The organism is Comamonas endophytica, from assembly GCF_023634805.2.
In the GTDB taxonomy this organism is placed as follows: Bacteria; Pseudomonadota; Gammaproteobacteria; order Burkholderiales; family Burkholderiaceae_C; genus Comamonas; species Comamonas endophytica.
The window spans coordinates 2815246-3045931 of record NZ_CP106881.1 but is presented as its reverse complement, the minus strand read 5'-3'; the positions used below and the strand labels follow the sequence as shown (position 1 = coordinate 3045931).

203 protein-coding genes, 2 tRNA genes, 2 pseudogenes and 1 riboswitch (1 of these 208 cut by a window edge) are annotated in these 230686 nt (G+C 64.7%); of the genes and pseudogenes, 114 read left to right on the top strand and 93 right to left on the bottom strand.

Going from position 1 to position 230686, the window contains the following annotated elements; translation table 11 throughout:
* On the top strand, positions 1-1007 hold the 3' portion of the coding sequence (locus M9799_RS13800; protein WP_231045046.1) for a putative bifunctional diguanylate cyclase/phosphodiesterase. Its footprint begins 850 nt before the window's first position; 1007 of the gene's 1857 nt are visible here — the last part of the coding sequence; the start codon falls outside the window, past its left edge; the stop codon is at positions 1005-1007.
* A gap of 36 nt (positions 1008-1043) precedes the next feature.
* Here the strand turns inward: M9799_RS13800 and M9799_RS13795 are convergent, their stop codons facing one another.
* From M9799_RS13795 to M9799_RS13740, 12 genes are all read right to left on the bottom strand, one after another.
* Entirely contained in the window at positions 1044-1568 is a 525-nt protein-coding gene (locus tag M9799_RS13795) for a hypothetical protein (RefSeq protein WP_231045045.1), read from the bottom strand.
* Positions 1569-1787: 219 nt separating this feature from the next.
* Complete coding sequence (locus M9799_RS13790) at positions 1788-2411, bottom strand: recombinase family protein (RefSeq protein ID WP_250621352.1); 624 nt, start codon at positions 2409-2411, stop codon at positions 1788-1790.
* 612 nt (positions 2412-3023) lie between these two features.
* Complete coding sequence (locus M9799_RS13785) at positions 3024-4115, bottom strand: zonular occludens toxin family protein (RefSeq protein ID WP_231045044.1); 1092 nt, start codon at positions 4113-4115, stop codon at positions 3024-3026.
* 56 nt (positions 4116-4171) lie between these two features.
* Complete coding sequence (locus tag M9799_RS13780) at positions 4172-4462, bottom strand: DUF2523 domain-containing protein (RefSeq protein WP_231045043.1); 291 nt, start codon at positions 4460-4462, stop codon at positions 4172-4174.
* 3 nt (positions 4463-4465) lie between these two features.
* The gene (locus M9799_RS13775; protein ID WP_231045042.1) at positions 4466-5671 is read right to left on the bottom strand and encodes a virulence factor TspB C-terminal domain-related protein; all 1206 of its coding nucleotides are present in this window, start codon (positions 5669-5671) and stop codon (positions 4466-4468) included.
* 201 nt (positions 5672-5872) lie between these two features.
* The gene (locus M9799_RS13770) at positions 5873-6220 is read right to left on the bottom strand and encodes a hypothetical protein (protein WP_231045041.1); all 348 of its coding nucleotides are present in this window, start codon (positions 6218-6220) and stop codon (positions 5873-5875) included.
* Positions 6221-6346: 126 nt separating this feature from the next.
* Positions 6347-6547 (bottom strand): major capsid protein, encoded by a 201-nt coding sequence (locus tag M9799_RS13765; RefSeq protein WP_231045040.1) that lies wholly within the window; start codon positions 6545-6547, stop codon positions 6347-6349.
* 69 nt (positions 6548-6616) lie between these two features.
* Positions 6617-6838: a hypothetical protein gene (locus M9799_RS13760; protein WP_231045039.1), complete on the bottom strand. Its 222-nt coding sequence runs from the start codon at positions 6836-6838 to the stop codon at positions 6617-6619.
* Positions 6839-7153 (bottom strand): hypothetical protein, encoded by a 315-nt coding sequence (locus tag M9799_RS13755; RefSeq protein WP_231045038.1) that lies wholly within the window; start codon positions 7151-7153, stop codon positions 6839-6841.
* Between the two features lie 27 nt (positions 7154-7180).
* The gene (locus M9799_RS13750; RefSeq protein ID WP_231045037.1) at positions 7181-8404 is read right to left on the bottom strand and encodes a replication initiation factor domain-containing protein; all 1224 of its coding nucleotides are present in this window, start codon (positions 8402-8404) and stop codon (positions 7181-7183) included.
* Positions 8401-8613 (bottom strand): hypothetical protein, encoded by a 213-nt coding sequence (locus M9799_RS13745; protein WP_231045036.1) that lies wholly within the window; start codon positions 8611-8613, stop codon positions 8401-8403. Before M9799_RS13745 ends, M9799_RS13750 begins: the two co-directional genes overlap by 4 nt.
* A gap of 124 nt (positions 8614-8737) precedes the next feature.
* Positions 8738-8887, bottom strand: a complete 150-nt coding sequence (locus M9799_RS13740; RefSeq protein ID WP_231045035.1) for a hypothetical protein — start codon at positions 8885-8887, stop codon at positions 8738-8740.
* Positions 8888-9207: 320 nt separating this feature from the next.
* Here M9799_RS13740 and M9799_RS13735 point away from each other — a divergent pair, with 320 nt between their 5' ends.
* Positions 9208-9576 carry a hypothetical protein gene (locus M9799_RS13735; protein ID WP_231045034.1) on the top strand — a complete coding sequence of 123 codons (369 nt, stop codon included), beginning with the start codon at positions 9208-9210 and terminating at the stop codon, positions 9574-9576.
* On the opposite strand, the gene M9799_RS13730 is transcribed toward M9799_RS13735, so the two are convergent.
* The 6 genes from M9799_RS13730 to cysS form a co-directional block, all read right to left on the bottom strand.
* Positions 9544-9636, bottom strand: a tRNA-Ser gene (locus M9799_RS13730). The genes M9799_RS13735 and M9799_RS13730 overlap by 33 nt on opposite strands.
* Before the next feature lie 51 nt (positions 9637-9687).
* Positions 9688-10953, bottom strand: coding sequence for an aspartate kinase (locus tag M9799_RS13725; protein WP_231045033.1), 1266 nt, complete (start codon positions 10951-10953; stop codon positions 9688-9690).
* 91 nt (positions 10954-11044) lie between these two features.
* Positions 11045-11995: a tRNA lysidine(34) synthetase TilS gene (gene tilS / locus M9799_RS13720; protein ID WP_231045032.1), complete on the bottom strand. Its 951-nt coding sequence runs from the start codon at positions 11993-11995 to the stop codon at positions 11045-11047.
* Between the two features lie 121 nt (positions 11996-12116).
* Positions 12117-13094, bottom strand: a complete 978-nt coding sequence (locus M9799_RS13715; RefSeq protein WP_231045031.1) for an acetyl-CoA carboxylase carboxyltransferase subunit alpha — start codon at positions 13092-13094, stop codon at positions 12117-12119.
* Positions 13095-13137: 43 nt separating this feature from the next.
* The gene (locus M9799_RS13710) at positions 13138-13818 is read right to left on the bottom strand and encodes a DNA-3-methyladenine glycosylase family protein (RefSeq protein WP_231045030.1); all 681 of its coding nucleotides are present in this window, start codon (positions 13816-13818) and stop codon (positions 13138-13140) included.
* A 36-nt stretch (positions 13819-13854) separates the two neighbouring features.
* Positions 13855-15237 (bottom strand): cysteine--tRNA ligase, encoded by a 1383-nt coding sequence (cysS, locus tag M9799_RS13705; protein WP_231045029.1) that lies wholly within the window; start codon positions 15235-15237, stop codon positions 13855-13857.
* A gap of 196 nt (positions 15238-15433) precedes the next feature.
* On the opposite strand from cysS, the gene M9799_RS13700 reads away from it, so the two are divergent.
* From M9799_RS13700 to M9799_RS13680, 5 genes are all read left to right on the top strand, one after another.
* A complete protein-coding gene (locus M9799_RS13700) occupies positions 15434-15976 on the top strand; it encodes a tetratricopeptide repeat protein (RefSeq protein ID WP_231045028.1) in 543 nt (180 codons plus the stop codon).
* Positions 15977-16088: 112 nt separating this feature from the next.
* The gene (locus M9799_RS13695; protein ID WP_231045027.1) at positions 16089-16673 is read left to right on the top strand and encodes a peptidylprolyl isomerase; all 585 of its coding nucleotides are present in this window, start codon (positions 16089-16091) and stop codon (positions 16671-16673) included.
* A gap of 55 nt (positions 16674-16728) precedes the next feature.
* A complete protein-coding gene (locus M9799_RS13690) occupies positions 16729-17235 on the top strand; it encodes a peptidylprolyl isomerase (RefSeq protein WP_231045026.1) in 507 nt (168 codons plus the stop codon).
* A gap of 97 nt (positions 17236-17332) precedes the next feature.
* Entirely contained in the window at positions 17333-18148 is an 816-nt protein-coding gene (locus tag M9799_RS13685; protein ID WP_231045025.1) for a UDP-2,3-diacylglucosamine diphosphatase, read from the top strand.
* Positions 18145-18960, top strand: coding sequence for a M90 family metallopeptidase (locus tag M9799_RS13680; RefSeq protein WP_231045024.1), 816 nt, complete (start codon positions 18145-18147; stop codon positions 18958-18960). Before M9799_RS13685 ends, M9799_RS13680 begins: the two co-directional genes overlap by 4 nt.
* A 6-nt stretch (positions 18961-18966) precedes the next feature.
* Here M9799_RS13680 and M9799_RS13675 read toward each other — a convergent pair whose 3' ends face one another.
* The 3 genes from M9799_RS13675 to M9799_RS13665 form a co-directional block, all read right to left on the bottom strand.
* A complete protein-coding gene (locus M9799_RS13675) occupies positions 18967-19620 on the bottom strand; it encodes an alpha/beta hydrolase (protein WP_231045061.1) in 654 nt (217 codons plus the stop codon).
* 47 nt (positions 19621-19667) lie between these two features.
* The gene (gene arfB, locus M9799_RS13670; RefSeq protein WP_231045023.1) at positions 19668-20069 is read right to left on the bottom strand and encodes an alternative ribosome rescue aminoacyl-tRNA hydrolase ArfB; all 402 of its coding nucleotides are present in this window, start codon (positions 20067-20069) and stop codon (positions 19668-19670) included.
* 84 nt (positions 20070-20153) lie between these two features.
* Entirely contained in the window at positions 20154-21419 is a 1266-nt protein-coding gene (locus M9799_RS13665) for a PucR family transcriptional regulator (RefSeq protein ID WP_231045022.1), read from the bottom strand.
* A 113-nt stretch (positions 21420-21532) separates the two neighbouring features.
* Between M9799_RS13665 and M9799_RS20580 the strand changes: the two genes are divergently transcribed.
* Positions 21533-23905 (top strand): metal-dependent hydrolase, encoded by a 2373-nt coding sequence (locus M9799_RS20580; RefSeq protein WP_304505216.1) that lies wholly within the window; start codon positions 21533-21535, stop codon positions 23903-23905.
* A 23-nt stretch (positions 23906-23928) separates the two neighbouring features.
* Here M9799_RS20580 and M9799_RS13650 read toward each other — a convergent pair whose 3' ends face one another.
* From M9799_RS13650 to M9799_RS13640, 3 genes are all read right to left on the bottom strand, one after another.
* The gene (locus M9799_RS13650) at positions 23929-24825 is read right to left on the bottom strand and encodes an alpha/beta fold hydrolase (protein WP_231045021.1); all 897 of its coding nucleotides are present in this window, start codon (positions 24823-24825) and stop codon (positions 23929-23931) included.
* 5 nt (positions 24826-24830) lie between these two features.
* On the bottom strand, positions 24831-25274 hold the full coding sequence (aroQ, locus tag M9799_RS13645) for a type II 3-dehydroquinate dehydratase (RefSeq protein ID WP_231045020.1): 444 nt from the start codon (positions 25272-25274) through the stop codon (positions 24831-24833).
* 63 nt (positions 25275-25337) lie between these two features.
* Positions 25338-25712: a hypothetical protein gene (locus M9799_RS13640; RefSeq protein WP_231045019.1), complete on the bottom strand. Its 375-nt coding sequence runs from the start codon at positions 25710-25712 to the stop codon at positions 25338-25340.
* Between the two features lie 187 nt (positions 25713-25899).
* Between M9799_RS13640 and M9799_RS13635 the strand changes: the two genes are divergently transcribed.
* The 3 genes from M9799_RS13635 (at position 25900) to M9799_RS13625 (ending at position 29734) form a co-directional block, all read left to right on the top strand.
* A complete protein-coding gene (locus M9799_RS13635; protein WP_231045018.1) occupies positions 25900-27714 on the top strand; it encodes a glutamine--tRNA ligase/YqeY domain fusion protein in 1815 nt (604 codons plus the stop codon).
* Positions 27715-27888: 174 nt separating this feature from the next.
* On the top strand, positions 27889-28824 hold the full coding sequence (locus M9799_RS13630; RefSeq protein ID WP_231045017.1) for a class I SAM-dependent methyltransferase: 936 nt from the start codon (positions 27889-27891) through the stop codon (positions 28822-28824).
* Positions 28825-28867: 43 nt separating this feature from the next.
* Positions 28868-29734, top strand: coding sequence for a peptidoglycan DD-metalloendopeptidase family protein (locus tag M9799_RS13625; protein ID WP_231045016.1), 867 nt, complete (start codon positions 28868-28870; stop codon positions 29732-29734).
* Here M9799_RS13625 and M9799_RS13620 read toward each other — a convergent pair whose 3' ends face one another.
* On the bottom strand, positions 29735-30256 hold the full coding sequence (locus tag M9799_RS13620) for a DUF2242 domain-containing protein (protein WP_377008722.1): 522 nt from the start codon (positions 30254-30256) through the stop codon (positions 29735-29737). It lies immediately after the preceding gene.
* A gap of 624 nt (positions 30257-30880) precedes the next feature.
* Between M9799_RS13620 and M9799_RS13615 the strand changes: the two are divergent.
* Positions 30881-31101: pseudogene (locus M9799_RS13615) on the top strand (transposase domain-containing protein); the annotation flags it as partial.
* Positions 31102-31174: 73 nt separating this feature from the next.
* Here the strand turns inward: M9799_RS13615 and M9799_RS20575 are convergent.
* Positions 31175-31355, bottom strand: a pseudogene (locus M9799_RS20575) (IS5/IS1182 family transposase); the annotation flags it as partial.
* Positions 31356-31752: 397 nt separating this feature from the next.
* Here M9799_RS20575 and M9799_RS13610 point away from each other — a divergent pair.
* The 6 genes from M9799_RS13610 (at position 31753) to M9799_RS13585 (ending at position 37576) form a co-directional block, all read left to right on the top strand.
* A complete protein-coding gene (locus tag M9799_RS13610) occupies positions 31753-32745 on the top strand; it encodes a Bug family tripartite tricarboxylate transporter substrate binding protein (RefSeq protein WP_231045015.1) in 993 nt (330 codons plus the stop codon).
* An 8-nt stretch (positions 32746-32753) separates the two neighbouring features.
* On the top strand, positions 32754-33707 hold the full coding sequence (locus M9799_RS13605) for a LysR substrate-binding domain-containing protein (RefSeq protein WP_231045014.1): 954 nt from the start codon (positions 32754-32756) through the stop codon (positions 33705-33707).
* A 141-nt stretch (positions 33708-33848) separates the two neighbouring features.
* A complete protein-coding gene (locus tag M9799_RS13600) occupies positions 33849-34667 on the top strand; it encodes an aspartate dehydrogenase (RefSeq protein WP_231045013.1) in 819 nt (272 codons plus the stop codon).
* Positions 34668-34719: 52 nt separating this feature from the next.
* Positions 34720-35145 carry a VOC family protein gene (locus tag M9799_RS13595; protein ID WP_231045012.1) on the top strand — a complete coding sequence of 142 codons (426 nt, stop codon included), beginning with the start codon at positions 34720-34722 and terminating at the stop codon, positions 35143-35145.
* Positions 35146-35152: 7 nt separating this feature from the next.
* On the top strand, positions 35153-36076 hold the full coding sequence (locus tag M9799_RS13590) for a 2-hydroxyacid dehydrogenase (protein WP_231045011.1): 924 nt from the start codon (positions 35153-35155) through the stop codon (positions 36074-36076).
* A gap of 702 nt (positions 36077-36778) precedes the next feature.
* A complete protein-coding gene (locus M9799_RS13585) occupies positions 36779-37576 on the top strand; it encodes an META and DUF4377 domain-containing protein (RefSeq protein ID WP_231045010.1) in 798 nt (265 codons plus the stop codon).
* 21 nt (positions 37577-37597) lie between these two features.
* Here M9799_RS13585 and M9799_RS13580 read toward each other — a convergent pair whose 3' ends face one another.
* Positions 37598-37936: a MoaF-related domain-containing protein gene (locus tag M9799_RS13580; RefSeq protein ID WP_231045009.1), complete on the bottom strand. Its 339-nt coding sequence runs from the start codon at positions 37934-37936 to the stop codon at positions 37598-37600.
* 232 nt (positions 37937-38168) lie between these two features.
* Here M9799_RS13580 and M9799_RS13575 point away from each other — a divergent pair, with 232 nt between their 5' ends.
* Complete coding sequence (locus tag M9799_RS13575; RefSeq protein WP_231045008.1) at positions 38169-39422, top strand: MFS transporter; 1254 nt, start codon at positions 38169-38171, stop codon at positions 39420-39422.
* A gap of 3 nt (positions 39423-39425) precedes the next feature.
* Here M9799_RS13575 and rarD read toward each other — a convergent pair whose 3' ends face one another.
* Positions 39426-40304 carry an EamA family transporter RarD gene (gene rarD, locus M9799_RS13570; RefSeq protein WP_231045007.1) on the bottom strand — a complete coding sequence of 293 codons (879 nt, stop codon included), beginning with the start codon at positions 40302-40304 and terminating at the stop codon, positions 39426-39428.
* 113 nt (positions 40305-40417) lie between these two features.
* On the opposite strand from rarD, the gene M9799_RS13565 reads away from it, so the two are divergent.
* Complete coding sequence (locus M9799_RS13565; RefSeq protein WP_231045006.1) at positions 40418-41185, top strand: pseudouridine synthase; 768 nt, start codon at positions 40418-40420, stop codon at positions 41183-41185.
* Positions 41186-41448: 263 nt separating this feature from the next.
* On the opposite strand, the gene M9799_RS13560 is transcribed toward M9799_RS13565, so the two are convergent.
* On the bottom strand, positions 41449-42402 hold the full coding sequence (locus M9799_RS13560; protein WP_231045005.1) for a DHH family phosphoesterase: 954 nt from the start codon (positions 42400-42402) through the stop codon (positions 41449-41451).
* Between the two features lie 59 nt (positions 42403-42461).
* Positions 42462-42914, bottom strand: a complete 453-nt coding sequence (locus tag M9799_RS13555; protein ID WP_231045004.1) for a hypothetical protein — start codon at positions 42912-42914, stop codon at positions 42462-42464.
* A gap of 212 nt (positions 42915-43126) precedes the next feature.
* On the opposite strand from M9799_RS13555, the gene M9799_RS13550 reads away from it, so the two are divergent.
* Both M9799_RS13550 and M9799_RS13545 read left to right on the top strand, forming a co-directional pair.
* Positions 43127-43684: an MgtC/SapB family protein gene (locus tag M9799_RS13550; RefSeq protein WP_231045003.1), complete on the top strand. Its 558-nt coding sequence runs from the start codon at positions 43127-43129 to the stop codon at positions 43682-43684.
* 130 nt (positions 43685-43814) lie between these two features.
* Positions 43815-45011, top strand: coding sequence for a M20 aminoacylase family protein (locus M9799_RS13545; RefSeq protein WP_231045002.1), 1197 nt, complete (start codon positions 43815-43817; stop codon positions 45009-45011).
* 200 nt (positions 45012-45211) lie between these two features.
* Here the strand turns inward: M9799_RS13545 and ylqF are convergent, their stop codons facing one another.
* Positions 45212-46177: a ribosome biogenesis GTPase YlqF gene (ylqF, locus tag M9799_RS13540; protein ID WP_231045001.1), complete on the bottom strand. Its 966-nt coding sequence runs from the start codon at positions 46175-46177 to the stop codon at positions 45212-45214.
* An 83-nt stretch (positions 46178-46260) separates the two neighbouring features.
* On the opposite strand from ylqF, the gene M9799_RS13535 reads away from it, so the two are divergent.
* Entirely contained in the window at positions 46261-46554 is a 294-nt protein-coding gene (locus tag M9799_RS13535) for a hypothetical protein (protein ID WP_231045000.1), read from the top strand.
* Complete coding sequence (locus M9799_RS13530; RefSeq protein ID WP_231044999.1) at positions 46554-46790, top strand: oxidoreductase-like domain-containing protein; 237 nt, start codon at positions 46554-46556, stop codon at positions 46788-46790. Before M9799_RS13535 ends, M9799_RS13530 begins: the two co-directional genes overlap by 1 nt.
* On the opposite strand, the gene gshA is transcribed toward M9799_RS13530, so the two are convergent.
* The gene (gene gshA, locus M9799_RS13525) at positions 46763-48292 is read right to left on the bottom strand and encodes a glutamate--cysteine ligase (protein ID WP_231044998.1); all 1530 of its coding nucleotides are present in this window, start codon (positions 48290-48292) and stop codon (positions 46763-46765) included. The two genes, M9799_RS13530 and gshA, sit on opposite strands and share 28 nt — an antisense overlap.
* A 578-nt stretch (positions 48293-48870) precedes the next feature.
* On the opposite strand from gshA, the gene M9799_RS13520 reads away from it, so the two are divergent.
* The 12 genes from M9799_RS13520 to M9799_RS13465 all read left to right on the top strand — a co-directional run bounded on the left by M9799_RS13520 (position 48871) and on the right by M9799_RS13465 (position 59091).
* Positions 48871-49167 carry a 2Fe-2S iron-sulfur cluster-binding protein gene (locus M9799_RS13520; RefSeq protein WP_231044997.1) on the top strand — a complete coding sequence of 99 codons (297 nt, stop codon included), beginning with the start codon at positions 48871-48873 and terminating at the stop codon, positions 49165-49167.
* Positions 49168-49370: 203 nt separating this feature from the next.
* Positions 49371-50504 carry a bifunctional 3,4-dihydroxy-2-butanone-4-phosphate synthase/GTP cyclohydrolase II gene (gene ribBA / locus M9799_RS13515; protein ID WP_231044996.1) on the top strand — a complete coding sequence of 378 codons (1134 nt, stop codon included), beginning with the start codon at positions 49371-49373 and terminating at the stop codon, positions 50502-50504.
* Positions 50497-50961 carry a 6,7-dimethyl-8-ribityllumazine synthase gene (ribH, locus tag M9799_RS13510; protein WP_231044995.1) on the top strand — a complete coding sequence of 155 codons (465 nt, stop codon included), beginning with the start codon at positions 50497-50499 and terminating at the stop codon, positions 50959-50961. Before ribBA ends, ribH begins: the two co-directional genes overlap by 8 nt.
* A gap of 1 nt (position 50962) precedes the next feature.
* Complete coding sequence (gene nusB, locus M9799_RS13505) at positions 50963-51490, top strand: transcription antitermination factor NusB (RefSeq protein WP_231044994.1); 528 nt, start codon at positions 50963-50965, stop codon at positions 51488-51490.
* A gap of 77 nt (positions 51491-51567) precedes the next feature.
* Entirely contained in the window at positions 51568-52752 is a 1185-nt protein-coding gene (locus M9799_RS13500) for a pyridoxal phosphate-dependent aminotransferase (RefSeq protein WP_231044993.1), read from the top strand.
* A 6-nt stretch (positions 52753-52758) separates the two neighbouring features.
* The gene (gene ybgC / locus M9799_RS13495) at positions 52759-53160 is read left to right on the top strand and encodes a tol-pal system-associated acyl-CoA thioesterase (RefSeq protein WP_231044992.1); all 402 of its coding nucleotides are present in this window, start codon (positions 52759-52761) and stop codon (positions 53158-53160) included.
* On the top strand, positions 53157-53861 hold the full coding sequence (gene tolQ / locus M9799_RS13490) for a protein TolQ (protein ID WP_231044991.1): 705 nt from the start codon (positions 53157-53159) through the stop codon (positions 53859-53861). The genes ybgC and tolQ overlap by 4 nt, the downstream gene beginning before the upstream one ends.
* 22 nt (positions 53862-53883) lie before the next feature.
* Entirely contained in the window at positions 53884-54312 is a 429-nt protein-coding gene (locus M9799_RS13485; protein ID WP_231044990.1) for an ExbD/TolR family protein, read from the top strand.
* 13 nt (positions 54313-54325) lie between these two features.
* The gene (gene tolA, locus M9799_RS13480) at positions 54326-55432 is read left to right on the top strand and encodes a cell envelope integrity protein TolA (RefSeq protein WP_231044989.1); all 1107 of its coding nucleotides are present in this window, start codon (positions 54326-54328) and stop codon (positions 55430-55432) included.
* 306 nt (positions 55433-55738) lie between these two features.
* A complete protein-coding gene (gene trhP, locus M9799_RS13475; RefSeq protein WP_231044988.1) occupies positions 55739-57103 on the top strand; it encodes a prephenate-dependent tRNA uridine(34) hydroxylase TrhP in 1365 nt (454 codons plus the stop codon).
* Positions 57104-57161: 58 nt separating this feature from the next.
* Complete coding sequence (locus M9799_RS13470; protein WP_231044987.1) at positions 57162-57962, top strand: plasmid replication/partition related protein; 801 nt, start codon at positions 57162-57164, stop codon at positions 57960-57962.
* Between the two features lie 28 nt (positions 57963-57990).
* Entirely contained in the window at positions 57991-59091 is a 1101-nt protein-coding gene (locus M9799_RS13465; RefSeq protein ID WP_231044986.1) for an NADH:flavin oxidoreductase/NADH oxidase, read from the top strand.
* A gap of 448 nt (positions 59092-59539) precedes the next feature.
* Here M9799_RS13465 and M9799_RS13460 read toward each other — a convergent pair whose 3' ends face one another.
* The 4 genes from M9799_RS13460 to gabT (M9799_RS13445) form a co-directional block, all read right to left on the bottom strand.
* Positions 59540-60538 carry a Bug family tripartite tricarboxylate transporter substrate binding protein gene (locus tag M9799_RS13460; protein WP_231044985.1) on the bottom strand — a complete coding sequence of 333 codons (999 nt, stop codon included), beginning with the start codon at positions 60536-60538 and terminating at the stop codon, positions 59540-59542.
* Between the two features lie 48 nt (positions 60539-60586).
* On the bottom strand, positions 60587-62365 hold the full coding sequence (gene ilvD, locus M9799_RS13455) for a dihydroxy-acid dehydratase (protein WP_231044984.1): 1779 nt from the start codon (positions 62363-62365) through the stop codon (positions 60587-60589).
* A 373-nt stretch (positions 62366-62738) separates the two neighbouring features.
* On the bottom strand, positions 62739-63668 hold the full coding sequence (locus tag M9799_RS13450) for a 2-hydroxyacid dehydrogenase (RefSeq protein ID WP_231044983.1): 930 nt from the start codon (positions 63666-63668) through the stop codon (positions 62739-62741).
* Between the two features lie 3 nt (positions 63669-63671).
* Positions 63672-64955, bottom strand: coding sequence for a 4-aminobutyrate--2-oxoglutarate transaminase (gene gabT / locus M9799_RS13445; protein WP_231044982.1), 1284 nt, complete (start codon positions 64953-64955; stop codon positions 63672-63674).
* A 355-nt stretch (positions 64956-65310) separates the two neighbouring features.
* Between gabT (M9799_RS13445) and M9799_RS13440 the strand changes: the two genes are divergently transcribed.
* The 3 genes from M9799_RS13440 (at position 65311) to M9799_RS13430 (ending at position 68017) form a co-directional block, all read left to right on the top strand.
* Positions 65311-65865 carry a helix-turn-helix domain-containing protein gene (locus tag M9799_RS13440; RefSeq protein WP_231044981.1) on the top strand — a complete coding sequence of 185 codons (555 nt, stop codon included), beginning with the start codon at positions 65311-65313 and terminating at the stop codon, positions 65863-65865.
* A gap of 153 nt (positions 65866-66018) precedes the next feature.
* Positions 66019-66786: a class II aldolase/adducin family protein gene (locus M9799_RS13435; protein ID WP_231044980.1), complete on the top strand. Its 768-nt coding sequence runs from the start codon at positions 66019-66021 to the stop codon at positions 66784-66786.
* A gap of 253 nt (positions 66787-67039) precedes the next feature.
* Entirely contained in the window at positions 67040-68017 is a 978-nt protein-coding gene (locus M9799_RS13430) for a Bug family tripartite tricarboxylate transporter substrate binding protein (RefSeq protein WP_231044979.1), read from the top strand.
* Positions 68018-68056: 39 nt separating this feature from the next.
* Here M9799_RS13430 and pdxR read toward each other — a convergent pair whose 3' ends face one another.
* Positions 68057-69559 carry a MocR-like pyridoxine biosynthesis transcription factor PdxR gene (gene pdxR / locus M9799_RS13425; RefSeq protein ID WP_231044978.1) on the bottom strand — a complete coding sequence of 501 codons (1503 nt, stop codon included), beginning with the start codon at positions 69557-69559 and terminating at the stop codon, positions 68057-68059.
* A 92-nt stretch (positions 69560-69651) separates the two neighbouring features.
* Between pdxR and gabT (M9799_RS13420) the strand changes: the two genes are divergently transcribed.
* A complete protein-coding gene (gene gabT, locus M9799_RS13420; protein WP_231044977.1) occupies positions 69652-70941 on the top strand; it encodes a 4-aminobutyrate--2-oxoglutarate transaminase in 1290 nt (429 codons plus the stop codon).
* Between the two features lie 9 nt (positions 70942-70950).
* Complete coding sequence (locus M9799_RS13415; protein ID WP_231044976.1) at positions 70951-72429, top strand: NAD-dependent succinate-semialdehyde dehydrogenase; 1479 nt, start codon at positions 70951-70953, stop codon at positions 72427-72429.
* A 45-nt stretch (positions 72430-72474) separates the two neighbouring features.
* On the opposite strand, the gene M9799_RS13410 is transcribed toward M9799_RS13415, so the two are convergent.
* Positions 72475-73173: a GntR family transcriptional regulator gene (locus M9799_RS13410; RefSeq protein WP_231044975.1), complete on the bottom strand. Its 699-nt coding sequence runs from the start codon at positions 73171-73173 to the stop codon at positions 72475-72477.
* A 278-nt stretch (positions 73174-73451) separates the two neighbouring features.
* Between M9799_RS13410 and M9799_RS13405 the strand changes: the two genes are divergently transcribed.
* The 3 genes from M9799_RS13405 to M9799_RS13395 are packed head-to-tail and all read left to right on the top strand — an operon-like array spanning position 73452 to position 77448.
* Positions 73452-74432: a Bug family tripartite tricarboxylate transporter substrate binding protein gene (locus tag M9799_RS13405; RefSeq protein ID WP_231044974.1), complete on the top strand. Its 981-nt coding sequence runs from the start codon at positions 73452-73454 to the stop codon at positions 74430-74432.
* Between the two features lie 23 nt (positions 74433-74455).
* Positions 74456-75820 (top strand): aspartate aminotransferase family protein, encoded by a 1365-nt coding sequence (locus tag M9799_RS13400; protein WP_231044973.1) that lies wholly within the window; start codon positions 74456-74458, stop codon positions 75818-75820.
* A gap of 26 nt (positions 75821-75846) precedes the next feature.
* Positions 75847-77448, top strand: coding sequence for a gamma-glutamyltransferase family protein (locus M9799_RS13395; protein WP_231044972.1), 1602 nt, complete (start codon positions 75847-75849; stop codon positions 77446-77448).
* 42 nt (positions 77449-77490) lie between these two features.
* On the opposite strand, the gene M9799_RS13390 is transcribed toward M9799_RS13395, so the two are convergent.
* Complete coding sequence (locus M9799_RS13390; protein WP_231044971.1) at positions 77491-78159, bottom strand: GntR family transcriptional regulator; 669 nt, start codon at positions 78157-78159, stop codon at positions 77491-77493.
* Between the two features lie 264 nt (positions 78160-78423).
* On the opposite strand from M9799_RS13390, the gene M9799_RS13385 reads away from it, so the two are divergent.
* Positions 78424-79404, top strand: coding sequence for a Bug family tripartite tricarboxylate transporter substrate binding protein (locus M9799_RS13385; RefSeq protein ID WP_231044970.1), 981 nt, complete (start codon positions 78424-78426; stop codon positions 79402-79404).
* A 34-nt stretch (positions 79405-79438) separates the two neighbouring features.
* Here the strand turns inward: M9799_RS13385 and M9799_RS13380 are convergent, their stop codons facing one another.
* From M9799_RS13380 to M9799_RS13355, 6 genes are all read right to left on the bottom strand, one after another.
* Positions 79439-82336: an aconitate hydratase gene (locus M9799_RS13380; protein WP_231044969.1), complete on the bottom strand. Its 2898-nt coding sequence runs from the start codon at positions 82334-82336 to the stop codon at positions 79439-79441.
* A gap of 157 nt (positions 82337-82493) precedes the next feature.
* A complete protein-coding gene (gene acnB, locus M9799_RS13375) occupies positions 82494-85103 on the bottom strand; it encodes a bifunctional aconitate hydratase 2/2-methylisocitrate dehydratase (protein WP_231044968.1) in 2610 nt (869 codons plus the stop codon).
* A 59-nt stretch (positions 85104-85162) separates the two neighbouring features.
* Positions 85163-85768: a hypothetical protein gene (locus M9799_RS13370; RefSeq protein WP_231044967.1), complete on the bottom strand. Its 606-nt coding sequence runs from the start codon at positions 85766-85768 to the stop codon at positions 85163-85165.
* A gap of 25 nt (positions 85769-85793) precedes the next feature.
* A complete protein-coding gene (locus M9799_RS13365; RefSeq protein WP_231044966.1) occupies positions 85794-86804 on the bottom strand; it encodes an HpcH/HpaI aldolase/citrate lyase family protein in 1011 nt (336 codons plus the stop codon).
* Positions 86801-87580 carry a trans-aconitate 2-methyltransferase gene (tam, locus tag M9799_RS13360; RefSeq protein ID WP_231044965.1) on the bottom strand — a complete coding sequence of 260 codons (780 nt, stop codon included), beginning with the start codon at positions 87578-87580 and terminating at the stop codon, positions 86801-86803. The genes M9799_RS13365 and tam overlap by 4 nt, the downstream gene beginning before the upstream one ends.
* Positions 87581-87597: 17 nt before the next feature.
* Positions 87598-88584 carry a malate dehydrogenase gene (locus M9799_RS13355; RefSeq protein WP_231044964.1) on the bottom strand — a complete coding sequence of 329 codons (987 nt, stop codon included), beginning with the start codon at positions 88582-88584 and terminating at the stop codon, positions 87598-87600.
* A 214-nt stretch (positions 88585-88798) separates the two neighbouring features.
* Here M9799_RS13355 and M9799_RS13350 point away from each other — a divergent pair, with 214 nt between their 5' ends.
* The 9 genes from M9799_RS13350 (at position 88799) to rnk (ending at position 96232) form a co-directional block, all read left to right on the top strand.
* Positions 88799-89578, top strand: coding sequence for a GntR family transcriptional regulator (locus M9799_RS13350; RefSeq protein WP_231044963.1), 780 nt, complete (start codon positions 88799-88801; stop codon positions 89576-89578).
* A gap of 149 nt (positions 89579-89727) precedes the next feature.
* Positions 89728-90150 (top strand): succinate dehydrogenase, cytochrome b556 subunit, encoded by a 423-nt coding sequence (gene sdhC / locus M9799_RS13345; protein WP_231044962.1) that lies wholly within the window; start codon positions 89728-89730, stop codon positions 90148-90150.
* Between the two features lie 34 nt (positions 90151-90184).
* On the top strand, positions 90185-90550 hold the full coding sequence (sdhD, locus tag M9799_RS13340) for a succinate dehydrogenase, hydrophobic membrane anchor protein (protein ID WP_231044961.1): 366 nt from the start codon (positions 90185-90187) through the stop codon (positions 90548-90550).
* Between the two features lie 34 nt (positions 90551-90584).
* Positions 90585-92390: a succinate dehydrogenase flavoprotein subunit gene (gene sdhA / locus M9799_RS13335; RefSeq protein WP_231044960.1), complete on the top strand. Its 1806-nt coding sequence runs from the start codon at positions 90585-90587 to the stop codon at positions 92388-92390.
* Between the two features lie 28 nt (positions 92391-92418).
* Positions 92419-93120, top strand: coding sequence for a succinate dehydrogenase iron-sulfur subunit (locus tag M9799_RS13330; RefSeq protein WP_231044959.1), 702 nt, complete (start codon positions 92419-92421; stop codon positions 93118-93120).
* Positions 93120-93419 carry an FAD assembly factor SdhE gene (locus tag M9799_RS13325; protein WP_231044958.1) on the top strand — a complete coding sequence of 100 codons (300 nt, stop codon included), beginning with the start codon at positions 93120-93122 and terminating at the stop codon, positions 93417-93419. Before M9799_RS13330 ends, M9799_RS13325 begins: the two co-directional genes overlap by 1 nt.
* 24 nt (positions 93420-93443) lie before the next feature.
* Positions 93444-94754 carry a citrate synthase gene (locus tag M9799_RS13320; RefSeq protein ID WP_231044957.1) on the top strand — a complete coding sequence of 437 codons (1311 nt, stop codon included), beginning with the start codon at positions 93444-93446 and terminating at the stop codon, positions 94752-94754.
* A gap of 126 nt (positions 94755-94880) precedes the next feature.
* Positions 94881-95744, top strand: coding sequence for an S-formylglutathione hydrolase (gene fghA / locus M9799_RS13315; protein WP_304505215.1), 864 nt, complete (start codon positions 94881-94883; stop codon positions 95742-95744).
* 80 nt (positions 95745-95824) lie between these two features.
* Complete coding sequence (rnk, locus tag M9799_RS13310) at positions 95825-96232, top strand: nucleoside diphosphate kinase regulator (protein WP_231044956.1); 408 nt, start codon at positions 95825-95827, stop codon at positions 96230-96232.
* A 28-nt stretch (positions 96233-96260) separates the two neighbouring features.
* On the opposite strand, the gene M9799_RS13305 is transcribed toward rnk, so the two are convergent.
* Positions 96261-97391: an acyltransferase family protein gene (locus tag M9799_RS13305; RefSeq protein ID WP_231044955.1), complete on the bottom strand. Its 1131-nt coding sequence runs from the start codon at positions 97389-97391 to the stop codon at positions 96261-96263.
* 226 nt (positions 97392-97617) lie between these two features.
* Between M9799_RS13305 and M9799_RS13300 the strand changes: the two genes are divergently transcribed.
* A complete protein-coding gene (locus tag M9799_RS13300) occupies positions 97618-98211 on the top strand; it encodes a GbsR/MarR family transcriptional regulator (RefSeq protein ID WP_231044954.1) in 594 nt (197 codons plus the stop codon).
* On the opposite strand, the gene M9799_RS13295 is transcribed toward M9799_RS13300, so the two are convergent.
* The 8 genes from M9799_RS13295 to M9799_RS13260 form a co-directional block, all read right to left on the bottom strand.
* The gene (locus M9799_RS13295) at positions 98212-99168 is read right to left on the bottom strand and encodes an NAD(P)H-dependent flavin oxidoreductase (protein ID WP_231044953.1); all 957 of its coding nucleotides are present in this window, start codon (positions 99166-99168) and stop codon (positions 98212-98214) included. It abuts the gene before it with no gap.
* A gap of 80 nt (positions 99169-99248) precedes the next feature.
* The gene (locus M9799_RS13290; protein ID WP_231044952.1) at positions 99249-101084 is read right to left on the bottom strand and encodes an acyl-CoA dehydrogenase; all 1836 of its coding nucleotides are present in this window, start codon (positions 101082-101084) and stop codon (positions 99249-99251) included.
* Between the two features lie 49 nt (positions 101085-101133).
* Positions 101134-102282 (bottom strand): ABC transporter substrate-binding protein, encoded by a 1149-nt coding sequence (locus M9799_RS13285; protein ID WP_231044951.1) that lies wholly within the window; start codon positions 102280-102282, stop codon positions 101134-101136.
* A 139-nt stretch (positions 102283-102421) separates the two neighbouring features.
* Complete coding sequence (locus M9799_RS13280; RefSeq protein ID WP_263725463.1) at positions 102422-103354, bottom strand: electron transfer flavoprotein subunit alpha/FixB family protein; 933 nt, start codon at positions 103352-103354, stop codon at positions 102422-102424.
* Positions 103355-104104: an electron transfer flavoprotein subunit beta/FixA family protein gene (locus M9799_RS13275; protein ID WP_263725461.1), complete on the bottom strand. Its 750-nt coding sequence runs from the start codon at positions 104102-104104 to the stop codon at positions 103355-103357. It abuts the gene before it with no gap.
* A 135-nt stretch (positions 104105-104239) separates the two neighbouring features.
* The gene (locus M9799_RS13270; RefSeq protein WP_231042147.1) at positions 104240-105568 is read right to left on the bottom strand and encodes a mechanosensitive ion channel family protein; all 1329 of its coding nucleotides are present in this window, start codon (positions 105566-105568) and stop codon (positions 104240-104242) included.
* On the bottom strand, positions 105565-106374 hold the full coding sequence (locus tag M9799_RS13265; protein ID WP_231042146.1) for an enoyl-CoA hydratase: 810 nt from the start codon (positions 106372-106374) through the stop codon (positions 105565-105567). Before M9799_RS13265 ends, M9799_RS13270 begins: the two co-directional genes overlap by 4 nt.
* 36 nt (positions 106375-106410) lie before the next feature.
* Positions 106411-107370: a histone deacetylase family protein gene (locus M9799_RS13260; protein WP_231042145.1), complete on the bottom strand. Its 960-nt coding sequence runs from the start codon at positions 107368-107370 to the stop codon at positions 106411-106413.
* Positions 107371-107405: 35 nt separating this feature from the next.
* On the opposite strand from M9799_RS13260, the gene M9799_RS13255 reads away from it, so the two are divergent.
* The 5 genes from M9799_RS13255 to M9799_RS13235 all read left to right on the top strand — a co-directional run bounded on the left by M9799_RS13255 (position 107406) and on the right by M9799_RS13235 (position 113136).
* A complete protein-coding gene (locus M9799_RS13255; RefSeq protein WP_231042144.1) occupies positions 107406-108326 on the top strand; it encodes an AAA family ATPase in 921 nt (306 codons plus the stop codon).
* A complete protein-coding gene (locus tag M9799_RS13250) occupies positions 108323-109342 on the top strand; it encodes a DUF58 domain-containing protein (protein WP_231042143.1) in 1020 nt (339 codons plus the stop codon). The genes M9799_RS13255 and M9799_RS13250 overlap by 4 nt, the downstream gene beginning before the upstream one ends.
* Positions 109339-111375 carry a transglutaminase TgpA family protein gene (locus M9799_RS13245; protein ID WP_231042142.1) on the top strand — a complete coding sequence of 679 codons (2037 nt, stop codon included), beginning with the start codon at positions 109339-109341 and terminating at the stop codon, positions 111373-111375. Before M9799_RS13250 ends, M9799_RS13245 begins: the two co-directional genes overlap by 4 nt.
* The gene (gene mltB / locus M9799_RS13240) at positions 111372-112442 is read left to right on the top strand and encodes a lytic murein transglycosylase B (protein WP_231042141.1); all 1071 of its coding nucleotides are present in this window, start codon (positions 111372-111374) and stop codon (positions 112440-112442) included. Before M9799_RS13245 ends, mltB begins: the two co-directional genes overlap by 4 nt.
* Before the next feature lie 283 nt (positions 112443-112725).
* Complete coding sequence (locus M9799_RS13235) at positions 112726-113136, top strand: Hsp20/alpha crystallin family protein (RefSeq protein ID WP_231042140.1); 411 nt, start codon at positions 112726-112728, stop codon at positions 113134-113136.
* A gap of 75 nt (positions 113137-113211) precedes the next feature.
* On the opposite strand, the gene M9799_RS13230 is transcribed toward M9799_RS13235, so the two are convergent.
* From M9799_RS13230 to M9799_RS13215, 4 genes are read right to left on the bottom strand one after another with little or no spacing between them, the layout of a single operon-like run.
* Positions 113212-114414: an ABC transporter permease gene (locus tag M9799_RS13230; RefSeq protein ID WP_231042139.1), complete on the bottom strand. Its 1203-nt coding sequence runs from the start codon at positions 114412-114414 to the stop codon at positions 113212-113214.
* Positions 114414-115172 (bottom strand): ABC transporter ATP-binding protein, encoded by a 759-nt coding sequence (locus M9799_RS13225; protein WP_231042138.1) that lies wholly within the window; start codon positions 115170-115172, stop codon positions 114414-114416. The genes M9799_RS13230 and M9799_RS13225 overlap by 1 nt, the downstream gene beginning before the upstream one ends.
* Entirely contained in the window at positions 115169-116512 is a 1344-nt protein-coding gene (locus tag M9799_RS13220; RefSeq protein WP_231042137.1) for an efflux RND transporter periplasmic adaptor subunit, read from the bottom strand. The genes M9799_RS13225 and M9799_RS13220 overlap by 4 nt, the downstream gene beginning before the upstream one ends.
* Before the next feature lie 18 nt (positions 116513-116530).
* A complete protein-coding gene (locus M9799_RS13215) occupies positions 116531-117991 on the bottom strand; it encodes an efflux transporter outer membrane subunit (protein WP_231042136.1) in 1461 nt (486 codons plus the stop codon).
* Positions 117992-118110: 119 nt separating this feature from the next.
* On the opposite strand from M9799_RS13215, the gene M9799_RS13210 reads away from it, so the two are divergent.
* Positions 118111-118992 carry a LysR family transcriptional regulator gene (locus M9799_RS13210; RefSeq protein ID WP_231042135.1) on the top strand — a complete coding sequence of 294 codons (882 nt, stop codon included), beginning with the start codon at positions 118111-118113 and terminating at the stop codon, positions 118990-118992.
* A 168-nt stretch (positions 118993-119160) separates the two neighbouring features.
* Here M9799_RS13210 and M9799_RS13205 read toward each other — a convergent pair whose 3' ends face one another.
* From M9799_RS13205 to M9799_RS13185, 5 genes are all read right to left on the bottom strand, one after another.
* On the bottom strand, positions 119161-120120 hold the full coding sequence (locus M9799_RS13205; RefSeq protein WP_231042134.1) for a Bug family tripartite tricarboxylate transporter substrate binding protein: 960 nt from the start codon (positions 120118-120120) through the stop codon (positions 119161-119163).
* Positions 120121-120187: 67 nt separating this feature from the next.
* Positions 120188-121306, bottom strand: coding sequence for a TauD/TfdA family dioxygenase (locus M9799_RS13200; protein ID WP_231042133.1), 1119 nt, complete (start codon positions 121304-121306; stop codon positions 120188-120190).
* A gap of 196 nt (positions 121307-121502) precedes the next feature.
* Complete coding sequence (gene tsaD, locus M9799_RS13195; protein WP_231042132.1) at positions 121503-122552, bottom strand: tRNA (adenosine(37)-N6)-threonylcarbamoyltransferase complex transferase subunit TsaD; 1050 nt, start codon at positions 122550-122552, stop codon at positions 121503-121505.
* A gap of 55 nt (positions 122553-122607) precedes the next feature.
* Positions 122608-123060, bottom strand: coding sequence for a CBS domain-containing protein (locus tag M9799_RS13190; protein ID WP_231042131.1), 453 nt, complete (start codon positions 123058-123060; stop codon positions 122608-122610).
* 107 nt (positions 123061-123167) lie between these two features.
* Positions 123168-123815 (bottom strand): DUF937 domain-containing protein, encoded by a 648-nt coding sequence (locus tag M9799_RS13185; RefSeq protein WP_231042130.1) that lies wholly within the window; start codon positions 123813-123815, stop codon positions 123168-123170.
* Between the two features lie 283 nt (positions 123816-124098).
* On the opposite strand from M9799_RS13185, the gene M9799_RS13180 reads away from it, so the two are divergent.
* The 4 genes from M9799_RS13180 to cobA all read left to right on the top strand — a co-directional run bounded on the left by M9799_RS13180 (position 124099) and on the right by cobA (position 135935).
* On the top strand, positions 124099-132348 hold the full coding sequence (locus M9799_RS13180) for a two-partner secretion domain-containing protein (protein ID WP_231042129.1): 8250 nt from the start codon (positions 124099-124101) through the stop codon (positions 132346-132348).
* Entirely contained in the window at positions 132345-132713 is a 369-nt protein-coding gene (locus M9799_RS13175; RefSeq protein WP_231042128.1) for a hypothetical protein, read from the top strand. Before M9799_RS13180 ends, M9799_RS13175 begins: the two co-directional genes overlap by 4 nt.
* A 1450-nt stretch (positions 132714-134163) precedes the next feature.
* Positions 134164-135129, top strand: coding sequence for a DNA-binding protein YbiB (gene ybiB, locus M9799_RS13170; protein ID WP_231042126.1), 966 nt, complete (start codon positions 134164-134166; stop codon positions 135127-135129).
* A 14-nt stretch (positions 135130-135143) separates the two neighbouring features.
* A complete protein-coding gene (cobA, locus tag M9799_RS13165; RefSeq protein ID WP_231042125.1) occupies positions 135144-135935 on the top strand; it encodes a uroporphyrinogen-III C-methyltransferase in 792 nt (263 codons plus the stop codon).
* Positions 135936-136038: 103 nt separating this feature from the next.
* On the opposite strand, the gene M9799_RS13160 is transcribed toward cobA, so the two are convergent.
* A complete protein-coding gene (locus M9799_RS13160; protein ID WP_231042124.1) occupies positions 136039-136536 on the bottom strand; it encodes an acyl-CoA thioesterase in 498 nt (165 codons plus the stop codon).
* A 153-nt stretch (positions 136537-136689) separates the two neighbouring features.
* On the opposite strand from M9799_RS13160, the gene M9799_RS13155 reads away from it, so the two are divergent.
* The 3 genes from M9799_RS13155 (at position 136690) to M9799_RS13145 (ending at position 138822) form a co-directional block, all read left to right on the top strand.
* A complete protein-coding gene (locus M9799_RS13155; protein WP_231042123.1) occupies positions 136690-137919 on the top strand; it encodes a BaiN/RdsA family NAD(P)/FAD-dependent oxidoreductase in 1230 nt (409 codons plus the stop codon).
* Positions 137920-138050: 131 nt separating this feature from the next.
* Positions 138051-138263 (top strand): 30S ribosomal protein S21, encoded by a 213-nt coding sequence (gene rpsU, locus M9799_RS13150; RefSeq protein ID WP_159917519.1) that lies wholly within the window; start codon positions 138051-138053, stop codon positions 138261-138263.
* Between the two features lie 112 nt (positions 138264-138375).
* A complete protein-coding gene (locus M9799_RS13145; protein ID WP_231042122.1) occupies positions 138376-138822 on the top strand; it encodes a GatB/YqeY domain-containing protein in 447 nt (148 codons plus the stop codon).
* A gap of 85 nt (positions 138823-138907) precedes the next feature.
* Here the strand turns inward: M9799_RS13145 and pmbA are convergent, their stop codons facing one another.
* Positions 138908-140317, bottom strand: coding sequence for a metalloprotease PmbA (gene pmbA / locus M9799_RS13140; RefSeq protein WP_231042121.1), 1410 nt, complete (start codon positions 140315-140317; stop codon positions 138908-138910).
* A 63-nt stretch (positions 140318-140380) separates the two neighbouring features.
* Here pmbA and yjgA point away from each other — a divergent pair, with 63 nt between their 5' ends.
* From yjgA to M9799_RS13120, 4 genes are all read left to right on the top strand, one after another.
* Positions 140381-141064 carry a ribosome biogenesis factor YjgA gene (gene yjgA / locus M9799_RS13135; RefSeq protein ID WP_231042120.1) on the top strand — a complete coding sequence of 228 codons (684 nt, stop codon included), beginning with the start codon at positions 140381-140383 and terminating at the stop codon, positions 141062-141064.
* Entirely contained in the window at positions 141057-141647 is a 591-nt protein-coding gene (gene mog, locus M9799_RS13130) for a molybdopterin adenylyltransferase (protein ID WP_231042119.1), read from the top strand. Before yjgA ends, mog begins: the two co-directional genes overlap by 8 nt.
* A gap of 85 nt (positions 141648-141732) precedes the next feature.
* Complete coding sequence (locus M9799_RS13125) at positions 141733-142905, top strand: multidrug effflux MFS transporter (protein ID WP_231042118.1); 1173 nt, start codon at positions 141733-141735, stop codon at positions 142903-142905.
* Positions 142906-143021: 116 nt separating this feature from the next.
* A complete protein-coding gene (locus M9799_RS13120; RefSeq protein WP_231042117.1) occupies positions 143022-144656 on the top strand; it encodes a methyl-accepting chemotaxis protein in 1635 nt (544 codons plus the stop codon).
* Positions 144657-144803: 147 nt separating this feature from the next.
* Here M9799_RS13120 and thiC read toward each other — a convergent pair whose 3' ends face one another.
* From thiC to M9799_RS13095, 5 genes are all read right to left on the bottom strand, one after another.
* Positions 144804-146702 (bottom strand): phosphomethylpyrimidine synthase ThiC, encoded by a 1899-nt coding sequence (thiC, locus tag M9799_RS13115; protein WP_231042116.1) that lies wholly within the window; start codon positions 146700-146702, stop codon positions 144804-144806.
* 168 nt (positions 146703-146870) lie between these two features.
* Positions 146871-146993: riboswitch (TPP riboswitch) on the bottom strand.
* A 78-nt stretch (positions 146994-147071) separates the two neighbouring features.
* Positions 147072-148097, bottom strand: coding sequence for an amidohydrolase family protein (locus M9799_RS13110; RefSeq protein ID WP_231042115.1), 1026 nt, complete (start codon positions 148095-148097; stop codon positions 147072-147074).
* Between the two features lie 14 nt (positions 148098-148111).
* Positions 148112-149092: a Bug family tripartite tricarboxylate transporter substrate binding protein gene (locus M9799_RS13105; protein ID WP_231042114.1), complete on the bottom strand. Its 981-nt coding sequence runs from the start codon at positions 149090-149092 to the stop codon at positions 148112-148114.
* Between the two features lie 123 nt (positions 149093-149215).
* On the bottom strand, positions 149216-149932 hold the full coding sequence (locus M9799_RS13100) for an IclR family transcriptional regulator (protein WP_231042113.1): 717 nt from the start codon (positions 149930-149932) through the stop codon (positions 149216-149218).
* A 32-nt stretch (positions 149933-149964) separates the two neighbouring features.
* On the bottom strand, positions 149965-150624 hold the full coding sequence (locus M9799_RS13095; RefSeq protein ID WP_231042112.1) for a nitroreductase: 660 nt from the start codon (positions 150622-150624) through the stop codon (positions 149965-149967).
* A 98-nt stretch (positions 150625-150722) separates the two neighbouring features.
* On the opposite strand from M9799_RS13095, the gene M9799_RS13090 reads away from it, so the two are divergent.
* Complete coding sequence (locus M9799_RS13090; RefSeq protein ID WP_231042111.1) at positions 150723-151424, top strand: carbonic anhydrase; 702 nt, start codon at positions 150723-150725, stop codon at positions 151422-151424.
* Between the two features lie 3 nt (positions 151425-151427).
* On the opposite strand, the gene cysE is transcribed toward M9799_RS13090, so the two are convergent.
* Positions 151428-152219: a serine O-acetyltransferase gene (gene cysE, locus M9799_RS13085; protein WP_231042110.1), complete on the bottom strand. Its 792-nt coding sequence runs from the start codon at positions 152217-152219 to the stop codon at positions 151428-151430.
* Between the two features lie 37 nt (positions 152220-152256).
* Complete coding sequence (locus tag M9799_RS13080) at positions 152257-153024, bottom strand: RNA methyltransferase (RefSeq protein WP_231042109.1); 768 nt, start codon at positions 153022-153024, stop codon at positions 152257-152259.
* A 223-nt stretch (positions 153025-153247) separates the two neighbouring features.
* Between M9799_RS13080 and M9799_RS13075 the strand changes: the two genes are divergently transcribed.
* Positions 153248-154156: an inositol monophosphatase family protein gene (locus M9799_RS13075; RefSeq protein WP_231042108.1), complete on the top strand. Its 909-nt coding sequence runs from the start codon at positions 153248-153250 to the stop codon at positions 154154-154156.
* Positions 154157-154216: 60 nt separating this feature from the next.
* Here M9799_RS13075 and M9799_RS13070 read toward each other — a convergent pair whose 3' ends face one another.
* A complete protein-coding gene (locus M9799_RS13070; RefSeq protein ID WP_231042107.1) occupies positions 154217-155563 on the bottom strand; it encodes a PAS domain-containing protein in 1347 nt (448 codons plus the stop codon).
* 297 nt (positions 155564-155860) lie between these two features.
* Entirely contained in the window at positions 155861-156406 is a 546-nt protein-coding gene (locus M9799_RS13065) for a DUF2325 domain-containing protein (RefSeq protein WP_231042106.1), read from the bottom strand.
* Positions 156407-157002: 596 nt separating this feature from the next.
* Between M9799_RS13065 and mutS the strand changes: the two genes are divergently transcribed.
* From mutS to M9799_RS13050, 3 genes are read left to right on the top strand one after another with little or no spacing between them, the layout of a single operon-like run.
* Positions 157003-159594: a DNA mismatch repair protein MutS gene (gene mutS, locus M9799_RS13060; protein WP_231042178.1), complete on the top strand. Its 2592-nt coding sequence runs from the start codon at positions 157003-157005 to the stop codon at positions 159592-159594.
* Complete coding sequence (locus M9799_RS13055; RefSeq protein WP_231042105.1) at positions 159591-160601, top strand: proteasome-type protease; 1011 nt, start codon at positions 159591-159593, stop codon at positions 160599-160601. The genes mutS and M9799_RS13055 overlap by 4 nt, the downstream gene beginning before the upstream one ends.
* Positions 160602-160614: 13 nt before the next feature.
* The gene (locus tag M9799_RS13050; RefSeq protein ID WP_231042104.1) at positions 160615-161427 is read left to right on the top strand and encodes an alpha/beta fold hydrolase; all 813 of its coding nucleotides are present in this window, start codon (positions 160615-160617) and stop codon (positions 161425-161427) included.
* Here M9799_RS13050 and M9799_RS13045 read toward each other — a convergent pair.
* Together M9799_RS13045 and M9799_RS13040 are read right to left on the bottom strand one after the other, a co-directional pair.
* The gene (locus M9799_RS13045) at positions 161424-162128 is read right to left on the bottom strand and encodes an SDR family oxidoreductase (RefSeq protein ID WP_231042103.1); all 705 of its coding nucleotides are present in this window, start codon (positions 162126-162128) and stop codon (positions 161424-161426) included. The genes M9799_RS13050 and M9799_RS13045 overlap by 4 nt on opposite strands.
* Positions 162129-162177: 49 nt before the next feature.
* Positions 162178-163005 (bottom strand): undecaprenyl-diphosphate phosphatase, encoded by an 828-nt coding sequence (locus tag M9799_RS13040; RefSeq protein WP_231042102.1) that lies wholly within the window; start codon positions 163003-163005, stop codon positions 162178-162180.
* A gap of 134 nt (positions 163006-163139) precedes the next feature.
* Here M9799_RS13040 and M9799_RS13035 point away from each other — a divergent pair, with 134 nt between their 5' ends.
* The 3 genes from M9799_RS13035 to M9799_RS13025 all read left to right on the top strand — a co-directional run bounded on the left by M9799_RS13035 (position 163140) and on the right by M9799_RS13025 (position 166135).
* Positions 163140-163502, top strand: a complete 363-nt coding sequence (locus M9799_RS13035; protein ID WP_231042101.1) for a hypothetical protein — start codon at positions 163140-163142, stop codon at positions 163500-163502.
* Positions 163503-163729: 227 nt separating this feature from the next.
* Positions 163730-164335: a TRAP transporter small permease subunit gene (locus tag M9799_RS13030; protein WP_231042100.1), complete on the top strand. Its 606-nt coding sequence runs from the start codon at positions 163730-163732 to the stop codon at positions 164333-164335.
* A gap of 18 nt (positions 164336-164353) precedes the next feature.
* Positions 164354-166135, top strand: coding sequence for a TRAP transporter large permease (locus M9799_RS13025; RefSeq protein WP_231042099.1), 1782 nt, complete (start codon positions 164354-164356; stop codon positions 166133-166135).
* A 357-nt stretch (positions 166136-166492) separates the two neighbouring features.
* Here the strand turns inward: M9799_RS13025 and M9799_RS13015 are convergent, their stop codons facing one another.
* From M9799_RS13015 to xseB, 5 genes are all read right to left on the bottom strand, one after another.
* Entirely contained in the window at positions 166493-167572 is a 1080-nt protein-coding gene (locus M9799_RS13015) for a TRAP transporter substrate-binding protein (protein WP_231042098.1), read from the bottom strand.
* 132 nt (positions 167573-167704) lie between these two features.
* Positions 167705-168787: a type 2 periplasmic-binding domain-containing protein gene (locus M9799_RS13010; RefSeq protein ID WP_231042097.1), complete on the bottom strand. Its 1083-nt coding sequence runs from the start codon at positions 168785-168787 to the stop codon at positions 167705-167707.
* Between the two features lie 609 nt (positions 168788-169396).
* Positions 169397-171280: a 1-deoxy-D-xylulose-5-phosphate synthase gene (dxs, locus tag M9799_RS13005; protein WP_231042096.1), complete on the bottom strand. Its 1884-nt coding sequence runs from the start codon at positions 171278-171280 to the stop codon at positions 169397-169399.
* Positions 171281-171408: 128 nt separating this feature from the next.
* A complete protein-coding gene (locus M9799_RS13000) occupies positions 171409-172329 on the bottom strand; it encodes a polyprenyl synthetase family protein (protein WP_231042095.1) in 921 nt (306 codons plus the stop codon).
* Positions 172326-172568: an exodeoxyribonuclease VII small subunit gene (gene xseB / locus M9799_RS12995; protein ID WP_231042094.1), complete on the bottom strand. Its 243-nt coding sequence runs from the start codon at positions 172566-172568 to the stop codon at positions 172326-172328. Before xseB ends, M9799_RS13000 begins: the two co-directional genes overlap by 4 nt.
* A 309-nt stretch (positions 172569-172877) precedes the next feature.
* On the opposite strand from xseB, the gene M9799_RS12990 reads away from it, so the two are divergent.
* The 5 genes from M9799_RS12990 (at position 172878) to flhC (ending at position 177345) form a co-directional block, all read left to right on the top strand.
* A complete protein-coding gene (locus tag M9799_RS12990) occupies positions 172878-174017 on the top strand; it encodes an aromatic ring-hydroxylating oxygenase subunit alpha (RefSeq protein WP_231042093.1) in 1140 nt (379 codons plus the stop codon).
* An 80-nt stretch (positions 174018-174097) separates the two neighbouring features.
* Positions 174098-174982 (top strand): DMT family transporter, encoded by an 885-nt coding sequence (locus M9799_RS12985; protein WP_231042092.1) that lies wholly within the window; start codon positions 174098-174100, stop codon positions 174980-174982.
* 234 nt (positions 174983-175216) lie between these two features.
* Positions 175217-176125 carry a sulfurtransferase gene (locus M9799_RS12980; protein WP_231042091.1) on the top strand — a complete coding sequence of 303 codons (909 nt, stop codon included), beginning with the start codon at positions 175217-175219 and terminating at the stop codon, positions 176123-176125.
* A gap of 304 nt (positions 176126-176429) precedes the next feature.
* A complete protein-coding gene (flhD, locus tag M9799_RS12975; RefSeq protein ID WP_231042090.1) occupies positions 176430-176756 on the top strand; it encodes a flagellar transcriptional regulator FlhD in 327 nt (108 codons plus the stop codon).
* Positions 176757-176799: 43 nt separating this feature from the next.
* The gene (flhC, locus tag M9799_RS12970; RefSeq protein ID WP_231042089.1) at positions 176800-177345 is read left to right on the top strand and encodes a flagellar transcriptional regulator FlhC; all 546 of its coding nucleotides are present in this window, start codon (positions 176800-176802) and stop codon (positions 177343-177345) included.
* Between the two features lie 222 nt (positions 177346-177567).
* Here the strand turns inward: flhC and yccS are convergent, their stop codons facing one another.
* A complete protein-coding gene (gene yccS / locus M9799_RS12965; protein WP_318530284.1) occupies positions 177568-179709 on the bottom strand; it encodes a YccS family putative transporter in 2142 nt (713 codons plus the stop codon).
* Between the two features lie 88 nt (positions 179710-179797).
* Positions 179798-182635, bottom strand: a complete 2838-nt coding sequence (gene ppc / locus M9799_RS12960; protein WP_231042088.1) for a phosphoenolpyruvate carboxylase — start codon at positions 182633-182635, stop codon at positions 179798-179800.
* 82 nt (positions 182636-182717) lie between these two features.
* Between ppc and hemC the strand changes: the two genes are divergently transcribed.
* The 10 genes from hemC to galU all read left to right on the top strand — a co-directional run bounded on the left by hemC (position 182718) and on the right by galU (position 193818).
* Complete coding sequence (hemC, locus tag M9799_RS12955; RefSeq protein ID WP_231042087.1) at positions 182718-183656, top strand: hydroxymethylbilane synthase; 939 nt, start codon at positions 182718-182720, stop codon at positions 183654-183656.
* A complete protein-coding gene (locus M9799_RS12950) occupies positions 183653-184456 on the top strand; it encodes a uroporphyrinogen-III synthase (protein WP_422688584.1) in 804 nt (267 codons plus the stop codon). The genes hemC and M9799_RS12950 overlap by 4 nt, the downstream gene beginning before the upstream one ends.
* Entirely contained in the window at positions 184446-185549 is a 1104-nt protein-coding gene (locus M9799_RS12945; protein ID WP_231042085.1) for a uroporphyrinogen-III C-methyltransferase, read from the top strand. Before M9799_RS12950 ends, M9799_RS12945 begins: the two co-directional genes overlap by 11 nt.
* Before the next feature lie 9 nt (positions 185550-185558).
* Positions 185559-186824, top strand: coding sequence for a heme biosynthesis HemY N-terminal domain-containing protein (locus M9799_RS12940; RefSeq protein ID WP_231042084.1), 1266 nt, complete (start codon positions 185559-185561; stop codon positions 186822-186824).
* A 392-nt stretch (positions 186825-187216) separates the two neighbouring features.
* Positions 187217-187789, top strand: coding sequence for a cytochrome b (locus M9799_RS12935; protein WP_231042083.1), 573 nt, complete (start codon positions 187217-187219; stop codon positions 187787-187789).
* Between the two features lie 34 nt (positions 187790-187823).
* Entirely contained in the window at positions 187824-188393 is a 570-nt protein-coding gene (locus tag M9799_RS12930; RefSeq protein ID WP_231042082.1) for a YceI family protein, read from the top strand.
* A gap of 52 nt (positions 188394-188445) precedes the next feature.
* On the top strand, positions 188446-189021 hold the full coding sequence (locus M9799_RS12925) for a YceI family protein (protein WP_231042081.1): 576 nt from the start codon (positions 188446-188448) through the stop codon (positions 189019-189021).
* Positions 189022-189160: 139 nt separating this feature from the next.
* Positions 189161-189796 (top strand): VOC family protein, encoded by a 636-nt coding sequence (locus M9799_RS12920; protein ID WP_231042080.1) that lies wholly within the window; start codon positions 189161-189163, stop codon positions 189794-189796.
* Positions 189797-189950: 154 nt separating this feature from the next.
* Positions 189951-192860, top strand: a complete 2910-nt coding sequence (locus M9799_RS12915) for a valine--tRNA ligase (RefSeq protein WP_231042079.1) — start codon at positions 189951-189953, stop codon at positions 192858-192860.
* A gap of 67 nt (positions 192861-192927) precedes the next feature.
* Complete coding sequence (gene galU, locus M9799_RS12910) at positions 192928-193818, top strand: UTP--glucose-1-phosphate uridylyltransferase GalU (RefSeq protein ID WP_231042078.1); 891 nt, start codon at positions 192928-192930, stop codon at positions 193816-193818.
* Positions 193819-194007: 189 nt separating this feature from the next.
* On the opposite strand, the gene M9799_RS12905 is transcribed toward galU, so the two are convergent.
* Genes M9799_RS12905 through cysM form a run of 3 tightly spaced genes read right to left on the bottom strand, consistent with a single transcriptional unit; the run spans position 194008 to position 195758 of the window.
* The gene (locus tag M9799_RS12905; protein WP_231042077.1) at positions 194008-194235 is read right to left on the bottom strand and encodes a sulfurtransferase TusA family protein; all 228 of its coding nucleotides are present in this window, start codon (positions 194233-194235) and stop codon (positions 194008-194010) included.
* A gap of 11 nt (positions 194236-194246) precedes the next feature.
* Positions 194247-194795 (bottom strand): NUDIX hydrolase, encoded by a 549-nt coding sequence (locus M9799_RS12900; RefSeq protein WP_231042076.1) that lies wholly within the window; start codon positions 194793-194795, stop codon positions 194247-194249.
* Positions 194796-194852: 57 nt separating this feature from the next.
* Complete coding sequence (gene cysM / locus M9799_RS12895) at positions 194853-195758, bottom strand: cysteine synthase CysM (RefSeq protein ID WP_231042075.1); 906 nt, start codon at positions 195756-195758, stop codon at positions 194853-194855.
* Positions 195759-195799: 41 nt separating this feature from the next.
* On the opposite strand from cysM, the gene M9799_RS12890 reads away from it, so the two are divergent.
* The 12 genes from M9799_RS12890 (at position 195800) to M9799_RS12835 (ending at position 206691) form a co-directional block, all read left to right on the top strand.
* Positions 195800-195884, top strand: a tRNA-Leu gene (locus tag M9799_RS12890).
* A 134-nt stretch (positions 195885-196018) separates the two neighbouring features.
* Positions 196019-197086, top strand: a complete 1068-nt coding sequence (locus M9799_RS12885) for a site-specific integrase (protein WP_231042074.1) — start codon at positions 196019-196021, stop codon at positions 197084-197086.
* A gap of 291 nt (positions 197087-197377) precedes the next feature.
* Positions 197378-197638, top strand: a complete 261-nt coding sequence (locus M9799_RS12880) for a plasmid-related protein (protein ID WP_231042073.1) — start codon at positions 197378-197380, stop codon at positions 197636-197638.
* A gap of 61 nt (positions 197639-197699) precedes the next feature.
* Complete coding sequence (locus tag M9799_RS12875; RefSeq protein ID WP_263725416.1) at positions 197700-198662, top strand: hypothetical protein; 963 nt, start codon at positions 197700-197702, stop codon at positions 198660-198662.
* Positions 198659-199204 carry a hypothetical protein gene (locus M9799_RS12870; protein ID WP_231042071.1) on the top strand — a complete coding sequence of 182 codons (546 nt, stop codon included), beginning with the start codon at positions 198659-198661 and terminating at the stop codon, positions 199202-199204. Before M9799_RS12875 ends, M9799_RS12870 begins: the two co-directional genes overlap by 4 nt.
* Complete coding sequence (locus M9799_RS12865; RefSeq protein WP_231042070.1) at positions 199201-200211, top strand: relaxase/mobilization nuclease domain-containing protein; 1011 nt, start codon at positions 199201-199203, stop codon at positions 200209-200211. Before M9799_RS12870 ends, M9799_RS12865 begins: the two co-directional genes overlap by 4 nt.
* 22 nt (positions 200212-200233) lie before the next feature.
* Positions 200234-200956, top strand: a complete 723-nt coding sequence (gene virB5, locus M9799_RS12860; protein ID WP_231042069.1) for a P-type DNA transfer protein VirB5 — start codon at positions 200234-200236, stop codon at positions 200954-200956.
* A gap of 12 nt (positions 200957-200968) precedes the next feature.
* Positions 200969-201454: a hypothetical protein gene (locus M9799_RS12855; protein ID WP_231042068.1), complete on the top strand. Its 486-nt coding sequence runs from the start codon at positions 200969-200971 to the stop codon at positions 201452-201454.
* The gene (locus tag M9799_RS12850; protein WP_231042067.1) at positions 201451-201708 is read left to right on the top strand and encodes an EexN family lipoprotein; all 258 of its coding nucleotides are present in this window, start codon (positions 201451-201453) and stop codon (positions 201706-201708) included. Before M9799_RS12855 ends, M9799_RS12850 begins: the two co-directional genes overlap by 4 nt.
* 13 nt (positions 201709-201721) lie before the next feature.
* A complete protein-coding gene (locus M9799_RS12845) occupies positions 201722-202813 on the top strand; it encodes a TrbL/VirB6 family protein (RefSeq protein ID WP_231042066.1) in 1092 nt (363 codons plus the stop codon).
* Between the two features lie 3 nt (positions 202814-202816).
* On the top strand, positions 202817-203119 hold the full coding sequence (locus tag M9799_RS12840) for a hypothetical protein (protein ID WP_231042065.1): 303 nt from the start codon (positions 202817-202819) through the stop codon (positions 203117-203119).
* Positions 203120-204006: 887 nt separating this feature from the next.
* Entirely contained in the window at positions 204007-206691 is a 2685-nt protein-coding gene (locus M9799_RS12835) for a TrlF family AAA-like ATPase (RefSeq protein ID WP_231042064.1), read from the top strand.
* A gap of 242 nt (positions 206692-206933) precedes the next feature.
* Here M9799_RS12835 and M9799_RS12830 read toward each other — a convergent pair whose 3' ends face one another.
* Positions 206934-207176, bottom strand: a complete 243-nt coding sequence (locus tag M9799_RS12830) for a hypothetical protein (RefSeq protein ID WP_231042063.1) — start codon at positions 207174-207176, stop codon at positions 206934-206936.
* Between the two features lie 417 nt (positions 207177-207593).
* Between M9799_RS12830 and M9799_RS12825 the strand changes: the two genes are divergently transcribed.
* The 6 genes from M9799_RS12825 (at position 207594) to M9799_RS12800 (ending at position 221952) form a co-directional block, all read left to right on the top strand.
* Entirely contained in the window at positions 207594-210791 is a 3198-nt protein-coding gene (locus M9799_RS12825) for a helicase-related protein (protein ID WP_231042062.1), read from the top strand.
* Between the two features lie 14 nt (positions 210792-210805).
* Positions 210806-211588 (top strand): DUF4391 domain-containing protein, encoded by a 783-nt coding sequence (locus M9799_RS12820; protein WP_231042061.1) that lies wholly within the window; start codon positions 210806-210808, stop codon positions 211586-211588.
* A gap of 9 nt (positions 211589-211597) precedes the next feature.
* Positions 211598-213721: a GmrSD restriction endonuclease domain-containing protein gene (locus tag M9799_RS12815; RefSeq protein ID WP_231042060.1), complete on the top strand. Its 2124-nt coding sequence runs from the start codon at positions 211598-211600 to the stop codon at positions 213719-213721.
* Positions 213722-213758: 37 nt separating this feature from the next.
* Positions 213759-215654 (top strand): site-specific DNA-methyltransferase, encoded by a 1896-nt coding sequence (locus M9799_RS12810; protein ID WP_231042059.1) that lies wholly within the window; start codon positions 213759-213761, stop codon positions 215652-215654.
* Between the two features lie 140 nt (positions 215655-215794).
* Positions 215795-218794 carry an ATP-binding domain-containing protein gene (locus M9799_RS12805; RefSeq protein WP_231042058.1) on the top strand — a complete coding sequence of 1000 codons (3000 nt, stop codon included), beginning with the start codon at positions 215795-215797 and terminating at the stop codon, positions 218792-218794.
* 74 nt (positions 218795-218868) lie between these two features.
* The gene (locus tag M9799_RS12800; RefSeq protein ID WP_231042057.1) at positions 218869-221952 is read left to right on the top strand and encodes a type III restriction-modification system endonuclease; all 3084 of its coding nucleotides are present in this window, start codon (positions 218869-218871) and stop codon (positions 221950-221952) included.
* Positions 221953-222064: 112 nt separating this feature from the next.
* On the opposite strand, the gene M9799_RS12795 is transcribed toward M9799_RS12800, so the two are convergent.
* The 5 genes from M9799_RS12795 to M9799_RS20570 form a co-directional block, all read right to left on the bottom strand.
* Positions 222065-223024, bottom strand: coding sequence for a hypothetical protein (locus M9799_RS12795; protein ID WP_231042056.1), 960 nt, complete (start codon positions 223022-223024; stop codon positions 222065-222067).
* A complete protein-coding gene (locus M9799_RS12790; RefSeq protein WP_231042055.1) occupies positions 223024-224919 on the bottom strand; it encodes an ORC-CDC6 family AAA ATPase in 1896 nt (631 codons plus the stop codon). The genes M9799_RS12795 and M9799_RS12790 overlap by 1 nt, the downstream gene beginning before the upstream one ends.
* Positions 224916-226133 (bottom strand): metallophosphoesterase family protein, encoded by a 1218-nt coding sequence (locus M9799_RS12785; RefSeq protein WP_231042054.1) that lies wholly within the window; start codon positions 226131-226133, stop codon positions 224916-224918. Before M9799_RS12785 ends, M9799_RS12790 begins: the two co-directional genes overlap by 4 nt.
* A 6-nt stretch (positions 226134-226139) precedes the next feature.
* Positions 226140-226877, bottom strand: coding sequence for a DNA adenine methylase (locus M9799_RS12780; RefSeq protein ID WP_231042053.1), 738 nt, complete (start codon positions 226875-226877; stop codon positions 226140-226142).
* An 898-nt stretch (positions 226878-227775) separates the two neighbouring features.
* A complete protein-coding gene (locus M9799_RS20570; protein ID WP_318530283.1) occupies positions 227776-227943 on the bottom strand; it encodes a HipA family kinase in 168 nt (55 codons plus the stop codon).
* Between the two features lie 191 nt (positions 227944-228134).
* Between M9799_RS20570 and M9799_RS12775 the strand changes: the two genes are divergently transcribed.
* Positions 228135-229691 carry a methyl-accepting chemotaxis protein gene (locus tag M9799_RS12775; RefSeq protein WP_231042052.1) on the top strand — a complete coding sequence of 519 codons (1557 nt, stop codon included), beginning with the start codon at positions 228135-228137 and terminating at the stop codon, positions 229689-229691.
* A gap of 570 nt (positions 229692-230261) precedes the next feature.
* Here the strand turns inward: M9799_RS12775 and M9799_RS12770 are convergent.
* Positions 230262-230486 (bottom strand): hypothetical protein, encoded by a 225-nt coding sequence (locus tag M9799_RS12770; protein WP_231042051.1) that lies wholly within the window; start codon positions 230484-230486, stop codon positions 230262-230264.
* Between the last annotated feature and the right edge of the window lie 200 nt (positions 230487-230686).

The window sequence follows — 230686 nt, the reverse complement described above, 5'->3', positions numbered from 1 at the left end:
ACATTGCAGCGACTTTGCTCGCCAAGATCAGCGAACCCTTCGTGACCGATGGCGGCATCACGGTGCAACTGGAGGCACATGCCGGGCTGGTCCGGTACCGCTGCAACCAGGCCGAGACGGAAGACGCGCTGCGGATGGCCACCTCGGCGCTGCACCAAGCCGAAGCCGAGCAACGCCGCTGGACATGGTATTCACCGGGCTTCGACATGCCGCACAAGCGCGCCTTCGCGCTGCTGCGCGCCATCCCATCGAGCCTCGCCCACGGGGAATTCCGGCTCGTCTATCAGCCCAAGCTCGATCTCCATACCGCCAGGATCACCGGTGTCGAGGCACTGGCGCGATGGCGCCATCCGAAGTTCGGCGACGTATCGCCGGCCGAGTTCGTCGGCCTGATGGAGCGCACCACCCTGATCCACGACTTCACGGAGTGGGTCCTGCACAAGGCTCTCGAGCAGCAGTCGATCTGGCGTGCGCACGGCATCGATCTCACGGTGGCGGTCAACGTCTCGGCGCGCAATCTCGAGCATCCCCGGTTCCTGCAGATACTGCGCAATGCCTGCGCGCTGTACGACGCTCCGCCCCAAGCCTTGCGCCTCGAGTGCACGGAAAACTCGGTGATGACCGGCACACTGACGGCGAAGACCCTGACCGCGGTGCGCGCCATGGGCATCAGCATCTCGCTCGACGACTTCGGCGTGGGTTACAGCAACCTGTCGTGCCTGCACTCCCTGCCGGTGGAAATCCTGAAGCTGGACCAGACCCTTATCAAGCCCATAGCGACCGATGAAAGAGCGTTCACTCTGATCAAATCGCTGATCAGCATGGGCCATGCGCTGGGTTACCGGATGCTGGCGGAAGGGGTGGAAACGGCGGAGGTGCTCGATCTGCTGAAGCACCATGGATGCGATGCCGCCCAGGGCTACTACATTGCCAGGCCGCTGGAAGCCGATGCCATCGCGGAATTCCTCGAGGTGTCGCGGGGGCCGAATCTGCAGGGGATGCGGTAGGCAACCATGCCATCCCGCCGGGACCGGCAATTGGCATCAACAACGCAACCGGTACTGCTGATCGCGTGCTTTCTTGCGCTCGTGCCGCACCCAGTTCAAGTCGTAATAGCGGCTTCCCGCACGCCCCATGCTGTAGAGCATTTCCACGCGTTCGTCGAGAGTGCGGCATTGGACTTTTGCAGGCGGCGAGGCGGGCGCCGATACCTGGGGGGCACGTTGCACCGGAGCAGCCAGTGCTTGCGAGGCCGACTCGCGGGCCTGCCTTGCCGCAGCCACCTGTTCCTCCCAAGACATGTTCGCCGGGACGCGTTCGATGCGCTCGATGCGCCAGCCGCGCTCCGCACAATGCGCGGAGCTCCAATAACTGCTGCCTGCGGCCGCGCTGCACAGATAGATCTCCTTGGTGACGGGCCCGCGCGGATCGCTCATCACCGGGGCCGTGTCGATCACCTGGCCGCCCTTGCATGGTGCATGGGAGTAGCTGCTGCCACAGCGGTAGACCTGGGCCTGCGCCACGCCGGCAAGCACGAAAAACAATGCGCCGCAGGCAATACGCAGCAAGACTGAAGGGCTCAAGAGAATCGGTAGGCGAGGAGGTGGAGACCGCGCTGCGAGGGCTGCGCATGAGGATGGACAGCAGCATGGTGCTTTCGGCAGTTGTGTCCATATGCTACACAAATGCTCTTGAGGATGAAAGCGTCCTGACCACGCACAAAAGGAAAAAGCCCCAAGCGATCACTCACTTGGGGCTTTAAGTCCTGGCGGAAACGGATGATTCCGCTAGCACTTCATGCGCTTCAGGTAGTCGCCAGACTTGACCGCGCGGTAGACCGCACGCTTGGCGGCCGACGCAGAAATCCCATACTTCACGCCTAGACCTTTGTAGGTCGTTTTGCCCGTCTGGTACTCGGTCACCAAGGCATCTTCCTCCTCCGCCGACAAGCTTCGGTTTCTTCCCGGCAGTCTGCCCCTCTCCCGCGCCGCCAGCTGGCCTGCAATAGACCTCTCCCGAATCATCGACCGCTCGAGCTGGGCTACAGCACCGAGGATCTGCACCACGAACACGCCCATGCTGTTTGTCGTGTCCAATGGCTCGGTGACGCTCTTGATCGTGGCGCCTACCCGCTCAAGCTGTCGCAAGATCTCCAGCAGATCAAACAGACTTCGCGCGATACGGTCAATCTTGTAGACGATCAAGACATCACCCCTACCCAGCGAAGCCAAGCACCTGGCCAACTCTTGACGGCCACGCCGTGACGCGCCGCTGGCCTTTTCTTGAAAAATCTTCTCGCAACCAGCCTTGTTCAATGCATCGAGCTGCAGCGCCGTGTCCTGGTCTTGAGTACTCACCCTGGCATATCCAATCAGCACCTGAATCCTTCGATGTTGCAATGAAAAAATCATATTGCGATAGCTGAAAATCGAAGCCCTGATTTAATGCACTGCTATCCCTTTTGTAGCAAAAATGCATGAGCCTAGAACAGCCAAAATCACTTGCATGGAAACACCAAAGGCGCTGACGCGCAACAACCTGGTTTTTCAAGCGACGATTAAGGCCATGTGACAGCGAGTGCCGCTTTTCGCGGAACAAGCAAGCGCGGTTTTCAGGGCCACGACACGGCAGTTTTCGACCTGGTAGAAACTGGAAGCTCAAGCCGGCGCGCTGGATGCGACATTCGGTGTGGCGGCAGGCATGTCGCGCGAGACAAAGTGAACATGGGGCATAGCCCCATACCCCAAATCGAGCAGGCGTATCAACTGTGCTAATTTCAGCCGGATGGACACCATAAAAATTGCGATTCAATGGGCAGTTGGCAACCCCTTGTTGCTGCTGGGCTTGCTGCTCGCTCTGGGCATCTCCATACGATTGGCCGGTAGCCGAAGTGGTCCTAGCCGCCGTGCATCATCAAGGCGACTACTTCGATCGCTACCTGAGCAAAAGCGCTTTTCCCATCTCTCCACGATTTATTCGCCAAAGAGCTACCGACGCAAAAGAGCTCCGGACAAATAAGGCGGTCAATTGATGGTGGATCGAACCTGTGAATTTCGAGTAGCAAGGGCCTGCAGGTAAGCCGGCTGTGTGGTACCCGAACTTTCCCTATCGGCCACCCGAGCATTGACCGAGGAAGAAGCCATCGGCACAACCTGACCACCCGCTGCGGCCGCAGTATTGGCGGATGGATCACCAGCTGGCACTCGAGAAGGTTGCGCGGCCTCGGGCTTGCGGTAATGGTCAAACGTGGGATTCCTCATCCAGTCTGCGCATTCTTCGGGCGATAAGCCCGCATCGGTAGCCTGCTGGGTCAAGCATTTGCATGCCCCTTTGAAGCACACCGCTCCCGCGACCTGGGGCATGTTGACCACAACGCGCAGCGAGTCATAAGCCGGCGCGGTCTCAGGCCTGCTGGAAATGCGCGGTATGAAGGCAATGCGATCATCGATGAAGCTAGGTTCAGGAGGCGCAGAAGGCCCAGTAACTTGCTGGACTGGGGAACCCCCTACCCCCGGTTTTTCCGGCTGCTGGGCGGCCAGCTTGCCGCCTGGGTTCATGCGATCAGTGATTGCGTTATAGGCAACCCATGACATGCCACCAACCGTGAGTAGCGCCACGACCATAACGGCAAGCATCCAAGGCACCGAGCGCACGGGCTTGACATGGATCGACGCGCTTTTGTACTGCCCAAAAATGCGCTTCGGCAGACGGTACCGCTTCTTGATTGGAGCGTTTTTCCAGGATGTGCGGCAGTTGTCGGCGCACTCCGGCCACTCATACCACCAGCGACCGAGGATGCCAAGATCGCGCAAATGCACGTGACGACCGACGAGCGCCCGCACATTTGAATCAACCAGGTTCGGCCCCTGCGTGATGATGTAGAAATCAAGACCGCGGTGCCGGTGGGTTTCCAACATGGCCACATGATCCGGCACCTTCTGGCCAGGTCCGCGCGGACGCCATACGCGCTGCACCTCGTCGATGATGATGACGGATCCATCCGGCACCACTTCGGGCCATTTCTCGGGCTCGGCCAGAGGCTCATGCTGGATCTGCAGGTCAGGGATGCCGTTGACATACAGTTGCCGACCATCGCTGGCCAATTCAGAAAGCATGGACACCAGAGCGGCAGACTTTCCGCTTCCAGGCGCGCCGGTGATGAGCGTAAGCATTAGGAAGCCGCTCCCGTGGTTTGAAGCGCAAACCGCTTCATGACCATCCAGGCAAGACCCGACACGATGCCGCCGCTGGTGATGGCCATAGCATCGAAGAATCCAGCCATAGCCAACAGCTGCAGCACTTCCCCGGTGAATCCGGCAAATGCGGTTTTCGCCGCATTTATTGCACCGGAGAGCGCAGTGTCGGCGCCCTCATAAGTGGTGTAGCCAAAACCAAGGGCCACCATGACACGAGAAACAATCGGCCAAGATATTTTGGCAAGCCATTCTGCAATACCTTCCACGATTTAATCCCTCCTCGACAAACCAAAGAAAGCCAGGGCAGCTGACAGGTAAGCAAACCCGATAAGCAGCGGACGAATCTGAGTTGCAAAATCACAAAGCAAATCCCAGCGAAAAGCCATGGATTTACCCATAACCATGAACTGTTTTGGAGCCGGACATACACCGTTATCCGGCCCAAACCCTTGTTCTTTATTTATTTGCAGAGGCACGGTGTTTTTAGCCAATGCTACTGGACTTACATCTCCGAGCTTTTGACAAGCCACAATATCTGGATATTTTTCGCACAAATCCGGCTCATTCTCTGGAGCAGGCTGGTCGCCGGTATTTTCCACGGGATCAGTTTGCGGATTCGGATTAGGCACATTTGTAGACTGAGGCCGATTTACCGGCTGGATATCAACCTGCCAGGGGCTGCCGGGTACCGGTGCAGGCGTAACGCGTACACCTGGCTGAAAAAACGGCTGATTACTAGGGCTAGGAGCAGCATTAGGATCATAATTCGGATTAGCAACTGGGTTTCCAGTAGGCACAAACAATGGCTGAGGAAAAGGATTGACTCCGGTATTAGGATTTATTACGGGGAGCTGTACCGGCAGCGGAACACTAGGCATCTCCCTTGGCACGGAATTAGGCATAGGCCAGCCCGGTGTATTTGCGGGATTAAGCAAATCAACCATTTCTTCCTGACTCAATTTCCTAGGCTGAGGCGTTTGTGTGCATCCCGCAGGTGTCGCATACCATCCAGCAGGACAGTTGGGATTTGTTCTGTTTGTCAACGGTGCACCCACTGTGCCCTCTGTACCATCTGGTCGCGTGTAAGTCAGCAGACATGGATTCTCATAACCTACTCGAACAGTTACCACGCCGCCTAGCGTAGGATAAGCAATCGGAAAATACGCCTCACAGGCTCCCTGCCGAGTAGGCGCCCACGGATATCCAGGAACGCTATATTCCTGTCCGTCAGATTGCTGATCAGAATTCCCACCAACAGCATTTTGAACCCAAGCCTGTAAGTTATCGTCCCAAACGATTTTTGCGACACCAAGCCAAGAGGCAATTCCAACAGCGGTACGCAATTGAGGACTCAAGAAAAGCGCCGCTGCTGCAACACGGGGTGCATTCGCGGCAAATCGCATGGAAGCTGGAACAGATACAGATCGACCAGCCACATTTAATGAAGCATTGGTTCTAACGGTACCGTTAGACAAGGTCGCGGAATTTGCAGCAGAGCCCATCGAAAATTGACCGCCAGGACCAGTAGAAGCGGATGATCCACCAGACCAGCCAGGTGGAGCAGACAGCTGGGCATAACCTGCATATGCCGATCCAGAGGCCAAGAGGCAAACTACTACCAGCCCTTGCAGATAATGCATGTGACCCCCACGACAGCCACCAACATGGCCCAAAATTCAGGAGTTGCCATAGTTTTCCCCTGTTTCGCCACGGAGAACCCGCGCGATGAAAAGCAAAGCGTAAGCACCAATCCACGCGGCTGCGATCATCCAGCCTATGGTTAAACCATCCTCAGCCTGAAGCAAATTACAGGGCTGCGCGTTATAGGGAATGGGAGCCATTAAAGGCACACCGGCGCCAATTGGCTCAAGGCGATAGTGGATCGTGTCTTCTTCGACCAACACCACATTGACCACGTAGGTTTGCTGACCACGTGAGATGACAGCGCCTGCCTGGGACGATGCCGAGGCGTGCGCCGCTTGCTGGGCGGTGCTGTAGCACGCGTTTCCAACTTGATACGCCATCACAGCGCCTTTTTGCGAAGGAAGTGATGGGCAAAAAGCGCGATGCGCGCTGACAGCACCAACCCCGAAACGAGCGCGACATTCACGCCCATTTCCGCCAGGATTGGAGCTATCAGGGGCATGGCCTTACAGACCCTTGCGGATGAACTTGAAGGCGTAGACGGCCACCACAGCGGCCAGGACGATGCCAGCGACCGTCAGCGCATCGGTGCTCAGGTCCGAGAGAGCAGCGTTGACGTTCTCGGGGATCGCGGCTTGCGCGGCACCAGTCGTGGCCAGGACGAAAGCGGGAACGGCGGCCAGACGGATTTTGAGAGCTTTGGACATGGAATTTCCTTTGAAAAATGCGGCGCGGAATTGCACCCGGAAGCCCTCAGCAAGGGCTACGAGCTGCACTCAGGGCACGTAATCGGCGGCGGTGCCGAGGCGGTCAAGGTCGATGAGCTGCGGCATGTCCTCGGGCTCGCACCAGTCCTGCACGAGCTGATGCGCTGACTCGACGTCGAACACCACACCGCCCCCGGCTTCTTTCAAGCTGGCGACCCATCCAGGCTGGCCGTCATCGAGCGACGGAGCGAGGAAACAGCCGGTGCTTTGGGACTGGATAAGCAGCCGCATTTATGCCGCCTTGGGTGCCCGCGCCTTCGGTGCGATTTCAATCAGGCTGAGCTTGGTGCCGTCTTCGCGGGTGGCTTCCATTTCGAAGACTGCATTGGCGATGATCGGAAACTGGCCATCCAGCTTGGCCCACTTGTCGAACTCCTTTGCATCACCGATCTTGAAGGGACGCGTGACACGGCCCATCGAGCGGCCTGCGCCGTTTTCTTTCAGATCCACTTCGCAGTGAAATGTCGTGCTGCTGAAGGCCTTGCCTTCAAAGGTGCCCAACGATTCTTTGATGCCGTGAACGACGACTTCCATAGGGATGCGCATGATTTTTCCTTTGGCCTTGGTTGCGGTCTATGCGAAGGCTGGGCCAGTGCCTGCGACCGTTGAAATGCGGTTGAATGCCGGCATGAACGCGCGGCGAATTTCAGGTAGGGAGAACTTCTGCAGACGGCCTGGGAGCTTCTGGTCTTTGATCATCGCGACCAGCTCTTCAAAGCCCAGGAACTCGATGGCTGCGGCGCACGTGGGCGCGGCCACATCGCGGAGCCAGCGAACATTGCGCACCACCTCTGCCTCGACGGTCTCGAGCGCCAGGCGGCCGGTTGTCTTGACGGGCTCGGGGCAGAACTTCTGTTCTGACAGCATGAGCAGCGAGGCATGCCATTCGCTGGCACCGGCGAAGAAATCAGCAGGACGGCGCAGCATCTCGGTTCGCAACTCGCGGAGCTTGTTTCCATAGCGCAGCTCGGCACGAATCCAGCAAGAACCAGCTTCAGGGCCGAATAGCTGATCGCCTTTTTCGTAGACGTTTGTTTCCTTGCCAGCTTGCTTGCTGCCCACGTAGAACGAACGTGAATTGCCGTTGGCCCAATCGCCAACCATGTTGCATTTGAGGCGCTTGCCGCCGGAGTCACAAAGCCCGTTTTTGTAGTCGGTGACCAGCTGGGAAAGGTAGTCCGGCATGCCCGGAACGCCGTCGAAGAAATCGAGCGCCAGATCACAGCGCGTCAGGTCGCCCTTGCGGCCTTCGATGATGGATGCGAGGCGGTGATTCCAGCCGATATCAGCAAACGTGCACGCAGCGCCGAACAGGTTGCAATGGATTCCGCGAGCCTGAGCCTGCTGCTGGGGGCTATCACTGCTGGAGAGGTAGCCCACCCAGCCGCATTCGATACCGTTGCGCTCAATGCTCCAGCGGAAGCGATAGAAGTCGTGGCCCTTGCGCACCTCAGCGGCCACGGTGTAATCGGGGCCGAGAGCTTCAGCCACTTCGACGGCCAAATCCTTGGCCTGGACAGAAGTAGCGAAATCAGCATCTGGCAGAGCTGCCAGCGCACGACGAAGGTCATCGACCTTGGTGAAGCTCTTTTCCCAGATATTGGCCGTGGACGGCTCGCCGCCCTGGACCTTAGGAAAGAGATCATCGACAGAAGGAACAGGCGCATTGCGCAGAAGGCAGGTGAAGCGCACCCAGTCAACGTGCACAACCGACTTGGAAGCGGTGCGCTCAGCGAGCAATCGGACCTTGACTTCGGAGCCGTCAAGAACCAGCGAGGACTTAGCGGGCCGGGTCATTTGATCAACCTCCTGTTATCCCCGTGATTACCATCGGGGAGGGCTTGGAGACCGGCGCCCGGCGCCGCGTCGGCAGCGCTTCGCCTGCCCGCCGCCGCGTCACCGCGCGCCAGTACTTCGATACCAGCCAAGAAATAGGAAATCGCGCGCCACTGGGAGGCATTGCGCTCGACAGGAGCGGGGTCGCGGTGCTTGATGTTGCGGCTCATTCGAACCTCGCAAACTCGATGATCAAGATGGCAAAAACCACCAGGTGAGCGAGCAAAAACGTCACGAAAAGGCCGGAGAGCAAGCCGTCGCCTATTCGCTGAAGCCAGGAGGTGCAATGGCGGCTCATTTGCGGAACCGTTCTTGAAGCACCACACCGACCCAAAAACCGGCAAACACCAGACCAAAGAGGGCCAAGATTTCTTCAGTTGACTTTGCCGAGCGAACGCCCAAGCCGAACAAGACAGATAGAGCTATTGCAAGAAAGAGGATCATCACAGCACCCCCTGCCAGCGGCGAGTAATGACGTCCATGGCATAGACGAAAGCCGCCAGCGAAAAGCACACGCCAAGGAGGACGCCATACCCAACGTCCAGCAGTGCTTGGGCGATGGTAAGAGTCCGCTTTTTCTTTGCACGTGCGCAGTGCAAGCAGGTGTCCACCCTCTGCCCAGCCTCAGCAGGAGCCGCCAAGCGCGAGCTGGGGCCTACGTGGGCAGGGGGTGAACAATCGAAGGTGTCTGACATGGCGGCTCCTGTAAACTTGTCAAATTGACTATGTAGTCATTTGTACAAGTGCGAACGGAGTGTAGTCAAATGTATATCGACGAACAATTAAATAATCTTATCGACGAAGCAATATTGATTGCTGGCAGCCAACGCAAGCTGGCCGGCCTGCTCGACATGGAGCAAGCCAATTTGGCAAAGATCAAGAAGGGGGAGCGCCCAGCCAACTGGCGTGTCAGAGGCAAGTTGCGTGCAATTCTGGGTGAAGACCCGGCGCAAGCATTCATGGCCGCAATGGCGGAAGACCTGGAAGCGTCAGAGAACACGGACGAAAAAAAAGCCGCCGATGGCTTCAAGGCCATGCTGGCAGCTTTTGCAGGCGGGCAAGAAAAAAGCCCCACCGAACAAGTCGATGGGGCTCAGTCCTGGCGGAAACGGAGGGATTCGAACCCTCGATGAGGCTCTACACCCCATACTCCCTTAGCAGGGGAGCACCTTCGGCCACTCGGTCACGTTTCCAATACAGCGATTGTAACCCGAGTTTTTGGGGCCTCGGGCAAAAAAGCGAATTTACTCCGATTTGTCCAGGCCGAAGGCGGTGTGCAGCGCGCGCACGGCCAGCTCCAGGTATTTCTCGTCGATGACGACCGAGGTCTTGATCTCGGAGGTCGAGATCATCTGGATGTTGATGCCCTCTTCGCTCAGCGTGCGGAACATGGTGCTGGCCACGCCGGCGTGGCTGCGCATGCCGATGCCGACGATGCTGACCTTGCAGATGCTCGGGTCGCCCACGGCTTCCTTGGCGCCGAGTTCGGGCACGACCTTGGACTGCAGCAGGTCCATGGCGCGCTGGTAGTCGCCCTGGCTCACGGTGAAGCTGAAGTCGGCCAGGCCGTCCTTGCTGATGTTCTGCAGGATCACATCGACTTCGATATTGGCTTCGGCCACGGGGCCCAGGATGCGGTAGGCGATGCCCGGGGTGTCGGGCACGCCGAGCACCGAGATCTTGGCTTCGCCGCGGTTGAAAGCGATGCCGGATACGACAGCCTTTTCCATTTTTTCGTCTTCCTCAAAAGTAATCAGCGTGCCCGACTGGGCTTCTTCGGCAAGGTCCATGTCCCAGGGCGTGAAGCTCGACAGGACGCGCATCGGCACGCGGTACTTGCCCGCGAACTCGACCGAACGGATTTGCAGCACCTTGCTGCCCAGGCTGGCCATCTCCAGCATCTCTTCGAAGCTGACGGTGGACAGGCGGCGCGCGGCGGGCACCACGCGCGGGTCGGTGGTGTAGACGCCGTCGACATCGGTGTAGATCAGGCATTCGGCGGCCTTGAGCGCGGCGGCCATGGCCACGGCCGAGGTGTCGGAGCCGCCGCGGCCGAGCGTCGTGATGTTGCCGTTCGGGTCGATGCCCTGGAAACCGGTGACGATGACCACGCGGCCGGCCTCGAGGTCGGCGCGCACGCGCTGGTCGTCGATGGACTCGATGCGCGCCTTGGTGAAGCTGCTGTCGGTGCGCACGGGCACCTGCCAGCCGGCATAGCTCACGGAAGTCATGCCCTCGGCCTGCAGCGCGATGGCCAGCAGCGCCGACGAGGCCTGCTCGCCGGTGGCGGCCAGCATGTCGAGTTCGCGGTAGTAGGCGTTTTGCGGCTGCGTGGGCGCGAGCTCGCTGGCCAGGCCCAGCAGACGATTGGTCTCGCCACTCATGGCGCTGGGCACCACCACCATCTGGTGGCCGGCCCGAGCCCACTTGGCCACGCGCTTGGCAACATTGCGGATGCGCTCCGGGGAGCCCATCGACGTGCCGCCGTATTTATGAACGATCAGTGCCATTGGATATCAGGGTGACGAAACTTCGGACCTGGCGCGAGGAAAAAAGACGTTTTGGTGCGCCAGCGGTTTTCGTGCAAAAGTAGACCAAAACTCAGGGATTGTACCAACCGAGCAGCGCCCCGCTCCTCACCACAAACCCTCGGCCCAATTTGAGGCGGATCTGGTGCCCGCGCGTGGTGCAGGCGGCAAGCTGGCGCAGCAGCTCTTCAAGTTGCGCCGCGGCCGGCGTGGTGCCGTGCGCGATGCGCAGCCAGTGGCGCAGCACATTGGCCTGGCGCGCTCTGCTGAGCGCCTGCAGCGCGGCGATGCGCGGCGGATCGCCGATGGCGGCGAGATCGGTTTCGGCGACTTCCTGCAGCAGCTCGGCCGCCTGGGCGCAATGCCGGCTGCTGCGCGCGAAGGTGGCGCGGAACTGAGGGAATGCCGCCTGCAACTGCGGTAGCAATTGCGCGCGGATGCGGTTGCGCGTGAAGCGCTGGTCGGCATTGCTGGGGTCCTCGACCCACTGCTGTCCTCGGGCCATGAGCCAGTCGCGCAGGGCTGCGCCCTCGACCTGCAGCAGCGGGCGCTGCCAGTGCAGGCCGAGGCGCCGCCATTGCGCGGGCATGGCGGCCAGGCCGGCAACGCCCGCGCCGCGCGACAGCGCCAGCAGCAGAGTCTCCACCTGGTCATCGGCATGCTGGGCCAGCGCGATCGCGGCCATCGGGCGGCCGGGCCATGCCTGCAGCGCGGCCTCGGCCAGCGCCGCATAGCGGCTCTGGCGCGCAGCATCTTCGGGGCTTTGGCCGGGCGCATGGCGTGCGTCAACACGGCAGACGGCCAGCGGCACTTCCAGCCGTGCGCACAGCGCCTCGCAATGGCGCTGGAAATCATCGGCCGCCGCCTGCAGGCCGTGGTGCACGTGGATGGCATGCACCTGGCCGGGCCAGCGCTCGGCGCAGGCCAGCAGCAGCGCGGTGGAGTCGGCGCCGCCGCTCAGGGCCACGGCCAGCGGCAGGGGCGGCGCGAAGGCGGCCATTGCGGACTCGAACGACTGGCTCATGTTGTCTTCCTTGGGGCGCCAACGGCAACGGCTCCCGAAGGAGCCGTATCAGTGTTGGATTTCTCGCGCGCAAGACCGTCCATCCTTCGACAGGCTCAGGACGAACGGACTTCGCGTGTGCTCAGCGGTTATCGGCCTTGGTATCCGAGTACCGGCCGTAGCTCTGCAGCCGATCGTAGCGGCGGTCCTGCAGCTCGCGCGGGCTCAGGTCGGCGAGCTGGCGGTAGGCGTCGCCCAGCGCGCGCTTGAGGAAGGTGGCCATCTGCTTGGGGTCGCGGTGCGCGCCGCCCACGGGTTCGCTGACGATCTTGTCGACCAGGCCCAGGGCCTTCAGGCGCAGCGCCGTGATGCCCATGGCGGCGGCGGCCTCGGGGGCCTTCTCGCCGGTCTTCCACAGGATCGAGGCGCAGCCTTCGGGGCTGATCACGGAGTAGACCGAGTATTGCAGCATCAGCACCTGGTCGGCCACGCTGATGGCCAAGGCGCCGCCCGAGCCGCCCTCGCCGATGACGGTGGAGATGATCGGGGTCTGCAGCTGCGCCATCTCGAAGATGTTGCGGCCGATGGCTTCGGACTGGCTGCGCTCCTCGGCGTCGATGCCGGGAAAGGCGCCGGGCGTGTCGACGAAGGTGAACACCGGCAGCTTGAACTTCTCGGCGGTCTTCATCAGGCGCAGCGCCTTGCGGTAGCCCTCGGGGCGCGTCATGCCGAAGTTGCGCAGCGTGCGCTCCTTGGTGTCCCGGCCCTTCTGGTGGCCGATGACCATGCAGGGGTGGCCGTTGAAGCGCGCCAGGCCGCCGACGATCGACTGGTCGTCGGCGAAGTGGCGGTCGCCGTGCATCTCGACGAAATCGGTGAAGATCTCGCGCACGTAGTCGAGCGTGTAGGGACGCTCGATGTGGCGCGCGATCTTGGTGATCTGCCACGGGGTCAGATCGCTGTAGATGTCGCGCGTGAGCTGCAGGCTCTTCTTGCTCAGCTGGTCGATCTCCTCCGAGATGTCGACCGCGCTTTCCGTCTGCACATAACGCAGTTCCTCGATCTTGGATTCGAGCTCGGCTATGGGATGCTCGAAGTCCAGAAAATTCTTTTTCGCCATTTTTTCTCCTTGTCCCGGCCTCGGGGCTCAGGGCATTGCTGTATCAATAAGCCACGGGCTGCGGGTCGAGCGATCGCCAAATATACCAAGTCGCGACACTGCACCATGGCTTCCAGGCCTCCGCCACCTCGCGCGCATCGCTGCGGCTGACGGGGTCGCCCGAGAAATAGTTCCTGCTGATCCCGCTGATCAGCCCCGCGTCGTCGAGGGGCAGGACATTGGGCCGCATGAGGTGGAAGATCAGGAACATCTCGGCCGTCCAGCGGCCTACGCCGCGGATGGCCATCAGTTCGGCAATGATGGCTTCGTCCTCCATCTTCGCCCACTGGTCGGTGTGCAGCCGGCCTTCGGTGAAGTGCACGGCCAGATCGACCAGGTAATCGACCTTGCGCGCCGACAGGCCGGCGGCGCGCATGTCGTCCACCTTCAGGCGCAGCAGCTGCTCGGGCGCCATGCTCGGGGGCAGCTGCGCCAGGCGGTTCCACAGCGTCTGCGCGGCCTTGGTCGAGATCTGCTGGCCGACGATGGAGCGCGCCAGCGTCACGAACGCATCGCCGCGCGTTTGCAGCGCCTGGCCCGCGAATTGCGGGATCAGGCGCTTCATCACCCGGTCCTTCTTGATCAGGTGCTTGCAGGCTTCCGCCCAGTAGGCTGGTGCAGACAGCGGCGTGACGATCACGTTCGCTATCTCTTTAGGAGCATTCACCGCTGGTACCGCCTGCATCGAACAATTGAAATGGAACCCATGGATTGCACGCGCTCAGGGCGCTGCCTCCCAGGTGGTGCCGGCGGCGGAATCCTTGAGCACGATGCCCTGGGCAAGCAGTGCCTGGCGGATGCGGTCCGCCTCGGCCCAGTCCTTGGCGGCCTTGGCGGCGGCGCGCGCGTCGATCTGCGCCTGCACGGCCGCGGCGTCCACGCCCGCGGACACACCCGCCTGCAGGAAGGCCTGCGGATCGTCCTGCAGCAGGCCCAGGCAGGCGCCCAGCGCCTTGAGCAGGCCCGCGCTCTCGGCGCTGCGGCTGCGGTTGACCTCGGCGGCCAGCTCGAACAGCACGGCCACGGCTTCGGGCGTGCCGAAATCCTCGTCCATTGCCGCCTTGAAGCGCGCCGCCTGGGGCTGCGCCCAGTCGATGGCCACCTCGGCCGCGGGCACCAGGCTCAGCGCGGTATAGAGGCGCTTGAGCGCCGAGCGCGCATCGGCCAGGTGCACGTCGCTGTAGTTCAGCGGGCTGCGGTAGTGGCTGCGCACGACGAAGAAGCGCACCGTCTCGGCGTCGAACTCCTTGAGCACATCGCGGATGGTGAAGAAATTGCCCAGCGACTTGGACATCTTCTCGTTGTCCACGTTGATGAAGCCGTTGTGCATCCAGGTGCGGGCGAGCGCCTTGCCGGTCGCGCCTTCGCTCTGCGCGATCTCGTTCTCATGGTGCGGGAACTGCAGGTCCGCGCCGCCGCCGTGGATGTCGAAGCTCTCGCCCAGCAGCTCGCAGCCCATGGCCGAGCATTCGATGTGCCAGCCGGGGCGGCCCGCGCCCCAGGGGCTTTGCCACTTCACTTCCTCGGGCTCGCTGGGCTTGGCGCTCTTCCAGAGCACGAAGTCGAGCGGATCGGACTTGCCGTCATCGACCGCCACGCGCTCGCCGGCCTGCAACTCGTCGAGCGACTTGCCCGACAGCCGGCCGTAGCCGGGGAATTTGCGCACTGCGAAGTTCACGTCGCCGTTGCCCGCCTGGTAGGCCAGGCCGCGCTGCTGCAGCCGGCCGATCATGGACAGCATCTGCGGCACGTAGTCGGTGGCGCGCGGCTCGGAGTCGGGACGCTCGATGCCCAGCGCATCCGCGTCCTGGTGCAGCGCGTCGATCATGCGGTCGGTGAGCTGGCGGATGGTCTCGCCGTTCTCCACGGCGCGGCGGATGATCTTGTCGTCGATATCGGTGATGTTGCGCACGTAGGTCACGCGCAGGCCGCTGGCACGCAGCCAGCGCTGCACTACGTCGAACGCGACCATCGAGCGCGCATGGCCCAGATGGCACAGGTCGTAGACCGTCATGCCGCAGACGTACATGCGGACGTGGCCTGGCTCTATGGGCGAAAACGCTTCCAGTGCACGCGACAGCGTGTTGTAGATACGCAAACTCATGGAATGTCTGTTACGAGGGAGAGAGGGAGCGGACTGCCGGCGATGGCAGCCCCTGCGCGGCCGCGCAACGACGCCCGGCGCGGCGAACCCGGCAGGGGGCGCCAGGGTCCATCCGGGCTGACACCCCTCAGCTACAATGGCCCGAAGTATAAGCCCGCGCCGCAGGCCCGTTCCTGCCCGCACCGAAAGCACCTACATGCCCGCTCGCCTCGCCCTTCCCCGCGCCCTGCGCCTGTTGACCCTGGCCGCCGCGCTGGCTGCGGGCGCCGCCCATGCCGACGACTACGCCGAGGTCAACCAGCTGCTGCGCGCGGGCAACACATCCGAGGCCATCGCGCGCGCCGACAGCTACCTCGCGGGCAACGCGCGCGATCCGCAGATGCGTTTCCTGCGTGCCGTGGCCCTCACGGATGCGGGCCGCAAGGCCGATGCCATCGAGAGCTTCACGCTGCTGATCGAGGAATATCCCGAGCTGGCCGAGCCCTACAACAACCTCGCCGCGATCCATGCCGCCGATGGCGATCTGGACCGGGCCCGGGGCCTGCTCGAGCAGGCCGTGCGCAACAACCCCAGCTACGCGGTGGCGCATGCCAACCTTGGCGACATCTACGCGCGCCTGGCCTACCAGGCCTGGCAGCGCTCGCAGCAGCTCGACCCGCGCGCCGGGGCGCAGCTGGCCCCGAAGCTCACGCAGCTGCGCAGCCTGCTGCAGCCCGCAGCGCCCGCGGCAAACCCATAAATCCCGGTTCGGCACGGCGCCACGCCGGTGCCTTTGCCGCGCCCGCCGTGGCCCTGCGGGAACTGTTGCCGCCGCAAACCATTTCCATGTCCATTCCTCCTTGGAGCCTTGCATGATTTCACGCAGAAAAACCACTCTCGCTCTGACCGGCCTGGCCCTGAGCGCCGGCCTGCTGGCCGCCGGCGGCGCCGCGGCGCAGGCTGCGCCCCAGGTCGAGCTCAAGACCTCGCAGGGCGCGATCGTGCTGCAGCTCGACCCCGCCAAGGCGCCCAAGACCGTCGCCAATTTCCTGCAGTACGTGAACAGCAAGCACTATGACGGCACGGTGTTCCACCGCGTGATCGACGGCTTCATGATCCAGGGCGGCGGCTTCACCGCCGACCTGCAGCAAAAGCCGACGCAGCCGCCGATTCCGCTGGAAGCCAGCAACGGCCTGAAGAACGACCGGTACACCGTGGCCATGGCGCGCACCGGCAACCCGAACTCGGCCACGGCGCAGTTCTTCATCAACGTCGCCGACAACGCCATGCTCAACGCGCCGCAGCCCGACGGGCATGGCTACGCAGTGTTCGGCAAGGTCGTCAAGGGCACCGAGGTGGTGGACAAAATCCGCGCCGTCGCCACGGGCAACCGCGGCATGCACCAGAATGTGCCCATGTCGCCGGTGACGATCCTTTCGGCACGCGTGCTGCCCTGAAACTCCCGCGGGCCCCATGCCCGCCCTTTTCTCCACCCTTTTCAAGGAATTCCACATGAGCAATCCCCAAGTCGAACTGCACATCGCCGGCCAGGGCGTCATCACCATCGAACTCGATGCCGAGAACGCGCCCAAGTCGACGCAAAACTTCCTCGCCTACGTGAAGAAGGGCCACTACGACAACACGATCTTCCACCGCGTGATCCCCGGCTTCATGATCCAGGGCGGCGGCTTCGAGCCCGGCATGAAGCAAAAGGACACCGATGCGCCGATCGAGAACGAAGCCAAGAACGGCCTGAAGAACACCAAGTACACCCTGGCCATGGCGCGCACCAGCGACCCGCACTCGGCCTCGGCGCAGTTCTTCATCAACGTCGCCGACAACGGCTTCCTGAACCACACTTCGCCCACGGCCCAGGGCTGGGGCTATGCCGTGTTCGGCAAGGTCGTCAAGGGCACCGAGATCGTCGATGCGATCAAGGGCGTGAAGACCGGCCGCAAGGGCTTCCATGACGACGTGCCCCAGACCGACGTCGTGATCGAAAAGGCCGTGGCCCTGTAAATGGCACGCCGACCGCCTGTGCCTTGCGCCCGCCAGCGCTGCTGGCCATCCAACGCGCTGCACGGGCGGTTTTTGGGGCTGCATGGGGAGGCCGCCGATGGCGCCTGCTGACACCCCCGCCCTGCCCCCGCCTCCCGCAGCGCATGTGCTCGCGGTTCCAACCGGGTGGCAGTGCCTGGAATTCATCTCCGACCTGCATCTGCAGGCGAGCGCGCCGCGCACCGCCGCGGCCTGGCTCGACTACCTCACGCACACCAGCGCCGACGCGGTGTTCATGCTGGGCGACCTGTTCGAGGTCTGGATCGGCGACGATGTGCTGGACGATCCCCACAGCTTCGAGTCGCACTGCTGTGCCCGCCTGCGCGAGATCTCCCGCCGGCGCGCGCTGTTCTTCATGCAGGGCAACCGCGACTTCCTCACGGGTGCGAAGTTTGCCGAGCGCAGCGGCTGTACCTGGCTGCCAGACCCGACGCAATTTGATTTCGATGGCCGGCGCTATCTGCTGAGCCATGGCGATGCGCTATGCATCGACGACACGGACTACCAGCGCTTTCGCGCGCAGGCGCGCAGCGCCGCCTGGCAGCAGGCCTTCCTGCAGCAGCCGCTCGAGACGCGGCGCGCCCAGGCGCGCGCCATGCGCGAGCAAAGCAGCGCGCAGCAGCGTGCGGCGCTGAAATATGCGGAGCTGGACCAGGAGGCCAGCCGGCAATGGCTGCAGGCCGCCGGCGCCACAACGCTGATCCACGGCCATACCCACCGTCCCGCCGACCATGCGCTGGCGCCGGGCCTGCAGCGCATCGTGCTCAGCGACTGGGACCTGGAAGCCACGCCGCCGCGCGCCGAAGTACTGCGCCTCACGCGTGGCCGGGGCCTGCAGCGCCGGCCCTGGCCTGAATCCGGCGCCGCCGCATGAGCCTGCGCAATCTGTGGAACCGGCTTCAAGGCCGCCTGGCGCCGGTGCCGGAGATCGACGCCGCACTGTGGCTCGAGGCCATACGGCCCTACCCCTTTCTTGCCGCGCTGACCCTTGACGAGCAGGCCAAGCTGCGCGCATTGGTGGCGCTGTTCCTGCAGCGCAAGCAGTTCCATGGCGCGCACGGCCTTGAGGTGACCGACCTGATGGCGCTGCAGATCGCGGCGCAGGCCTGCCTGCCGCTGCTGCACTGGGGCGCGCCGCGCGAGGCGCTGGCCTGGTATGGCGATTTCGTCGGCATCGTGGTGCACCCGGGCGAGGCCGTGGCGCGGCGCGAGTCCGTGGACGAAGCCGGCGTGGTACACCACTACGACGAAGTGCTGCTGGGCGAGGCCATGGAAGGCGGGCCGGTCATGCTCAGTTGGGAGGCCGTGGACGACACGCGCCACAGCACGGCGGCCGGCACCAGCGTGGTGATCCACGAATTCGCGCACAAGATCGATATGCGCGACGGCGCAGTCGACGGCTGCCCGCCGCTGCCGCCGGGTTTCATGGGCAGCGCCAGCGCACGCGCGGCGCGCGCGCTGTGGCATGCGGCCTGGCAGCCCGCCTATGAGCGGTTCCGCGAACAGGTCATCATTGCCGAGCGCTTCAGTGGCGCCTGGCCCTGGCTCGACAGCTATGGCGCGACCGCGCCGCCCGAGTTCTTTGCCGTGGCCTGCGAGGCGTATTTCGTCAACCGCGAGCGCTTCGCGCAGGAATTTCCCACGCTGGCGCCGCAGCTGGCGGCGTTCTTCCAATCACGGCCCTGAACCGGGTCAGCGCAGGCCTTCGAGCCACTGCATGCTGGCGCGCAGTTCGTCGGGGCGGATCTCATGCGCGCTTTCGAACTCGCGGTAGCTGAGCGCCAGCGGCAGCGCCTGAACATGGCTGCGCATGCTGTGCGCGCTGGTCAGCGGGATCACGTTGTCATGGGTGCCGTGGCTGATCCACAGCGACTTGCCCTCGAACTGCGCATCCTGCGCCTGCAGCGAGCGCACCTCGGGCAGCAGCCGGCTGTGCCAGACCATGGCGGCGCGCAGCGACTGCGGCTGGGTCAACAGCTGCGACAGGGCCATGATGCCGCCCTGGCTGAAACCTCCGACCACCGTGCGCTCGGGCGCGATGTCCAACTGCTGCTGCACTTGCGCCAGCGTGCGCCCGAGCAAGGCGCGGGCATCGCGTTCCTGCTCCACATCGATATGGCGCGTGCCGTTGCGGTCCACGGTGAACTGGAACCAGGCATTGGCCTGGGGGCCCATCGGATAGGGCGCGCGCAGGCTCAGCACATGGAAATGTGCAGGCACATAGGGCGCCAGGCCGAACAGGTCCTGCGCGTTGCTGCCGACGCCATGCATCAGTACCAGCAGCCAGGGGCCGTCGCCCGCCTCCAGCGGTTCGCGCTGCAGGAATTCCAGGGGCAGATCGGTCAAACGGGTCATGGTGTTCCTATTGTTGTTGGCATTCATCGTCTACAGGCTCAGTACCCCGGCGGCTTGCCGCGCAGCGCCTTGGTGGCCGAGCGCAGGCTCTTGCCCTCCAGGCGGCGCAGCTTCGAGGCCCGCGTGGGCTTGGTGGGCCGGCGCGGGGTTGGCGGCCGCGCCACCGAATCGACCAGCGCCTGCAGCCGGGCCAGCGCATCGGCGCGGTTCATGTCCTGGCTGCGGAACTGCTGCGCCTTGATGACGATCACGCCGTCGGCGGTGAGGCGCTGGTCGCCGAGCGCCAGCAGCCGCTCCTTCACGGCATCGGGCAGCGAGGACGCACGCACGTCGAAGCGCAGGTGCACCGCGGAGGACACCTTGTTGACATTCTGGCCGCCGGCCCCCTGGGCCCGGATGGCGCTGATCTGCACTTCGTCGAGGCTTACGGTGAGGGACATACGGCCATTGTCACCGCTGCGGCCCATCCACGGCAGCAGTGGCGCGTTTTCCCCTGGTACAGGCCGGTGCAAGGCCGCGCGGTCTCAATCCCCGCTGTCCCAGTGCAACACCTGCAGCGCGGCGGCGACATGCACCAGGTTGTGGGAAAGCGGGCGCGGCAGCAGCTCCTGCGCCTGGGCCAGCCGGCGCAGCAGCGTGTTGCGGTGCACGTGCAGCTGCCGAGCGGCCTGCGTGGCGTTCGAGCCGGCGCGCAGGAACATCCACAGCGCGCGCGCCAGGCCGGGATCGGCAGTGGCCAGCCGCCCCAGCGCATGTTCCACGAATTGTGCGCAGGCCTCGGCATCCCGGGTTACCAGCGCCACCAGCCGCACCTGGTCGAAGCTGATCACGCGCGCGCTGGAATGCACGCGGCCCAGCACCCGCTGCGCCGCGAGCGCCTCCTGGTGCGTGCGGCGAAAGCCGTCAATGCCGGCAGCGGCGCTGCCCAGCGCGATACGTACGCCGGGCAGGCCCTGCAGCGCCTGGCGCAGCTGCGCGAGGTCCACGGTCCGGCTGCCAGACGCCCAGGCCCAGAGCGTGCCGGCGCTGGCAGCCACCGGCAGCAGCTGCGGCGCCCGTGCGCAACGCGCCAGCGCCTGGGCCGCGCGCTCGAGCGCATCGGCGCCGGGGCCGCCCTGCTCGCTCCAGATCAGCGCGCCTTGGTGGCGCTGCTCCAGCGCATAGTTCAGCGCCTGGGATGCCATGGGCGTGGCAGGCTCCACGCCCTCCAGGACGCGCTCGACCAGCGCCCGGCGGTCCACCGGGGTGCCGCGCGCCCAGCCTTCCTGCTCGGCCTTGATGAATGCCGCGATGCCGTCCAGGTTGGCGTCCATGAAGGCCCGGATCGAGCGCGAGGACAGGTCCAGCAGCTCGCGCAGCTCGGCCGGCTCCGCGGTCAGCCCGAAGGCGATGTCCATCCAGCGCTGCCAGGCGGCGTTCTCCCCGGCGCGCGAAGCCTTGAACAGCGTGTCCACGGCGCCGCGGCGCACGCGCTCGCGCGCGTTGTCCAGCATATCGGGGGTCAGGTGCGGCGGCACCGGCGCGCCGGGGTCGGCGACATTGGCCGCCGCCCAGTGGACCAGGCTGGCGAGCGTGGCGCGGCGCGACGCCGCCCGCAGCACCGGGTCCTCGGCAAAGGACTGTCCGGCATCGGCCGCCTGGCTGGCCTGGTCGATTTCATCGATCCACTGCGGCGGCGCCTGCAGCGCAATCTCCGCGCCCTGGCGCAATAGCTCGCGCACGCGTGGCGACGGTGCGCCTGCCGCGCCAGGGCGCGCCGTCGCCAGGGGATGGGCGTGGGTGGACAGCATGGAGGGGACAGGTGCAGATCGCACTGCTTTCAATGCATTGCGATGCAGTCTAAACCTTGTCTGCTCCCCTCTTTCCCAACACCATGGGCCCATAGCCCACTGGAGGAGTCGCCATGCCGGAGCCTTGCATCGAGCATCTGGACGTGCTGATCGTCGGCGCGGGCCTGTCGGGCCTGGGGGCTGCGCATTACCTGCAGGCACACCAGCCGGCCAAGTCCTGGGCCATCGTGGAGGCACGCGCCGCAACCGGCGGCACCTGGGACCTGTTCCGCTATCCGGGCGTGCGTTCCGACTCCGACCTCTACACCTTCGGCTACGAGTTCAAGCCCTGGGTCCACGGCCCTTCCATTGCGCGCGCTCCCGACATCCTGGCCTATCTGCGCGAGGCTGCGGCCGAAAGCGGCATCGACCGCAAGGTGCGGCTGCAGCACCGCGTGGTGGGCGCGCAGTGGTCCAGTGCCGATGCGTGGTGGACCGTGGACATCGAGCGCCTGGACAACGGCGAAAACCTGCAGCTGCGCTGCCGCTGGCTGTTCAGCGCCGCCGGCTACTACCGCCATGACCAGGGCTACACCCCCGAACTCGAAGGCATCGAACGCTTCCAGGGGCCCGTGGTGCATCCGCAGCAGTGGCCCGAGCAGCTGGAATGGGAAGGCAAGCGCGTGCTGGTGGTGGGCAGCGGCGCCACCGCCGTCACGCTGGTGCCGGCGCTGGCCGGGCATGCGGCGCATGTGACGATGCTGCAGCGCACGCCCGGCTACGTGGTGAGCCTGCCCTCGGTGGACGCCCTTGCCGGCGTGCTGCACCGGTGGCTGCCGCAGCGCTGGGCCCATGCGCTCATGCGGCGCAAGAACATCGCGCTGGCGCAGAAGATGTGGCAGCTGTGCCGCAGCCGCCCGCAGGCCGCGCGCCGGATGATCCGCGCGCGGATCCAGCGCGCGCTGCCCCCGGGCTATCCCGTGGACGAGCATTTCAATCCGCCCTATGCGCCCTGGGACCAGCGTCTGTGCCTGGTGCCCGATGGCGACCTGTTCCAGGCCATCTCCTGCGGCAAGGCCTCCGTGGTCACCGACCGCATCGCCTGCTTCACCGAGCAGGGGGTGAAGCTGGCATCGGGACGCGAACTGGCCGCGGATATCGTGGTCACGGCCACGGGGCTGAACCTGCAGCTGCTGGGCGGCATGCGCCTGTGCGTCGACGGCCAGCCGGTCGATCTGGCACGCAAGGTGGTGTTCAGGGGCATGCTGCTGGACGGTGTTCCCAACCTGGCCTTCGCCATGGGCTACACCAACGCCTCGTGGACGCTGAAGGTCGGCCTGGTCTGCGAGCACCTGTGCCGGCTGCTGCGGCATATGGACCGCCACGGCCACGCCATCTGCCGCCCTGCCCCGCCGCCGCCGGACATGCCCACGCGCCCGCTGCTGGGCCTGAGCTCCGGCTATGTGCAACGCGCGCTGGCCCATCTGCCGCGCCAGGGGCCGCGTGCGCCCTGGTCCATGCCCATGGACTACCGGCGCGATGCCCGGGCGCTGCGCCGCGGCCCGATCCGCGACCCCTTCCTGCAATTCACCCGCGCGGGCCAGGCGCCCGCCGCGCCACCCAAGGAGCCCGCCATGGCCTCACCCCATATCATCACCCCGCGCGAACAGCTGGATTTCGACCTGCAGGGCGACATCCCGCGCTACTGGCTGGACGGCCATCCGTTCAAGTCGCGCTTCTTCGACGCGATGTCGGTCACCTTTCCCGAGGGCGAGCGCTACTTCATCAGCTGCGTGCGCGACTTCGCCGACGCGGTGACCGATCCGCAGCTGAAGCAGGACATCAAGGATTTCACGCGCCAGGAAGGGCAGCACGGCATGGTCCACCGGCAGTTCAACGAGCGCCTGAGGGCCCAGGGCGTCGATGTGGACCGGCTCGAAGGCTTCACGCGCTGGCTGCTGTTCGGCGTCATGCGCCGCTTCTTTTCCCGGCGCCACACGCTGGCCGACACCGCGGCCTGCGAGCATCTCACCGCCATCATGGCGCGCGCATTCTTCACGCGCCAGGCCATGGCCGCGGCCGATCCGCGGGTGCATGCGATGTACACCTGGCACGCCATGGAGGAAACCGAGCACAAGGCCGTGGCCTTCGACGTGATGCAGCAGGTGGCCAAGGTCGGCTACCTGCGCCGCAGCTACGCGCTGCTGGAAGCCACCTTCAGTTTCAACCTGCAGGTGCTGCTGTTCACCTTCGCCATGCTCAAGACCGATGGCTTCTCGCGCGCGCAGCGCCTGCGCATGCTGCTGCCGAGCCTGTGGTGGGTGTATGGCCGGCGCGGCATCTTCACGCGCCACATGCGCCCGTACCTGCGCTACTTCAAACCCGGTTTCCACCCATGGAACGAAGCGCTGCCGGACAACTACCACCTGTGGCTCGAGACCTTCGAGCGCACGGGTGATCCGCTGCAGGCCGGACAGGCGGTGCATGCGGTCACGCACACCGCATAGCGCCTGGCCGGCATGCGGCCGGTTCAGGGCAGTGGCGCGTCGAGACAGGCCACCAGCATGGCGTCGAAGCGCGCGGGCTGCTCGTACTGCACCCAGTGGCCGGCGTCTTCGATCCAGTGCAGTCCGGCGAAACGCGGTGCCGAACGCGACAGCGCCAGCTCCAGCTCGGCCTGGCGGCCCTGGTAGAGCATGTCATGGCGGCCGTAGATCGCGTGCACCGGGCAGGCCACGCGGCGCAGTGCCTGGGCCAGCGCATCGGTCTGCGACAGGCGCCGGCGCGGCAGGCGGTCGCGCAGGACATTCTGCACATGCAGCGCCAGCGTGTCGTCATCGATGGCCTGCGCGTCGTGCAGCATCAGTGCCTGCAGATTGTGGCGGTGCGCCTGCTCGCGCGCCGCGCCGCTCTCCAGATGGCGCCAGCCCAGCAGCCGCACCGGCCGCTCGTCGCGCATCCACATCGCGGGAGCGCCGACCAGAACCAGCCGGCGCACGCCTTCGGGAAAGCGCGCAGCCAGCAAGCCGGCCGTCATGCCGCCAAAGGAAAAGCCCACCAGATCGAAGGCGCGCTGCCCCAGCAGCCAGCGCAGGCCCTGGTGCAGAGGTTCGGGAATGGTGTCGGCATCCTGCCCGCCGGGCACGGCGTCCGAATCACCGAAGCCCGGCAGATCCGGCGCCCAGACCTGCCGGCCCGTGGCCGCCAGGGCCTCGATGTTGCGCACCCAGTGGGTCCAGCTGCCGCTGCCGCCATGCAGCAGCACCACCGGCGGGAGCTCAGCGCTGCCCGCACCGCTGCCCGCGCCGCTGCCCGCGCCGCCCCATTGATGCCAGACGATATGTCCATCGCCGCAAGGCGTGGTCATGCGCCGCGCGCGCGCCCGCAGCTGCGCTACCGCCTCCGGAATGCGTGTTTCTTCGTCCATCGTGCTCACCACTGCGCCACCGCGTCGATGGCCAGGCCGTAGCCCGCCACGCCAAAGCCGCACATCACGGCGCGCGCCGCTGCGGACAGATAGGAATGGTGGCGGAAGCTCTCGCGTGCATGCACGTTGCTGATGTGCAGCTCGACCAGCGGCACGCCCGTGCCCTTGACGGCATCGAGCAGCGCCACGCTGGTGTGGGTATAGGCCGCGGCATTGAGGATCAAGGCCGCCAGCTCACCGCGGGCATGCAGCCGGCCGGCTTCGTGGATCCAGTCGACCAATGCGCCCTCGTGGTTGCTCTGGTGGAAAACCAGCGCCAGGCCGTGGCGCGCGCAGGCCTGCTCGCACAGCGCCTGCACGTCGGCCAGCGTGGCCGAGCCGTAGATGGCGGGCTCGCGCGAGCCCAGCAGGTTGAGATTCGGGCCGTTCAGGACATAGACAGTTTTCACACAACACTCCGGACGTCAGACGCCGGAGATTATGCGGGCCCTGCGCCCTGCCCGCCTGCGCAATCAGCGGTGGCCGTAACCGCGATGTCCGTGACCATGCCGATGGCCGTGGCGGTGTCCATGGCCGCGGTGCTTGTCGTAGTGCTTGTAGTGGTGCTTGCCGTAATAGCGGTGCGAGGGAACCACTACCACGGGCGCCGCATGGTAGACGGGGCGCGGCGCATAGACCACCGGCGGCGGGGCGTAGTAGACCGGCCCCGAAGCCACGACCACCGGCGCCGTATTGGCCACGCCCAGCGAGACGCCGGGAGAATGCACGCCCACCGACCAGACCACGTCGCGCGCCTGGGCCGCGCCGGCTCCGGCCAGCGCCGCCAGCGCCAGGGCTGCACCTGCCATACGGGCGCGCCACGAATGCGAAAGGCTTGTTGTCGTCATCAGAATCTCCTTGTATCGATCGGCCTGCCGGGTCGGCTTGCCGCAGCGCGGAAGGCACTGCATGAATGCTTAACGCGCGACCATGCAATTAGGATGGCTGATAGGTGTAATTAAATTGTGTCTATTCGCGACCAAGAAGTTTCAGTTGGTAAGAACCCCAAACCGGGCAGACGCCTAAAATGCCCGGATGAGTTCTTCCGACGTCACCAACACCTCCCCAGAGCCGCTCAAGCCGAGCAACTTCCTGCGCCAGATCATCGAGGCCGACCTGGCCAGCGGCGCATATGCCCAGCGCCACTGGGGCGGCAGCCCTGGCGATGCCGCGCACCATGAAGCCGGCGTGCCCGACCCGGCCAGGATCCGCACGCGCTTTCCGCCCGAGCCCAACGGCTACCTGCACATCGGCCATGCCAAGAGCATCTGCCTGAACTTCGGCCTGGCGCGCGACTATGGCGGCGTCTGCCACCTGCGCTTCGACGACACCAATCCCGAGAAGGAAGACCAGGAGTACGTCGACAGCATCATCGATGCCGTGCACTGGCTTGGCTTCGACTGGGCCCAGGCCGGCGAGGCCCCGGGCAGCGCCGCGCCCTACCAGGCGAGCGACTATTTCGACTTCATGTACCGCGCGGCCGAGTACCTGATCGCGCAGGACCTGGCCTATGTCGACGAGCAGTCGGCCGAGGACATGCGCGCCAACCGCGGCGACTTCACCAGGCCCGGCACCAACAGCCCCTTCCGCGATCGCACGCCGGCAGAGAACCTGGAGCGCTTCCGCGCCATGCGCGACGGCCAGGTGGCCGATGGCGCGGCGGTGCTGCGCGCGAAGATCGACATGGCCGCGGCCAACATCAACCTGCGCGATCCGGCCATCTACCGCGTGCGCCACGCCGAGCACCACAACACCGGCAACAAGTGGTGCATCTACCCGATGTACACCTTCGCGCATCCGATCGAGGACGCGCTCGAGCACATCACGCACTCGATCTGCACGCTCGAGTTCGAGGACCAGCGCCCGTTCTACGACTGGCTGCTGTCGCATCTCGTTGCCGGCGGGCTGATTGCCGCGCCGCAGCCGCGCCAGTACGAGTTCGCACGCCTGAACCTGACCTATGTCGTCACCAGCAAGCGCAAGCTCAAGCACCTGGTGGACAACGGCATCGTGCAGGGCTGGGACGACCCGCGCATGCCCACCGTGGTCGGCCTGCGCCGGCGCGGCTATACGCCGCAGAGCCTGCAGACTTTCTGCGAACGCATCGGCGTGACCAAGGACTACAGCTGGATCGACTACGCCACGCTCGAAGGCTGCCTGCGCGAGGACCTGGAGAACCAGGCCCACCGCGGCATGGCCGTGCTCGACCCGGTCAAGCTGGTGCTGCAGAACTGGGATGACGTGATGGGCGCAGGCCACCTCGAGCCCTGCACGCTGCCGGCGCTGCCCCACCCGCCCGAGGGCCAGGAGCCGGTGCTGCGCCACTTCACCATGGGCCGCGAGGTCTGGATCGAGCGCGAGGATTTCCAGGAGGTGCCGGCCAAGGGCTACAAGCGCCTGTTCCCCGGCAACCGCGTACGCCTCAAGGGCGGCTACGTGATCGAGTGCACCGGCTGCAACAAGAACGCCGAGGGCGAGATCACGGAGGTGCTGGCGCAGCTGGTGCCCGATACCAAGAGCGGCACGCCCGGCGCCGACAGCGTCAAGGTGAAGGCCGCCATCACCTGGGTCGGCGTGGCCGATGGCGTCGAAGCCGAAGTGCGCCTCTACGACCGCCTGTTCACCGATGCCCAGCCCGACGCGGGCGGCAAGGACTTCCTCACGCTGCTCAACCCGGACAGCCTGAAGGTCGTGACCGCGTTTGTCGAGCCCTCGCTGGCCCATGCCGCGCCCGACACGCGCTTCCAGTTCGAGCGCTTCGGCTATTTCGTCACCGACCGCCTGGACCATGCGCCGGGCAAGCCGGTGTTCAACCGGATCACGGGGCTCAAGGACAGCTGGGGCAAGTAAATTTCGGCAGGGGACCGTCCGTCCTTCGACGAGCCCAGAAGAACGGATTTTTACCGTTCGCCCTGAGCCTGTCGAAGGGTGTCTGATCAACCAAGCAAAGCGTCTCAACACCCTATCAAAGGCTGCCCCGGCAGCCTTTTTCTCTTTTCCCGTTCCCTCCTCCATCCAAACACCATGCAACCCCTGCTCGACGCCATCGCCACGATGGACTTGCCCACCGATGCCCGGCGCATCTTCCACGGCCGCGGCGGCCTTCATCCGGGCTGCGAGCACTGGGTGCTCGACGCCTACCCGCCGGTCTTGCTGCTGACCAGCTTCCAGCCCGCGACCGACGAGGAACTCGCAACCATTGGCGCGGCCCTGGCGCAGCGCTGGCAGCAGGCCGCGCCGGACCAGCCGCTGAACTGGGTGTTCCAGTGCCGGCACGAAGGCCGCAGCGAGACCCGGCTGATGGCCGGCAGCGTGCCCGAGCCGCATGTGGTGACCGAGGCCGGCACGCGCTACCGCGTGCATGTGCTCAGGGGCCAGAACCATGGCTTGTTCCTCGACATGGCCGAAGGGCGGCGCTGGGTGCGCGAGCATGTGGCCGCGCATCCCGAGCGGGAACGCTTCGGGCTCAAGGTGCTGAACCTGTTTGCCTACACCTGCGCGTTTTCCGTCGTGGCGCGCCAGGCTGGCGCGAAGCAGGTGCTCAATCTCGACATGAGCCAGGGGGCGCTGGCCATCGGCCAGCAGAACCACCAGCTCAACGGCATCACCGAGGGCGCAAGCTTCCTGGCGCACGACATCTTCAGCACCTGGGGCAAGATCGGGCGCGGCGGCCCCTACCACCTGATCATCGTCGACCCGCCAAGCTACCAGAAGGGCAGCTTCGTCGCGACCAAGGACTACGCAAAGCTGATGCGCCGCCTGCCCGACCTGCTGCGCCCCGGCGGCCATGCGCTGCTGTGCCTGAACGCGCCCGAGCTGGGACAGGACTTCCTGCAGGACCAGATGCGTGAACTGGCGCCGGAGCTGGAATTCATCGAGCGCGTGGCCAACCCGCCGGTATTTGCCGACGTGTCAGCCGAGCGCGCGCTCAAGGTACTGGTCTACCGCGCACCCGAATGAGGCCTACGCCGCCCTCCCCGGGAGGGCGGCACAATGCTCTGCCATGCAAATGCCCACTTCACTTCCATCGCGCCGCAGGGCGCTGCAAGCCGCGCTGTGCGCACTGGCCGGCACGCCCGTATGGGCCGCGCCGGCCAAGAAAGCCCCCGCCCTCGAGGTGTGGCCCAACGATTCGCGCGTGCCCGGCGGCATTGCGCGGCTCTCGCTGGGCCCCGCGCCCCAGCGCCCCACGGTCACCACGGGCGGGCTGCCGGTGCTGGTCGTGGGCGACATGATCGAATGGACGGCGATCGTCGGCATTCCCCTGTCGGCCAAGCCGGGAACGCACCGCGTGCAGGTCGATGTGGGCAAGGGGCCGAAGGAGTTGAAATACCAGGTGCGCGACAAGCGCTATCAGGAGCAGCACCTCAAGGTCTCGCCCAAGACCGTCGATCTCGCGCCCGAGGACCTGGCGCGCCACGAGCGCGAGCGCGCGCACCAGCAGCAGATCATGGAGCTGTTCACCGCGTCGCGCAGCCAGGAGCTGCGCATGCGCGTGCCGGTGCCCGGGCGGCGCTCGAGCTCCTTCGGGCTGCGCCGCGTGTTCAACGGCCAGCCGCGCAATCCGCACAGCGGCATGGACATCGCAGCCGCTACCGGCACCGCGGTGGTCGCGCCGCTGCCGGGCAAGGTGGTGGATGTGGGCGACTATTTCTTCAACGGCGGCACGGTCTGGCTGGACCACGGCGGCGGTCTGCTGAGCATGTACTGCCACTTGAGCCGCATAGATGCAAAGCCCGGCGACCTGCTGGCCACGGGCGAGGCCTTTGCCGCCGTGGGCGCCACCGGCCGCGTGACCGGGCCGCACCTGCACTGGGGCGTGATGCTCAACCAGACGATGGTCGATCCGGCGCTGTTCGTGCCGGCCTGATCACTCCTCCGGCAGCGCCTCGGACTGCAGGAAGCGCTTGACCAGGTCGAAGAAATTCTCGTAGAAGGCATCGGCGGCAATGGTCTCGCTGCCCACCTTCACCATCGAATCATTGGTCGCGGACAGCGGCAGCGACACCGAGCCCAGCGCGCCCACGCCCAGGCTGGCCGAGCTGGCGCTTTTCTTCAGCGCATAGCGGTCCTGCAGCGCGGTCACGAAACCCAGGCTGACGCTGTGGTCGGCGGTCTCGGGCACGCACACCACGCGGATCAGCATCTGCAGGTGCACTTCGGGCTCGGGCTGAAAGCTCTTGTTGCCCTCGACCAGATCGGCGCTGGCGTTGTTGATCATGTAGCCCTGGCTGAGCAATGCGCGGCGCGCGGCCTCGCAGGTCTGCGCCGGCTTGGCGTCGAACAGCCGCGAATAGGTCGCCGTGGAGGAGAAATCCTCCTGCGAGCGCACCTTCTTCATGGGCTCGTTGGCACAGCCCGCCAATGTGCCGGCCAATGCCAGCCAGGCCATCGGCCAGAGGCCGCGCCGCCAACCGTCCCTCCACGTCTGCTTCACCACCAGGCTCCTTGTTGCGCGATCGAACGCAAGATACTTTGACATCCTCCCCTGTCTGAAGGCAGGGGATTCCCACGATGCCGTGCAAGACCAGCTTTCGCCCGGAACGCGGCCTACCTGAGACGATCGAGCTGACTCACCGGGCCGCGGCGCGGGCATGGGTTGCAGGATACCACTGGGCTTGGCTGCCTTGCGTTCGAGCGGGCGCTGGAGCGCGCTCCCGGGCTTAGGCAGTCAGGCTTTGTTCAGGCGGGATTTTTGGTTGGTGTGATGGGGGCCGTTCGCTGGTGGCTGTTCTGCTGGCATGCGTCAGGCGGATATGGCTGGCGAGCCTCCGCTGCTCCCGGCTTGGGGCCGGATATCTGCTATCAGGACTTTGTTTTGCGGATGACGTCCCGTTGCGATGTCATGAGCTTGCTGAATGGGTGGCACCCCTGATTTCGCGGATCAGACAATTGCCTATGCATAACGCAATGGGGGATATGGTGGGTCATGGAAGTTGAATTAAATGATTCAACGATATAGATGGATGGGGTGACGGACGGCTGGCCATCTTTGTGGAACGCACCCGGGGCAGGCCCGATCCGTCCGATAGCCATTGGCAGGGCAACGGGCTGTTCGCCGGCAGCCTGCGCGCGGGCCAGCGCGCAGCGGCGGTGACGAGTCTCGTGCAATCTGCACGTATGAACGGGCATGACCCGTATGCATATCTCAAGGATGTGCTCACGCGGCTACCCACGCACAGGTCCAGCCGGATGCAGCAGCAGCTGCCACATCATTGCCAAGCAGCGAGCGACTGATCGATCACCAGCTGATCGGGAGCAGTCAACATGGGATCGCCGCGCCCTTACCCATGACTTCCATGGGTTATGCAGGACGCCTGCCTTTACACCCATCACTGCGCCCCATCAACGCATCTGCCAAAGCCGCCAGTTTGCCAAAGTCAATGTGCCGAGCTATGACTTGCAGGGGATCCCCAACCTCATCGAGCTTGGCTTTGCAGCTGCCATCAAGCAAAGAGGTCGAACTTCAGGGCACTGCGTGCGGTGATTATGTTCCGCTTCTACCGCATGGCTCCGTTGGATTCAGCTCTGTGCTGAGGTTTTGGGAGGTTCCCACACGTGTGTCTGATGGCCTTCGCTCCCCGAAGCTTCATCCAGATAGCCGGCGAAACACAGGCGCAATCGGGCGGAAGGCTAACCCATAACCCTAAATCTCGCTTGTGAAATTTGTGGTGGATTTGCTCTAATTTTGTGCAAGGCTGCACCAAATTAGTTTCACGGCAGAGAAATCAATAATATTCACTGATAAAAATAATTATAAACGAAGATTTTTTGTGCACTATTGGTGCATTAGAAATACTAATGCTGGCATAAGAATTGCTCGTTTGCTGAAGACGCAGCATATTTTTTAGGATGCGGCTACTTATATGTTGCATTTGGAGCCCCAGCATGCCCCAGAAATTGATTGCCAATCGCCATTTTCTCGCCGTTGTTTTTGGCGCTCTCTATTTTAGCTTTTCATTTCCGGCTATGGCGGCAGATGAATATCCAAGCAAATCGATTAAGGTAGTGGTGCCATTCCCACCAGGTGGTATTAATGACACTGTAGCCAGACCCGTCTTAAAGAAAATGGGCGATATTCTGGGGACTGGTTTTGTGGTGGAGAACAAACCCGGCGCCAGCGGTACCATCGGCACTGCGCAGGTCGGCAAGGCTGTAGCTGACGGCTATACCCTACTTCTTGGTGCAGCAAGTACCATGGCGGTGGTGCCCCACATGATCAAAAATGTCACCTACGACTCCGCAAACGACTTTGTTCCAGTCGGTGGCATCGCTTCGGTGCCCAGCGTGCTGATTACCGGCAAAAAGCAGGACTTTCCCACCTATGCAGCTTTTGTGCGGGCTGCCAAGCAAAAGCCTTCGGAGCTAACCTTTGGCTCGGCTGGGGCAGGCACCTCGCACCATACTCAGCAGAGCTTTTTGAACCTGAAGCAAGGCATTGAGATGCTGCACATCCCCTACAAGGGCAGCGGCCCGGCCATGGGCGATTTGCTGGGTGGTCAGATTGACTTCTTGATGGACCCCATCTCCACCGCAATTGTGCAGATCCAGGCCGATAAAGTCCGGGCGTTGGGCATCACCAGTGACCAGCGTTCGCCCCTGCTGCCCAATGTGCCTACGTTCAAGGAGCTGGGCGTGAAGGACTTCGAGGTCAGTACTTGGTTTGGCTTGTTTGCGCCCAAGGGAACGCCCGCAGCAGTGATCAAGAAGGTGGAATCTGCATTGGGCGAGGCGCTCAAGGATGCGGAGGTCAAAAAATTCATGGATGAGCGTGGCATGAACATCTTGCCAAAGAACTCGGCCGAGATGCAAAAATTTGTCCAAGCGGAGAATGCGCTGTGGAAGGACGTGGTTAAGAAAACCAGAATCTCCATCGACTAAGCTCAAGCATGCGTCGCATACTTCCGCCTCTTTCCGCCATTCGTCCGTTTGAAGCCGCTGCCCGTCTGGGCTCGTTCACCGCTGCGGCGGAAGAGATTTCGCTCACCCAAGGCGCGGTCAGCCATCAGATTCGCAATCTGGAGCACTTTTTGGGCAAGCGATTGTTCGAGCGTCATGTGCGCCGAGTGGAGTTGACGGAGGAAGGCAGGGAGTTCTACGCCGCCTGCAGCAATGCGCTTGATGAGCTGGAAAGCGCCACGCACGCCGCGCTGGCGAGCCGCGCGCACCAGATCATCAACGTCTCAGCGCTGCCCACGTTGGCTATGTCGTGGCTGATGCCGAGGCTGGCCGAGTTTGCGACAGCCTGCCCTGGCATCGAGGTGCGCATCTCGACCTCGATTGCGCCGGTGGACTTCAAGAGCAGCGACATTGACGTGGCCCTGCGTGTGGGCCGCGTGCCGGGGTGCAACTACGAAAAAGGCCAGCCGCACATTGACCTAAAGATGGTGGCCAGCTGGGACGGCGTGGTGGCGGACTACCTGTTTGACGACATCTTGGTGCCGGTGATTGCCCGCGGTTTGCTCGACAACGGGCCGGCCATTCACAAGGTGGAAGATTTGCTGCAGTACCCGCTGATCCACACCGCCAGCCGCCAGCATGTGTGGCGCGACTGGTTGGGCTCACATGGGGTATTGCAGCCGTTGCTGACCAGCCAAGCGGTTTATGGACACTTCTTCATGTCGCTGCAAGCGGCTAAGGCCGGCCAGGGCATTGCCATCGTGCCGCAAAAAATTGCGGAGACGCAGGTAGGTCCGGGCTCTGACTTGGTGCCTGTGTGGCAAGCCGGCTGCCCCAGTGCGGGCTCTTACTACCTGCTGATGCGCGAAACCGCGCTCGAGAGCGAAGCCATTCGCAGCTTTCGGGAATGGGTGATGTCGATTGCCGTGGCCGAGCTGATTTGAGGCATCGAGAGCGCGGCGCAGCCTCACGGCGCACGATCTTCCCTCAATGCATTAGCAAAACTAATAGCTATTAAAAAAACGATCGTTTGTCCGTTGTGACGGCGGTTCCTAGAATTTCCAGCATCGATTAGGAGAGTTGTTATGCAAGCACAAACCCGCCCCCTGCGCATTGGTATTGCCGGTCTGGGTGCCGTAGGCAAGAAATTGGCTGAAACCCTGGACGCCGGTATGGACGGTCTGGTCCTCAGTGCCGTGGCTGTGCGTGACACCGCCAAAGCCCAGGCCACCCTGGGCCATCTGAAGCAGATGCCTGTGTTGACCGACATTGCCGGTCTGGCCGAGCTGTGTGACGTGGTCGTGGAATGCGCCCCTGGCGCCCTGCTGCCCGCCATTGCCCGCCCCGTGCTGGAGCAAGGCAAGACCGTGGTGGTGCTCAGCTCCGGCGCACTGCTGACGAATATGGACCTGATCGAAGTGGCCAAGGCCCACGGCGGCACCATTTCTGTGCCCACCGGCGCTTTGCTCGGGCTGGACGCCGTGTGCGCGGCCGCTGAAGGGGAGATCCAATCGGTGCGCATGGTCACCCGCAAGCCTGTCAAAGGCCTGCTGGGCGCCAAGTACCTGGTGGACAACAACATCCAGATCGAAGGCATCACCGAGCCGGTACAGATCTTCAAGGGCTCGCCCCGCGAGGCTGCGGTGGGTTTTGCCGCCAACCTGAACGTGGCCGTAGCCCTGTCGTTGGCGGGTATTGGCCCTGACCGCACCACGCTGGAAGTGTGGGCCGACCCGACGGTGGACAAGAACACGCACAACATCGAAGTGGTGTCTGACGCGGCGCTGTTTTCGATGCAAATCCAGAACATCCCCACCGAGAACCCCAAGACTGGCCGCATCACTGCACAGAGCGTGATTGCCACCTTGCGTAAGATGCGCGCACCGCTGCGTGTGGGTACCTAAGCCCGGCGCGTGACGCCCGAGCCCTTGTGTTGGATTTGACGAATTGATTGGGATGACCCGGGCTATACCTCCCTTCCATCTCGCCTTTCCCGTGAACCACCTGGACATGGCCCGCCACTTCTACCGCACCGTAATGGGCTGCCCCGAAGGCCGCAGCACCGACCAGTGGATTGACTTCGACTTCTACGGCCATCAGATCGTCACGCACCTGGTGCCGGGCCACAACGGCGCTGCCGTGGTCGGCAAGGTCGACGGCCATGGCGTGTCCGTGCCGCACTTTGGTGTGGTGCTGGACATGGCCAGCTGGGAAGCCCTGGTAGAAAAACTGCGCGCCGGCGCCACGCAGTGCGGGCTGGAGCCTTGCATCCGCTTCATGGGCTTGCCCGGTGAGCAGGCCACGATGTTCTTCAAAGACCCTTCGGGCAATGCCATCGAAATCGAAGCCTTCGCCAGCTTGAACTCTCTGTTTGCCAAGTAAGCCAGCCATGAAACCGATTGCCCTGTTTTGCCAACACCCCCAGGCGCAGGTGTGGCAGGAAGACATTGCCGCCCTGATGTCCCAGGCCCAGCTCGTGGCCTGGCCCCAGGTTAATCCGGCGGTGCGCTATGCCATCGTCTGGTCGCCCACGCAGGCGTTCTTTGACGCGCATCCCCACTTGGAGCTGGTGTTCAATATGGGCGCCGGCGTGGATGCACTGCTCAAGCTGCGGCTGCCGCCCAAGGCGCGCTTGGTGCGCATTGAAGACGGCGGCATGGCCGTTCAAATGGCCGAGTACGTCAGCCACGCCGTCATCCGTCACTTTCGCGAGTTGGATGTGTATGCCCAAACCAGCGCCGCCGCGCAGTGGACGCAGCGCCGCCCCCGCCTGCGCACGGAGTTCCCCGTGGGCATCATGGGCCTGGGCGTGCTCGGCAGCCGCGTCGCAGAGGCTGTGCGCCAGTTCGACTTCCCCGTGGTCGGCTGGAGCCGCAACCCCCGCGAGATGGAGGGCGTGCAGTGCTTCCACGGCGAGGCGCAATTTGGCGACTTTTTGGCCGCCACACGCATCCTTGTGTGCATGGTGCCGCTGACCCCGCAGACCCGCGGCATCCTCAACCACGCCCACCTGTCGCAGCTGCAAGCGGGTGGCTATGTGATCAACGTTGCCCGCGGTGACCACTTGGTGGAAGAAGACCTGCTGGCGCTGCTGGCCTCGGGCCACTTGGCCGGTGCCACGCTGGATGTGACCCGCACCGAGCCTTTGCCTGCGGACCACCCGCTGTGGCAGGACCCCCGCGTCACCATCACCCCCCACATCTCGGCACAAACCATGGTGTCGGTGTCGATCGCGCAAATGGTCGAAAAAATTGCGGCGGCTCAGCGTGGTGAAACTCCAGATGGGGTGGTAGATCCGGTGCGCGGGTACTGATACGAAACTGGCGGTTCTTTCTGAGATGTCCTGCTCAATTATTCCTGCTTGAATTCAGCTTATGGCTGTGGATTCAACCGATCTGAAGTCCCTCGATGCCTGAGCCAGTCATAAGTAGAGGTTGGGGAACAGTTTGACGCGGTACTCGACCGGAGGAATCCGGCAGAAAGATTCATGGGGGCGAGGGTGCTCGTCGCCGCGGAGCGGGGGTTGTCCAGAGCCCCTGAAGCCTTGCCTTCGGTGCGCTCGCCGGTCACGATAACGATATGTTTATCGCAAACCAACGCAGCCCCATTGCGCTAACCATTCGAAGCTTCCCACCCAAGCGACGAACAGACGCTTTCACCTGCTGAGTGAAGAAGCCTTGGCACTGGTCTTGGCCGTGTAAAAGGCCGAGCCAATGCAATCGTTCATCACGAACTTCACGCCGCGGTCCTTGGACTAGGGAGGTGCCGCGACCGGACTCCCCTGCGCAGGGAAACGCGCTTTTGCTGACCAATATAAAGTCCACGCCAAGCCCTCCCTGTCATGCTCCCTTCCATGCCCCCTGGCGAAAACGCGCATGCCCAGCCGCCGATCTCCCACAGTCACCCGCTTGGCACAACTACGCCGTGGACCACCCCAGGCGTGGCATGCTGGCGACAGCGCATATATTGCGAACACCTGCCGCGTAATAGGCAGCTATTGCTGAAAGGATCCGCAATGCGATTTCCCCCGACCCGAACGCTGTGGGCAGGTCTTGCGCTGTGTGCGGCGCTGCAGCCCGGCATTGCCGCCGCCGGCACCGAACCGTCCGGCCTGCTGGCCTTCCATTGGGAGTTGCGCGAGGTGCTCGACGCCCAGGGTCATATTCAGCTGGGCTGGAACCTGCCGCCGGACATTCCCGGGGCCGGCGCGGCGCGCGCGGTGCGACTGGACTTCACTCCGGACCAGGTCATCGTGGGCCAGCTGTGCAATGCGCTTTCGGCCAATTACCAGTTGCATGACCACACGCTGCGCATCGGGCCGATGATCGGCACGCGCCGGGCCTGCCCGGAGACCGGGGTGATGGCGCTGGAGCAGAAGGTCGAGCAGCGCCTGCCCGAGGCCAACGTCTGGCGCCTCGAGACGCATGGGCTGACCACTCCCCGGCTGATCCTGGAGTTTGCGGATGGAGGCAAATGGGTGCTCGATGGCACGCCGACCGACGCCAGCTTCTATGGCGGCCCGGGGGAGAAGATATTCCTGGAAGTGGCTCCCGAGCGCGTTGCCTGCCAGCATCCGCAGATGCCGCTGTACCGCTGCCTGCAGGTGCGTGCGCTCGAGTACGACGCTCAGGGGCTCAAGACGCGCGTGGGTGCATGGGAGAACTGGTATGGGGAGATCCAGGGCTACGCGCATCAGCCCGGCGTGCGCAATGTGCTGCGCGTCATGCGCTATCCGAAGGCGGGTGCACCGGCCGATGCTTCGGCCTATGCCTATATCCTGGACATGACCGTGGAATCGGAAATCGTGCGCTGAGGTGCAGCGCACGCCGGGAGGTCAGCGGAAGCGGAACTGGCCGTCCACGAACATGGAGGCGCGCTGGCCGCCATCGGTCCGCTCGTCGGTATAGGACCAGAACGCCTTCACCGTGCCCTGGGCGGTATCGACCACCTGGCTCACGGTGAAACCGCTCTTCTCGATCCAGTTCAGGAAATGCAGCGTATCGCTGAGCTGCAGGTAGCTCAGCCGCTCGCGGCCTTCGGAGGTGCTGCCCTTGCAGTCCGTCACCTTCCAGAACAGGATGCCCTGGGGTGAGTAATGCACTTCGGCCCGGCTGTCGGGAAAATCGATGATGGCTTCGCGTCCCAGGAGAGAGCTGGTGTGGAGCAATGACATGGGCAGTTCCTTTGCAGGTTGGTAACCACTTCTTATGCAAGCGTTGGATGCATTGTTGGTTTCAAAGGAAAGGCCAAAATGTGGGATTACGCGCCGTTCACCAGTCGGTTCATTCTCATCCAATACACCCCCGCGGCAGCGCCTGCATCCGGCGCCGGTTTGGAGCACAATCTCGACGCACGCGGGGCCGCTTTTTTCATGGCCCTGCCGCCCACCCAGACAGGTCCGCGCCTTGGCTTTCTCCTCCCTCGCTGCTTCCGGCGCCCTGCGCCAACCCGGTTTCCTTCCCTTTCTCACCGCCCGCTTGCTGGGCGTTTTTGCCCAGCAGATGCAGGCCGTGGTCGTGGCCTGGCAGGTCTATGACCTGACGCGCGATCCGTTGTCACTGGCCTATGTGGGGCTGGCGCAGTTCCTGCCGATGCTGCTGCTTCTGATGCCCGCAGGCGATCTGAGCGACCGTATGAGCCGCAAGCGCATCCTGGCGCTGAGCTGGGGCGTGGCGGCGCTGTGCGCCGGGCTGCTGTTCTGGGAGTCGGCGCAGCATGTCACGCAGGTGCACTGGATCTACGCGGTGCTGGTGCTGTTCGGCTGCAGCCGCGCCTTCACCGGCCCGGCGCTGCAGAGTCTGCTGCCGCAGATCGTCGCGCGCGAGCACCTGGCGCAGGCGCTGGCCACCAACAGCATGCTGATGCGCACCGCCTCGATCGCCGCGCCGGTGCTCGGCGGCGTGCTCTATGCGCTGGGCGGCGGCATGCTCACCTATGGCTGCGCATTCGCGGCGCTGGTGCTGGCGGTGCTGATGCTCACGCGCGTTCCGGTGCTGCATGCCGCGCCGCGCGCCGTGCTCGCTGGGCGCATGTGGCAGCGCTTTGGCGACGGCATCCAGTTCATCCGCAGCCGTCCGATCATCCTGGGCACCATCTCGCTGGACCTGTTTGCCGTGCTGCTCGGCGGCGTGATCGCGCTGCTGCCGATCTACGCGCACGAGGTGCTCAAGGTAGGCCCCGAGGGCCTGGGCATGCTGCGCAGCGCGATGGCCATCGGAGAGGTCGCGACCGGCCTGTGGCTCAGCGCGCGGCCGGTGCGCCGCCATGTCGGGCGCGTGATGTTCGCCGCGGTGGCGGTGTTTGGCCTGGCGAACCTGGTATTCGCGCTTTCGACCTGGTTCTGGCTGTCGGTGGCGGTGCTGATGCTGGCCGGCGCGGCCGACATGGTCAGCGTCTACATCCGCTCGGCACTGGTGCAGTTCTCCACGCCGGACCACATGCGCGGGCGCGTCAACGCGGTGAACATGCTGTTCGTGGGCTCATCCAACGAACTGGGCGAATTCCGTGCCGGCAGCAGCGCCGCGCTGCTGGGCGCCGTGCCCGCGGCCATTGCCGGCAGCCTGTGCACGCTGGCCGTGGTCGGGGGCTGGATGGCCTGGTTCAAGCCGCTGCGTGAAGTCGACCGGCTCGAGGACGCGGCCGCTGCCAGCAAGGCCTGAGCCTCAGCGTTGGCGCAATAGCCTGGCCACCCCTTCGCCCAGCAGCACGGCAATGGCGGCAAACACCAGCACATAGGTCGGGCCCTGGCCGGGCTGCAGGCTCTCTCCCAGCAGCAGCGCGACCAGCACCAGCAGCACCGGCTCCACATAGGACAGCAGCCCGAACAAGCCCAGCGGCAGCCGGCGGCTGGCCGCCAGGTACAGCGCCAGCGCCACGGTGCTGATGACGCCCAGCAGCGGCAGCAGCGCCCAGAGCGCGGGGTGCTCGGGCAGCAGCGGCCAGCTCGAGGGCGTGCGGCCGATGAACCACAGCGCCACGGGCAGCATCAGCGCCATGTCCAGCCACTGGCCGGCCGCGCCGGGAATGTCCAGACGCCGGCGCAGCGCGAAATACGCGGGATAGCCCAGCGCCACGATCCAGGTTTCCCACGACATCGCGCCCGACTGCCAGATCTCGTGGGCCACGCCCAGCGCCGCCAGCAGCGTGGCAAGCCCTTGCGCGCGCGACAGCCGCTCGCCGTAGAACAGGCGCCCGACCAGCACCATCGTCAGCGGCAGCAGGAAGTAGCCCAGCGACACCGGCAGCGCCCGCCCCTGCAGCGGCGCCCACATGAACAGCCACAGTTGCACGCCGAGCAGCGCCGAACTGGCCACCAGCAGCAGTGCCAGCCCTGGACGCACGCGCACGCGCTGGCCCACGGCCGCCAGCCGCGCGGCCTCGCCCGGGCGCGCCAGCAGCAGAAGACTGGTGAAGGGCAGCGTCACCAGCACGCGCCAGCCAAAGATCTGTTCGCCATCCAGCGGCTGCAATACGGTGGAAAGCCAATAGATCGTGCCGAACAGCATCGATGCCAGCACCGACGCGACAATGCCTTGGAGCATGCAACCTCTTCCGTAAAACCGCGACAAAACCCGTGATTGTGCGCCTTGCGGACCGCTTTTGCGGCCAGACTGGCTTAAAGTGCGGGCCCCAACGCCATTTACTGGACCGCGCCTTGCCCGATCATCCCCCCTGCCCCGAGCCCGCACTGCATGTGCTGTGGCGCGACGAACACCTGATCGCGGTCTACAAGCCTGCGGGCTGGCTGGTACACCGCACCGGGCTCGACGCGCACGAGACGCGCTTTGTCATGCAGACGCTGCGCGACCAGATCGGCCAGCGTGTGTTTCCCGTGCACCGGCTCGACAAGGGCACCTGCGGCGTGCTGGTCATGGCGCTGCATGCCGAGGCGGCGCGGGCGCTGAGCCAGGCCTTTGCCGCGCAGCAGACGCACAAGCGCTATCTGGCGCTGGTGCGCGGCTGGCTGCCTGCCGAGCTGCATGTCGATCACGCGCTCAAACCCGACGACGCCCCCGAGGATGCGCCGGTGCAGCCCGCGCAGACCACGCTGCGCTGCCTGGCACGGCTGGACTGGCCCGAGGCCTACGATCCGCGCCATGCGGGCACGCGGGTGTCGCTGATCGAGGCGCTGCCGCTGACTGGGCGGCGCCACCAGATCCGGCGCCACCTGAAGCATGTGGCGCATCCGATCATCGGCGACGCCACCCATGGCAAGGGGCCGCTCAACCGCTGGTGGGCAGAACGGCTGGGGCAGCAAAGGCTGTGGCTGCATGCGCAGGCTTTGAGCTTGCCGCATCCGGTGAGTGGGGAGATGCTGCGGTTGGAAGCGGATTGGGACTTGCTCGCGGACCAGGTGAGCGATGTGCGGGATTGGCAGCGGGTGATGGGATTGCCCGGGTGGGTCTACGGGGTGGCCCGCTAGGCTCTTGAGGTGGGGCCGTCCATGGTTCGACAGGCTCACCACGAACGGGAATTTTGCAGCATTGCCTCTTTGAACCGTTCGTCCTGAGCTTGTCGAAACGGGGAGACCCGCTAGGCTCTTGAGGTGGGGCCGTCCATGGTTCGACAGGCTGACCACGAACGGTCAAGTGGGCGTGCCGTCAGCAGACCGTTCGTCCTGAGCTTGTCGAAGGATGAATGGCCCCACCTCCAGGAACTCAGCGGGCCCACCCTCAGGCCCGCGAATTACTCCTGCCCCGTTTCCGGCCGCAACTCCACCACCTCATGCTGCGCCACGAACTCCCCGCTCAGCAGTTCGGCCAAACGCGCAATACCCATCTTGAACCCGCAGGCCTGCGCATGCCCGCCGCCGCCCATGGATTCGGCCAGGGGAATGCAGTTGAACTCCGAGCGCGAGCGCAGGCCGACCTTGACCCCGCTGGTGCTGGCGTGCCACATCAGCGCAAAGCTGCCGCTTTGCTTGGCCAGCAAATCGCCGACCTGGCTGTGGAACATGCCCGGGGCGTTGACCATCAGGCCGGCCACGCCATTGAAGACGATCGGCTGCGCGCCCTCGGCGATGTCGGCGCAGAGCTTCTGGTACTTCTCGTCCATCGCGTCGCCGCGCGCCATGAAAGCCTGCTCCTGCTCGGGCGTGAAGGCCGCGATCTCGGCCCAGCGTTCGAAACTGCGCGGTTCCATGTCGAGAGCCGCCAGGAACGCCGGGCTCTCGGGATACTGCCAGGTCCAGATGTCGCGGTCCTCGATGCAGCGGATCAGCGCCGGCAGCGGTTTTTCGGGATGGAAGAACTCCCAAGCCAGGCGCGCGCCCGACTTGTGCATGTCGAAGTGGACCACACCGCAACGGCAGGTATAGCCATGGAGCTTCTCGGCGGCGCTCTTGTGATGGTCGAGCAGCACCAGCTTGGCGACGCGCGCTTCGATCTCCGCCAGCAGCTCGGGGCCGAAGGCGAAGTCCAGCACGTAGACCGCGCGCCCGGCAAGGTCGCCCAGGTCGTCGGCGCTGTTGATCTCGCCATGGTCCAGGCCGCGGAATTCGGCCTCGCCTTCATAGAACAGCCAGGCAGCCAGCGCCGCGCCATAGCCGTCGGGGCAGCGGCGGCCGTGGTAGAGAATCAGGGGACGGGGATCGTTCCTGGCCGGACCGACCAGCAACTGCAAGGGCAAGATGGTTTTCATATGGGTGGCCATTGTCGCGCGGATGGCCCGGGGACGCTGGGCCAGGGTCGACGGCAGGCTCAATCGCCATCGCCATCGTCGCCATCGTCCTCCCAGCCATCGTCGCCCTCCTCGGGCGCCAGTTCCTCGATCACCAGCTCGCGGTAATGGAACGCGGCCGTGGCGCCATAGGCATTGAGCACATCGGCCACTTCATGCGCATCGTCGTGGCCGAGCGCCACCAGCAGGCCATGCTGGCCCTGCTGCGCCAGACCACCGATGCGCCGCACGATCTCCCCCTCCATGCCGACCGCCGACAGCTCGTTCTCCTCCACCCCCAGCGTGGGCACGATGTCGGCAAGGATGGCTTCGGGTGTCGCATGGCGCACCGCGCCGGCATAGCCCAACGCATGCAGCGCCTCCGCCGCCGCATGCGCCACGTCATCGCTGGGGACCATGGCAAACACATGGCCGGTCGGATAGAAAACACCTCCCATGGAGGTCATGCTGGAATCGAGAGAAAACGGGGTCATGTTCATCTCCTCATCTGGGGTCCCCCACTAAACCACAAGCCCCGCATCTTGGCTATAGGCCGCGGCACTGACGTGGGATTGAACACCGCGTAGGCCTGGGCGCACATGCTTTGCCGGCCTGCACTGCCCCGGCCCGTCATCGCCGTGGCGCAAAGTCCCGCGTGGGACAGCGGGCGGCGCGGCCGCCGCGCGATACCCGGAAGGATTTCGTCATGGACAGCTGGTGGAACGTGGTGGGGCAAACGATGGCCTCGGAATTCGCGGATGCAGGCGATGTGGAGCAGACCACCCGGGTCGTCCTGCGCCTGGTGCTGGCGGCGCTGCTGGGCGGCATGCTGGGCTGGCAGCGCGAGGTCAACGGCAAGGCCGCGGGCATCCGCACCCACATGCTGGTGTCGATGGGCGCGGCGCTGATTGTCATGGTCGGGCAGCAGGCGGGCGGCAATGCGGCCGATTTGAGCCGCGTGCTGCAGGGGCTGATTGCCGGCGTGGGCTTCCTGGGCGCCGGCACGATCCTCAAGACCGAGAACCGCGGCGAGGAAGGCGACCAGGTCAAGGGACTCACGACGGCGGCCGGCATCTGGCTCACCGCGGCCATCGGCGCCTGCGCCGGCGTGGGCAAGGAAGTCACCGCGATCCTGAGCGCCGTGCTGGCCCTCGGCGTGCTGAGCCTGGTGCCGCTGATCACCCCGGTGGTGCGCGCGGCCGCGGCCGAGAACGCGCAAAAGCACAAGGGCGATGCTCGCAACAGGGAACAGACCGAGCCCTAAGACCGCGACAGGGCTGTGCCATTGGCGCGCAAGGAGCGCGGCCGTGCGACGCCGCCGGATAATGCATGCCTGATTCTGATTTGCCGCAGCCTCCGGCAATGCCTGCCGGTGCAGCGTTGCGGCCCCTTGTATGCAAACGACTCCCGACATCACTCCCCATCTTGGCACCCTGGTGCGCTTTCGCCGTGACCTGCACGCCCACCCCGAGCTCAAATACGAGGAGCACCGCACGGGCGACAAGGTGGCGGCCTATCTGAAGGCGCTGGGCCTGAACGTGCACCGCGGCCTGGGGCAGACCGGTGTGGTGGCGACGATCCACGGCAAGGGCCGCAGCGCCGACAATCCGGGGCGCAGCATCGGCATCCGCGCCGACATGGACGCGCTGCCGGTGCAGGAGCTCAACCAGTTCGGCCATATCAGCACGACCCCGGGCCGCATGCACGCCTGCGGCCATGACGGCCACACCACCATGCTGCTGGGCGCGGCCACGCTGCTGGCGCAGCAGCCCGACTTCGACGGCTCGGTGCACCTGATCTTCCAGCCCGGCGAGGAAGGCGGCGCCGGCGCGCGTGCGATGATGGAAGACGGCCTGTTCACCCAGTTCCCCTGCGAGGCGGTGTTCGCGCTGCACAACTGGCCGCTGCTGCCTGCGGGCAAGATGGCGGTGCGCGTGGGCCCGATCATGGCCTCGGCGCTGCGCTTCGAGATCCGCATCACCGGCAAGGGCGGCCACGCGGCCATGCCCCACACCACCATTGATCCGATCCCCGTCGCCTGCGCACTGGTGGGCCAGCTGCAGACCCTGGTCTCGCGCAGCACCGATCCGCTCGACAGCTCGGTGCTCACCGTGGGCCAGATCGCCTCGGGCACCGTGGAAAACATCATTCCCGACAGCGCCGTGATCTACGGCACGGTGCGCACGCTCAAGACCAGCACCGAGCAGATGATGATCGCCGGCCTGCACCGCATCAGCGAGCATGTGGCGGCGGCGCATCTGTGCCAGGCCGAGGTCATCATCAAGCCTGGCTACCCCAACACCACCAACCACGCGCACGAGGCGCGCTTCATGGCTGGCGTCATGCGCGAGATCGTGGGTGAGGACAACGCCGACGGCGACATCCTGCCCGCGCTCACGGCCGAGGACTTCGGCTTCATGCTGGAGCAGGTTCCAGGTGCCTATGGCTGGATCGGCAACGGCCCGAACGGCCAGAGCGGCGTGGGGCTGCACAACCCGGCGTATGACTTCAATGACGACAATCTGGACCGGGGGTCGCGCTTCTGGGATCTGTTGGTGCGGCGGTGGTTCGAGGCGCCGGCGAAGAAGTGATTCACCAGTCACAGGCTGTAATCCGTTCGTCCTGAGCCTGGCGCAGGGCTACTGTCGAAGGATGGACGGGCTATTTTCTAGAATTGGCCGTCCATGGTTCGATCCTTCGGCAAGCTCAGGCTCACCACGAACGGATAACCCCCTACGGTTCGCCCTGAGTCCTGAGCCTGTGAAGGTCGAAAGGTGTCTACTCCTCCAGATCAGGTTCCAGCTTCCGGCGGCTTCCTCGGCCCGCGCCCGCCCTTCTTGGACTTGGCGCGCGCGTCCTTCTTGGCCTGGCGCAGCGCGTCGGCTTCCATCCCCTGGCGGAACCATTCCTCGTATTCCTGCGGCGTCTCGAGCGTGATGCGGCCCAGGTTGTGGATGCGGAAGTCGGTGATGACGATCTCGGCGGCCTTCTGCAGGTTCACGCGGCCGCCGGACATCACGGCACCGCGCTTGCGGCCGATGGCTTCGAGCAGCTCGTCATCGGGCATGGCGGCCATTTGCGCATCGTCCTGTGTCAGCTTGTAGCGCTCGCGCAGATGGCCCGCATAGTTGCGCTGCGCATAGCGCAGGAACTCCAGCGCCACCAGCTCCTCGTCATAGGCGTTGCGGCCCACGGCGCCGCTCACGGCCAGGTTGTAGCCGCTTTGCTCCACGGCGATGCGCGGCCACAGCATGCCCGGCGTGTCCCAGAGATAGAAATCGTCGGCCAGCACGATGCGCTGCTCGAGCTTGGTGACGCCGGCCTCGTCGCCGGTCTTGGCCTGGCCCTTGTTGCTCATCGAGTTGATCAGCGTCGACTTGCCGACATTGGGCACGCCGCAGATCAGCACGCGCATCGGCTTGGCCATGCCGCCGCGCCCGGGCGCCAGCAGCTGGCAGGCCTCGATCAGCCGGCGCGTGGGCGCGGGCTCCGAGGCATCGAGCGCCACGGCGCGCGTCTCGGGCTGGGCGTTGTACCAGTCGAGCCACTGCGCGGTGCGCGCAGGGTCGGCCACATCCTGCTTGTTGAGCACCTTCAGCCGTGGCTTGTGGCCGGTGAGCTCCTGCAGCAGCGGGTTGGCGCTCGAGCCAGGCAGGCGCGCGTCGAGCACTTCAATGACCACGTCAATGTCCTTGATGCGCTCGGCAATCGCCTTGCGTGTGAGATTCATGTGACCGGGAAACCATTGAATGGCCATGGGGCAATACTTTCTGCGGATGCGTTCGCTAACGGGGCCGCAAGGATAATCGGGTTCTGCTTTTTACACGCACCCGTTCTCCCATGCCCACACCAAACTCCATCTCCGCCCAGCACCAGGCCAACAACGACCTGCTGATCAAGGGCGTGACCTGCGCCATCATCGGCCTGGTCGTGCTGATCGCGCCCTACTTCATGCAGGCCAGCGAGCTGCGCAACATTTTCCTGCAGGGCCATATCGTCGGCTGGTTCGCGCTGGTGCTGGGCGCGGCCTTTGTCGTGCAGGGCTTCGTGCGCCGGCGCAAGACCCGCGCGGCCGAAGCGCTGCTCGTGCCGAAGACCACCTACACCGCCGAGCGCAAGAAGAACCGCCGCTGATGGAAGCCATGGCTGCCGCGCTGCAGGCCGCGCTAGCGGACTTTGCGCGCTATGAGGCGCTGGCGGCGCAGGCCGGCGTGGCGCTGCGCCCCGCTCCGGCCCAGCCCACCAGCTGCTGCGGCCGGGGCTGCAATGGCTGCGTCTGGGAAGGCTTCTATGGCGCTGCCGCCTTCTGGGTCGAAGACGCACAGGCCGCGCTGGCCGGAAATCAGCCCAGCTTCTGCGGCGCCATGTAGCGTTCGCGCCATTCCTCGAAGGGCAGCGTATCGGCGGCCTCGCGCTCGCGCTGCGCTGCGATCGACTCCTCGGCCTGCGCCTGGGCCCGGGCCTGCTGCTCCGGCATCCATGGCATGGCCAGCAGCGCATCGCGCGCCTGCTGCGACTGCGCCAGGGAGAAATCCATGAAGCTGCAATCGTGCTGCTGCATCATGGCGCGCAGCACCCGCGCCGAGGGCGTGGTCTCGGGCTGCGCCACGCGGGCCCGGGCCTGCGCCAGCGCCTGGCTGTACTCGCTGCAGCCGTTGGCCGCATCGAGCGCCGCGGCCAGTGGCACGCAGGCGCCCAGCACCTCCTCGGCCCAGTCGCTCAGCAGCACGTCGCGGCCGCCGCGCTGCAGGCGCAGGCCGGGCTCGCGGCCGCGCTCGGCCGTGAGGTGCTGGTTGTGCTTGAGCTCGGCGATCTCCTCGGGGGTATCGGGCGGGCTGTCGCTTTGCAGGCAGTGCAGCAGGAACACGTCCAGCATGCGCATGGTGGCGGGCGCGATGCCCACCGCCTCGAAGGGATCGAGGTCCATGAGCCGCACCTCGACATACTCCACGCCGCGCTCGCGCAGCGCATGCAGCGGGCGCTCGCCGCTCCTCACGCCGCGCTTGGGCCGGATGGTGCCGTAGAACTCGTTCTCGATCTGCAGCAGGCTGGTGCCCAGCTGGTTGTATTCGCCGCCAGGGTTGCGGATGCCCAGCTTTTCGTAGGCGGGATAGGGCTTCGTCAGCGCTTCGTGCAGCGAGCGGGCATAGCCGTCCAGCCCGTTGTAGCTGACATTGATCTCGGCCTGCGCGTCGCTCTGGTAGCCCAGGCGCCCCATGCGCAGCGAGGTCGCATGCGGCAGGTGCAGGGTGTGGCCCTTGGCATCGAGCGGCTGCAGGCTGTGCGCGCGGCCCTGCACGAAGCACGAGCACAATGCCGGAGACGAGCCGAACAGGTACAGCAGCACGAAGGCATGGCGGCGGAAATTGCGGATCAGCGCGAAGTACTGGTCGCTGTCCACGCCCGGCATGGACCAGTTGTAATGGATGCCTGAAATCATCTGCATGCGGCGGCCGTAGCGGTGGCCCAGGCCCATGCGGTAGACGCTCTTGGAGCGCCCGGCATTGGACGAACCATAGCGCGCCAGCGGAATGGTCTCGTCGGTCGGCAGGCCGCAAGGCATGCTCGACACCCAGAGCATTTCATCGCCAGCCTCGCGCAGCGTGTGATAGACCTGCTGATGCACCTCGACCAGCTCGCCCAGGCAGGCGTCCACGTCCAGATGGGCGCCGGTGATCAGCTCGATCTGCGACTCGCTGTAATCGGTGGTGATCTGCGGATGGGTGAGCGCCGAGCCCAATGCAAGCGGGTGCGGAGTCAGGGCCAGCTCCCCGGTGGGCAGTGCGCGCAACCCCTCCTTCTCGATGCCGCGGCGGATCTGCACCAGACGCTCGGAGGGGGGAACGGGCAAGGGCTCCTGCGATTTGTTCATTCTTGTTTACCGATTCAACTGAGGTGGAGCCGGAACACAGCCCGGCCCGGACGCATTGATCATAGAGAAATGCCCGCGTCCCCGTCGGGCACGCGGTGCAAATCACGTGCGCGCGGCCTGTCTCCGGGACGCTGGCGCGCACGCGAGCGCAGTTTATGCTGGGGTTGTAACAACTTCGCGTATCTCCAGGGACACTGCTCAAAAAACAGGCAATCCGTCATCAAAGCCACAAAGTTGTTACCGGGTTCGCTGGACAAGCATGTGCACAACTCTGATTTTCTGCCTGAAAAATGGGCTAACCCATTGATTTCAAAAGAGCCGTCTCGGTCTGCACAAAAAACAGGCAATGCCGCAATGGGCTCTCCAGAGCGCGCCAGAGGCAAACCGCACCAGGGCCAACCAAGGGTTAACCCGTGAGCAAGTTGCAGTTATACCCGGCAAAACTGGACAATCATGTGGATAAGTTTTGGCAATCGCTGTAAGGAAAGCGCAAGCCGTTGATTTGCCAAGGATTTCCCCCCACTGCCCAAAAAGAAGGCAGCCATCCGTATTTTCCCGCCCTCTCCTCCCACGCCGACATGAGCACCCCCTTCACTCTCGATTTCTTCATTGCCCGGCTCACTCCCAGCGGCCAGCAGGCCGACGCCTGGGCCGATCAACCGCTGCTGCACTCGCTCGAGCAGGGCTCCATCGACTGGCCCAGCTCCTGCCGCAACGGCACCTGCCGCACCTGCATCGGCCAGCTGGTCTCGGGCAGCGTGCGCTACGACATCGAATGGCCGGGCCTGAGCGAAGATGAAAAGGCCGAGGGCTGCGTGCTGCCCTGCGTGGCCTATCCGCTGGGCGACGTCGTGCTCGAAGACCCCACGCGTTGAATCCACCGGCGCAGCTTGCCACGGGGCACGCCCAGCTGGACTAAAATGCCGCTTTGCGGGTCTGCACGCCATCCGGCATCCGACCCCGAGCGGCCCGGCCGCATCGATCGTTCTTTGGGGGCACTGCCTGCAGTGCCGGCGACACTTCCCCCAGGAATGCACGCTGCCCGGCCGATTGCACCGGCATCCGAAGAAAGTCCGACATGACCTCCCCCCTGCATCCCGTAGCCATCTCTCCGGTGGAAGACATCATTGCCGACATGCGTGCCGGCCGCATGGTGGTGCTGATCGATGAAGAAGACCGCGAAAACGAAGGCGACCTGGTGCTGGCCGCCGACCATGTCACGCCCGAAGCCATCAATTTCATGGCGCGTTTCGGCCGGGGCCTGATCTGCCTGACGCTCACGCGCGAACGCTGCCAGCGGCTCGGGCTGACCCCCATGGCCACGCGCAACGGCACCAAGCATTCCACCGCCTTCACGGTCTCCATCGAAGCCGCCGAAGGCGTGACAACGGGCATCTCCGCCGCCGACCGCGCGCGCACCGTGCAGGCCGCCGTGGCCGCAAATGCCCAGGCCGACGACCTGGTCCAGCCCGGCCATATCTTTCCGCTACAGGCCGTGGCCGGCGGCGTGCTGATGCGCGCCGGCCATACCGAAGCCGGCTGCGACCTCGCCGGCATGGCCGGCTGCAGCCCCGCCGCCGTGATCTGCGAGATCATGAAGGACGACGGCACGATGGCGCGCCTGCCCGACCTGCAGCTGTTCGCTGCCGAGCATGGCCTGAAGATCGGCACCATTGCCGACCTCATCCAATACCGCAGCCGCACCGAGTCGCTGCTGCAGGTGGTCGACAGCCGTCCGCTGCGCACGCCCTTCGGCGAATTCACGGTGCGTGTGTTCCGCGACCAGCCCAGCCAGTCGGTGCATCTGGCACTGATCAAGGGCAGCTGGGGCGCAGAAGACGACGTGCCGGTGCGCGTGCACGAGCCGCTGTCGCTGCTGGACCTGCTGGAGGTCGACCGCGAAATGCATTCGTGGAGCCTCGACAGCAGCCTGCGCTACCTCGATGCACAGGGCCGCGGCGTGGCCGTGCTGCTCAACTGCGGCGAGAGCGCCGAGCAGCTGCTGGCGCAGTTCGACGGCAGCGCACGCTCGGCCGAGGCGCCCGAGCGCGGCCGCATGGACCTGCGCACCTATGGCATCGGCGCGCAGATCCTGCGCGACTGCGGCGTGCACAGGATGCGCCTGATGGGCAACCCGCGCCGCATGCCCAGCATGACCGGCTACGGTCTCGAGATCACAGGTTATATCCCCAAGGAACAACAACATGTTTGACGCAGAACAGGGCACCGGCCCGCAACTCAACGGCGCGGGCCTGCGCATCGGCATCGTGCAGGCGCGCTTCAACGAAAGCATCACCAACGCGCTGGCCGCGGCCTGCCGCGCCGAGCTGCTGGCCGCCGGCGTGCTGGAAGAGAACATCGACCATGTGCAGGTCCCCGGCGCGCTCGAAGTGCCCGTGGCGCTGCAGGCCATGGCCCAGCGCGGCGAGTACCACGCCCTGGTGGCGCTGGGCTGCATCATCCGGGGGGAGACATACCACTTCGAGCTGGTGGCCAACGAATCGGGCGCGGGCGTGACCCGCGTCTCGCTGGACTACGAGCTGCCGATCGCCAATGCGATCATCACCACCGAGAACATGGAGCAGGCCATTGCGCGCCAGACCGACAAGGGCCGCGACGCGGCCCGCGTGGCGGTCGAGATGGCGCAGCTGCTCGAGACCCTGAACTGACATGAGCGAAGAACAAAATCCCTCGGCCTCCGGCCGCCCCCCGCGCCAGTCGCGCACCGGCAGCACCAGCACCGGCGCGCGCAAGGCCGCCTCCAAATCCAACCGCAGCCGCGCGCGCGAATTCGCGCTGCAGGCGCTGTACCAGCACCTCGTGGGCCGCAACGATGCGACCGCGATCGACATGTTCACGCGCGACCTGGCGGGCTTCCACAAGGCCGACACCGCGCATTACGACGCGCTGCTGCACGGCTGCATCACGACCGAAGCCGATCTGGACGCGCTGATCGAGCCCAAGCTCGACCGCAAGCTGGCCGAGATCTCGCCCATCGAACATGCCGTGATGTGGATCGGCGTCTATGAATTCCAGCATTGCCCCGACGTGCCCTGGCGCGTCGTGCTCAACGAGTGCATCGAGCTGGCCAAGGAATTCGGCGGCACCGACGGCCACAAATACGTCAACGCGGTGCTCAACGGCCTGGCGCCCAGCCTGCGCAGCGTCGAAGTGGCGGCCGACAAGGCAGCCGGCTAAGACGCCTGGGGCCCAAGGCCCGGTGCGCGGCGCGCATTGGTGCCCGGCCATGGCCTTCGTTTTCCGGTAACGCTCCCATGCAAGTATCAGACCGCGCCCAGCGCATCGAGCCCTTCTATGTGATGGAAGTCGCCAAGGCCGCCCAGGCCCTGGCCCGCGAGGTCGCGCACACCGATGCGCCGATGATCTTCCTGAACATCGGCGAGCCCGACTTCACCGCCCCGCCGCTGGTGCAGCAGGCGGCAGCCCGCGCCGTGGCCGAGGGCCAGACGCAATACACCCCGGCGCTGGGCCTTGACGCGCTGCGCGAGCGCATCAGCCAGTGGTATGCGCAGCGCTTTGGCGTGGAGGTGCCGGCGCGGCGCATCGTCGTCACCGCCGGCGCCTCGGCCGCGCTGCAGCTGGCCTGCCTGGCGCTGGTCAATGCCGGCGACGAGATCCTCATGCCCGACCCGAGCTACCCGTGCAACCGCCACTTCGTGCGCGCGGCCGACGGAGTCCCGGTGCTCGTGCCGGCCACGGCCGCCGAGCGTTTCCAGCTCAGCGCCGACAAGGTCGCAGCCGCCTGGAGCGACAAGACGCGCGGCGTGCTGCTGGCCTCGCCGTCCAACCCCACCGGCACCTCGATCGCCCCCGACGAGCTGCGCCGCATCCACGAGGTGGTGCGCGCGCGCGGCGGGCTGACGATCATCGACGAGATCTACCTGGGCCTGTCCTACGACCCGGCCTATTCGCAGACCGCGCTGGCGCTGGGCGAGGACCTGATCAGCATCAACAGCTTCAGCAAGTACTTCAACATGACCGGCTGGCGCCTGGGCTGGATGGTGGTGCCCGAGGCGCTGGTGCCGGCCATCGAGCGCGTGGCGCAGAACCTGTTCATCTGCGCCAGCAGCATCGCGCAGCACGCGGCGCTGGCCTGCTTCGAGCCCGACAGCATTTCCGAGTACGAGCGCCGCCGCGCCGAGTTCAAGGCGCGCCGCGATTACTTCATTCCCGAGCTGGAAAAACTGGGCCTGCGCGTGCCGGTCATGCCCGATGGCGCGTTCTACGCCTGGGCCGATTGCACCGAGGCGGCGCGCCGGCTCGGCGTCGAGGGCAGCTGGGACTTCGCCCATGCCGTGATGCGGCGCGCGCACCTTGCGGTCACGCCCGGGCGCGATTTCGGCAGCGCCGAAACCGCGCAATACGTGCGCTTTTCCACCGCCAATTCGCTGCCCCAGCTGCACGAAGCCGTGCGCCGGCTGCAGGCGCTGCTGGGCTGAACGCGCATGGACTTCGCCCTCCCCATCCGCATCTACTGGGAAGACACCGATGCCGGCGGCATCGTGTTCTACGCCAACTACCTCAAGTTCTTCGAGCGCGCGCGCACCGAATGGCTGCGCTCGCTCGGGATCGAGCAGCAAAAATTGCGGGAACAAACCGGCGGGATGTTTGTCGTAACCCAGGCGCAGGTCGACTTCCACCGGCCCGCGCGCCTGGACGATCAGCTGCTGGTGACCGCGCGCCTGCAGACCAGCGGCCGCGCGTCGATGACAATACGCCAGCAAGCCTTCCTGCAATCGGACCCGGATGCGCTGCTCAGCGAAGCCTCGATACGCATCGGCTGGGTCAATGGCGCAGACATGCGTCCGATGAGAATACCGATCAGCCTTCTGGAACTACTTTCATGAATTCCCAAAACATGTCCATTCTCAGCCTGATCCTCCAGGCCAGCTGGGTCGTTCAGCTCGTCATGCTGGCGCTCGTGCTGGCGTCGGTGGCAAGCTGGGCCGCGATCTTCCGCAAGTCCAACCTGATCAAGCGCGTGCGCGCCTTCAACGACGCCTTCGAGCAGGAGTTCTGGTCGGGCACCAGCCTCAACGACCTCTATGCCTCGGCCGCGCAGAACGCCAAGCGCGGCGGGCCGATGGAACGCATCTTCGCCAGCGGCATGCGCGAATACCAGAAGCTGCGCGAGCGCCGCATCGGCGATGTCGCCACGCTCATGGACGGCACGCGCCGCGCCATGCGCGCCAGCCTGCAGCGCGAGATGGACGAGATCGAAGCCGGCCTGCCCTTCATCGGCACCGTGGGCTCGGTCTCGCCCTACGTCGGCCTGTTCGGCACCGTGTGGGGCGTGATGCACGCGTTCACCGGCTTCGCCAGCATGGAACAGGTGACGCTGGCCACCGTCGCGCCCGGCATCGCCGAAGCCCTGGTGGCCACGGCCATGGGCCTGTTCGCGGCCATTCCCGCGGTGACGGCGTACAACCGTTTCGCCCACCTGACCGACCGCGTGGCCAACCAGCTCGACACCTTCATCGAAGAGTTCTCCAACATCCTGCAACGCAACGTGGGCGCGACCGCGAACAGCACCGCGTCCGGCCACTGAGCCGCCACCCGGAGCCATCCTCATGCCTTCAGTGTCTTCCCGCGGCGGCCGCCAGCGCCGCACGGTCAATGAAATCAACATGGTGCCCTTCATCGACGTGATGCTGGTGCTGCTGGTCATCTTCATGGTGACCGCGCCGATGCTCACGCCCGGCGCCATCAACGTGCCCAGCGCCGGCAAGGCCTCGCGCCCGCCGACCGAGAACCTGGCGCGCATCCTGATCGACAAGGACGGCTCGATCCGCCTGAAGACCGGCAGCAGCGAGCAGGTGGTGCTGCTCAACGAGCTGGGCTTCGCCGCCAAGGCCTGGCAGGCGCAGCAGCCCGAGGACAGCGCGGTCGTCATTTCTGCCGACAAGACGCTCAGCTACGACACCGTCATGCAGACCATGGGTCAGTTGCAGCGCGCCGGCGTGAAGCGCGTGGCGCTTGACGTCAAATCCAGCCAGTAAAGCCTTCCCTTCCATGCCACGTCCGCCCGAACACGATCCCTTCGCCCCGCCCCCGCCGCCGCCGCGCCTGCGCGCATGGATCCTGGCGATCGTGGCGCACGGCCTGCTCGTGGCCGCGCTGCTGTGGGCCGTGCGCATGCCGCCGGCCACGGACGAGGCAGCCGTCGAGGCCGAACTCTGGTCGGCCGTGCCCCAGGAGGCCGCGCCGCCCGCACCCGCTCCGGAGCCCACGCCCGCGCCTGAACCCGAAGTGAAGCCCGAGCCGCCACCGCCGCCGCCACCGCCGGTGGTCGTGCCCCCGCCACCGCCGCCGCCGGCTGTTGCGCAAAAGGACGACGACAGCGAAGCGGAAATCGCGCTCGAGCGCAAGAAAAAGCGCGAGCAGGCGGAAAAAGCCGCCAAGGCCGAACGTGAAAAGGCCGAGAAGGCGGAGCGCGAGCGCGAGGAAAAGGCGCGCGAGCGCCGCGAGAAGCAGGCCGAGGAACGCAAGGAACGCCTGGAAAAGGAAAAGGCCGAGAAGGAGGAAAAGGCCCGGGTCGAGAAGGCCGAGCGCGCCAAGGCGGAGAAAGCCGAGAAGGCCAAGGCCGAGCGCGAGGAGAAGGCGCGTGCGGAAAAGGCCGAGAAGGAAGAAAAGGCCAAAGCCGAGAAAGCCAAGGCCGAGAAGGCTGCAGCCGACAGGCGCAAGAAGGAAGAAGCCGCGAAGGAGGCCAAGGAGGCCGAGGCGCGCCGCGCCGAGAACCTGCGCCGCATGCAGGGCCTGGCCGGCGCCGGTTCCGAAAGCTCGCGTGGCAGCGCCGAACGCGGCAGCAGCCCGAACCAGGGCCAGGGCAATGGTTCTTCGTCGGGCGGGCCCTCGGCCGGCTATGGCGCGAAGGTCGCGGCCAAGGTCAAGCCCAACATCGTCTACCCTGACGACGTGGCGGGCAACCCGCGTGCCGAGGTCGCCGTGCGCACCTCGCCGGACGGCACCATTGTCGGCGTGCGCATCACTCAGTCCAGCGGCAATGCCGCCTGGGACCAGGCCGTGGTGCGGGCGCTGCACAAGACGGATACGCTGCCCAGGGATATCGATGGGAAGGTGCCGAGTTCGTTGACTATTGGGTTCAGGCCTAGGGATTGATTGGCAGGCTTGATCTTGAGGGCAGGACCTTGATCCTTCGACGGGGCCGCCCAGGCAGGCTCAGGGCAAACGGGCTCAGGCCCGGAGAGTGACCGCATGCCATGTCTCTAGGACAGGCCGCTCATGGTTCGACAGGCTCACCACGAACGGTTTTACGGTGCGCCATCTTCTTGAGCCGTTCGTCCTGAGCCTGTCGAAGGATGAACGTCCAATCTCAAGCTAGCAGCGGGCGGCAATCAAGGGTCCGCCGCCTCTCTTGAGCCCATCCCCGCCCCCCGCCTTCTCCCAATCGGAGACAATCCCCCCATGCCTCTCAAAGCCCCCGAACTTCTGCTGCCTGCCGGCTCGCTCGACAAGATGCGCGCCGCCTATGACTTTGGCGCCGACGCCATCTACGCGGGCCAGCCGCGCTACTCGCTGCGCGCGCGCAACAACGAATTCCGCCTGGAACAGATCGGCCAGGGCATTGCCGAAGCGCATGCGCGCGGCAAGAAATTCTTCGTCACCAGCAACCTGCTGCCGCACAACGACAAGGTGCGCACCTACCTGCGCGACATGGAACCGGTCATCGCCTTCAAGCCCGACGCGCTGATCATGGCCGACCCGGGCCTGATGATGATGGTGCGCGAGAAGTGGCCCGAGGTGCCGATCCATATCTCGGTGCAGGCCAACACCGTCAACTATGCGGCCGTCAAGTTCTGGCAGCGCATGGGCATCGCGCGCATCATCCTGTCGCGCGAGCTGAGCCTGGACGAGGTCGAGAAGATCCGCCAGGAATGCCCGGACATCGAGCTCGAGGTCTTCGTGCACGGCGCGCTGTGCATCGCCTACTCGGGCCGCTGCCTGCTGTCGGGCTACTTCAACCGCCGCGACCCCAACCAGGGCACCTGCACCAATGCCTGCCGCTGGAACTACGCCACGCAGGAGACGGCCGTCGATCCGAACACCGGCGAGGCCATGCCGCTGAAGATGGAAGGCGACTTCGACTTCGCCAAGGCACAGCAGGAAGAGGAAAGCAGCTTCTCGGCCTGCAACAACACGCCGCGCCACCCCAAGGCCGACCAGGTGTACCTGCTGGAAGAGCAAGGCCGCCCCGGCGAGCTCATGCCGATCATGGAGGACGAGCACGGCACCTACATCATGAACAGCAAGGATCTGCGCGCGGTCGAGCACATCGAGCGGCTGACGAAGATCGGCGTCGATTCGCTGAAGATCGAGGGCCGCACCAAGTCGCTGTACTACGTGGCGCGCACGGCGCAGACCTACCGCCGCGCCATCGACGACGCGGTGGCGGGCCGCCCCTTCAATCCGCATCTGATCACCGAGCTCGAAGGGCTGGCCAACCGCGGCTACACCAGCGGTTTCCTCGAGCGCCGTCCCTCGCAGGACTATCAGAACTACGAGACCGGCCATTCGGTGCTGCAGCGCAGCCACTTCGTCGGCGAGGTGCGCGGCTGGGCCGACGGCCTGGCCGAGATCGAGACCAAGAACCGCTTTGCTGTGGGCGACACGCTGGAGATCATCCACCCGAGCGGCAACCGCCAGGTCAAGCTCGAGCAGATGTTCAACCTGGAAGGCGAACCCGTGGCCGTGGCCCAGGGCAATCCGGTGCGCGTGCGCATTCCGCTGGAAGGTCCGGTCGACGGCGCATTGATCTCGCGTCTGCTCTGATACCGGGTTCACTCCGATTCATGGGCTGCTGCGGGCAGCCCCTTTTCTTTAGCGTTCCATGAATATTGTTGTCAACGAAGAACTCAAGGCCTATATCGATCCGCTGAGCGCCGATGAGCATGAAGCGCTCGAGCGCAGCATCCTGGCCGAAGGCTGCCGCGATGCGCTGGTGCTCTGGGGCGACCTGCTGGTCGACGGCCACAACCGCTATGGCATCTGCCAGAAGCACGGCATCCCTTTCGAGACCGTGCAGGCCACGCATTTCCAGAACATGGACGACGTGCACCTGTGGATGATCGACCAGCACCTGGGCCGGCGCAGCGTCTCGGACTTCCAACGCGGCGTGCTGGCACTGCGCAAGCGCGAGATCATTGCCGCGCGCCGCGCCAAGGCAGCAGAGCAGGCCGCGCCCGAAGCCGAGGCTGCCGCAGCCCCCGTGGACGACACGCCCGAGCAGCAAGCGCTGGCCACGCGGGAGGCGCTGGCCCGCGTGGCGCGCCTGAGCAGCACCCAGGTCAAGCAGATCGAGACCATCCAGCAAAAAGCCACGCCCGAAGTCGTGGCCGCGGTGAAGGCGGGCGATATCTCGATCAACGCCGCTGCCGCCGTAGCGCAGTTGCCCGCCGAGGAACAGGTGGCCGCGGCCGCTGCGGGCAAGGATGAACTCAAGCAGGCTGCCAAGCGCGTGCGTGAGTCGAAGAAAAAGCCGCGTGAAAGCGTTGAAGGCGAAAGCGCGACCGCCGAGGAAAGTGTGGATGCTGCCGCACTGAAGCAGCGCATCGAGACGCTGGAGCAGGAAAATGGCATGCTGCGCCAGCAGATCAAAGCTTTGCAGGAGCTACTGCAGGAAAAGGCTTGATCCCTTCCATCATCTTCATCAGGAACCCATGACCGCCCTGTTCTCTCCCCTGTCCCTTGGCAATCTCGAATTGTCCAACCGCGTCGTCATTGCACCGATGTGCACCTACAGCGCCGACGACGGCTGCGCCAACGACTGGCATCTGATGCACTACGGCCAGCTGGCCCAGTCGGGCGCGGGCCTGCTGATCGTCGAAGCCACGGCGGTGGAGGCCATGGGCCGCATCAGCGCGCAGGATCTGGGACTGTGGAGCGATGCCGCCGAAGCCGCGATGCGCCCGGTGCTGGAACACATCCGCCGGCACAGCGGCATCAAAATGGGCGTGCAGCTGGGCCATGCGGGCCGCAAGGCCGCGAGCCTGCAGCCCTGGCTGGGCGGCGGGCCGTTGCCGCAGGATGAGGCCTGGCCGACGCTGGGTGCCAGCGCGCTGTCCGCTTCTCCCGAAGTGCCTACGCCCGCGGCTGCGACGCTGGCCGATATCGTGCGCGTGAAGAAGGCCTTTGTCGACGCCGCACTGCGCGCGCAGCGCCTGGGCTACGACCTGATCGAGCTGCATGGCGCGCATGGCTATCTGCTGCACCAGTTCCTGTCGCCGCTGTCCAACCAGCGCACCGACCAGTATGGCGGCAGCCTGGAAAACCGCATGCGCCTGACGCTGGAAGTCTTCAGCGCGGTGCGCGCCGCCGTGGGCGATGCGCTGCCCGTCGGCGTGCGGCTGTCGGCCAGCGACTGGATCGAGGGAGGCTGGGATGTGGAGCAAAGTGGGGTACTGGCCAGGGAACTGCAGGCACTGGGCTGCGCTTTCCTGCATGTGTCGAGCGGCGGGCTGAGCCCGGCGCAGCAGATCCCCGTCGGCCCGGGCTACCAGCTGCCGCTGGCGCATGCACTGCGCGCGCAGCTGGCGATGCCGGTCATTGGCGTGGGCCTGATCACCGATCCGCTGCAGGCGCAGGCGGCGCTTGACGCCGGCGATGCCGACGCGATCGCCATTGCCCGCGCCGCGCTGTTCAATCCGCGCTGGCCCTGGCATGCGGCCCAGGCGCTGGGTGCGCAGGTGCCGGCCTCGCCGCAGTATCTGCGCTGCCAGCCGCATGGCGCGCGCGGGCTGTTCGCGCCGCTTTCCGCCTGAAGCTGTCAGTGGCGGGGCAAAAAAAATACTCCAGAGCCGATGCCATGGAGTATTTTGTCCCGGACCCGCCTCCCTCGCGGGAGTGTCCGTGCGCATCGAACGCCCGCTGCCGGGCGCTGCGCAGGTGCTTCTCGATTACTGGTTTGCCAGGCCGACGTGGGCTTCGCGGTAGTCGGAAATGAACGAGATCAGGGTAGCGATGGCTTGACGCATGGTGTGCTTTCTACGAGATGCACTTGAATCCCTGACGGCACGCATCTCTCAATGCCGTCAGAGCAGGTTGACTTAAGTAGTAACCCTTAGCCGCTAGTATAAACCCTATACGCAAAATTACGCATCCTGTGCCACAAAACAACATGGTATGCACATGGGATTTGTCACACAGCCATAAAAAACGGGAGCTATTGCTCCCGATGCGTTTTCTGGGTGTTGCGTCCCCGTGTTGCGCTCAACCCTCGGCGGTGAAGCCCACGCGCCGCACGATCGGCCCCCATTTGGCGAGCTCCGACTTCACCAGCGTCGCCAGTTCGCCCGGCGTGGAAGACATCGCCTCGAGGCCGAAGGTGGCCAGGCTGTCGACCACGTCCTTGGACGCCAGCGCGCTGCGCAGGTGGCCGTTGAGGCGCTGCACCAGCTCGGGCGGGGTTTTGGCTGGCATGAGAAAGGCAAACCACTCGCTGTGCGCCATGTCGGCATAGCCCTGCTCGACCAGCGTCGGCACCTGGGGCGCGAAGCGGCTGCGGCGCTGGCCGCTCACGCCCAGGATGCGCAGCTTGCCGCTGGACAGATGCTGCAGCATGTCGCCCAGCGGGCCCGACACGGCCGAGACGTTGCCGCCCATCATGTCCAGCAGCGCCGGCTGGGTGCCGCGGTAGCCCGCATGCTTGAGATCGACGCCGCCATGCTGACCCAGCAGCGCGCCGATGAAATGCGGGGTGGAGCCCGGCGCCGGGGAGCCGAAGTTCGCGCCCTGCGGGTTGGCCTTGGCCCAGGCCAGAAACTCGCGCACATTGGCGACCTGCGCCGGCACGGCAGGGCCGACGGCGAAGCCGAAATCGAACACGCAGCCCAGCGACACCGGCGCCAGGTCCGTGACCGGGTCATAGGACAGCTTGCTGTAGATATGCGGATAGATCGACAGCATCGAGGTCGGCGTCTGCAGCAGCGTCGTGCCATCGCCTGGCCGGCCCTTGATGTAATTGATCGCGATCTGGCCGCCCGCGCCGGTGCGGTTTTCCACCACGGCCGTCTTCGCGTAGCCGGGTGCCAAATGCGTTCCCACGCGCCTGCAGATCGCATCCGAGGTGCCCCCGGGGGCAAAGCCGGTGACGATGTTCAGGCTCTCGAGCGCTGCCTGCGCATGGGCCTGCATTCCCAGGCTGGCCAGCAGCGCGCCGGCGCCGCCCGCGCCTGCCGCACCCAGCCATTCACGGCGGTTCATGGTCATTGATTGCTTTCTTGATATGGATCTCGAGAGAAGCGGCTGCCCTCGCGTTCAGCCGGAGTCGCGCAGCCAGGTGACCGCGCCCGAGTGCGTCACGGCGCCCTGATGCGCCGGCCTCACCGTCAGCGCGTATTTTTCCAGCAAGCCGCCGCCGCGCGCTCCCGTGTTTACGCGAGGATGGCGCGCGCTTCCCTGCAGGCGCAGGGCGAGGTCGGTGTCCGACAGCTCCACCGTGATCGAGCGCGCCAGCGGACGTGCGTCGATGCACACCATGTCGCCGTCGCGCAGCGCCGCGATCGGGCCGTTGTCGGCGGCCTCGGGCCCCGCATAGCCGATGCACAGCCCGCGCGTCGCGCCCGAAAAGCGCCCGTCGGTCAGCAGAGCCACCTTGTCGCCCATGCCCTGCCCGTAGAGCAAGGCGGTGATGCCCAGCATCTCGCGCATGCCGGGGCTGCCCTTCGGACCCTCGTTGCGGATCACGATCACGTCGCCGGCGCTGTAGCGCATGGCCTGCACGGCGGCCTGGGCCTCCTCCTCCGACTCGAACACGCGCGCCGGGCCGCGATGCGCCAGCGTGGCGAGGCCGGCGGTCTTCAGCAGCGCACCTTCGGGACACAGATTGCCCTTGAGCACCGCCAGGCCGCCGTCGCGCGAGATCGGATTGCCGGCCGCACGCACCACCTGCCCGTCGGGCGCCAGCGCCGAGGCCAGCTCCTCGGCCAGCGTGCGGCCGGTGAAAGTCAGCGCTCTGCCATGCAGCAGGCCCTGGTCCAGCAGGCTGCGCAGGATCACCCCCGCGCCACCGATGTAATGCACGTCGCGCGCCAGATAGCGCCCGCCGGGACGCAGATCGGCGATCAGCGGCGTTCGCGCGAAGACTTCGGCCACGTCGTCGAGGTGGAAGCGGATGCCGGCTTCATGCGCAATGGCCGGCAGATGCAGCGCGGCATTGGTGGAGCCGCCCGTGGCGCTGACCACCGCGCAGGCATTCTCCAGCGCCTGGCGCGTGACGATGTCGCGCGGCAGTGGCCCGCCGCCCTCGGCGCTGGCCCACACGGCGCGCATCAGCGTCTTGGCGGTGCGGCGCATCAGCGGCGCTCGCTCGCTGAACACCGCGGGCAGCATGCTCGAGCCGATGGGCGCCAGCCCCAGCGCCTCGCTGACCATGCCCATGGTGTTGGCCGTGAACTGCCCGGCGCAGGCGCCGGCCGTGGGCAGGCAGCTGCGGCTGATCTGCGCCAGTTCCTCGGAGGTGGCCGTGCCGGCCAGCACCTGACCTATGCTTTCATAGGTGTCGACCACATTCAGATCGCGGCCTTCGGGACCAGGCATCTGCCCCGGCAGCGCCGAGCCGCCATGCACGAACACGCTGGGCACATTGCAGCGCAGCATGCCCATCATCAGGCCCGGCAGGTTTTTGTCGCAGGCACCGATGGCGAAGATGCCGTCCCACTGGTGGCCGCGCACCGAGGCCTCGACGCTGTCGGCAATCAGCTCGCGCGATACCAGCGAGAAGCGCATGCCCGAATGCGCCATCGTCAGCCCGTCGCTCACGGACACCACCGGGCATTCGTGCGGCGTGCCGCCGCCCGCATAGATGCCGGTCTTGGCATGCTGCGCCTGCTCGCGCAGGTTCAGGTTGCAGGGGCTCATCTCGCCGCCGGTATGGAACACGCCGATGTGCGGGCGCTCGATGTCCTCGTCGTCCTGGCCCAGCGCATGCAGGAAGCTGCGCGCGGTAGCGCGCACGGTGCCTTCGCGGATGATGGCGGAGCGGAAACCGGGGGCCGCGGGGGGTTTGTCTTGGTCGTTATCTGGGGAAGTTGTCATGGCGGTGGGTGGACGGATCGGGGTCCGGACACCATAACCAAACACTGGGCGGAGGCAATAGCTTTGGATGTAGGCCGGTCACTGAGGTGACAAAGCTGGTTCCCGGATGGAAACGTCATGGCAATTCTTGAGGGCAGGACGTCCATGGTTCGACGGGGCCGCCCAGGCAGGCTCACCACGAAAGGTGGGTGGCGCTGTGCCGCGTCCAAAACCGCTGGAAGGCACGAACTTTTTATAGTAAGCGCGGCCTTCTCCAACGTTCGTCCTGAGCCTGGCGCAGGGCTACCTGTCGAAGGATGGACGGCCACCCTCCAACGAAAAGCGGGCCCGGCCAAAGTTAGATGATGGCGCACTTCCGTTGATATGACTGCCTTCAATACCCGCTGGCCCGCTCCACCGTCCGCAGCAGTGGCTCCCCCGCCAGCAGCCGCTCGCAGTTCTCCGCGATCTGGCTGACCACATCCGGCATGGGCATCACGGCAGCCATATGCGGCGTCACCATCACCAGCGGATGGCGCCACAGCGCGTTGTCCGCCGGCAGGGGCTCCACTGGGAAGACATCGACCAGCACTCCGCCCAGTTGCCCCGATTCCAGCGCCTCGAGCACGTCCGCCTCGACGAAGTGCGGGCCGCGACCCACGTGGATCAGCTTGGCGCCCGGCGTCAGCCGGTTGAAGAGATCGCGCGACAGGATGCCTTCGGTTTCATCCGTCAGCGGCAGCACGCAGATGAGCACTTCCACGCCATCGAGAAATGCGCCGAGCCCCTCCGCTCCCGCAAAGGTCTCGATGCCTTCCAGGCTGCGCGCGCTGCGCGACCAGCCCCTTACGCTGTAGCCGTGGGCGGCCAGGGTCTTGGCCATATGGGCGCCGATCTCGCCCAGTCCCATCACCCCGACGACGACCTCCGAGGCCGCGCGGTTGGCGGGCCGCTGCCACAGCAGCGCGCGCTGGTTGCGCGCGGCGATGTCGAATCCGCGGTGGTAGGTCAGCGTGCCCCAGAGCACGTACTCGGTCAGGCGCTGCGCCTGCGCCTGGTCGATGACGCGGCAGATCGGCACATCGGGCAGCCCGGGGTCGCGCACCAGGCCGTCGACGCCCGCGCCAATGGAATGCACCATGCGCACGTCGGGCAGCTGCTGCCAGGTGTCGTGGGGCTGGCCCCAGCACACGGCGACGCAGGCCTCGCGGGCCCCCGCATCGCCAGGCCGGACGATGGACCAGTCGGGAAGGCGCCGGCGCAGCAGCTCCTCCACCACGGTCTTGTTGTGCAGATAGGCACCTGCAACCGCCAGGGTGGGCATCGCTCAGGCCTCCGCGATGGCTTCGGCCAGCAGCGCCAGGCCTTCCTCGAACACGTTGTCCTCGATGGTGAGCGGGAACAGGAAGCGGATCACGTTGGCATTGACGCCGCAGCTCAGCAGCAGCAGGCCCTTCTGCAGCGCCAGATCCTGGATGGCCTTGACCTTGGCGGGCAGCGGCGCGCCCGTGGCCGGGTCCTTGAACTCCGCCGCCACCATGGCGCCGAGGCCGCGTACCTCCGCCAGTTCCGGCACCTTGGCCTGCAGGGAGCGCAGGCTTTGCGTCAGCTTTTCGCCCAGCGTCTGCGCGCGCGCGGGGAGCTGTTCGTCCTGCATCACGTCGATGACCGCCAGGGAGGCGGCCACCGCCAAAGGATTGCCGGCATAGGTTCCGCCCAGGCCGCCAGGCGCGGCGGCGTCCATCAGCTCGGCGCGGCCGGTCAGTGCGGACAGGGGGAAACCGCCTGCCAGGCTCTTGGCCAGGGTGATCAGGTCGGCTTCGACGCCCATGTGCTCGAGGGCAAACATCTTGCCGGTGCGGCCGAAACCGGTCTGGACTTCGTCCACCACCAGCAGGATGCCGTGCGCGTCGCACAGCGCGCGCAGCTTCCGGAAGAGTTCGGGCGGCGCGATATAGAAGCCGCCTTCGCCCTGCACCGGCTCCAGGATGATGGCGGCCACGCGCTTGGGATCGACATCGGCCTTGAACAGCTTCTCGATGGCCGCGATGCTGTCCTCCACGCTCACGCCCAGCGCTTCGGCAGGGTAAGGCACATGCCAGACGTCCGGCGGCATGGCGCCGAAGCCGGCCTTGTAGGGGTACACCTTGCCGGTCAGGGCCATGCCCATCAGCGTGCGGCCGTGGAAAGCCCCGGAGAAGGCGATGACCGCGTTGCGGCCCGTGGCGGCCTTGGCCACCTTCATGGCGTTCTCCACAGCTTCGGCGCCGGTGGTGAACAGCGCGGTCTTCTTGGCGAAGCCGCCGGGCGTCAGTGCGTTGAGCTTCTCGCACAGCGCGATGTAGCTCTCGTAGGGCGTCACCTGGAAGCAGGTGTGGTGGAAGCTCTCGAGCTGCTGCTGCACCGCGGCGACGATGCGCGGATGGCGGTGCCCGGTGGCCAGCACCGCGATGCCGCTGCCGAAGTCGATCAGCCGCTTGCCGGTGACATCCCAGATCTCGGCATTGCGCGCCGAGGCAGTGAAAGCCTGTGTCTGGACCCCGACGCCGCGCGGGCAGGCGGCCAGCCGGCGTTGTTCGAGGACGGTGTTCGGGTTGGCGACTTGAAGCATGGGAATTCCTGGGGTGGCGGGATGGAGGGCAAGGTTGAAGCCCCGGATTCTAGCGCCAATATGAAATTATTGGATTCAATTTTCACGGTTCTGAACGGGTTTTTACCCTCCTTCATGGCGTCGTTTTGCCGCCCGAGTTGGCGCAAAATACAGCTGCCGGCGGCGTCAGCCGGGCCCTGTGCTCGATCTGGCCCCTGCGCTCCCCACGAGGCGACTCGGATATCCCCACGAAGAAATGCACACCAACAGTCCAAGCACTCCCAAGGCCCCCCGAAAAACGGCGTCGAAGCCCAGGGCCGCGGCCCGGGCCGATGCCGGGTCCGGGACGGCCGAGGCGGCGCGCTCCGCCGATCCCATGGAATGGGTGGGGCGCGAGATCAAGGGCCTGCGCAAGGCCAAGAGCCTGTCGCTGCAGCAGATGGCGCTGCGCTGCGGCAAGTCCATCGGCTTTCTCAGCCAGGTGGAGCGCGGCATGAGCACGCCGTCCATCAGCGACCTGCACCAGATCGCCGAGGCGCTGGGCGTGCAGATCAGCTGGTTCTTTCCGCAGGGCGCCAGCGTGGAGCCATCGGACGGCGGTGTCGTGGTGCGCAAGGCGCGGCGCCGCCGCCTGGCTTTTGCCTCGGGCATCTCGGACTTCCTGCTCTCGCCCAACCTGGAAGGGCCGCTGGAGCTGCTGTTCTCCACCATGGAGCCGGGCTCGGACAGCGGGCCCGACACCTACGAGCATGTGGGCCACGAAGCCGGTGTCGTGTTGAAGGGAACGCTCGAGCTGTGGATCGGCGAGCAGCGCTTCACGCTGGAGGAAGGCGACAGCTTCAGCTTTGCCAGCACCACGCCACACCGCTACCGCAACCCCAGCGACACCCAGACCGAGCTGATCTGGGCCGTGACCCCGCCCTCCTACTAGTTCCAGCGCCCGCATCGGGCATGGCGAGGCGCCGAAAAGAGCGTTTACCGCGGGCTGGAATTGGTGAATAATGAAAATATTCAATGATATTTTCACGAGCATGGAATTACAGCCATCCGGCGATTCCACGCTTTCTTCCAGCGCGCGCACACCATGAGCAAGACATACATCTATCCCGAAACCAAGGCCGCGGTCAGTGCTGCCGAATGGGAGCAGCGGGTCAACCTGGCGGCATGCTATCGCCTGATGGCGCACTACCGCATGACCGATCTGATCTACACCCATGTCTCGGCGCGGGTGCCCGACGCACCCAACGAGTTCCTGATCAATCCCTATGGCCTGATGTTCGACGAGATCACCGCGTCGAGCCTGCTCAAGGTCGACCATGACGGCCGCATCATCCACGACCCCACCGGCATCGGCTGCAACCCGGCCGGCTTCGTCATCCACAGCTGCATCCACCATGCCCGGCCGGAGATCAACTGCGTGCTGCACACGCACACCGCCGCCGGCATGGGCGTGGCCGCGCAGCAGCAGGGCCTGCTGAACATCTCGCAGCACGCCATGCGCTTTCACGGCCAGCTCTCCTACCACGACTACGAGGGCGTGGCGCTGGACGCGGACGAGCAGCCGCGGCTGGTGCAGGACATGGGCAGCAACAAGGCGATGATCCTGCGCAACCACGGGCTGCTCACGGCCGGCGCCACCATCCGCGAGGCCTTCGACCTGATCTATTACCTCGAGCGCGCCTGCCAGGCGCAGATCGCGGCCCAGTCGGGCGGCGCCGCGCTGCACATCTGCAGCGACGCGGTCGCGGCCAAGGTGGCCAGCCAGTTCAGCGTCTCCGATGGCAGCGACGAGCAGGACTGGCCCGCCCTGCTGCGGCTGCTGGACCGCATCGACAGCAGCTACCGCCAGTGACGGCGGCGCATGGCAGCTTTCCCGGGCCCGCTTGCGCGGGCCTTTTTTTGTCCATGCGGGCCTGGCCCCATGCCGATGCACCGGCGCTGCGCAGCGCGGGTAAGTCACTGCCCCAAAAAAGCACCGCGTTCACCAAATGAGTGAATAAGGTTAACCCTGTGGCGTATTTGTGAAAATTTAATGCAGAATTTTCACTGGCATGCAATTTGCAACAGCATTTTTGCCCAAAACTCGATAGACCCAGGAAGATCCCATGCGCCGAACGTTCCTCAGGGCAGCTCTCAGCTGCTTCGCCCTTGCCCTTCCCTTTGCCGCCTCGGCCCAGGAAGGCACCGCCTACCCCAGCAAGTCGGTGCGCCTCATCGTTCCATTCCCTCCCGGCGGCGGCACCGATGCCATCGCACGCGCGCTGGCCGACCGGATGGCCGTGGACCTGAAGCAGTCCTTCGTCATCGAGAACAAGCCCGGTGCCGGCGGCATCCTGGGGGCCGACGCCACCGCGCGCAGCCCGGCGGACGGCTACACCCTGTTCGTCGGCACCAACAGCTCGCTGGTGACCAACAAGTTCCTCTACTCCAAGCTGCCCTACGACCCGGACGGCTTCGAGCTGATCGGGCTGGTGGGCATCACGCCCCTGGTCGTGGTCATCAACCCTTCCGTTCCGGCCAGGAACATTCCCGAACTGGTGGCCTACGCCAAGGCCAACCCGGGCAAGCTCAGCTACGCCTCCTTCGGCGCCGGCACGACCTCGCATCTCGCGGCCGAGCTGTTCAAGCAGCGCGCCGGCATCGACATGCTGCACGTGCCCTACAAGGGCGCGGCGGAAGCCCTGCCGGCGATCATCGGCGGCCAGGTCTCGGTGTATTTCGACACCATCGTCAGCTCCATTCCCCATGTGAAGAGCGGCAAGCTGCTGGCGCTAGGCGTGACCTCCGCCAAGCGCTCGCAGACCCTGCCCAACGTGCCCTCGGTGGCCGAGCAGGGCTATCCGGGCTACGAGATGTTCCCCTGGTACGGCCTGGTCGCGCCCAAGGGCACGCCCAAGGACGTGATGGAGAAGCTGCGCGCCAGCCTGGCGCGCGCGCTGGCCGATCCCAAGCTGATCGAGCGGCTCGGCCCCACGGGCGCGGAAGTGACGCCCATGACCGCCGCCGAGTTCCATGAATTCGTGCGCGTGGATACCGGCAAGACCGAGAAGGTGGTCAAGGCCGCCGGCGTGACGCTGAACTGAGCGGATGCACGCACCCGGCGCTGGCTCCCGGCAACGGGGTCAGCGCTTTTTTGCGACCGCCTCGAGAATGCAGCGCGCCACCACCTGCCAGGGCGCGAGCATCTCCTCCTGGGGCACGCTGGCGAACGCCAGGATCAGGCCCGGGCTCGGGTTGCGGCCGAAATAGTAGATGGACAGCGGACGCGCGATCACCCCCCGGGCCGCGGCCTCGGCGGCAATGGCCACGTCGTCGGTGCCGGGCGGCAGCGCCAGCACCAGATGCAGTCCGGCATTGCTGTCGTATTCATGCACCCAGCCTGGGCCCAGCGACTGCTCCACCAGCTGGATGAGGTAGGCGCGCCGCGCCGCATAGATCAGGCGCATGCGCCGGATGTGGGCCGCGTACTGGCCGCTGTCCATGAATTCGGCCAGCGCCGCCTGCTGCAGCATGTGGCCGCCGCGGTAGAGCTTGGATTGCGCGGTGCGAAAGGCCGCGGCAAAGGGCGCGGGCACCACCATGTACGCCATGCGCAGCCCGGGATACAGGGTCTTGCTGAAGGTGCCCACATAGATCACCGGCGCGCCGGGCAGCAGCCCCTGCAGCGAGGCCACGGGGTGGCCCGAGAAACGGAACTCGCTGTCGTAATCGTCCTCGACCACCCAGGTGCCGTGCTGCGCGGCGAAGTTCAGCAGGTCGAGGCGGCGCGACAGGCTCATGACCGGCCCCAGCGGATACTGGTGCGAGGGCGTGACGAAGGCGAAGCGCGGCGGCCTGGCCGTCGCCTGGATGGGAAAGCGCATGCCCTCGGCATCCACCGGCATGGGCTTGAGCCGGATGCCGTTGATCTCCAGGATGCTGCGCGTGCCCCAGTAGCCCGGCTCCTCGACCCAGGCGTGGTCGCCGGCATCGCCCAGCACGCGCGTGATCAGATCGATGGCCTGGTGCACGCCTTCGGTCACGACGATCTGGCCGGGCTCGCAGACCACCGAGCGCGCCTGCCGCAGATAGACCGCCAGGCTCTGGTGCAGCCTGGCATAACCGCCGTTGGTGGCATAGCTGAGCGTCGACGGTGGCAGCTCGCGGCTCAGGCGCGCCGTGATCTGCGCCAGCTTGGCATGCGGCACCTGGGTGACGTCGGGCACGCCCGGCAAGAAGGCGCCCCACTGCGTGGCCTGGGCCTGCGCCCCCATGACCACCTTGCGCCCGCGCCGCGACAGGCGCCCGGCGACCGACTTTCCCGCGGGCGCGACGGCCGGGTTGCCGGGCTTGAGCGGAGGCAGGTCGGGAATGCGCTCGGCGACATAGGTGCCGCTTCCCGTCAGCCCCCTGGTGTAGCCCTCGGCAATCAACTGCTCGTAGGCATGCATGACGGTATTGCGTGAAATGCCCGCCTCGGCCGCCAGGTCACGCGTCGGCGGCAGGCGCGTTCCGGCCGGCAGGCTGCCGTCGTGGATGGCATCGCGCAGGCATTCGTAGAGCAGCCGGTTGACCGCGACAGCGGTTTTCTCCTGGCGCAGGCGCGCCAGCCGGGGGGCGATCAGGTCTCCGCTGATGGACTTCAATTGGCACCATCCATTTGTGTCGAAGTGGCGCTGGATTATAGGTCCGTTCCTGGCTCTAATCCGTCCATCATTCAACGCCACCGGGACCTTCCATGAACAACCAGCAGATCAATCAGCGCCGCCTCGATGCCACCCCGCGCGGTGTCGGCGTCATGTGCAATTTCTACGCGGACCGCGCCGAGAACGCGACCATCTGGGACGTGGAAGGCCGGCAGTACACCGACTTCGCTGCGGGCATCGCCGTGGTCAACACCGGCCACCGCCACCCGAAGATCGTCGCGGCCGTGCAGGCGCAGCTCGAGCGCTTCACGCACACCGCCTTCCAGATCGTTCCCTACGAAAGCGCGGTGGCGCTGGCCGAGCGCATCAATGCGCTGGCGCCCATCGACGGCCCGAAGAAGACGGCCTTTTTCACCACCGGCGCCGAAGCCGTCGAGAACGCCATCAAGATCGCCCGCGTCAGCACCGGCCGCCCCGGCGTCATTGCCTTTGGCGGCGGCTTCCACGGCCGCACGATGATGGGCCTGGCGCTCACCGGCAAGGTGCAGCCGTACAAGGCGGGCTTCGGTCCCTTCCCCGGCGAGGTCTACCACCTGCCCTTCCCCGCGCCCCTGCGCGGCGTCACGGTGCAAGACAGCCTGGACGCGCTGGAGCATCTGTTCAAGTGCGATGTCGACCCCGCGCGCGTGGCCGCGATCATCGTCGAGCCGGTGCAGGGCGAAGGCGGCTTCAACGTGGCCGACGCCGCGCTGTTCGCCAGCCTGCGCCAGGTCTGCGACAAGCATGGCATCCTGCTGATCGCCGACGAGGTGCAGACCGGCTTCGGGCGCACCGGCAAGCTGTTTGCCATGGAGCACTACCCCACCCGTCCCGACATCATGACCATGGCCAAGAGCCTGGCTGGCGGCATGCCGCTGTCGGCCGTGTGCGGCCGCGCCGAGGTGATGGACGCCGCCAACCCCGGCGGCCTGGGCGGCACCTATGCCGGCAACCCGCTGGCCGTCGCCGCCGCGCATGCGGTGATCGATGTCATCGAGCAGGAACAGCTGCTGGCGCGCTCGGTGGCGCTGGGCGCGCGGCTGCAGGAATTCCTCAGCGGCCTGAGCGAGCGCGTTCCCGCCATCGCCGAAGTGCGCGGACTGGGCTCGATGGTGGCCATGGAATGCGTCGATCCCGAGACCCGGGCGCCGGACAGCGCGCTGGTGGGGCGCATCCAGAAGGAAGCGCTGGAGCGCGGCCTGCTGCTGCTGAGCTGTGGCCAGTACGGCAATGTGATCCGCTTCCTGTATCCGCTCACCATTCCCGATGCGCAATTCGATGCCGCGCTGCAGACGCTGGAAGAAGCCGTCGGCGCCGCAGCAGGCGTGGCGGTGGCCGCCTGAGGAGATCCGATGGACATGAAGACCTCGCCCCTGGCATTCCTGAACGACCCCAGCCTGCTCAAGACCGATGCGCTGATCGATGGGCAATGGGTCCAGGGAGACTCGCGTTTCGATGTCGACGATCCGGCAACGGGCCTCAAGCTGGCCGACGTGCCCAACCTGGGCGCCGCCGATGCCGAGCGCGCCGTCCGAGCCGCGAATGCCGCCTGGCCCGCCTGGCGCGCCAAGACCGCCAAGCAGCGCCACGCGATCCTGCTGAAGTGGTATGAGCTGCTGATGGCACACAGCGAGGACCTGGCGCGCATCATGACCGCCGAGCAGGGCAAGCCCTTTGCCGAAGCCAAGGGCGAGGTGGGCTATGCCGCCAGCTTCGTCGAGTGGTTTGCCGAGGAAGCCAAGCGCGCCAATGGCGAAACGCTGCCGCAGTTCGACAGCACGCGCCGCCTGATGGTGCTCAAGCAGCCCGTCGGGGTCTGCGCCGCCATCACGCCGTGGAACTTCCCGCTGGCCATGATCACGCGCAAGGTGGCGCCGGCGCTGGCCGCCGGCTGCCCGGTGGTCATCAAGCCCGCGGAGCTGACCCCGCTGACGGCCCTCGCCGCGGCGGAGCTTGCAGTGCGTGCCGGCATTCCCGCCGGCGTGCTCAATGTGATCACCGCCGACAGTGCCAACAGCATCGCCGTGGGCAAGCTGCTGTGCGCCAGCGACGTAGTGCGCCACCTGAGCTTCACCGGTTCCACCGAGGTCGGCCGCATCCTGATGGCGCAAAGCGCGCCCACGGTGAAGAAGATCAGCCTGGAGCTGGGCGGCAATGCGCCGTTCATCGTCTTCGACGATGCGGACATCGACTCGGCCGTCGAAGGCGCCATCGCCAGCAAGTACCGCAATGCCGGCCAGACCTGCGTCTGCGCCAACCGGATCTACGTGCAGGACGGCGTGTACGAGCAGTTCGTGCAGAAGTTCGCGGCGCGCGTGCAGGCGCTCACGGTGGGCAACGGCTTCGAGGACGGCGTGGTGCAGGGTCCGCTGATCGAGCCCGCGGCGCTGGACAAGGTGCAGCGCCACCTGGACGATGCGCTGGCCAAGGGCGGGCGCGTCGTGGCCGGTGGCGCAAGGTTGGAGGGACAGTTCTTCCAGCCCACAGTGGTGGCAGATGCCAACGCCGATATGCTGTGCGCGCGCGAGGAGACCTTCGGGCCCTTTGCGCCGGTGTTCCGCTTCCAGACCGAGCAGCAGGCCATCGATGCCGCCAACGACACCGAGTTCGGCCTGGCCAGCTACTTCTACAGCCGCGACGTGGGCCGCATCTTCCGCGTGGCCGAGGCGCTGGAATACGGCATGGTCGGCATCAACGCGGGCGTGATTGCCTCCGAGCACGTGCCCTTTGGCGGCGTGAAGCAATCGGGCCTGGGGCGCGAAGGCTCGCATCACGGCATGGATGATTACCTCGAGCTGAAATACCTCTGCCTCGGGGATATCGACAAGTAGTGCGGCCGGCGCAGGGCGGCGGTTGCCGCACTGCACGCGCCGGCTTCAGGCGCTGCGCCGCGCGGCCTTGGCCGGGCGCGCGGCGCGCATCGCGCTGGTGATCCCGTCCACCGTGCGCCGCACATGGGCGCGCATCTCCTGCTCCATGCGCTCGGGATCGCCCGCTTGCAGCACGGCCAGCAGCCGTTCATGGACCTGCTGCACCCCGCAGCAGCCGGACTGGTTCTCCAGCCAGATGCGCATCAGCGGCTCGACCACCGAATGCAGGGCGGAGATCTGCTGCAGGAGGCGCGGCGCAGCGCTGATGCCGCACAGGCGCTCATGGAATTGCCGGTGCACCGTGATCCACTGCGAGAGGTCGCTGCCGCAGCGCCGCATGCCGGCCAGCAGGTCCTCCAGGTCGGCAATGTCGCGCGGCGTGTGGCGGCGCACCGCCATCGAGGCCGCCAGGCCCTCCAGCACGGCGCGCATCTCGAAGACCTCGACCACCTCGAATTCCGAAAGCGCGCGCACGATGGCGCCGCGGTTGGGCGGCATCACCAGCAGGCCTTCCGCAGCCAAGCGGCGAAAGGCCTCGCGCACCGGCATGCGGCTCATGCCGATGGCGTTGGCGATGTCATCCGCGACCAGCCGTTCGCCAGGCTTGAGCTGCCCCATGCGAATGGCGTGCGAGAGGTAGTGGTATGCCTGTTCGTGGGCACTCGTGGCCAGCGCCTGCGGAGGCGGCGAAGCAAAGAAATTCATGGTGGTTCCTCGGAAGCCATGCTTCCGCTTTGATTTTAGGGGTGGTCGAGAACGCAAGGCATCCACGGCGCGCCGGCGGCTTCTCCCACTGCATGCACAAAGGCATACGCTCCTGCGGGCAGCCTTGGCACAAGCCTTGCTTGGATGAAAAAGCCACAAATTGGATACAAAGATACGGGGATACTCTAATCCCAATTGCTCGATAAAGGTTTAAGCTTCATCGACCCGCTCATCGGCGGACATCCACGGCAGACGCAACCATCAACCTCCGAGGAGCCATGAACTCTGCTTTCCGCCGAATTGCCGTTGGTCTTGCCATTGCCTGCAGCGCAGGCGCTCATGCGCAGCCGCAGGACACCTGGCCCTCGCGCCCCATCCGCATGGTCGTGCCCTTTCCCGCGGGCGGCGGTGTCGACGTGCTCAGCCGCTATGTGGCCGATGCCCTGGGTCCGAAGCTGGGCCAGTCCGTCGTGGTCGAGAACCGCACCGGTGCGGCCACGGTGATTGCGGCCGAAGCGGTGGCCAACGCTGCTCCGGACGGCTACACGCTGCTGGTGGCCACCACCTCCACGCTGGTCTCGAACCGCTTCCAGTTCAAGAAGCTGCGCTATGACCCGGACGCCTTCGTTCCGGTGTCGCTCATCGGCTACCAGCCGCTGGTCATCCTGGCGAATCAGTCCCTGCCCGCCACGGACCTCAAGGGCCTGATCGGGCATGCGAAGAAGCACCCCGGCGCGTTGAGCTTCGCGTCCTTCGGCAACGGCTCGCTGTCGCAGCTGTCCCTGGAGATGCTCAAGCTCAAGACCGGCACCGAAATGACGCACATCCCGTTCAAGGGCGCGGCGGAGGCGCTGCCGGCGCTGATCGGCAACCAGGTGCAGGTCTATGCGGACACCATCACCTCCAGCGTGGGCTACATCCGCAATGGCAGGCTCAAGGCGCTGGCCACCACCGGCGCGGCGCGCACGCAGAGCCTGCCGGAGGTTCCCACCGTGGCCGAGCAGGGGTTCGCGGGCTTCGACATGGCCTCCTGGGCCGGTATCGTCATGCCAAGGAATGCGCCCAAGGAGGCGGCGGCCAAGCTGCAGGACGCGCTGGCCTCCGTGCTGGCGTCCAAGGAATTCAAGGACAAGCTGCTGGCCTTCGGCCAGGAGCTGCCCGGCAACCGCATCGGCGCCGGCGCCTTTGCCGAGCAGATCAAGACCGACCTGCCGAAGATCCGCGGGCTGTTTCGCGCGGCCGGCATCGAGCCCGTCTGATGTTTGATACCACTCCAAGTCCCATGCACCAGCCACTCCACTCCACCGATGTGACCTCGCAGGTCCATCCCTATACCAACCTCGCGCTGCACGAAACCGCGGGCCCCATGGTCATCAGCAAGGGCGAAGGCGTCTTCGTCTATGACGACAAGGGCAACAAATACCTCGAAGGCCTGGCCGGCCTGTTCTGCGCCTCGCTGGGCTTCAGCAACAGCCGCCTGGCGGATGCCGCGGACCGGCAGATGCGCCAGCTGCCCTTCTACCACTCGTTCGGCCACAAGGCCAACGAGCCGGCGATCCTGCTGGCCGAGAAGCTGCTGGCCATGGCGCCAGTGCCCATGTCGAAGGTGTTCTTCGCCAATTCGGGCTCGGAAGCCAACGACACCGCCATCAAGCTGGTCTGGTACTACAACAACGCGCTGGGCCGCCCCGCCAAGAAGAAGATCATTGCGCGCTCCCGCGGCTACCACGGCGTGACCATCGCCTCGGCCAGCCTCACCGGCCTGCCCAACAACCACCGCGACTTCGACCTACCGATCGATCGCATCCTGCACACCGACTGCCCGCACTACTGGCGCCACGGCCTGCCCGGCGAGTCCGAGGAGGATTTCGCCACGCGCTGCGCCGACTCGCTGGAGCAGCTGATCCTCAGGGAAGGCCCCGACACCATTGCCGCCTTCTTTGCCGAGCCGATCATGGTCTCGGGCGGCGTCATCGTTCCGCCCAGGACCTATTTCGCCAAGGTCCAGGCCGTGCTGCGCAAGTACGACATCCTGCTGGTGGCCGACGAGGTGATCTGCGGCTTCGCGCGCACCGGCAACATGTTCGGCACCGAGACCTTCGGGATGCACCCCGACATGATCACCTGCGCCAAGCAGCTGTCGGCCGGCTATCTGCCGATCTCGGCGCTGATGGTGAACGAAGCCATCTACCAGGCGATGCTCGCCGAGAGCCGCAAGATCGGCACCTTCGGCCATGGGTTCACCTATTCGGGCCACCCCGTGGCGGCCGCGGTGGCGCTCGAGACACTGAAGATCTACGAGGAAGAAAACATCCTCGAGCATGTGCGCAGCGTCATCCCGCATTTCCAGCAACGCCTGCAGGCGCTGGGCAGCCACCCGCTGGTCGGCGAGGCGCGCGGCCACGGCCTGCTCGGCGCGGTGGAACTGGTCGCCGACCGCGAGACCAAGGCGCCCTTCGCGCCGGAGCTGGGCATGGCGGCGCGCGCCGGCACGGCCGCGCTGTCGCACGGCATCATCACCCGGGCGCTGGGAGACACCGTGAACATGTGCCCGCCCCTCATCATCACCCGCCAGGAGATCGACATGCTGTTCGACGGCATCGAAGGCGCCCTGGACGACACCCATTCACTGGCCCAAAGAGCCTGAACAACGCAAGAAAGAAACTGAAAGCTATGCGCGATTTCCAGAAAAACGGACGCTCCGTCGTCATGTCCACCCACGGCATGGCAGCCACTTCCCATCCCGCCGCCACCCAGGCCGCGGTCCGCATCCTCGAAGCCGGCGGCACCGCCATGGATGCCGCCATCGCCGCCTGCGCGGTGCAGTGCGTGGTCGAGCCGGGCTCGACCGGCATTGGCGGCGACTGCTTTGCGCTCTACAGCGAAAAGGGCACCGACCAGATCACGGCCTATAACGGTGCGGGCTGCGCGCCCCAGGCCATCTCCATCGACGCGCTGCTGGCCGCCGGCGAGAAGAAGGTGCTGCCGCGCCAGTCGCCGCATGTGGTCACCGTGCCCGGCGCGGTGGATGCCTGGTTTGCGCTGACGGAGAAATTCGGCCGCCTGCCCATGGACCGCATCCTGGAAGACGCGATCCGCTTCGCCGAGGAAGGCTATGCCGTGGCGCCGCGTTCCGGCACCGACTGGGCGGCGAACACGCAGCTGCTGGCGGCCACCGCCGCGCGCGACATCATGCTGGTCGACGGCAAGGCGCCGGCCATCGGCTCGGTGCACCGCCAGCCGCAGCTGGGCGCCACCTTCCGCAAGATCGCAGAGAAGGGCCGTGCCGGTTTCTACGAGGGCGAGGTGGCGGAGGACATCGTCTCGTACCTGCGCAGCCTGGGCGGCGTGCACACCATGGAGGACTTCGCCAGCTACCGCGGCGAGTTCGTGCAGCCGGTCAAGAGCCAATTCCGCGACTACACGGTGCACGAGTGCCCGCCTCCGGGCCAAGGCATCATCGCGCTGCTGCTCCTGAACATCCTGCAGGGCATGGAGCCGGGCACGGACCCGCTGTCGCCCGAGCGCCTGAAGGCCGAGATCGACGCCACGCGCATGGCCTACCGGATGCGCGACGCGCTGCTGGCCGATCCGCGCTTTGCCGATGTCGATGTCGACTACCTGCTGTCGCAGGAGCTGGCCACGCAGCTGCGCGCGGGCGACTTCCCGCAGCAGTTCGATACCTCGGCGACCAATGCCGCGGCCGAGCACAAGGACACGGTGTACATCTCGGTGGTCGACAAGGACCGCAACTGCGCGAGCTTCATCAACTCGGTGTTCCACCCCTTCGGCTCGGGCCTGATGGCGCCCAGGTCCGGCGTGCTGCTGCACAACCGCGGCCAGAGCTTCGAGCTCACCAAGGGCCACCCCAACTGCATCGGCCCGGGCAAGCGCCCGCTGCACACCATCATTCCCGGCATGGCGACCAAGGACGGCAAGGTACAGCTGGTGTTCGGCGTCATGGGCGGCCACTACCAGGCGATGGGCCACGCGCACTTCCTGTCCAAGGTCATCGACTACGGCTACGACGTGCAGGCCGCCAGCGACCTGCCGCGCCTGTTCCCCGTGCCCGGCACCGACAAGGTCGAGTTCGAAGGCACGATGCCGCAGGCGGTGCGCCAGGCGCTGGAGCAGCAGGGCTACCAGCTCATCGCCCCGGCCTCCCCGGCCATCGGCGGCTGCCAGGCCATCCGGGTCGACTGGGAAAACGGCGTGCTGCAGGGCGCGTCGGACCATCGCAAGGATGGTTGCGCCATGGGTGTGAACCGCTCCTGAGCAAAACCCGCTGCCGGCTCCCGGGAGCCGGCAGCGCGCGAATCAACCGTTCTGGTTGGCCTGAAGAATCCCCGGCAGCGTGCGCAGGATATGCGCGCGCATCAGGCTCTCCACCGTCTGCCCGTCCCTGGCCTTGAGCGCCGAGATCAGCTCGTCATGCCGGTCATGCACATAGTCGGGCGACGGGCGTCCCTCCAGCCACACCCGCATCAAGGGCTCGCATACCGAGTGCAGCGCGGCGATCTGGCGCATGAGCTGCGGGGCATCGGCAATGATGGACAGGCGCTCGTGGAACTGGCTGTGTGCCGTGATCCATTCCGAGGCGTCCAGCCCGCTGCGGTCCATGCGCTGCAGCAGGCGCTCCAGATCCTCGATGTCGTTGGCCGTGACGTTCTCCGCCGCCAGCGACGCGGCCAGGCCTTCGAGCACCGAGCGCATGGCAAACACTTCGCGCACCTCCTTGGCCGTCAGCACACGCACCACCGCGCCGCGGTTCGGGCGGTTGACGATCAGCCCCTCCGTGGCCAGCCGGTTCAGCGCCTCGCGCACCGGCATGCGGCTGGTGCCTATTTCCGCCGCGATGCCGTCCGGAGTCAGCCGCGTGCCCGGACGCAGCTCGCCCATGCGGATGCCACGCTTGATGTGCTGGTAAGCCTCCTCCTGCGCAGTGGCGTGGACGGTATCGAACGGTGATCGGCGGTCGGTGAGCATGGAATTATGGGTTGTCGTACGCCCTGGAAGAGCCTGTCGATTTTACGGGCACTGGGGGGCCCGCAGCCATCGACGCCCGGCAGACCAGCGTGCGCCGCACCATCGACGCCTGCAATGATCTGCGCAACCCGGGCTTTCCCTAGACCTGGTTCGTTTATTGCTTGGTAGCCTCTGCTGGATTGGATACAAATATCTAAATATCCATGCGTTTCATCGTGGCGGGCTTTGGCGCCCCGATGCCTGCAAACCAACTTGATGACGACCATGAACTTCCAACTGCTTCGTACGCCACTTGTCGCTGCCTTTGTCTCCACGCTTGCGTTTTCGGCATCCGCCCAGGCGCCTACGGCCTGGCCCACCAAACCCATCCGCATCGTGGTGCCCTTCCAGGCAGGCTCTGCCACCGACCTGCTCAGCCGCCAGATCGGTACCGGCCTGAGCAAGTCGCTGGGCCAGCCCGTGCTGGTGGAGAACAAGCCCGGCGCTGCCGCCATGATCGGCAGCACCGCCGCCGCGCGCGCGCCTGGCGACGGCTACACGCTGCTGATGAGCGGTCCGGCCTCGATGGTCACCAACCGCTTCCTCTACAAGAATCTGAGCTATGAGCCGGAGGCTTTCGAGAAGGTGGCGATGGTCGCCATCACCCCGAACGTGCTGCTGGCCAACCCGGATCTGCCCTTCAAGACGCTGCCCGAAATGGTGGCCTACGCCAAGGCCAACCCGGGCAAGCTGACCTATGCTTCCTTCGGCGCCGGCACCACCTCGCACATGGCGGGTGAATTCCTGCGCCAGGCGGCGGGCATCGATCTGGTGCACGTGCCCTACAAGGGTGCGGCCGAGGCCATTCCCGCGCTGCTCGCGGGCCAGGTGTCGATGTACTTCGACACCATCATGACCGCGCTGCCGCAGGTTAAGGCCGGCAAGCTGCGCGCGTTGGGCGTGTCCACGGCCACGCGCGCCGCGATGGCACCCGACATCCCGACCATTGCCGAGCAGGGCTACCCGGGCTTCGACATCGCTCCGTGGTACGGCATCGTTGCCAGCCCGGGCACGCCGGCACCCGTCGTGACCAAGCTGAATACGGAAATCAACAAGCTGCTCACGACCCCCGAGTTCCGCGAGCGCCTGGTGGCCACGGGCGCCGAAGCGCGCGGCGGAAGCGTCGCGGACTTCGAGGCCTTCATCAAGACCGAGATCCCGCGCACCGAGAAGCTGGTGCGCCAGTCGGGTATCACGCTGCAGTAAGCAGCGCGGCCGCCCGGCCCCCGGTGCGGCGGCCCTAGTCCTGAAGCAGCTGCCGCAGCACGAAGGGCAGTATGCCTCCATGCCGGTAGTAATCGGCCTCGATGGGCGTGTCGATGCGCAGCGTCAGCGTGCGGCGCAGCTGGCTGCCATCGGCGCGCGTGATGCACAGCTCGGCATCGCTTTGCGGCGTCAGGCGCGGGTCGGGGATCACCTCGATGAATTCATCGCCCTTGAGGCCCAGGCTCATCCAGCTGTCGTCGCCGCGCAGCTGCAGCGGCAGCACTCCCATGCCGACGAGGTTGTTGCGGTGGATGCGCTCGAAGCTGCGCGCGATCACCGCCCGGATGCCCAGCAGCTGCGTGCCCTTGGCGGCCCAGTCGCGGCTCGAGCCCGTGCCGTATTCCTCGCCGGCGAAGATGACGCTGGCCCGGCCTTCGGCCTGGTACTGCATGGCCGCGTCGTAGATCGGCATCTTGCGCGCGTTGCAGGCCGCGTCGCGGTAGAGCGTGAGCCCGCCCTCCTCGCGCGCGCCGTTGGACAGCGGCGGCAGCATCAGGTTCTTGATGCGCACATTGGCGAAGGTGCCGCGCATCATCACCTCGTGGTTGCCGCGGCGCGAGCCGTAACTGTTGAAGTCGGCCTGCTGCACGCCATGCGCGCAAAGCCACTGGCCCGCGGGCGAATCGGGGTGGATCGAGCCGGCGGGCGAGATGTGGTCGGTGGTGATCGAGTCGCCGAACAGCGCGATGATGCGCGCGCCATGCACCGCGTAGGGGTTGCGCGGCTGCAGGCCCGTGGTGACCGGCTGCTCGATGGCCAGCTTGAAACCCTCGAAGAAGGGCGGCTCGGCGATATAGGTGCTTTCGGGCCAGGTATAGGTGGCGCCGTCCACGCCGCGGATTCGCTCCCAGAGCTTGCCGGGCTCGCTTGCCACCTTGCCGTAGTTTTCCTGGAAGGCCGCGCCGTTCATCGCGTGGTTCAGCTGCGCGTGGATCTCCTCGGAACTGGGCCAGATGTCGCGCAGGAAGATCTCCTTGCCGTCCCGGCCCTTGCCCAGCGGCTGGGCCGTCAGGTCCGTGAGCACCGTGCCGGCAATCGCATAGGCCACGACCAGCGGCGGGCTGGCCAGGAAATTCGCCTTGAGGTTCGGGTGGATGCGGGCCTCGAAATTGCGGTTGCCCGACAGCACCGCGGCGCAGACCAGGTCGCTCTGGCGGATGGCGGCGTTGATCTCGGTCGTCAGGTCACCGGCATTGCCGATGCAGGTGGTGCAGCCATAGCCAGCCAGCGCGAAGCCCAGCTGCTCCAGGTAAGGCAGCAATCCGGCCTCCGTCAGATAGCGCGTGACCAGCCGCGAGCCCGGCGCCAGCGAGGTCTTGATATGCGGCTTCACGCTCAATCCTGCCTCCACGGCCTTCTTTGCCAGCAGCCCCGCGGCCAGCATCACGCTGGGGTTCGAGGTGTTGGTGCAGCTGGTGATGGCCGCGATCAGCACGTCGCCGTGGCCGATGGTGAATTCCCCGCCGTCCTTGGCCGAGTGGGTCTCGGGCGTGGGCACCTGCGCCGTGGCGTGGGTGGTCGCAGGTTCGGGCTTGTTGGCCTGCATTTCCTCCAGCTGGCGCTCCGCCCCCTCGGGCGTGGGCCGCGACTGGCGAAAGCCGGTGTCCGTGGGGCAGCCCTGCACCAGATGGCGCGTCTGCAGCAGCTCGGGCGGCTGGCTGAAGCCGTTCTCCGCCGCCGGGGCGCTGAACAGGCGCGTGAACTGCGCGGCCACCTGGCCCAGCTCGATGCGGTCCTGCGGGCGCTTGGGGCCGGCCAGGCTGGGCGTGACCTCGTCCAGGTCCAGGCTGACGACGCGCGAATAATCGATCTCGCCATAGCCCGGCACGCCGAACAGCTGCTGCGCGCGGAAATAGGCCTCCAGCGCCTCGATCTCCTGCACGCTGCGGCCCGTGCCGCGGAAGTAATCGAGCGTCTTGTCGTCCACGGGAAAGAAGCCCATGGTCGCGCCGTATTCGGGCGCCATGTTGCCGATGGTCGCGCGGTCGGGCACGGCCAGGCTGCGCGTGCCCTCGCCGAAGAACTCGACGAACTGGCCCACCACCTTCTCGCGGCGCAGGCGCTCGGTGATGTGCAGCACCAGGTCGGTGGCGGTGACGCCCTCGCGCAGCCGGCCCGTGAGCTCGAAGCCGACGACGTCGGGCATCAGGATATAGACCGGCTGGCCCAGCATCGCCGCTTCGGCCTCGATGCCGCCCACGCCCCAGCCCACGACGCCGATGCCGTTGATCATGGTCGTGTGGCTGTCGGTGCCGACCAGCGTATCGGGGTAGCAGACCCCATCCTCGCCGCGGTGCACGCCGCGCGCCAGGTATTCGAGATTGACCTGGTGCACGATGCCGAAGCCCGGCGGCACCACGCCGAAGGTGTCGAAGGCCTGCATGCCCCACTTGAGGAACTGGTAGCGCTCCTGGTTGCGCTTGAACTCCAGCTGCATGTTCAGGTCGAGCGCGTTCTTCGTGCCGAAGTAGTCGACCATGATCGAATGGTCGACTACCAGATCGACCGGCACCAGCGGCTCGATGGCCTCGGGGTTCCTGCCCAGCCGCTGGGCCGCGCTGCGCATGGCCGCCAGGTCGGCGAGCAGCGGCACCCCGGTGAAGTCCTGCAGCACCACGCGCGCCACGACAAAGGGAATCTCCTCGGTGCGCGCGCCCTGCGGCTGCCACTGGGCAAGCTGGCGCACATGCTCGGGCGTGACCTTCTTGCCGTCGCAGTGGCGCAGCACGGCCTCCAGCACGATGCGCAGCGACACCGGCAGGCGCTGCACGCCCGGGTATTGCTTTGCCAGCGCGGGCAGGGAATAGAACTTTCCGGCCACGCCGGAAGCGGTCTTGAAGTTCTTGAGCGTGCTGGCGAACGCGTGTTTCATCGGGGCTCTCCTGGTTTCTTTCAGGACATTCTGCGCCCGGCATGTGACAGATGGTGTGGGTCTGGGACGCATATGCAATGGCGGCCGGTCCCCTGGCAAACGGAAACTCCCATGAAAAAAACCCGCCGAAGCGGGTTTTTCGTTCCATGCCTGAAGATCAGCAGGCCGGAGCAGCCGCAGCCGGAACGGCCTTGGCGACTTCCGCATATTCCTCGATCTGGTCGAAGTTCATGTAGCGGTAGACGCTTTCCTTGTCGGCATCGATGATGCCCATGGCCAGCAGGTATTCCTGCTTCGACGGCAGATAGCCGATCTTGGAAGCGATCGCCGCCAGTTCCGCCGAGCCCAGGTACACGTTGGTGTTCTTGCCCAGGCGGTTGGGGAAGTTGCGCGTCGAGGTCGAGATCACGGTGGCGCCTTCGCGCACCTGGGCCTGGTTGCCCATGCACAGCGAGCAGCCGGGCATCTCGGTACGCGCGCCGGAGGCGCCGAACGCGGCGTAGTGGCCTTCCTTGATCAGCTCACTCTCGTCCATCTTGGTCGGGGGCGCGACCCACATCTTGACCGGAATGTCGCGCTGGCCACCCAGCAGCTTGGCGGCTGCGCGGAAGTGGCCGATATTGGTCATGCACGAACCGATGAAGGATTCATCGATCTTGGTGCCGGCCACTTCGGACAGGAACTTGGCGTCATCGGGGTCGTTGGGGCAGCAGACGATGGGCTCCTGGATCTCGGCCAGGTCGATCTCGATCACGGCCGCGTATTCGGCGTCCTTGTCGGCTTCGAGCAGGCTGGGGTTGGCAAGCCAGGCTTCCACCTTCTCGATGCGGCGCTGCAGCGTGCGCTTGTCCTCGTAGCCGCCGGCAATCATGTTCTTCATCAGAACCACGTTGCTGCACAGGTATTCCTTGACCGGCTCGGGGTTGAGCTTGATGGTGCAACCCGCGGCCGAGCGTTCGGCGGACGCGTCGGAGAGTTCGAAAGCCTGTTCGACCTTGAGGTTGGGCAGGCCTTCGATTTCCAGGATGCGGCCCGAGAAGATGTTCTTCTTGCCGGCCTTGGCCACCGTCAGCAGGCCCGCCTTGATGGCGTACAGCGGAATCGCATGCACCAGGTCGCGCAGCGTCACGCCGGGCTGCATCTCGCCCTTGAAGCGCACCAGCACCGATTCGGGCATGTCCAGGGGCATGACGCCCGTGGCGGCGCCGAAGGCCACCAGGCCGGAACCCGCGGGGAAGGAAATGCCGATGGGGAAGCGCGTGTGCGAATCGCCGCCGGTGCCGACGGTGTCGGGCAGCAGCAGGCGGTTGAGCCAGCTGTGGATCACGCCGTCGCCGGGACGCAGGGCCACGCCGCCGCGGTTGCTGATGAAGGCCGGCAGTTCGCGGTGCGTCTTCACGTCCACGGGCTTGGGATAGGCCGCGGTGTGGCAGAACGACTGCATGACCATGTCGGCCGAGAAGCCCAGGCAGGCCAGGTCCTTGAGCTCGTCGCGCGTCATCGGGCCGGTGGTGTCTTGCGAACCCACGGTGGTCATGCGCGGCTCGCAGTAGGTACCGGGGCGCACGCCCTGGCCTTCGGGCAGGCCGACGGCGCGGCCGACCATCTTCTGCGCCAGCGTGAAGCCGGCTTGCGTCGACGCGGGTGCCTGCGGCAGGCGGAAGGCGGTGGAGGCCGGCAGGCCCAGCGATTCACGCGCCTTGGCGGTGAGCGAGCGGCCGATGATCAGGTTGATGCGGCCGCCGGCGCGCACTTCGTCCAGCAGCACGTCGCTCTTGAGTTCGAAGTTGACCAGGGTCTGGCCGTCGCGCTCGATCTTGCCGGCGTAGGGGAAGATGTCGATCACGTCGCCCATTTCCAGTGCGGAAACGTCGACCTCGATGGGCAGCGAGCCCGAGTCTTCCTGGGTGTTGAAGAAGATGGGGGCGATCTTGCCGCCCAGCGTCACGCCGCCGAAGCGCTTGTTCGGCACGAACGGGATGTCCTGGCCCGTGGCCCAGATCACCGAGTTGGTGGCCGACTTGCGCGAGGAGCCGGTGCCGACCACGTCGCCGACGTAGGCCACGGTATGGCCCTTGGCCTTGAGGTCCTCGATGAACTGCATCGGGCCGCGCTTGCCGTCTTCCTCGGGCTTGAACGCCGCGTCGGGACGCGTGTTCTTCAGCATGGCGAGGTAGTGCAGCGGAATGTCGGGGCGGCTCCAGGCGTCGGGCGCGGGCGACAGGTCGTCGGTATTGGTCTCGCCGGGCACCTTGAACACCGTGACGGTGATCTTCTGCGCCACTTCGGGGCGGCTGGTGAACCACTCGGCGTCGGCCCAGCTGCGCATCACTTCCTGCGCCTTGGCATTGCCGGCCTTGGCCTTGGCTTCGACGTCGTTGAAGTAATCGAACATCAGCAGCGTCTTCTTCAGCGCCTCGGCCGCGACGCCCGCCACTTCGGCGTCGTCCAGCAGCTCGATCAGCGGATGGACGTTGTAGCCGCCGACCATCGTGCCCAGCAGTTCGGTGGCCAGGGACTTGGAGATCATGCCCACTTCGATGTCGCCATGCGCCACGGCGGCGAGGAACGAGGCCTTGACCTTGGCGGCGTCGTCCACGCCCGGCGGCACGCGGTGCGTCAGCAGGTCCAGCAGGAAGGCGTCTTCGCCGGCCGGCGGGTTCTTGATCAGCTCGATCAGCTCCGCGACCTGCGCCGCATCCAGCGGCAGGGGTGGAATGCCAAGCGCGGCGCGCTCGGCCACATGATCGCGATAGGCTTTCAACATGGTTATCTCTCCATTGGTTTTCTAACGTGGGGGCGGCGTGCGCCTCGGCCCGGGCCGGCTTACTTGCTGACGGGTGCCGCGTCGAGCACGCTGGGGGGTGGGTTCTTCTTGATGGCTTCCGCCACCTGGAACTGTTCGGGGCTCATGCATTCATCGGCCAGGCGCTGGCCCAGCTTCTGGTTCATGAGCATGGACTTGTTGGCGATCTGCAGCCAGACCGCACCCGCGGCCTTGTCTTCCAGACGCACCGTGCCGGTGGTGGTGGCCACCGGCACCATCTCATATCTGAAACCCTTGCCATCGACCAGGAAGTGGCCGGGGTGCTGCTGGTTGGGCGTCACGTTGACATGGGCGCCCAGCTCGCAGGCGATGCGCCCGGTGTGCACGCGCTCGGCGATGGCCAGCTCGTCGGGGGTGAGCGCCAGCGCCACCGTGGCGGCGCCCGCGGCACCTGCGGCACCTGCGGCGGCGGCGGCCGCGACGGGGGCCTTGGACTTGCCCTTGGCCTGGGCCGGCTTCTTGGTCGCGGCCTTGGCAGCGGGCTTCGCGGCAGCCTTCTTGGCGGTTGCGGCGGGCTTGGCCGCGGCCTTGGAGGTCGGGGCCGTGCCTGCGGCCAGGGCCAGCACGGGAGCCAGCAGCAGGAAGGAGGCGATGAAGGATTTCATGTGAGCTCCAGCGAGCATAAAAGGATCAAGAGGAAGAGGACGCGGCAAACCACGGCTGCACGCCGGCAGGCAGGCTGCGCCCCGTCTGGTGCGCGCGCTCCAGCAATTGCCAGTAATAGCGGTAGCTCGCGCGGTCATGGAGCACGCCGCCGGCACTGATCGGAGCCCAGTGCACGGCAGCGGCAGACAGCAGTATCTGCGCAGCCTCGTCGATTTCCGGCTGCGCGGGCGCAAAGGCCGCCAAAATGGATCGGATTTGGCCCGGGTGGATGCTCCACATGCGTGTATAGCCGAATTCGCGCGCGGCGCGCGAAGCAGCTGCCTGCATGCGCTCGGGGTCTTTGAATTCCGTGACCACGCAGTGCGAGGGCACCTTGCCATGCGCATGGCAGGCGGCGGCGATCTCCAGCTTGGCGCGCACCACCAGCGGGTGCTCGAACTGGCCCTGCGCGCCCATGGCCGAGGCGGGAATCGCGCCGCCATGGGCCGAGACGAAGTCCATCAGGCCGAAGGAGATGCTCTGCACGCGCGGATGGGCGGCGATCTCGAAGGCGCGATGGACCGCGGCCGGCGACTCGATCAGCACATGCAGCGGCAACTGGCCGCCCGATGCGCGCTCGACGGCCTTCTCGGCCCGCAGCACGTCATCGATGGTCTCGACCTTGGGCACCATGACATAGGCCAGGCGGTCGCCGGCCTCGCCGACGATGGTCGCCATGTCCTGGGCAAATGCGGGATGGTCCACCGCATGCACGCGCGCCGCGACGCGGGCTGCGGGCGCGGCTTCGCGCGCCAGGCTGGCGACCAGGCGTGCATGCGCGGCTTCATCGCCCACGGGCGCGCCGTCCTCGCAGTCCAGCGTGACGTCGAACACGCAGGTGCCGAACTCCTCGGTCATCTCGGCCTGCAGCTGCAGGCTCTTGCGCATGCGCAGCTCGACGCCGCTGTAATGGTCGCAGACCGGCAGGCGCAGGCTGCTTGCCTGTGCATCGAGCAGCACGGTGGCGGGATGGGCGGAAGCGGGCAAGGAGCTCATGGGGCGCGTTGGGCAACGATGAACAGGCGCGGAAAGGCCAGCAGGCGCCGGCCGTCGGCACGCGCGCCATAGGCCTCGCCCACGCGGCGCGTGTATTCCTCGAGAAAGGCCGCCTGCAGCGCCTCGGGCAGCGGATCGACGAAGGGCTTCAGGCCCGTGCTGCGCAACCACTGCACGATGGCTTGTGCATCGGCCATCGGATGCTGATAGATGGTGTGCCAGACATCGACTTGCAAGGCATCCTTCGCCAGCAGGTCGAAATAATCATGGATGCCCAGAATGTCGCGGCCCGCCGCCACCTTGGCGTCGATATGCGGCGCAAACTGAGGGAGAGCTGCTACCTCCCGCATCAGGCGGTGCGAGGGCTCGTGCTGATTGTCCGGCATCTGGACGGCCAGCACGCCGCCCGGAGCCAGCGCCGCGAACAGGCGCGGAATCAGCTGCTCATGCGCGCCCACCCACTGGAGCGCGGCATTCGCGTAAATCAAGTCGGGCGCCTGCGCGGGCGCCCAGTCGGCGATGTCGGCCTGGACGAAGTCCAGCTGCTGGCCAAGGCGCTCGCGCGCCTCCTCGAGCATGGCGGCCGAATTGTCCACTCCCAGGATCTGCGCCTGGGGAAAGCGATCGCGCAGCAGCTCGGTGGAATTGCCCGGGCCGCAGCCCAGGTCCACCACCTGGGCGGGACCGGGATGCGCGACGCGCGCCAGCAGCTCGCTGGCCGGACGTGTGCGTTCCTGCGCGAAACGCAGGTACAGCGCGGGGTTCCAGTCGGCCATGGGCTGCGCGGCTTTCTTTACAGCAGGTGCTTGACGCCGTCTTGCTCGCCCTGGAGCTCGGCCAGCGTCTTGTTGATGGCTTCCTGCGAGAAGGCGTCGATCTCCAGGCCTTCGACGATCTTGTACTCGCCGTTCTGGGTGGTCACGGGGAAACCGAAGACCACGCCGGCGGGAATGCCGTATTCACCGTTCGAGGGCACGCCCATCGTGACCCATTCGCCATTGGAGCCCAGGGCCCAGTCGCGCATGTGGTCGATGGCGGCGTTGGCGGCCGAGGCGGCCGACGACAGGCCGCGGGCGTTGATGATCGCCGCGCCGCGCTTGCCGACGGTGGGCAGGAAGGTGTTGGCGTTCCATTCCTGGTCGTTGATCATGTCCTTGACCGACTTGCCATCGACGGTGGCGAAGCGGTAGTCGGCGTACATCGTCGGCGAGTGGTTGCCCCACACGGTGAGCTTGCGGATGTCGCCGACCTTGAAGCCGGCCTTGGCCGCGAGCTGCGAGGCCGCGCGGTTGTGGTCCAGGCGCAGCATGGCGGTGAAGTTCTTGGCCGGCAGATCGGGGGCCGACTTCATGGCGATGTAGGCATTGGTGTTCGCGGGGTTGCCGACGACCAGCACCTTGACGTCGCGCGAGGCCACGGCGTTCAGGGCCTTGCCCTGGGCGGTGAAGATCTGGGCATTGGCGGCCAGCAGGTCGGCACGCTCCATGCCGGGGCCGCGGGGACGGGCGCCGACCAGCAGGGCGTAGTCGGTGTCCTTGAAGGCCTGCATGGGGTCGGAATGGGCTTCGATGCCGGCCAGCAGCGGGAAGGCGCAGTCTTCCAGTTCCATGATCACGCCCTTGAGCGCGTTCTGGGCCTTCTCGTCAGGGATTTCCAGGAGTTGCAGAATGACGGGTTGATCCTTGCCCAGCATTTCGCCCGAAGCGATGCGGAACAGCAGCGCATAACCGATTTGACCAGCAGCGCCAGTGACGGCGACGCGAACAGGTGCTTTGCTCATAGTGATGACTCCAGAAACAGCAAAAAATGGTGGGCGCATTCTTGCACCAGCATCTGTTGTCCAGCCAAGCCTGTGCCCCCGCAAACAGCCTGCAAGTGTACTCGTGATTTTGCCCCCTGGTCAATTTGTCTTATGTCTTATATAAGATATGATAGAGCTGCTGTGCAATGTGCGCCTTCGACGCCGCGCCGGGCGCTCACCATTCCACAATACGATGTCCTCTTCCCTGCCCTCCACCCCTGAAACGCCTGCGGCCGCTCCTGCGCCGGGCCCGGCATTCAGCCCCCTCTACCAGCAGATCAAGGGGCTGATCCTGCAAAGCCTCGAAGCCGGCGAATGGCGCCCTGGCGAGCTGATACCCAGCGAGATGGAGCTGGCGGCGCGCTTTCGCGTGAGCCAGGGCACGGTGCGCAAGGCCATCGACGAGCTGGCCGCCGAGAACCTGGTGATGCGCCGCCAGGGCAAGGGCACCTTCGTGGCCACGCATGCGGCCCAGCAGGTGCAGTACCGTTTCCTCAAGCTGCACCCCGACGCCGGCGACGTGCAGGAGGAAGGCCGCGCCCAGCGCCACATCATCGACTGCAAGCGCGTGCGCGCGCCCGCCGAGATCGCGCGGCTGCTGCAGCTGCGCAGCGGCGACGCCGCGATGCAGGTGCGCCGCGTGCTGGCCTTCGTCGGCACCCCGACCATCCTCGAGGACATCTGGCTGCCTGGCCAGGCCTTCAAGGGCCTCACCGCCGAGCAGATCGGCGCCTACCAGGGCCCGACCTACGCGATGTTCGAGCTGGAATACGGCGTGCGCATGGTGCGCGCCGAGGAGAAGATCCGCGCCGTGCTACCCGATGCCGAACAGGCCGAATTGCTTCAGGTAAGTACTTCCACACCATTGCTCAGCGTGGAGCGGGTCGCCTACACTTACAACGATGTTCCGATGGAGTTACGGCGCGGCCTCTACCGCACCGACACCCACCATTACCGCAACGCACTGAATTGATTGCAGATTCATGAGCGAAGCGGCAGCAAACCAACGCAATTGGAGAAATACGCAGCAGCAGCAGGCCTTCGCTGCTGCATTGCAATAGAATTTTGCGGCGATCGCATTGCCCGATTACGAAGCAGTTACCACCCACGAAAGCGCATCACATGACAGAGTTAGCCAAAAAGCGGCCTGAGTTCCGCAACATCCACCTGGTCAGGGACGTTCGAACCTACCGCATGCCGCCGGCTGCGATAGTGTCCATCCTGCACCGCATCAGCGGCATCATCATGTTCGTGCTGCTGCCGTTCATCGTGTGGATGCTCGACCGTTCGATCAGCTCGGAAATCTCCTTCGACGCCTTTACGGCGGTGTTCCGCGGAGACTATGGCTGGTTCTTCAAGCTGATGGCGCTGGCACTGATCTGGTCCTATCTGCATCACTTCATCGCCGGCCTGCGCCACCTGTGGATGGATGTGAGCCACACGGCAGTGAACAAGGGCTTCGGCCGCAAGTCCGCCGTCACCGTGCTGGTCCTGAGCATCGCCCTCACGGTGGTGCTGGGCGCCAAGCTGTTCGGCGTGTACTGAGCCGCCCCCGCCCCCTGAACAAGAAGGAATTCCCATGTCCGTGAACTACGGCTCCAAGCGCACCGTCGTCGGTGCCCACTACGGCCTGCGCGACTGGCTCGCCCAGCGCGCCACCGCAGTCGTCATGACCATCTTCACCATCGCGCTGCTGGCGCAGGTGATCTTCTCGCGCGGCGAGATCGGCTACGACCTGTGGGCCGGCATCTTCGCCGCCCAGTGGATGAAGGCCCTCACTTTTGCCACGCTGATCTCGCTGGCCTGGCACGTCTGGGTCGGCATGCGCAATGTCTGGATGGACTATGCCCGCCCGGTGTCCCTGCGCCTGACGCTGCAGGTCCTGACGCTGGCCTGGCTGTTCGCCTGCACCGCCTGGGGTTTCCAGGTGCTGTGGCGCATCTGAGCGGGCAAACGGTCTCCACGATTGAAGGTTAAGAATGAGCTATACCAAAGCAAAAATCACCAAGCGCAAGTTTGACGTCGTCATCGTCGGCGCTGGCGGCTCGGGCATGCGCGCCGCGCTGGAACTGTCGCGCGCCGGCCTGAATGTGGCCTCGCTATCCAAGGTCTTCCCCACGCGCTCGCACACCGTGGCCGCGCAGGGCGGCGTGTCGGCCTCGCTGGGCAACATGTCCGAAGACAACTGGCACTATCACTTCTACGACACCATCAAGGGCTCCGACTGGCTCGGCGACCAGGATGCGATCGAATTCATGTGCCGTGAAGCGCCGAAGGTCGTGTACGAGCTCGAGCACTTCGGCATGCCGTTCGACCGCAACCCCGACGGCACGATCTACCAGCGCCCGTTCGGCGGCCACACCGCGAACTACGGCGAAAAGCCCGTGCAGCGCGCCTGCGCCGCGGCCGACCGCACCGGCCACGCCATGCTGCACACGCTGTACCAGCAGAACGTCAAGGCCAAGACCAATTTCTTCGTCGAGTGGATGGCGCTGGACCTGATCCGCAACGAAGCCGGCGATGTGGTCGGCGTCACGGCGCTGGAGCTGGAAACCGGTGAGCTGTACGAGCTGCAGGCCAAGGCCGTGCTGCTGGCGACCGGCGGCGCGGGCCGCATCTTCGCGGCTTCGACCAACGCCTTCATCAACACCGGCGACGGCCTGGGCATGGCGGCGCGCGCCGGCATCCCGCTGCAGGACATGGAATTCTGGCAGTTCCACCCCACCGGCGTGGCCGGCGCGGGCGTGCTGCTGACCGAAGGCTGCCGCGGCGAAGGCGCCATCCTGCTCAACAGCGAAGGCGAGCGCTTCATGGAGCGCTACGCGCCCACGCTCAAGGACCTGGCGCCGCGCGACTTCGTGTCGCGCTCGATGGACCAGGAAATCAAGGAAGGCCGTGGCTGTGGTCCGAACAAGGACTACGTCATGCTCAAGCTGAGCCACCTCGGCGCCGACACCATCCACAAGCGCCTGCCCTCGGTGTACGAGATCGGCGTGAACTTCGCCAACGTCGACATCACCAAGGAAGACATTCCCGTGGTGCCGACCATCCACTACCAGATGGGCGGCATTCCCACCAACATCAACGGCCAGGTCGTAGTGCATGACGGCGTCTCGAACCAGATCGTCAACGGCTTGTACGCCGTGGGCGAATGCTCGTGCGTGTCGGTGCACGGCGCCAACCGCCTGGGCACGAACTCGCTGCTGGACCTGCTGGTCTTCGGCAAGTCCGCCGGCCGCCACATCGTCGACTTCGTGCGCACCAGCGGCGAACACCAGCCCGTGCCCGCCGACGGCTGCGACCGCACCCTGGCACGCCTGAACCAGCTGCAGGACTCCACCGAGGGCACCTACGCCCAGGACGTGGCCAACAACATCCGCTCGACCATGCAGCAGCATGCCGGCGTGTTCCGCACGCAGAAGAGCATGGACGAAGGCGTCGTGAAGATCAATGCCATCCGCGACACCGTCGCCGGCGTGACCCTCAAGGACAAGTCCATGGTCTGGAACACGGCGCGCATGGAAGCGCTGGAAGTCGACAACCTGATCGAAGTCGCCCAGGCCACGATGACCTCGGCCGCCGCTCGCACCGAGTGCCGCGGTGCCCACACCGTGTACGACTACGAGCACCCTGCCGACCACCCCGAGTTCCCGCTCGGCCGCAACGACAAGGAATGGCTCAAGCACACGCTGTGGCACAGCGCCGGCAACCAGCTCAGCTACAAGCCCGTGAACCTCAAGCCCCTGACGGTGGACAGCGTGCCTCCCAAGGTCCGCACGTTCTGATCGCCCCGCAGACTGACGAGAAATACCCATGAAGCGCAAATTCCAAATCTACCGCTACGACCCGGACAAGGACACCAAGCCCTACATGCAGACCGTGGAAGTCGAACTCGACGGCCATGAGCGCATGCTGCTGGATGCCCTGGTCAAGCTCAAGGAGCAGGATCCCTCGATCTCGTTCCGCCGCTCGTGCCGCGAAGGCGTGTGCGGCTCGGACGCGATGAACATCAACGGCAAGAACGGCCTGGCCTGCCTGACCAACATGAACACGCTGCCGGGCACCATCGTGCTCAAGCCGCTGCCCGGCCTGCCGGTGGTTCGCGACCTGATCGTGGACATGACGCTGTTCTTCAAGCAGTACCACTCGATCAAGCCGTACCTGATCACCGAGACCATCACGCCCGAGAAGGAGCGCCTGCAGTCGCCCGAGGAGCGCGAAGAGCTCAACGGCCTGTACGAGTGCATCCTGTGCGCCAGCTGCTCGACCAGCTGCCCCTCGTTCTGGTGGAACCCGGACAAGTTCGTCGGCCCCGCCGGCCTGCTGCAGGCCTACCGCTTCATCGCCGACAGCCGCGACGAAGCCACGGGCGCGCGCCTCGACAACCTCGAGGACCCGTACCGCCTGTTCCGCTGCCACACCATCATGAACTGCATCGACGTCTGCCCGAAGAACCTGAACCCGACGAAGGCGATTGGCAAGATCAAGGAATTGATGGTCCGCCGCGCCATCTGATGCATATGGAGAACACCCTGCTCGACGAACGCGAACGCAACCTGCTTCAGTGGCGCAGCCGCCGCGGTCTGGTTGAAAACGACATCTTCATCGGGCAGTTCTTCGCCACCTACGGAGACCAGCTGACGCGGAGACACGCGGCTGGCCTGTCTGCCCTGATGGATTTGGCAGACAACGACCTTCTGGACCTGTTCCTTGCACGCAAGGAACCGGAAGGCGCACTCGACAAAGAAGAAATCAAAGAAGTGCTGGAGCTGGTGCGCAAGCGCCAGCCCGGATCACTTTCACATGTAGGCTAGGCAAACTAGAGAAGGAAGTTGGAAATGAAACTCGCCGATAACAAAGCAACGCTGTCGTTCACCAATGGCAGCCCCAGCGTTGAATTGCCCGTGTACCAGGGCAGTATTGGCCCTGACGTGATCGATATCCGCAAGTTGTACGGCCAGACCGGCATGTTCACGTATGACCCCGGCTTCCTCTCGACAGCGGCCTGCCAGTCGGCCATCACCTACATCGATGGCGACAAGGGCCAGCTGCTGTACCGCGGCTACCCCATCGAGCAACTCGCCAAGAACTGCGACTACCTGGAAACCTGCTACCTGCTGCTGTACGGAGAGCTGCCCAACGAGAGCGAGAAGGCGGACTTCGTCGAGCGCGTGACCAAGCACACCATGGTCAACGAGCAGATGCAGTTCTTCCTGCGCGGCTTCCGCCGCGATGCCCACCCGATGGCCGTCCTGACGGGCCTGGTCGGCGGCATGTCGGCCTTCTACCATGACAGCACGGACATCAACAATCCCGAGCACCGCGAGATTGCCGCCATCCGTCTGATCGCCAAGATGCCGACCCTGGTGTCCATGGCATACAAGTACGGCGTGGGCCAGCCCTACATGTACCCGAAGAACGACCTGTCGTACGCCGGCAACTTCCTGCGCATGATGTTCGGCAACCCCTGCGAGGAGTACAAGGTCAACCCCGTGCTCGAGCGCGCACTGGACCGCATCTTCATCCTGCACGCAGACCACGAGCAGAACGCCTCGACCTCCACCGTGCGCCTGTGCGGCTCGTCGGGCACGAACCCGTTTGCCGCGATCTCGGCCGGCGTGGCCTGCCTCTGGGGCCCCGCCCACGGCGGCGCCAACGAAGCCTGCCTGAACATGCTGGAACAGATCCAGGCCAACGGCGGCGTCGCCAAGGTCGGCGAGTTCATGGAACAGGTCAAGGACAAGTCCTCGGGCGTGAAGCTCATGGGCTTCGGCCACCGCGTCTACAAGAACTACGACCCGCGCGCCACGCTGATGCAGGAAACCTGCAATGAAGTGCTGGCCGAGCTGGGCCTGGAAAACGACCCGCTGTTCGCCCTGGCCAAGGCCGTCGAGAAGATCGCCCTGGAAGACGACTACTTCGTGCAGCGCAAGCTCTACCCGAACGTCGACTTCTACTCCGGCATCGTGCAGCGCGCGATGGGCATTCCCGTGAACATCTTCACCGGCATCTTCGCCCTGGCCCGCACCGTCGGCTGGATCGCCCAGCTGAACGAGCAGATGGGTGACCCCGAGTACAAGATCGGCCGTCCCCGCCAGCTGTTCACCGGCTCGGTCGAGCGCAGCGTCAAGCCCATCGGCCAGCGTTGAGCGCACGCGGCTTCGGCCGCTGCCGGAAAAGCCCGCAGATGCTTCGGCCCTGCGGGCTTTTTTGCGTCATCCCGCCACCCGTGCTGGCACACTGCACGGACATCTTTTTTCCGGAGAAACTCCCGCATGTCCGACGCCCTGGAATTGCTCAGCGCCCATGCCGCCTTTGGCGGCGCCCAGCGTTTTTACCGCCACGCCTCGAACGAGATCGGCCTGCCGATGAAATTCTCGGTCTATCTGCCGCCCAAGGCGGTGGCCGGGGAGAAGGTACCGGCGCTGGTCTATCTGGCGGGGCTGACCTGTACCGAAGAGACCTTCATGACCAAGGCCGGCGCCCAGCGCCTGGCGGCCGAGCTGGGCATGGCGCTGATCGCTCCCGACACCAGCCCGCGCGGCGCCAATCTGCCCGGGGAATCGGACAGCTGGGACTTCGGCGTGGGCGCCGGTTTCTACCTGGATGCCACCACGCGGCCCTGGGGCCTGCACTGGCGCATGGAGAGCTATCTGATGGAGGAGCTGCTGCCACTCGTGGGCCGCAAGCTGCCCATCGACAGCGAGCGTATCGGCATCTTCGGCCACTCCATGGGCGGGCATGGCGCGCTGACGCTGGCGCTGCGCCACCCGGGGCGCTTCAAGAGCCTGTCGGCCTTTGCGCCCATCGCCAATCCCACCGAATGCGCCTGGGGACGCAAGGCATTCACCGGCTATCTGGGCGAGGACCAGTCCACCTGGGCGGCACACGACGCAACTTTGCTGATGGCCGCGCAGACCGCCGCGCCCTACCCCGGCGGCATCCTCGTCGACCAGGGCCTGGCCGACAAGTTCCTGATGGAAAAGCAGCTGCTGCCCGAAGCCTTCGAAGCCGCCTGTGGCCAGGTCGGCCAGCCATTGACGCTGCGCCGCCACTCGGGGTATGACCATGGCTACTACTTCATCCAGACCTTCATCGATGACCATCTGCGCCACCATGCGCAGCAATTGAACGCCTGAGTACGCCGGGGGTATCGCACCAAAACAGTGCGATACCTGCGTTCCCCTACAGTGGAGCGTTCATCTCCACAAGGTCCCCCATGTCGCGCAAGCCGCAGATCATTCTCTCCTCCCTCGATCTCGATCGCATCGAAGCCCTGCTGGCGGCCACTCCCGCATTTGCGGGCAAGGCCGATCTCGAGGCCGAGCTGGACCGCGCGGATGTGGTCGAGCCGGCGCAGGTGCCACCCGATGTGGTGACGATGAACTCCACGGTACAGTTCGAACTGCTGGAAACCCGCCAGGAATTCCAGCTGACGCTGGTTTATCCACGCGACATCGACGGCCGCGCCGACCGCGTGTCGATCCTGGCACCCGTGGGCAGTGCTTTGCTGGGGTTGTCGGTGGGCGATGAACTGGCCTGGCCCGGACCGGGGGGCAAGACCATGACGGTGCGCGTGACGGGAATCCTTTATCAGCCGGAAAGCGCCGGGGAGCTGCATCGGTGATGGCGCCGCAAGACGCGCCAAGCCGTGGCTAGACCCAAGCCGTCACCCAAGTCATCAGCATCCCCGTGCCCACCAGGCTTGCCTGCCAGCGCACCACATCCTGCCAGCCGGGCATGTGCCGCTCGACACGCAGGTACAGAAAACGCCCCACCGCCAGCGACAGCGCAAACGCCGCGCACAGCCCGAACAGATTGATGGCCAGCGACTCCGGCCAGAACCAGGTCACCACGGCATTGACCAGCAGGCACACTGGAAAGTGCACCAGGAACACCGAGTACGACATCCGGCCCAGTTGCTGCAGCCGCACCGGGCCCTGCAGCCGCTGCAGTTGCGGGCTGCGCATGGCGGCGATCAGCGCCAGCGCCGCGGCGCCGGCCAGCGCGATGCGGGTGCGCCACTCCAGCCACAGCGCGACGCCCAGCAGCGCCGCCATCAGCGCGCTCCAGGCCCAGGGCCGGGGCGATCGCACCGCCCAGAAAGCCATCATTCCCAGGCCATAGGCGCCAAAGAAATAGACCGCCCAGTTGTCGAAATCGGCATCGCGGTTGAAGCCCCAGAGCGAAGCGGCGGCCAGCAGCACGACGGCGATCTGGCCGGGGGTGGGCCGGGCGCGCGGCGCAGTGCCAGGTGCGGCATCGAACCAGCGCACCACGGCGAACAGCAGCGCCGTGAGCGCAAACAGCTGGAAGTCGATGGAGACGTACCAGACGCCTGCCGACAGCGACTCCTCGCCGACGATGCCCTGCAGCAGCAGCGCATGGGCCAGCAGCTGGAACAGGGTCGGCGCGGCCGAGAGCGAGGCATGGTCGAACCAGGGGCGCACCAGCGCCGTGACCAGCACCGCCAGCACCAGCGCCACGGCCAGCGGCACGACCAGGCGCACGAAGCGCCGCACGATCTGCACCCAAGGCTGGCTGTGGCGCGCCAGGCCATCGGGCGCAAGGCTGGCCGCAGCGAGATAGCCAGCCAGCACCAGGAACAGCTGCACGGCCATGCGTGCATCCTCATAGAGCCATTCGATCAGGCCCGGCAGCAGCGGCTGCACCACGTCCGCCATGGGGCCGTAGAACGCCAGGTGGTGCCAGATGATGAGGGCGCAAGCCAGGCCTTTGGTGCAGTCGATGACCGCGTTGCGCGAAACGGGAGACAGGGAAGACATGGAAATTGATCGCGAGACGGCGCCAACGGGCGGCGCCATGGACAAAGGCCTGGGGCCTGTGCGCAGCGGCGATACCGGGCGCACAGGCCCCAGGACCTGCGACCGCCATTGTGCGCTTTTCCCGCGACGGCCGCTGTCGCTCGCACGCGACTCCAATGACCCTACTCGGATCTTCGACTGTTTCAGTAGCTTCTGAAAATCCAGGCAACAAAGGGACAATGCCGGGATGACGCAAAGCAGCACACCCCTTCCCGAACTCAACCGCCAGTTCATCTCGCATTTCGGCGAGATGGGCAGCCGCTGGGGCATCAACCGCACGGTGGGCCAGATCTATGCGCTGCTGTTCCTGTCGCCGGTGGCGCTCAATGCGGATCAGATCGCGGAAGCGCTGGCCTTCTCGCGCTCGAACGTGAGCATGGGCCTCAAGGAGCTGCAGTCATGGCGCCTGGTGCATCTGCGCCACCACCCCGGCGACCGGCGCGAATACTTCGACGCGCCGCAGGATGTCTGGGAGATCTTCAGGCTGCTCGCCGAGGAGCGCCGGCGCCGCGAGATCGAGCCGACGCAGTCGATGCTGCGCGCCGCGCTGCTGGAAGACCCGGCCAGCGAGGAGGAGCGCTACGCACAGGAACGCATGCGCGACATGCACGAGCTCATCGACCGGCTGATGACCTGGTTCGACGAGATCCAGCGCCTGTCGCCGGACACCGCCAAGCAGCTGATGGGCATGGGCGCGGCTGTGACCCGTGTGCTGGAATTCAAGGACCGCCTCACAGGCAAAAGCAATCCGGCACGCGGGCTGCCGCCTGCCACGCCCTGATCAGCCCAGCGCCAGACGGGCACGCGCCGCTTCGTATTCGCTGCGCAGCTGCGCCACGCGCTCGGCCACGCTGGTGATGGCGTCGATCGCGCCAATGCCCTGACCGCAGCCCCAGATGTCCTTCCAGGCCTTGGTGGCGCCGCCGGCGAAGTTCATCTGGCTCGGGTCGGATTCAGGCAGGTTCTCGGGATCGAGGCCGGCCGCGCGTATCGAAGGCGCCAGGTAGTTGCCGTGCACCCCGGTGAACAGATTGCTGTAGACGATATCGTCCGAATTGCCGTCGACGATCGCCTGCTTGTAGGCGTCGCTGGCGCGCGCCTCGTGCGTGGCAATGAAGGCAGAGCCGATATAGGCGAAGTCGGCGCCCATGGCCTGCGCGGCCAGCACCGCGCCGCCCGAGGCGATCGCGCCCGACAGCGCCAGTGGCCCGTCGAACCACTGGCGGATTTCCTGGATCAGCGCGAACGGGCTCTTGCCGCCCGCATGCCCGCCGGCACCTGCGGCCACGGCCACCAGGCCATCCGCGCCCTTCTCCACCGCCTTATGCGCGAAGCGGTTGTTGATGATGTCGTGCAGCACCACGCCGCCCCAGCCGTGCACCGCCTGGTTGACGTCCTCGCGCGCGCCGAGCGAGGTGATGACGATCGGCACCTGATACCGCGCGCAGACCTCCATGTCGTGCTCGAGCCGGTCATTGCTCTTGTGCACTATCTGGTTGATGGCGAAGGGCGCGGCCGGACGGTCCGGGTTCGCGCGGTCGTAGGCCGCGAGCGTTTCGGTGATCTCTGCCAGCCAGTCCTCGAGCTGCGCCGCGGGGCGCGCATTGAGCGCGGGCATCGAGCCGACGACGCCGGCCTGGCACTGCGCAATCACCATCTTCGGATTGCTGATGATGAACAGCGGCGAGGCGATGACCGGCAGGGACAGGCCCTGCAGCGCCTTGGGAAGTTGCGACATGCGTGTCTCCTCTCTGGTTGAAACAAGGGCGGGTTGCGGCGCGCTCTGGAGGGCGCCTGCAACGGCCTTGGCGGCGGAAATCAGAAATCTTCGATGGGCAGCGCCATGACGCTGTCGGCGCCCTGCACCACGCTGTCGCGCAGCGCGCCGGTCCTGACCAGGACGTGTTCGGCATAGAAGCGCGCCGTGGCGATCTTCGCCTGCAGAAAGCGCGCATCCTGTCCCGCCGGCAACAGCTGCTCGGCCACCCACAGCGCGCGTGCCAGCTGCCAGCCGGCCATCAGATTGCCCGCCAGCATCAGGTAGGGAACGCTGCCCGCATAGGCCGCATTGGGCTGCGCCTTGGCGTGGGCCAGCAGGTAGTCGACGACCTCCAGAAAGGCCAGGCGCGCGGCGCGCAGCTGGCGCGCCACCGACTGCGCGGCCGGCGTGCCGCAGGCCTGCAATTGCTGCTCGGTTTCCTCGATCTGCGCGGCAAAGCCGCGCGCCACCTGGCCGCCATCGCGCACGGTCTTGCGGCCCACCAGGTCGTTGGCCTGGATCGCCGTCGTGCCCTCGTAAATCGGCAGGATCTTGGCATCGCGGTAGTGCTGGGCGGCGCCGGTCTCCTCGATGAAGCCCATGCCGCCGTGCACCTGCACGCCCAGGCCCGTGACTTCCTGCGCCATCTCGGTGCTGTAGCCCTTGACCAGCGGCACCAGGAATTCGTAGCGCGCCGCATGCTGCGCACGCTGTGCGGCGTCGGGATGATGGTGCGCCAGGTCATAGGCGGCAGCGGCAGTGGCAGCCATGGCGCGGCAGCCCTCGGTGGTGGCGCGCATCGTCATCAGCATGCGGCGCACGTCGGGATGATGGATGATCGGCACGCTGGCCCACGCGCTGCCATCGACCGGGCGGCTTTGCACGCGCTCCTTGGCAAAAGCCGCGGCCTGTTGGTAGGCGCGGTCGGCAATGGCAACGCCCTGCACGCCCACCGCGTAGCGCGCGGCGTTCATCATGATGAACATGTACTCGAGGCCGCGGTTTTCCTCGCCGACCAGATAGCCCTGTGCGCCCGCGCCTGCACTATCGGCCACGCTGCCCGCCAGGCCGTCGCCGAACTGCAGCACCGCCGTGGGCGAGGCCTTGATGCCCAGCTTGTGTTCGATGGACACGCACTGCACGTCGTTGCGCGCGCCCAGGGCGCCGCCTTCTTCCACCAGGAACTTGGGCACGACGAACAGGCTGATGCCCTTGACGCCCTCGGGCGCGCCCTGCACGCGCGCCAGCACCAGATGGACGATGTTCTCGGCCATGTCGTGCTCGCCATAGGTGATGAAGATCTTCGTGCCGAAGAGCTTGTAGCTGCCGTTGCCCCGGGGGCCGCCGCCCTGGGGCTCGGCGCGCGTGCGCACCAGCGCCAGGTCGGAGCCGGCCTGGGGCTCGGTCAGGTTCATGGTGCCGGTCCACTGGCCGGTCACGAGCTTTTCCAGATAGGTGGCCTTGAGTTCCTCGCTGCCCGCCGTCAGCAGCGCCTCGATCGCGCCATCGGTCAGCAGCGGGCACAGCGCAAAGCTCAGGTTGGCGGCATTGAGCATCTCGACGCAGGCCGCGCCGATGGTCTTGGGCAGGCCCTGGCCGCCGAAGTCCGCCGGATGCTGCAGGCCCTGCCAGCCGCCCTCGGCATACTGCCGAAAGGCCTGCTTGAAGCCTTCGGTGGTGGTGACCATGCCGTCCTTCCAGCTCGACGGCGCAAGATCGCCGGCGCGGTTCAGCGGCGCGACCACGCCCTGGGCGAACTTGGCGCATTCCTCGAGCACCGCCTGTGCGGTGTCCAGGCCGGCTTCCTCGAAACCCGGCAATTGCGCGACCTGGTCCAACCCGGCCAGATGCTCCATGTTGAACAACATGTCTTGAAGCGGTGCTGCGTAGCTCATCGAATCTCCTTGGAATGGTGCGCTGGGGCCGGATTGCGGGCCACGCACTCTAGTAACTGATGCGCCCCGAGGCGCTGACGATGGAAAGGTCCACGAAGCGCGAACCGAACTGCGAACCGGGCTTGAACGCCACCCAGTAGCCGCCCAGATCGTGCGGGCCGAAGTTGCGCAGGCTGGCGCCCAGCCTTTCGCGGGTCACGGGCTGGGCGCGGCGCAGGGCTTCGGCCACCACCTTGGCGTTGACGTAGCCTTCCATCATCGCGTAGCTCGCGGGCGTTTCGCCGGATCTGGGCTGGGCCGCCAGCGCATCGCGGAACTCGCGGTTCAGGCGCATGGAGACCCGGTACGGGCTGGGCACGACCTGCGCGATCGACAGGCCGCTCATCAGCTCGGGCGGCAGGCGGGTGGCCAACTGCTCGATGTCCGAGTCCGAGGTGGCATAGATCTGCGCCGTGCCGGATTCCATGCGGTAGGCCTCGACGAAGGCCGCGGTTGCCGGGCTGGAAGCGATCAGCAAAATGGCCTGGGGCGCGGGATGGCTTTTGTTCAGCTGGTCTACCGCTGCCGCCATCTGGCTGCGCCCGCTCCTGAGCATCAGCTGCGCCACGGGCTTCGCGCCGGCCGGCATCGCCGCGGTCTGGGCCAGCTGCAGCACGGCATCGCTGTCCGCGCGCTGCTCTGTCACCACCGCCACGCGCGTGATGCCGACGATCGCCAGATGGCTGGCGATCTTGGCCATTTCATCCTGCAGGCCGGCGCGAGTGCTGAAGACCCGCGGTGCATGCGCGACCTGGGTGTCGTTGCCCTGGTAGCCCACCAGGCTGATGCGTTCCTGTTCGAGCAGGCCGCTTCCCAGCAGCGCCGCAAGGTTGGCGTTGCCCATGAAACCGGCCAGCAGCACCGGCCTGGATCTGGCCAGCAGCTCGCGCGTGCGGGCCACGGTGTTGTCGGGATGGCCGCCGTCGTCCACCACCACCAGCTGGACCGGCTGGCCCTGGATGCCGCCAGCCTTGTTGAGCTGATCGAAATGCAGCCGCATGCCCTGCGCATAGGCTCGGCCCTGCGTGCCGCCCATGCCCGTCAAGGGAGCCACCTGCCCCACGACCCATGGCTGTGCCTGGGCCTGCGCTGCCGCGCCGGCCAGCGCACAGGCCAGCGCCAGGGCGGCCCGTGACCACGCTGCAATCAATGAAGCCATGCACTTGTCTCCCTCGGTCACGCGCTTTGCGCGTTGCCATGTTCTTGTAGGGAGGGCCCGTCATGCAGGCGGGCCCTGGGTGGCCTTGGTGGCTTGTAGGCAGGTCCGCAGGGCCGGGCCCTGCGGGGTGGCGCGGCGCTTAGAGCGCCTTGACCAGTTCGGGCACGGCCGTGAACAGATCGCCTTCCAGGCCATAGTCGGCCACGGAGAAGATCGGCGCCTCGGCGTCCTTGTTGATCGCAACGATCACCTTCGAGTCCTTCATGCCGGCCAGATGCTGGATCGCGCCCGAGATGCCGACGGCCACGTACAGCTGCGGCGCGACGATCTTGCCGGTCTGGCCGACCTGCAGGTCGTTGGGGGCGTAGCCCGCATCGACGGCAGCGCGGCTGGCGCCGATGGCCGCGCCCAGCTTGTCCGCCAGCGGCGTGATGACTTCGTTGAACTTCTCGGCCGAGCCCAGCGCGCGCCCGCCCGATACGATGATCTTGGCGGCCGTGAGTTCGGGGCGGTCGCTGGCGGCGATCTCGCTGCCCACGAAACGGCTCTTGCCGGCGTCTGCCGCGGCGCCAGTGGTTTCAACCGCGGCGCTGCCACCGGTGGCGGCCGCGGCATCGAAGCCGGTCGTGCGCACGGTGACGACCTTGGTGGCGTCGCCGCTTTGCACCGTGGCAATCGCATTGCCGGCATAGATCGGGCGCTCGAAGGTGTCGGCGCTCACGACCTTGGTGATGTCGCTGATCTGCGCCACATCGAGCTTGGCCGCCACGCGCGGCGCGACGTTCTTGCCCGAGGCCGTGGCCGGGAACAGGATATGGCTGTAGCCGGAGGCAATCGCCAGCACCTGGGCGGCGAGGTTCTCGGCCAGGCCGTTCTTCAGCGCCGCGCCGTCGGCGTGGATCACCTTGGAGACGCCGGCGATCTGGGCGGCTGCCTGGGCGGCAGCGGCCGCGCCTTCGCCGGCCACCAGCACATGCACGTCGCCGCCGCAGGCGGCTGCGGCCGTCACGGTGTTCAGGGTTGCGCTCTTGATGGACGCATTGTCGTGTTCAGCAATGACAAGTACCGACATTTAGATCACCTTCGCTTCGTTCTTGAGTTTCTCGACCAGGGCCGCGACATCGGCCACCTTGACACCGGCACCGCGCTTGGCGGGCTCCGACACCTTCAGCGTCTTCAGCCGCGGCGCCACGTCCACGCCCAGTTCATCTGGAGTGACCGTATCGAGCTGCTTCTTCTTGGCCTTCATGATGTTGGGCAGCGTCACATAGCGCGGCTCGTTCAGGCGCAGGTCGGTGGTGACGACGGCCGGCAGGCTCAAAGACAGGGTTTCCAGGCCGCCGTCGACTTCGCGCGTCACGGATACCTGGTCACCGTTGACTTCCACCTTGGACGCAAAGGTCGCCTGCGGCAGATCCGCCAGCGCCGCCAGCATCTGGCCGGTCTGGTTGGCGTCGTCGTCGATGGCCTGCTTGCCCAGGATCACCAGGCCGGGCTGCTCCTTGTCGACCAGGGCCTTGAGCAGCTTGGCCACCGCCAGGGGCTGCAGCTCGGCATCGGTCTGCACCAGGATCGCGCGGTCGGCGCCGATGGCCATGGCGGTGCGCAGCGTTTCCTGGCACTGGGCCACGCCGCAGGAGACGGCGATGACCTCGGTCACAACGCCCTTCTCCTTCAAACGCACGGCTTCTTCCACGGCGATCTCGTCAAACGGGTTCATGCTCATCTTGACGTTGGCGATGTCGACGCCCGTGCCGTCGGATTTGACGCGGACCTTGACGTTGTAGTCCACCACGCGCTTGACTGGGACCAGTACCTTCATTGCTGCAGCTCCTCGATATATGACTTGAATTGACGTATACGTAAATCCCGAACATTCTATGCCGCAAAGCAGCATGCCACGCAGGGATCCGCGCCCGCGCCAGGGGGCAAAGACAAAAAGAACGTGCGTTCCACCCTAGGCATGCCCCGTGGGCGCGGCACCATTCTTCGCGGCGGGCGGGGCCGGCTCGCTGCGCGCCGCCTCCTGCGCCCCGGCTTCGATCGGCCAGGCCAGCCGCTGCTTGGGCACGGCGAGCCGCAGATCGGCTTCGCGCAGCCCGGCCAGCATGGCGATGTTCACCGCCGAGCGCACGTTGCCTTGCCCGTTGCCGGGATCGTTGATGAAGTAGGTCAGCGTGAACTGCAGGCCATGCGCCAGGATGTCGTCGAGCAGCACCGAGGGCGCGGGCTTGTCGATGACCCGTGGCTGGGCGCGCGCCGCGGCCAGCATCAGCTGCGTCACCTGCTCCACGTTGCTGTCGAGCTCGACGACGATGGTCGTGGTGAGCGCGAAGCGCTGGTCGAAATCGGTGAGGTTCTCGACGCGCTGGGTGATCAGCGACTCGTTGGGCACGATGGATTCGCGGCCGTTGCCGGCGCGGATCACGGTGTAGCGCGTGCGGATGTCGGTGATCTTGCCCTCGAAGCCGTCGACGCGCACGTTGTCGCCGATGCGCAGCGCGCGCTCGATCAGCACCAGGAAGCCGCTGACGTAGTTCGAGGCGATCTTCTGCATGCCGAAGCCCAGGCCCACGCCCACGGCGCCGCCCATCACGGACAGCGCCGTCAGGTCCACGCCGACGATCGACAGCGAGATCAGCAGCCCGACGGTGATCAGCACGGTGCGCATCAGGTTCATCGCCACCTTGCGCATCGACAGGTCGTGCACCACCTGGTTGAGCACGCGCTGCTCGAACAGCGCCGCCGCCCACAGCACCGCCACCATCATCAGGCCGGCCGAGACCACGCCCTCGATCAGGGTCAGCAGGCTGAGCGAGGTCTTGCCCAGCGGAATGTGCACGCTGTCGAGGTCCGCCATGACGCTGGGCAGCAGCCCCAGGCTGGCGAGCACCGCCACGCCCCACGCCAGCCACGAGAAGATGCGCTCGAACAGCCGCGCCGGAGTCGACTCCGGGAAGGTCTTGGCCAGCACGCGCACGACGAAGCGGATCAGCGCCAGCGACAGCAGGATCGAGGTGGCCACGCGCAGCCAGAACACCGGCTCGAAACGCGACAGCAGCGCCTGCGCGCAAGCGACCAGGATGAGCCACAGCAGCGGAAACAGCGCGCCGCTGAGCGTCGTGGGCCCGAGCCAGACCGAGGTGGTGCTGCCGTGCTTGTTGCGCAGCCCGCGCGTGATGAGAAAGGCCAGTACCAGGCACAGCGCGATCAGGCCGAATTCGGTCCAGCTGCTCGAGCGCTGGAAGTCGTCGAACAGGCGTTCCAGGGCATCGGCTCCGTTCATGCGGCGGCCCTCCAGTTCGGCTCGCGTTTCTGCGCGAACGCGTTCACCCCTTCACGGGCATCCGCGTCCTGCATGTTCACGGCCATGGTCTGGCCTGCCAATTGATAGGCGGCTTCGATGCCGAGTTCGCGCTGCTGGTAGACCAGCGCCTTGCCCATGGCGACGGCCGCGCGCGGCTTGGCGAGAATGGACTGCACCAGGGTTTCGACGGCCTCGGGCAGCGCCTCGGGCGCGGCCACGCGGTTGACCAGGCCCTGCTCCAACGCCGTGGCGGCGTCGATGAAGTCGCCCGTGAGCAGCATCTCCATCGCCTTCTTGATCGGCAGGTTGCGCACCAGCGGCACGCTGGGCGTGGCGCAGAACAGGCCGTAGCGGATGCCGCTGGTGGCGAAGCCGGCCTCGCTGCTGGCCACGGCCAGATCGCACTGCGCGACCAGTTGGCAGCCCGCGGCCGTCGCCACGCCCTGGACCTGCGCGATGACCGGCACCGGCAGCTTCTGCAGGCTCAGCATCATGCGGCTGCAGCGCGCGAACAGCGCCTGGTGGCTGGCCAGATCATCCCGCGCGGCCATCTCGTGCAGGTCATGGCCGGCGCAGAAGGCCCGGCCGTTCGCGGCCAGCACCAGCACCCGCGCCGAGGTGTCGGCGGCGACGGCGTCGATGGCCGACTGCAGCGCGGCCAGCATGGCGCTGCCCAGCGCGTTCAGGCGCGCGGGGTCGTCGAGCGTCAAGGTGACGACGCCGCGCGCGTCGCGCTGCACCTGCACCAGGCCTTGGCTGCCGGCAGTGGAAGAAACATCATGCATCTGGAAAAAATCCCCCAAAAGAAAGGCCGCCTGCGCTCACAGATCGGCCAGTTCGCGCAGGTGCGCCTCGACGCTGCGCCCCAGCGCGCTCATTGCATAGCCGCCTTCGAGGCAGGAGACGATGCGCCCCTTGGCGAAACGCCGCGCGATGTCCTTGACCCGGCCGGTGATCCAGGCGTAGTCCTGCTCGTTCATGGACCACTGGCCCATGTCGTCCTCGCGGTGGCCGTCGAAGCCGGCGCTGACGAAAATCATCTGCGGCTTGAAGGCCTCCAGGCGCGGAATCCACATCATCTCGACGATCTCGCGGATGTCCATGCCCTTGGTGTAGGCCGGCAGGGGCACGTTGACCATGTTCTGCGCGGGCTGCTGGTCGCCGGAAAAGGGAAAGAACGGGTGCTGGAACACACCGACCATCAGCACGCGCGGGTCGCCCGCGAGGATATCCTCGGTGCCGTTGCCGTGGTGTACGTCGAAGTCGACAATCGCCACGCGCTCGAGGCCGTGGTGCTCGAGCGCATGCAGCGCGGCGATGGCGACGTTGTTGAAGAAGCAAAAACCCATGGCCTGGCTGCGCGTGGCATGGTGGCCCGGCGGGCGCACCGCGCAGAACGCGTTTTCCAGCTCGCCCGAAAGCACCGCGTCGGTGGCGGCGATGCCGGCGCCAGCGGCGTGCAGTGCAGCTTTCCAGGTGCAGGCGTTGATGGCGGTGTCGGGGTCGATCTGCGCATAGGGCGCGCCGCCGATCAGCCGGGCCTGCTCGAGCTGTTCGCAGCGCGCCTGCAGCGCCTGCAGGTAGGCGCCGTCATGGGCGCGGGCGATGTCGCCCAGCGCCGCCACCGGCGCATCGCGGCGTTCCAGGGCATCGGCCACGCCGCAGATCAGCAGCCGGTCCTCGATGGCATCGAGCCGCTGCGGGCACTCCGGGTGCCCCGGGCCCATCTCGTGCTTCCAGCACTCGCGATGGGAAAAATAACCCGTCTTGCCCACTGTCATGCCTCCACTGACGTTTTTTCGGATAACGTTGGACCATGCAAGCACAGCACCACATCCAGTCGATTCTGAACCAGCTTAACACGGTGATCGTAGGTAAAAAGCCCCAGGTCCAGGACTGCGTGGCCTGCCTGCTTGCCGGCGGCCACCTGCTGATCGAGGACGTTCCCGGGGTCGGCAAGACCACCCTGGCGCATGCGCTGGCGCAGACCTTCGGGCTGCAGTTCGCGCGGGTGCAGTTCACCGCCGACCTGATGCCCAGCGATCTCACGGGCGTGTCGGTCTACGACCGCGTGCAGGAAAGCTTCGTGTTCCACCCGGGCCCGGTGTTCACCCAGCTGCTGCTGGCCGACGAGATCAACCGCGCCAGCCCGAAGACGCAAAGCGCGCTGCTCGAGGCGATGGAGGAAAAGCAGGTCTCGACCGAAGGCCGCAGCCACCGCCTGCCGCAGCCCTTCTTCGTCATTGCCACGCAGAACCCGCTGGAACAGCTGGGCACCTACGCGCTGCCCGAAAGCCAGCTCGACCGCTTCCTGATGCGCATCTCGCTGGGCTACCCCGACCGCGCGGCCGAGCGCGAGCTGCTGCGCGGCAACGGCCGGCGCGAGCACCTCGACGCGCTGCAGCCGCTGATCGACACCGCGCAGCTGGCGCAGTTGCAGGCGCAGGTGCTGGCCGTGCATGCCTCGGATGCGCTGCTGAACTATGTGCAGGATCTGATCGACGCCACGCGCTCGGGCCGCTGGTTCGTGCAGGGGCTGTCGCCGCGCGCCGGCATCGGCCTGCTGCGCGCGGCCAAGGCGCAGGCGCTGATCAGCGGGCGCGACTACGTCGCGCCCGACGACGTGCAGGCGATCCTGGCGCAGACCGTGGCCCACCGCCTGGTGCCCTCGATCCACGCCGGGCGCGGCGCGCTCGAGCAGGTGCGTGCCATGCTGGACGCCACACCGCTCGCATGAAAGGCGCGCGCCCGGCCCTGCTGAGTGCGCCGCGCCGATGGCTGCAGCGCCGCTGGCTCGCGCGGCTGCCACGCAGGGATTCCCTGCAACTGACCCAGCGCAATGTCTACATCCTGCCGACCAGCGCCGGCTGGATGCTGGCGCTGACGCTGGGCGTGCTGCTGCTGGCCAGCATCAACTACCAGCTCAACCTCGGCTATCTGCTGACCTTCCTGCTCGCGGGCAGCGCCGCCGCCGGCATGTTTGCCGGCCACGCGAACCTGCGCGGCCTGGTGCTGCACCTGCAGCCGCCCGCGCCGGTGTTCGCAGGCCAGCGCTGCGTGCTGCGCATCACCGCCGACAACCCGGGCAAGCGCGTGCGCCACGGCGTCGCGCTGGCCGTGACCGAAGACATCGAAGGCCCGCCGCAATGGGCCTGGACCGACGTGCCGGCGCAGGGCAGCGCCGTCGTCGAGCTGGCCTTCGTACCGGCGCAAAGGGGCTGGCAGGCGCTGCCGCGCATCACCGCCGAGACGCGTTTCCCGCTGGGCAGCTTCCGCGCCTGGGGCCTGTGGCGGCCGGCGGCGCAGCTGCTGGTCTATCCCGAGGCCGAGGCCGCGCCCCCGCCGCTGCCGCCCGCGCGCCCCCAGGGCACGGGCCGCGCCGGCACGCGCGCCGATGGTGCCGACGAGTTCGATGGCGTGCGCGCCTACCGCCCGGGCGATCCGCTCAAGCAGGTGGTCTGGAAGAAGGCCGCGCAGGCCTGGGCCACGGGCGGCAGCCTGGTCAGCCGCGACCGGCCCCAGGCCCTACCCGGGCGCCTGTGGCTGGACCGCAGCGCCACCGGCCTGGCCGATACCGAAGCCGCCCTGTCGCGGCTCACCGCCTGGGTGCTGGCCGCCGACCAGCAGGGGCTGCAGTGGGGACTGGAGCTGCCCGGCGGCGTGCGGCTGGCGCCCGACAGTGGCGCGGCCCACCGCCAGCGCAGCCTGGAGGCGCTGGCCCTGCATGCGCTGCCCGGGGGAGAGGCGCCATGACGCTGCGCGCACGCCTCGAAGCCCTGCCGCGCGACACGCGCGACACCTTGTTCCTGCTGGCCGTCGTGGCCTGGGTCATCGCGCCGCACGCCAGCCATCTGCCGTGGTGGACCCTGGGCCTGGCGCTGGGCATGCTGGGCTGGCGCGCGCTGCTGGCGTGGCGCGCGCAGCCGTTGCCCGGGCGCTGGGTGATGGGCGCGCTGCTGCTGCTGGCCGTGGGCGCGAGCTGGATCACGCACCGCAGCCTGGTCGGGCGCGACCCGGGCGTGACGCTGATCGTGCTGCTGCTGGCGCTCAAGACGCTGGAGATGCGCGCGCGCCGCGACGCGCTGGTCGTGTTCTTCCTGGCCTTCTTCACGTTGCTGAGCCACTTCTTCTATTCGCAATCGCTGCCCATCGCCGCGGCGCAGCTGGTGGCGCTGGTGGGCCTGCTCACGGCAGTGGTGAACGCGCACCTGCCCGTGGGCCGGCCGCCGCTGCGCGAATCGCTGGGCATTGCCGCCAAGCTGGCGCTGTGGGGCGCGCCGGTGATGCTGGTGCTGTTCCTCCTGTTCCCGCGCATGGCGCCGCTGTGGGGCGTGCCGGGCGACGATCTCGCCGGACGCAGCGGGTTGTCGCCGGAGATGACGATCGGCGAAGTCGCGCGCCTGGCGCTGGACGACAGCGTCGCCATGCGCGTGCGCTTCGACACGCCGCAGGGCGAGCCGCCGCCGCGCCAGACGCTGTATTTCCGCGGTCCGGTGCTGTCGGTCTTCGACGGCCGCCAGTGGCGCGAGCCCTGGGACGGCGGGCAGCCGGCGCAGCTGCAGGTGCGCGGGCCGGCCATCTCCTATGAAGTCACGCTCGAGCCGCACCGCCGCCGCTGGCTGCTGGCGCTCGATGCCCCGGCCGAGCCGCCCGAGCTGCCCGGCCAGCGCGTGCGCATGACGCCGCAGCTGCAGTGGCTCAGCCAGCAGCCCGTGACCGACGTGCTGCGCTACCGCGCGCGAAGCCATGTGGATTTCCAGCACGGCCCGCTGCAACGCACCGCGCAGCTGGCCGTGCACACCGCGCTGCCCGAGGGCTCCGACCCGCGCACCCTGGCGCTGGCGGCGCAGATGCGCGCCGAGCTCGGCGCCAACCCCGAGGCCCTGATAGAAGCCGCGCTCGCGCGCCTGCGCACCGGTGGCTACCGCTACACGCTCGAGCCCGGCGTCATTGCCGTGAACACCGCCGACGACTTCTGGTTCGACAGCAAGCAGGGCTTTTGCGAGCACATCGCCTCCGCCTTCGTGGTGCTGATGCGCGCGCTCGACATTCCCGCGCGCATCGTCACCGGCTTCCAGGGCGGCGAGCGCAATCCCGTCGACGGCTACTGGACGGTGCGCAACAGCGATGCCCATGCCTGGGCCGAGGTCTGGCTCGAAGGGCGCGGCTGGGTGCGCATGGATCCGACCACGGCCGTCGCGCCCGCGCGCACCAGTGAATTCCAGCGTCTCGCCGCGCCGCGCGGCGCCTTCGGCCAGGCCATGGACAGCGTGATCGCGCCGGGCCTGGTGCAGCAGCTGCGTGCCGCCTGGGAAGCAATGAACAGCCGCTGGAACCAGTGGGTACTGAACTACACGCAAAGCCGCCAGGCCGATCTGCTGCGCCAGCTGGGTCTTTCGGAACTGGACACGCCGCACTGGCAGACGCTGGCCAAGTGGCTCGCCGGACTCGCAGGCGCGGCGGCGCTGGCCATCGGCGTGTGGCTGTGGCGCGAGCGCCGCAGCCCGGTCGATGGCTGGCAGCGCCTGCGGCGCCAGGCGCACGCGCAGCTGCAGCGTGCCGGCCTGGCGGTGCCGGACCATGCCCCGCCGCGCACGATGGCGGCGCTGGCCAGCGCCCAATGGGGCGGCGAGGCGCACGCCATCGCGGCCTGGCTGCTGCGCCTGGAGCAGCAGCGCTATGCTCCTCCCGGCGCCGGCGGCACGCCGGCCCAGCACCTGTCCGCGCTGCGGCGCGACTTCAAGACCCTGACCTGGCCGCGCTCCGGTCGCTCCCAAGATCCATGAAACGACTGCTCTCCACTGCCCTTGTCTGCCTCGCGGCCTGCACCGCCCTCGTCCCGTCCGTCCACGCCCAGGCCACCAAGGCGCGCAGCGCCGTGCAGGGCACGGCGCCCTATGCCGGGCGCAGCGAAGCCATGCAGATGGCGGCCGATATCGCGCAGCGCCGCGGCCTGCCACTGGACTGGGTGCAGGCGACGCTGGGCCAGGCGCGTTTCCTGCCCCAGGTGCCGCGGCTGATGACGCCCTCGACGCAGGTCTCCGCCAAGGATTGGAACCGCTACCGCGGCCGCTTCATCGACCCGGTGCGCATCCGTGCCGGCGTGCGCTTCTGGCAGACCCACGTGGCGGCGCTGGAGCGCGCCGAGCGCGAATACGGCGTGCCGGCCGAGATCATCGTCGGCATCATCGGCGTCGAGACCGTCTACGGCCAGCAGATGGGCAACTTCCGCGTGGTCGATGCGCTGGCCACGCTGTCTTTTGATTTTCCCGACGCGCACCCGCGCGCCGCCGCGCGCACCGAATACTTCCGCGGCGAGCTCGAGCAGTTCCTGGATTTCACCTACCGCGGCGGCATGGACCTGTTCGCGCTGCGCGGCAGCTACGCGGGCGCAATGGGCCTGGGCCAGTTCATGCCCTCGAGCTGGGCCAGGTGGGCAGTGGATTTCGATGGCGACGGCCGCATCGACCTGTTCAGGAGCCCGGTCGATGCCATTGGCTCGGTGGCCAACTACTTCATCGGCCATGGCTGGAAGCCCGGCATGGCCACGCATTACCCGGTTTCGCTCAATGCCACGCCCGCGCAGATGGCCGAGCTGCTGGCCCCCGATATCCTGCCCACCTTCACCCCGGAGCGCATGCTGGCGCTGGGCGCGCGCGTGCACGGCGGGGGCATGGCACATCCCGGGCCGCTGGCGCTGGTGGAGCTGCGCAATGGCGTGGAGGCGCCGCTGTATATCGCGGGGACGGAGAATTTCTATGCCGTCACGCGGTACAACTGGTCGAGCTATTACGCGTTATCGGTGATCGAGCTGGGGGAAGAGGTGAGGATGGCAAGGGAGATGGGGCGCTGAGGTCTAGATTGGAGGCATGCTTTTTTATAGGACATGCCGTTTACCCTTCGACAAGCTCGGGGCGAACGCTTCCCCCTCCCCGTTCGCCCTGAGCTTGTCGAAGGGTGGTAGCCCGTACTCCAGGAAAGCAGTGCGCATGGCGGCAACCCGGCATTTTTCAACCCCCTCCTCTACCACAAAAATCTTCAATTTTTTCTCTTGAAAAGCATTTATCTCGGCAGCATGTCAGTTCCAAGCGGCCGCCGCATCGAGCGCCGCGCATAACTGACCAGGAGCTTTAGTGATGATTTTCACCGCCCCCATGATCCGCCGTTCGGGCCATGCCTTCCCCCGTTCGGCCGACCAGGCGCTGCAGCGTTTCCTGCAGTCCACTCTGACCACCCCGCTCAACCGCATCTCCGAAGCCTCGGCCTCGGCCAGCGCGGCCTTCACCGCCACGCAGGATGAGCAGGCCACCACCCTGCAGCTCGACGTGCCCGGCCTGGCACGCGAGCAGCTGCAGCTGCGCCTGGAAGGCGCGCAGGTGCATCTGACCAGCGTCGAAGGCGCGCCGCGCAAGGTGCAGCGCTCCTGGGAACTGGGCCACGAGATCGACGTGGCCGCCAGCAGCGCCAAGCTCGAGCACGGCGTGCTGACGCTGCGCCTGGCCAAGCTGGCCCCGGTCGACAAGGCCGTGACGCTCAACATCGAGTGATCGCCCGCTGCATTCGCGGCGGCAGCAAAAAGCCCGGCCATGGCCGGGCTTTTTTCATGTCCGAAGCCTGCGGCTTCACTCGTGGCGCAGTGCCTCGATGGGGTCCAGCCGCGCGGCGCGCCGCGCCGGGAAGTAGCCGAACACCACGCCGATGCCCGCGGAGAACACGAACGACAGCAGGTTCACGCTGACGTTGAACACATAGGGCACGTCCATCACGCCGGCCAGCACCACCGAGGCCATGGTGGCCAGCGCGATGCCGATCAGCCCGCCGAGCGCCGCCAGCACCACCGCCTCGATCAGGAACTGCAGCAGCACCTCGCGCTCGAGCGCGCCGATGGCCAGGCGCAGCCCGATCTCGCGCGTGCGCTCGGTCACGCTGACCAGCATGATGTTCATGATGCCGATGCCGCCGACCAGCAGGCTGACGCCCGCCACCGCGCCCAGCAGCATGGTCAGCACCTGGGTCGTGCCCGAGAGCGTGTCGGCCAGCTGCTTGGTGTCGAGGATGTTGAAATTGTCCTCATCCGCCGGCGCCAGCTTGCGCAGCTCGCGCAGCAGCTGGCGCAGGCTGGCCTTGACGCGCTCGGGCTCGCTGCCCTCGGCCATCGACACCAGCAGCGTGTTGATGCGCTTGGAGCCGGTGATGCGCCGCTGCAAGGTGTTCAGCGGCACCAGCACCATGTCGTCCTGGTCGTTGCCGAACGCGCCCTGCCCCTTGGAGGCCAGCACGCCGACGATCTCGCAGGAGAACTCGCGTACGCGCATCAGCTGGCCCATCGGATCCGTGTTGGCAAAAAGCTCGCGGCGCACGGTGGAGCCGATGATGCACACGGCAGAGCCGGCGCGTATCTCTTCGGGCGTGAACTCGCGCCCGGTGGCCAGTTGCCAGTTGCCGGTCTTGAGCCATTCGTTGGTGCTGCCGATGACGCTGCTCGACCAGTTGCGCCCGCCGGCGACCACCGTGGCGGTGGCGCGCCCCTCGGGCGCCACCGCGTAGATGCCGCCGATCTGCTGCGCGATGGCATCGACATAGGTGTCCTTGAAGGTCGGCGCGCCGCCGGTGCCCGGGCCCATGCGCTGGCCGGGGCGCACCTGCAGCAGGTTCGTGCCCAGGCCGGAGATCTGGTTCTGCACCGCGAGCGTGGCGCCGTTGCCCAGCGTCACCATGGTGATGACCGCGCTCACGCCAATCACGATGCCCAGGATGGTGAGGAAGGAGCGCAGCAGATTGCGCCGGATCGAGCGCAGCGCCAGCAGGATCGAACTCAGCAGCATCAGTGCGCCTCCGCCGGCAGGCTCAGGCCCTGTTCGCGCGCCAGCACCACCGGCAGCGGGTTGGGGTTGTCACTGTCGAGCAGGCCGTCGACAAAGCGCACCATGCGCCGCGCGTACTGCGCCATGTCGGGCTCGTGCGTGACCATCAGCACGGTGATGCCCTGGTCGGCGTTCAGCCGCCACAGCAGCTCCATGATCTCGTTGCTGCGCTGGCTGTCGAGGTTGCCGGTGGGCTCGTCGGCAAGCAGCACGACGGGCTCGGTGACGATGGCGCGCGCGATCGCCACGCGCTGCTGCTGCCCGCCCGAAAGCTCGGCCGGCGTGTGGTGCTCCCAGCCCGACAGGCCCACGGCCGCCAGCGCCTTCTTCGCCGCCGCATGGCGCTTGGCCGTCGGCTCGCCGCGGTACAGCAGCGGCAGCTCGACGTTCTCCAGCGCCGTGGTGCGCGCCAGCAGGTGGAAGCCCTGGAACACGAAGCCGAAATACTTGCGCCGCAAGAGCGCGCGCTCGTCGCGCGTGAGCGTCTCCACGTGCGCGCCCTTGAACAGGTATTCGCCCGTGGTGGGGCGGTCGAGGCAGCCGAGCATGTTCATGGCGGTGGACTTGCCCGAGCCGCTCGGGCCCATGATGGCGACGAAATCACCCTGCGCGATATCGAGGTCCACGCCCTTGAGGGCCTGGAAGGCCAGGCGGCCCTCGCCATACACCTTGGTGATGTTGCGCAGTCGGATCAGCGGCTGATCGGATGCGGGCGTCATTTGGTCTCTCCCGAGCGCTGGTCGGTGATCACCGCCATGCCGGGCTGCAGCGTCTCGCTGCGCACCTCGGTCATGCGGCCGTCGCTGATGCCGGTCATCACCTTCACCGCCACGGCCTTGCCGTTTTCCAGCACCCAGACCTCGCGCGCCGTCTCGCCGCCGTCGCCGCGGCTGGAGCCTGCGCCGCCGCGGCGCTGGCCGCTGCCGCCCGGGCGCGGGCCGCGCGGCATCAGCTGCCCCATGATGCCGCCGCCGCTGCCCTCGCGCGCCGCCGGCGCCGCGCCCGGCACCGTGGGCGTGAAGCGCAGCGCGGCGTTCGGCACCAGCAGCACGTCCTGGCGCTCGGTCGAGGTGATGGTGGCCGCGGCCGTCATGCCCGGGCGCAGGCTCAGGTCCTCGTTGGCCACTTCCAGCGTGGCGATATAGGTCACGACGTTGTCGGTCTTGGTCGAGCCATAGGCCACGCGCGTCACCCGCGCCGGATAGCTGCGCGAGGGGTAGGCGCTGACGGTGAAGGTGGCCTTCTGCTCGGGCTGCACCGTGCCCACGTCGGCTTCGTCGACGCTGACTTCGAGCTTGAGGCGCTTGAGGTCCTCGGCCAGCGTGAACAGGGTCACGGCCTGCAGCGAGGCCGCCACCGCGTTGCCGGGGTCGACCGCGCGCGTCAGCACCACGCCGTCGATGGGCGAGACGATCGAGGCCTTGGACAGATTGGTCTGGTCCGTGGACAGCGCCGCGCGCGCATCCTGCACGCTCGCCGACGCGGCCTTCTCGTCGGCGGTGGCGCGCTCGAGCGCGGCGCGGCCGGCGTCCAGCTCGGAAGCCGAGGGCACCTTGCCGCCCGACAGCCGCGCCACCTCCTCGAGGCGGCCCAGATTGGCGCGCGCCTCCCGCGTGGTGGCCTGCGCCTGCGCCAGCCGCGCCTGGGCCGAGGCCAGCGAGGCGCTCGAGCGCGAGACCTGCGCGCTGAGCTTGGCGGTGTCGAGCTCGACCAGCACCTGGCCCTTCTTCACCTGGTCATTGACATCGACGCGCACATTGCGCACCGTGCCCGAGAGCTCGCTGCCGATGTTCACCTGGCGCGTGGGCACCAGCGTGCCGTTGGCGGCCACCGTCAGGCGCAGATTGCCGCGCTTGACTTCCTGGCTCACATACTGGGGCAGCGCGCGCGCCGCCTTGACGGACTGCCAGTAGGCAAAGCCCGCGCCCGCGGCCACCAGCACGGCCACGCCGGCCCAGACCGAGGTCCGGCGCCACCAGGGGCGGGTCGCCGTGGCGCCCAGCAGCGCCTGTTTGCTCGTGGCGGCTTGGGCGGGTTGGGATGCTTGTTTGTCGTTCATTTGCGTGATCCGTATCGTTCAATTCGTGGCCGGCGCTGCGGCGCTGTCGATGGCCGTGGGGGTCCAGCCCCCGCCCAGCGCCTTGTACAGCCGCACATGGTCGGCAGTCAGCGCCGCCTGGGTCGCTGCCAGGCTGTCCTGCGCCGAGAGCTGTGTGCGCTGGGTCTCCAGCACCGTCTGGAAGTCCACCAGGCCGCTGCTGTAGCGCTGCTGCGCCAGCAGCGCGGCATTGGCCGCGGCTTCCGCGGCAATGCGCAGCTGCTCGATGCGCGCGCCATCGCCCTGCAGTATCGACAGCGCGTCTTCGACTTCCTGCAGCGCCGTCAGCACGGTGGATGCATAGTTCAGCCGCGCCTGCTCCAGCCCTTCCTCCTGCACGCGCAGCTGCGCGCGTATCGCGCCGCCATCGAGCAGCGGCACGGAAATGCCCGACAGCAGCGAGCCGAACACCGAGCTGCCCTGCGTCAAGGCACCCACGGTCAGCGCGCGCAGGCCGAGCGAGCCACTCAGGCGAAAGCTCGGATAGCGCGCCGCATCGGCCTGCGCCACCCGCGCCAGCGCTGCGGCCACGCGGGCCTCGGCGGCAATCACATCGGGGCGCTGGCGCAGGGTTTCAGCGGGAATCTGGAGCGCCAGCGCATCGGGCGCCTGGGGCACGGGTGCAAATGACGCCAGCTGCGCATCGAGCGCAGCCGGGTTCTGGCCCGTGAGCACGGCCAGCGAATGCCGCGTCTGCGCCAGGCTGGATTCGAGCGCCGGCACCTGCGCCGCGGTCTGCGCGGCCGAGGCACGGGCCTGCTCGGTGGCCAGCGACGTGGTCAAGCCGGCCTGCATGCGCCAGTCGGTGATCTGCAGGGTCTCCTGCTGGCTGGCGAGATTGCTGCGCGCGATCACCAGGCGCTGCTGCAGGTTGCGCAGCTCGATATAGGTCAGTGCCACCTCGGCCGCCAGCGACACGCGCGTGCCTTCGAGCGTGGCCTGCGCGCTGCGCACCTCGGCGTCGCTGGCCGCCACTGCACTGGCCAGCCGGCCGAACACATCGATTTCCCAGCTCGCGTCGAGCCCCGTGGAAAAGCTGTTGCCCGTCGCGTTGCCCGAGCGCGAACGCTGCGCCGAGCCGGAAGCGCCCACCGAAGGCGCCAGGCCCGCGGCGGTGGCATCGCGCTGCGCGCGCGCCTGGCGCAGCGTGGACTGGGCCGAGGCCAGCGACAGATTGGCCTGCAGCGCCTGTTCGACCAGTGCCGCCAGCTGCGGATCGCCCAGGCCCTGCCACCAGCGGGCCAGCGATTGCGGATCGGCATCTGGCGTATAGACCAAGTGTGCGGGCGACCAAGTGGCGGGCACGCTCAACGCGGGCAGGCCGGCGCCGGGCGGCTGCTGCGTCGCGGCGCAGCCGGCGAGCGCCAGCGCCACCAGTGCCGCGGCCATAGCCGGCCGGGGCGCCGTCAGCTTGTTGTTCTTGAATGTCAGGGTAGGCATGGCAGCCATTGTGCCGCCGAGCTTTGTCAGGTCGGCTTCGCCCGCGTGAAGATTGTGTAAACCGCAGCCTCAAAGCGCTGTGCGGATAATGCCCATGCCCGCCGCCCTAAAGGACCGCCTTGAAGATCGCCGCCTTCCACACCCTGCATACCGTCATTGCCACCGGCTCGCTGGCGAAAGCGGCGCAGGCGCTGAACCTGACACCCAGCGCCGTCAGCATGCAGATGAAGCAGCTCGAGGACTATATGGGCACGGCGCTGTTCGACCGCTCGGGCCAGGCCATCCGGCCGGTGCCGCTGGCGCACGAGATCGCCACCATCATGGAGGAAGCACTCGCCCGGGTGGAGGCGCTGCGCGAGCGCCCCGATGTGCGCGTGCAGGGCACGGTGCGACTGGGCATCGTCGACACCATGCTGCCGCTGCTGCTGCCGCGCACCCTGTCGGCGCTGCAGCAGCGCCACCCGCTGCTCAATGTGGACGTGGACCGCGGCAAGAGCCGCGCGCTGACGCAGCGCATCCGCTCGGCCGAACTCGACCTGGCAGTGCTGGCGCTGCCGCCGCAGGAGCCGCAGGCCGCGCGCGGCCTGGTGTGGCAGCCGCTGCTGCAGCGCGACTTCGTGCTGCTGGCGCCGAGCTCAGCCAAGGAAAAGACGGTGAAGGCGCTGCTGGCCGCGCACCGCCTCATCGGCTACGACCGCAGCACGGTGACCGGCCAGCTGGCCAGCCGCTATCTGGCCGACAAATACGGCATCCGCAAGCTGGACATGGAGTTCGACAGCATTCCCGCGATCATCTCCATGGTCGGCCTGGGCATGGGCGTGGCGCTGCTGCAGATCGCCGATCCGCGCCTGCTGCAGGCCGATCCGGTGCGCACTCTTGCGCTGCCCGCGGACGCGCCGCGCATGCAGTACGCGCTGCTGCTGCGGCAGGCCGACCGGGACAAGCGCAACCTGCAGGCATTGGTGCAGGTGCTGGCGGATGTGGCAAGAGACACGGGCTAGAACGTTTTCATTTTGACGGCCGTGCCCTGAAACGCCCTTCTACCGGCCCGCGCAGGGAGGCTCGGGGCGAACGGTGGGTTAACCGTTCGTCCTGATCCTGAGCCTGTCGAAGGCTCGAAGGATGACGGGCCCTCCACACAAAACTCCCCGTCTTTTAACGAGAAAGCTTTACATCAACTCCACCCCCGAAGCCTTCACCGCCAGCTTCCAGCGGTCGAGCTCGGCCGTCAGGAAGCTGCGAAAGGCCGGGGTATCCATCTGCAGCAGCTCCATGCCCTCGCGCTCGAGCTGCTCGCGCAGGCCCGGCGTCTTCTGCGCCGCATGCACCGCAGTGCGCATCGCCTCGACCTCCTTGGCGCCCATGCCCGCGGGGCCGAACAGCCCATACCAGGCGCTGTAGTCGAAGCCCGGCAGCAGATCGGCCACGGGCGGCACCTGCGGCAGCGCCGCCATGCGCTTGGCGCTGGTCACGGCCAGCGCCTTGACGCGGCCCGACTTGATCAGTCCGCCGGCCGCGCCATAGCCCGAGAACACGATGTCCACCTGCCCTGCCATCAGGTCCGTCAGCGCGCCCGAGGTGCCCTTGTAGGGCACGCCCAGCACGTCGATCTGCGCCATCTTGCGCAGCATTTCGCCGGCCAGGTGGTTGGCGCCGCCGAGACCGGCAATCGCCACGTTCATGGTGCCGGGCTTGGCCTTGGCCATGGCCACCAGCTCCTGCAGGTTCCTGGCGGGGCATTTCTCCGACACCACCAGGATGCTGGGCGCGGTGGCAATGGGCGCGATCGGCGTGAAGTCGGCCACCGGATCGAAGGGCAGCTTCTTGTAGAGCGCGGGATTGATCACATGGCTGGTGTAGCTCAGCAGCAGCGTGCCGCCGTCGGAGGGGGCCTTGGCCACGCCCAGCGCCGCGATGTTGCCGCCCGCGCCGGGTCGGTTCTCGACGATCACGCTGCGCGAGAGCTGCTTGCCCATCTCCAGCGCCAGCGCGCGCCCCAGGATGTCGGTGCCGCCGCCCGGAGGGGCGCCCACCAGGATGCGCGTGGCGTTCGGGGTCTGGGCCCAGGCCGGCAGGGCCAGGCCCAGCGCGGCAAAGCCCGCATGTTGCAGCAAGGTGCGACGTTTCATCGTTGTCTCTCTTGTAATGGTCTTGCGTTGAAATGCCCGGCAGGCGGCGCCCCGCGCCGCCTGCCCCCTATGCCTCGGCCATTGCCTCGCGCCCCGGCACCCAGGGCTTGTAGCGCATGCCCAGCGCCTCGGCCTGGCGGCGCTCGTACGCCAGGAACTCCTCGGTGATCGCGCTGCCGCGCACGCCGCCGCGCACCGAGCCCGGGCGGATGTCGTAGAAATACTCCTCGAACTCGGGCGGCAGCGGCTGCGATGCCGGCACCGCGAGCCACAGTCGGAACAGGTGGCGCTTGTCGTCGGGGTGTTCGTGGTCCTCGAAATGCGTGCGCGAATGCAGCGTCACGTAGTTGTTGAGCAGCTGCAGGTCGCCCTGCTCCAGTTCCATCGAGTAGCACAGTTGCTCGCTGGGCATCAGCTGGTCGAGCAGGTCCAGCGCCTCGAGTTGCGCGGGCGTGAGGCGCGGCACTTCCTCGAAGTCGCGCTGCGCCGCGATGGTGTTCTTGCGGTTGGTGCGCGCGGTGAATGCGTGGCCGGGCTTGCTGAAGATCGGGCAGCGGTAGAAAGGCGCCTGCGAGGGGTCCTGCGTGCCCTGGTAGCTGTGGTAGAAATCTCCCTCGAGCACCGGGATCAGGTCGGGACGGCGTGCCTGCACCTGCTCGCGCAGCGCCATCGAGCTGATGACCTTGCTGGTGCCGCCGGACTTGGCCGTGCGCCGGCACAGCAGCGCCACCACGTCGCACGAATCCTGGTGGAAGTCCAGCTCGGCATTGGTGTTGTAGCCGCGCCCGCCCTTGGCCTTGTAGTCGCCGCCGGCGTCGCGCACATCGTTGATGATCTCGCTGGCCTTGTTCTGCGTGCGGCCCACGCCCATGTACAGGCCCATGCCCCAATAGGCCAGGCGGCAGTCGGCCTCGCTCCAGCGGTCCACCGGGAAACCCTTGAGCAGGCACATGCCCCAGCGCCCCTGCGTGGTGGCGACGGCACGGCGCAGCGCATCGCGCGCGGCGTCAGGCAGGGGGAAGTCGCGCTGCTCCATGGCCAGCAGCGGCTTGGGGTGGCGCTTGGCATGCGCCAGCGCCTGGTCGAAGCCTTCGATCTCCTCGGCGCTCAGGCGCTGGACCCAGCTCAGGTCATTGCGCACATCCTCGGCATACCAGGGCGTGGGTTGGTTGCGGTTCTCGCTCATAAACTTGCCTCCTTCGATCGGGCACTTTTCCCGATGGCGAAGCCCAGTCTATGGCTTTGGCCCACATCAATAAAACGAAATATTCTTCACCTCTACATCAAATAAATTGACGCTGGAGGACATGCCGCGGCGCAGGCAATTGCCCTATGGTGCGAATCGGAATATCGGCAGCAGGCGCGCGGCGCCCGCGTCGTGCTCAGGCCAGCGAATCGAGCGGCCAGCGCGGCTTCACATCGAACGCGTATTCGGTCCGGGGCTGCTCGCGCCCCGACTGGATGCGCATGGCCGCGGCCATGGCGATCATCGCGCCGTTGTCGGTGCACAGGTGCAGTTCGGGATAGTGCACGCGCACCTTCATCCTGGCGCAGGCCGCATTCAGCTGCGCGCGCAGCAGCCGGTTGGCGCCCACGCCGCCCGCCACCACGACGCGCTTCATGCCGGTCTGCTTGAGCGCGGCCAGCGTCTTCTTGACGAGCACGTCGACGATCGCCGCCTCGGTGCTGGCCGCGAGATCGGCCTTGCGCGCGGGCAGCTCGTCGCCCAGCTTCTTCGCCTGGGTCAGCACTGCCGTCTTCAAGCCGGCAAAGGAGAAATCCAGATCGCCGCTGTGCAGCAGCGGCCGCGGCAGCTTGAAGGCCTCGGGGTCGCCCTGCTGCGCCAGCTTCGACAGCGCCGGCCCGCCCGGGTAGCCCAGGCCCATCAGCTTGGCCGACTTGTCGAAGGCCTCGCCCGCGGCATCGTCGATGGTCTCGCCCAGGATGGCATAGGAGCCCACGCCATCGACGCGCATCAGCTGCGTGTGGCCGCCCGACACCAGCAGCGCGACGAAGGGAAACTCCGGCGGATCCTCGCTCAGGAACGGCGACAGCAGATGGCCTTCCAGGTGATGCACTCCCAGCACCGGCTTGCCCAGCGCCGCGCCCAGCGCGCAGGCCACGCCCGCGCCCACCAGCAGCGCGCCGGCCAGGCCCGGGCCGCGCGTGAAGGCCACCACGTCGATATCGGAAAGCTGCTCGCCCGCCTCGGCCAGCACCGCCTCGGTCAGCGGCAGCACGCGGCGGATGTGGTCGCGGCTGGCCAGCTCGGGCACCACGCCGCCATAGGCCTGATGCATCTCGATCTGGCTGTGCAGCGCATGGGACAGCAGCGCGGGCACGGCGCCGCCCTCCGATGGTTCCTCAAGGCGCACCAGCGCCACGCCGGTTTCATCGCACGAAGATTCGATACCCAGGATCAGCAAGCTCATGGGCGCAAGTGTAGAACCCCTGGCGCGGCCGCGCGGCGCGCGCGCGCAAAAGGCCTCAGCCGCGCTGGCCCGAAATGTAGTGCTCGAGCTGGTCGATGGTGAACTGCTGCTCGGAAATGATGGCTTTGACCAGATCGCCGATCGAGACGATGCCGATCAGCTGCTGTTGCGCGTCGAGCACCGGGAGATGGCGGATGCGCTGGCGCGTCATCAACGCCATGCACTCCTCGCAGGTCTGCGCCATGTCGACGCAGTGCACCGCCGCCGTCATGACCTCGCGCACCGGCGTGGTCGCCGAATTGCGGCCCTGCAGCACGATCTTGCGCGCGTAGTCGCGCTCGGTGACGATGCCGGCGATATGGCTCGAACGCTCGCCGTCGAGCACCATCAGCGCGCCGATGCGGTGCTCGGCCATGCGCTGCAGGGCCTCGAGCATCGAATCGTCGGGCGCCACATGGTGTACCTCGTCGGTCGCCTTGGCCCGCAGGATGTCTGCAACAGTCGTCATACCTGGCTCCTGAAGTCGAACAAGCCCGACCAGTGTCGGCGCAGCCACGCGGCAATGCAATAACCATGGCGCCAGGGGTGCCTGTACGGGGGGCTTGGCCCCGCGGCTCAGCGCCGTCCGCCGAGAAAACCCGCGCCCAGCTTGAACAGGTCGCCCACATCCAGCTTGCCGTCGCCGTTCTGGTCCAGAAGGCTCGACAGCAGCCCGCCCGCGGCCCCGCCCTGCTGCTGCACCTGGGCCTTTTCGCGGCCCAGCACCTGGCCCAGGCCGCCCGCGTCCATGCCTCCCGACTGCACGCGCTGCGCCAGGAAAGCCATGACGATGGGCGCCAGCATCTGCAGTAACTGCCCGGCATTGGAGCCCAGCCCGGTGGCCTGGCCCAGTCCGGATTCGGCCTGCTGCTGCCGACCGCCGAAGATATGACCCAGGATCGACGCGCCGTTGGAGGCTGGCGCCTGGCTGGCCTGGCCCTGGCCGCCCAGCAGTCCGCCAAGCACGCCGCCCAGCATTCCACCCAGGCCGTTGCCCGAACCAGCGGCTCCCATATGGTCGCGCTGCAGCGCGCCAAACAGGTCCATTGCGCCCTGCGGCTGCGATGCGTTGTTGCCCAGAGCCCCCAGCAGCATGGGCAGCGCCGTGCCCACGGCGCGCTCGGTTTCGGCGCTGCCCATGCCCAACTGCTGCGCCATGCTCTGCATCGGCGCGCCGCGCAGCTGGCCCAGCAATTCGTCGGTCAGGGAATTCGAAGTGTTCATCATGCGGCTCCTTTGCGCCGGGCGGGCGGCGCTGCTGTCGGGAAAGAGAGGGTCAGCGGCATCGTATGCGCAAAGAAGCGCCCCTCGTCGTAGGCAATTGTCAGCATTTGGCGCCTGAACACGACAGCAAGGGGATGAGCTGCCGGATCACCGGAAACCTGTCGTCATGCGCGGTTTGACTCACACCCTTTGCCTCACCGCACCTATCCACAAACCCACTGCGCTCCGAACCCCATGCGTCCAGCGCGCGCGCACCATTGCCTGCAGGCTTCGAGATACCACCATGAACCAGCAGCGCTATCGCCTCATCTTCAGCCGGGTGCGCGGCATCTGGATGGCCGTGCAGGAAGCTGCACGCGCTGGCCGCGGTCCCCGCAGCGAAGCGCTGGCACTGCCGGCCGCGACATCGGCACTGCTGCTGGCGGCGTCCACGGCCTTTGCGCAGATCATTCCCGATGCTTCCGCTCCGGGCCACGAACGGCCCACGGTGCTGAGATCGGCCAACGGCATGCCGGCCGTCAATATCCAGACCCCATCCACCGCCGGCGTGAGCCGCAACCGCTACCAGCAGTTCGACATTGGCCAGCAGGGCGAACGCGGCGCGATCCTGAACAACAGCCGCACCGGCGTGCAAAGCCAGATCGGCGGCGCAGTGCAGGGCAACCCGTGGCTGGCCAGGGGCAGCGCCCGGGTCATCGTCAATGAAGTGAATTCTGCAAACCAGTCGCGGCTCTCGGGTGCGCTGGAAGTGGCCGGGCCGCGCGCCGACGTGATCATCGCCAACCCGTCCGGCCTGGTAGTGAACGGCCTGTCGCTGATCAATGCCGCCGGCCTGACGCTGGCCGGCGCCCAGCCCGTTTACCGCAGCGACGGCAGCCTGGAAGCCTTCAGGGTCCAGCGCGGCGCCATCCAGCTCGAAGGCCGGGGGCTCGATGCCGCCCAGGCCGATTACGCCCAGGTGCTGGCGCAGGCCATTGCCGTGAATGCGGGCATCTGGGCGCAGGACCTGCGCATGGTCACAGGCACCGGCCCGCTGGCGGCGGACAGCACGCAGCAGCCGCTGCCTGCCCAAGGCGCGCCCGCGCGCACCATGGAAACACCGCAGTTCGCGCTGGACGTCGCGCAACTGGGCGGCATGTATGCGCGCAAGATCATGCTCATCGGCACCGAGGCCGGGCTGGGCGTGCGCAATGCCGGAGCGCTGCTCGCGGACGCTGGCCCGCTGACGCTGACAGCCGGCGGCCAGCTGCGCAACACCGGGGTCATCGCCAGCCAGGGCGCGGACGCCGAGCTGCAGCTGTCGGCCCGGAGCATCGACAACAGCGGCCGGCTGGTCGGCCAGCGCGATGTGGTGCTGGCCGACGGCGGCGCCGAAACCCTCAATGCCGGCAGCATCGAGGCCGGCCGCGAGCTGGCGGCGCAGGCCGGGCAGTTGAACAACCAGGCAAACGCCATGCTCAGCGCGCCGCGCCTGGACATCATGGCCACGCGCCTGGACAACGCCGGCCATATCGCTCAGACCGGCACGCAGGCGCTGGCCGTCAACAGCCTGGCGATCTCCAATTCCGGCGAGAAGGCGCTGCTGGGCGCACCTACCGCCAGCATGGGGACACAGCCCGCGCCCGCAGCACCTTCGCCAGACCCCGCGCCGCCAACCCTTGCCGACGGCCAGATCCATGTGGCGCAGCGCCTCACCAATACCGGCCTGCTCACGGCCAATGGCACGACCGATGTCAAAGCCATCCACTCCTTTACCAACAGCGCCATCGCCCATCTGGGCCATCTGCACAGCGAAGGCCTGCTCGACAACCGCAGGGGCACCCTGCAGATGCAGCGCCTGACCGGCGCGCAGGGCTCGGTGATGAACCAGGGCGGCTCGATGTCCGTGGCCGGCGATCTGCGCCTGGTGGCGCGGCAACTGGACAATACCGGCGGCACGATCGCCAGCGCGGGCAGCCTCACCGCCAAGGTGCCGTCCATCACCAATGACGCCGGCACGCTGCGCGCCGCGGGCGATCTCACCGTGAAAGGCGAGACGCTGAGCAACCAGCGCAATGCGCTCCTCGTCAGCCAGACCGGCCATATCCGCCTGACCCTGGACGGCGCGCTGAACAACCAGCAGGGCCAGGCCGTGGCGCCGCAGGGCCTGGAGATCAGCAGCGGCAGCTTGAACAACAGCGGCGGCATCCTCCACACAACGGGCGAGCGCAGTCTCCTGAAGCTCACCAGCAGCACCGGCGTGGACAACAGCACCAAGGGGCTGATCCAGTCCGGCGGCGACCTTCAGCTCCATGCTGGCACCGAACCCATCAACAACACCGCCGGCACCCTGCAGGCCCAGCAGGACCTGCTGATCCAGAGCCGCGGCCTGGTCGACAACAGCCAGGGCCATCTGCAGGCTGGCCGGCAGCTCCTGCTGCAGGACGCCAGCGTGGCGGCCGGCGCGCCACTCGACCAGGCCACGCAGACCCTGCTCAACCAGGGCGGCACGGTGTTTTCGGCGGACAGCCTGCAGATAAAGAACAAGGGCCTCGACGGTGCCGGCCGCCTTGACGCGGTGGGCGGGATAACTCTGGATTTTGCCGGGGACATCATGCATCAAGGCATCGCGGCAAGCAATGCCAAGCTCAAGCTTGAAACCGCCGGGAAATTGACCAATCAGGGCCAGCTGCTGGGCGGCACCGACACCGAGCTCAAGAGCACGCAGATCGACAACCAGGCAGGCGCGACGATGAGCGCGGCGCAGACGATCACCCTGCGCACCGGGCAGCCCGTGGTCAACCGCGGCCTGATCGACGGCCAGGACACGCGCATCGATGCGGACACCATCCAGAACATCGGCACGGGCCGCATCTTTGGCGACCATGTCTCCCTGGCGGCCAAGACGCTGGAAAACCGCCCGGAGGATGGCGGCGGCAAGCCTCCCGTCATTGCCTCGCGCAAGGATATGGACCTGGGCGTGCCGGTCGTGATCAACCAGGGTGGCGCACTGCTGCAGAGCATGGGCCATATCCGCATGGGAAACAGCCTGGATGCCAACCGCATTGCCACCGGCAATGGCCAGGAATTGCGCAATATTGCCGCGCGCATCGATGCCCAGGGCGACATCCAGTTCGACCAGCGGGTTGTCAATAATCTGAATGCGAACCTGGTTGTCGAGCCCTTTGCAGAGGTGGAAAACATACCGGGCGAAAACATGGTCGCCTTTTCCGGCAAGGCGCCTGAAAGCGCAACGCTTTACAAGGAAATCGAGGATGGATTATTTCTGCCTTATTTCGAGAATCGGGGCAGGTTCTACACGGAAATGGGAATTCAGGGCTACAACTCCGATGGACGGATGTTCAAGCCGGTGCATATCGACAGGTTTCCCCATATTCCGCCTGCCGCGTTCATAGATCCCAAGACATCCTATAGGAATGGCGTTCCCTTTCCCGACGATGCCCCGCTGCAACTGGAGCCTGCGGGTTCTCCACGTTTTGCGCAGTTCGGCATTGCGGTGCCTGAAAACTACACTGCCACCGCGCCGGATCCCTTGAACCATGGAGGTATCAAGGAAGAGTCCGGGCGGATCGGCTGGCAAAGCCTTGCCGAGCAGCGCGCCTATGAAGCGGCCTTCAAGATCTACCAGGAGTCCATCGCGGTGGCGCAAAAGCTCCACGAGAAGATTCTGGAAGTCGCCAAAGAGGACAACCGGTACACCGACAGCTCGCGCGGGTACACGGTCATCTCCCAGGTAAAGCTGACCATCCATGCCGATTCAGTAAAAGAGACCAAGCCCGCCATTATCGAAGCAGGAGGAAACATTCACTTCAAAGGCCCGGTGAACAATATCAACGCCATCGTCAGGGCAGGCGCACTGATCGACCCAAAAAAACCACCCTACAACGAGGGCAGGCAGGGCAACCGGAAGACACGGATAGAAGGCAGCGCCATGCGCTACGACTGGAAGGAACGCCGCAACAAGCAAAAGAAATACGAAACAGGTCCGGCGCCCTATACCTATACCTATACCAAGATAGACACATTCCCACTTCCCACGGTGGTGTTCAAGTCGCACCATCCCTATGCGCCGAGCGCTCCCGTCGATGCCAATTCCAATACCGGCAATTCCACGCAGCGCCCCACCCCGGTGGTGCGCGAGCAAATCAAGGAATCCCGGGAGCGGGTACGCACGCTGGAATCCGCCGGGACCGTGCCGCAAAACAGCCTCTATTGGGTCAGGCCCGAGAACCCCAACCGGCCGCTGGTGGAAACCGATCCCGCCTTTACCCGGGGCCGGCAATGGACCTCCTCGGAGCAGATGCTTCGCGCGTTCGACCCGGCGCCGCTGCAAAAGCGCCTGGGCGATGGCTTCTACGAACAGCAGCTGGTCCAGCAGCAACTGGGTTACCTCACGGGCCAGCGCTTCCTAGGCGACTACCGCGCCAACGATGCTCAGTACCAGGCGCTGCTGCAAAGCGGCACCACTTTTGCCAAGGCACACGGCTTGCGCCCGGGCGTGGCGCTAAGCGCCGCGCAGATGGCGCAGCTCACCAGCGATCTGGTCTGGCTGGTGGAGGAAAAGCTCACCCTGCCCGATGCGTCCCGGCAGACCGTGCTGGTGCCCAAAGTCTATGTGGTGGCGCAGCCGGGAGACCTCGATGCCCAGGGCGGGCTGATCAGCGCGGACCAGTTGCTCATCGACACCGACAAGGATATGCACAACAGCGCCTCGCTGCGCGGCCGGCGCTTGCTGCACGTCGCCGCACACGACATCAACAACGTGGGGGGCAACATGTTCGGCCGGGCGGTGGATCTGGCCGCCAAGCGCGACATCAATGTGCACGGCGGAACCGTCGCGGCCACGGAGGCGCTGCTGGCACGTGCCGAGCGCGATATCAACGCTCCGTCGATCACTGAGGGCATCGCGGGCAGCGGCACCGAGGTGAACCGGAGAACGGCATTCGAGCTTCGCCCTGGAGCTGCCGCACCCGCAGCGCCGGTCAAGCCCGGCGAAGCTCCTGCTCCCTCGGGCATGCAACTGTACGCCGGCAGGAATGCCGATCTCCGGGGCACCTCGATCACCAATGCCGTACGAGGCAGCAAAACCTCGATTGCGGCGTTGCACGATATCGATCTCTCCGCCATCCACACCTCGCACAGCCAGGGTGTGGTCTGGGATCACAGAAACCGCCTGCTGCTCGGGGGCAGCCACGAAGTCGGCACGACAATCGACACCCTGGGTGACACGGATATCCATGCCGGACGGAACATCTACGCGCGCGCAACCCAGGTCGTCAGCACCGGGCACCTGGATGTCGATGCCGGCACCAGCGTGCGCATAGACCCGGGCCAGGCCACGCGCTGGCTAGACGACGCCTACCACTCCAGGCATTTGCGCTTCCTGGGCTCCAGCAGCCGGTCGCTAGTGCACCAGGTCGAGTCCAGCGAGGTCCAGCCCAGCTTCTTTGGCGGCAAGACCGTACACATCAAGTCTGGCCAGGATATCGATGTGACCGGCAGCCAGGTGCTCTCGATCGAGGGCACCCGGCTGGATGCCAAAGGCAAGGTCAACCTTCTGGCCGCCCAGGAGAACGCAAGCTGGCAAAGCCAGCAGCGCAGCCGGCGCAGCGGTGTGTTTGGCGGCAACGGCCTGGGCCTGACCATAGGCAGCCAGCGCCAAAACACCGAGCAAAGCGTGCAAAGCACGGCCAGCGCACCATCCGTGGTACGCAGCCTGAAGGGCAACGTCGACATCAAGAGCGGCAGTACCTATCGCCAGATCGGCAGCGATGTTATCGCTGATGAAGGCGATATCGATGTCGATGCCAAAAGGATTGAAACCGCCGGCGGCCCGCAGACCGCGCAAGGCAGCATGCACAGCAGCTTCAGGCAAGGTGGCCTGGGTTTCTCCATCAACGCGCCTGTCATCGGCATGGCGCAAACCGCCAGCAGCCTGGCCGATGCCGCCAGCCAGACCGGCGACGGCCGCATGCATGCACTGGCTGGAGGGGCAGCCGCGCTCAATGTCTATAACCAGCGCAAGGATCTGCAAAAGCTCGCCGAGGGCGACCTGGGCCTACGCACCGAGCTCATGCTGGGCAGCAGCCGCAGCTGGAGCCAAAGCACCTACTCGAGCAGCAATATGCGCCAGAGCCACGTGCTGGCGCCCCGTGGCAATGTCACCATGAAAGCCACCGGGGACGGCGGACGAAGCGACCTCGTGCTCCAGGACAGCCAGGTGGATGCGGGTAAGGTGGCGAAGCTCATTGCCGACCACAAGATCTATCTGGGTACTACTCCCGACACCCGCAGCGACAGCAGCAGCAACCGCAGCCGCAGTGCGGGCCTCGGGATATCACTGGGTGGAACAGGTCCTGCAGTCATCGGCAGCGGCAGCCGCGGCGAGGGCCGCGCCGAGAGTGAAGACCAGACGCAGCGGCAGACCCAGGTCAAAGCAGGCCAGCGCGTGGAAATCTATTCCGGCAGCGACACCGTCATGCGCGACGCCAGCATCCAAGCTCCGCGCGTAAAAGGATCCATAGGCGGCAGACTGAGGATCAAGAGCCTGCAGGACACCAGCCGCTTCGACGGCACGCAAAGCGATCAGGCCGGCTCCTTCGGTATCGGCCCCGGCATGGCAGCAGCCAGCGACAGCCATAGCACCAGCCGCGCCCAGGCCAATTACGCCAGCGTGAAAAGGCCCAGCGGCATCTTCGCGGGCGACGGCGGCTTCGATCTGGAAGTCAAGGACATCACCGAACTCGGCGGTGGCGTGATCACCAGCACGCAGCCTGCAATCGACAACAAGCGCAACCGTCTGATCACCCGCGCCATCATTCCCACAGACATTGAAAACCGCAGCGATTACACAGCCAGCGGCTTCAGTCTCTCTGGCGGCTTGGCCACCGGAGGCCAGGAGCAAGCCAAGTCTGCCGGCAGCGACACGGTCACCAAACCCACCGGCTGGTCAGCGCAAAACCTGGGCAAGCTGGGCGTCAGCGCCGCCGGCATGGGCGTCAGCAGCGACCAGGGCAGCGAACGCAGCATCACCCGCAGCGGCATCAGTCCCGGGGAAATCATCATTACCGATGACGCAGCGCAACGCGGCCTGACTGGACAGTCCGCCGCTGAAGCCGTGGCGAACCTCAACCGCGATGTGCGTACCGATGATCCAAGCCAAGGATTGAGCAAGCGCTGGAACGGACAACAGTTGATGGACGATCAGGCGGCCAAAGCGAAGATTGCGGCGGCGCTTGGGCAGCAGGCGAGCAGAGCAACCGGCACATATGCAAAAGAGCAAATGGGTATAGCGGCGGATTTACGCCGGCAAGCACAACAAGATCCTGCACGTGCTGCTGAACTCATGGAACAAGCGCAAGCTATTGAGAGCAAGTGGGGAGATAAGGGTACGCAGCGCTTGGGGACGCATGGTTTGGTGGGCGCATTTACTGGAGGAGTTCCGGGCGCGGTCGGCGCTGTGGTAGGTACCGTTGCGGCTCCGATCGTGGCCGATGCACTACGAAATAACAATCTTTCACCCCCATTGATCGAGGGCATAACTGCACTGGCAAGCACTGCTGCGGGAGGATTGGCAGGTGGTGGTGCCGTCGGCGCGGCAGCCGCTTTTAATGAAGTTACAAACAATCATCTGCCACATGACGAACGGGCATTGCTTAATAAATCCCAGAAAAGCTGTTATACCGAAGGCGACATATCAAGCTGTGAAACGGCTGCGGCTCTGAATAAAAAAGATCAGTTAAGCGATCGCCTTCTTGCCAATGCTGTCGCTACCTGTCAGGGAAGTGATTGCAATGAAATCAGTAATCATATACAAGAGCAAATGCACGAGCTTGGATGTCCTATCCCTCACTCATGCGCGACTGATAGAGGAAAACTCCTTGATTTTTGGAAAGTAGCGCAAAGCAAAGCCCAAGGACTTGACCCTATTTATCCAGAATCTTGGCTCTTAGACGCCAAAGCTCTCCTAGATTTTGGCAAATACGGCATTAAATTAACCAATGTCACTGCAAAAAATGAGTCATTAGAAAGCTTGAACGCAGCACGACAATTGAAGGAAAATAGATTTCTTAAGCAAGCAGTACCCGGCCCTGTAAACTTTATAGGCGACAAGGATCGTTTTTTCAAAAATTTATCTAATCGCCAAGATATCGATCCTAATGGACTTTTTGACGTAATCGCTCACGGAGATAAACAAAATATTTACATCATTACAAGCAAAGGGCTTGTCGCGATCGACCAACGCATAGCTGGAAAGCTTATAAAAGATAGTAGTGGATATAAAACTGGACAATCAATCCGACTGCTTTCCTGTGAAACAGGCGCATGTAATACAGGATTTGCACAAAATTTAGCAAACAAAATGGGAGTGCCTGTTCAAGCGCCAAGCGATCTGGTTTGGGCTTATCCTGACGGAACTAAGATCGTTGCTCCCCGCATTTCAAACGACCCAACATCCCCATATTTCGCTCGTCCAGATTTATCTAAACAGGGAAAATTTAATACTTTCCTTCCGAAAAATTACAAGCCATGAAGACTAATTTCCTCGACCGTCGGTGCCCCCAGTGCGGATCACCCGCCGAAAAAATCCATGAAGGCCTTACCATCGGAGAGAAATGCACCAGATGCAATTGGTCAGTCGTTACGACATATATTCCGTCAATAGAACAGGATGACACCCTGTATAGCATTAATTTAAAAAACGCAAATCATCATGACAAAGATCAGATAAAAGCAATATCAAAAATAGCCGGCATAAATTTTTTGCAAGCACGAAATCTACTTCAAAAAGAAAAAATTATAGTTTTTAAAGGGAAAGCCACCGAAATAAAATTAATAAAATCAATTTTAGAAAATGCAAATATCTCTATAAATATCCACCCCAAATTCAATTGGTAATTAAAACCGAAAAATTACCCAACAAAACAATTACGAACATCTCTATTACATCGACAGAACTTTTTCAGGCGAAGCTAACCCACTGTTTCTTAAAGCGATAAATATTTATTTCCCAAGACTGGAGTTTTCAGTAGTCATCAAACATATCCCTAAGCAGGCGGAAGATCTATTCTGGATGATGATTAATTTATACCAAATAGCGATTTTCGAAATTCCTCGGCACACCAAAGAACTAGTTGACGTCAAGATTGAAATCATTGATTTTCAATCATATAGACAACAAGCAACTTCAAAAATAACTCGTCGACGACTCAATGTAGCAACAAAGCTAATGAGAGAAAAACTATACCATGACGCATGAACATTAAAATAAAAACCGTCATTTCATGCCATGAAAATCACAACACTGTACAAATTGGCATATAAGAAAATAACAAATTCAATAACTTCAGGCTTACCTCCTGCTTGAAATATTTTTTCAGACTCAAAATTACCAACCGAGGAGACATAGTGATAACTAATGAATTTTTGATTGATGCGCGATTCCGCTCATGCTATATCGAAGGAGAACTCATATGCTATTTTTTAGTCATATTCCTCAAAATCTCCAAATCAGGATGGATTGCAATATCGATCGGCGAAGGAACAGCAAATTTTCATCCACTAAAGGAAGATCCCAAACTATTAAGACTCTCGGAAATCAAAGATGACTATGCATACCCAATAAGTCAACTCGACCAAATTTCCTTTTACTTTAATAAAAAAATAACCTCAATTTACGAATATCAAATTAACGGCATTTCAGAAGGATGTGTTGGAATATACATAGAGTTTGAAAATTGCGGATTCAGCATTATCGAGGAAGAGGAAGACTGCCCATCGATTACGCATGGCATTAAAGATCTGACAAATGAAAATGTATCCCTCTGCAAGATCTCCCCACGCCCTACCCCTTGGCCAAAATCCTATTAAATCTGATTCACACGTAAAATCAAGCTGATGGACAAAACTTAGGTTTCAAATCTGAGAATAATTAAATCGAAATCAATTTCAAATGATATATAAATTATTTCATTAGGATATTCACATAAATATCATTCGACAAGGAACCATTACCTCAGTCCTTTTAAACGGCTGGAAAATTTTGGTGGACGACGATATAAATGGCAGCACCAGAGGCTATTACATATATCTTCAACATCAAAATGGCCAAGGATATGTCTGCTGGTTTAGAAACGAAATCGAACTCCAAAATCAATTTACAGACTTCGCTGTCAGATGGTCAAGCGAGGCTTAGCTCCACCGTCACCAATTGCATTCTTCTTGCTCATCAGTGTCATTCACCCCTGTTCTGATTCCTAAAGCCCCTTGGCACCAGAAACAACATATAACCAAAAGTTCTTTAAAATGCCCGAAAATAGCGCCCTCAACCAACCAGGGCAGCGCATCCATGGGCATCAGCCACTACATCAAAGACATCGGCCGCGGCGCGCGGGGCGCGCGGGCGGTGACGCGCGCGCAGGCACAGGACCTGCTGGGGCAGGTGCTTGACGGACAGGTCACGGACCTGGAGATCGGGGCGTTCTGCATTGCCATGCGCATCAAGGGGGAGACCGCCGAGGAGATGGGCGGGTTTCTCGATGCGCTGCATGCGCGCAGCCGGAAGTTTGCTGCGGGCAGCCGCCCGACCATCGTCTTGCCTAGCTACAACGGCGCGCGCCGCCTGCCGGTGCTGACGCCGCTGCTGGCGCTGCTGCTTGCCCGGGAAGGATTGCCGGTATTGCTGCATGGCATGCGCACCGAGGCGCGACGGATCCTTGCGAGCGATGTGCTGGAAGCCGTGGGAATTGCGGCCACGCATGCCCCCGAGGATCCGTCGGCCGATCTCCCCGCGATTGCACCGGGTACGGTGGCGCATATCGCCACGGAGGAATTGCAGCCCGGGTTGGCGCGGCTGCTGGCGGTGCGCGATGTGATCGGCCTGCGCAACCCGGGCCACAGCGCTGCCAAGCTCTATACGCCCTGCGCTGGTCCCTGCGTGCTGGTCACCAGCTATACACACCCTGAATACGCGACCATGCTGCAGGAATGCCTGCAGGGCCAGGGCGCCACGGCGCTGCTGTCGCGCGGGCTCGAAGGCGAAGTGGTCGCCGACCCAAGGCGCATGCCGCGCTATGACGGCTTCGTGCAGGGCGCGCACCGGTTGCTGCAGGAGCAGCAGCCCGGCACCGCCACTGAAGTGCCTGGCCTGCCCGAAGCCATCGATGTCGACACCACGGCCGATTACACGCGCCGTGTGCTGGCGGGCGAATTGCCCGTGCCCGAAGCGATTGCCCAGCAGGTCGCCTATATTCTGCAGATCGTGCAGGCGCTCGAAGCCGCGCCTGCACCTGCCCAATCGGCGCCCGGCGCCTGATGGAATCCATTGCCATGAACCGCTCCTCTTCTTCTCTTTCCGCAGGACGCTGCACGCTGGTGGGCGCCGGCCCGGGCGATCCGGAACTGCTGACGCTCAAGGCCCTGAAAGCCATCCAGGCGGCCAGCGTGCTGCTGGTCGATGACCTGGTCAGCGACGCGATCGTGGCCCATGCCTCGCCCACCGCGCGCATCGTCTACGTCGGCAAGCGCGGCGGCTGCAAGAGCACGCCCCAGGCCTTCATTGAAAAGCTGATGCTGCAGGCGGTGCAGGAAGGCGAGAACGTGGTGCGGCTCAAGGGCGGCGACCCGTTCATCTTCGGGCGCGGCGGTGAAGAGGTCGAGCATCTGCGCGCGGCGGGTGTCGAGGTCGATGTGATCAACGGCATCACCGCGGGCCTGGCGGGGCTGACTTCGCTGGGGGCGCCACTGACGCACCGCTCCCATGCACGTGGCGTGGTGTTCATCACCGGCCATGCAAAGCCCGGAGCGGATGACACCGACTGGGCACAGTTGGCAGCCACGGCGCATTCGCTGCGCCTGACGCTGGTGATCTACATGGGCATGCGCGGCGCGGCGGATATCCAGCGCGGGCTGCTGCAGGGGCTGGCGCCCTCGACACCCGTTGCAGTGATCCAGAACGCGAGCCTGGCCCAGCAGCGCCATGCGGTGACGACGCTGGGGGCGCTGCAATCCACGATCGAGGCGCAGAAGCTGGCGAGTCCCAGCGTCATCGTGGTGGGGGATGTGGTGCAGGGGGTGGCGGCTTGGGCGGCGGAGGCGGGGCAGGTGCAGCAGGTGGCTTGAGGGCTGGGCTGGGGTCCTATTCCTAGGACAGGCCGTCCATGCTTCGACAAGCTCAGCACGAACGGTAAAACAAGCTCAGTGCGAACGGCGGCATTGAGACGGATCAGATGGTCTCCGCGGCCGCGGCCTGCCTGACCTGCTCGAAGCGCTCCGCCTGTTCCTTGCGGATCTGCTTGCGCAGCACGGCCGCGCCCCAGCGGCGGCGTTCGTCGTAGTTGGAGGGTTTGAGCGGGGGCACGGGCACGGCCTTGCGGTCGTCGTCCACGGCCACCATGGTGAAGAAGCAGCTGTTGACATGGCGCACGCTCTGGTTGCGGATGTCCTCGGCGATCACCTTGATGCCGACCTCCATCGACGAAGTTCCGGTGTGGTTGACGCTGGCCAGGAAAGTGACGAGCTCGCCCACGTGGATCGGCTGCAGGAACATCACCTGGTCCACGCTCAGCGTCACCACATAGCGCCCGGCATAGCGGCTTGCGCAGGCATACGCCACCTGGTCGAGCTGCTTGAGGATCGCGCCGCCGTGCACGTTGCCGGAGAAGTTGGCCATGTCGGGCGACATCAGCACGGTCATGCTGAGTTGGTGGGAAGGTAAGTTCATGGACGGCAATTGTAAAAACATGGCGTGGCAGGAGTGAGCCACGGGCTATTGCCCGGCGCCAGCACGGGCTGGCATGGCTCGGGGACAATGCGGCCTGGCGTGCACACCACGCTGCTACATCCGCCCTCCCCGCGCCTCGACCTTGCCCTGCCCGTGACCACCCCTTCCTACGACGCCATCATTCTCGGCGCCGGCGCTGCCGGCCTTTTCTGCGCTGCCCAGGCGGGCCAGCGCGGCCTCCGGGTGCTGCTGATCGACCATGCGCCCAAGGTCGCCGAGAAGATCCGCATCTCCGGCGGCGGGCGCTGCAACTTCACCAACCGCGAGCTGGACGTGCGCCAGCCGCACAGGCATTTCGTCGGGCAGAACCCGCAGTTCTGCCGCTCGGCGCTGTCGCGCTACACGCCTGCGGACTTCATCGCGCTGATGGAGCGCCATGGCATCGCCTACCACGAGAAGCACAAGGGCCAGCTGTTTGCCGACCGCTCGGCCGAGGACATCATCGCCATGCTGCTGGCCGAGTGCGCGGCGGGCGGCGTGGAGCGCTGGCAGCCTTGCAAGGTGGGCAGTGTCGGCCATGGCGAGGGTGGCTACCTGCTGGCCACGGACCGCGGCCCGGTGCGCGCGGCCAATCTGGTCATTGCCACCGGCGGCCTGTCCATTCCCAAGATCGGCGCGACCGACTTCGGCTACCGGCTGGCCCAGCAGTTCGGCCTGCCGCTGGTCGAGCGCACGCCCGGCCTGGTGCCGCTGACCTTTGATGGCGACGCCTGGGCGCCTTATGCCCAGCTCTCCGGGCTGGCATTGCCGGTGGAGATCAGCACCGGCAGCAAGAAGGAGCGCATGAGCTTTCACGAAGACCTGCTGTTCACGCACCGCGGCCTGTCGGGCCCGGCCGTGCTGCAGATCTCCAGCTATTGGCAGCCGGGCACGCCGCTGTCCATCAACCTTGCTCCGAATGTGGATTTGGCGGCGGAGCTGGCCCGGGCCAAACTGCGTTCGCGCAAGCTGATTGCCAACGAGCTCACGGCCTGGCTGCCCAGCCGCCTGGCCGATGCCTGGGTGGCGCAGGACAGCGAATGGCAGCGCCCCATTGCCGAGGCCTCGGACAAGGCCCTGAACCGGCTGGCCGAGCGCCTCAGCCGCTGGGAAATCACGCCCAACGGCTCCGAAGGCTACAGGAAGGCCGAGGTCACGCTGGGCGGCGTGGACACGCGCGCGTTGTCGCAGCAGAGCATGGAATGCAAGGCACAGCCGGGGCTGTTCTGCATCGGCGAAGTGGTCGATATCACGGGTTGGCTGGGCGGCTACAACTTCCAGTGGGCCTGGGCCAGCGCGCATGCCTGCGCGAATTCCCTGCAGCCCGCCGCAAGTGGTCTATAATTCTCGGCTTTGCTGGCAATGCCCCGTCGGCCAATACTAGTTATAGACGGGGAACAACCGCCGCACATGGCGCCCAGGCCCGATCTCCTGCGCACCCGCTGTCGGCAACAAATATTTGGAAACATTAGCTAATGACCACCATCCGCGTAAAAGAAAACGAACCCTATGACGTCGCTCTGCGCCGCTTCAAGCGCACGATCGAAAAGCTCGGCCTGCTGACCGACTTGCGCGCCCGCGAGTTCTACGAGAAGCCCACTTCCGAGCGCAAGCGCAAGAAGGCCGCCGCCGTGAAGCGCCACTACAAGCGCGTTCGCAGCATGCAGCTGCCCAAGAAGCTGTACTAAGCACAGCTGGCTGTCACAGGCCGCAAACCCGCGCTCGGGACGCCAGGCGCGGGTTTTTTGTTTTCTGAATTCGGAATTTACACTTCCTGATTGCATCCCAAGGAGAATTGCCATGAGCCTCAAAGACCAGATCACCGAAGACATGAAGACCGCCATGCGCGCCAAGGACAGCGAGCGCCTGGGCACCATCCGCATGCTGCTGGCGGCCATGAAGCAAAAGGAAGTCGACGAGCGCGTGGTGCTGGACGACGCGGCCATCGTTGCCATCGTCGACAAGCTGATCAAGCAGCGCAAGGACAGCATTGCCGCGTTCGAGACCGCGGGCCGCCAGGACCTGGTGGACAAGGAAAGCGCCGAGCTGGAAGTGCTCAAGGCCTACCTGCCCCAGCGCATGTCGGCCGAGGAAGTCACGGCCGCCGTGCAGGCCATCGTGGCCGAGCTGGGCGCCAAGGGCCCGGGCGACATGGGCAAGGTGATGGGCGTGGTGAAGACGCAGCTCGCCGGCAAGGCGGACATGGGCCAGGTGTCGGCGGCCGTGAAGGCTGCGCTGGCTGGCTGATCCCACGCTTGCGCCATGAAAAAAGGAGTGCGCCGCACTCCTTTTTTTGTGGCGAACCCAAGCCCGTCAGGGCCAGCAGGAAGCCTCAGCTGCCCGCCACCTTCATCCGGTTGATCAGCACCGATCCCACGGTCTTCGCTCCGTAGTTGTAGGCATCGGCACCGATCGCTTCGATCCCCTTGAACATGGTCTTGAGGTTGCCGGCAATGGTGATCTCGTGCACGGGATACGCGATCTCGCCGTTTTCCACCCAGAAGCCGCTGGCGCCGCGCGAATAGTCGCCGGTCACGTAGTTCACGCCCTGGCCCATGAGCTCGATGACGAACAGGCCGGTGCCCAGCTTCCTGAGCATCGCGTCGAGATCGTCGCCCTCGCGTGTGAGGCGGGAGCTCATGACCAGGTTGTGCGAGCCGCCGGAGTTGCCGGTGGTCTTCATGCCCAGCTTGCGCGCCGAGTAGCTCGACAGGAAATAGCCCTGCACGCGGCCGGCGTCGACCACCTTGCGCGGCTGCACGCGCACGCCCTCCTCGTCGAAGGGCGAGCTGCCCTTGCCGCGCAGGATGAAGGGGTCTTCCAGCACGTCGATGTGCTTGGGGAACACCGGCTTGCCCAGCGAGTCCAGCAGGAAGCTGGTCTTGCGGTAGAGCGCGCCGCCGCTCACGGCATGCACGAAGCCGCCGAGCAGGCCCGCGGCCAGCGTCGATTCGAACAGCACCGGGCATTCGGTCGTGGGGATCTTGCGGCTGCCCAGGCGGCTCAGGGCGCGCTGCGCCGCATAGCGGCCGACTTCGGCGGGCGAGGCCAGTTCGGAGGCCGAGCGCATCGAGCTGTACCAGGCGTCGCGCTGCATCTCGGCGTTGCGCCCGGGCAGCGAGGCGATGGGCGCGACCGAAAGGCTGTGGCGCGAGCTGGCGTAGCCGCCGCGAAAACCATTCGAGTGGGCGCTGAAGAAATGGCTTTGCTGGACCGAAACGCCCGCGCCTTCGCTGTTGGTGATGCGCTTGTGCGTCTTCATCGCCGCGGCTTCGCATTCCATGGCCAGCGCTGCGGCCTCTTCGCTGCTGATGTCCCAGGGGTGGAAAAGGTCCAGGTCGCGGTGCGTGCCGGGCTCGGCGATGTCGGCGGCATCGGGCAGGCCGCCCGTGGGGTCCTCGGCCGTGAAGCGCGCGATGTCATAGGCCGCCTGCACGGTCTGTGCAATGGCGGCGTCGGAGAAGTCGGAGGTGCTGGCGTTGCCGCGCTGGTTGCCCAGGTAGACCGTGACGCCCAGCGACTTGTCGCGGTTGCGCTCCACGGTCTCGAGCGCGCCCTTGCGCACGTTCACGGACAGGCCGCAGCCCTCGGAGGCCTCGGCACCGGCGTCGGTGGCGCCAAGCTTCTTGGCGTGCGCCAGGGCGCGGTCCACGAGGTCTTCGAAGAAGGGGCGGCTGTAGCTGAAGCCGGAATCGGCCTGCGCGGCGGCGGTGCTTACGGAGCGGGGGCGGGGTTTTTTCATAGCGACAGCTATGATACTTGCCACTGCGACGCGCTCTGCGTTGCCCTCTCTATTGCCCCCTACATGTCACGCAAACCCAAAAAAGGCTACTTCGTGAAAGGCCATTTCGTTGCCGAAGGCAGCGATCTGGACCTGGAACTCAAGGCCGAACTCAAAGGCACCTGGGACTCCAGCCGTACCGATATGAAGCGCGAGAGCGATGCGCTGCAAAAGCTCGGCGAAGACCTGCTGGACCTGCGCAGCGACCTGCTGGCGCGCCTGCAGCTGTCCGACAAGCTGCTCGAAGCCCTGGCCGAAGCGCGCCGCATCACCAACTTCGAAGGCAAGCGCCGCCAGATGCAGTACATCGGCAAGATCATGCGCAAGCTCGAGGAATCGCAGATCGCCGCCATCCATGCCGCCATGGAAGAGCAGCGCAATGGCTCTCCCGCGGAAAAGCTCTCGGTGCTGCAGGCAGAGCAGTGGCGCGAGCGCCTGCTGGCCGAGGACGGCGCGCTGGCCGAATGGCTCGACAGCTTCCCCGGCACCGATTCGCAGCAAATCCGCGCGCTGATCCGCCAGGCGCGCAAGGACAACCAGGCCGCCGCAGCGGCTGCGCCCGCCGAGCCGGGTGCGGCGCCCGCACCGCGCAAGGCCAGCCGCGCCTACCGCGAGCTGTTCGCACTGCTGCGCGCGCAGATCTCGGGCAGCAGCGCGCTGCCCGGCGCTGCGGCCACCGACGATGACGAGGACGACAGCGATGCATGAGGCGGTGCGCATCGGCATCGTGTCGATCAGCGACCGCGCCAGCAGCGGCGTCTATGCCGACCAGGGCCTGCCGGCGCTGCAGGACTGGCTGAGCCGCGCGCTGCGCAACCCGGTCACGTTCGAATCGCGGCTGATTCCCGACGAGCAGGAGCTGATCAGCCAGGCACTGGTCGGGCTGGTCGATGCCGGCTGTTGCCTGGTGCTGACCACCGGCGGCACCGGCCCTGCGCCGCGCGACGTGACGCCAGAAGCCACGCTGGCCATCGCCGACAAGGAAATGCCGGGCTTTGGCGAGCAGATGCGCCAGATCAGCCTGCGCTTCGTGCCCACGGCCATTTTGTCGCGCCAGGTCGCGGTGATCCGCGGCCAGAGCCTGATCATCAACCTGCCGGGCCAGCCCAAGGCCATCGCGCAGACGCTCGAGGGCCTCAGGGACGAAGGTGGCAAGAGCCTCGTGCCCGGCATCTTCGCGGCGGTGCCCTACTGCATCGACCTGATCGGCGGCCCCTACCTCGAGACCCGCGCCGAGGTCTGCGAAGCCTTCCGGCCCAAGAGCGCGCAGCGCCCTGCCGCAGCCGGCTGAACGCCACGCCGCGCACGCATTCCGCGCCCCCTGTGGGCGCTTTTTCTTTTGCCGGCCAGGTGCGCCCTGGCTGCAACGTTCTCCGATGTCCCAATTGAAACTCACCCTCCTGCTGGCCCTGTTTACGATGCTGGGGCCACTGGGAATCGATACCTATTTACCCTCCTTCCATGCCATCGCGCAGGAATTCGCGGTGGACGCCACGGTGGTGCAGCAGACGCTGAGCGTCTATGTGCTGGGCCTGGCGCTGATGATGCTGGTCTACGGCACGCTGTCGGATGCCATCGGCCGGCGCCGCGTCATGCTGTTCACCGTCACCGGCTTCGGCCTGGTGTCGCTGCTGGCCTCGCTGGCACCCAGCATTGAAATGCTGATCGCGCTGCGCGCCGCGCAGGGCCTGATGGCCGGCGCGGGCATGGTGGTGTCGCGCGCGATGGTGCAGGACCGCTACCAGGGCGCGCAGGCGCAGCGCATGATGGCGATGATCATGGTGGTGTTCGGCCTGGCGCCGGCCCTCGCGCCGATCCTGGGCGGCTGGCTGCAGCTGCATGGCGGCTGGCGCGCTTCCTTTGGCTTTCTGGCGCTGTTTTCGCTGCTGCTGCTGGCCACCGCCTGGCGCGCGCTGCCCGAAACGCTGGAGCCAGCGCAGCGCACGCCGCTGGCCTGGCGGCCGATTGCGCGCAACTACCTGACTGCCATCCGCCACCGCAGCTTTCGCCGCATGCTGCTGGCGATCGGCCTGATGGGCTCGGGCATGGCGGTCTACATTGCCTCGGCCGCGGAATTCGTCGTCACGCTGCTGGGCCAGAGCGAGACCGGCTTCGGCTGGCTGTTCATTCCGCTGGTGGGCGGCGGCATGCTGGGCTCGGTCATCAGCACTTTCCTGGCTTCGCGCGTAGCGCCGCGGCGCCAGAAGCAGATCGGCTTTGCATTGATGGCGCTGGCTTGCAGCGCCAACGTGGGCTACAACGCGCTGTTCACGGCCAGCCTGCCCTGGGCGGTGCTGCCGATCGCGCTGTACACCTTGTCCTGGTCGCTGATCAGCCCGCTGGTCGTGCTGCAGGCGGTGGGCTTCTTTCCCCAGATGCGCGGGCTGGCATCTTCGCTGCAGGGCTTCGTGCAGATGCTGCTGTTCGCGCTGATCACCTCGGCGCTGGTGCCGCTGCTGTTCCATAGCGCGCTATGGCTGGCGCTGGGGCATGCGACGCTGGTGCTGGGCGGGATGCTGGTCTGGGCCTGGTGCGTGCGGGAACGGTGACAGCTGCACGGGCAGTGTCACATGGGTTACATAGTTTGTAACTAGCATGTGACATGCCCGAACGCCGGGGCCGATGCCAGGCGCCGGGCATGCCCTCTTCACAGCCCTGCGTGCCCATGTCTGACTCCCTTGTTCTTCGGCTGCCGATACAGGCCCAGCCCCTGGCTCCTGCCCAATCCCCGACCGCACCCACGACGCGCTCACGCATTGCCTGGCGCCGCTCGCTGGGCGCGCGCCTGCAACTGATCTTCGCGCTGGCGCTGGCGCTGGGCTGGGGCTCGGCCGGTATCGGCCTCTGGGCGCTGAACCACAGCCAGGATGCGCTGCAGCGCGTGATGGCCGAGCGCAGCGCCGCCGAGCGCCAGGTGGCCGATGCCTTCTGGCTGCAGTCGCGCAATATCGAACGCCTCAAGGCCATGGCGCTGAGTTCCGAGCCCGAGGTCGGCGACGTGCTGGGCGCCGAGGTGAAAACCGATGAAGCCGCCTATGCCAAGCTGCGTGCGGCTGTCGACCCATCCGGCCATGGCGCGGCCGAGCAGCCGCTGTGGCAGGCGCTGGACGAGCGCCATGCCGCGTTCCTGGCCGCCAGCGCCGCGCTGGTCACGGCGCGCGACAGCGGCCTGACGCAGCGCATCCGCGAGACCGTGGACCAGCAGTTCCTGCCCGCGGCGCAGGCGCTGACGCAGCAGCTGGAGACGCTGTCCACCTTCCAGCGCCAGGCGATGGACGCTGCCGCGCACCAGGCCGGCGCGAGCGCCGCCACCGCGCGCGGCGTGCTGCTGGCGCTGTGCGCCGCCTCGGTGCTGCTGGGCCTGTGGCTGGGCTGGGCGCTGCGCCGCTGGATCGTGCAGCCGCTGGCCCAGGCGCACAGCGCGGCCCAGCGCGTGGCGGCGCTCGATCTGCGCACCGACCTGCACAGCCGCGGCCAGGACGAAGCCGGGCAGATGCTGGGCGCGATGGTGCGCATGCAGGCCAGCCTGCGCGATCTCGTCGGCCAGCTGCAGGGCGCGACGCGCCATGTGGCCGACGCCTCGCAGGAAATCGCGCGCGGCAACCATGACCTGTCGCAGCGCACCGAGCATGGCGCGCTGCAGCTGCAGGCGGCCAGCGAGCATCTGGCGATGCTTTCCGAAACCACGACGCTGGCCTCGAAGGCCGCCGACCGCGGCCAGCAGGTCGCCCAGCAGGCCAGCCTGAGCGCCAAGGCCAGCGGCGCGTCGATCGAGGCGCTGACCGGCACCATCCACCACATGGCCGGCAGCGCGCAGCGCATTGCCGACATCACCGGCGTGATCGACACGCTGGCCTTCCAGACCAACCTGCTGGCGCTGAACGCCGCCGTCGAGGCCGCGCGCGCGGGCGAGCACGGCCGCGGCTTCAGCGTGGTCGCGGCCGAGGTGCGCGCACTGGCCAACCGCAGCGCGGAAGCCGCCAAGGAGATCAAGCAGCTGGTGCAGGCCTCGGGCGCCCAGGTCGATGAAAGCAGCCGCCTGGCCACCGAGGCGCGCGCCCGCACCGCGCAGATGCTGCAGGCCATCGAGCAGGCCACGCTGAGCATGGCCGACATCACCCGCCAGGCGCATGGGCAGCAGCAGGACATCGCGGCGCTGCATGAAGCGGTGCACGCGCTCAGCGACCACGCGCAGCACAATGCGGCGCTGGTGCAGGAATCGGCGGCGGCGGCGCTGAGCCTGCAGGACCAGGCGGGGGCGCTGTCGCGGATTGCGGGGAGGTTTGCTTTGCCGGGCTGAGCAAGCCCTGTGGTGCTTCTTTGGGGCAGGCCCTTCATCCTTCGACAGGCTCAGGACAAACGGTAAATACGTTCGTCCTGAGCCTGCCGAAGGATGGACGGCCCCCCGACAAATGGGCAACTGAACAGCCCAACGGTTCAGTTGCCTTCAATCCCCCAGGACGATCGGCACATAAATCTCCCCTCCCCCGCGCTTAAACTCGCGCGCCTTGCCCTCCATCCCCTCGGCCAGCGCCGCCTCCTCCGCGAGCCCCTGCCGCGCCGCAAACTCCCGCACCTCCTGCGTGATCTTCATCGAGCAGAACTTGGGCCCGCACATCGAGCAGAAATGCGCGACCTTGGCCGAATCCTTGGGCAGGGTCTCGTCGTGGAAGGCCCGCGCCGTGTCCGGGTCGAGGCCCAGGTTGAACTGGTCCTGCCAGCGGAAGTCGAAGCGCGCCTGCGACAGCGCGTCGTCGCGCGCGCGTGCGCCCGGGTGCCCCTTGGCGACATCGGCGGCATGGGCGGCAATCCTGTACGCCATGATCCCCTGCTTCACATCGTCGCGATCGGGCAGCCCCAGGTGCTCCTTGGGCGTGACGTAGCACAGCATGGCGGTGCCCATCCAGCCGATCATGGCCGCGCCGATGGCGCTGGCGATGTGGTCGTAGCCCGGGGCGATGTCGATGGTCAGCGGGCCGAGCGTGTAGAACGGCGCCTCGTGGCAGTGCTTGAGCTGCTCGGCCATGTTGGCCTGGATCAGATGCATGGGCACATGGCCCGGGCCCTCGATCATGGTCTGCACATCGTGCTTCCAGGCCAGCTGCGTGAGCTCGCCCAGCGCGTGCAGCTCGGCGAACTGGGCTTCGTCGTTGGCGTCGCTGGCGCAGCCCGGGCGCAGGCCGTCGCCGAGGCTGAAGCTCACGTCGTACTGCTTCATGATGTCGCAGATGTCCTCGAAATGCGTGTGCAGGAAGCTTTCGCGGTGGTGCGCCATGCACCACTTGGCCATGATCGAGCCGCCGCGCGAGACGATGCCGGTGCGCCTGGCGGCCGTGAGGTGGATGAAGGCCAGGCGCACGCCGGCATGGATGGTGAAGTAATCGACGCCCTGCTCCGCCTGCTCGACCAGCGTGTCGCGGAAGATTTCCCAGCTCAGGTCCTCGGCGACGCCGCCCACCTTTTCCAGCGCCTGGTAGATCGGCACCGTGCCGATGGGCACCGGCGAGTTGCGCAGGATCCAGTCGCGCGTGGTGTGGATATTCCTTCCCGTCGACAGGTCCATGACGTTGTCGGCGCCCCAGCGCGTGGCCCAGACCAGCTTCTCCACCTCCTCCTCGATGCTGGAAGTGACGGCGGAATTGCCGATGTTGGCGTTGATCTTCACCTTGAAGTTGCGCCCTATCGCCATCGGCTCGATCTCGGGATGGTTGATGTTCGCCGGGATGATCGCGCGCCCGCGCGCCACCTCGTCGCGCACAAACTCGGGCGTGATCAGCGCCGGGATGCTCGCGCCCAGCGCGTTACCCGCCAGGCGCCCCTCGCGCGCCGCGTCCTGCTGGTAGGCCGCCATCCACTCGCGCCGGCCGTTCTCGCGCAGCGCCACGTATTCCATCTCGGGCGTGACGATGCCGCGGCGCGCGTAATGCATCTGCGTCACGTTGGCACCGCTCTTTGCCCGCCGCGGCTGGCGCTGCAGGCCGGCGGCCTCGGCGCGCAGGGCCTTCAGGCGCAGCGCCTCCTCGTCCCGTGCGCCGTCGTCCAGCGCCGCGCGCGCGCGCCCCACATACCACTCGGTGTCCGCGCGCGCGTCGAGCCAGGGCGCGCGCAGCGCCGGCAAGCCGCGGCGGATGTCGATCTCCACCTCGGGATCGGTGTAGGGGCCGGAGGTGTCATAGACGCTGACTTCCTCGCCATTGGTGAGCGCGATGTCGCGCACCGGCACGCGCAGGCCGGCATGCAGCTGGCCTGGCAGATAGCTTTTGCGCGAGGCGGGGAAAGGCTGGCGCGACCGGGCCAGCAGGTCGGCAAAGGACGGGGTCGAAAGATTCTTTTCGGGGGCATTCATTGCGGTCTCCTCGTAGGGGTTGATTCAACAACGCTCCGAGGAATGCCGGGCTGGAACCTGTGGATGAACCACCATGGGCTGCTGCCATGGGTGGCGCGGATGGAAGCGAAGCCCGCAATGCCTGCCGCGGGCGTGATGCCCCGACTTCGACTGCCGCTTCCCTCTTCCGCCTCAGGTTCTCGCTCTTCTTCCGCCGGTATGATCCGGATCAAGTTCATCGGGTTCGCCAGCGCATCTGTTCACACAGACCGTCTGGCATCTCAGCGCATGCGCACACCCCGGAGCTGAAACGAGTATAGCGGCGCGCATCCCGCAGCGGAACCCATGCGTTCCCGCGTGCCGGCCGCTGGCCGAAGTGCATGCACTGCGTCAGCGCCCCTGCGTCCTGAGCAGTTGGTCCAGCCGCGGATAGACGCGCCTGGCATTGAGCTCGAACACCTGCTGGCGCGCCTGCGCCGAAAGACCTTGCGCGCAGTCCACATACCGGCGCGTGTCGTCGAAGTGAAAGCCGGTCTCTGGGTCCACACCCTTCACGGCGCCATGGATTTCCGACGCAAACAGCACGTTCTCGACCGGGATCACATCGAGCAGCAGATCGATGCCGCGCTGGTGGTAGACGCAGGTGTCGAAGAACACGTTGTCCAGCAGCTGCGGCATGGCCGGACGCTCCAGCTGTTGCGCCAAGCCGCGGTAACGGCCCCAGTGGTAGGGCACGGCGCCGCCGCCGTGTGGAATGACGAAGCGCAGCGTCGGAAAGTCCTTGAACAGGTCCGACAGCAGGAACTGCATGAAGACCGTGGTGTCGCCGTTGAGGTAATGCGCGCCCGTGTGGTGGAAGTTGGCGTTGCACGAGCAGCTGACATGCACCATGCCCGGCACGTCCAGCTCCACCATCTTCTCGTACAGCGGGTACCAGTGGCGGTCCGTCATCGGCGGGCCGCTCCAGTGCCCGTCCGAGGGATCGGGGTTGACGTTGCAGCCGACGAAGCCAAGCTGCGTGACGCAGCGCTCGAGTTCGGCGACGCTGGCCGACAGGTCGGCGCCGGGCGACTGCGGCAGCTGGCACGCGCCGGCGAATTCGCGCGGATAGAGCTGCGTCACGCGGTGGATCAGGTCGTTGCAGGCCTGTGCCCAGTGCCGGCTGGTCTGCACATCGCCCACATGGTGCGCCATCGCGCCGGCGGTGGGCGAGAACACCGTCATGTCCACCCCGCGCCGGCGCTGAGTCGCCAGCTGGTTGCGCTCCAGGCTTTCGCGGATCTCGTCGTCGCCGATGCGCGCATCGGGTCGCAGCGCGGGCGCGCCGGGCTCGAGCAGGCGCGCCTTCTGGCGCTGGCGGTAGTCGTTCAGCGCCTGGGGCGCGGTGGTGTAGTGGCCGTGGCAATCGATGATCATTGAAAGGTTCCGGGTCAGTTGAGATGGATGCCCGACTCGCGGATCACCTTGTCCCACTGGGCCGTTTCCTTGCGCGTGCGCTCGGCCAGTTCCGCGGGCGTGCCGACATGCAGATCCACGCCCTGCTCGCGCAGGCGCGCTTCGAAGGCCTTGTCGGCGGCCAGCTTGCCCAGGGAGGCACCGAGCTTTTCCACCACGGCCGGAGTCAGGCCATGCGGGCCGTACAGCCCGTACCAGGTGGCGTACTCGAAGCCGGGCAAGCCGGCCTGCTTGATCAGGGGGAAGTCCTTGTAGGTAGGCGAAGACGACTGGGCCGTGACGCCCACGACGCGGATCAAGCCTTTGTCCACCATGCCTTTCATCGACGGCAGGCTGCTGAACATGGCCTGCACCTGGCCCGACGCCAGATCGGTCATGGCCTGCGACGAACCCTTGTACGCGAGATGCCGGCCCTCGATGCCGGCCTGCCGCATGAACAGCTCGGAAGCCAGATGCGCCAGCCCGCCCACGCCGGCGGAAGCAAAGTTCAGGCTGCCTGGATGGGCCTTGGCATGGGCGATGAGTTCCTTGACGCTGCGCACCGGCAACTGGCTCGATACCACCAGTACATGCGGGCTGGTACTGACCATGCCGACGGGCGACAGCTGCGTGAGGATGTCCACGCGTTTCTTGCTCAGCAGCGGCTGGATCACCACATTGCCCGATGCCGCGAACAGCAGCGTGTAGCCATCGGCGGGCGCGCGCGAGACGGCATTGGTCGCGGGCACGCCGGCGCCGCCACCCATGTTCTCGACCACCACCGTCTGGCCCAGCTCCCTGCCCAGGGCCTGCGCCACCTCGCGCGCCACCACGTCCGCGGGGCCGCCGGCGGCAAAGGGCACGATGAAGCGGATGTTCTTGCCGGGAAAGGCCTCGGGCTGCGCAAAGGTCTGGGGGGCGGCAAAAGCCGCGCAGGCACAGATGGCCGCCTGAAGCAGCGCTCGTCTGGTGGTCATGGATGTCTCCTTCATGAAGCCCTCTAAGCGGGGCCCAGGGGACATCGTAGGAAGACTGCCGTGCCAGGAAAACACCGTTTCACCTGGCGTAACGGCTGTGCGATGCACGCGGTGGATGTGGACTCAGTTGGGATGCCAGGTGGAACGCAATGCCGCCACCGAGACACCGCCCAGCAGCCAGGAGATCTGCGCCGCGGCCTGGGTGGTGACGGGCCCGAAGGACTCCAGCTGCGCGCGCGTCAGCCGCTCGGCCGGACCCGACACGCAAACCGATCCCAGCACCGCGCGGCCGACGCCATACACCGCGGCGGAGATGCTGGCAGCGCCGGCGCTGCGCTCGCCCTCCGTCACGCAGCAGCCGCTGCGGCGGATGGCGTCATATGCCGCGCCGGGCTCGCCCAGTGCGGCCAGGATCACGCGGCCCGCCGAGCCCCGGTCCAGCGGCAGCAGCTCGCCCGAGCGCACATGGCGGCGGATGCCGCGCGGCCCCTCGACGCGCAGCAGGCAGCTGCGCACGCTGTTCTCAAAGACGTAGAAGGAGGCGCTTTCGCCCGTGGCCTCCGACAGCGCCATCAGCTGCGGCTCGATGATGGCGTGGACGTCGAACTGCGCCTGGTAGCGCGCGCCCAGGAAACCTGCGCTGGGCCCCAGCCGCCAGGCGCCATCGGCGGCGCGCTGGACCAGGAAGCCATCGGCCGCCAGCGTGCGCGCCAGGCGCAGCACGGTAGGCTTGTGCATGCCGGTGCGCCGCGCCAGTTCGGCCAGCGACACGAAGCTTTCCTCGCCGGAGAAGGCCCTGAGCACGGCCAGGGCGCGGGTGACGGCAGTGACATGCGTCATGGGTGCTGGTCTGCTGATTCAAGCCGCAAGGCTCAAAACCCCTGCATATCCAGCCATTCGCCCGGATCGGCGCGCGTGGCGCGCAGCTGGTTGATCGGCGCCTCGGTGTCTTCCCAGCCCAGCGCCACGCCAAACGCCACCGCATAGTCCCCGGGCAGCGCCAGCTGCGCCGCCACCGTATCGCCAAAGCGCCGCCAGTAGCCCTGGGCACAGGTCGCCAGGCCCTGCTCGACGGCCAGCAGCATCAGCGACTGCAGGTAGATACCCAGATCGGCCCATTGCGCCAGCCCCATGCGCGCATCGACGCTGACGAAGATGCCCACGGGCGCGCCGAAGAACTGCCCGTTGCGCCCGAGCTGCGCGAGGCGCGCGGGCTTGTCGCCGCGCCCGATGCCCAGCGTGCGGTACAGGTCCTCGCCGTTGTCGAAGCGCCGGCTGCGGTAGGGCTCCCAGAGGCTGGGCGGATAGGAGCTGCCCGCCGGTCCGTCCTGCGGCTCGGCCACAGCCACGGCTGCCAGCAACTGCTGCAGCGGCGCGCCGGCGAGCGCCGTCACGCGCCAGGGCTGCAGGTTGCCGCCCGAGGCGGCGCGCGCGGCCGAGTGCAGCATCGAGCGCACCACCGCGGCCTCGGGCACGCGGGGCAGGAAGGCGCGCACCGAGCGGCGCGCATGCAGGGCATCTTCGACATTCATGGCATGGGGTCCGGAAAGCAACACAGCGACGAGTCTAGCCGCGGCCCGCGGAACACAATGGCAACTGGCGTCCACCTACCTTCTTCAGGAGGTATCCCATGTGTGCATCCCGCAATGCGTTCGCCCGCGGCCGGCGTACTTTTCTGGCGTTGGCCGCAGCCGGCTTGTACAGCGCCACGGCACGGGCCGTGGGTCCGCCACCCACGCCCCGGGTCGGCGCCGCACAGGCGCTGGAGCGGCTCAAGGCCGGCAATGCGGCCTATGTCAAGGCACCGGCGCTGTGTGCGACCCGACTGCTGGAGCAGCGCGCGCAGCAGGCGGCGCACCAGGCGCCCTGGGCCACGGTGCTGTGCTGCGCCGACAGCCGCGTGCCGCCCGAGCTGGTGTTCGGCGGCCTGGGCCTGGGCCAGCTGTTCGTCGCGCGCAATGCCGGGCATGTGCCCGATGACGCGACGCTGGGCACGCTGGAATATGCCTGCTCGATGCTCGGAGTGGCTTTGGTCGTGGTGCTGGGCCACGAGCGCTGCGGCGCGGTGACAGCGGCCGCCGCCATGGTGCGGGACGGCGCGCGCTTTCCCGGCTTCATCGGACCGCTGGTCGAAGCCATCGTGCCCGCGGCACGCGCCGTGGCCGACCAGCCCGGGGATTTCGTCGACAACGCGGTGCGCGAGAATGCGCGCCGCACGGCGCGCGACATTGCCACGCGCAGCGAATCGATTGCGCGGGGCGTGGCCGAAGGAAAGGTGCGGGTGGTGGCTGCGCGGTATGACCTGGACAGCGGGCGGGTGGAGTTCCTCTGAGCCCTACTTCCCCATCAACTGATCGATCTTGTCCTTCTCGAACTTCTGCGGCCGTTCGGACTCGCAGGGCACGCAGTCGCGGGTCTTGGTCTGCGCCGAGAGCTTTTCGATGGCTTCCCAGAGCAGCGCGATCTGCCGCTCGTGGCCGGCCGCGCCTTCGCTCAGGCCACGCATGGCCTGGGAGATGGGATCGTCCTCCTGCGTCACGCCATAGGCCGTGAAGGCGCGCGGCGCGGCGGCCGGGGCATCGTGGTCGGTGACATCGGCGCTCTGCCCGGCCTTCGACGGCAGGATGCGCGCGGGAATGCCCACCGCCGTGGCGCCCGCGGGCACGGGCTTGATGACCACCGCGTTGCTGCCGATCTTCGCGCCGTCGCCGACCTCGAAGCCGCCCAGCACCTTGGCGCCGGCGCTCACGACCACGTCGCGCCCCAGCGTGGGGTGGCGCTTGACGCCCTTGTAGAGCGAGGTGCCGCCGAGCGTCACGCCGTGGTAGATGGTGCAGCCGTCGCCCACCACCGCGGTCTCGCCGATCACCACGCCCATGCCGTGGTCGATGAACACGCGCTCGCCGATCACTGCGCCGGGGTGGATCTCGATGCCCGTGAGCCAGCGCCCCAGGTGCGAGATGAAGCGGCCCAGCCACCGCAGGCCATGGTTCCAGCACCAGTGCGCGGGCCGCTGCAGCCAGATCGCGTGCAGGCCGGGATAACAGGTCACCACTTCCCAGGTACTGCGGGCCGCGGGATCACGGTCGAGAATGCACTGGATATCGGAACGCAGGCGGGCGAGCATCAAGAGGCAGAAGAAGAAGTGGTCGGAACTGTTCAGTCTATCGCTTTGGCGCGGTGCATTGCAGCATGGCTTTGGCGACACCGCGCAGGATATGGATTTCCTCGGGACTGAGCTGCGCGCGGTTGAAAAGCTGGTTAAGGCGCGGCATGAGCTTCTTGGGCGCGGCCGGGTCGAGAAAGCCGATGTGCGCCAGCGCCTGCTCCCAGTGGCCCAGCATGCCGGCGACCTGGGCGGCATCGGCGCGGTCGGGCAGCTGCGCGGGCGCGGCGCCCTCGAGCGCGAAGCCGCCCAGCGCCTGGCGCCATTCATAGGCGATCAGCTGGATGGCCGCGCCCAGGTTGAGGGAGCCGAACTGCGGATTCGAGGGGATCGACAGCGCCACGTCGCAGCGGTAGACATCCTCGTTGGACATGCCGAAGCGCTCGCAGCCGAACAGGAAGGCCACGCCGGTCTCGGGCGCCGCGCCGGGCGCCGCCGGCCCTGCCTGCAGCGCGCCCCTGGCCAGCATCTCCAGGTGCGCGCGCGGCGTGCGCGTTGGCGGGCCGAAATCGCGCGGTGTCATGGCGGTGGCGCACAGGTGGCTCATGCCGTCGAGCGCCTCGTCCAAAGTTTCAACGATGCGCGCCTTGGCCAGCACGTCGAGCGCGCCGCTCGCGCGCTGGATGGTTTCCTCGCGCCGCAGCACGTTGGCCCAGCGCGGCGCCACCAGCACCAGGTCGTCGAAGCCCATGGTCTTGAGGGCGCGGGCGGCGGCGCCCACATTGCCGGCATGGCTGGTCTGGATCAGGACGAATCGGGTCTTCATGGCATTACAAAAAGCAGGGGCAGGTACAGGCAGAACAAAACGGCAGCAAAGGCCGCTGGCCGCACGGGTTGCAGGGCAATGCGCAGCACGAATCGGACAGGCCGGGTAAAATCGCCAGCCATTGTCGCCGCCCGCATCGCCGGAGCTGGCCCACCCCTGTTCTTAACCGCGTGCCGCGCTGCCTATTTTTCCTTGGGCCGCGCAGCGCCAACGTTCACAATCCATGTCGTCTACCCTGCATCCCATGCTCAACGTGGCTATCAAAGCCGCACGCGCCGCCGGCGCCCTCATCAACCGCGCGGCTCTGGACGTGGAATCCGTGCGCATCGCACAGAAGCAGGTCAACGACTTCGTGACCGAGATCGATCAGGCGGCCGAGAAGGCCATCATCGAAACCCTGCTGACGGCCTACCCCGGCCACGGCATCCTGGCCGAGGAAACCGGCCGCGAGTTCGGCGCCAAGAACTCGGACTTCGTCTGGATCATCGATCCGCTCGACGGCACCACCAACTTCATCCACGGCCTGCCCGTCTACTGCGTGAGCATCGCGCTGGCCTACCGGGGCAAGATCGAGCACGCCGTGGTCTACGATCCCACGCGCAACAACCTGTTCACCGCCACGCGCGGGCGCGGTGCCTTCCTCAACGACCGCCGCATCCGCGTGAGCAAGCGCGCGCAGATGCGCGACTGCCTGATCGCCACCGGCTTCCCTTTCCGCCAGGGCGACAACTTCAAGGCCCACATGGCCATGGTCACGGACGTCATGCCGCGCGTGGCCGGCGTGCGCCAGTCGGGCTCGGCGGCGCTGGACATGGCGCATGTCGCGGCCGGCTTTGCTGACGGCTTCTTCCACAACGGCCTGAGCATCTGGGACATCGCCGCGGGCTCGCTGCTGATCACCGAGGCCGGCGGCCTGGTGGGCAACTACACCGGCGAAGCCGACTTCCTCGAGCAGCGCGAGTGCATGGCCGGCAACCCCCGCGTCTATGGCCACCTGGTCACGGCGCTGGGCAAGTACAGCAAGTTCGCCGGAGCGGGCGAGAAGGCCGGCGTGCGCCAGGCCCTGGCCGAGGGTGATGCGCAGGCGCCCGCCGAGCCAGCCCCTGCAGCTGGCGAAGACGACCAGGCCTGAGCCCTGCTCGCGGCCTGCGGATACCGCCCCCCGGGGCGGTATTTTTTTGCCCGCGCCGCTTCAGGCCGCCAGCCGGACGCGCTGCGCGCTGGCGCGCCGCTGGTGCCAGCCGACCATGGCGATGCGCCGCCCGCAGCCGTCGAATACCGGATCGATCTGTACCCATTCCTCGTGCAGCTGCCCGGCGCGGTCGCGGTTGACCAGGCTGCCTTCCCAGCGCCGGCCCGCCATCAGCGTGGACCACAGGTCGCGATAGGTGGCGGGCGGCGTCTGGCCGCTGGCCAGCAGCGAGGGCTTCTGGCCGCGCAGCGCGGCCAGTGCATAGCCGCTGTCGCGCTCATATTGCGCGTTGGCCCAGACGATGCGCCCGTCGGCATCGGTCAGCACCGCGGCCATGGGGCTGGCAAGCAACGCTTCGCGCAGCACATCGTGGTGCCCGCCCAGCGCGTCGAGGCGCTCGCCCTGCCGGCGCAGCCGCAGCGCCAGCAGGCCCAGCAGCAGCAGCAGCGCGAACGCCACCGAGGCCACCCACCAGCGGTCGCGCCAGGTCATCAGCGCGCTGACGTTGTCCAGTGCCACGAGCTGCCAGTGGCCTGCCGGATCGAGCCAGTCCAGGGCGCGCCGGTCCACCACATGGCGCGCGCCATCGACGCGCACCTCGGTGCTGTCCTCATCGAATGGCAGCGCAGAAGCCACGCCGTTGCGGAAATATCCGGCGAAGATTCCGCTCTGGCGCACGGCATCGATGCGCTGCTGCGTCAATGGCGCGGTCATCGCATAGCGCCAGCCCGGGCGCGTGGCGGAAAACGCCACGCCATGCGGGTTCAGCAGCAAGGTGGTCAGGCCATGGCGGTTGAGCACGGCATCGAGCGCCGCGGCATCGGTCTTGAGCATCACCACGCCCAGCACCTCGGAGTCGGCCCGCGCCGTGCTGCGCACCGGCGCCACATAGAACAGGTTGCGCGTGCGGGTGCCCTGCTCGAGCGCCGCGAACACGCTGGCCCGGCCTCCGAGGGCCTGGCTGATATACGGCTGGAAGACTTGCAGCCGCCCGGGCGCGGCGCGCTCGCTGTCGTCCTGCGCCATGCTGCGGCCCGCGCGGTCGATCACATGCACGCTGAGCACCGGCAGGCGCATGCGCAGCCGGGCGAAATGCAGCTGTGCCTCCTCGGGCGGCACGTCGAAGCCGCGCGCCAGGTCCTTGATGGCGGGATCCGCCAGGCCCACTGCAATGGCGCCCGACAGTGTGCTGCTGTGCAGCGTCTGCGCCAGCAACGCCTGCTGCGTCTCGTCCAGGATGCGCTGGCGCTGCTGCGCGCGGTCATCCAGGCGCCACAGCGTCACTGCCTGTACCGCCAGCAGCGCGCCCATGCCGGCCACCAGCACCAGCCCCAGCAGATCGCGCATGGGTGATCCGGGGCTGCGGGGTGCGGGCCCTCCCGGCAGCCACCCGGCCATCGCGTGAAGCCCCTGGCGCCAGGCGCCAACGGCCCGTGCTCGTTCAATCTGATCCTGCATGCCGCCCCGTTGCCTCCGTGCGCTGCAGCGGGCCCGCGGCCGCTGCAATCCATCATGTCGTTGTTATCCGCCAGACGCGAAAGGCCGGGCGCAGCCTGCTGGCTGCGCGGCCCTGTCCGCGGATCGGCCCGCAGATACTAACAACCCTGGACGCGCAGGGAAACGATATCCAGGCGCGGGTGGTGCTCAGGACAGGGTGTTTTCGGGCGTCGGCAGGCTTGGGGCCAGGCAGGCCGGCGCAGCCGCGGGCTCCCATCCGGCGATGTGCGCGCCGGACGCCTGCTCGACCAGCACGCAGGTCTTGCCGGTGCGCCGGCAGTGGTCCTGCACGCGCCAGTAGTCGCCATGGCTGAGGCAGCCGGTCTGGCAGATCACCAGGTTGGCCGCCGTAAGGCCTGTGGCCTCCTCCCGTGCCGCCTCGGCTGCAAGTGCCCCGGCCGCGTCTTCTGCCGCCGCCCGTGCACCGCGCCACTGCCCCTGCAGGCGCTCGCGCGCAAGGTTCTGCATGCAGACCACCAGCGCCTCCATGCGCTGCGTGCGTTCCCAGGCCAGCGCCGTGTCGCGCACGATCACGGCCGCGCGCAGGCGCATGGCCTGGCCCTCCAGGCGCGCGATCTGCGCGGCCTGGGCCCGCACCAGCGCATCGCAGCGCGCCTGCGTCTGGCCGTAGTGGCGCATCAGCGCGTGGTATTCGGTGATCGTTTGCGGAAGTTCGTGCGCGGCAAGTTCCATGGTCGGCCCTGGCGGAGTGCGGTTGCGGCATGCCGCGAAATGAATGCCCGCCGAAGGCGGCGGGCAAGCATGCGCGGTGTCCACCCCTGAAACGCCGCTGGTGCTGCCTGGCAGTTTATATCAATGAGAATTATTCTCATCAAATGAACCTGCTGGAGCAGGGCCCATGCCGCAGGCCAGGAATGAAAAAAACCCGGCACGGCGCCACATGCCGGGTTCCTCCGGGGGTAGGGTCGGTGAACCTGGCGCGGCCTTCTCCCCCGATGAGTTGCAGCGATTCCAGGCAATTCGAGCCATGGCCGAAGCCCGCGCCAGGGGTATGCGGGCGGCTGCGCCACGGGCAGCGCACGCGTCATCGACAATAATGTGTTTGCGCACCTCTTCAAGCAAACCTGCGGCGTTGCGCGGCGCGCTCCCGCAACCGGGCGCAGAGCACGGATCCATGCCAGCGTTGCGATGCAGGCCGGCGCCCTCGGCAACCGCCGGGCTGCACGCCACCCGCGCAGCCAACCCAAGTGATTGATTCAAAAGTGAATATCGAGAATACCGAAGCCGTCCAGGGGCCGGCAGGCACGCCGCTTTCGGCGCACACTCCCATGATGCAGCAGTATCTAGGCCTGAAGGCCGGATACCCCGACACGCTGGTGTTCTACCGCATGGGCGACTTCTACGAGCTGTTCTATGCCGATGCCGAGAAGGCCGCGCGGCTGCTCGACATCACGCTGACCCAGCGCGGCCAGTCGGGCGGCCAGCCCATCCCCATGTGCGGCGTGCCCTTCCATGCGCTGGAGAACTACCTCGCGCGCCTGATCAAGATGGGCGAATCGGTGGCGATCTGCGAGCAGGTCGGCGAGGTCGGCGCGGGCAAGGGTCCGGTCGAGCGCAAGGTGGTGCGCGTGGTCACGCCCGGCACGCTGACCGATGCGGCACTGCTGTCCGACAAGAGCGAGGCCCTGCTGCTGGCGGTGCACGCGGGCCCGCGCAACCGCTGCGGCCTGGCCTGGCTCAGCGTCACCCAGGGCCGTGTGCACCTGGCCGAATGCACGCCCGAGGAACTGGGCGACTGGCTGGTGCGCATCGCGCCCAGCGAGCTGATCTACAGCGCCGGCGTGACCGAGCGCTTCGAGAAGCACCTGCAGGGCCTGCGCCATGGCGGCAGCCTGGCCTGCCCGCTGTGCCCGCGGCCCGACTGGCAGTTCGACCAGGCGCTGGGCGAGCGCAAGCTGCTCGAGCAGCTGGGCGCGGCCAGCCTGCAGGCCTGGAACGCCGAAGCGCTGGGGCTGGCGCATGCGGCATCGGCCGCGCTGCTGTCCTATGCCGAGCACACGCAGGGCCGTGCGCTGAGCCATCTGCACAGCGTGCAGGTGCAGCGCAACGACGAACTGATCGACCTGCCGCCGGCCACGCGCCGCAACCTCGAGCTGCTCAAGACGCTGCGCGGCGAGGACAGCCCCACGCTGTTCTCGCTGCTCGACACCTGCCAGACCGGCATGGGCAGCCGCCTGCTCAAGAGCTGGATGCTCGAGCCGCGGCGCGACCGCACTGCGGCGCGCGAGCGCCTGGCGGCCACCGCGGTGCTGCGCGGCGGCCAGGCGGCCGGCGCCGCGCCCTGGCAGCTGCTGCGCGCCGAGCTCAAGGGCGTGAGCGACGTGGAGCGCATCACCGCGCGCATCGCGCTGCGCCAGGTGCGCCCGCGCGAGCTGGTGGCACTGGGCAAGACGCTGGCCAAGGCCCAGCTGCTGGCCGCGACCGCCGCCTCGCCTTGCGACTACCTGAACCAGGTCTTTGGCCATGCCCTGCCGCCCGACGGCTGCGCGGCGCTGCTGCAGGCGGCGCTGCTGGAGGAACCCGCAGCGCTGGTGCGCGACGGCGGCGTGATCGCCGGCGGCTTCGATGCCGAACTCGACGAGCTGCGCGCGATCCAGACCAACTGCGACAGCTTCCTGCTCGACCTGGAAACGCGCGAGAAGGCGCGCAGCGGCATTCCCAACCTGCGCGTGCAGTTCAACAAGGTCCATGGCTTCTACATCGAGGTCACAGGCAGCTACCTCGACCGCGTGCCCGACGACTACCGCCGCCGCCAGACGCTGAAGAACGCCGAGCGCTTCATCACACCCGAGCTGAAGAACTTCGAGGACAAGGCGCTGTCCGCCAACGAGCGCGCGCTGGCGCGCGAGAAGTGGCTGTACGAGCAGATCCTCGACCAGCTGCAGCCGCATGTCGCGGGCCTGACCCGCGTGGCCGCCGCCCTGGCTACGCTGGATGTGCTGTGCACCTTCGCCGAGCGGTCTCTCACGCTGCAGTGGTGCGCGCCCGAGTTCGTCAGCCAGCCCTGCATAGAGATCGAAGCCGGGCGCCACCCGGTGGTGGAGGCGCGGCTGGCCGAGACCTCCAGCGGCGCCTTCATCGCCAACCACACGCGCATGAACGCCAACGCGCGCATGCAGATCATCACCGGCCCGAACATGGGCGGCAAATCGACCTACATGCGCCAGGTGGCGCTGATCGTGCTGCTGGCGAGCATGGGCAGCCATGTGCCGGCCACGGCGTGCCGCCTGGGCCCGATCGATGCCATCCATACCCGCATCGGCGCGGCCGACGACCTGGCGAACGCGCAATCGACCTTCATGCTGGAGATGACCGAGGCCGCGCAGATCCTGCATGCCGCCACGCCGCACAGCCTGGTGCTGATGGACGAGATCGGCCGGGGCACCAGTACCTTCGACGGCCTGGCGCTGGCCAGCGGCATCGCCACGCATCTGCACGACAAGACACGTGCTTTCACATTGTTTGCAACCCATTACTTCGAGCTCACGGATTTGCCCGCCAAGGCGCGGCAAGCTGTCAACGTGCATGTGGGAGCGACCGAGGCCGGCAATGACATCGTGTTCATGCACGAGATCCAGCCCGGGCCTGCCAGCAGAAGCTACGGCATCCAGGTGGCTAAACTTGCGGGAATGCCCACCGCAGTGCTCTACCATGCGAGGCATACGTTGGCGGCGCTCGAGGAGCGCGCCGGCGAGGACCGGCGCCAGGTGGATCTTTTTGCCGCGCCGCAGCCGCCCGAACCCCGCGCCGAGGCCAGCGAACTGCAGCAGCGCCTGCTGGACCTCGAACTCGACACCCTGAGTCCGCGCGAGGCCCTCGATCACTTGTACGCTCTTCAAGGACTTGCCCGGAAACCATGACTTACTGTGTAGCCATCAAACTCGACGCGGGATTGGTATTCCTGTCCGACTCGCGCACCAACGCCGGTCTCGACCACATCAGCTCCTTCCGCAAGATGATGGTCTACGAGTCGCCGGGCGACCGCTTCATGGTGCTGCTGTCGGCAGGCAACCTGTCGATCTCGCAATCGGTGCGCGAGATCCTGCAGCTGCAGCAGCTGCGCGACGAGCACACGGGCGAGATGCTCACCATCTGGAACGCGCGCAGCATGTTCGATGCCGCGCGCATCCTGGGCGCGGCCGTGCGCCATGTCTATGACCGCGACGGCGTGGCGCTCAAGCGCGCGGGCCTCGACTTCAACGTCTCGCTGGTGTTCGGCGGGCAGATCCGCGGCGAGGGCATGCGCCTGTTCCAGGTCTATTCGGCGGGCAATTTCATCGAGGCCACGCACGAGACGCCCTACTTCCAGGTCGGCGAGTCGAAGTACGGCAAGCCGGTGCTCGATCGCGTCATCACGCCGCAGACGCCGCTGGCCGAAGCCGCGAAATGCGCGCTGGTGTCGATGGACAGCACCATCAAGTCGAACCTGTCGGTGGGCCTGCCGCTGGACCTGATCGTGTACGAGGAAGGCCGATTCGCCAGCGACAAGATCGTCTGCATCGACGAGAGCAACCCCTATTACCGGCTGCTGCACGAGAACTGGGGCGAGCGCCTGCGCCATGTGTTCGACAGCATCGAGGACCCGGCCTGGGACGGCGGCGTCACCAACGCGCCGATCCGGGTCGAAAGCCGGCGCTGCCATCCACTGCTCAAGATCACGCCGGACGTCGTCGCGGCCCAGCCGGCTCCGGCCGCGCCCACGGGGCTGCGCCAGGGCGGCGTCCATACCACGGCATCGGCGCTGCGCTCCGGCCATCTGCCGATCGCGCCGGTGCATCCCGACCATCTGATGGCGGGCGAGACACATTCCGGCGCCGACATCGACAACGGTACCGAAGACGGCGACGACGAGTCTGCGCTGCGCTGAGGCGCAGGGCGCCATGCTGCCGCTGGTCTTCTCGCACGCCAACAGCTTTCCCGCATCCACCTACAGCCTGCTTTTCGCGCTCTTGCGCAAGCGCGGCTGCGAGGTCGGGGCCGTGGAGCGATTCGGCCACGATCCACGCTACCCGGTCAGCGACAACTGGCCGCACCTGGTGCGGCAGCTGGCCGACTTCGCGCGCGCCGAGGTCGAGCGCCTGGGCGAACCGGTGTTTTTCGTGGGGCATTCGCTGGGTGGATTTCTCAGCGTCATGGCCGCGGCGCAGCACCCGGAGCTGGCGCGCGGCGTGCTGCTGATCGACGCGCCGCTGATCAGCGGCTGGCGCGCCACCACCCTGGGCATGGCCAAGCGCGCGCAGCTGGTAGGCTCCGTCTCGCCGGGCAAGATCAGCCGGCGCCGGCGCAACCAATGGTCCAGCGACGAGGAAGCGCTGGCCCATTTCCGTGCCAAGAAGGCCTTTGCGCACTGGCATCCCGAGGTGCTGCAGGATTATGTGCGGCACGGTCTCAAGGACGGAGGCGGCAAGCGCGTGCTGGCCTTCGACCGCGATGTCGAGACCGCGATCTACAACACCCTGCCGCACCACCTCGACGCATTGCTGCGCCGCCACCCGCTGCGCTGCCCCGCCGCTTTCATCGGCGGGCGCGGTTCGCAGGAGCTGCGCCGGGTGGGCCTCGATCTGACGCTGCGCATCACGCAGGGCCGCAGCATGATGCTCGATGGCAGCCATCTGTTCCCGATGGAGCGCCCCGAGGCCACGGCAGCGGCGATCGAGGCTTCGCTGCTCAATCTGCTTTCGGTGCGCAACTAGACGCTGCGCGACAGGCCGCCATCCACACGGATATTCTGGCCGGTAATGTACGCCGCCCCTTCCGACAGCAGGAACGCCACCGTCGCGGCAATCTCCTCGGCCGTGCCATAGCGCTGCATCGGCACCGAAGCGCGCCGCTCCTCGGTCTCGGGCCGGCTGTCGATCCAGCCGGGCAGCACATTGTTCATGCGGATGTTCTGCGCGGCGTAGGTGTCGGCGAAGATCTTGACGAAGCTCGCCAATCCGGCGCGGAACACGGCCGAGGTCGGGAACATGTCGGTGGGCTCGAAGGCCCAGGCGGTGGAGATGTTGACGATCGCGCCGCCGCCCTGCGCCTGCATGATCGGCACCACCAGCCGCGCGGGCCGCACGGCGTTGAGGAAGTAGACGTCCATGCCCTTGTGCCAGTCGTCATCGCTGATGTCGAGGATCGGCGCGCGCGGGCCGTGGCCGGCCGAATTCACCAGCGCGTCGATGCGGCCCCAGCGCTGCATGGCCAGATCGACCAAACGCTGCAGGTCCTCGACCGACTGGTTCGAGCCCGTGACGCCGACGCCCCCCAGTTCCTCGGCCAGGGCCTGGCCCTTGCCCGAAGACGAAAGCACCGCCACCCGGTAGCCATCCTGCGCCAGCTTGCGCGCTGCCGCCGCGCCCATGCCCGATCCGCCTGCCGTGATCAACGCCACCTTTTCCACTGTCATGCAAATCTCCTGCTGATGAAATACGGGCGCCGTGCCGCCACGCTGGCGGTCACTCCCCATGCCAGGCGATGGCCCCGGTCCAGGCGGTGACCAGCACGATGATGCCAAACACGATGCGGTACCACGCAAAGGGCACGAAGCTGTTGCTCGAGATATAGCGCAGCAGCCAGCGCACGCAGAACCAGGCGCTGATGAACGAGAACAGCAGGCCGGTGGCAAACATCGGAATGTCCGCGGCGCTCAGCAGATGGCGCTGCTTGATCAGGCTGTAAACGCCCGCGCCGATCAGCGTGGGCATGGCGAGGAAGAACGAGAAATCGGTGGCCGCCTTGCGCGACAGGCCCAGCAGCATGCCGCCGATGATGGTGGCGCCGCTGCGGCTGGTGCCCGGCACCATCGCCAGGCATTGCGCCAGGCCGACCTTGAGCGCGTCCATCGGCGTCATGTCGTCGACGGAATGCACGCGCACCCTGGCATTCGGGCGTTTCTCCGCCCAGAGAATCACGAAGCCCCCGAGAATGAAGGTGGTGGCGACCACGAGCGGCGTGAACAGATGCGCCTGGATCATGTGGCCGAAGGCCAGGGCCAGCAACACGGCCGGCAGAAAGCCGATGCACACGTTGAGCGCAAAGCGCCGCGCGTGGGCGCTGGTCGGCAGCTCGACGACGGTGCTGCGGATCTTCTGCCAATAGACCAGGATCACGGCAAAGATCGCGCCGGTCTGGATGGCGATGTCGAACACCTTGGCTTTCTCGCCCTCGAACCCGAGCAGTGCGCCGGCAAGGATCAGATGGCCGGTCGAGGAGATGGGCAGGAATTCGGTCAGACCTTCGACCACGCCCATGATGGCGGCCTTGACCAGCAATACGATATCCACGGAGATGTCCTGTTTGACGATAGAAGCCGTCAATTATGTCGCGTCACGCAAGGCACTCCCCCAGGGCCCAGGTTTCTCTTTGTGAATGCGCGCGCGGGCCACAATGGCGGCCTTTCAACTGCCGCGAGCATCCCATGCCACTGGACTATCTGGATTTCGACTACAGCGAAGACGACGAGGGCACGGCCACCTGGGATGCGCTGGCCAGCGTCACGGCCGAGCGCGTGCCGGCATTGGTGGCGGAAGTCGAGCAGTTGCTGCGCTGGGCCAGCCGCACTTTTGCCGGCCGGCGCGGACCGATCGAGGAAGGCGGCGAGTGGGATCTCGATCTGCATGCGCAGCAGGACGACGGCCGGCCGCTGGCCATTGGCTTCGACGAGGCCAGCGGGCACCTGCGCCTCGGCACGGTGCCCGGCCAGCGCGTCACGCTGGGCTTGACGCTCAGCGCCAGCACTGCCTTCAGCGAAGCCATGCGCAGGCGCTACGCCATCGACTGAAATGCTGCTGCACACACGCAAAAACGACAGTATTACCCTACCAAGGTAAACCCCTATTGCTACCAATTTAGTAGCAATATAGACGCATGAAATATAGTAAAAGTCCTATATTTTTATCATTATTTTCCGGCATCCGCTCCTTAGAATCGGTCGTTGCAAAAAATTACCGGAGGCCTCCCAACCGGAGCCCGCCCGGCAGAACGAACGGCCTTTTGATTGGAGACACCATGCAGGCTTTACTCAGGTTTTCACGAGGGGTCGACTGGCTTAACACCCAGGTCGGCAAATACGTCATCTGGCTCATCCTGGCCTCCACCGTCATCAGCGGCGTGAACGCGGTGGTGCGCAAAGTATTCAACACCAGCTCCAACGCCTTTCTCGAAGTGCAGTGGTATCTGTTCGCGGCTTCCTTCCTGCTGGCCGCGGGCTACACGCTGCTGCAGGGCGAGCATGTGAAGGTCGACGTGCTGTCCAGCCGCCTGTCCAAGCGCAAGCAGATCTGGATCGACATCTTCGGCTTCATCTGTTTCCTGACCCCGGTGAGCCTGGCCGTCATCTGGCTGGGCGTGCCCTTCTTCTGGCAGGCCTTGCAGACCGGCGAGATGTCCAGCAATGCCGGCGGCCTGATTCGCTGGCCGGTCTACCTGATGATGCCGCTGGGCTTTTTGCTGCTGCTGCTGCAGGGCTGGTCCGAGCTGATCAAGCGCATTGCCTTCCTGCAGGGCCTGATCGAGGACCCGACCGCCAAGAAGACGGAAAAGACCGCCGAGGAAGACCTGGCGGAAGCCATCCGCAACCTCGCGGGCGGCAAGAAGAACACCCCGGACGCCTGAGCGCAGGAGACATAAGCAATGGAATTCCTGACCCACAACCTGGCCCCGATCATGTTCGCGGGCCTGATGGTGTTTCTGATCCTGGGCTTTCCCGTGGCCTTCAGCCTGGGCGCCTGCGGCATGTTCTTTGCCTTCATCGGCGTCGAGCTCGGCGTGCTGCCCGAGGCGCTGCTGCAGGCGCTGCCGCTGCGCATCTACGGCATCATGCAGAACGAGACGCTGCTGGCCATTCCCTTCTTCACGCTGATGGGGCTGATCCTCGAGCGCAGCGGCATGGCGGAGGACCTGCTGGAAACCGTGGGCCAGCTGTTCGGCCCGGTGCGCGGCGGCGTGGCGCTGGCGGTGATCTTCGTCGGCGCGCTGCTGGCCGCCACCACCGGCGTGGTTGCCGCCTCGGTGATCTCCATGGGCCTGATCTCGCTGCCGATCATGATGCGCTACGGTTACGACCGGCGCATCGCCTCGGGCGTGATCGCGGCCTCCGGAACGCTGGCGCAGATCATCCCGCCCTCGCTGGTGCTGATCGTGCTGGCCGACCAGCTCGGCCGCAGCGTCGGCGACATGTACAAGGGCGCCTTCCTGCCGGGCCTGATGCTGACCGGCTTCTACGCGCTGTTCATCATCGCGCTGGCCATCTTCAAGCCGCACCTGGTGCCGGCGCTGCCGCCCGAGGCGCGCACGCTGCGCGAGGCCGACGGCAAGTCGGGCATGCCCTCGCTGCTGGTGCTCACCGTGCTGTGCGTGGGCGCGTCGATCTTCGTCGGCCAGCACATGGCCGAGTTGCACACTTGGTGGACCGGCGAGGCCGTCGACACGGTGGCGCTCGACGAGACCATCGTCGTGGCCATGTGCTTCGGCGTGGCGCTGGCCTTCGTCGCCGCCTCGATCAACCGCCTGACGCACCTGAACCTGCTGTCCAAGGTGGCCGAGCGCGTGACCTTCGTGCTGATCCCGCCGCTGCTGCTGATCTTCCTGGTGCTGGGCACCATCTTCCTCGGCGTGGCCACGCCCACCGAAGGCGGCGCGATGGGCGCGCTCGGCGCGATGGTCATGGCGATGGCGCGCGGGCGCCTGAACATGGCGCTGCTGCGCCAGGCGCTGATGTCCACCACCAAGCTGTCGTGCTTCGTGCTGTTCATCCTGATCGGCGCGACGATGTTCGGCCTGACCTTCCAGGGCGTGGACGGACCGCTGTGGGTCGAGCACCTGCTGACCAGCCTGCCCGGCGGCCAGCTCGGCTTCCTGATCGTCGTCAACGTGATGATCTTCTTCCTGGCCTTCTTCCTGGACTTCTTCGAGCTGTCCTTCATCGTCGTGCCGCTGCTGGCGCCCGTGGCCGAGAAGCTGGGCATCGACCTGGTGTGGTTCGGCGTGCTGCTGGCGGTCAACATGCAGACCTCGTTCATGCACCCGCCCTTCGGCTTCGCGCTGTTCTTCCTGCGCAGCGTGGCACCGGTGAAGGCCTATGTGGACAAGGTCACGAAGAAGATGGTCGAGCCCGTGACCACCATGCAGATCTATGCCGGCGCCGTGCCTTTCGTCGGCATCCAGCTGCTGATGGTGGCGCTGATCATTGCCTTCCCGGGCATCGTCTCCAGCGGCTTGGATGAAAAGGTCGAATACGACCTCGACAAGATCCGGCTGGAGATGGAAGCCAGCATGCCGGCCGAGGTGGACTTCGATGATCCGACGCTGAACATGCCCGGAGCCGAAGTGCCGGGAGCCGGCGCTGCGGACAGCAATGAGGATGCGCTCAAGGCACTGCAGGAATCGTTGGAGCGCGACGCCGCCAAGCCCTGAGCCCCTGCCCCTCCCAAGCCCATCCCAAGCCCCTGCCGGTCCGCCCGCAGGGGCTTTTTGCATCCGGCTCAGTTGCGGGAAAGCTGGCGCATGGCGATGGCCGCCGCGGCAGGTTCATCGGCTATGCGGCACTGGCGAAATCCCTGACCGCGTGGCGCCACAGCCCGCCACCCCTTGGCTCAAGGAGGCGTCCTGTGACCCGCTGCAGCCTGCGCTCACGGACATCGAGCATGCCTACAGAAACTTCTTTGCCAAGCGCAGCGTTTTTCCGCGTTTCAAGCACAAGGGCTGCGGCGGTCGAGCAAATCCCATGAAAAAAGCCAGGCAAGGCCTGGCTTCCGGTGGGTGCTGAAAAGCTCAGAGCTTCTGCGTCGCCATGTAGTTGTCGAAGCGCGACTCGGCGAAGCGGAACCAGAGAATCTGGTCGCGCTGGAAGTTGCGGTAGTCGGCGTAGATCTTCTTCCACTCGGGATTGCTTTTCTCCAGCTCGCCGTAGAGCTCCATGGTGGCCTTGAACGACGCATCCATGACGGTCTGCGGGAAAGGCAGCACGCGCGCCTTGGCGGCCACCAGCTGCTTGAGTGCGCCGGGATTGCGCGCGTCGTAGCGCGCCTGCGTGACCACATGCGCCTCGTGCGTCGCGGCCTCGACGATGGCGCGCTGTTCGGCCGTCAGGGCTGCCAGCGCCTTCTGGTTGACGTAGAACTCCAGGTTCAGGCTGCCTTCCCACCAGCCGGGATAGTAGTAGAAGGGCGCGACCTTGTTCAGGCCCAGCTTCAGATCGTCATAGGGCCCGATCCATTCGGCGGCATCGATGGTGCCCTTTTCCAGCGACTGGTAGATCTCGCCCGCGGGAATGTTCTGCGGCACGCCGCCCATGCGCTCGATCACGCGCCCGGCAAATCCGCCGACGCGGAACTTCAGGCCGCTGATGTCGGCCGGCGACTTCACTTCCTTGCGGAACCACCCGCCCATCTGCGCGCCGGTGTTGCCGCCCAGGAAGTTGACGATGTTGTACTTGGCATAGAACTCGCGCATCAGCTTGCGCCCGTTGCCGTCCACCATCCAGGCCGTGAGCTGGCGCGAATTCATGCCAAACGGTATCGCCCCGCCGATGGCAAAAGCCTCGTTCTTGCCGAAGAAGTAGTAGGGCGCGGTGTGGGCCGCCTCCACGGTGCCGTTCTGCACGCCATCGACCACGCCGAAGGCCGGCATCAGCTCGCCGGCCGCATGCACCGAGACTTCGAACTTGCCGCCGGACATCTCCTTGACAGCACGCGCGAACACCTCGGCCGAACCATAGATGGTGTCGAGCGACTTCGGAAAGCTCGATGCGATGCGCCAGCGCACCACGGGCTGGGCGTGCACTGCCGGCGCGGCGCCGGCCGCCAGGACACCCGCGATACCGGCATTTTTCAGGATGGAACGACGATCCATTTCTTGTCTCCTCTTTTGTTATCAGACCTGCACGCTCGTGGCGGCAGGGCGAAAAAAAGCCGCTCGGGGCTGGCCCTGAGCGGCTTCTTGCCATGGGCTGGAGCGCGGTGCGTTGCCAGCCATGTGCCTTGCTTACAGCTTGACCGAAGTCATGTAGCTGTTGAAGCGGAACTCCGAAAAGCGCTCCCACAGCAGCTGGTCGCGCTGGAAGGCGCGCATGTCCTGGTGAATCTTCTTGAACTCGGCCGACCTGGCCTCGTGCTCGCCGAAGACTTCCATCGAGGCCTTGAAGCCTGCGTCCATCACGTCCTTGGGGAAGGCCTTGAGCTGGGTCTTGTCGGCCACCAGCTTCTTCAGCGCGATCGGGTTGAAGGCATCGTACTTGGCCGTCATGTCGCGCGCCGCGACCTTGGTGGCGGCATCGACGATCGCCTTGTTCTCTGCCGACAGCGCGGCATAGGCCTTGGCGTTGACGAAGAAGCCGAGCTCGGCGCCGCCTTCCCACCAGCCGGGGTAGTAGTAGTAGGGCGCGACCTTGTTGAAGCCCAGCTTCTGGTCGTCGTAGGGGCCGACGAACTCGGTGGCGTCCAGCGTGCCCTTTTCCAGCGCCTGGTAGACATCGCCCGCGGGCATGTTCTGCGAGACCACGCCCAGCTTGGCCATGGCTTCGCCGAACAGGCCGCCGCCGAGGCGCATCTTCAGGCCCTTGAGATCGGCCGCCGACTTGATTTCCTTGCGGTACCAGCCGCCCATCTGCGTGCCGGTGTTGCCCGCGCTGTAGCTCTTGATGTTGTAGTTGGCGAAGAACGCATCGAGCAGCTTGCGGCCGTTGCCGTGCTCCATCCAGGCATCCATCTGGCGCGCCGTCAGGCCGAAGGGCACAGCGCAGGCGAAGGCAAAGATCGCATCCTTGCCGGTGAAGTAGTAGGGCGCGGTCTGCGCCATCTCGATGGTGCTGTTCTGCAGCGCATCAACCACGCCGAACGCCGGCATCAGCTCGCCTGCTGCATGCAGCGAGACGTCGAACTTGCCGCCCGACAGGGCCTTGACGGTGCGCGAGAAGGTTTCGGCGCTGCCGAAAATGGTGTCCAGCGACTTGGGAAAGCTCGAGGCCAGGCGCCAGCGCACGGCGGCCTGGGCATGCACCGCGGGCGCGGCACCCGCGGCGAGAACGCCGGCAATGCCTGCCTGCTTGATCAATGAACGACGATCCATGTAAACACTCCGGTAAAACGCCTGGCTGCACTGTCGCCAGTTCCCCCGCGGAAATGGGCACGGCACCCATCCAGGCTGGATGTCAGGGATTGTAAAAACCCTCGGCGCTTGACCTTCCTGGGTAAACCCGGGCTTCGCGCCATTCGCTACATATTTTTATTGCTGCAGGGATGGAAAGCACAAGGAAATGTCTCGCTCCGAGCGTCCTGAGCCTGCCGAGGGGCAACGTTCGTCCTGAGGCTGTCGAAGGGCAAACCGTTCGTCCTGAGCCTGACGAAGGGGGACGGGCCATCCATGCCTCATCCGTTCGTCCTGAGCCTGACGAAGGATGGACGGGCCATCCATGCCTGATCCGTTCGCCCTGAGCCTGTCGAAGGATGGACGGGCTATCTATAGGGCAGGCCGTCCATGGTTCGACAAGCTCACCACGAACGGTTGGGTAGCAAGCTCACCACGAACGGTTGGGTAGCAAGCTCACCACGAACGGTTGGGTAGCAAGCTCACCACGAACGGTTGGGTGCCAAGCTCGTCACGAACGGTTGGGTGGCAGGCTCACCGCAAACGGTCTGAAGCCGCCTCGCGGCGACTTCAGACACTGCTTACCGGCTCTCAATCCGCCAGAAACCGCGCCCGCACCGACTGCGTGATGCCGGCCGCGTCGAGCCCCTGCAGCGCCAGCAGCCGCGCCGGGTCGCCATGCTCGATGAACTGGTCCGGCAGGCCCAGCTGCAGCACCGGGCGCGGCACGCGCGCCGCCTGCAGGGCTTCGAGCACGGCGCTGCCGGCGCCGCCCATGATGGCGCCCTCTTCCAGCGTCACGAGCGCGTCGTGGCGCGCCGCCACCTCGAGCAGCAGTTCCACGTCGAGCGGCTTGGCCCAGCGCATGTTCACGACGGTGGCATCCAGCGCCTCGGCGGCTTCCAGCGCGGGATACAGCAGGCTGCCGAAGGACAGGATCGCGATGCGTGGCCCGGCGGTGGCGACCTTGCCGGACTCGCGCCGGATCTCGCCCTTGCCGAAGGGCAGGCCTTCCAGGCTGGCCAGGGGCTCGATGCCCGCGCCGCTGCCGCGCGGATAGCGCACGGCAACCGGGTGGTTCTGCGCAAAGGCCGTGCTCAGCAGCTGGCGCAGCTCACGCTCGTCCGCCGGGCAGGCCATCGACATGTTGGGAATGCAGCGCACGAAGGGAATGTCGTAGGCCCCGGCATGGGTCGCGCCATCGGCGCCGACCAAGCCGGCGCGGTCCAGTGCAAATACCACCGGCAGGTTCTGCAGCGCCACGTCGTGGATCAGTTGGTCGTAGCCGCGCTGCAGGAAGGTCGAATAGATCGCGACCACCGGCTTGACGCCCTCGCAGGCCATGCCGGCCGCGAAAGTGACCGCATGCTGCTCGGCGATGCCCACGTCGTAGTAGCGCAGCGGAAAGCGCTGCTCGAACTCGACCATGCCCGAGCCCTCGCGCATGGCCGGCGTGATGCCCACCAGGCGCTCGTCATGGGCCGCCATGTCGCACAGCCAGCGGCCGAAGACCTGCGTGAAGGTCGCCTTGGGCGGCGTCGCGGGCTTGACGATGCCGACCTTGGGATCGAACTTGCCCGGGCCATGGTAGGTGACGGGATCGGCCTCGGCCAGCTTGTAGCCCTGGCCCTTCTTGGTCACCACATGCAGGAACTGCGGGCCTTCGAGGCCCTTGATGTTTTCCAGGGTGGGGATCAGCGAGTCGAGGTCGTGGCCGTCGATCGGGCCGATGTAGTTGAAGCCGAAGTTCTCGAACAGCGTGGCCGGCACGACCATGCCCTTGGCCGACTGCTCAAGGCGCTTGGCGAGTTCCAGCAGCGGCGGCACCTGCTTGAGCACGCTCTTGCCCATGTCGCGCGCCTTGGCGTAGAACTGGCCGCTCATCAGCTGCGCGAGGTAGCGGTTGAGCGCGCCCACCGGCGGGCTGATGCTCATGTCGTTGTCGTTGAGGATCACCAGCAGGTTGGCGTCGGCCACACCGGCGTTGTTCAGCGCCTCGAAGGCCATGCCCGCCGTCATCGCGCCGTCGCCGATGATCGCCACCGCGCGGCGCTTCTCGCCCTTGCGCTTGGCGGCCAGCGCCATGCCCAGCGCCGCCGAGATGCTGGTCGAGGAATGCGCGGTACCGAAGGTGTCGTATTCGCTTTCGCTGCGCAGCGGAAAACCCGACAGGCCGCCGAGCTGGCGCAGGCTGGCCATGCGCTCGCGCCGACCGGTCAGGATCTTGTGCGGATAGGTCTGGTGGCCCACGTCCCAGACCAGCCGGTCTTCGGGCGTGTCGAACACCGCGTGCAGCGCCACCGTGAGCTCCACCGTGCCCAGGTTGGAGCTGAGGTGGCCGCCGGTGCGCGACACGCTGTCGAGCACATAGCTGCGCAGCTCCGCGGCCAGCGTCTTGAGCTGGGTGCGGGTGAAGCCGCGCAGGTCCGCAGGACTGTTCACGGTCTGCAGCAAGGGATAGGAATTCGTGGACATGTGCTATTTATCTGGTAGCAGCCAATGCTGGCGGAGCATATGGGATGGGGGATCAATCTACTATAGATCAGCCCCGCGGCAGCGCGCGCCGGACAAGACCCGCAGATGCACGGGCCGTGGCGCGCGCCTCAATGCGAGCGGCGGATGACCTGGTCGGCCAATGCCGCCAGCGCGCGTGTGTCGGCCAGGCCGCAGCGCGCCAGCGCCGCATGCGCCTCCTGCGCCAACTGGTCGGCATAGGCGCGCGCGCCTTCGAGGCCCATCAGCGAGACGTAGGTCGGCTTGTCGGCCGCGGCATCCTTGCCGGCGGTCTTGCCCAGCGTGGCGGAGTCGGCCACCACGTCCAGGATGTCGTCGACCACCTGGAAGGCCAGGCCCAGCGCCGCGCCATAGGCGGCCAGAGCCTCGCGCGTCGCATCGCCGGTTTCGCCACAGGCTGCGCCCATGAGCACGCTGCCCTGGAGCAGCGCGCCGGTCTTCAGGCGGTGCATCTGCCGCAACTGGTCTTCCGACAATTGCAGCCCGACGCTGGCCAGGTCGATGGCCTGGCCGCCGGCCATGCCGCGCGCTCCTGCGGCGCGCGCCAGCAGGCTGCAAAGGCGCGCCTGCATGGCCGCCGGAACCTGCGCTGCTTCGCCCTCGGCAGGCGCGATCAGCTCGAAGGCCAGCGCCTGCAGCGCGTCGCCCGCCAGCAGCGCCTGGGCCTCGCCGAACCGCACATGCACCGTGGGCTTGCCGCGGCGCAGCACGTCGTTGTCCATGCAGGGCATGTCGTCGTGGACCAGCGAATAGGCATGGATCAGCTCGACCGCGCAGGCCGCGCGCAGGGCCGCGTCCCTGCGCCCACCCACCGCCTCGCAGGCGGCCAGCACCAGCAGCGGCCGCAGGCGCTTGCCGCCATCGAGCACGGCATAGCGCATGGCTTCGCCCAACTGCTCCGGCGCCTCCACGCCAACCCAGCGCGACAGCGCCTGCTCGATATCGGCCAGCATCGGCTGCATCCAGTGCGCCAGGTCCAGGCCGTTTTCCTGCGTGACGGCGGCGCTCATTCCTGGCTCCAGACCTGGAGCGCACCATCGTCGAGGCGCTGGATCTGGTCCTGCACGGCATCGAGCTGCTGGCGGCAGTAGGCGAGCAGGCTGGCGGCGCGCTGGTAGCCGCTGAGCATCTGGTCCAGCGGCAGCTGGCCCGACTCGATGCGCGCTATCAGCTGCTCCAGCTCCTCCAGCGCAGCTTCGTAACTCGAGGGCTCGGACGGGGTGGTATGGGCAGCAAGAGCCTGGGGCATGGGTCGGGCAGAAGAAGATAAAGCCATTGATTCTAGGCGCTGTGTCCGAAGCCTTGCGAAGACGGCGCCAGACGGCGGCGCGGCCCTCTGCGCCAGCAAGGTCAATACACGTACCTGCAGGGCGGAAATAACCCTGCCATCTATAATCCCATTCCCGTCGAACCGGCCTGACGCATGGCCATCTGCCGCGGGTTTTGCACCCCTTCATCGGTGCGCAATTCCCTCGAGGCGCCGCGTCCTTGGCCGGTTTTGTTTTTTCCCGTGTGCGAACGCACCCTCCCTGTGGGGAGTCTTTAGGTCAGGTCACCCATGTCTGATTTAAGTCTTCAACTGCAGCAGGCCGCAAGCCAACTACCAGTTTCAAGCTACTTCGACGAAGCGCTGTTCCAGCGCGAGTTGGAAACCATCTTCGCGAATGGCCCCCGCTATGTCGGGCACCAGCTGAGCGTACCGAACCCCGGCGACTACTATGCCCTGCCCCAGGAGGGCGAGGGCCGCGCGCTGGTGCGCAACGCCCAGGGCGGCATCGAGCTGGTCTCGAACGTCTGCCGCCACCGCCAGGCCGTCATGCTCAAGGGCCGCGGCTCGCTGCAGGGCCACGGCAAGGGCCATGCGGGCGGCAACATCGTCTGCCCGCTGCACCGCTGGACCTACAGCGCCAGCGGCGAGCTGCTGGGTGCGCCGCATTTCAGCCACGATCCCTGCCTGAACCTGAACAATTACCGCCTGCGCGAGTGGAACGGCCTGCTGTTCGAGGACAACGGCCGCGACATCGCCGCCGACCTGGCCGGGATGGGCCCGCGCGCGCAGCTGAGCTTCGACGGCTACGTGCTCGACCATGTCGAGATGCACGAGTGCAACTACAACTGGAAGACCTTCATCGAGGTCTACCTCGAGGACTACCACGTCGGCCCCTTCCACCCGGGGCTGGGCAATTTCGTGACCTGCGACGATCTGCAGTGGGAGTTCCAGAACGAATACTCGGTGCAGACCGTGGGTGTCGCGCCCTCCTTTGCCAAGCCGGGCTCCGAGGTCTACAAGATCTGGCATGACGTGCTGCTCAACTACCGCAACGGCGCGCTGCCCGAGCGCGGCGCGATCTGGCTGACCTACTACCCGCACATCATGGTCGAGTGGTATCCGCATGTGCTCACCGTCTCGACGCTGCACCCGGTGAGCCCGACCAAGACCATGAACGTGGTGGAGTTCTACTACCCCGAGGAAATCGCCGCCTTCGAGCGCGAGTTCGTCGATGCGCAGAAGGCCGCCTATATGGAGACCTGCATCGAGGACGACGAGATCGCCGAGCGCATGGACGCCGGCCGGCGCGCGCTGCTGGCGCGCGGCGACAACGAGGTCGGCCCCTACCAGAGCCCGATGGAAGACGGCATGCAGCACTTTCACGAGTGGTACCGCAACGCGCTGGGCGCCAGCCAGCCCAGGCCCTGAGCGCATATTTCGCGACACCCGGCTGCAATCGCTTGATCGTTTCAAGCGCTTGCAGCTTTTTTTTATCTCCCCATTCCCGTATGCAAGTTCTCTGGATGGTGCTGGCGGCCTTTCTGTTCGCCACCATGGGCGTGAGCATCAAGTTCGCGGCTGAACACTTCAACATGGCGGAGATCATCTTCTACCGCGGACTGATCAGCATGGCGCTGCTGTGGCTGCTGGCGCGGCGCCAGGGCATCGCGCTGCGCACCCGCTATCCGATGATGCATGCCTGGCGCTCGCTGGTCGGCGTGGTCTCGATGGCCGCCTGGTTCTACGCCATCACCAAGCTGCCGCTGGCCACCGCCATGACGCTCAACTACATGAGCAGCCTGTGGATCGCGGCGTTCATGGTGGGCGGCGCGCTGATGGCCTGGCGCCCCTCGCCCGCCACGCCGCGGCCGGCATTGCACACGCCGGTGATGCTGAGCCTGCTGGTGGGCTTCGTCGGCGTGGTGCTGATGATGCGCCCGAGCATCGGCGCCGACCAGGCGCTGGCGGGCGTGGTCGGGCTGATGTCCGGCATGATCGCGGCGCTGGCCTATATGCAGGTGGTGGCGCTGTCGCGCCTGGGCGAGCCCGAGCCGCGCGTGGTGTTCTATTTCTCCCTGGGCTCGGCGGTGGCGGGCGGGCTGGCCATGCCGTTCACGGGCGTCTCGGATTTCGCAGGCTGGCACACCCTGTGGCTGATTCCCGTGGGCCTGTTCGCGGCCGGCGGCCAGCTGTGCATGACGCGTGCCTACGCCAACGCCATGACGCGCCGCGCCACGCTGGTGGTCGCCAACCTGCAGTACACGGGCATTGCCTTTGGCGGCGCCTACAGCGTGCTGGTGTTTGGCGATGTCATCGAGCCCATGGGCTGGGTGGGAATGACGCTGATCGTGGGCAGCGGCATTGCCGCCACCGTTCTCCGTTCGAGGAACTAAAGCGGTTTTATCTCGACAGCCGCGCACTGAAGCGCCCTTCGACGGGGCCGCCCAGGCAAGCTCAGGGCGAACGGTGGGGGTTGTCCGTTCGTCCTGAGCCTGTCGAAGGATAACGGGCTTGCTCAGCACGAAACTGCTCTGGGCCCCATGGCGGCGCGCGGCGTCGGATAATGGGCCGATTGCGCGGCCTCGGTTGCAGGGGCCGCGGTTGCAGCCCTTGCCGAGGAACCGCCGATGTCCAAGACCCCCTACACCACCCTGATTCGCGCCGAGCAGCTGACCGAGCTGCAGGCCAGCGGCCAACCCCATATGGTGTTCGACTGCAGCTTCGACCTGGGCCAGCCTGCCCTGGGCCGCCAGCAATACCTGCAGGCGCATATCCCGGGTGCGGTCTATGCCGATCTGGACCAGGACCTGAGCGCCAAGCATGGCGTGCCCGGCAGCGATGGCTCGGTGGCGGTCTCGCAGGCCGACCAGCCCGCGTCCGGCGGGCGCCATCCGCTGCCCAGCCGCGAGCGCTTCTCCGTCTGGCTGTCGAGCGTGGGCTTTTCCAACGACATGCAGGCCGTGGTCTATGACCGCAATGGCGCGAATTTCTGCGGCCGCCTGTGGTGGATGCTCAAGTGGGCCGGCCATGACGCCGTGGCCGTGCTCGATGGCGGGCTGCAGGCCTGGCAGGCCGCGGGACAGCAGGTCAACCAGGGCGCGGAGCCCAGCCATTTCCAGACCACCTTCACGCTGCAGCCGCCGCTGCGCCGCCTGGTCAGCGCGGACATGGTGCTGTCGGGCCTGGGCTCCGAGGCGCAGACGCTGATCGATGCGCGTGCGCCGGCGCGCTACCGCGGGGAGGTCGAGCCGCTGGACCCGGTGGCCGGCCATATCCCGGGCGCGCTCAACCGTCCCTTCAGCGAGAACCTGGCCGCTGACGGCCGCTTCAAGCCGCGCGAACTGCTGCGCGCCGAATTCCAGCAGCTGCTGGGCGAACGCACGGGCGAGAGCGTCGTGCACCAGTGCGGCAGCGGTGTCAGCGCCATACCCAATCTGCTGGCCATGGAGCTTGCGGGGCTGGGCCAGTCCTCCTTGTTCGCCGGCAGCTGGAGCGAGTGGTGCGCCGATGCCACGCGGCCTGTTGCGCGTGGCTGACACTGCGCGAACAGCAAAAAAACAACGCATGCTCCACTCCCCCGGCCCGGCGACGCTGCATGGCGCCGGCAGGAGGGGGCTTTTTACAGCAGCGACTCTCGGTGCATCAATTCCGAACTGGCGACAGCGTTTGTAGGAATTTGCCTTACATACCCCCTGGCTGAACCAGACACGCTGCACCTACGTACCCCGACTTAATTTCCTTTTGGCCCTGTTTCACAATCCATTTCAACAGATCGCGACACCACACACCTCTGGTTTTTGTGCTCTGTTCCCGATCTGACGAATTGAAAAGGATTGACCCATGACCAACGAACAACTGCTTGCCGAGATTCGTGAAGCCAACCTCACCTATCTGATGCTGGCCCAGACCATGATTCGCAAGGACAAAGCCGAGGCCGTGTTCCGTCTGGGTCTGAACGAAGAAGCCGCCGACATCCTGAGCGCGCTGTCCTCGGCCCAGGTGCTCAAGCTGGCATCGCGCAACACCATGCTGTGCAGCTTCCGCGTGGACGACGAGCTGGTCTGGAGCCTGCTGACCAACCACTCCTCCAACAAGATCGGCAACGAGGCGACCAACACGCTGCACGCCAACATCCTGATGGCCAGCCGCGTCTCCGAAGTGCTGTAAGCCACCGCCGCCGCCCCCGTTCACTTCCCGTCGAAAGCCTGCCATGTCCGCCTCCATCACCAAGAGCGTCCTCAACGAATCCAAGCAGATCGAACGCGCCGCCATGCTCATTGAAATGGGCGCGCGCATGCAGGTGCTGGAATCGGAGACCACGCTGTCGTACGAGCGCCTGATCCGCCTGTACAAGGAGATCGCGGGCAAGTCGCCGTCCAAGGGCCAGCTGCCCTTCTCGACCGACTGGTTCCTGACCTGGCAGGAAAACATCCACAGCTCGCTGTTCCTCAACATCTACGAATACCTGTCCAAGGGCGTGGCGCTGGATTCGGCCGAGCAGCTGACCAAGGCCTACCGCCTGTACGCCGAGCAGATCGAAGCCGCGGGGCTCGAAGCGCTGCTGTCGTTCACGCGCGCCTGGCGCCTGGTGAAGTTCGTCGACGCCAACATGCTCACGCGCACCGCCTGCTCGAGCTGCAAAGGCCAGTTCGTGACCGAACCCTACGAGAACGCGCGCCATTACCAGTGCGGACTGTGCAATCCGCCGGCGCGGGCGGGGAAGAGCAAGAATGCTGGGGCTCTCATGCTGCACTGAACTGCATTACGGTTTTTGAACGCCCCTATGGCTTGGCCTGGGGGCGTTCTTGCGTCTGGGGGCCTATTTTTAGGACAGGACGTCCATGGTTCGACGGGGCCGCCCAGGCAGGCTCACCACGAACGGTGGATTTGGCCAGTGCTCCCAAACCGTTCGTCCTGAGCCTGCCTCGCCGGCCGCGTCGAAGGATGGACGTCCTGTCCTCAAGAAACCCCACATCCTTCATTCCGGCTCCGCCAGCAACTGCAGACAAGCCCCCCTCAGCGGCTCCAGCTGCTGGCAAACCAGCACCAGCGGACTGAACGGATCCGCCAGCGCATCGCCGCGCTGCTCCAGTTCCAGCGCCAGGGCCGCCGCGCCGCCGTGGTCCGCGGGCAGCGGCTGGCGGGTCTTCAAGGCCTGCGCCATCTGCTCCAGCGCATCGGCGGCCTGCCCTGCCGCCTCGGTGGCCAGCGGGTGGCTTTCGCTCTGGAACAGCTTGTCGCGGTGCGCGCCCAGCGCCGACAGGTAGTTCAGCAGCGTGTGCGACAGCAGCAGCAATTGCATGCCCACGCGCGCATGGCGGCGCACGGCGCGCGGCTCGAGCAGCAGCTGCGACAGCGCGGTGGACAGCGCCGCGTCCGCATTGTGGGCGTTGCGCCGCGCCAGGCGGTAGTCGAGGTCGTCATCCTTGCCTTCGGCATATTGCGACATGATCTCGCGCAGATAGGCCGCATGCGCGCCGATCGCCTGCGCCACCAGCAGATGCAGCCGGCGGCCCTGCCAGTCGGGCAGCACCAGCAGCATGGCCGCGGTGGCGATGGCCGCGCCGATCACGGTGTCGATCATGCGCGGCCAGATCAGCGCATAGGCGTTGCCCGTGGTCTGCTGGAAGCACAGCAGCACCAGCAGCGTGATCGCCGCCGTGGCCGTCACGTAGTGCTGGGTGCGCGTGACGAAGAACAGCACACCCACGGCAACGGTGATCAGCGCCTGCGCCGGCAGTCCGGGAAACAGCCGCAGCAGCGCCCAGCCCGCAACCAATCCGAGCACCGTGCCCAGGATGCGCTGGCCGACGCGCGCCAGCGTCGCGCCATAGGTCGGCAGGCAGACGAACAGCGTGGTCAGCAGGATCCACCAGCCATGCACCGGGTCGGTGAGCTGCATGGCGACGAAGCCCGCGCCCAGCGCCAGCGACAGGCGCAGCGCATGGCGCAGCAGCGGCGCGCTCGGGTGCAGCTGGGCGCGGATGCGCGCCCAGGCCTCGGCCAGCGTGCGCGGGCGGCGGTTGAACAGGCTGGGGTCGGCCAGCTTGCTGCCTCCCGTGGGATGCGCGGCCGCGGCAATCTGCGCATCCAGCGTGCTCAGATTGCGCACCAGCGCACGCAGCGAGCGCAAGGCGCGCTGCCAGGCAGGCTGCTGCTGCGCAGCGAGGTAATCGATGGCCGCGCGCAGGTCCTCCATGGCGCGCGCGCCCTCGGCGTGGGGCGCGAACGGCTGGCGCTGGCGCAGCGCCTCGGCCAACTGGCTGCAGGCCGCGCCCTGCAGGCCCAGCACGCGCTGGCAGCGGTAGAGCACGTCGCTGTGGAACAGCGTCTGCGCCCATTCGTTGTAGCGGTAGTGCGAGGAGCTGGCGCGCTCGTGGATGTCCTGGGCGATGAAATACAGGTTCATGTGGCGCAGCATCTCGCCGTCCACGCGGGGATCGGGCTTGGGTCCGAGCCGGTTGAACAGGCTTTCCTTGACGGTGTTGAGGCTGGCAACGACCCGGCCATTGGTCTGGGCCAGCGCCATGCGCCGGCGCTCCAGATCGACCGCGCGCACCGGCTCGAACAGGCTGGCCTTCAGGCGCAGATAGGCGCCCAGCTGCTCGAACAGCGTCGCCAGGTTCTGGCGCACCGGCGCGTGCGGAAACAGCGCGCACCAGGCGACCGACAGCAGCCCGTACCAGGCCGCGCCCGCCAGCAGCAGCGCCGGCACGGGCCAGGCGCCGGGCTGCGCCGTGTGCGCGCCCGGCGCCATGCTGATCGCGGTGTAGAGCGCCAGAATCACCGATGCCGAGGCAATCGCGCGGTAGCGTTCGCCCACCGCGCCCAGCAGCGTGAAGGCAAAGGTGAACAGCACCAGCGCCAGCACGAAGCCCAGCGGCTGGCGTATCAGCGCCTCGACGCCGAACGCCACCAGCGCAAAGCACAGCAGCGTGGCCAGCAGCGCGCGCGTGCGTCCGCGCCAGCTGTCGTCGGTCTCGGCCAGCGCGCTGACGGTGATGCCCAGGAACAGCGCGATCACCTGCGGCAGGCGGCCCTGCCACCAGCACAGCGCCATCACCGCGCCGAGCGCGATGGTGATGCGCAGCCCATAGGCCCAGGCGTTTTGTGCCCGCAAGCGTTGCCAGGCTGTTGCAATACCGTTTTCCACCATCGTCCCTTCGTTCACGCAGATCCGCTAGCAAGCTTCGCGCCCGCAGCTGCGCTCAACCCGTGTTCCGGAGCCCGGCGGCGATGCCGTTGATGGAAATGTGGATCCCGGTCTGCACCCGGTCGTCGCCCTGCCCCGCGCGCCAGCGCCGCACCAGTTCCACCTGCAGGTGGTGCAGCGGGTCGATATAGGGAAAGCGGTGGCGGATGGAGCGCGCCAGCGCCGCGTTGTGCGCCAGCCGCTCCTGGTCGCCGGTGATCTGCGACAGCGCCTGCGCGGTGCGCTGCCACTCGGCCTCGATGGCCTCGAAGATGCGCCGGCGCACGCGTGCGTCGCTCACCAGCTCGCTGTAGCGCGAGGCCAGCGCCAGGTCGCTCTTGGCCAGCACCATGTCCATGTTCGACAGCAGCGTGCGAAAGAAGGGCCACTGGCGGTACATGCGCTGCAGCAGCGCCATCTGCGCCTTGGCGTCCTTGCCCGGCTGCTGCACGAAATCCTGCACCGCCGCGCCGAAGCCGTACCAGCCCGGCAGCGTGAGGCGGCACTGGCCCCAGCTGAAGCCCCAGGGAATCGCGCGCAGGTCCTCGATCTTCTGCGAGGGCTTGCGCGAGGCCGGGCGCGAGCCGATGTTGAGCTCGGCGATCTCGCGGATCGGCGTGCTGCCGAAGAAGTACGAGGTGAAGCCCGGGGTTTCGTAGACCAGCGCGCGGTAGGCCGCCATGCTGGCCTCCGACAGCTGCGCCGCGGCGGCGAGGAACGCCGGCGTCGCCGGCTTGGTCGGCTGCAGCAGCGTGGCTTCGAGCGTGGCGGCGACCAGCGTCTCGAGGTTGCGCCGGCCGATCTCGGGGTTGGCGTATTTGGAGGCAATGACCTCGCCCTGCTCCGTCAGGCGGATCTGCCCGCGCACCGTGCCCGGCGGCTGCGCCAGGATCGCCTGGTAGCTCGGGCCGCCGCCGCGGCCCACCGTGCCGCCGCGGCCATGGAACATGCGCAGCCGGATGCCATGGCTCGCCGCCAGCTCGTCGAACAGCTCCACCAGCGCGATCTCGGCGCGGTACAGCTCCCAGTTGCTGGTGAAGATGCCGCCGTCCTTGTTGCTGTCGCTGTAGCCGAGCATGATGTCCTGCTCGCCGCCCGAGCGCTGCACCAGCGCCGCGACGCCGGGCAGCCGGTAGTAGTCGCGCATGATCGGCGCGGCATTGCGCAGGTCCTCGATGGTCTCGAACAGCGGCACGACGATCAGGTCCGCGCGCGCGTCGCTGTCGAGCGTGCCGCGCATCAGCCCGACCTCCTTTTGCAGCAGCTGGGCTTCGAGCAGGTCGCTGACGGTTTCGGTATGGCTGATGATGTAGTGGCGGATCGCCTCTGCGCCATAGGTCTCGCGCATGCGCCGCGCGGTCTCGAAGATCGCCAGCTCGCCCTCGGTGTGCGCCGAGTACTGCGCGCCCACCACGCGCAGCGGGCGCGCGTCCTCCAGCAGATCCAGCAGCAGCGCCTGCTTGGCGGTCTCGTCCAGGCGGCTGTAGTCGCTCTCGAGCCGCGCGGTGGCCAGCAGCTCGGCAACCACGCGCTCGTGCTGGTCTGAGCTCTGGCGCAGGTCCACGGTGGCCAGGTGGAAACCGAACACCTGCACCGCGCGTATCAGCGGGTGCAGGCGCTGCGCAGCCAGCGGCCCGCCGTGGTGGCTGCGCAGCGAGCGGTCGATGACCTGCAGGTCTTCCAGGAACTCCTCGGCGCGCACATAGCCGTTTTGCGGCGCCACCGCATGGCGCGCGGCGTCGCCGCCGGTCAGCGTCTTCAGGCTCGCGGCCAGGCGCGCGTAGATGCCGGTCAGCGCGCGCCGGTAGGGCTCGTCGCGGCGGTGCTCGTTGGTATCGGGCGAGCGCTCGGCCAGCGCCTGCATCTCGGGCGTGAGCTGTACCAGGTGCGCCGACAGCGACAGCTCCGCGCCCAGGTAGTGCACTTCGGTCAGGTAGTGGCGCAACGCGACTTCGGCCTGGCGGCGCAGCGCCAATTGCAAGGTATCGGCCGTGACGTTCGGATTGCCGTCGCGGTCGCCGCCGATCCACTGCCCCATGCGCAGGAAGCTGGCCACGGGCTGGTCGCCGAGCTCGCGCTCGAGCTCGGCGTAGAGCTTGGGGATCTGGCGCAGGAAGGTGGCCTCGTAATAGGTCAGCGCATTCTCGATCTCGTCGGCCACCGTGAGCTTGGTGTGGCGCAGCAGCCGTGTCTGCCACAGCTGGGCCACGCGCGCGCGCAGCTGCGCCTCGTTGTCCTCCAGCGCGCGCGGCGTGAGCGTGTCCCGCGCGCTGTTGTAGAGCTGGGCGCGCTCGCTGATGTCGTCCCGCGCCGCCAGCAGCTGCGCGATGTCGCGCTCGGCCGAGAGGATGCTGTGGCGCTGCACCTCCGTCGGGTGGGCGGTGAGCACCGGCGCGACATGGCTTTGCGCCAGCGTCTGGGCGATGGCCGCGGGCGCGATGCCGGCCCAGCGCAGCCGCGCCAGCGCCACGCCGATGCTGCCTTCCTGCGTGTTGCCGGCGCGCTCGTGCAGCGCGCGGCGGCGGATGTGGTGGCGGTCCTCGGCCAGATTGGCGAGGTGGCTGAAATAGGTGAAGGCGCGGATCACGCTCACCGTCTGGTCCGCGCTCAGGCTCTTGAGCAGCCTCTTGAGCTGGCGGTCGGCATCGTGGTCGGCGTCGCGCCGGAAGGCCACCGACAGCTGGCGTATCTGCTCGACCAGCTCATAGGCCGCCACGCCGTCCTGTTCGCGGATGACGTCGCCCAGGATCCGGCCCAGCAGGCGGATGTCCTCGAGCAGGGGCAATTCCTTGTCGGTCCTGCGGCCGTTCCTGCCGGCGAAAGGTTCATCGTTCTTGCGGGAAGTTCGGGTCATGCGGATATTCCTGGGCCATTAGCGGATGCAGCGCGCCATGCTAGCATTTGGCGTTGCCCTGAGGCCGCTTCGCGTCGATGCCATGAATACCGCCATTTCCCCCGATTCCGAGATTGTCATCGCCACGCGCGAAAGCCGCCTGGCGCTGTGGCAGGCCGAGCATGTGCAGGCCCGGCTGCAGGCCCTGGGCCACAGCGTGCGGCTGCTGGGCATGACCACCAAGGGCGACCAGATCCTCGACCGCTCGCTGTCCAAGGTCGGCGGCAAGGGGCTGTTCGTCAAGGAACTCGAGGTCGCGCTGGAAGAAGGCCGCGCCGACATCGCCGTGCATTCGCTCAAGGACGTTCCCATGGAGCTGCCCGAAGGCTTCGTGCTGGCCTGCGTGATGGAGCGCGAGGACCCGCGCGATGCCTTCGTCTCGCCGAACTACGCCGCGCTGGACTTCCTGCCCCAGGGCGCCACGGTCGGCACCTCGAGCCTGCGCCGCCAGGTGCTGCTGCAGGCGCAGCGCCCCGACCTGCGCATCGCCCCGCTGCGCGGCAACCTCGACACGCGCCTGCGCAAGCTCGACGAAGGCCATTACGACGCCATCGTGCTGGCGGCCGCGGGCCTCAAGCGCCTGGGGCTGGAAGAGCGCATCCGCTGCGCCTTCGAGGCCGACGAGATGCTGCCCGCCGCGGGCCAGGGCGCCCTGGGCATCGAAGTGCGCGCCGACCGCGCCGACCTGATTGCCGCGCTGGCGCCGCTGGCGCACGAGCCGACCTGGCTGGGCGTGGCCGCCGAGCGCGCCGTCAGCCGCAGCATGGGCGGCAGCTGCTCGATGCCGCTGGCCGCGCACGGCATCTGGCAGGGCGATGAATTGTTCCTGCGCGCCGCCTGGGGCGATCTCGAGGGGCAACTGGCACTGGTGCAGGTCGATGAACACGCCACGGTCACCACGCTGGCCGAAGCCGAGGCGCTGGGCGAAGCCGTCGCGCAGCAGCTGCGCGCCTCGGGCGCGCGCATGGGGTTGTCCTCCTGAAGCGCGTGCCCAACGCCACGCACCCCTTGCGGGTCCTGGTGACCCGCCCCGCGCCCGATGCCGGCCACTGGGTCGACGAACTGCAGGCGCGCGGCATCGCCGCCAGCGCGCTGCCGCTGATCGACATCGCGCCCACTGAAATCCCCTCCGAGGCACTGTCGAAGGCACGCTGCGCGTGCGCCACTCCCGGCCATTACCGCGCCGTCATGTTCGTCAGCGGCAATGCCGTTTCGCACTTCTTCGCGCCGGGCGTGCGCCTGGCGCCCGGCACGCGCGCCTGGTCGCCCGGCCCGGGAACGGCGCGGACGCTGCAGGCCGCGGGCGTGCCCACGGCGCAGATCGACGGCCCGCGGCCCGACGCCACGCAGTTCGACTCCGAGGCGCTGTGGCCCGAGGTGCGCGCGCAGATCCAAAGTGGCGACCGGGTGCTTTTGGTACGCGGCGGCTCGGGCGCTTCCGGCAGCGGCCGCGAATGGCTGGCCGAGCAGTTGCGCCGGGCCGGTGCCACGCTGGAATTCGTGGCCGTCTACGAGCGCCACGCGCCGCAGCTCGCACCCACGGCGCTGGCGCTGGCGCGCGAGGCCGCGCACGACGGCACGCTGTGGCTGTTCAGCAGCTCCGAAGCCATCTCCAACCTGCAGCGCGCGCTGCCCGGCACCGACTGGAGCCAGGCGCGCGCCCTGGCCACCCACCCACGCATCGCGGCCGCCGCGCAACAGGCGGGCTTTGGCCATGTCCAGCAATGCCGTCCTTCGCTGAGTGAGGTGGCGGCCTCTATAGAATCAGCACATGAGCACTGACGCCGTCCACGACCAGTCTGCCCCTGCGCCGCATGCGGCCCAGGCCTCCCTTGCGCCCGCGGCCGCGGCACGCCCCGCCTCGTCCCTGGCGCTGTACCTCGTCGGTACCGTGGCCGTGGTGGCGCTGGTCGGCAGCGGCATGCTGTGGCAGCGCATGAGCGGCATCCAGGAACAGCTCGCGCGCCAGAGCGCCGACTCGGGCACGCAGGCCATCGAGGCGCGCACCATGGCGCGCGACGCGCAGGACCTGGCGCGCGACAGCGTGGCGCGCCTGTCGGTCATGGAAGCGCGCGTGGGCGAGGTCACGCTGCAGCGCACCCAGCTCGAGGAGCTGGTCCAGAGCCTGTCGCGCACCCGCGACGACACGCTGGTGGTCGACATCGACACCGCCATCCGCATGGCGCAGCAGCAGGCGCAGCTGACCGGCACCCTCGACCCGCTGGTCGCCACGCTGCGCAGCGCCGCCAAGCGCATCGAGCGCACGGCCCAGCCGCGGCTCACGCCGGTGCAGCGCGCGATCGAACGCGACCTCGAAGCGATCTCGCGCCTGGCCGTGACGGACACCGCCGCCCTGCTGGCACGCATCGACGACCTGCTGCGCGGCGTCGACGACCTGCCGCTGGCGAATGCGGTGGCCAAGCCCAGCGCGATCCGCGGCGCAGCCCCCGCCCCCGCACCCGGCCCTGCGCCGGCCGCACGCTATTCGCTGGGCGACTGGGCCTGGTGGCAGGACTGGGGCACGCGCACCTGGAACGTGGTGCGCGAGGAGATCTACGACCTGGTGCGCGTCAGCCGCATCGACCAGCCCGAGGCCGTGCTTTTGGCGCCGGACCAGGGCTTCTTCCTGCGCGAGAACCTCAAGCTGACGCTGCTCAACGCGCGCCTGGGCGTGCTGGCGCGCCAGTACGATGCCGCGCGCAGCGACCTGGGCACGGCCAGCCAGACCATGGCCAAGTATTTCGACCCCGCGTCGCGGCGCACGCGCAATGCGCAGGTGCTGCTGCAGCAGGCCCAGTCGAACCTGAAGAACAACGAGCAGCCCTCGCTGGATGAGACCCTGGCAGCGCTGGCAACCGCCGCCACCGGGCTCTGAGGAAACGACATGCGCGCTGCACTGTGGTTCATTGGCCTGTTCGGCATCGCTGTCGCGGTGGCCCTGTTCGTCGGCAACAACCAGGGCACGGTGACGCTGTTCTGGCCGCCCTACCGCGTCGACCTGTCGCTCAACATGGTGCTGCTTCTGCTGCTGGCGGCATTCCTGCTGTGCCATGCGGCGCTGCGCGGGCTTTCGGTGCTGACCCAGTTGCCGCGCCAGGCCCGCCGCTGGCGCGAGCAGCAAAAGGAGCGCGCGATGCACCACGCGCTGCTCGACGCGCTGTCGCACCTGCAGGCCGGGCGCTTCCTGCGCGCGCGCAAGTCGGCGCTGGCGGCGCTGGCGCACGAGGAAGCGCTGGGCAACGTGCCCCACGGCCGCCAGCTGCGCGCCACGGCGCACATGGTCGCGGCCGAAGGCTCGCATGCGCTGCAGGACACACCGCAGCGCGAAACCCATCTGGCGCAGGTGCTGGAATGCGCGCCGCTCGACGGCAATGCCGTGGAGCTGGAAACCCGCGAAGGCGCGCAGATGCGCGCCGCGCGCTGGGCGCTCGACGACCGCGATGCCCAGCTGGCGCTCGAGCGCCTGGCGGCGCTGCCCCAGGGCGCGAGCCGCCGTACCCTGGCGCTGCGTATCAAGCTCAAGGCCGCGCGCCTGGCACGCCACACCGAGCCGGCGCTGGAAACCGCGCGCATGCTGGCAAAGCACCGCGCCTTTTCGCCCGCGGCTTCGGCCAGCATCGTGCGCGGGCTGCTGCTCGAGCTGATCCACGACACGCGCGACACCGGCCGCCTGCAGGAGATCTGGTTGAACCTCGATCCCGAGGAACGCGCCATGCCCGAGATTGCCATTCCCGCCGCGCGCCAGTTGGTGCGCCTGGGCGGCGACCGCTCGCAGGCGCGTGCCTGGCTGCTGCCGGTCTGGGAGTCGGTCACCGCGCGCCTGGATGGCTTGAGCGACGGCCACCTGCAGGCCCTGGTGCTGGCGCTGCAGGACTGCCTCGACGGCCTCGACAGCCAGTGGCTGGCGCGCATCGAGGCCGCCAGCCGCGCCCACCCGCGCGAGCCGCGTCTGCAATACCTCGCCGGCATGGCGTGCGTGCAGCGCCAGCTCTGGGGCAAGGCGCACCAGCTGCTGAGCCAGAGCGCGCCGCAGCTCGATCCCGGGCCGCTGCGCGTGCATGCCTGGCAGCAGCTGGCGCGGATGGCGGAGCATCGCAATGATGGCGAAGCTGCGGCTCTTGCCTGGAAGCAGGCGGCGTTGGGCGGGTAAACCGCACAGGTTCACTCTGAACCTGGGATTTTTCGCCTCATTTATGGCGTCGGCCGTCCATCCTTCGACGGGCTCAGGACGAACGGTTCAAGCTCCGTTCGCGCCGATCCTGAGCTTGCCGAAAACCAAAGCCCTGCCCTCCATTTCGGGATGCGGCATCCGCCCCACCCGTTCGCCCAGAGCTTCCCTCGGCGGGCCCGTCGAAGGGTGGACGGCCTGCGCTCCAGTCGAAGCATGGACTCACCGTGAGGCCATCACCAAAGCCCCGCGCCTTCATCTTTTTTGAACCCACCCATCAATCCCACTGAACTCTTTTCAACCCAACGCTTCCTATACTGGGAAATTGCATGCCGCCCGGCATGCGACGGACACAACTTGCGCCCGCCCTTCCCATGCCTTCAACCTCTTCGATCCCAGCGCCTGCGCGCTACACCGCCACCGCCAAGCTGCTGCACTGGGTGCTGGCGCTGGCCCTCATCGCCGCCCTGGGCATGGGCCTGTACATGGTCGGCCTGTCGTTCTCGCCGCAGCGGCTCAAGCTCTACAACTGGCACAAATGGCTGGGGGTCTCGATCCTGGCGCTGAGCCTGGTGCGCCTGGGCTGGCGGCTCGCCAACAAGCCGCCCGCCCTCCCTGCAGCCATGCAGGCCGCCATGCCCCGCTGGCAGCATCTGGCGCACCACGGCACGCACCATGCGCTCTACGCCTTGTTCTTCGTGGTGCCGCTGCTGGGCTGGGCCTATAGCTCGGCCGCCGGTTTCCCCATCGTCTTCCTGGGCCTGGTGGCGCTGCCCGACTGGGTGTCGGCCAGCCCGGAGCTTGCCGAACTGCTCAAGCCCCTGCACCAGTGGAGCGCCTATGCGCTGGCGGCGCTGATCGTGCTGCATGTCGCGGCTGCCCTGAAGCACCATTTCATCGACCGCGACGGGCTGCTGCTGCGCATGCTGCCCGGCCAGCGCGGCTGACCTTCCACCGACCCATTGCCTTTACGGAGCTCCCATGACCCTGCGTACCCTGCTTTCCTCCCTCGTCCTGGCCGGCACCGTGCTGGCGCCCGCGGCCTTTGCCCAGCAAAAGCTCGTGCCCGCGCAAAGCTCGGTGGGCTTCACCATCAAGCAGATGGGCGTGCCGCTGCAGGGCCAGTTCAGGCAGTTCGATGCCCAGGTGCAGTTCGACACCGCCAAGCCCGAGGCCAGCAGGATCCAGTTCACCGTCGCCACCGGCAGCGCCACCATGGGCTCGAAGGAAACCGATGCCGAGCTGCCCAAGCCGACCTGGTTCAACGTCGCCAGCTTCCCGCAGGCACGCTTCGACTCCACCGCCGTCAAGGCGCTGGGCGCAGGCAAGTACCAGGTCGATGGCAAGCTGAGCATCAAGGGCCAGTCGCAGAACGTCAGCGTGCCCGTGACGCTGACGCAGAGCGGCGCCACTACCATCGCCTCGGGCACGCTGCCGATCAAGCGCCTGGCCTTCAAGATCGGCGAAGGCGACTGGACCGATACCTCGATGGTCGCCGATGATGTCCAGGTCAATTTCAAACTTGCTTTGACCGGCATCGGAAAAATCTGAGCCTTTCCCTGATTTCCCTGTCTCACAACCCCTTATCACCCAGGAGTCTTTGATGCGCACCACCCTTTTCGCCCTTGCCGCCGCCGGCCTGTTCGCCACCGCTGCCCAGGCCGCGCCCGCGACCTATGCCATCGACCCGTCGCACACCTTCGCGACCTTCGAGATCGACCACATGGGCACAACCACCAACCGCGCGCGTTTCGACAAGAAGCAGGGCACCGTGGAGTTCGACCGCGAAGGCAAGACCGGCAAGGTCGAAGTGACGCTGGACATGACTTCGGTGAACTCGGGCACGCCGGGCTTCGACAAGCACCTGCAGAGCGCCGACATCTTCAACGTCGCCAAGTTCCCGACGGCGAAGTTCGTCTCGGACAAGTTCGTGTTCGAAGGCGACAAGGTCAAGGAAGTCACGGGCCAGCTGACGCTGCTCGACAAGACCCAGCCCGTGACCTTCAAGGCCAACAAGTTCAACTGCTACCCCAGCCCGATGCTGCAAAAGCGCGAAGTCTGCGGCGGCGACTTCGAAGCCACCATCGACCGCACGGCTTTCGGCCTGGACTACGGCACGAACTTCGGCGCCGCCAAGCAGGTGCGCCTGGTGCTGCAGATCGAAGCCGTGAAGCAGTGATCCGCCACGCCCTCGGGCGCACGGGCCGGCACTTCGAAAGGGTGCCGGCCTTTTTCTTGCCTGATCGATCTGCACCCTCCTCCCAAAATTACGTTTAGGTGAATTGATTTAAGATAGCGGAATCTTTTCAGGAGACACCATGGCCGTCCTTCCTTCCTCTTCTGCCGTTTCCGCGCTGCCGCCCGCCGCCCCCGTCCAGCAGCTGCACCATTTCGCCTACAAGGCGCGCGATGCCGAGGAAACGCGCCACTTCTACGAAGACATCCTGGGCCTGCCGCTCTACCACATCATCCAGAGCGACTACGTTCCCAGCACCGGCGAATACTGCCCCTACACGCATTTCTTCTTCCGCCTGCAGGACGGTTCGTTCATTGCCTTTTTCGACCTGGGCGACGACCTCGCGGCCGAGCCCTCGCCCAACACGCCGGCCTGGGTCAACCACATCGCTTTCCGCGTGAACACCGTCGAGGAGCTGGAGAACACCAAGGTGCGGCTGCAGGCCCATGGCATCGAGGTGCTGGGCGTGACCGACCACCATATCTTCAAGAGCATCTACTTCTTCGACCCCAACGGCATCCGCCTGGAGCTGTCGGCACAACTGGCCGATGCGGTGCAGATGGCCAAGGAGAGCACGACAGCCCATGCGCGCCTGGCCGAATGGACCGAACGCAAGCAGCAGTGGCGGCGCGAACGCGCCGAGGGCAAGACCGCGCAGGCGCTCAAGCCGCAGGCAAATGACAGGCCGGAACTGGGTCCCGGCGAAAAGGCCGGCTGAGCCCCACGCAGTGGATTCGCAGGCGGATATGGGGTATACCGCCCCCACACCCTGACAGCGTCGCTAAAATCGGTGCCAATACGTCATCCATCAACTTCCTGTGGACGGCATCCCCTGCTTGACGGGTGGATGCCGTCCGCACTGGCACCCCTCCATGAGCGACTCCATTGCACAGCCGGGCCTCGACAGCCTCTCCAAATCCTTTGAACCCGCGGCCCTGGAGGCCTATTGGGGCCCCGAGTGGGAAAAGCGCGGCTATGGCGCGGGCGGCGTGCGCGGCACGGGCCAGGCCGATGCGGCCCAGCCCTCCTTCTCCATCCAGCTGCCGCCGCCGAACGTGACCGGCACGCTGCACATGGGCCATGCGTTCAACCAGACGATCATGGATTCCCTCACGCGCTACCACCGCATGAAGGGCTTCAACACCGCCTGGGTCCCGGGCACCGACCACGCCGGCATCGCCACGCAGATCGTCGTCGAGCGCCAGCTGCAGGAGCAGGGCATCAGCCGCCACGACATGGGCCCCACCCCGCCCGAGGCGCGCAAGAACTTCGTCAGCAAGGTCTGGGAGTGGAAGGAACAGTCGGGCAACACCATCACCACGCAGATGCGCCGCATGGGCGCGAGCGTCGACTGGGAGCGCGAATACTTCACGATGGACCCGAAGCTGTCTACCGTGGTGAACGAGACCTTCGTGCGCCTCTACGAGCAGGGCCTGATCTACCGCGGCAAGCGCCTGGTCAACTGGGACCCGAAGCTCCAATCCGCCGTGTCCGACCTCGAGGTCGAAAGCGAGGAGAAGGACGGCTCGCTGTGGCACATCGCCTATCCGCTGAGCGACGGCTCGGGCCAGCTGGTGGTGGCCACCACGCGCCCCGAGACCATGCTCGGCGACGTGGCCGTCATGGTCCACCCCGAGGATGAACGCTATGCGCACCTGATCGGCAAGACGGTGACGCTGCCGCTGGTCGGCCGCGAGATCCCGGTCATTGCCGACAGCTACGTCGACAAGGAATTCGGCACCGGTGTGGTGAAGGTCACGCCCGCGCACGACCCCAACGACTACCAGGTCGGCCAGCGCCACGGCCTGCCGATGATCGTCGTGCTGACGCTGCAGGCCACCGTCAACGACGAGGCGCCCGAGAAGTACCGCGGCATGGACCGCTTCGTCGCGCGCAAGGCCATCGTCGCCGACCTCACCGAACTGGGCCTGCTGGTCGAGACCAAGAAGCACAAGCTGATGGTGCCGATCTGCACGCGCACCGGCCAGGTGGTCGAGCCGATGCTCACCGACCAGTGGTTCGTGGCCATGACCAAGGTCGGCGAAGGCGACCCTACCGGCAAGTCGATCACCCAGAAGGCCATCGACGCCGTGGCCTCGGGCGAGGTCAAGTTCGTGCCCGAGAACTGGGTCAACACCTACAACCAGTGGATGAACAACATCCAGGACTGGTGTATCTCGCGCCAGCTGTGGTGGGGCCACCAGATCCCGGCCTGGTATGACGAGGAGGGCAATGTCATCGTCGCGCGCAACGAGGAAGAAGCCCAGGCCAAGGCCCCGGGCAGGCAGCTGCGCCGCGACGAGGACGTGCTCGACACCTGGTACTCCTCGGCGCTGGTGCCCTTCAGCACCATGGGCTGGCCGAACCAGACCGACGCCGCCGACGACGACTTCAACCTCTACCTGCCCTCCTCGGTGCTGGTCACGGGCTACGACATCATCTTCTTCTGGGTCGCCCGGATGATCATGATGACCACGCACTTCACCGGACGCGTGCCGTTCAGGCATGTGTACATGCACGGCCTGGTGCGCGACGCGCAGGGCAAGAAGATGTCCAAGTCCGAAGGCAACGTGCTGGACCCGGTGGACCTGATCGACGGTATCGGCATCGACGCGCTGCTCGACAAGCGCACCGTCGGCCTGCGCAAGCCCGAGACCGCGCCCCAGGTGCGCAAGAACACGCAAAAGGAATTCCCCGAGGGCATTCCCGCCTACGGCGCCGATGCGCTGCGCTTCACCTTCGCCGCGCTGGCCTCGCTCGGCCGGTCCATCAACTTCGACAGCAAGCGCTGCGAGGGCTACCGCAACTTCTGCAACAAGCTGTGGAACGCCAGCCGCTTCGTGCTGATGAACTGCGAGGGCCAGGACTGCGGCCTGCAGCCCCACACCAAGGAGCAGTGCCAGCCCGGCGGCGAATTCGCGGGCTACATGGAGTTCAGCCAGTGCGACCGCTGGATCACCTCGCAGCTGCAGAAGGTCGAGGCCGAGATCGAGAAGGGCTTCGCCGAGTTCCGCCTGGACAATGTGGCCAACGCCCTCTATGACTTCGTCTGGAACGAGTTCTGCGACTGGTACCTGGAGATCGCCAAGACGCAGATCCAGCACGGCAACGCCGCGCAGCAGCGCGCCACGCGCCGCACGCTGATCCGCACGCTCGAAGCCATCCTGCGCCTGGCGCACCCGATCATTCCCTTCGTCACCGAGGAACTGTGGCAGAAGGTCGCGCCCGTGGCCGGCCTGCCGGGCGCGTCGGTGAGCGTCGCGCGCTACCCCGAAGCGCAGCCCGAGAAGATCGACGAAGACGCGATCGCGCATGTGGCGCGCATCAAGTCGATGGTCGACGCCTGCCGCACGCTGCGCGGCGAGATGAACGTCTCGCCGGCCCAGCGCGTGCCGCTGTTCGCGGTGGCCGGCAATGCCGAGGAAAGCGCCTTCCTGCGCACCGTCGCCCCGGTGCTGCAGTCGCTCGCCAAGCTCAGCGAAGTCAAGGTGTTCGACGACGAGGCCGCCTGGGCCGCCGCCGCCCAGGCCGCGCCCGTGGCCGTGGTCGGCGACATCCGCCTGTGCCTGTTCATCGAGATCGACGTGGCCGCCGAGAAGATCCGCCTGGCCAAGGAAGCCACGCGCGTCGAAGGCGAGATCGCCCGTGCCAATGTGAAGCTGGGCAACGAAGCCTTCGTTGCCAAAGCGCCCCCCGCAGTGATCGAGCAGGAGAAAAAGCGCGTTGCCGAATTCGGCGCCACGCTGGCCCGCCTGCGCGATCAGCTGGCCCGCCTGGGCTGATACGTGCGCACTGCGGGCTTATGCCCGCAGTGGCCGCGTGCCTCCATCGACTCCCCACAGGAAACCCATGCCTCCTACCAATACCGTCGTGCGCAAAGCCGTATTTCCTGTTGCCGGCCTCGGAACACGCTTCCTGCCGGCCACCAAGGCCTCTCCCAAGGAGATGCTGCCGGTGGTCGACAAGCCGCTGATCCAGTATGCCGTCGAGGAAGCCTATGCCGCCGGCATACGCCACATGATCTTCGTCACGGGCCGCAGCAAGCGCGCCATCGAGGACCATTTCGACACCGCCTACGAGCTGGAAAACGAGCTGGAGACGCATGGCAAGCAGGAAATGCTGGCGCTGGTGCGTTCGGTCGCGCCCGACGACATGAACTGCGCCTTCGTGCGCCAGCACCGTTCGCTGGGCCTGGGCCATGCGGTGCTCTGCGCCGAACCCCTGGTCGGCGACGAGCCCTTTGCAGTGCTGCTCGCGGACGATCTGATGGTCGGCCCTGCGGGCGGCAAGCCGGTGCTGGCGCAGATGACCGAAGCCTTTGCCAAGCAGGGCCGCTCGCTGCTGGCCGTGCAGGAAGTGCCGCTGGACCAGGTGCGCCGCTACGGCATCGTCGACGGCGAGGCCGCGGGCGGCGCGCTGATGCGCGTGGACCACATCGTGGAAAAGCCGGCGCCCGAGAAGGCCCCTTCACGCATGGGCGTGGCCGGCCGCTACGTGCTCACGCCGCGCATCTTCCAGGAGATCCGCAACCAGCCCCAGGGCGTGGGCGGCGAGATCCAGCTCACCGACGCCATCGAGCGCCTGATGGCGCATGAAGCGGTCTATGCCTACCAATACGAAGGCAAGCGCTATGACTGCGGCAGCAAGGAAGGCTTCCTGCAGGCCACGGTGGAGCTGGCGCTGCAGCATGAGCAGGTGGGAGAGGAGTTCCGGGCTTATCTGAAGGCGCTGGAGCTTTGAGGCGGTAGTGGCGCCTTGGGCCGGCCTGTGCGGTAAGGAAACGACAGGTGTTTTCTAGAGGACAGGCCGTCTATCCTTCGACGAGCTCAGGACGAACGGTTTAACGAGCGCAGCTTCGAAACGTCCGTTCGTGGTGAGCCTGTCGAACCATGGACGTCCTGTCCTCAAGAGGAAGACAGGGTGTTCAAGTCACCGCCGCCGCAGCACATGAATGAACTCATTCCCCTGCGTCTGCTGCTCCACCAGCTCGTTGCCCGTCTGCCGCGCAAACGCCTGGAAGTCGCGCAGCGAGCCGGTGTCGGTAGCCACCACCTTGAGCAGTTGGCCGGTCACCATCTCGGCCAGCGCCTTCTTGGCCTTGAGAATGGGCAGTGGGCAGTTGAGGCCGCGGGTGTCGATTTCTTTGTGGATGTCCATAACGTGGCATTCTAGGCCGGCTGCGGGTTCTCGTCGCGGCGCCAGAAATCGATGAATTCGGGCTCGTGGCCCCGGCTGCGCAGCCACGTTGCCAGCGCCTGCCCCGTTCCTGCGGGCCAGCACTGCACCTTCTCGGGCGCCACCAGCCGGTACTCGAGCAGTTCGGGCGACAGCTTCACCTGCCCGGTGGCTTGCACATGGTAGGCAATGATCACCTGGTTCATGCGCAGGAACTCGTAGGCGCCGATCAGCTGGTGCGACTGCACCACCAGGCCCGTTTCCTCCAGCACCTCGCGCGCGATGCCGGCCTCGGGCGACTCGCCGGCCTCCATGAAGCCGGTGATCAGCCCGAAGACCTTCTCCGGCCAGGCCGCGTTGCGCGCCAGCAGCACCCGGCCTTCATGCTCGACGATGGCCGCCAATACCGGCGTGGGATTGTTCCAGTGGGTCCAGCCGCACGCGGGGCAGCGCAGCCGCTGCACCTCGCCGCTGTCCTCAACCGCCGTGCACCACTGCAGCGCCGTGGCGCAGTGGCTGCAGAACCGGACTTCATACTGCATGCGCAGCTCCTGATGGCACAAAGGCTGCGAGCGCAGCGGAAGCCGGCAATGGCCCGGTCAGGCCGGAAACACGCCGGTGGACAGGTAGCGATCGCCGCGATCGCAGACCACGAACACGATGGTCGCATTCTGCTCGCGCTTGGCAATCTCCTGCGCGACCCAGCAGGCGCCAGCCGCCGAGATGCCGGCAAAGATGCCCTCCTCGCGCGCCAGGCGGCGGCACAGGTCCTCGGCATCGTCCTGGCCCACCGACACGGTCTCATCGACCAGCGAGGCGTCATAGATCCTGGGCATGTATTCCTCGGGCCACTTGCGGATGCCGGGAATGCGCGAGCCCTCCAGCGGCTGGGCGCCGATGATGCGGATGGCGGGGTTCTTTTCCTTGAGGTACTTCGCCACGCCGGTGATGGTGCCGGTCGTGCCCATCGCGCTCACGAAATGGGTGATCTCGCCGCCGGTCTGCTCCCACAGCTCGGGGCCCGTGGTCTCGTAGTGCGAGCGCGGGTTGTCGGGGTTGGCGAACTGGTCCAGGATCCGGCCCTTGCCCTGCACCACCATCTGGTCGGCCAGATCGCGCGCGTATTCCATGCCGCCGCTCTTGGGCGTGAGGATCAGCTCGGCGCCATAGGCCTTCATGGTCTGCGCGCGCTCCACCGACAGGTCCTCGGGCATGACCAGCACCATGCGGTAGCCCTTGATCGCCGCAGCCATCGCCAGCGCGATGCCGGTGTTGCCCGAAGTCGCCTCGATCAGCGTATCCCCGGGCTTGATCTCCCCGCGCTCCTCGGCGCGCCGGATCATCGACACGGCAGGCCGATCCTTGACCGAGCCCGCCGGATTGTTGCCCTCCAGCTTGCCCAGCACCACGTTGCCCCGTGCCTTGTTGTCCTCGGCGCCAATGCGTTGCAGCGCAACCAGCGGCGTCTGGCCGATTGCGTCCTCGATGGTCAGATACGTTTTCATAAGCCTCAAATGTGCCATAATTCGCGTCTGCGCAGATTCAAGCCCGGGTGGTGGAATTGGTAGACGCAGGGGACTCAAAATCCCCCGCCGCAAGGCGTGCCGGTTCGATTCCGGCCCCGGGCACCATCTTAAATTCCCTAGTGTTTTCAACACACTAGGGAATTTTCAAGGCTAGCCCCCAGCGCGGGGGGATTTCTCAAGATCGTTGGTCAGGTACAGTTTCGGTACAGTGCTGCTGCGCTGGGCTCACCGAGACCCTTATGGCAACGATCGTCAAAACACCTTCTGGCACATGGAAAGCGCTGATCCGCAAGACCGGATGGCCTGCCACCGCCAAGACTTTCCGCACCAAACGCGATGCTGAGGACTGGTCCCGCCGTACCGAAGACGAAATGGTACGCGGCATCTACATCCAGCGCGGCCCCGCCGAGCGCATGACCGTCGAGGTCGCCCTGGCGCGCTATCTGCGCGAAGTCACTCCCACCAAACGTGAATCCACCCAGATCGGTGAACGCAAAAAAGCGCTGGCCTTGACCAAGCATCTGGGCAAGTACTCGCTCGCCGCCCTCAGCGCCGAAATCGTCGCCCAGTACCGCGACGCACGCCTGGCCGGCGACGATGGCGCGGATGGCAAGCCCGTCGCGCGCAGCAACAACACCGTGCGGCTGGAGCTGGCACTGCTCAGCCATCTCTTCACCATCGCCATCAAGGAATGGGGCATCGGCCTGCCCTTCAACCCGGTCTCCCACATCCGCCGCCCTGCCCCGGGCGCTGGTCGCAATCGGCGACTGACGGTACCCGAGACCCAGCGCCTGCTGGCCGCTGTGGACGCCTACTCCAACCCGATGTTCAGCTGGATCGTGCGCGGTGCACTGGAGACCGGAATGCGGCTCTCCGAGATCGCCGGCCTGCGGCTGAACCAGGTTGACCTGCAGCGCCGCGTCATTCGTCTCGATCACACCAAAAACTCTTCCCCACGCACGGTGCCTCTTACGGTAGCCGCTACGCAGGTTTTCCGGAACGCCATGGACAACCCATTGCGTCCTGGCGAAACCGACCTCCTGTTCTTCGGTGATCCCGGCAAGGACGGAAAACGTCGCCCGTACATGTTCGACAAGGCCTGGACGCAGGCCAAACTCGACGCGGGCTTGGTGGACTTCCGGTTTCACGACCTGCGGCACGAAGCGGTCAGCCGCTTTGTTGAAGCCGGGCTATCGGACCAGGAGGTCGCTGCGATCAGCGGGCACAAGTCTATGCAGATGCTTAAGAGATATACGCATTTGCGGGCGGAAGACCTTGTGGCGAAGCTGGATAAACTGAAGCACTAGGAAAATCTTAAAAATTATAGTTTTTTCTTGTAAAGAATGAAACAGTTTGCATCTTTAGGTTAATCAATTTCTTAACGCGGCAAGTCTTTGATTTTTAAAGAAAATAAAAATCGATTGGCGACAACGAAGAACCATAATACCCAATATTGGTCTGGATGCTGTCGCCAAAATATGCCGACAAAATACGCACGCTGGCAGAAAAATCTGAATCTCCCGCTATTGGGCGGCTTGAAAGACTTCCTTTAATAACTGAAGATCATGCCTTAGATAATTTCATTTACAGGTGTGGTTATGACGACAGCGACTGAAAATTTCCTCTTGAGCCGCTTTGGCCCACTGATGAGCATTGCCGACGTAGCCGAGGTGCTCGGCCGTTCTGCCGATGGCGTGCGAGTGGCGCTGTACTCAGACGGTGACGTCTCTCGCCGACTGCGGCCAACGATGGTTCGTGTTGGACGACGTGTTTATTTCCGCACCTTGCAATTGAAGGATGCGCTCGGCCTTGATGGCAGCGATGAAAATCGCACGGCCTTCCCCCCTTCGAAGTCGTAATAGCGAGCACGATATGGGAAGGCAGCGAACGATTAATGACGCCAACTGGCGTTCCGTGAAAATGTCAGGCAGAACGGTCGAGGACCGCTATGCCCTTCTATATTTCTTGACATCTCCTTTCAGCAATATCGTAGGCGCATACGAATTTGTCATTTCCATTGCTGCGCCGGAAATGGGATGGGATTCGGAATCCCAGTTGAAGCCTGTAATCAGGCGAATGATAAATGAAGGATTTCTGGAGTGCACTCAAGACCACGGATTTATCTGGGTGCGCGACTGGTGGGATCACAACTCGGTAAAGATGGCTGTGGGTCCCGCGCTTATCAAGAAAACCATAGAGCAAATCTGGAAAATTCCCAGTCAATGGCGTCATGCCTATCTGACTGATTTCCTGTCTCGACTGGACAGAACTTCCAAGGAATTCGCGGTCTTAAGTCACGAATTTGGGTACCGGAATGAGGATGTGATGGCACCGGCTGGTGCCTCTGCGGACAGGGTGCATGGACCCTGTACAGACCCTGTTGACAGGGTCTCCATACCCGGCAGTGAGGCTGCCGACAGGTCAGCCGGTAACACTAACGGTATCTATAACTCTATCAATACCACTACAACGAAAGTTATCCACAACCACAGCCTGCCAGAGCTGTCGGCAACGGAAAATTCTTCAGTGGACAAGCTGCTTTCCGGCATCCCAGATGACGACGCGCAGGCCCTGGTCGATGAATTCTGCGCTGCGGTTCGAACCCGGGGCACCATCCGGACCACACCTACCCAATACCTTGCAGGGCTGGTGAAAAGGTATCACGCAGGGAGCTTTGCGCCCGTTGCCGGCATTCACGTAGCACAGCGGCGATCCATAGAGCAGCAGCAGCTCAAGCAACAGTCCGGCATCCGCATCCCATCAACAGTTCACGATGCCGCGCAACAACGTGTGCCAACATCGAAGGAGCTTGAGGAGCGCGCAAAGCTCAAGGCGATGCGAGCCGAGATGGCCGGGCGCCGGCAGCAAGGAGGTGCGCCATGACGCCTCGAACGACCAATCTGAGTGTCCGGCTCGACGCCGATCTGAAAGCGCGTTGGTCAGACTTCTGCATCCAGCAAAAAAGCACGCCGAGTGCCGGGGTGCGCCAAGTCATCTGCCGCCTTCTCGACGGCCGCTCAGCTGTTGCCACCGAGGCCGCTACGTCAAAAAGTCAGACACCCGACACGATTCGCCGACGGCTGGAAGTGCGCCTGACGGAGAGCGAGTATTGCCACATTCAAGCGCAGGCCGACCAACAGCGCATGTCGGCCAACCAGTGGGTCATTAACTTGATCCGTGCCAACCTGGCGGCTGAACCGCAGTTCGGCATGGCTGAACTGCGGGTGCTCGGAGAATCAAACAGCCGCCTGCTTGCCATCGGACGCAATCTCAACCAGATCGCCCGGCAGATCAATGCCGGGCACATCGAGCATAACCGCCTGAAGGTCGAGCACATCGAGAAGTTGTCGCGCCATATCATGGCCCATACGGCCCAGGTCTCGAACGCGATGCGCGCCAATATCGACCGCTGGAGGCTGGTATGAACCCGCTCCTCGATGACATCCTCAAAGATTGGGGAGAGCGCATATTCCGCGCGCCTGTACGCGCCAGGGTCGGCAAGCGCACGGTGACGCATTTCAGAACGCACCACTCGCCACCGGAGCTCAAACAGGTAGGCAGTGCACGCATTCGCAGCACACTTTCCAGGACCACGGGGAAGGCCCCGGAAGTGATGGTGAAGATTTCCGGCGGCGGGAAAGGCATGCGGCATATCAAGGCGCATTTCGACTACATCTCGCGCAACGGGATGCTCGAACTGGAAAACGAAGACGGCGAAATCATTGCCGGCCGAGAAGCCCTTCGTGATCTGCGTGATGAATGGAAATGTGGTCAGTACGGAATCCCCGAAGAAGCCCAGCACAAGGAAGCCTTCAACGTCGTGCTGTCCATGCCGCCAGGTACCGACCGAGACTCCGTCACCCATGCTGCCCGTGCCTTTGCCCGCACCGAGTTTGGCGATAACCACGCCTATGTGTTTACCGCCCACGATGACGAGCAGCACCCGCACGTGCATCTGTGCGTCAAGGCACTGGGACTAGACGGTACGCGCCTGAATCCGCGCAAGGTCGACCTGCAGCGATGGCGTGAACAGTTCGCCGAGGCATTGCGCGAGCGTGGCATCACGGCAAACGCAACGCCGCGTACCGCTCGAGCGGTGGTCCAACGTCCAGAAAAGCAGGCTGTCCAGCACATGCGAAGGCGTGAAGGCGCGCGTGAAACCGCCGTGGAGCACGGTCTGCCCGGCCAAGTCCAAGACAATTTCAGCGCAAAAAAAAGAGCCGCCCATGCCTATGGCCAGATCGCCCGAGCCCTTGCCAAAAGTGAATCGGCTGATCGCCAGCTTGCGCTCGACATCACGCGCTATGTGGCACAGATGCCGGTGTTTTCTGCACTGCGCAGGAGGGGGCAAGAACCTGGGCAGACACGTCCAGAACACACGGAAAAAACCTCTGTCCTGGCCCGCACCGAAATTCCGGACCGGTCCCGCTAACCAAAGTCACCTGGAAAAAATCATGAAAACTCTTGCACTCTCATGCGCATTTTTTGGCGCGGCAGCCTGCAGCCCTGCCGTCTTTTCCCAGATCCCTGTCAAAGATGGCGCATCCATCGCGCAAAGCGTGGCGCAGCAGGTCGAAACCATCGCGAAGTGGAAGCTTCAATACGACCAGATGATGAGCCAGATCGAGCAAGCCAGGCAGCAATACGAATCGCTGACAGGCTCGCGCGGTCTCGGTATGGTCCTCAACGACCCAGCCTTGCGCGACTATCTGCCGGGCGACTGGCAAGGCGTCTATGACAGTGTCAAAAACGGCGGCTATCGCGGCCTGTCGGGCACCGCGCAAAGCGTCTATACAGCCAACAGGATCTATGACGCATGTGGCCACCTGAAGATTGCCCAGCAGCGCACCGCATGCGAGGCCCATGCCGTGAAGGGCGCGCAGGACAAAGGCTTTGCCCTCGATGCCTACAACGCAGCGAAAGACCGTATGCGGCAGATTGATCAGCTGATGCAAGCAATCAACCAGACCCAGGACCCCAAGGGCGTTGCAGAGCTACAGGCGCGAATTGCGGCCGAGCAGGCAAATATCCAGAACGAACAAACCAAGCTGAACATGTACGCCATGGTCGCGGCTGCGGAAGACCGCCTGCAGCAGCAACGCCAGGCGGAGATTAACGCCAGCGCCAATGCACGACGTGGCTGGGCCCAACCGCGGCCAGTAGCCTTCGGCAACTGAGGAGGCAGAAAAATGACTTCATACGTTCACTTTCCTGTAATGGCGCTGTGCTTCTTTCTGCTGAGGTCCATGCGCCGTTACTGGGTCTGCATGGGCCAGCTGCGAGCAGTGAAAGAAGTGGGCCGCCGGGCACCCTCTCTTGTCCATGGCGACATAGTCGCAGCAGTGTTCGCCCTGCTGCCCTTCCTGCTTGCAATCTGGGATTGGATAGGCTTCACATTGCCCCGTCATCCCGCACCAATTTCATCGTGGATTGCTGCTTCTCTGTCAGTGATTTGCGCCGCGATTGCCTGCTTCACCCTCTGGAACACGGGCGAGCGCCTTCAGGGCACCTGGGCGGGCTCAAGAGAAAGCGCGATTCGCACCCTTGCCGCATTGGACATCATCGATGCGGCAGAGCTGCAACGTTCTTTGCAGTATCTGGAGGATCGTAAAGAAGGCGCAACGCACCATCAGCATGGTGCCGTCGCCGGTAAAGAGAACGGGGGTCGCAAATGAAGAAATTCATTTTTCTGGCGCTTCTGTCGAGCCTCGCAGGATGCGGCGATCACCCCGCAGCGAAGACAGGGGACTGGTACAAGGAACACCCGGTCGAACGCAAGGCGATGCTCGCCGATTGCAAGGCCTACTTCGGCCAAATTGGGGAGTCTGCCAACTGTGTGAATGCGCAGCAGGCAAACAATCAAACCGCCAATGCACGACGCGGCTGGGTGACCCCCGACACCGTTGATTTCGGCAAGAAAGGGGGCTGACATGGCTGGTCCTATGCTTTTTCAATTCATCGGGGAGACCATCGACACTGCGCTGAACACCTATGTGAATGCTACGACGGGTGCGATCGTCTCCACCTTCGTGACGTTGGCCGTCTTGCTGACGACGCTCCACTACGTGATGAACGGCCTCATGCTGGTTCTTGGCAAGGTCGAAGCGCCGTTTTCGTCCCTTCTGATTTCATGCGGAAAATTCGTTGTGATCTCCGCTTTCGCGCTCAATGCGAACATGTACCTGACTTGGGCGGTGGAGTCCATTCGCGGCCTGGAAGCGGCTCTGGCAGCTTCTTTTTCCGGCACCAATGGCATTGCACCAACGTCGGTTTACGGCATCGTGGACGACGCATTCGGCAAAGGGATGGACCTGGCCGCCCAGCTTTGGGAGAAGGCCGGAAACCGTGGCTTGACAGAGTCCAATATGGCCATCGGCGAGTACATCAACGCCGTAATCATCGCTGTGGCGACCCTCATCATTGCCTTGCCTGCCGGGGCCATGATCGTGATGGCAAAGGCGGTGCTGTCGCTCATGCTCGGCATTGGTCCACTGTTCGTCATGCTGTTGATGTGGACGCCAACCAGGCAATTTTTTGACCGCTGGTTTGCTGTCGTCATGACTTCGCTGCTGCAGATTGCATTGCTGGCTGCGGTGCTTTCGTTTGCCATCAAGGCCTTTCTGGCTTTCGTCGGGCCTGCCGATATTGATAGCGAACAGAATCCGCTTTTCACGTCCTTGCAATTGTTGGTCGTGGCGTCGGTGATGCTCTACGTTCTCTACACCGTCAACAACTATGCGGCGCAGCTCGCAGGCGGTATGTCCACTGCCGCCATCACGTTCGGCGGGATGGCCCGCAGTGCGGCCGGCATGGCTTCGACTCCCGGTCGAACTGCTGGAGGCGTGAACAACATGGTCAATCCAATGTCAACCCGCCTTGATCCACGCACCGGCCATCAGACGACGGCCCGGCGTGCAGAGCACCTGGCCATGGGCCGCAGCGTTTGGGCGCGCAATCCCGCCTATCGTGCTGGCGTCATGGAGCGCATGGCGTCGGCCTGGGGGAAACAGCCAGGCGGAAAGGTGGAGAAGTGAGCCATGTTCAGCCAACTGGAACATGAGGCCCTGATACGGCTCATGACACATGCCACCGGCTACACAGCCGACAGCCGGCGAATCGCGCACTGGCTGCAGGAGTGGGATCAGGCGGAGCATCCGCGCGCAGTGAGAACGCAGGTATCGTTTTTGTCGGTTGCGCATGCCCTCGATGTGGCGACTGTCTCGCGGGCCGCATTGCGTGATGGTCTCCGGCCAACCAAGCTGGGCCGCGTGGAGTACGCCTACAACATGCAAAACATTGCACGTTGCCATCCTTTTTCGCCGCGACAACGAGAGCGCTGAACCACACCAGATCCCCTGCGTCAACAGAGGACGGACAGCTAGCCCAGAACCCGCTGCGCTTCGCTTGGCAACCCGCTTCGGGTTGCACCCCGCGTCGGTTCTTGCCCGACTGTCTGCGGGGCTAGGTGCTGCGGGCTGTGCCCTTGTCCTCCTCCTGGACGTGAGGCTGTTTGGCCTTCATCAGCATCAAGGGTAAAGGCTGCGCCCGACATCCTCACCCGTTCGCACTCGCTGCGCTCCCTTGCGCTGCGGCCTCCGGTGTCGCCCTTGACGCCGATTTCGGCCAATGCACGGGTCACGACTGGCAAGGAAACAGGAATGAAGCCGTCAGGATGGCGGCCGCTGCGCGTTGACCAGGTCATCCAACTGGCACCCTTCGGCCTATGTTGAATCATCTCCTGCAACCAGGTGCTTATTCCGGCTGAACTATGGCTCAAGCCCACAGAAGTTTGAACAAATTCGACAATCTTCCCTTGAGACAATGTTGAAAAACTGATGACTTCACAGGGTCGGATCTATAACCATCTCCGTGGGTTACCAGTCCGTTTGCCCTGAACGGCAGAGTTTGGCCATCATGATTCATCCGCCGGAAGCGCAGCCCGGTCATTCGCACGACTAAGGACCCTCTGCAAAACCTCGTTTTTCGAAATTCAGGCCCATTTAAATCAATGACTTGCAAGTCATTTGCCTAGGATTTCAGAGGTTTTGCAGCCCCTCTCTAAAGCACTCCGAAAGCGGGCATAGCCGCACGCGTCAGCTTGCTGAATGCGCGCGCCGGTTGCCCTGCTAGGATATGGACGGTTCATAAATATCTCACCTAGACTCGATACGACGTAGACGATCCGCGCATGACGGGGTTGTCGATGCCGCATATAAGGTAAATTAGCATGGCAGAGAAATTGAAAGAATGTCTGGAGGAGTCTGACGGTGCGCATTTTTACCGGGGCGACCTCCATATCCACTCCTATCCTGCGTCCCACGATGTCAATGACAAGGCCATGACGCCTCAAGCCATCGTTGATACAGCGGTGCAGGAGAGCCTCCGGATCATCGCGATTGCCGACCACAACGAGATCGGGAATGTCCAGGCCGCAGTGACAGCAGGGAATGCCGTTGGCGTTCTTGTTATTCCTGCCGTTGAGCTATCCACACCCGAAGGACATTTGCTCTGTTATTTTCCCTCGGTGGCAGCTTTAACCCAGTTTCACGGTCGCCTTGACCTCGCTGATCGCGGACTTCCCAACAGTCGCTGCCGTAATTCAATGCATGCATGTCTTGATATAGCGAAAAGCTTAGGCGGCTTTTGTGTTCTAGCTCACGTTGACGGCGGTAACGGGTTGGAAACTAACTACCCTGGTGGCTCACCCCACAAGATGGACATCATCTGTCACGATGCCTTGCTCGGGATCGAACTCAGCAGCGCGGCGTCGCCGGTACGATATGCGCCGGATGACCCAGATCAGGTGCGAGCGAATATTGGTCGGCAGCGTATTGAACGGCTGGGTTTAGGAGAGCGCCAGTATCTGGCGCGCATCCTTAGTTCCGACTCTCACACGGTGACTGCCCTCGGCCGCAACGCCAGTCAGGATCGCAAGCTCACCCGCTACAAGATGGCGAGCCCTTCGTTTGATGGGTTGCGCCATGCGCTGGAAGAGGGGGACTCCCGTATTCGCCTGGAAGATGAGGTACCTGCCGCGACGCCGTTCATTCTGGGAATGAAGATAGGAGGTGGCTTTCTGACAGGGCAGAGCATTCATTTCAGCCGTAACCTGAACTGCATTATTGGCGGTCGTGGAACTGGCAAGTCCACGACATTTGAGGCGGTGCGCTGCCTTACAGGCACCGAATCCGGTGCAGAGGTCGTCGATTCAGAGGTATGGCCTCATCAGTTACACCTGTTTTGGCAGGACGAGGCCGGCCAACAGCACTCGTTGTCGAGAGCAATCGGGGGAAAGTTGGCAAACCTCGATGTTCCACTAGATGGGCCAATCGAATTCGAACTCGACTGTTTTGGACAGGGTGAAGCGGCCCGCGTTCGCGAGCAAGCCAAGGGGGATCCGCTCGCGCTTATGAAGTACCTTGACACCTTTACAGGAGTTAACGACGCGATCGGGGAGGAGCATCTGATCCGGGGCAACTTAAAGGCGCAGCGTATCAAGATTGTCGAGGCAGAAAAGAACGTAGCAGCCATCCCGCAGACGCAGCGTTCATTGAACGTGGTGCAGCAGCAGTTGAAATTTTTCGAGGCTGCAAAAGGCGCTGAAGTGATCAAGCTGCAGCGCAGCCTGGAAATCGAAAAGGCAAAGCGCGAACAACTGAAGGAGAAGCTGGGCGAGCTGAAGGAATTAGTCGAGGATGCGTCGCTCATGGAGACGGGAGCAGCCCTTCGGTCGATTGTCAATGCCGTTGATATCGTCACAGGACGTAACGAGGCGACGGATATCGTCTCAGCGCTGGACAAATTCGCTATAGCGGTCAAGGAGGCGCAGGTAACTATCGCCGCAGCGTATGCAAAACTTAACACCGCAGTGACGTCATCGGTCACCAAGTGGATGACCAACGAACGTCCGATTCGCGAAGATATTGAGGCAAAGCGGGTCGAGCTGGAGGCACAAGGCGTCAAGCTAGATATGTCGCACGTCATGAAGCTGACGGCGGAAGAAGCGAAGCAGGAGAAACTGCTAACAACCCTCAAGACGTGGGAGCCCCACTTGAAGGCTCTGCATAGCCAGTATGCGACAACCCTTGGGAAGCGATGGCAGTCTCGTAGGACAGTTGCAACACTGCGACAGGCCTATGCAATCAAGGCGTCGCGCGCGCTCGCGGAGGTGCTCTCGGACTTGCAGGTGAAATTGCAATACGTGGAAAGCGGATTTTCCGAAGAGGCGGTGGGCATCATTGCATCTGCATTGAGCTGGCGAACGGTCAATCACTATAAGGCGCGTGTCATTGTCGAAAAGCTGACGGTGCAAGGTCTGCTCGGCGCTATTGCGAAATCCCAAGTTTCGCCACTGACATCGATCAAAATCGAAGACGATGTTCAGCCGTTTTCGAATGCGGACGCCAAAGAAATTCTGGAGAAGCTCAGCGAACCGTCGATTCGTGCGGCGCTGGAACAATGCCATGTCGACGACCTGCCGAGGTTGACCGTAACACGACGCGTCGGAGATGGGGCGAACGTCCGCTATGCGCAGCGCGATTTTTCCCAGCTCTCGCTTGGCCAGCAGCAATCGGTTTTGCTCGCACTGATCCTATCCTCGGATAGCAAGCGCCCACTGATCATCGATCAGCCGGAGGATAACCTAGACAGTGAATTCATCTTTCACACTTTTGTGCCAGTACTTCGTCGTGCGAAAGAACGAAGGCAGGTAATCATCGTCACGCACAACGCGAATATTGCTGTCCTCGGTGATGCCGAACAACTGATCGTCTTCAAGAGCAACAGTGATCACAGCAAGATTGTGGCTCGCGGCTCAATCGACGATACCGATGCGCGGGATGCCGCATGCAAGGTTTTGGAGGGCGCGCGGGAAGCCTTCACCCGGCGCGCCAGGATTTATGGGATCAAGTGATGGCCTTTAGGGCCATCGCTGTATTACGTCACGCCTAAGCGATTTTCGACAGGGTGAGCCAGGAGTAGACCTAATGTGAGAATACGTTGCCATGCAGCACGGGTTGAACATCGGCGAGCATTGAACGGGCGACGACTTGGGCGAAACCACATCCTTGATGTCCCTGCAACGGCCTCAGCCTTCATTCAGGCGCAGTCAAAGGCAGCCGAAAGCAAGGCACCCCGTCGGCTGCACCCCTGACATCAGAGGGCTTTATTCCCCTTGGCGGCGATGAATGCAAAGAACGCGTCGACCATGTTTTCGACTTCTGTCGAGGTCTCTGCTACGGGCGTCGATTCCGCATGCAAGGGTGTGGATAGGACAACGCGAGTGGGCACATCGGTAAGCTCTGGGAAGCCTGAAAAATCATCATCACGAGGCATCAGCAGGTACTCTCCGCCATCATCCGAAAACCTGCGCCGATAACACTTGTCGTATTCGCTCATCAGTGCCTCCAATTCATGTGATCCAAACGCTATCGCACATCGCATCCGCTTGCCGGACTCCGCTGCACGCATGAGTTCAAGCGAACCCTTCCAACGCTTGGTCATGACCAAGAAATTGAAGGGAGGTGGTCTATTGCAGGATAGGCGGTTGCCGGTAAGTGCAGTACACGGTCGAGATCTGCGCAATGTTGCTGATGAAGTGCTTTTGTAGAGAATGGCTCTGCCGGACCCATGAATGGACCGCCTATGATGTACTTGCTTACATTTTTTCCAACTCAACGAGCTGCGCGTCCATATGAGCAATAAAGCCGATAGCGTCATACCTGTGGAGGACAGGGTTCACTATCAGTGTCTGAATCAGCGCACAGCGACTGTCTCAGCAGGTAAAGCAAGCGCAGAAACAGGGCGAAACAAAGCATGAGGCTCATCCACAACAGCGGCTCAGACCGTGTCATCGACCTGATTCAGCCCCATTTGAAGCCCGGGCACCAGCTCGGATGCGTCACCCCGTCGTTTTCGCTGTTCGCTTTCGCAGAACTGCGTGATGCATTGGCCAAGCTGGAGCGGGTGCAGCTCATCCTGCCGTCAGCCGATGACGAACTTGACTTCCTCGGTGGTGAAGGTGACCGTGCCACGCGCAATCAGCTGCAAGCTCGGTGGCTGGCCAACCAGTGCGCTAAGTGGCTTAACGACAAAGTCGAACTGCGCCGGGCACACAGCCGTGTGCCACAGGGTGCCGTCGTTATGCGCGCGCCGGATGGCACGGCCGACCAGGTGGTGTTGGGTTCGTTCGCGTTCAGTACGGACGGACTGGGTTTGACTCCCGGCAACCCATTGAGCCTGATTCAGGCGTCCGAGTCTGCTCACGAGGCTGCACAGCTGGCTCTCTGGCTTGAACAGCAATGGGCAACACTGCAGGCGCAGCCCGATAGCCGGCCAGCCCTGATTGAAGCCCTGCAGGGCATGGGCCAGCACCATGCACCGTTCACGCTCTATGCCTTGATCCTGAACCACCTGTTCGGCAACAGGGATGACGAGATGGATGAAGAGCGCATCGTCAAATCGGCCACCGGTATTCGCAACACCGTGATTTGGAAGAAGCTGTTCAAGTTTCAACGTGATGGTGTTGTCGGTGCCATCGACAAGCTGGCCCGCTTCGGCGGCTGCATCATTGCGGATAGCGTGGGACTGGGAAAAACCTTCGAAGCCCTGGCCGTCATCAAATACCATGAGCTGCGCAACGACCGCGTGCTAGTGCTGGCCCCCAAGCGCCTGCGCGATAACTGGACGCTCTACAAGGCGAATGACAAGCGCAACGTATTAGCGGCTGACCGGTTCAACTACGACGTGCTGAACCACACTGACCTGTCGCGTGATAGCGGCACATCCGGTGACATCGACCTGAGCCATGTAAGTTGGGGCAACTATGACCTCGTGGTCATTGATGAGTCGCACAACTTTCGCAATAAGAAGTCGCCACGCCAGGGCACCGAGACCCGGTATGACCGGCTCATGCGCAAGATCATCAAGGAAGGCGTCAAGACGCGTGTGCTGATGTTATCGGCCACGCCTGTGAACAACCGCCTGGCCGACCTGAAGAACCAGATCGCCTTCGTCACCGAGGGCGACGACACCGCCCTGGCGGAACACGGCATCGACAGCATCGAACAGACCACCCGCAAGGCACAAATCCAGTTCAACCGCTGGCTGGTACTGGACGAGGCCGAGCGCACACCAGGCCACTTGATCGAGATGCTGGGTTTCGATTACTTCACGCTGCTGGATCACCTGACCATTGCGCGGTCGCGCCGGCACATCGAGAAGTATTACGGCACGGCTGAGACGGGTAAGTTCCCGGGTCGCCTGCCACCCATCAACATCAAGGCCGACGTCGACCTGGCGGGTAAGTTTCACGCCATCAAAGACATCAATCTCGAAATTCGGCGCCTAAACCTAGCCAGCTATGCGCCGCTACGCTACGTGCTACAAGACAAGCAGGCAGCCTACGACGCCAAGTACAGCACCGAAATTCGTGGCGGCGAGAGCTTCTTCCGCCAGGCAGACCGCGAAGAGAGCTTGATCCACTTGCTGCGGGTCAACGTGCTCAAACGCATGGAAAGCGCAGTGTCCTCGTTCTCGCTGACCGTGCAGCGGCAGCTCAAGGACGTTGAAGCCGTGTTAGCCCACATCGAGGCTCACGACGAAAGCATCGAGGAAATTGACATCGCTGACGTGGACATCGACGACCCGGCCTTTGAGTCCCTGTTGGTCGGGCGCAAGGTCAAGGTGCTCCTCAGCGATGTGGACCTCCTCCGGTGGAAGCAAGACCTCATTGAAGACCGCAACCGCCTGGCGACGCTGCTTGCGGCGGCCCAGCAGGTAGACGCGGCGCGCGATGCCAAGCTGGCCAAACTACGGGACATGATTGAGCAAAAGTGTCGCCATCCCATCAACGCTGGCAATCGCAAGATCATCGTCTTCACCGCGTTCTCAGACACTGCGCAATACCTCTACGCCAATCTCGCACCGTGGGCCAAGACCGTTCTTGGCATCGACGCTGGATTGATTACCGGCAGCGCCGGCATCCAGACCACCTTGCCCGGCCTGCGCAAAAGCATGAGCAGCGTGCTGTCGGCTTTTGCACCGCGCGCCAAAGAGCGCCCTGCCGACATGGCGACCGAGGGCGAAATCGACTTGCTCGTTGCCACCGACTGCATCTCTGAAGGCCAGAATCTTCAAGACTGTGACTGGCTGGTCAACTACGACATCCACTGGAACCCTGTACGGATCATCCAGCGCTTCGGCCGTATTGACCGCATTGGCTCGCTCAACCAAAGCATCCAACTGGTGAACTTCTGGCCCAACATGGAGCTGGAGGAATACATCGGCCTGGAACAGCGAGTAAGCGGGCGCATGGTGTTGCTCGACGTCTCCGCCACGGGCGAGGAAAACCTCATCGAGCAGCAGTCTGGCAACCCGATGAACGACTTGGAGTACCGGCGTAAGCAGTTGCTCAAATTGCAGGACACGGTCATCGACATGGAAGACCTCAGCAACGGCGTGTCCATCACCGACGTGACGCTGACCGACTTTCGCATCGATCTTGCGCAGTATCTTAAGGAACACCCAGACCAGCTCGATACGCTGCCGCTGGGCACTTACGCTGTCACCACCAGCATTGACGCTGACATCACCCCCGGCATCATCTTCTGCCTACGGGCCGAAGGTGCTGTGCCAGCGAAGGGTCAGCGATCCGACTACCCCTTAGCGCCGATCTACCTGGCCCACGTGGGTGACGACGGCGTCGTGCTGCTGCCATACCCCCAAGCCAAGCGCATCCTGGATCGGCTCAAGCGCCTGGCCCTTGGGCGTGAACTGGCCGACGAAGGCGCTTGCGCCAAGTTCGACAAGAACACCCGACAGGGTGAGGACATGCGCCACGCGCAGAAGCTGCTGGCCGCCGCCGTGGCGTCCGTGGTAGGGAAGAACGAAGAACGTGCCGTGGCCAGCCTTTTTTCACCAGGCGGCACCCATGCCATGAAGGGCGAGTTCGCCGGCAGCAATGACTTCGAGGTCGCTGCTTTCTTGGTGGTGTTACCGGGAGCGTCCGCGTGACGACGCAGGCGGTGATGAGTCTGCTGGTTTCGGCGTTGGACCTACCCACCTCTTGCCGCGTGGATCAGCGCGTACCGAAAAAGATGCTGGCCGAGAACGGTGCAGCAACCAGCGCCGACAAGCGTCTCATCAACGACTCCATTGAAGAGATCCAATGGCTCGCAGCCCTCAAACCCAATACCGTGGGGGTGAGCGAGTACAGCGACGACCAGCGTGAATACTTGGAAGTGGCGGTGTTGTCCATCACCGCGCGCTATGCTCCCCAGGGCGAAGGTGCCAACGCAACGAACAAGCCTGTTAACACCACGCGCCTTGCCGAGCTTGTGCATCGCGCCGTGCCTTACCCCGTGCTGTTGCTTCTTGCCGCTCCGCAGGGCCTATTCTTGTCCCTGGCGCACAAGTGCTCGGCGCAGAACGAAGTCGGCAAGGTGGTTCTGGACGGCGAGCCGGCCACTGTGAAAGTTGCTCTTGATCTGACGGCCAAATACCCTTTCGTGCAGGCCTTGGCCTTGCCCCGCCAGCCGCAGGCCAATTTTCTGGCCTTATACCAGGGCTGGATGGACTGTCTGACGGCTTGGGAGGCCATGCAATACACAGGGTCCTTCACCATGACCGAAACGCCCGCCCAAGCGGTTACTAGACGCTCAGCATTACATCGCTGCCGCGATTTGGACGTACAAATCGCCAGCCTGCGTTCAGCCGCTAGCAAAGAAAAGCAGATAGCTCGCCAAGTGGCAGCAAATCTCGAAATCAAGGCACTGTTGGCAGAGCGCCAACAAGTCGCCACCGACATTTAAAGGTTAGAAGTGAAAGCAACAGAAGCGAACCTACTCAAGTTCCTCAGGAAATCTCCGCAGTTCGTCATCCCGATCTATCAGCGCAACTACTCGTGGACTGCGGCGCAGTGCCGCCAACTCTGGTCTGACCTGATGCGCGCTGGCCGCGATGAGAAGGTTCAAGCACACTTCATCGGCTCCATTGTTTATGTGGAGCGTGGCCTGTCCTCTGTAACCAGCCAAGAAGCATTGTTGGTCATTGACGGCCAGCAACGCCTGACCACCAGCACCTTGCTCATTGCGGCGCTAGCAAAGCACTTCGAGACCCAAGGCCTGGGCGAGCTGCTGGAAGCCTTCTCGAACAAGAAGCTTCGCAACTACTACCTGTTAAACCCAGACGAAGACGGTGAACGCCACTTCAAGCTGATCTTGTCTGAAACAGACAAAGAGACGCTGCTGGCGATCCTGCAGAACACCCCCATGCCCGCTGAGACCAGCAGCCGCATCACTGAGAACTACGCCTTGTTCCAAGAGCTGATCGCTGCCAACCAAGGCGAGCTGGAAGCCATCTGCCAAGGCCTTGCCAAACTTGTGATCGTGGACGTTTCGCTGGACCGCGCCCAAGACAATCCGCAGCTGATCTTTGAAAGTATGAACTCCACCGGACTGGAACTCAGCCAGGCAGACCTCATCCGCAATTACATCTTGATGGGCCTTGAACCCAAGCTGCAAACCGAGCTGTACAAAACCTACTGGCGCCCCATGGAGCGGGCATTTGGCCAAGCAGCCTACGTGGTGCACTTCGACGCATTCATGCGCCACTACCTGACGGCCAAGACCGGCGATATTCCGAACGTGCGCGAGGTCTACGTGGCGTTCAAGGGCTTCGCGCGTGGGCTCAAGGGCGATACCCGCGACTTGGTGGCTGACATCCACGCCTATGCGTCCTACTACTGCGCCATGGCGTTAGGCACCGAGAGCGATGCCGCGCTCAAACAGGCTTTCCATGACCTACGCGAACTGAAGGTAGACGTTGCCTACCCCTTCCTGCTCGATGTATATCACGACTACAAGCAAGGCCGCCTGACCAGCGACGAAGTGCTGCGCATCGTGCGCTTGATTGAAAGCTATGTGTTCCGCCGTGCCATCTGTGCCATCCCCACGAACTCGCTGAACAAGACCTTTGCGGGCATGAGCCGCACGCTCAAGAAAGACCGCTACCTTGAAAGCGTGCAGGCGGCATTCCTGCTGCTGCCGTCGTACCGCCGCTTCCCCGGCGACGACGAATTCCAACGCGAAGTGAAGGTCCGCGACCTCTACAACTTCCGCAGCCGGAGCTACTGGCTGCGCCGTTTTGAAAACCACGGCCGCAAAGAGCGTGTGATGGTGGAGGACTACACCATCGAACACATCCTTCCGCAAAACGATGCGCTATCCAAGGAATGGCAAACCGAGCTGGGGACAGACTGGCAGCGCGTTCAGAAGGACTGGCTGCACACCTTGGGCAACCTCACGCTGACGGGGTACAACAGCGAATACAGCGATCGCCCCTTCGCCTACAAACGCGATCAAGTCACCGATAAGGACGGCAACCCAGTTGGCTTTGCCCACAGTCCGCTAAAGCTGAACTTTGGGCTTGGCAAAGTCAACACGTGGGACGAAGCTGCCATCAAAACCCGTGCCGACCGCTTGGCCGTTGATGCCACCAAAATATGGGCTGCACCACAACTAGCAAACGACGTGCTCGATGCCTATCGGCCCGCAACTGCCCAACCCGGTCAACAATACAGCGTGACGGACCATGCCCACCTGACCACCGGCCCCATGCGCGAACTGTTCGAGATGCTGCGCAAATCAGTAGTGGCGCTGGACCCGTGCGTCAGCGAAGAATTCTTGAAGCTCTACGTGGCCTACAAGGCCGAGACGAATTTTGTCGATGTGGTACCCCAAGCCAAGCGCCTTCTGCTGGTGCTCAACCTAAGCATTGACGACATTGAAGACCCCAAGGGCTTGTGTCGCGATATATCCAACATTGGGCGCTGGGGCAATGGTGATGTGGAAATTGGCTTGAGCAATGTGGATGAACTGCCTTACGTGATGGGCCTGATTCGCCAGTCGTTCGACCGCCAGATGGGCGGCCCTCAAGACGCCTGAGCAGCCCTGAACCGACGAATACCGAGAGAATACCAACATGACAATACAAAAGATCGAGGCGCACTCGCCAGAAGCGCAAAGTGCCGACCTCATGACCGACAATATCGCCAAACTCAAGGCTTTGTTCCCCGAACTGTTGACTGAAACCACCCAAGGCGGCAAGACTACAGCGACGCTCAACGTCGAGGTACTGAAAAGCTTGATTGGCGATGCTACCGCTGCAGACTCAGAAGAAAAGTATGGCCTCAATTGGCATGGCAAGCGCCGAGCGCGGCAGATCGCATTGACGCCCAGCACCGGCACGTTACGCCCTTGCCCCGAAGAGAGCGTGAACTGGGACACCACTCAGAACCTGATGATTGAGGGTGACAACCTTGAAGTATTAAAGTTACTGCAAAAGAGCTACGCGGGCAAGGTCAAACTGATCTACATCGACCCGCCATATAACACCGGACAGGATTTTGTCTACCCGGACAACTTTCAAGACAGTATTAAGAGCTATCTGGAACTCACAGGCCAGAGAGAAGGCGGCCAGAAAATCAGTAGCAATTCGGACACCAGCGGCCGATTCCATACCGACTGGTTGAACATGATCTACCCGCGCTTGAAGCTTGCACGGAGTCTCCTGCATCCCGACGGCTCAATCTTCATCTCTATTGGTGATCGAGAGGTACACCACCTTCGGGTTGTGATGGACGAGGTCTTTGGTTCAGAAAATTTCGCTGCTACTGTGATTTGGGAGAAAGCTGACTCGCCCCGCAACACCGCTCGGCAATTCTCTGAAGATCATGACTTCGTTCTTGTTTATTCAAAGAATCCTGAATGGTCACCGCGCAGATTGCCACGTACAGAAGAGGCAAATTCCATCTACTCAAATCCAGATGCTGACCCAAGGGGAGAATGGATTCCAGGCGACCCTTTTGCCAACAAACCTTACTCAAAAGGGCAATACACAATTGCGGGCCCTACTGGTCGCCACTTCTCACCTCCACCCGGCCGATTTTGGCGTGTTTCCGAAGAGAGGCTGCGCGAACTCAATGCAGATGGTAGGGTTTGGTGGGGCCCGAAAAAAGATGCTCGACCAAGCATTAAACGGTACCTTTCGGAGGTCGCCGACCTCACGCCTAGGACGCTCTGGAGGAAAGAGGACGTAGGTAGCAACAGGACATCTAAGAACGAGTTGAGGTCCATTTTTCCGGAAAGTGAATCCTTTGACACGCCAAAGCCCACAAAGCTAATTGACCGAATGCTCAGACTGGCTACGGTTAGCAACGAGAATGATCTCGTTCTCGATTTTTTCGCGGGGTCTGGAACGACTGGCCACGCTGTTTTCAATGCAAATCTCGAAGATGGCGGAAACCGAAGATTTTTGCTAGTTCAGCTTCCAGAAAAACTTCCACAAATCAATGGTGAGATGGAAACAATCGCCGATATAACGAGTGAACGACTACGTCGAGTAGGACGATCATTGCATGAGGCGAATCCCATGTTTGGCGGAGATCTCGGGTTTCGGTATTTCCGGCTTGCTGATTCCAACATTCGGTCTTGGAATCCGAATACAAATGATTTAGCTGGATCACTGCTGGCGAACGTAGAACACATCGAGCCCGGTCGCTCAAGGGAAGACATACTTTACGAAGTACTGCTTAAACTCGGAATAGATCTTTGCGTTCCGATTGAACAACGTGAAGTCTCGGGCAAGGTTGTACAAAGCGTAGGCGGAGGCACTTTAATGACGTGCTTGGATGAGCACATTTCAGTGGCCGACGCCGAGCACTTGGCCTTGGGCATCGCCGCGTGGCGAGAGGCACAAGACACCGCTGGTGACATCACCGTTGTTTTCCGCGACGGTGCGTTTGAGAACGATGTCGCCAAGAGCAATCTGGCTGCCATCCTAGAACAGCACGGCATCAAGCAAGTACGAAGCCTGTGATGCGGGGATGCCGTATCAACGTAGCCGGAATTGGCGAGGTGGACTCAGGCGTCAACCGGTGGTTGACAGCTGCCCTCCGCCGCCGCCCAGCGCATCAAAAGCCTAACAGATAGCATTTGAGACCGAACAATGGGAGAAACATGGCTCTGACCGATAACGATAAGCGCGAATACAGCGCAGAAGAGATCACCGTTCTGGAAGGCGTGATCGACTACGCCGACCGGATGATCTTCGACGATCAGAACCTCAATGCTTTAGGTGGTTTCGCGGACACAAGCGGGTACGTGTCGCATTCCAGCACGTCCTTATACAAGCAACTTCGACGAAATGCCTATGCAAAAACGGTGGTCATCGAAACGGAGTTGAAGGGCCGCTTAGAGTTTCGTTTGAGCTCCACAGAGGCCGTGTATCCAAACGAGGCATCTGGTTACTGTACGCCCCACTCAGCGGTGGGCCGCGTGGCCACTTTCTTCCAGCCGGGCTATGAAGGGCATAGCAAACGCTGGGGCGACTACCGCATCATTGAGACGCGCTCGTTTGACCGCTATGGTGGCCCAGATTTCGAGCCCAATGTGCGCAACTTCCTGCACATGCGCATCTCAGATGACAACGGAGGCAAAGACGTTGTTTCGGACTTGCGTGCTTTCATTGGTAAAAAAGGAGCAGCAAAGCCAACGACGCCAGCCGGAGAACCTTCGATACAGGTCATTGTTCCTAGCGCGCCAGTTATGCAAGCTACGCCGGTTGAACTGCCACCTGCCGAGGTGCAGATTGCAGAGTTCGTCGTGGTGGATGACTCTGATGATTTCGACACCGAACTGGAGATTGATGGCGACGAGGACGGGAATCTTGATGAGCCGCCAGTGAAGCAGGAAGAATATTTCGGCCTGAGCGAGCGCTTCTTCACGCATCAAACCGTTGAACAAAACCAGATCATTGCTCGCTCCCCAGTAGGCGCAATGTTTGTGGAAGGGATTGCAGGCTCTGGCAAGACTTCGGCTGCGTTGGGCCGCATGAAGATGCTGACCACTTTCAATGCAGCGAGCGTGACCGATGAACAGTTGTTCCGCGATGTTGTGGGGCAAGACCAAGATTACTGGTCTGCGGATTTTGCCGGGCAGTTTTCACAAGAAAGTTGCGTTGGCTTTGTACGTACTGGAGAGCTGATTCAGTATCTGCAAGAAACTTGCCGCCGCATCGACTTGCCCAACCTTCCGGTGCATGAATACAAAGAACTGCAAACCCGACTTCGGGAGCACCGCCGCCTGACCAGTAGCCCGGTGCCGGGCCGCCGGTGGGTTGGTTTCGCTGAGGCTCGGGAGGCTCACGCAGCGTCAACCATGCAATGGTTGCATTCGGCAGACCAGGCAATTGCCAGGCAAATTGCGGCCCGGCTGACTGACGTTCTGCCCAGCGCATCAGAGCTAGCCGAACCGTTTGAGCCCGCTGCACGAGCGAAGGTCGTGCGAGTTGCCAACGTTGCGCTTGAATACTTGCAACAAGACCTACAACAAATCTCCACCGAGCTAGCCCAGTCCCCGCGCCCGGGCACCTTTGCGTTAGACCGGCTTGCACTACGACTGCTGAACAAAGTGGAAGATGTTCGCAAGCGCGTGATGGGTGCCAAGGTGATTTGGACTCGCGTTGATGATCAAGTCTTGTTTGCAAACGATGAAAACGCTTTGGCACGCAAACTGGTGGAGCGCAAGGCGGCGTTGTACTTCGTCTCGGGCCAGCGACTAGTATTTATCGATGCGGATGGCCCCATAGACCCAACTTTGCAGTTGCTCACCACCACCGGCGAATCCTTGGCATGGTCTGAAGAGACGCGGGCGTTGATGACTTCGGGCAAGGTCATTGCACGCGAACCATCGGGCAAGAATGTCTACGCCGTGGCCTCTGATGTGAACCACCTTTTCATGCGGCTTTTACCTGAGGCAACCGAATTGGTCTACGCGCCGGTAGAAGGCTCGTTGCGTCGCTTACCTCGAATGTTTGGTTGGGGACGCGCCAAGCTTCCACTCTTGCCCACGGACGATGGAAAAAGCGACGAAGAGCTGACTGATGACGACGCGGACGCAACGGTCGAGACATCAGCGCCGGGCCAGCCGCGCAGCAGCACGCCGGATGCCGTCTTCCGCCGCGTGCTCCGCCGTAAGCTATTGCAGCCCCTGGCCAGCGTGGCCGACCAGTACCTTACTGCGTTGCAAGAGTCTTCCAACCAGTTCCCGGATGCAGCACTGGCAAAGCGCCTGCATGCGCAGTTGAGCAAGTTCAAGTTGGCTGACGAGGACATCGACCTTCTGCTGTGTCTGAGTCATTTGGTGGGACGCGGGCTGAAGCAAGGCGGCTTGCGGCAACTGCAGGAGCTGACGTTCTATCAAGCTGTGTTTGTCGATGAAGTTCAAGATTTCACCGAACAGCAGGTGTTTTTGATGGTTGAGCAGTCGAACCCAAAATACCGAGCCGTAACCGTAGTGGGAGACATTGCACAGAAGCTGCACCATGGCAGCAGCATCGACTTGAAAGCCTGCTTCCCGGGGCAATCAGTGCCTCACGTGCTGCTGACACAAAACCTTCGTCAAGCCGATGCGCCGGGATTGGCTTTGTTCAGCGCAAGTTTCCGTTCTGTTTTACAAGGCGGAAAAAAGCCCTCCACAGCTTTGGCGGAGACGGCGCGACAAGAAGGCGCAAGCTTAGTGCGGCCTCGCATTCAAGTGTGCGAAACGGATGACGCCATGGACGCACGAATTGTTGAGGCCTTAGCCTCGGCCAAGCGCCATCAGACCGTGGCCGTGCTGTTCCCTGATGCCGCCACAGCAGCAAAGACCTACAAGCGCCTTGAGGTTGAGTTGCGCGAACGCATGGTTGAGGCTGAACTTTCAGAAAAGGTCAATCTGGCCCGGCGCCATGTGCGGCATTTCGCGGACGTGGCAAATTCCAAAGGCTTGGAGTTCGATGTAGTGCTGCTGGCTGGAGTTGACCGCTACGACCTCGGTAATGCGTCGCAAATCAATCGTCTGTATGTGGGGATCACACGTGCGCGGCAAAGCCTGGTGCTGCTATCTGGTATCAAGGCCCTGGCTCCGCAGTTGGCTGAAGTGCGTACCCTCTATCAAAATTTGGTAGGTCAGCCATGACCCGACCGCTCGACAAAAAAAGAATTTGAATCTGGCATGCGCTTACGCCCATTGACCAGAACAAGGTATGAAGCATGAAACTCCACTTTGAACCCGACCTGCCCTATCAAAAAGCAGCCATTGATGCCGTGTGTGACCTGTTCCATGGTCAGGAGATTTGCCACTCAGTCTTTTCCGTTAGGACACACGCCCTGACCGATTCCGGGCAGCAGAGCTTCGAGGGCAAGCAGTTTACGGCTGAAGGCGGCATCGGCAATGCCTTGCAGCTGATCGTGGACGAAGAGCTGAGCGAGAACCTGCAAAAGGTGCAGTTGCGCAACGGCTTGCCACCCTCTGATCCGTTGAAACCGAAGCAGGCGCGGGACTTCACCGTAGAAATGGAAACTGGCACGGGCAAAACCTATGTGTATCTGCGCACGGCATTTGAGCTGAACCAGCGCTACGGCTTCACCAAGTTCGTGGTGGTGGTTCCCTCCGTCGCGATCAAAGAAGGCGTCAACAAGACGCTTGAAATCACCCGCGAGCACTTCGAGGGCCTGTATCCGGGGGCCAAGGGCTACGAGTTCTTCCAATACGACTCAGAGAAGCTAGGCCAGGTACGCAACTTCGCGACCAGCCCGAATATTCAAATGATGGTCATCACCGTGGGTGCGATCAACAAGTTTGGCGACGAGGCCGCAGCTGCGACAGAAGAGTCCGATGAGGCCAAGCGACGCGAGAAGTCGAAGAACAAGATGTACCGGGTCAGCGAGAAGACTGGCGGCGAGCGCCCTATTGATTTGATCCGCAGTACCAGACCGATCCTGATCGTGGACGAACCGCAGAGTGTGGACGGCGGCATGGATGGCAAGGGCAAGAAGGCCATGGCCCACATGAACCCGCTGTGCGCCTTGCGCTACTCGGCCACGCACATAGACAAACACAACATGGTCTATCAGCTGGATGCAGTGGACGCCTACGAGCAAAAGCTGGTCAAGCAAATTGAGGTAGCTGCGGCCACGGTGCACGGCGGCGGCAACAAGCCCTACGTGAAGCTGCTGGCCGTGAGCAACAAGAAGGGAGTCATCACCGCCAGCATTGAGGTAGACAAGGAAAACGCCGCTGGCGTTGTGCGCCGCGAACCCATCACGGTGCAAGACGGCTTCGACCTTGAGCAGGAAACCAAACGCCCGATGTACACGAACATCCGCATTGGCGAAATACGCACCGCAAAGGGCGACCAGTTCATCGAACTGAAGGTGCCTGGCAGCGAGGTCTATTTGCGCGCTGGAGAGGCCTGGGGCGATGTGGACGCCAGCGCCGTGCAGCACGAAATGATCCGCCGAACGATCAAGGAGCACCTCGACAAGGAGAAGCGCCTGCGCCCACTGGGCGTGAAGGTGCTGAGCCTGTTCTTCATCGATGAGGTGGCCAAGTATCGCCAATACGATGAACAAGGCAATGCTGTGAAGGGCGAGTACGCCTTGATGTTCGAAGAGGAATACAAGCGATGGGCACGCCACCCCGACTACCAAAGCCTGTTCAACGAGATTGACCTGAGCACAGCGGCCGGAGAGGTACACAACGGCTACTTCTCTATCGATAAGAAGAAAGTGGGCGGCAAAACGGTGGAGATGATGAAGGACACAAGCGGCAGCACTGCGGCCGATGACGATACCTACAGCCTCATCATGCGCGACAAGGAAAAGCTGCTGAGCTTCGAGTCACCGCTGAAATTCATCTTCTCACACTCTGCCTTGAAGGAAGGTTGGGACAACCCCAACGTCTTCCAGATTTGCAACTTTTCAACCCGTGAGACAGAACGCTGGCGTCGGCAGACCATTGGCCGCGGCCTGCGCCTGTGCGTGAACCAGCAAGGCGAGCGTCTGCGTGGTTTTGAGATCAACACATTGACCGTGATTGCGACGGAGAGCTATGAGCAGTTCGCAGAGAAGCTGCAGAAGGACTATGAGGATGCCGGCATCGACTTCGGCGTCGTTAAGCAACACGCCTTTTCTGCGATCACTGTGACGCAAGAAAACGGGGAGCTTACTGCATTGGGCTTTGAGGCATCAAAGGTTTTGTGGGCGCACTTGAAGGCACAAGGCTACATCACGGACAAGGGCAAGGTTCAAGACGCGCTGAAGACCGCATTAAAAGACGGCATGCTGATGCTGCCTGTTGAATTTGAAGCCCAGCGCGCGCAAATCGTAGGGGTGTTGAGAAAGCTATCCGGCAAGCTGGAAGTGAAGAACGCCGACGAGCGTAGGCAGATTGCCATCCGCAAGTCGGTGTTGGTCAGCGCCGAGTTCCAGGCCTTGTGGGACCGCATCAAGCACAAGACTACTTACCGCGTGCACTTCGACAACGAGAAACTGATTGAGAAGTGCATTGAAGCCTTGAACGACATGCAACAGATCGCCAAGACGCGGCTGCAATGGCGCAAGGCCGGCATCTCGGTTACGAAGTCTGGCGTGGATGCCACTGAAAAAAATGGTGCAGACTCAGTCACGTTGAACGAAAACGATATCGAGCTACCCGACATCCTGACCGAGCTGCAAGATCGCACGCAGCTCACGCGCAAGACGATTGTCCGCATCTTGACTGAAAGCACGCGGCTGAACGAGTTCAAGCGCAACCCGCAACACTTCATCGAGATGGCGGCTCAATCCATCAACCGCTGCAAGCGTCTTGCCCTGGTGGACGGCATCAAGTACCAGCGACTAGGAGAGGAAGCCTACTGGGCACAAGAGCTATTCGAAGATCCCAAGAACGTGTTGATGGGCTACCTGAACGAGCACAGCGCCCGCGTGGATGCCGAAAAGTCAGTTTACGAACACGTAGCCATTGATTCAGCCGTGGAATGGAAGTTTGCAGACCAGCTGGAGAAGAACCACGCGGTCAAGGTGTATGCCAAGCTTCCCGGTTGGTTCAAAGTACCAACCCCCTTGGGTAGCTACAACCCCGACTGGGCCGTGCTGGTGGAGCGCGAGGGGCACGAGCACCTGTACTTCGTGGTGGAAACCAAGAGCAGCCTGTTTGACGATGACCTGCGCGACCGGGAGGGCGGCAAGATCAGGTGCGGCACAGCGCATTTCAAGGCGCTGGCAGTGGGAGAGAACCCCGCTATCTATGGCAAGTTCACGGATGTGGATGGGTTAATGGCTTATGAGCCTTGATGTATCGATGATATCTCGGTTGAAGATGCTGGCTGCGTAGCATTAGGGCCAGATCTACCCATAAAAACTCTATTCATTATTATCTCGAAAACTTCGACATTAACTACCATGGTTAATTTTCAGCTCGAAAAATTAGTCTGAGACCAACTTTTATATGACTTGCAGACCTATCATGAGGCTTGATATGACTACCCTGACTAACACGCCAGACAGCTACATCCTGTCGGATCGCAGCAACTATGAGAGTGCAAAGCACGAATATTTTCGGGCCAAAAGGCACAAGTACCACACTATGCTCATCAGTCAGCCCCCGAACGACTGACTCCAGCGTCGTTACGACCGAAGCAGGCGAACACACGTCATATTCAATCACATGACTTGGGGGAATTTCAGAGAGAAGCAGTTCATTAGCTTTTGCGACCGCAGGCTTGTATTCATCTACCGGCGAGATAGGGGAAAATGCCCAGACCTCTCCAGACTGTAGATATTCAACTACGCCAATTGCTTGGTCCTGTTCGTAACCAAGACCCAGAATCGTGGCAGTGGACGAATAGTTACCTTGTGACCAGCCAGCAAAAGCACGATGGGCCGGCCCTACCACCGTGTTAGGTTGCCTAAAAATGCTAGGCTTCTCAAATTTCGCTACGGCATAGGCAAAATCGACGACGAGGTCCTGATGTCGCGAACCTGCATGAATAAATAGTTCATGAACAATCGCCGCTAGACGGAAACGCGTGAAGCACGAAACATCAACGAATATTTTTTTCTGATTATCGTCAGGAAGTGCGCTCAACGTTTGTCGAAAAGCAACCTCAAAATCGTTATCACTTAAAAAATCAAGCACCTCCACTCCGGCGCTCTGAAACAACTTCAGATTTAACTCATACTCCATCTGATGCCCATGATCAAATCCATAAGCAATTGCCCCCTTAGCATTTACTTTTCCTAAAAAAGAAGTGGAACGACTTTCAAATCCTAGCGCAAATACAGAAATATCATAATTTCCCTTCTGCCAGTCAGCTTCCTCAATAGAGACGACTTTTGGCCGAACAAACGTATGACGGCTACTCATCAGAATAATCCTAACTGTTCCGATTCGGAACCATTAGCAATTTTAATGGGAACAGGGCGATATTTATCAAGTGAACCCAACTGTTTTGAAAGTATAGTAGATAAATTTCGCGTCTTTCCTTTGCGCATGGGAAGATTAAAGTGCGGTGCAAGAAGGTGTACAAGCCTAAATACACGACCCACGGGCGTAGTTACTGTGAAATTCACGTCTTGATCATCTACTATGACAATAGCTCCGATATTTAGTGCTGCAATCACCAATCGTTGCACCGAGGGCGGCGTTCCTTCATCGACCGTAAATGAGAGGACCGGATCAGATTTAAAAATTTTCCCCAAGACTTCTTGCTCAAAACTCTTTGCAAGAGCAGTTATTAAGTCATGAAGACTCACATAAGTCATACTCTCCTGAGTCACTTCTACAGGAATAGCGTTGATCCATGCAAGAAATTTTTTTGCGGCCGCATGCAATTCGTGTGTCTGCTGCTCTCTTGTAAGCGCTTGCCCGCTAGGGCTCTGTGTCCATTTCAATATAAGTCTCGAAGCGATACCGCCGAACCATCTTGGATTTCCCTCTGTGGCAGTACACACTGCGTCCCATCCAGAAAAAACGTCGGGTGGCGGACCCTTTAATTTCCTTCTTACAGGTTCTGCGACTATGCCACCCTTAGCCGCTTGCATATAAGCAGACCTAAATCCAACTAGCGGCGCAATCTTTCGTACAATCGAGTTCATTTTTTCGCGAGTGACATTTTCTAGAGACGAAGACCTCACTCCGCGTTGCTGCAGGTAATCGGAAAAACTTCGATCAATACGCTCAAGGTCTTGAAAATCTTTACTCCAAGGACTTGCCTCGTCATAGCGACGGCGTCCATAGGCGCTTTTTTCGTTGGCAAACTGAAAGCGCGATCTCTGAAGGATTGCCATTGGTGACAATGTCGCTGCTTTGGTTCCCGAAACATATTTCTCCCAAAGCCGACGGCAAAATATTTCACGCTCACTCTGGTCGATAAACCAAAGAGGGATCGCGTCGAAATCATTACCTGCAGATGCAGCTGACTCTTGATTCAGAAGTGCCGACGCATCATTTGATGGACTAATTGCCAGCTTGAAAACAAAGCGTTGATCTGTTGAGCGGAGGTATCTAAAAAGATCCTTCTGGATCGTTATTGGAGCAATTTCAAGCTCATCAAAACACAGTGCCCAGCGCGCGTTGTATAGTTCGGTGACATTGACAAAATTCTCGGCAATTTCACGGGCAACGCCGAGCACATCCATCTTTGCCAATCGCTTCATGTAGGGTGACAGATTCTCGATTGCTTGAGGTACACCAAGGTGTACCATTTCCTCGACCAAAGCGAGCTTCAAACCATTTAGCGAGGGTACCCTCAGCGGCAGATGCCACGAATCAGCGAGAGCGAGACAGAGAGCAACTTCCCGCTCTCTTGAGAGTTCAACCCGGGTCGACTCGCCGCCGCGATCGTTCGAAGGCCGATCTCGTGTTATTTGAAGCAAACAAGATATAAAAGCTTCTCGAAAGTGCGACAAAAAAACAGCGTTTGAAAACTGTGTCTGGGCTTCACCTGAGAGCAACTGGGCTTTGTGCTCGACCTGCGTTTTCCAATTAATATCTGCTGGAGTAAATACACTCCAGTAGTCAATCTTTGATCTCGCTATATCACCTTCCTCCCCTTCCCACGCGGCCAGTGCCTTAGGTTGAAGCATTTTCAACAAATGCGTTTTGCCACTTCCCCGTGGTCCAATGAGAAGGGAATTCCTCAATGCGATCAACTCCCAAAATTTGCTCGATGGTACGAATTGGTGAGCCACTTCCTCTGCGGTTATATGTCTTGCATTATAAGAGCCAAAAAATGGTGACGCTGCAGATGGATTACTCATTCGGAAACCTCAGATTTTGGCACTGATCGTCCAACTTGGGATATGCGACCCTCTCTATCTCTGTTTAAGTTTATTTGACTCTTCTCTAGCAGAGACTCTATTTGTTGAAAGTGCGCAGGCGTAGTGAATTTAAGGTCCGGCACTTGAATCAATACATCTTTCCAGTCCAAAAAACCTGGAACTGTACCAAGAACTTGTTCAATTTTTGAGACAATCGCGCGCGGCTGAAATGTGGAACCAAACCCGCACATAGGAGGAAATCCTTCACCGTCATTCATAATAGGTCGACGCTGCCAACCTCCTGTCACATTCCAAGTCCATGTTTCAATGGTCCCCCTTAGTGGGGCTGCAGCAGTCTCATCTACCTCTACATCTAGAAGATGGAATTGGTTGAATCGCCCCTGAATCTGTGCTGAAAAGGTAGACGCGCCTACTACCACCGATGACGGATCGACGGTAAATTCCAAATTCGGAATATGTCGATGCCCGTGCAAAGTAAGCCAGGGCGTAGCCGTACATTTAGTCAGTGTACTTATGAGTTCAATGCCCTTTTTCATAAATTCCGAATCAGGTGCCTTTCCCCAAATACCCTGAAGCGGACGCACATGATGATGACACAAAAGAATATTCAGATCGGCCGGTTCAAGAGCATCCAGTTCGTTCTTGATAGCCGTAATAGTTCGTTCCGAAACTCGCCCATGGTGATGTTCTTTATCCCCGTTACCGTGATAGGCGCTGGTATTTAGCACAACGATTCGTACGCCAGGCATTGGATTCACAAGCACAAAGTTCCGAGACCAAAATCGATCAGTAAGGCGCTCATCTGAAAATGGAAACATTGGCTGGACGGTCTGAAGTGCGCCTTTAGGATCTGGGTCTTCCTCAGCATCGACAAGTCGAGAATTCAAATCATGGTTGCCACAAGTGGCAATCAACTCCCTTGCACCTAACTTCTCCTTTAGAGCGTTTAGTTTGGCCCATGCAAATTGAAAACCGCCCAAGTCGGCCTTGTCACAGATGTCCCCCCCGCACATGACTAGATCAGATCGAAGGGCCTCTTTATTAATTAGCTTATCTAAGTCACCAAACGGATCGGGGTCGGAAACTCCAGGGTTTGCCGGAAGATACGAGGGGCCAGCGATGCCCCTGCCAGGCAAATTTTGAAATGCGTGGAGATCGCTAAGTAGCGCAAGCCGGACATGACGTTTCGGCATATAAAATCAATAGTTATAAGCCAATATCTCGCGCGCAGAGCGGCGCGAACGCGCGAACCCGGCAACGCTCCGATTTACATCGAGATGCTTGAATGACCAGCCGCTAAGTACGTCCATAACTGCCTCACACTCCTTGAATGAAAGAAGGACTCGAACGCCATTATCAGTCAATGTCTTGCAAGAATTCACCAGTCTTTCTAGATCAGCAGAATGAAAAGCTCCTTTATAGCTATATTCTCCGCGAAATCTAGTAGCATCGCTGTAGGGAGGATCTAAATAAACGAAATCACCACTCGATGCATAAACAAGAGTTTCTTCAAAATCGCCGCAGACAAGTTCAACTTTTTGCAAAGCCTTGGAAGCTGCTTGCAGATTTTTTTCATCTGGAAGAGAAAAAAACTTGCTACCTAGTGGCACATTAAAAATTCCTTGGCGGTTTGTTCTATAAACCCCATTGAAGCAGGATTTCATCAAATATATTAACCTTGCCGCGCGTTGAACTCTTGTCAAACTGGATGGATCAACTGCTCGCAAGGTGTAGTACGCCTCACTGGTCTGCGGTATTGAGCTCAAATAATAGAGTACATCCAGGGGGTTGTCTCTAATTGCGGAATAAGTTGCAAAAATTTCCGGGTTTAAGTCACCTAGTACTGCACGCGCAGGTAAGATCTCAAAAAACAGTACTGCAGAGCCTGCGAAGGGTTCAAGATACCTACCAAAATCCAGCGGGGCGATGGAGCGCAACTCGGGTAGAATTCTGCGCTTGCTCCCTGCCCATCGTAATATTGAAGTCATTGGCTTCGCAGAGTCGGTATAACAGCCTTCTCCCCGTCTAAAATTCAAGACAGCGAGCTATCCGCCTAGCGGTCATGTTGCTGAAGAAATGGTCATTATACGGGCGTCGACTCTTGACTAACTCTCTGCTTTAACCAGTGGACTGCAACCGCTTTTTGGTCAGTTTGCGGGACAGCACTGCCTTGTATTTCAATGCGGACAGGGTCAGCGGTCTGCAGTTCTCACTTCTACACGTCGCCATCGCTAGAGAGGGAGCAACCTCGAGCGTAACTGGTGCTACTTCCAAAGAGTGTTAAGAGCGGCTAACTGCGGTCATGCCCCATGGCCTGGTGCGCCTCAATTTCTGTAGCCAAGACGCTCGTCACGACCCGCTGCCCTCCACGTCAATCAGTGGAGCAAAATTTCGGCACCTAATCACATCCTGGAACATCAAGTTTCGGTACAGTACCGGTACACAGATCAGTTTTCGAATATTTCGGAAAACTTCGCTAACCTACTGATCTGTAAGTACTTTTTACTACTCCAACCTTCGCTCAGCTTCGCACCGCTTACCCAGACCAAGCCCCTCACACAGTGACTCAAAATCCCCCGCCGCAAGGCGTGCCGGTTCGATTCCGGCCCCGGGCACCATACAGAAAAGCCGTTAAGTTCCAATGACTTGGCGGCTTTTTTCTTTGGCGGATCAATGGTGTGATTGGCAGGGGCTTGCAGCGCCACTGCCGGGGCAAGCCTCAAGGTGCCGGTCTCTTCACGAAATCGAGAATCTGTTCCTCTTGCGTCGCAGGCACCACCTGCACTCCTTGCGCCTCGAGATCGCCACGGATCTCTTCTAACGCATGGAAGGCCTTCACATCATGGGGCGGCGCCGAGAGACCAAGCTGCGCCGCCCTGCACTGCGCCCTTGGACGAAATACACCTGCCCATCGTCTCCACGGCAAATCAAAGGCTCCGTCACGCCCCGCCGGGCACGATCCAGTACCTCTTCAATTTCCACCGTGGGCTGGGCTGTGCGCATGGTTGCTCAATCTAGCAGGGCTTTGGCGAGTCTGGCTTGCACGGTTTGGTGCTGGTTTGGGCAACGGCGCAATAGAGCCAGCCACTGTCAGTTTTACGACATAACGGCACCAGCACCACCTGTTAACAGAGTCATACCCCAGAAAAGCTTCTGTAGCATTGCCGCCGTTCAAGCCTCCTCGAAATTCCCTTATGTCCGCCCTCTCCCTTCGCCAGAAGCTCCTGGCACCGCTGGTTTTCTGCCTGCTGGCCCTGCTCTGCCTCACTCTTTTCAATGCCTACGAGGCCCGCAGCAAAGCCTACGAAGCGCGGCAGCAGGCGCTGCGCGACTTTGTCGATTCGGCGGACAGCCTGATTTCGGGCATTGCCGCCGAGGCCAAGGCCGGCAAGCTGCCGGAGGATGAGGCCAAGGCCACGGCCATCGTCCGCGTGGGCCAGCTGCGCTATGCGGGCGGCGCAGGCTACATCACCAGCATTAGCACCGACTCGGTGGTTCTGAACAACCCCGCCAGCCCAGGCATCAACGGCAAGAACATGGCCGGCTTCCAGGATGCTAAGGGCAGCTATCTCTACCGCAGCATCGCCGCCGTGGGCGCATCGGCCCAGGGCAGCGGCACGCTCAGCTACTGGTGGCCGCGGCCGGGTGCCAAGGAGCCCAGCGAGAAGCTGGCCTACGTGAAGCGCTCGAGCGCCTGGAACTGGGATCTGATCGCGGGCGACTATGTCGACGATATCCAGCAGGCCTTCAACGCCACCATCGTCAAGTCGCTCGCGCTGCTTGCCGTGCTCGGCGCCCTGCTGACGCTGATTGCCTGGCTGACCACACGCAGTGTGCTCGATGCCATTGGCGGCGAGCCCACGGTGGCGGCGGAAATTGCCAACCGAATCGCCAACGGCGATCTGTCGGAGTCCGGGCTGGAAGGCGCATCGCGTGCGCCCGAGGGCAGTGTCATCGCCGCCGTGCAGCAGATGAGCGCGCAGCTGCGCGAGCTCGTGACGCGCATCCACGCCACGGCCGGCGTCATTCACCACTCCGCGGGAGAAATCGCCACCGGCAGCATGGATCTGTCGCAGCGCACGGAGCGCCAGGCCAGCGCGCTCGAGGAAACCGCTGCCTCGATGGAGCAGCTGACGGCCACCGTGCACCAGAACGCCGAGAATGCACAGCGCGCCAGCCAGATCGCCAACGGCGCCTGCACGGTGGCCGAGCGCGGCGGCGCGGTGGTGGAGCAGGTCGTGGCCACCATGGACGAGATCAACACCTCGTCGCGCCGTGTGGTCGACATCATCGGCGTGATCGACGGCATTGCCTTCCAGACCAACATCCTTGCCCTGAATGCGGCCGTGGAAGCCGCACGCGCCGGCGAGAACGGCCGCGGCTTCGCGGTCGTGGCGGGCGAGGTGCGCACGCTGGCGCAGCGCAGCGCCTCGGCAGCCCGCGAGATCAAGACCATGATCCAGGCATCGGTGGAACGCGTGGACGCCGGCGCCACGCTGGTCAACGACGCAGGGCAAACCATGCGCGAAGTGGTCTCGACGGTACGCAACATCACCGGCATCGTGACCGAAATCGCTTCGGCCAGCCGCGAGCAGAGCAGCGGAATCGGCCAGGTTGGTCAGGCGGTGGCGGAAATGGACCGCGTGACCCAGCAGAACGCCGCCCTGGTCGAGCAGTCGTCGGCCGCGACCCAGGTCCTGCAGGAGGAATCGGAGAAGCTGTCTCGTTTGACGGCGTCGTTCAAGCTCTAGGGCTTGGCGTGCCGCGGCCGGTGAATGCAGGCTGGTCCCCGGCTCGCTCCGCTTCCTGCGACAGGCGGCGCTCCTGGATGGTGCGCTCGCCAGTCCATTTGCGCGGATTGCCGCACATCCAGCATGAGCAGATACACGGATGCTGGACGACGGCGCCAAGGCGCCGAGCCTCCCACTCGCCCGGTTGATTGGCCCAGTAGCGAACGCGCGACTTCTTGAGACGCGCAACATGGCGCCGGCGCTCGGCCCGGCTCTGGTCTTTTGAATACATGAAGGCTCTATGGGCCGCCCGCCGCTGCAACAGTGCAGCTTTTCCTGGGCAAACGGCCATCTACATGGAGGTCTTCATGTACTCATCCGGTCGGTATATCGGGTAGGGCATCAACGGTAATTTGGATGAACGACATACGGTAACGCAGCCCACCACCCTCGACCGACGTTTTTTTTCCACAAACGCGCAGGACAAAGCTGTGGATAAGCTGTGTCCTGCATGTGCGAAAGCGCGGCAAGTCCTTGCCCGGTCAACAGGCTCGCTGGCTTGCCGCAATTTGAGGCATCGCAGCCAGCGCCTCAATCCTCCTGACGGCGGATCTGATCACGTCCCAGCGGAGTGATGGTCCACTTCCGGTCTTCGTCCTGATGCACCAGGCCGAATTCCAGCAGCCGTTTGGGAATATGTTCGCGCGCGGCGGTCTCGAAGGAAATCGTCTCGCCAATTTCGAGCTTCTTCAGCGTTTCGAGTTCGTCGACGGTGGGATCGAAATGCGGGTGTTGGGCATGGGCGTTCATGTTCATGGCTCTCTCTCCGGGAAACGAAACAAGCTTCCAGCGTAGCCCTTTGAAAATGCCCGTGCAAGCGCTGAGCTGCAGGTTGGCGCGACCTCCGACACGGCGCGGCGAGTTATCCCCGCGCGAGCTTCCGAAGCATGTGGACAAGTGCGCCCCTTGGGCTGGATAACTGGCCCAAGTCGTTGTCACCAAAGGACTATCGGGAA

Coding starts and splice junctions, on each gene's coding strand:
- M9799_RS13595 (WP_231045012.1), top strand. CDS start 34,720: ATGACCCGGGCTATACCTCCCTTCCATCTCGCCTTTCCCGTGAACCAC.
- M9799_RS12875 (WP_263725416.1), top strand. CDS start 197,700: ATGTCAGGCAGAACGGTCGAGGACCGCTATGCCCTTCTATATTTCTTG.
- M9799_RS12775 (WP_231042052.1), top strand. CDS start 228,135: ATGTCCGCCCTCTCCCTTCGCCAGAAGCTCCTGGCACCGCTGGTTTTC.
- M9799_RS13760 (WP_231045039.1), bottom strand. CDS start 6,838: ATGCGGCTGCTTATCCAGTCCCAAAGCACCGGCTGTTTCCTCGCTCCG.
- M9799_RS13295 (WP_231044953.1), bottom strand. CDS start 99,168: ATGTCGCAACTTCCCAAGGCGCTGCAGGGCCTGTCCCTGCCGGTCATC.
- M9799_RS13070 (WP_231042107.1), bottom strand. CDS start 155,563: ATGCGCGATCTGCTGGGGCTGGTGCTGGTGGCCGGCATGGGCGCGCTG.
- M9799_RS13145 (WP_231042122.1), top strand. CDS start 138,376: ATGAGCCTCAAAGACCAGATCACCGAAGACATGAAGACCGCCATGCGC.
- ribH (WP_231044995.1), top strand. CDS start 50,497: ATGTTTGACGCAGAACAGGGCACCGGCCCGCAACTCAACGGCGCGGGC.
- acnB (WP_231044968.1), bottom strand. CDS start 85,103: ATGTTGAAAGCCTATCGCGATCATGTGGCCGAGCGCGCCGCGCTTGGC.
- M9799_RS13740 (WP_231045035.1), bottom strand. CDS start 8,887: ATGATCCTCTTTCTTGCAATAGCTCTATCTGTCTTGTTCGGCTTGGGC.
- cysE (WP_231042110.1), bottom strand. CDS start 152,219: ATGCTCGCCCGCCTGCGTTCCGATATCCAGTGCATTCTCGACCGTGAT.
- M9799_RS12845 (WP_231042066.1), top strand. CDS start 201,722: ATGCTTTTTCAATTCATCGGGGAGACCATCGACACTGCGCTGAACACC.
- trhP (WP_231044988.1), top strand. CDS start 55,739: ATGCCTCTCAAAGCCCCCGAACTTCTGCTGCCTGCCGGCTCGCTCGAC.
- M9799_RS13290 (WP_231044952.1), bottom strand. CDS start 101,084: ATGAGCTACGCAGCACCGCTTCAAGACATGTTGTTCAACATGGAGCAT.
- M9799_RS13385 (WP_231044970.1), top strand. CDS start 78,424: ATGAACTTCCAACTGCTTCGTACGCCACTTGTCGCTGCCTTTGTCTCC.
- M9799_RS13275 (WP_263725461.1), bottom strand. CDS start 104,104: ATGAAGGTACTGGTCCCAGTCAAGCGCGTGGTGGACTACAACGTCAAG.
- M9799_RS13325 (WP_231044958.1), top strand. CDS start 93,120: ATGCATATGGAGAACACCCTGCTCGACGAACGCGAACGCAACCTGCTT.
- M9799_RS13700 (WP_231045028.1), top strand. CDS start 15,434: ATGCCCGCTCGCCTCGCCCTTCCCCGCGCCCTGCGCCTGTTGACCCTG.
- M9799_RS12880 (WP_231042073.1), top strand. CDS start 197,378: ATGACGACAGCGACTGAAAATTTCCTCTTGAGCCGCTTTGGCCCACTG.
- M9799_RS13000 (WP_231042095.1), bottom strand. CDS start 172,329: ATGAGCGCCGCCGTCACGCAGGAAAACGGCCTGGACCTGGCGCACTGG.
- M9799_RS13635 (WP_231045018.1), top strand. CDS start 25,900: ATGAGTTCTTCCGACGTCACCAACACCTCCCCAGAGCCGCTCAAGCCG.
- M9799_RS12915 (WP_231042079.1), top strand. CDS start 189,951: ATGAGCGACTCCATTGCACAGCCGGGCCTCGACAGCCTCTCCAAATCC.
- sdhA (WP_231044960.1), top strand. CDS start 90,585: ATGAGCTATACCAAAGCAAAAATCACCAAGCGCAAGTTTGACGTCGTC.
- M9799_RS13680 (WP_231045024.1), top strand. CDS start 18,145: ATGAGCCTGCGCAATCTGTGGAACCGGCTTCAAGGCCGCCTGGCGCCG.
- M9799_RS13790 (WP_250621352.1), bottom strand. CDS start 2,411: ATGATTTTTTCATTGCAACATCGAAGGATTCAGGTGCTGATTGGATAT.
- sdhD (WP_231044961.1), top strand. CDS start 90,185: ATGTCCGTGAACTACGGCTCCAAGCGCACCGTCGTCGGTGCCCACTAC.
- M9799_RS13690 (WP_231045026.1), top strand. CDS start 16,729: ATGAGCAATCCCCAAGTCGAACTGCACATCGCCGGCCAGGGCGTCATC.
- M9799_RS13695 (WP_231045027.1), top strand. CDS start 16,089: ATGATTTCACGCAGAAAAACCACTCTCGCTCTGACCGGCCTGGCCCTG.
- M9799_RS13520 (WP_231044997.1), top strand. CDS start 48,871: ATGAGCACCCCCTTCACTCTCGATTTCTTCATTGCCCGGCTCACTCCC.
- M9799_RS13650 (WP_231045021.1), bottom strand. CDS start 24,825: ATGGACGAAGAAACACGCATTCCGGAGGCGGTAGCGCAGCTGCGGGCG.
- M9799_RS12850 (WP_231042067.1), top strand. CDS start 201,451: ATGAAGAAATTCATTTTTCTGGCGCTTCTGTCGAGCCTCGCAGGATGC.
- M9799_RS13400 (WP_231044973.1), top strand. CDS start 74,456: ATGCACCAGCCACTCCACTCCACCGATGTGACCTCGCAGGTCCATCCC.
- M9799_RS13460 (WP_231044985.1), bottom strand. CDS start 60,538: ATGACCATGAACCGCCGTGAATGGCTGGGTGCGGCAGGCGCGGGCGGC.
- M9799_RS13435 (WP_231044980.1), top strand. CDS start 66,019: ATGAGCAAGACATACATCTATCCCGAAACCAAGGCCGCGGTCAGTGCT.
- M9799_RS12840 (WP_231042065.1), top strand. CDS start 202,817: ATGTTCAGCCAACTGGAACATGAGGCCCTGATACGGCTCATGACACAT.
- M9799_RS13245 (WP_231042142.1), top strand. CDS start 109,339: ATGACGCTGCGCGCACGCCTCGAAGCCCTGCCGCGCGACACGCGCGAC.
- mltB (WP_231042141.1), top strand. CDS start 111,372: ATGAAACGACTGCTCTCCACTGCCCTTGTCTGCCTCGCGGCCTGCACC.
- M9799_RS12835 (WP_231042064.1), top strand. CDS start 204,007: ATGGCAGAGAAATTGAAAGAATGTCTGGAGGAGTCTGACGGTGCGCAT.
- M9799_RS13065 (WP_231042106.1), bottom strand. CDS start 156,406: ATGGAACTTGCCGCGCACGAACTTCCGCAAACGATCACCGAATACCAC.
- M9799_RS13300 (WP_231044954.1), top strand. CDS start 97,618: ATGACGCAAAGCAGCACACCCCTTCCCGAACTCAACCGCCAGTTCATC.
- M9799_RS13180 (WP_231042129.1), top strand. CDS start 124,099: ATGAACCAGCAGCGCTATCGCCTCATCTTCAGCCGGGTGCGCGGCATC.
- M9799_RS13255 (WP_231042144.1), top strand. CDS start 107,406: ATGCAAGCACAGCACCACATCCAGTCGATTCTGAACCAGCTTAACACG.
- M9799_RS12830 (WP_231042063.1), bottom strand. CDS start 207,176: ATGAGCGAATACGACAAGTGTTATCGGCGCAGGTTTTCGGATGATGGC.
- M9799_RS12855 (WP_231042068.1), top strand. CDS start 200,969: ATGACTTCATACGTTCACTTTCCTGTAATGGCGCTGTGCTTCTTTCTG.
- M9799_RS13440 (WP_231044981.1), top strand. CDS start 65,311: ATGGAATGGGTGGGGCGCGAGATCAAGGGCCTGCGCAAGGCCAAGAGC.
- M9799_RS12825 (WP_231042062.1), top strand. CDS start 207,594: ATGAGGCTCATCCACAACAGCGGCTCAGACCGTGTCATCGACCTGATT.
- M9799_RS13270 (WP_231042147.1), bottom strand. CDS start 105,568: ATGAACGGAGCCGATGCCCTGGAACGCCTGTTCGACGACTTCCAGCGC.
- M9799_RS13580 (WP_231045009.1), bottom strand. CDS start 37,936: ATGTCATTGCTCCACACCAGCTCTCTCCTGGGACGCGAAGCCATCATC.
- M9799_RS13105 (WP_231042114.1), bottom strand. CDS start 149,092: ATGACCACCAGACGAGCGCTGCTTCAGGCGGCCATCTGTGCCTGCGCG.
- M9799_RS13125 (WP_231042118.1), top strand. CDS start 141,733: ATGTCCCAATTGAAACTCACCCTCCTGCTGGCCCTGTTTACGATGCTG.
- M9799_RS12820 (WP_231042061.1), top strand. CDS start 210,806: ATGAGTCTGCTGGTTTCGGCGTTGGACCTACCCACCTCTTGCCGCGTG.
- tolA (WP_231044989.1), top strand. CDS start 54,326: ATGCCACGTCCGCCCGAACACGATCCCTTCGCCCCGCCCCCGCCGCCG.
- M9799_RS13380 (WP_231044969.1), bottom strand. CDS start 82,336: ATGAAACACGCGTTCGCCAGCACGCTCAAGAACTTCAAGACCGCTTCC.
- gshA (WP_231044998.1), bottom strand. CDS start 48,292: ATGAACAAATCGCAGGAGCCCTTGCCCGTTCCCCCCTCCGAGCGTCTG.
- M9799_RS13745 (WP_231045036.1), bottom strand. CDS start 8,613: ATGAGCCGCAACATCAAGCACCGCGACCCCGCTCCTGTCGAGCGCAAT.
- tsaD (WP_231042132.1), bottom strand. CDS start 122,552: ATGAGCTTGCTGATCCTGGGTATCGAATCTTCGTGCGATGAAACCGGC.
- M9799_RS13545 (WP_231045002.1), top strand. CDS start 43,815: ATGCAAACGACTCCCGACATCACTCCCCATCTTGGCACCCTGGTGCGC.
- thiC (WP_231042116.1), bottom strand. CDS start 146,702: ATGAATGCCCCCGAAAAGAATCTTTCGACCCCGTCCTTTGCCGACCTG.
- M9799_RS13015 (WP_231042098.1), bottom strand. CDS start 167,572: ATGGATCGTCGTTCCATCCTGAAAAATGCCGGTATCGCGGGTGTCCTG.
- galU (WP_231042078.1), top strand. CDS start 192,928: ATGCCTCCTACCAATACCGTCGTGCGCAAAGCCGTATTTCCTGTTGCC.
- nusB (WP_231044994.1), top strand. CDS start 50,963: ATGAGCGAAGAACAAAATCCCTCGGCCTCCGGCCGCCCCCCGCGCCAG.
- M9799_RS13550 (WP_231045003.1), top strand. CDS start 43,127: ATGGACAGCTGGTGGAACGTGGTGGGGCAAACGATGGCCTCGGAATTC.
- rnk (WP_231044956.1), top strand. CDS start 95,825: ATGTCGCGCAAGCCGCAGATCATTCTCTCCTCCCTCGATCTCGATCGC.
- M9799_RS13030 (WP_231042100.1), top strand. CDS start 163,730: ATGCAGGCTTTACTCAGGTTTTCACGAGGGGTCGACTGGCTTAACACC.
- yjgA (WP_231042120.1), top strand. CDS start 140,381: ATGTCACGCAAACCCAAAAAAGGCTACTTCGTGAAAGGCCATTTCGTT.
- M9799_RS12945 (WP_231042085.1), top strand. CDS start 184,446: ATGAGCACTGACGCCGTCCACGACCAGTCTGCCCCTGCGCCGCATGCG.
- M9799_RS12985 (WP_231042092.1), top strand. CDS start 174,098: ATGCAAGTTCTCTGGATGGTGCTGGCGGCCTTTCTGTTCGCCACCATG.
- M9799_RS12935 (WP_231042083.1), top strand. CDS start 187,217: ATGCCTTCAACCTCTTCGATCCCAGCGCCTGCGCGCTACACCGCCACC.
- M9799_RS12980 (WP_231042091.1), top strand. CDS start 175,217: ATGTCCAAGACCCCCTACACCACCCTGATTCGCGCCGAGCAGCTGACC.
- M9799_RS13205 (WP_231042134.1), bottom strand. CDS start 120,120: ATGAAACGTCGCACCTTGCTGCAACATGCGGGCTTTGCCGCGCTGGGC.
- dxs (WP_231042096.1), bottom strand. CDS start 171,280: ATGTCCACGAATTCCTATCCCTTGCTGCAGACCGTGAACAGTCCTGCG.
- ybiB (WP_231042126.1), top strand. CDS start 134,164: ATGGGCATCAGCCACTACATCAAAGACATCGGCCGCGGCGCGCGGGGC.
- M9799_RS13665 (WP_231045022.1), bottom strand. CDS start 21,419: ATGCTGTCCACCCACGCCCATCCCCTGGCGACGGCGCGCCCTGGCGCG.
- M9799_RS13415 (WP_231044976.1), top strand. CDS start 70,951: ATGGACATGAAGACCTCGCCCCTGGCATTCCTGAACGACCCCAGCCTG.
- M9799_RS13610 (WP_231045015.1), top strand. CDS start 31,753: ATGCCCCAGAAATTGATTGCCAATCGCCATTTTCTCGCCGTTGTTTTT.
- M9799_RS13600 (WP_231045013.1), top strand. CDS start 33,849: ATGCAAGCACAAACCCGCCCCCTGCGCATTGGTATTGCCGGTCTGGGT.
- gabT (WP_231044977.1), top strand. CDS start 69,652: ATGAACAACCAGCAGATCAATCAGCGCCGCCTCGATGCCACCCCGCGC.
- M9799_RS13280 (WP_263725463.1), bottom strand. CDS start 103,354: ATGTCGGTACTTGTCATTGCTGAACACGACAATGCGTCCATCAAGAGC.
- M9799_RS13110 (WP_231042115.1), bottom strand. CDS start 148,097: ATGATCATCGATTGCCACGGCCACTACACCACCGCGCCCCAGGCGCTG.
- M9799_RS13410 (WP_231044975.1), bottom strand. CDS start 73,173: ATGAATTTCTTTGCTTCGCCGCCTCCGCAGGCGCTGGCCACGAGTGCC.
- M9799_RS13100 (WP_231042113.1), bottom strand. CDS start 149,932: ATGACGCATGTCACTGCCGTCACCCGCGCCCTGGCCGTGCTCAGGGCC.
- cobA (WP_231042125.1), top strand. CDS start 135,144: ATGAACCGCTCCTCTTCTTCTCTTTCCGCAGGACGCTGCACGCTGGTG.
- M9799_RS13350 (WP_231044963.1), top strand. CDS start 88,799: ATGTCCTCTTCCCTGCCCTCCACCCCTGAAACGCCTGCGGCCGCTCCT.
- M9799_RS12785 (WP_231042054.1), bottom strand. CDS start 226,133: ATGCCGAAACGTCATGTCCGGCTTGCGCTACTTAGCGATCTCCACGCA.
- M9799_RS13355 (WP_231044964.1), bottom strand. CDS start 88,584: ATGAGCAAAGCACCTGTTCGCGTCGCCGTCACTGGCGCTGCTGGTCAA.
- M9799_RS13320 (WP_231044957.1), top strand. CDS start 93,444: ATGAAACTCGCCGATAACAAAGCAACGCTGTCGTTCACCAATGGCAGC.
- M9799_RS13450 (WP_231044983.1), bottom strand. CDS start 63,668: ATGCCCACCCTGGCGGTTGCAGGTGCCTATCTGCACAACAAGACCGTG.
- M9799_RS12795 (WP_231042056.1), bottom strand. CDS start 223,024: ATGAGTAGCCGTCATACGTTTGTTCGGCCAAAAGTCGTCTCTATTGAG.
- M9799_RS13175 (WP_231042128.1), top strand. CDS start 132,345: ATGAAGACTAATTTCCTCGACCGTCGGTGCCCCCAGTGCGGATCACCC.
- mog (WP_231042119.1), top strand. CDS start 141,057: ATGCATGAGGCGGTGCGCATCGGCATCGTGTCGATCAGCGACCGCGCC.
- M9799_RS13190 (WP_231042131.1), bottom strand. CDS start 123,060: ATGACGACTGTTGCAGACATCCTGCGGGCCAAGGCGACCGACGAGGTA.
- M9799_RS13285 (WP_231044951.1), bottom strand. CDS start 102,282: ATGGCTTCATTGATTGCAGCGTGGTCACGGGCCGCCCTGGCGCTGGCC.
- fghA (WP_304505215.1), top strand. CDS start 94,881: ATGTCCGACGCCCTGGAATTGCTCAGCGCCCATGCCGCCTTTGGCGGC.
- sdhC (WP_231044962.1), top strand. CDS start 89,728: ATGACAGAGTTAGCCAAAAAGCGGCCTGAGTTCCGCAACATCCACCTG.
- M9799_RS13075 (WP_231042108.1), top strand. CDS start 153,248: ATGTCGTCTACCCTGCATCCCATGCTCAACGTGGCTATCAAAGCCGCA.
- M9799_RS12990 (WP_231042093.1), top strand. CDS start 172,878: ATGTCTGATTTAAGTCTTCAACTGCAGCAGGCCGCAAGCCAACTACCA.
- virB5 (WP_231042069.1), top strand. CDS start 200,234: ATGAAAACTCTTGCACTCTCATGCGCATTTTTTGGCGCGGCAGCCTGC.
- cysM (WP_231042075.1), bottom strand. CDS start 195,758: ATGAAAACGTATCTGACCATCGAGGACGCAATCGGCCAGACGCCGCTG.
- M9799_RS13555 (WP_231045004.1), bottom strand. CDS start 42,914: ATGACCCCGTTTTCTCTCGATTCCAGCATGACCTCCATGGGAGGTGTT.
- M9799_RS13090 (WP_231042111.1), top strand. CDS start 150,723: ATGTGTGCATCCCGCAATGCGTTCGCCCGCGGCCGGCGTACTTTTCTG.
- M9799_RS13260 (WP_231042145.1), bottom strand. CDS start 107,370: ATGACAGTGGGCAAGACGGGTTATTTTTCCCATCGCGAGTGCTGGAAG.
- M9799_RS20570 (WP_318530283.1), bottom strand. CDS start 227,943: ATGCGCACAGCCCAGCCCACGGTGGAAATTGAAGAGGTACTGGATCGT.
- M9799_RS13055 (WP_231042105.1), top strand. CDS start 159,591: ATGACTTACTGTGTAGCCATCAAACTCGACGCGGGATTGGTATTCCTG.
- ybgC (WP_231044992.1), top strand. CDS start 52,759: ATGGACTTCGCCCTCCCCATCCGCATCTACTGGGAAGACACCGATGCC.
- M9799_RS12925 (WP_231042081.1), top strand. CDS start 188,446: ATGCGCACCACCCTTTTCGCCCTTGCCGCCGCCGGCCTGTTCGCCACC.
- ribBA (WP_231044996.1), top strand. CDS start 49,371: ATGACCTCCCCCCTGCATCCCGTAGCCATCTCTCCGGTGGAAGACATC.
- M9799_RS13585 (WP_231045010.1), top strand. CDS start 36,779: ATGCGATTTCCCCCGACCCGAACGCTGTGGGCAGGTCTTGCGCTGTGT.
- tolQ (WP_231044991.1), top strand. CDS start 53,157: ATGAATTCCCAAAACATGTCCATTCTCAGCCTGATCCTCCAGGCCAGC.
- gabT (WP_231044982.1), bottom strand. CDS start 64,955: ATGCTTCAAGTCGCCAACCCGAACACCGTCCTCGAACAACGCCGGCTG.
- M9799_RS13370 (WP_231044967.1), bottom strand. CDS start 85,768: ATGAAATCCTTCATCGCCTCCTTCCTGCTGCTGGCTCCCGTGCTGGCC.
- M9799_RS12930 (WP_231042082.1), top strand. CDS start 187,824: ATGACCCTGCGTACCCTGCTTTCCTCCCTCGTCCTGGCCGGCACCGTG.
- ilvD (WP_231044984.1), bottom strand. CDS start 62,365: ATGACAACTTCCCCAGATAACGACCAAGACAAACCCCCCGCGGCCCCC.
- cysS (WP_231045029.1), bottom strand. CDS start 15,237: ATGAGTTTGCGTATCTACAACACGCTGTCGCGTGCACTGGAAGCGTTT.
- M9799_RS13630 (WP_231045017.1), top strand. CDS start 27,889: ATGCAACCCCTGCTCGACGCCATCGCCACGATGGACTTGCCCACCGAT.
- M9799_RS13050 (WP_231042104.1), top strand. CDS start 160,615: ATGCTGCCGCTGGTCTTCTCGCACGCCAACAGCTTTCCCGCATCCACC.
- tilS (WP_231045032.1), bottom strand. CDS start 11,995: ATGAGCCAGTCGTTCGAGTCCGCAATGGCCGCCTTCGCGCCGCCCCTG.
- M9799_RS13305 (WP_231044955.1), bottom strand. CDS start 97,391: ATGTCTTCCCTGTCTCCCGTTTCGCGCAACGCGGTCATCGACTGCACC.
- M9799_RS13750 (WP_231045037.1), bottom strand. CDS start 8,404: ATGACCCGGCCCGCTAAGTCCTCGCTGGTTCTTGACGGCTCCGAAGTC.
- rpsU (WP_159917519.1), top strand. CDS start 138,051: ATGACCACCATCCGCGTAAAAGAAAACGAACCCTATGACGTCGCTCTG.
- hemC (WP_231042087.1), top strand. CDS start 182,718: ATGAATACCGCCATTTCCCCCGATTCCGAGATTGTCATCGCCACGCGC.
- ylqF (WP_231045001.1), bottom strand. CDS start 46,177: ATGGCCATTCAATGGTTTCCCGGTCACATGAATCTCACACGCAAGGCG.
- M9799_RS13530 (WP_231044999.1), top strand. CDS start 46,554: ATGGAAGCCATGGCTGCCGCGCTGCAGGCCGCGCTAGCGGACTTTGCG.
- M9799_RS13120 (WP_231042117.1), top strand. CDS start 143,022: ATGTCTGACTCCCTTGTTCTTCGGCTGCCGATACAGGCCCAGCCCCTG.
- M9799_RS12870 (WP_231042071.1), top strand. CDS start 198,659: ATGACGCCTCGAACGACCAATCTGAGTGTCCGGCTCGACGCCGATCTG.
- xseB (WP_231042094.1), bottom strand. CDS start 172,568: ATGCCCCAGGCTCTTGCTGCCCATACCACCCCGTCCGAGCCCTCGAGT.
- M9799_RS12810 (WP_231042059.1), top strand. CDS start 213,759: ATGACAATACAAAAGATCGAGGCGCACTCGCCAGAAGCGCAAAGTGCC.
- M9799_RS13470 (WP_231044987.1), top strand. CDS start 57,162: ATGAATATTGTTGTCAACGAAGAACTCAAGGCCTATATCGATCCGCTG.
- M9799_RS13220 (WP_231042137.1), bottom strand. CDS start 116,512: ATGAACGACAAACAAGCATCCCAACCCGCCCAAGCCGCCACGAGCAAA.
- M9799_RS13500 (WP_231044993.1), top strand. CDS start 51,568: ATGCAAGTATCAGACCGCGCCCAGCGCATCGAGCCCTTCTATGTGATG.
- M9799_RS13620 (WP_377008722.1), bottom strand. CDS start 30,256: ATGGCCTGGCTGGCATTGGCCGGCACATTGGCGGGCTGTGCCAACGAG.
- M9799_RS13765 (WP_231045040.1), bottom strand. CDS start 6,547: ATGTCCAAAGCTCTCAAAATCCGTCTGGCCGCCGTTCCCGCTTTCGTC.
- pmbA (WP_231042121.1), bottom strand. CDS start 140,317: ATGAAAAAACCCCGCCCCCGCTCCGTAAGCACCGCCGCCGCGCAGGCC.
- M9799_RS13080 (WP_231042109.1), bottom strand. CDS start 153,024: ATGAAGACCCGATTCGTCCTGATCCAGACCAGCCATGCCGGCAATGTG.
- M9799_RS13230 (WP_231042139.1), bottom strand. CDS start 114,414: ATGCTGCTGAGTTCGATCCTGCTGGCGCTGCGCTCGATCCGGCGCAAT.
- M9799_RS13185 (WP_231042130.1), bottom strand. CDS start 123,815: ATGAACACTTCGAATTCCCTGACCGACGAATTGCTGGGCCAGCTGCGC.
- M9799_RS12800 (WP_231042057.1), top strand. CDS start 218,869: ATGAAACTCCACTTTGAACCCGACCTGCCCTATCAAAAAGCAGCCATT.
- M9799_RS13725 (WP_231045033.1), bottom strand. CDS start 10,953: ATGGCACTGATCGTTCATAAATACGGCGGCACGTCGATGGGCTCCCCG.
- mutS (WP_231042178.1), top strand. CDS start 157,003: ATGATGCAGCAGTATCTAGGCCTGAAGGCCGGATACCCCGACACGCTG.
- M9799_RS13390 (WP_231044971.1), bottom strand. CDS start 78,159: ATGCTCACCGACCGCCGATCACCGTTCGATACCGTCCACGCCACTGCG.
- M9799_RS13035 (WP_231042101.1), top strand. CDS start 163,140: ATGCCACTGGACTATCTGGATTTCGACTACAGCGAAGACGACGAGGGC.
- M9799_RS13755 (WP_231045038.1), bottom strand. CDS start 7,153: ATGCGCATCCCTATGGAAGTCGTCGTTCACGGCATCAAAGAATCGTTG.
- M9799_RS13330 (WP_231044959.1), top strand. CDS start 92,419: ATGAAGCGCAAATTCCAAATCTACCGCTACGACCCGGACAAGGACACC.
- M9799_RS13640 (WP_231045019.1), bottom strand. CDS start 25,712: ATGACGACAACAAGCCTTTCGCATTCGTGGCGCGCCCGTATGGCAGGT.
- M9799_RS12940 (WP_231042084.1), top strand. CDS start 185,559: ATGCGCGCTGCACTGTGGTTCATTGGCCTGTTCGGCATCGCTGTCGCG.
- M9799_RS12905 (WP_231042077.1), bottom strand. CDS start 194,235: ATGGACATCCACAAAGAAATCGACACCCGCGGCCTCAACTGCCCACTG.
- M9799_RS12805 (WP_231042058.1), top strand. CDS start 215,795: ATGGCTCTGACCGATAACGATAAGCGCGAATACAGCGCAGAAGAGATC.
- M9799_RS13160 (WP_231042124.1), bottom strand. CDS start 136,536: ATGAACTTACCTTCCCACCAACTCAGCATGACCGTGCTGATGTCGCCC.
- M9799_RS13010 (WP_231042097.1), bottom strand. CDS start 168,787: ATGGATCGTCGTTCATTGATCAAGCAGGCAGGCATTGCCGGCGTTCTC.
- rarD (WP_231045007.1), bottom strand. CDS start 40,304: ATGCTCCAAGGCATTGTCGCGTCGGTGCTGGCATCGATGCTGTTCGGC.
- M9799_RS13710 (WP_231045030.1), bottom strand. CDS start 13,818: ATGCAGGCGGTACCAGCGGTGAATGCTCCTAAAGAGATAGCGAACGTG.
- arfB (WP_231045023.1), bottom strand. CDS start 20,069: ATGTCCCTCACCGTAAGCCTCGACGAAGTGCAGATCAGCGCCATCCGG.
- M9799_RS13200 (WP_231042133.1), bottom strand. CDS start 121,306: ATGAGCGAGAACCGCAACCAACCCACGCCCTGGTATGCCGAGGATGTG.
- tam (WP_231044965.1), bottom strand. CDS start 87,580: ATGGCCGACTGGAACCCCGCGCTGTACCTGCGTTTCGCGCAGGAACGC.
- flhD (WP_231042090.1), top strand. CDS start 176,430: ATGACCAACGAACAACTGCTTGCCGAGATTCGTGAAGCCAACCTCACC.
- M9799_RS13025 (WP_231042099.1), top strand. CDS start 164,354: ATGGAATTCCTGACCCACAACCTGGCCCCGATCATGTTCGCGGGCCTG.
- M9799_RS13625 (WP_231045016.1), top strand. CDS start 28,868: ATGCAAATGCCCACTTCACTTCCATCGCGCCGCAGGGCGCTGCAAGCC.
- M9799_RS13770 (WP_231045041.1), bottom strand. CDS start 6,220: ATGGCGTATCAAGTTGGAAACGCGTGCTACAGCACCGCCCAGCAAGCG.
- M9799_RS13715 (WP_231045031.1), bottom strand. CDS start 13,094: ATGGCGAAAAAGAATTTTCTGGACTTCGAGCATCCCATAGCCGAGCTC.
- M9799_RS13250 (WP_231042143.1), top strand. CDS start 108,323: ATGAAAGGCGCGCGCCCGGCCCTGCTGAGTGCGCCGCGCCGATGGCTG.
- M9799_RS12920 (WP_231042080.1), top strand. CDS start 189,161: ATGGCCGTCCTTCCTTCCTCTTCTGCCGTTTCCGCGCTGCCGCCCGCC.
- M9799_RS13265 (WP_231042146.1), bottom strand. CDS start 106,374: ATGCATGATGTTTCTTCCACTGCCGGCAGCCAAGGCCTGGTGCAGGTG.
- M9799_RS12770 (WP_231042051.1), bottom strand. CDS start 230,486: ATGAACATGAACGCCCATGCCCAACACCCGCATTTCGATCCCACCGTC.
- M9799_RS13535 (WP_231045000.1), top strand. CDS start 46,261: ATGCCCACACCAAACTCCATCTCCGCCCAGCACCAGGCCAACAACGAC.
- M9799_RS13215 (WP_231042136.1), bottom strand. CDS start 117,991: ATGCCTACCCTGACATTCAAGAACAACAAGCTGACGGCGCCCCGGCCG.
- flhC (WP_231042089.1), top strand. CDS start 176,800: ATGTCCGCCTCCATCACCAAGAGCGTCCTCAACGAATCCAAGCAGATC.
- M9799_RS12885 (WP_231042074.1), top strand. CDS start 196,019: ATGGCAACGATCGTCAAAACACCTTCTGGCACATGGAAAGCGCTGATC.
- M9799_RS13485 (WP_231044990.1), top strand. CDS start 53,884: ATGCCTTCAGTGTCTTCCCGCGGCGGCCGCCAGCGCCGCACGGTCAAT.
- M9799_RS13785 (WP_231045044.1), bottom strand. CDS start 4,115: ATGCTTTCTGAATTGGCCAGCGATGGTCGGCAACTGTATGTCAACGGC.
- M9799_RS13465 (WP_231044986.1), top strand. CDS start 57,991: ATGACCGCCCTGTTCTCTCCCCTGTCCCTTGGCAATCTCGAATTGTCC.
- M9799_RS20580 (WP_304505216.1), top strand. CDS start 21,533: ATGCCGGAGCCTTGCATCGAGCATCTGGACGTGCTGATCGTCGGCGCG.
- M9799_RS13590 (WP_231045011.1), top strand. CDS start 35,153: ATGAAACCGATTGCCCTGTTTTGCCAACACCCCCAGGCGCAGGTGTGG.
- M9799_RS13235 (WP_231042140.1), top strand. CDS start 112,726: ATGATTTTCACCGCCCCCATGATCCGCCGTTCGGGCCATGCCTTCCCC.
- M9799_RS12900 (WP_231042076.1), bottom strand. CDS start 194,795: ATGCAGTATGAAGTCCGGTTCTGCAGCCACTGCGCCACGGCGCTGCAG.
- M9799_RS13225 (WP_231042138.1), bottom strand. CDS start 115,172: ATGACGCCCGCATCCGATCAGCCGCTGATCCGACTGCGCAACATCACC.
- M9799_RS13560 (WP_231045005.1), bottom strand. CDS start 42,402: ATGAAAACCATCTTGCCCTTGCAGTTGCTGGTCGGTCCGGCCAGGAAC.
- M9799_RS12865 (WP_231042070.1), top strand. CDS start 199,201: ATGAACCCGCTCCTCGATGACATCCTCAAAGATTGGGGAGAGCGCATA.
- M9799_RS13430 (WP_231044979.1), top strand. CDS start 67,040: ATGCGCCGAACGTTCCTCAGGGCAGCTCTCAGCTGCTTCGCCCTTGCC.
- M9799_RS13395 (WP_231044972.1), top strand. CDS start 75,847: ATGCGCGATTTCCAGAAAAACGGACGCTCCGTCGTCATGTCCACCCAC.
- M9799_RS13045 (WP_231042103.1), bottom strand. CDS start 162,128: ATGACAGTGGAAAAGGTGGCGTTGATCACGGCAGGCGGATCGGGCATG.
- ppc (WP_231042088.1), bottom strand. CDS start 182,635: ATGACCCGAACTTCCCGCAAGAACGATGAACCTTTCGCCGGCAGGAAC.
- M9799_RS13365 (WP_231044966.1), bottom strand. CDS start 86,804: ATGAGCTCCTTGCCCGCTTCCGCCCATCCCGCCACCGTGCTGCTCGAT.
- M9799_RS13405 (WP_231044974.1), top strand. CDS start 73,452: ATGAACTCTGCTTTCCGCCGAATTGCCGTTGGTCTTGCCATTGCCTGC.
- M9799_RS13605 (WP_231045014.1), top strand. CDS start 32,754: ATGCGTCGCATACTTCCGCCTCTTTCCGCCATTCGTCCGTTTGAAGCC.
- M9799_RS13735 (WP_231045034.1), top strand. CDS start 9,208: ATGTATATCGACGAACAATTAAATAATCTTATCGACGAAGCAATATTG.
- M9799_RS12790 (WP_231042055.1), bottom strand. CDS start 224,919: ATGAGTAATCCATCTGCAGCGTCACCATTTTTTGGCTCTTATAATGCA.
- M9799_RS13685 (WP_231045025.1), top strand. CDS start 17,333: ATGGCGCCTGCTGACACCCCCGCCCTGCCCCCGCCTCCCGCAGCGCAT.
- M9799_RS13095 (WP_231042112.1), bottom strand. CDS start 150,624: ATGAATGTCGAAGATGCCCTGCATGCGCGCCGCTCGGTGCGCGCCTTC.